Source organism: Cupriavidus phytohabitans (genome assembly GCF_017815025.1).
Classification (GTDB): Bacteria; Pseudomonadota; Gammaproteobacteria; order Burkholderiales; family Burkholderiaceae; genus Cupriavidus.
On the sequence record NZ_JAGIQB010000003.1, the window covers coordinates 1 to 226,868 of the forward strand.

General features: G+C 66.6%; 209 protein-coding genes, 5 tRNA genes, 1 other RNA gene and 3 pseudogenes (1 of these 218 running past the window's edge). 110 read left to right on the forward strand and 108 right to left on the reverse strand.

What is annotated here, in order from left to right:
* Positions 1-165: 165 nt before the first annotated feature.
* Together J8I34_RS02420 and J8I34_RS02425 are read right to left on the reverse strand one after the other, a co-directional pair.
* Complete coding sequence (locus J8I34_RS02420; RefSeq protein WP_209775560.1) at positions 166-2,487, reverse strand: NADP-dependent malic enzyme; 2,322 nt, start codon at positions 2,485-2,487, stop codon at positions 166-168.
* 293 nt (positions 2,488-2,780) lie between these two features.
* Positions 2,781-3,407, reverse strand: a complete 627-nt coding sequence (locus tag J8I34_RS02425) for a DUF4136 domain-containing protein (protein ID WP_029045606.1) — start codon at positions 3,405-3,407, stop codon at positions 2,781-2,783.
* 284 nt (positions 3,408-3,691) lie between these two features.
* Between J8I34_RS02425 and pepN the strand changes: the two genes are divergently transcribed.
* The 17 genes from pepN (at position 3,692) to J8I34_RS02510 (ending at position 16,453) form a co-directional block, all read left to right on the forward strand.
* Positions 3,692-6,406, forward strand: coding sequence for an aminopeptidase N (pepN, locus tag J8I34_RS02430; RefSeq protein ID WP_209805254.1), 2,715 nt, complete (start codon positions 3,692-3,694; stop codon positions 6,404-6,406).
* 95 nt (positions 6,407-6,501) lie between these two features.
* Entirely contained in the window at positions 6,502-7,518 is a 1,017-nt protein-coding gene (locus J8I34_RS02435) for a class 1 fructose-bisphosphatase (protein WP_209775562.1), read from the forward strand.
* Positions 7,519-7,697: 179 nt separating this feature from the next.
* Positions 7,698-7,773: transfer RNA gene (locus tag J8I34_RS02440), tRNA-Thr, on the forward strand.
* Between the two features lie 72 nt (positions 7,774-7,845).
* The gene (locus J8I34_RS02445) at positions 7,846-8,847 is read left to right on the forward strand and encodes a tyrosine-type recombinase/integrase (RefSeq protein ID WP_209805255.1); all 1,002 of its coding nucleotides are present in this window, start codon (positions 7,846-7,848) and stop codon (positions 8,845-8,847) included.
* Positions 8,844-9,326 (forward strand): hypothetical protein, encoded by a 483-nt coding sequence (locus tag J8I34_RS02450; RefSeq protein ID WP_209805256.1) that lies wholly within the window; start codon positions 8,844-8,846, stop codon positions 9,324-9,326. The genes J8I34_RS02445 and J8I34_RS02450 overlap by 4 nt, the downstream gene beginning before the upstream one ends.
* 134 nt (positions 9,327-9,460) lie before the next feature.
* Positions 9,461-9,772 (forward strand): hypothetical protein, encoded by a 312-nt coding sequence (locus J8I34_RS02455; protein WP_209805257.1) that lies wholly within the window; start codon positions 9,461-9,463, stop codon positions 9,770-9,772.
* 89 nt (positions 9,773-9,861) lie between these two features.
* Positions 9,862-10,185 (forward strand): hypothetical protein, encoded by a 324-nt coding sequence (locus J8I34_RS02460; protein WP_209805258.1) that lies wholly within the window; start codon positions 9,862-9,864, stop codon positions 10,183-10,185.
* Entirely contained in the window at positions 10,182-11,117 is a 936-nt protein-coding gene (locus J8I34_RS02465; RefSeq protein WP_209805259.1) for a hypothetical protein, read from the forward strand. Before J8I34_RS02460 ends, J8I34_RS02465 begins: the two co-directional genes overlap by 4 nt.
* A gap of 310 nt (positions 11,118-11,427) precedes the next feature.
* Positions 11,428-12,207: a ParB N-terminal domain-containing protein gene (locus J8I34_RS02470; RefSeq protein WP_209805260.1), complete on the forward strand. Its 780-nt coding sequence runs from the start codon at positions 11,428-11,430 to the stop codon at positions 12,205-12,207.
* Positions 12,208-12,282: 75 nt separating this feature from the next.
* Complete coding sequence (locus tag J8I34_RS02475; protein WP_209805261.1) at positions 12,283-12,579, forward strand: hypothetical protein; 297 nt, start codon at positions 12,283-12,285, stop codon at positions 12,577-12,579.
* Positions 12,576-13,262 carry a hypothetical protein gene (locus J8I34_RS02480; protein ID WP_209805262.1) on the forward strand — a complete coding sequence of 229 codons (687 nt, stop codon included), beginning with the start codon at positions 12,576-12,578 and terminating at the stop codon, positions 13,260-13,262. Before J8I34_RS02475 ends, J8I34_RS02480 begins: the two co-directional genes overlap by 4 nt.
* Before the next feature lie 160 nt (positions 13,263-13,422).
* The gene (locus J8I34_RS02485) at positions 13,423-13,866 is read left to right on the forward strand and encodes a hypothetical protein (protein WP_209805263.1); all 444 of its coding nucleotides are present in this window, start codon (positions 13,423-13,425) and stop codon (positions 13,864-13,866) included.
* A 16-nt stretch (positions 13,867-13,882) separates the two neighbouring features.
* Positions 13,883-14,353 (forward strand): hypothetical protein, encoded by a 471-nt coding sequence (locus tag J8I34_RS02490; RefSeq protein WP_209805264.1) that lies wholly within the window; start codon positions 13,883-13,885, stop codon positions 14,351-14,353.
* 3 nt (positions 14,354-14,356) lie between these two features.
* A complete protein-coding gene (locus tag J8I34_RS02495; RefSeq protein ID WP_209805265.1) occupies positions 14,357-14,914 on the forward strand; it encodes a hypothetical protein in 558 nt (185 codons plus the stop codon).
* A gap of 16 nt (positions 14,915-14,930) precedes the next feature.
* Positions 14,931-15,110: a hypothetical protein gene (locus tag J8I34_RS02500; protein WP_209805266.1), complete on the forward strand. Its 180-nt coding sequence runs from the start codon at positions 14,931-14,933 to the stop codon at positions 15,108-15,110.
* Between the two features lie 28 nt (positions 15,111-15,138).
* Positions 15,139-16,176 carry a phage major capsid protein gene (locus J8I34_RS02505; RefSeq protein ID WP_209805267.1) on the forward strand — a complete coding sequence of 346 codons (1,038 nt, stop codon included), beginning with the start codon at positions 15,139-15,141 and terminating at the stop codon, positions 16,174-16,176.
* A gap of 4 nt (positions 16,177-16,180) precedes the next feature.
* Positions 16,181-16,453 (forward strand): hypothetical protein, encoded by a 273-nt coding sequence (locus tag J8I34_RS02510; protein ID WP_209805268.1) that lies wholly within the window; start codon positions 16,181-16,183, stop codon positions 16,451-16,453.
* A 311-nt stretch (positions 16,454-16,764) separates the two neighbouring features.
* Here the strand turns inward: J8I34_RS02510 and J8I34_RS02515 are convergent, their stop codons facing one another.
* From J8I34_RS02515 to J8I34_RS02540, 6 genes are all read right to left on the reverse strand, one after another.
* Positions 16,765-18,045 (reverse strand): ATP-dependent nuclease, encoded by a 1,281-nt coding sequence (locus J8I34_RS02515; protein ID WP_209805269.1) that lies wholly within the window; start codon positions 18,043-18,045, stop codon positions 16,765-16,767.
* A 152-nt stretch (positions 18,046-18,197) separates the two neighbouring features.
* Complete coding sequence (locus J8I34_RS02520) at positions 18,198-19,526, reverse strand: IS4 family transposase (RefSeq protein ID WP_209805270.1); 1,329 nt, start codon at positions 19,524-19,526, stop codon at positions 18,198-18,200.
* A 52-nt stretch (positions 19,527-19,578) separates the two neighbouring features.
* A complete protein-coding gene (locus J8I34_RS35440; RefSeq protein WP_209805271.1) occupies positions 19,579-19,917 on the reverse strand; it encodes an AAA family ATPase in 339 nt (112 codons plus the stop codon).
* Positions 19,918-20,191: 274 nt separating this feature from the next.
* Complete coding sequence (locus tag J8I34_RS02530) at positions 20,192-20,332, reverse strand: hypothetical protein (protein WP_198030792.1); 141 nt, start codon at positions 20,330-20,332, stop codon at positions 20,192-20,194.
* A gap of 107 nt (positions 20,333-20,439) precedes the next feature.
* The gene (gene ppk2, locus J8I34_RS02535) at positions 20,440-21,357 is read right to left on the reverse strand and encodes a polyphosphate kinase 2 (RefSeq protein ID WP_209773124.1); all 918 of its coding nucleotides are present in this window, start codon (positions 21,355-21,357) and stop codon (positions 20,440-20,442) included.
* Between the two features lie 79 nt (positions 21,358-21,436).
* Complete coding sequence (locus tag J8I34_RS02540) at positions 21,437-22,825, reverse strand: FAD-binding oxidoreductase (protein WP_209805272.1); 1,389 nt, start codon at positions 22,823-22,825, stop codon at positions 21,437-21,439.
* 248 nt (positions 22,826-23,073) lie between these two features.
* Between J8I34_RS02540 and J8I34_RS02545 the strand changes: the two genes are divergently transcribed.
* A complete protein-coding gene (locus J8I34_RS02545) occupies positions 23,074-24,186 on the forward strand; it encodes a CapA family protein (RefSeq protein WP_209805273.1) in 1,113 nt (370 codons plus the stop codon).
* Between the two features lie 72 nt (positions 24,187-24,258).
* Here J8I34_RS02545 and J8I34_RS02550 read toward each other — a convergent pair whose 3' ends face one another.
* Both J8I34_RS02550 and J8I34_RS02555 read right to left on the reverse strand, forming a co-directional pair.
* A complete protein-coding gene (locus J8I34_RS02550; protein ID WP_209773131.1) occupies positions 24,259-24,414 on the reverse strand; it encodes a hypothetical protein in 156 nt (51 codons plus the stop codon).
* Between the two features lie 289 nt (positions 24,415-24,703).
* On the reverse strand, positions 24,704-26,314 hold the full coding sequence (locus tag J8I34_RS02555; RefSeq protein WP_209773135.1) for a flagellar assembly protein A: 1,611 nt from the start codon (positions 26,312-26,314) through the stop codon (positions 24,704-24,706).
* 246 nt (positions 26,315-26,560) lie between these two features.
* On the opposite strand from J8I34_RS02555, the gene J8I34_RS02560 reads away from it, so the two are divergent.
* Complete coding sequence (locus J8I34_RS02560) at positions 26,561-27,427, forward strand: class I SAM-dependent methyltransferase (protein ID WP_209773138.1); 867 nt, start codon at positions 26,561-26,563, stop codon at positions 27,425-27,427.
* Between the two features lies 1 nt (position 27,428).
* Here the strand turns inward: J8I34_RS02560 and J8I34_RS02565 are convergent, their stop codons facing one another.
* Positions 27,429-28,040 (reverse strand): DUF1415 domain-containing protein, encoded by a 612-nt coding sequence (locus J8I34_RS02565; RefSeq protein ID WP_029045612.1) that lies wholly within the window; start codon positions 28,038-28,040, stop codon positions 27,429-27,431.
* A 106-nt stretch (positions 28,041-28,146) separates the two neighbouring features.
* On the opposite strand from J8I34_RS02565, the gene J8I34_RS02570 reads away from it, so the two are divergent.
* Complete coding sequence (locus J8I34_RS02570) at positions 28,147-29,436, forward strand: TIGR03862 family flavoprotein (protein WP_209805274.1); 1,290 nt, start codon at positions 28,147-28,149, stop codon at positions 29,434-29,436.
* Here the strand turns inward: J8I34_RS02570 and J8I34_RS02575 are convergent.
* Together J8I34_RS02575 and J8I34_RS02580 are read right to left on the reverse strand one after the other, a co-directional pair.
* Positions 29,433-31,058 carry an NAD(P)/FAD-dependent oxidoreductase gene (locus tag J8I34_RS02575; protein ID WP_029045614.1) on the reverse strand — a complete coding sequence of 542 codons (1,626 nt, stop codon included), beginning with the start codon at positions 31,056-31,058 and terminating at the stop codon, positions 29,433-29,435. The genes J8I34_RS02570 and J8I34_RS02575 overlap by 4 nt on opposite strands.
* Positions 31,059-31,125: 67 nt before the next feature.
* Entirely contained in the window at positions 31,126-31,515 is a 390-nt protein-coding gene (locus tag J8I34_RS02580) for a hypothetical protein (protein ID WP_029045615.1), read from the reverse strand.
* 175 nt (positions 31,516-31,690) lie between these two features.
* Between J8I34_RS02580 and J8I34_RS02585 the strand changes: the two genes are divergently transcribed.
* Together J8I34_RS02585 and J8I34_RS02590 are read left to right on the forward strand one after the other, a co-directional pair.
* Complete coding sequence (locus J8I34_RS02585; RefSeq protein WP_029045616.1) at positions 31,691-33,127, forward strand: aminotransferase-like domain-containing protein; 1,437 nt, start codon at positions 31,691-31,693, stop codon at positions 33,125-33,127.
* Between the two features lie 283 nt (positions 33,128-33,410).
* The gene (locus tag J8I34_RS02590; protein WP_245175744.1) at positions 33,411-34,841 is read left to right on the forward strand and encodes a sensor domain-containing diguanylate cyclase; all 1,431 of its coding nucleotides are present in this window, start codon (positions 33,411-33,413) and stop codon (positions 34,839-34,841) included.
* Positions 34,842-34,901: 60 nt separating this feature from the next.
* Here J8I34_RS02590 and lpxO read toward each other — a convergent pair whose 3' ends face one another.
* From lpxO to J8I34_RS02605, 3 genes are all read right to left on the reverse strand, one after another.
* Positions 34,902-35,804: a lipid A hydroxylase LpxO gene (gene lpxO / locus J8I34_RS02595; RefSeq protein WP_029045618.1), complete on the reverse strand. Its 903-nt coding sequence runs from the start codon at positions 35,802-35,804 to the stop codon at positions 34,902-34,904.
* 138 nt (positions 35,805-35,942) lie between these two features.
* Positions 35,943-36,266, reverse strand: coding sequence for a hypothetical protein (locus J8I34_RS02600; RefSeq protein ID WP_029045619.1), 324 nt, complete (start codon positions 36,264-36,266; stop codon positions 35,943-35,945).
* A gap of 239 nt (positions 36,267-36,505) precedes the next feature.
* Positions 36,506-36,949 carry a carboxymuconolactone decarboxylase family protein gene (locus J8I34_RS02605; RefSeq protein WP_029045620.1) on the reverse strand — a complete coding sequence of 148 codons (444 nt, stop codon included), beginning with the start codon at positions 36,947-36,949 and terminating at the stop codon, positions 36,506-36,508.
* Between the two features lie 135 nt (positions 36,950-37,084).
* Here J8I34_RS02605 and pdxR point away from each other — a divergent pair, with 135 nt between their 5' ends.
* Positions 37,085-38,533, forward strand: coding sequence for a MocR-like pyridoxine biosynthesis transcription factor PdxR (gene pdxR, locus J8I34_RS02610; RefSeq protein ID WP_029045621.1), 1,449 nt, complete (start codon positions 37,085-37,087; stop codon positions 38,531-38,533).
* Between the two features lie 156 nt (positions 38,534-38,689).
* Entirely contained in the window at positions 38,690-38,998 is a 309-nt protein-coding gene (locus J8I34_RS02615; protein WP_029045622.1) for a hypothetical protein, read from the forward strand.
* Between the two features lie 64 nt (positions 38,999-39,062).
* On the opposite strand, the gene J8I34_RS02620 is transcribed toward J8I34_RS02615, so the two are convergent.
* The gene (locus J8I34_RS02620) at positions 39,063-39,746 is read right to left on the reverse strand and encodes a Fe2+-dependent dioxygenase (protein WP_029045623.1); all 684 of its coding nucleotides are present in this window, start codon (positions 39,744-39,746) and stop codon (positions 39,063-39,065) included.
* Positions 39,747-39,926: 180 nt separating this feature from the next.
* Between J8I34_RS02620 and J8I34_RS02625 the strand changes: the two genes are divergently transcribed.
* A complete protein-coding gene (locus J8I34_RS02625; RefSeq protein WP_209773152.1) occupies positions 39,927-40,208 on the forward strand; it encodes a hypothetical protein in 282 nt (93 codons plus the stop codon).
* A gap of 133 nt (positions 40,209-40,341) precedes the next feature.
* On the opposite strand, the gene J8I34_RS02630 is transcribed toward J8I34_RS02625, so the two are convergent.
* From J8I34_RS02630 to J8I34_RS02640, 3 genes are all read right to left on the reverse strand, one after another.
* Positions 40,342-40,417 (reverse strand) — tRNA-Met (locus tag J8I34_RS02630).
* Between the two features lie 66 nt (positions 40,418-40,483).
* On the reverse strand, positions 40,484-40,744 hold the full coding sequence (locus J8I34_RS02635) for a hypothetical protein (RefSeq protein ID WP_029045625.1): 261 nt from the start codon (positions 40,742-40,744) through the stop codon (positions 40,484-40,486).
* Positions 40,745-40,940: 196 nt separating this feature from the next.
* A tRNA-Arg gene (locus J8I34_RS02640) sits at positions 40,941-41,017 on the reverse strand.
* 134 nt (positions 41,018-41,151) lie between these two features.
* On the opposite strand from J8I34_RS02640, the gene greB reads away from it, so the two are divergent.
* Positions 41,152-41,715, forward strand: a complete 564-nt coding sequence (greB, locus tag J8I34_RS02645; protein ID WP_209773169.1) for a transcription elongation factor GreB — start codon at positions 41,152-41,154, stop codon at positions 41,713-41,715.
* Positions 41,716-41,755: 40 nt separating this feature from the next.
* Here greB and J8I34_RS02650 read toward each other — a convergent pair whose 3' ends face one another.
* From J8I34_RS02650 to J8I34_RS02665, 4 genes are all read right to left on the reverse strand, one after another.
* Entirely contained in the window at positions 41,756-44,170 is a 2,415-nt protein-coding gene (locus J8I34_RS02650) for a RelA/SpoT family protein (RefSeq protein WP_029045627.1), read from the reverse strand.
* A gap of 208 nt (positions 44,171-44,378) precedes the next feature.
* A complete protein-coding gene (gene rpoZ, locus J8I34_RS02655) occupies positions 44,379-44,582 on the reverse strand; it encodes a DNA-directed RNA polymerase subunit omega (RefSeq protein ID WP_006578656.1) in 204 nt (67 codons plus the stop codon).
* Positions 44,583-44,674: 92 nt separating this feature from the next.
* On the reverse strand, positions 44,675-45,337 hold the full coding sequence (gene gmk, locus J8I34_RS02660) for a guanylate kinase (protein WP_209805276.1): 663 nt from the start codon (positions 45,335-45,337) through the stop codon (positions 44,675-44,677).
* Positions 45,338-45,400: 63 nt separating this feature from the next.
* A complete protein-coding gene (locus J8I34_RS02665) occupies positions 45,401-46,336 on the reverse strand; it encodes a YicC/YloC family endoribonuclease (protein WP_029045629.1) in 936 nt (311 codons plus the stop codon).
* Positions 46,337-46,541: 205 nt separating this feature from the next.
* Between J8I34_RS02665 and J8I34_RS02670 the strand changes: the two genes are divergently transcribed.
* From J8I34_RS02670 to hemW, 5 genes are all read left to right on the forward strand, one after another.
* Positions 46,542-47,579 carry a serine/threonine protein kinase gene (locus tag J8I34_RS02670; RefSeq protein ID WP_029045630.1) on the forward strand — a complete coding sequence of 346 codons (1,038 nt, stop codon included), beginning with the start codon at positions 46,542-46,544 and terminating at the stop codon, positions 47,577-47,579.
* A gap of 55 nt (positions 47,580-47,634) precedes the next feature.
* A complete protein-coding gene (locus J8I34_RS02675; protein ID WP_029045631.1) occupies positions 47,635-48,549 on the forward strand; it encodes a PP2C family protein-serine/threonine phosphatase in 915 nt (304 codons plus the stop codon).
* Between the two features lie 105 nt (positions 48,550-48,654).
* A complete protein-coding gene (gene rph / locus J8I34_RS02680; protein ID WP_029045632.1) occupies positions 48,655-49,374 on the forward strand; it encodes a ribonuclease PH in 720 nt (239 codons plus the stop codon).
* A gap of 12 nt (positions 49,375-49,386) precedes the next feature.
* Positions 49,387-50,004 carry an RdgB/HAM1 family non-canonical purine NTP pyrophosphatase gene (gene rdgB / locus J8I34_RS02685; RefSeq protein WP_029045633.1) on the forward strand — a complete coding sequence of 206 codons (618 nt, stop codon included), beginning with the start codon at positions 49,387-49,389 and terminating at the stop codon, positions 50,002-50,004.
* Entirely contained in the window at positions 50,001-51,245 is a 1,245-nt protein-coding gene (gene hemW, locus J8I34_RS02690) for a radical SAM family heme chaperone HemW (protein WP_209805277.1), read from the forward strand. Before rdgB ends, hemW begins: the two co-directional genes overlap by 4 nt.
* Positions 51,246-51,324: 79 nt before the next feature.
* Here the strand turns inward: hemW and J8I34_RS02695 are convergent, their stop codons facing one another.
* Entirely contained in the window at positions 51,325-51,831 is a 507-nt protein-coding gene (locus tag J8I34_RS02695) for an outer membrane lipoprotein (RefSeq protein WP_029045635.1), read from the reverse strand.
* A 285-nt stretch (positions 51,832-52,116) separates the two neighbouring features.
* Here J8I34_RS02695 and J8I34_RS02700 point away from each other — a divergent pair.
* Positions 52,117-52,206, forward strand: a tRNA-Ser gene (locus J8I34_RS02700).
* A 43-nt stretch (positions 52,207-52,249) separates the two neighbouring features.
* On the opposite strand, the pseudogene J8I34_RS02705 reads toward J8I34_RS02700, so the two are convergent.
* The 5 genes and pseudogenes from J8I34_RS02705 to J8I34_RS02725 all read right to left on the reverse strand — a co-directional run bounded on the left by J8I34_RS02705 (position 52,250) and on the right by J8I34_RS02725 (position 56,224).
* Positions 52,250-52,625 (reverse strand): annotated as a pseudogene (locus tag J8I34_RS02705) (hypothetical protein).
* Positions 52,626-52,680: 55 nt separating this feature from the next.
* A complete protein-coding gene (locus J8I34_RS02710) occupies positions 52,681-53,856 on the reverse strand; it encodes an osmoprotectant ABC transporter ATP-binding protein OsmV (protein ID WP_209773191.1) in 1,176 nt (391 codons plus the stop codon).
* A complete protein-coding gene (locus J8I34_RS02715) occupies positions 53,853-54,503 on the reverse strand; it encodes an ABC transporter permease (protein WP_029045638.1) in 651 nt (216 codons plus the stop codon). Before J8I34_RS02715 ends, J8I34_RS02710 begins: the two co-directional genes overlap by 4 nt.
* 10 nt (positions 54,504-54,513) lie before the next feature.
* Entirely contained in the window at positions 54,514-55,464 is a 951-nt protein-coding gene (locus J8I34_RS02720) for a glycine betaine ABC transporter substrate-binding protein (RefSeq protein ID WP_209773194.1), read from the reverse strand.
* A gap of 43 nt (positions 55,465-55,507) precedes the next feature.
* Complete coding sequence (locus tag J8I34_RS02725) at positions 55,508-56,224, reverse strand: ABC transporter permease (RefSeq protein ID WP_029045640.1); 717 nt, start codon at positions 56,222-56,224, stop codon at positions 55,508-55,510.
* Positions 56,225-56,902: 678 nt separating this feature from the next.
* Between J8I34_RS02725 and J8I34_RS02730 the strand changes: the two genes are divergently transcribed.
* The 6 genes from J8I34_RS02730 to J8I34_RS02755 all read left to right on the forward strand — a co-directional run bounded on the left by J8I34_RS02730 (position 56,903) and on the right by J8I34_RS02755 (position 63,661).
* Positions 56,903-57,841, forward strand: coding sequence for a pirin family protein (locus tag J8I34_RS02730; RefSeq protein ID WP_029045641.1), 939 nt, complete (start codon positions 56,903-56,905; stop codon positions 57,839-57,841).
* Between the two features lie 468 nt (positions 57,842-58,309).
* A complete protein-coding gene (locus J8I34_RS02735) occupies positions 58,310-59,878 on the forward strand; it encodes an ABC transporter ATP-binding protein (RefSeq protein ID WP_029045642.1) in 1,569 nt (522 codons plus the stop codon).
* The gene (locus J8I34_RS02740; RefSeq protein WP_029045643.1) at positions 59,871-60,980 is read left to right on the forward strand and encodes an ABC transporter permease; all 1,110 of its coding nucleotides are present in this window, start codon (positions 59,871-59,873) and stop codon (positions 60,978-60,980) included. Before J8I34_RS02735 ends, J8I34_RS02740 begins: the two co-directional genes overlap by 8 nt.
* A 19-nt stretch (positions 60,981-60,999) precedes the next feature.
* The gene (locus tag J8I34_RS02745; RefSeq protein ID WP_209805278.1) at positions 61,000-61,920 is read left to right on the forward strand and encodes an ABC transporter permease; all 921 of its coding nucleotides are present in this window, start codon (positions 61,000-61,002) and stop codon (positions 61,918-61,920) included.
* A gap of 69 nt (positions 61,921-61,989) precedes the next feature.
* The gene (locus J8I34_RS02750) at positions 61,990-63,135 is read left to right on the forward strand and encodes a BMP family ABC transporter substrate-binding protein (RefSeq protein ID WP_209805279.1); all 1,146 of its coding nucleotides are present in this window, start codon (positions 61,990-61,992) and stop codon (positions 63,133-63,135) included.
* Positions 63,136-63,367: 232 nt separating this feature from the next.
* A complete protein-coding gene (locus J8I34_RS02755) occupies positions 63,368-63,661 on the forward strand; it encodes a YkvA family protein (protein ID WP_029045646.1) in 294 nt (97 codons plus the stop codon).
* A 65-nt stretch (positions 63,662-63,726) separates the two neighbouring features.
* Here J8I34_RS02755 and J8I34_RS02760 read toward each other — a convergent pair whose 3' ends face one another.
* Genes J8I34_RS02760 through J8I34_RS02775 form a run of 4 tightly spaced genes read right to left on the reverse strand, consistent with a single transcriptional unit; the run spans position 63,727 to position 66,939 of the window.
* Positions 63,727-64,704 (reverse strand): quinone oxidoreductase family protein, encoded by a 978-nt coding sequence (locus tag J8I34_RS02760; RefSeq protein WP_029045647.1) that lies wholly within the window; start codon positions 64,702-64,704, stop codon positions 63,727-63,729.
* Between the two features lie 42 nt (positions 64,705-64,746).
* Positions 64,747-65,157 (reverse strand): methylglyoxal synthase, encoded by a 411-nt coding sequence (locus J8I34_RS02765; RefSeq protein ID WP_029045648.1) that lies wholly within the window; start codon positions 65,155-65,157, stop codon positions 64,747-64,749.
* Between the two features lie 45 nt (positions 65,158-65,202).
* The gene (locus J8I34_RS02770) at positions 65,203-65,991 is read right to left on the reverse strand and encodes an SDR family oxidoreductase (RefSeq protein WP_029045649.1); all 789 of its coding nucleotides are present in this window, start codon (positions 65,989-65,991) and stop codon (positions 65,203-65,205) included.
* 60 nt (positions 65,992-66,051) lie between these two features.
* Entirely contained in the window at positions 66,052-66,939 is an 888-nt protein-coding gene (locus tag J8I34_RS02775) for a DMT family transporter (RefSeq protein WP_209805344.1), read from the reverse strand.
* Between the two features lie 246 nt (positions 66,940-67,185).
* Between J8I34_RS02775 and J8I34_RS02780 the strand changes: the two genes are divergently transcribed.
* Positions 67,186-68,190: a Bug family tripartite tricarboxylate transporter substrate binding protein gene (locus tag J8I34_RS02780; RefSeq protein WP_209805280.1), complete on the forward strand. Its 1,005-nt coding sequence runs from the start codon at positions 67,186-67,188 to the stop codon at positions 68,188-68,190.
* 61 nt (positions 68,191-68,251) lie between these two features.
* The gene (locus J8I34_RS02785; RefSeq protein WP_029045652.1) at positions 68,252-68,740 is read left to right on the forward strand and encodes a MarR family winged helix-turn-helix transcriptional regulator; all 489 of its coding nucleotides are present in this window, start codon (positions 68,252-68,254) and stop codon (positions 68,738-68,740) included.
* Positions 68,741-68,851: 111 nt separating this feature from the next.
* Here J8I34_RS02785 and J8I34_RS02790 read toward each other — a convergent pair.
* A pseudogene (locus J8I34_RS02790) lies at positions 68,852-71,097 on the reverse strand (xanthine dehydrogenase family protein molybdopterin-binding subunit); the annotation flags it as partial.
* 70 nt (positions 71,098-71,167) lie between these two features.
* On the opposite strand from J8I34_RS02790, the gene J8I34_RS02795 reads away from it, so the two are divergent.
* Positions 71,168-71,923 (forward strand): TetR/AcrR family transcriptional regulator, encoded by a 756-nt coding sequence (locus J8I34_RS02795; protein WP_029045654.1) that lies wholly within the window; start codon positions 71,168-71,170, stop codon positions 71,921-71,923.
* A gap of 23 nt (positions 71,924-71,946) precedes the next feature.
* Here J8I34_RS02795 and J8I34_RS02800 read toward each other — a convergent pair whose 3' ends face one another.
* The 4 genes from J8I34_RS02800 to J8I34_RS02815 are packed head-to-tail and all read right to left on the reverse strand — an operon-like array spanning position 71,947 to position 75,289.
* Positions 71,947-72,588, reverse strand: coding sequence for an N-carbamoylsarcosine amidohydrolase (locus J8I34_RS02800; protein WP_209805281.1), 642 nt, complete (start codon positions 72,586-72,588; stop codon positions 71,947-71,949).
* Positions 72,581-73,669 (reverse strand): 2,5-dihydroxypyridine 5,6-dioxygenase NicX family protein, encoded by a 1,089-nt coding sequence (locus tag J8I34_RS02805; protein ID WP_209805282.1) that lies wholly within the window; start codon positions 73,667-73,669, stop codon positions 72,581-72,583. Before J8I34_RS02805 ends, J8I34_RS02800 begins: the two co-directional genes overlap by 8 nt.
* Positions 73,670-73,682: 13 nt before the next feature.
* Entirely contained in the window at positions 73,683-74,525 is an 843-nt protein-coding gene (locus J8I34_RS02810) for an alpha/beta fold hydrolase (protein ID WP_209805283.1), read from the reverse strand.
* 11 nt (positions 74,526-74,536) lie between these two features.
* Positions 74,537-75,289, reverse strand: a complete 753-nt coding sequence (locus tag J8I34_RS02815) for a maleate cis-trans isomerase family protein (RefSeq protein ID WP_029045658.1) — start codon at positions 75,287-75,289, stop codon at positions 74,537-74,539.
* A gap of 351 nt (positions 75,290-75,640) precedes the next feature.
* Here J8I34_RS02815 and J8I34_RS02820 point away from each other — a divergent pair, with 351 nt between their 5' ends.
* The 6 genes from J8I34_RS02820 to J8I34_RS02845 all read left to right on the forward strand — a co-directional run bounded on the left by J8I34_RS02820 (position 75,641) and on the right by J8I34_RS02845 (position 83,455).
* Positions 75,641-76,801, forward strand: coding sequence for an FAD-dependent monooxygenase (locus tag J8I34_RS02820; protein WP_029045659.1), 1,161 nt, complete (start codon positions 75,641-75,643; stop codon positions 76,799-76,801).
* A 97-nt stretch (positions 76,802-76,898) separates the two neighbouring features.
* Complete coding sequence (locus tag J8I34_RS02825; protein ID WP_029045660.1) at positions 76,899-77,396, forward strand: (2Fe-2S)-binding protein; 498 nt, start codon at positions 76,899-76,901, stop codon at positions 77,394-77,396.
* Between the two features lie 68 nt (positions 77,397-77,464).
* Complete coding sequence (locus tag J8I34_RS02830) at positions 77,465-80,338, forward strand: c-type cytochrome (protein WP_209805345.1); 2,874 nt, start codon at positions 77,465-77,467, stop codon at positions 80,336-80,338.
* Positions 80,339-80,940: 602 nt separating this feature from the next.
* Complete coding sequence (locus J8I34_RS02835) at positions 80,941-82,341, forward strand: MFS transporter (RefSeq protein WP_245175737.1); 1,401 nt, start codon at positions 80,941-80,943, stop codon at positions 82,339-82,341.
* 163 nt (positions 82,342-82,504) lie between these two features.
* Complete coding sequence (gene upp, locus J8I34_RS02840) at positions 82,505-83,155, forward strand: uracil phosphoribosyltransferase (RefSeq protein ID WP_029045663.1); 651 nt, start codon at positions 82,505-82,507, stop codon at positions 83,153-83,155.
* 135 nt (positions 83,156-83,290) lie between these two features.
* A complete protein-coding gene (locus tag J8I34_RS02845; RefSeq protein WP_084402367.1) occupies positions 83,291-83,455 on the forward strand; it encodes a DUF3149 domain-containing protein in 165 nt (54 codons plus the stop codon).
* Positions 83,456-83,503: 48 nt separating this feature from the next.
* On the opposite strand, the gene J8I34_RS02850 is transcribed toward J8I34_RS02845, so the two are convergent.
* Positions 83,504-85,018 (reverse strand): helicase HerA-like C-terminal domain-containing protein, encoded by a 1,515-nt coding sequence (locus J8I34_RS02850; RefSeq protein WP_029045664.1) that lies wholly within the window; start codon positions 85,016-85,018, stop codon positions 83,504-83,506.
* 176 nt (positions 85,019-85,194) lie between these two features.
* On the opposite strand from J8I34_RS02850, the gene J8I34_RS02855 reads away from it, so the two are divergent.
* From J8I34_RS02855 to J8I34_RS02895, 9 genes are all read left to right on the forward strand, one after another.
* A complete protein-coding gene (locus J8I34_RS02855; protein WP_209805284.1) occupies positions 85,195-85,920 on the forward strand; it encodes a YebC/PmpR family DNA-binding transcriptional regulator in 726 nt (241 codons plus the stop codon).
* A gap of 86 nt (positions 85,921-86,006) precedes the next feature.
* A complete protein-coding gene (gene purD / locus J8I34_RS02860; protein ID WP_209805285.1) occupies positions 86,007-87,275 on the forward strand; it encodes a phosphoribosylamine--glycine ligase in 1,269 nt (422 codons plus the stop codon).
* Positions 87,276-87,427: 152 nt separating this feature from the next.
* Entirely contained in the window at positions 87,428-88,339 is a 912-nt protein-coding gene (gene hemF / locus J8I34_RS02865) for an oxygen-dependent coproporphyrinogen oxidase (protein ID WP_035876942.1), read from the forward strand.
* A 10-nt stretch (positions 88,340-88,349) separates the two neighbouring features.
* Positions 88,350-89,075 (forward strand): nicotinate-nucleotide adenylyltransferase, encoded by a 726-nt coding sequence (locus J8I34_RS02870; protein WP_209805286.1) that lies wholly within the window; start codon positions 88,350-88,352, stop codon positions 89,073-89,075.
* Positions 89,076-89,135: 60 nt separating this feature from the next.
* The gene (gene rsfS / locus J8I34_RS02875) at positions 89,136-89,858 is read left to right on the forward strand and encodes a ribosome silencing factor (protein ID WP_209805287.1); all 723 of its coding nucleotides are present in this window, start codon (positions 89,136-89,138) and stop codon (positions 89,856-89,858) included.
* 68 nt (positions 89,859-89,926) lie between these two features.
* The gene (gene rlmH / locus J8I34_RS02880) at positions 89,927-90,406 is read left to right on the forward strand and encodes a 23S rRNA (pseudouridine(1915)-N(3))-methyltransferase RlmH (RefSeq protein ID WP_029045670.1); all 480 of its coding nucleotides are present in this window, start codon (positions 89,927-89,929) and stop codon (positions 90,404-90,406) included.
* A 90-nt stretch (positions 90,407-90,496) separates the two neighbouring features.
* Positions 90,497-91,099 carry a Maf family protein gene (locus tag J8I34_RS02885; protein WP_029045671.1) on the forward strand — a complete coding sequence of 201 codons (603 nt, stop codon included), beginning with the start codon at positions 90,497-90,499 and terminating at the stop codon, positions 91,097-91,099.
* Between the two features lie 89 nt (positions 91,100-91,188).
* Positions 91,189-92,655: a ribonuclease G gene (gene rng / locus J8I34_RS02890; RefSeq protein ID WP_029045672.1), complete on the forward strand. Its 1,467-nt coding sequence runs from the start codon at positions 91,189-91,191 to the stop codon at positions 92,653-92,655.
* Between the two features lie 99 nt (positions 92,656-92,754).
* Positions 92,755-93,270: a hypothetical protein gene (locus J8I34_RS02895; RefSeq protein ID WP_209773221.1), complete on the forward strand. Its 516-nt coding sequence runs from the start codon at positions 92,755-92,757 to the stop codon at positions 93,268-93,270.
* Between the two features lie 31 nt (positions 93,271-93,301).
* Here the strand turns inward: J8I34_RS02895 and J8I34_RS02900 are convergent, their stop codons facing one another.
* Positions 93,302-93,892 (reverse strand): peroxidase-related enzyme, encoded by a 591-nt coding sequence (locus J8I34_RS02900; RefSeq protein ID WP_029045674.1) that lies wholly within the window; start codon positions 93,890-93,892, stop codon positions 93,302-93,304.
* Positions 93,893-94,099: 207 nt separating this feature from the next.
* Between J8I34_RS02900 and waaC the strand changes: the two genes are divergently transcribed.
* Complete coding sequence (gene waaC, locus J8I34_RS02905; protein WP_209773225.1) at positions 94,100-95,086, forward strand: lipopolysaccharide heptosyltransferase I; 987 nt, start codon at positions 94,100-94,102, stop codon at positions 95,084-95,086.
* Positions 95,087-95,187: 101 nt separating this feature from the next.
* On the opposite strand, the gene msbA is transcribed toward waaC, so the two are convergent.
* The 3 genes from msbA to J8I34_RS02920 form a co-directional block, all read right to left on the reverse strand.
* Positions 95,188-96,912 carry a lipid A export permease/ATP-binding protein MsbA gene (gene msbA / locus J8I34_RS02910; RefSeq protein WP_209773395.1) on the reverse strand — a complete coding sequence of 575 codons (1,725 nt, stop codon included), beginning with the start codon at positions 96,910-96,912 and terminating at the stop codon, positions 95,188-95,190.
* 108 nt (positions 96,913-97,020) lie between these two features.
* Positions 97,021-97,794 carry a glycosyltransferase family 25 protein gene (locus tag J8I34_RS02915; RefSeq protein ID WP_209805288.1) on the reverse strand — a complete coding sequence of 258 codons (774 nt, stop codon included), beginning with the start codon at positions 97,792-97,794 and terminating at the stop codon, positions 97,021-97,023.
* Positions 97,791-99,338: an O-antigen ligase family protein gene (locus tag J8I34_RS02920; RefSeq protein WP_371748034.1), complete on the reverse strand. Its 1,548-nt coding sequence runs from the start codon at positions 99,336-99,338 to the stop codon at positions 97,791-97,793. The genes J8I34_RS02915 and J8I34_RS02920 overlap by 4 nt, the downstream gene beginning before the upstream one ends.
* Between J8I34_RS02920 and J8I34_RS02925 the strand changes: the two genes are divergently transcribed.
* Entirely contained in the window at positions 99,297-100,067 is a 771-nt protein-coding gene (locus tag J8I34_RS02925) for a glycosyltransferase family 2 protein (protein ID WP_209805289.1), read from the forward strand. The two genes, J8I34_RS02920 and J8I34_RS02925, sit on opposite strands and share 42 nt — an antisense overlap.
* A gap of 27 nt (positions 100,068-100,094) precedes the next feature.
* The gene (locus J8I34_RS02930) at positions 100,095-101,165 is read left to right on the forward strand and encodes a glycosyltransferase family 4 protein (RefSeq protein WP_209805290.1); all 1,071 of its coding nucleotides are present in this window, start codon (positions 100,095-100,097) and stop codon (positions 101,163-101,165) included.
* 19 nt (positions 101,166-101,184) lie between these two features.
* Here J8I34_RS02930 and dnaE read toward each other — a convergent pair whose 3' ends face one another.
* Positions 101,185-104,700, reverse strand: a complete 3,516-nt coding sequence (gene dnaE / locus J8I34_RS02935) for a DNA polymerase III subunit alpha (RefSeq protein ID WP_209805291.1) — start codon at positions 104,698-104,700, stop codon at positions 101,185-101,187.
* 215 nt (positions 104,701-104,915) lie between these two features.
* On the opposite strand from dnaE, the gene J8I34_RS02940 reads away from it, so the two are divergent.
* Positions 104,916-105,761 carry a sulfurtransferase gene (locus tag J8I34_RS02940; RefSeq protein ID WP_209805292.1) on the forward strand — a complete coding sequence of 282 codons (846 nt, stop codon included), beginning with the start codon at positions 104,916-104,918 and terminating at the stop codon, positions 105,759-105,761.
* Positions 105,762-105,781: 20 nt separating this feature from the next.
* Here J8I34_RS02940 and J8I34_RS02945 read toward each other — a convergent pair whose 3' ends face one another.
* The 5 genes from J8I34_RS02945 to rpsP all read right to left on the reverse strand — a co-directional run bounded on the left by J8I34_RS02945 (position 105,782) and on the right by rpsP (position 108,875).
* Complete coding sequence (locus J8I34_RS02945; protein ID WP_029045682.1) at positions 105,782-106,462, reverse strand: CoA pyrophosphatase; 681 nt, start codon at positions 106,460-106,462, stop codon at positions 105,782-105,784.
* Between the two features lie 144 nt (positions 106,463-106,606).
* The gene (gene rplS / locus J8I34_RS02950) at positions 106,607-106,999 is read right to left on the reverse strand and encodes a 50S ribosomal protein L19 (RefSeq protein ID WP_029045683.1); all 393 of its coding nucleotides are present in this window, start codon (positions 106,997-106,999) and stop codon (positions 106,607-106,609) included.
* A 92-nt stretch (positions 107,000-107,091) separates the two neighbouring features.
* Positions 107,092-107,856, reverse strand: a complete 765-nt coding sequence (gene trmD, locus J8I34_RS02955) for a tRNA (guanosine(37)-N1)-methyltransferase TrmD (protein ID WP_209805293.1) — start codon at positions 107,854-107,856, stop codon at positions 107,092-107,094.
* Between the two features lie 43 nt (positions 107,857-107,899).
* On the reverse strand, positions 107,900-108,484 hold the full coding sequence (gene rimM / locus J8I34_RS02960) for a ribosome maturation factor RimM (protein ID WP_232232324.1): 585 nt from the start codon (positions 108,482-108,484) through the stop codon (positions 107,900-107,902).
* A 139-nt stretch (positions 108,485-108,623) separates the two neighbouring features.
* Positions 108,624-108,875: a 30S ribosomal protein S16 gene (gene rpsP, locus J8I34_RS02965; RefSeq protein WP_029045686.1), complete on the reverse strand. Its 252-nt coding sequence runs from the start codon at positions 108,873-108,875 to the stop codon at positions 108,624-108,626.
* A gap of 153 nt (positions 108,876-109,028) precedes the next feature.
* Here rpsP and J8I34_RS02970 point away from each other — a divergent pair, with 153 nt between their 5' ends.
* From J8I34_RS02970 to J8I34_RS02985, 4 genes are all read left to right on the forward strand, one after another.
* The gene (locus tag J8I34_RS02970) at positions 109,029-110,135 is read left to right on the forward strand and encodes a PQQ-dependent sugar dehydrogenase (protein ID WP_209805294.1); all 1,107 of its coding nucleotides are present in this window, start codon (positions 109,029-109,031) and stop codon (positions 110,133-110,135) included.
* Positions 110,136-110,317: 182 nt separating this feature from the next.
* Positions 110,318-110,737, forward strand: coding sequence for a hypothetical protein (locus J8I34_RS02975; RefSeq protein WP_209773244.1), 420 nt, complete (start codon positions 110,318-110,320; stop codon positions 110,735-110,737).
* 273 nt (positions 110,738-111,010) lie between these two features.
* Positions 111,011-111,169, forward strand: coding sequence for a hypothetical protein (locus J8I34_RS02980; RefSeq protein ID WP_198030793.1), 159 nt, complete (start codon positions 111,011-111,013; stop codon positions 111,167-111,169).
* A gap of 127 nt (positions 111,170-111,296) precedes the next feature.
* Positions 111,297-111,788 carry a TM2 domain-containing protein gene (locus J8I34_RS02985; protein ID WP_029045689.1) on the forward strand — a complete coding sequence of 164 codons (492 nt, stop codon included), beginning with the start codon at positions 111,297-111,299 and terminating at the stop codon, positions 111,786-111,788.
* A gap of 350 nt (positions 111,789-112,138) precedes the next feature.
* Here J8I34_RS02985 and J8I34_RS02990 read toward each other — a convergent pair whose 3' ends face one another.
* Both J8I34_RS02990 and J8I34_RS02995 read right to left on the reverse strand, forming a co-directional pair.
* On the reverse strand, positions 112,139-113,314 hold the full coding sequence (locus J8I34_RS02990) for a PA0069 family radical SAM protein (RefSeq protein ID WP_209805347.1): 1,176 nt from the start codon (positions 113,312-113,314) through the stop codon (positions 112,139-112,141).
* Between the two features lie 32 nt (positions 113,315-113,346).
* Positions 113,347-113,850, reverse strand: coding sequence for an Lrp/AsnC ligand binding domain-containing protein (locus J8I34_RS02995; protein WP_029045691.1), 504 nt, complete (start codon positions 113,848-113,850; stop codon positions 113,347-113,349).
* 108 nt (positions 113,851-113,958) lie between these two features.
* Between J8I34_RS02995 and J8I34_RS03000 the strand changes: the two genes are divergently transcribed.
* Positions 113,959-115,263: a D-amino acid dehydrogenase gene (locus J8I34_RS03000; RefSeq protein WP_209805295.1), complete on the forward strand. Its 1,305-nt coding sequence runs from the start codon at positions 113,959-113,961 to the stop codon at positions 115,261-115,263.
* A 176-nt stretch (positions 115,264-115,439) separates the two neighbouring features.
* Here the strand turns inward: J8I34_RS03000 and J8I34_RS03005 are convergent, their stop codons facing one another.
* The 7 genes from J8I34_RS03005 to J8I34_RS03035 form a co-directional block, all read right to left on the reverse strand.
* On the reverse strand, positions 115,440-116,375 hold the full coding sequence (locus J8I34_RS03005) for an electron transfer flavoprotein subunit alpha/FixB family protein (protein ID WP_209773253.1): 936 nt from the start codon (positions 116,373-116,375) through the stop codon (positions 115,440-115,442).
* An 18-nt stretch (positions 116,376-116,393) separates the two neighbouring features.
* On the reverse strand, positions 116,394-117,143 hold the full coding sequence (locus J8I34_RS03010) for an electron transfer flavoprotein subunit beta/FixA family protein (RefSeq protein WP_029045694.1): 750 nt from the start codon (positions 117,141-117,143) through the stop codon (positions 116,394-116,396).
* Between the two features lie 228 nt (positions 117,144-117,371).
* On the reverse strand, positions 117,372-118,169 hold the full coding sequence (locus J8I34_RS03015) for a MetQ/NlpA family ABC transporter substrate-binding protein (protein ID WP_029045695.1): 798 nt from the start codon (positions 118,167-118,169) through the stop codon (positions 117,372-117,374).
* 33 nt (positions 118,170-118,202) lie between these two features.
* A complete protein-coding gene (locus J8I34_RS03020) occupies positions 118,203-118,856 on the reverse strand; it encodes a methionine ABC transporter permease (RefSeq protein ID WP_029045696.1) in 654 nt (217 codons plus the stop codon).
* Positions 118,846-119,880: a methionine ABC transporter ATP-binding protein gene (locus tag J8I34_RS03025; protein WP_029045697.1), complete on the reverse strand. Its 1,035-nt coding sequence runs from the start codon at positions 119,878-119,880 to the stop codon at positions 118,846-118,848. Before J8I34_RS03025 ends, J8I34_RS03020 begins: the two co-directional genes overlap by 11 nt.
* Before the next feature lie 164 nt (positions 119,881-120,044).
* Positions 120,045-120,848, reverse strand: a complete 804-nt coding sequence (locus J8I34_RS03030) for an enoyl-CoA hydratase (RefSeq protein ID WP_209773256.1) — start codon at positions 120,846-120,848, stop codon at positions 120,045-120,047.
* Between the two features lie 12 nt (positions 120,849-120,860).
* A complete protein-coding gene (locus J8I34_RS03035) occupies positions 120,861-121,784 on the reverse strand; it encodes a histone deacetylase family protein (protein ID WP_209773257.1) in 924 nt (307 codons plus the stop codon).
* 178 nt (positions 121,785-121,962) lie between these two features.
* Between J8I34_RS03035 and mltB the strand changes: the two genes are divergently transcribed.
* Positions 121,963-123,069 (forward strand): lytic murein transglycosylase B, encoded by a 1,107-nt coding sequence (mltB, locus tag J8I34_RS03040; RefSeq protein WP_029045700.1) that lies wholly within the window; start codon positions 121,963-121,965, stop codon positions 123,067-123,069.
* A 72-nt stretch (positions 123,070-123,141) separates the two neighbouring features.
* On the opposite strand, the gene cysM is transcribed toward mltB, so the two are convergent.
* The 11 genes from cysM to cmk form a co-directional block, all read right to left on the reverse strand.
* Positions 123,142-124,044: a cysteine synthase CysM gene (cysM, locus tag J8I34_RS03045; RefSeq protein ID WP_029045701.1), complete on the reverse strand. Its 903-nt coding sequence runs from the start codon at positions 124,042-124,044 to the stop codon at positions 123,142-123,144.
* 138 nt (positions 124,045-124,182) lie between these two features.
* Entirely contained in the window at positions 124,183-125,484 is a 1,302-nt protein-coding gene (locus tag J8I34_RS03050) for a solute carrier family 23 protein (protein WP_209805296.1), read from the reverse strand.
* A gap of 252 nt (positions 125,485-125,736) precedes the next feature.
* A complete protein-coding gene (locus tag J8I34_RS03055; protein WP_209805297.1) occupies positions 125,737-126,126 on the reverse strand; it encodes a ComEA family DNA-binding protein in 390 nt (129 codons plus the stop codon).
* Positions 126,127-126,296: 170 nt separating this feature from the next.
* Entirely contained in the window at positions 126,297-127,292 is a 996-nt protein-coding gene (gene rfaD / locus J8I34_RS03060) for an ADP-glyceromanno-heptose 6-epimerase (RefSeq protein WP_029045704.1), read from the reverse strand.
* A 27-nt stretch (positions 127,293-127,319) separates the two neighbouring features.
* Positions 127,320-128,264, reverse strand: coding sequence for a D-glycero-beta-D-manno-heptose-7-phosphate kinase (gene rfaE1, locus J8I34_RS03065; RefSeq protein ID WP_051320359.1), 945 nt, complete (start codon positions 128,262-128,264; stop codon positions 127,320-127,322).
* A gap of 56 nt (positions 128,265-128,320) precedes the next feature.
* Entirely contained in the window at positions 128,321-129,748 is a 1,428-nt protein-coding gene (locus J8I34_RS03070) for a UDP-glucose dehydrogenase family protein (RefSeq protein ID WP_245175738.1), read from the reverse strand.
* Positions 129,749-129,785: 37 nt separating this feature from the next.
* On the reverse strand, positions 129,786-130,997 hold the full coding sequence (lapB, locus tag J8I34_RS03075) for a lipopolysaccharide assembly protein LapB (protein ID WP_029045706.1): 1,212 nt from the start codon (positions 130,995-130,997) through the stop codon (positions 129,786-129,788).
* Between the two features lie 3 nt (positions 130,998-131,000).
* The gene (locus J8I34_RS03080; RefSeq protein ID WP_029045707.1) at positions 131,001-131,348 is read right to left on the reverse strand and encodes a LapA family protein; all 348 of its coding nucleotides are present in this window, start codon (positions 131,346-131,348) and stop codon (positions 131,001-131,003) included.
* Positions 131,349-131,623: 275 nt separating this feature from the next.
* Positions 131,624-132,034: an integration host factor subunit beta gene (locus J8I34_RS03085; protein WP_029045708.1), complete on the reverse strand. Its 411-nt coding sequence runs from the start codon at positions 132,032-132,034 to the stop codon at positions 131,624-131,626.
* 30 nt (positions 132,035-132,064) lie between these two features.
* Positions 132,065-133,759: a 30S ribosomal protein S1 gene (gene rpsA / locus J8I34_RS03090; protein ID WP_209773265.1), complete on the reverse strand. Its 1,695-nt coding sequence runs from the start codon at positions 133,757-133,759 to the stop codon at positions 132,065-132,067.
* A gap of 170 nt (positions 133,760-133,929) precedes the next feature.
* A complete protein-coding gene (gene cmk, locus J8I34_RS03095) occupies positions 133,930-134,598 on the reverse strand; it encodes a (d)CMP kinase (protein WP_209773268.1) in 669 nt (222 codons plus the stop codon).
* 121 nt (positions 134,599-134,719) lie between these two features.
* On the opposite strand from cmk, the gene J8I34_RS03100 reads away from it, so the two are divergent.
* Positions 134,720-134,956, forward strand: coding sequence for a DUF2061 domain-containing protein (locus J8I34_RS03100; protein WP_029045711.1), 237 nt, complete (start codon positions 134,720-134,722; stop codon positions 134,954-134,956).
* On the opposite strand, the gene aroA is transcribed toward J8I34_RS03100, so the two are convergent.
* The 7 genes from aroA to gyrA all read right to left on the reverse strand — a co-directional run bounded on the left by aroA (position 134,946) and on the right by gyrA (position 144,708).
* On the reverse strand, positions 134,946-136,250 hold the full coding sequence (gene aroA, locus J8I34_RS34630; RefSeq protein WP_245175739.1) for a 3-phosphoshikimate 1-carboxyvinyltransferase: 1,305 nt from the start codon (positions 136,248-136,250) through the stop codon (positions 134,946-134,948). The two genes, J8I34_RS03100 and aroA, sit on opposite strands and share 11 nt — an antisense overlap.
* 105 nt (positions 136,251-136,355) lie before the next feature.
* Positions 136,356-137,255 (reverse strand): prephenate dehydrogenase, encoded by a 900-nt coding sequence (locus tag J8I34_RS34635; protein ID WP_029045713.1) that lies wholly within the window; start codon positions 137,253-137,255, stop codon positions 136,356-136,358.
* Between the two features lie 374 nt (positions 137,256-137,629).
* Complete coding sequence (gene hisC, locus J8I34_RS03110) at positions 137,630-138,757, reverse strand: histidinol-phosphate transaminase (protein WP_029045714.1); 1,128 nt, start codon at positions 138,755-138,757, stop codon at positions 137,630-137,632.
* A gap of 42 nt (positions 138,758-138,799) precedes the next feature.
* A complete protein-coding gene (gene pheA / locus J8I34_RS03115) occupies positions 138,800-139,948 on the reverse strand; it encodes a prephenate dehydratase (protein WP_029045715.1) in 1,149 nt (382 codons plus the stop codon).
* Between the two features lie 103 nt (positions 139,949-140,051).
* Positions 140,052-141,209 (reverse strand): 3-phosphoserine/phosphohydroxythreonine transaminase, encoded by a 1,158-nt coding sequence (gene serC / locus J8I34_RS03120; RefSeq protein WP_035876948.1) that lies wholly within the window; start codon positions 141,207-141,209, stop codon positions 140,052-140,054.
* A 170-nt stretch (positions 141,210-141,379) separates the two neighbouring features.
* A complete protein-coding gene (locus J8I34_RS03125; RefSeq protein WP_029045717.1) occupies positions 141,380-141,943 on the reverse strand; it encodes a DUF2059 domain-containing protein in 564 nt (187 codons plus the stop codon).
* A gap of 113 nt (positions 141,944-142,056) precedes the next feature.
* Positions 142,057-144,708: a DNA gyrase subunit A gene (gyrA, locus tag J8I34_RS03130; protein ID WP_029045718.1), complete on the reverse strand. Its 2,652-nt coding sequence runs from the start codon at positions 144,706-144,708 to the stop codon at positions 142,057-142,059.
* Between the two features lie 433 nt (positions 144,709-145,141).
* On the opposite strand from gyrA, the gene ompA reads away from it, so the two are divergent.
* From ompA to J8I34_RS03160, 6 genes are all read left to right on the forward strand, one after another.
* Positions 145,142-145,795, forward strand: a complete 654-nt coding sequence (gene ompA, locus J8I34_RS03135) for an outer membrane protein OmpA (RefSeq protein ID WP_029045719.1) — start codon at positions 145,142-145,144, stop codon at positions 145,793-145,795.
* Between the two features lie 110 nt (positions 145,796-145,905).
* On the forward strand, positions 145,906-146,652 hold the full coding sequence (gene ubiG, locus J8I34_RS03140; RefSeq protein WP_209805298.1) for a bifunctional 2-polyprenyl-6-hydroxyphenol methylase/3-demethylubiquinol 3-O-methyltransferase UbiG: 747 nt from the start codon (positions 145,906-145,908) through the stop codon (positions 146,650-146,652).
* Entirely contained in the window at positions 146,649-147,323 is a 675-nt protein-coding gene (gene gph, locus J8I34_RS03145; RefSeq protein ID WP_029045721.1) for a phosphoglycolate phosphatase, read from the forward strand. The genes ubiG and gph overlap by 4 nt, the downstream gene beginning before the upstream one ends.
* An 88-nt stretch (positions 147,324-147,411) precedes the next feature.
* Positions 147,412-147,770: a transfer-messenger RNA gene (gene ssrA / locus J8I34_RS03150) on the forward strand.
* 98 nt (positions 147,771-147,868) lie between these two features.
* Complete coding sequence (locus tag J8I34_RS03155) at positions 147,869-148,270, forward strand: hypothetical protein (protein WP_029045722.1); 402 nt, start codon at positions 147,869-147,871, stop codon at positions 148,268-148,270.
* A gap of 215 nt (positions 148,271-148,485) precedes the next feature.
* Positions 148,486-149,517, forward strand: a complete 1,032-nt coding sequence (locus J8I34_RS03160) for a fimbrial protein (RefSeq protein WP_209805299.1) — start codon at positions 148,486-148,488, stop codon at positions 149,515-149,517.
* 56 nt (positions 149,518-149,573) lie between these two features.
* On the opposite strand, the gene J8I34_RS03165 is transcribed toward J8I34_RS03160, so the two are convergent.
* Together J8I34_RS03165 and J8I34_RS03170 are read right to left on the reverse strand one after the other, a co-directional pair.
* On the reverse strand, positions 149,574-150,080 hold the full coding sequence (locus J8I34_RS03165; protein ID WP_051320361.1) for a cyanophycin metabolism-associated DUF1854 family protein: 507 nt from the start codon (positions 150,078-150,080) through the stop codon (positions 149,574-149,576).
* On the reverse strand, positions 150,070-152,367 hold the full coding sequence (locus tag J8I34_RS03170) for a cyanophycin metabolism-associated ABC transporter (protein WP_209805300.1): 2,298 nt from the start codon (positions 152,365-152,367) through the stop codon (positions 150,070-150,072). The genes J8I34_RS03165 and J8I34_RS03170 overlap by 11 nt, the downstream gene beginning before the upstream one ends.
* A gap of 253 nt (positions 152,368-152,620) precedes the next feature.
* Here J8I34_RS03170 and cphA (J8I34_RS03175) point away from each other — a divergent pair, with 253 nt between their 5' ends.
* A complete protein-coding gene (gene cphA, locus J8I34_RS03175; protein WP_209805301.1) occupies positions 152,621-155,257 on the forward strand; it encodes a cyanophycin synthetase in 2,637 nt (878 codons plus the stop codon).
* A 43-nt stretch (positions 155,258-155,300) separates the two neighbouring features.
* Positions 155,301-157,871, forward strand: coding sequence for a cyanophycin synthetase (gene cphA, locus J8I34_RS03180; RefSeq protein ID WP_209805302.1), 2,571 nt, complete (start codon positions 155,301-155,303; stop codon positions 157,869-157,871).
* Positions 157,872-157,999: 128 nt separating this feature from the next.
* Here cphA (J8I34_RS03180) and J8I34_RS03185 read toward each other — a convergent pair whose 3' ends face one another.
* The 4 genes from J8I34_RS03185 to J8I34_RS03200 form a co-directional block, all read right to left on the reverse strand.
* Positions 158,000-158,659 (reverse strand): amino acid ABC transporter permease, encoded by a 660-nt coding sequence (locus J8I34_RS03185; RefSeq protein ID WP_029045728.1) that lies wholly within the window; start codon positions 158,657-158,659, stop codon positions 158,000-158,002.
* A 123-nt stretch (positions 158,660-158,782) separates the two neighbouring features.
* The gene (locus J8I34_RS03190; RefSeq protein ID WP_029045729.1) at positions 158,783-159,604 is read right to left on the reverse strand and encodes a transporter substrate-binding domain-containing protein; all 822 of its coding nucleotides are present in this window, start codon (positions 159,602-159,604) and stop codon (positions 158,783-158,785) included.
* Positions 159,605-159,823: 219 nt separating this feature from the next.
* Positions 159,824-160,744 (reverse strand): glutamate/aspartate ABC transporter substrate-binding protein, encoded by a 921-nt coding sequence (locus J8I34_RS03195; RefSeq protein WP_029045730.1) that lies wholly within the window; start codon positions 160,742-160,744, stop codon positions 159,824-159,826.
* A gap of 99 nt (positions 160,745-160,843) precedes the next feature.
* Complete coding sequence (locus tag J8I34_RS03200; RefSeq protein ID WP_209805303.1) at positions 160,844-162,127, reverse strand: D-amino acid dehydrogenase; 1,284 nt, start codon at positions 162,125-162,127, stop codon at positions 160,844-160,846.
* A 137-nt stretch (positions 162,128-162,264) separates the two neighbouring features.
* On the opposite strand from J8I34_RS03200, the gene J8I34_RS03205 reads away from it, so the two are divergent.
* Both J8I34_RS03205 and paeA read left to right on the forward strand, forming a co-directional pair.
* Complete coding sequence (locus tag J8I34_RS03205) at positions 162,265-163,251, forward strand: LysR family transcriptional regulator (RefSeq protein ID WP_209805304.1); 987 nt, start codon at positions 162,265-162,267, stop codon at positions 163,249-163,251.
* Between the two features lie 90 nt (positions 163,252-163,341).
* A complete protein-coding gene (paeA, locus tag J8I34_RS03210; RefSeq protein ID WP_209773287.1) occupies positions 163,342-164,655 on the forward strand; it encodes a polyamine export protein PaeA in 1,314 nt (437 codons plus the stop codon).
* Here paeA and J8I34_RS03215 read toward each other — a convergent pair.
* The 6 genes from J8I34_RS03215 to J8I34_RS03240 form a co-directional block, all read right to left on the reverse strand.
* Positions 164,543-165,685 (reverse strand): phosphatase PAP2 family protein, encoded by a 1,143-nt coding sequence (locus J8I34_RS03215; protein ID WP_209805305.1) that lies wholly within the window; start codon positions 165,683-165,685, stop codon positions 164,543-164,545. The genes paeA and J8I34_RS03215 overlap by 113 nt on opposite strands.
* Positions 165,678-166,565, reverse strand: coding sequence for a DUF1653 domain-containing protein (locus J8I34_RS03220; RefSeq protein WP_209805306.1), 888 nt, complete (start codon positions 166,563-166,565; stop codon positions 165,678-165,680). Before J8I34_RS03220 ends, J8I34_RS03215 begins: the two co-directional genes overlap by 8 nt.
* A gap of 169 nt (positions 166,566-166,734) precedes the next feature.
* Positions 166,735-166,824 (reverse strand) — tRNA-Ser (locus J8I34_RS03225).
* An 80-nt stretch (positions 166,825-166,904) separates the two neighbouring features.
* Positions 166,905-168,209 (reverse strand): serine--tRNA ligase, encoded by a 1,305-nt coding sequence (gene serS, locus J8I34_RS03230; protein WP_209773291.1) that lies wholly within the window; start codon positions 168,207-168,209, stop codon positions 166,905-166,907.
* A gap of 81 nt (positions 168,210-168,290) precedes the next feature.
* Positions 168,291-169,655 (reverse strand): replication-associated recombination protein A, encoded by a 1,365-nt coding sequence (locus J8I34_RS03235; RefSeq protein ID WP_209805307.1) that lies wholly within the window; start codon positions 169,653-169,655, stop codon positions 168,291-168,293.
* 81 nt (positions 169,656-169,736) lie between these two features.
* The gene (locus J8I34_RS03240; protein WP_209805308.1) at positions 169,737-170,867 is read right to left on the reverse strand and encodes an ABC transporter ATP-binding protein; all 1,131 of its coding nucleotides are present in this window, start codon (positions 170,865-170,867) and stop codon (positions 169,737-169,739) included.
* Between the two features lie 123 nt (positions 170,868-170,990).
* On the opposite strand from J8I34_RS03240, the gene J8I34_RS03245 reads away from it, so the two are divergent.
* Together J8I34_RS03245 and J8I34_RS03250 are read left to right on the forward strand one after the other, a co-directional pair.
* Positions 170,991-172,634 (forward strand): ABC transporter permease, encoded by a 1,644-nt coding sequence (locus J8I34_RS03245; protein WP_209805309.1) that lies wholly within the window; start codon positions 170,991-170,993, stop codon positions 172,632-172,634.
* 133 nt (positions 172,635-172,767) lie between these two features.
* Positions 172,768-173,442 (forward strand): hypothetical protein, encoded by a 675-nt coding sequence (locus tag J8I34_RS03250; RefSeq protein WP_209805310.1) that lies wholly within the window; start codon positions 172,768-172,770, stop codon positions 173,440-173,442.
* 63 nt (positions 173,443-173,505) lie between these two features.
* Here the strand turns inward: J8I34_RS03250 and J8I34_RS03255 are convergent, their stop codons facing one another.
* The 5 genes from J8I34_RS03255 to J8I34_RS03275 all read right to left on the reverse strand — a co-directional run bounded on the left by J8I34_RS03255 (position 173,506) and on the right by J8I34_RS03275 (position 178,761).
* Entirely contained in the window at positions 173,506-174,543 is a 1,038-nt protein-coding gene (locus J8I34_RS03255) for a Fe(3+) ABC transporter substrate-binding protein (RefSeq protein WP_029045739.1), read from the reverse strand.
* A gap of 199 nt (positions 174,544-174,742) precedes the next feature.
* Complete coding sequence (locus J8I34_RS03260; RefSeq protein WP_029045740.1) at positions 174,743-175,075, reverse strand: hypothetical protein; 333 nt, start codon at positions 175,073-175,075, stop codon at positions 174,743-174,745.
* Positions 175,076-175,162: 87 nt separating this feature from the next.
* Positions 175,163-175,600, reverse strand: coding sequence for a hypothetical protein (locus tag J8I34_RS03265; protein WP_084402369.1), 438 nt, complete (start codon positions 175,598-175,600; stop codon positions 175,163-175,165).
* A gap of 8 nt (positions 175,601-175,608) precedes the next feature.
* On the reverse strand, positions 175,609-176,244 hold the full coding sequence (gene lolA / locus J8I34_RS03270; protein WP_209805311.1) for an outer membrane lipoprotein chaperone LolA: 636 nt from the start codon (positions 176,242-176,244) through the stop codon (positions 175,609-175,611).
* Positions 176,245-176,433: 189 nt separating this feature from the next.
* The gene (locus J8I34_RS03275; RefSeq protein ID WP_209805312.1) at positions 176,434-178,761 is read right to left on the reverse strand and encodes a DNA translocase FtsK; all 2,328 of its coding nucleotides are present in this window, start codon (positions 178,759-178,761) and stop codon (positions 176,434-176,436) included.
* A gap of 231 nt (positions 178,762-178,992) precedes the next feature.
* Here J8I34_RS03275 and trxB point away from each other — a divergent pair, with 231 nt between their 5' ends.
* The 3 genes from trxB to J8I34_RS03290 all read left to right on the forward strand — a co-directional run bounded on the left by trxB (position 178,993) and on the right by J8I34_RS03290 (position 181,409).
* Entirely contained in the window at positions 178,993-179,958 is a 966-nt protein-coding gene (trxB, locus tag J8I34_RS03280) for a thioredoxin-disulfide reductase (protein WP_209805313.1), read from the forward strand.
* A gap of 108 nt (positions 179,959-180,066) precedes the next feature.
* On the forward strand, positions 180,067-180,741 hold the full coding sequence (locus tag J8I34_RS03285; RefSeq protein ID WP_029045745.1) for a Smr/MutS family protein: 675 nt from the start codon (positions 180,067-180,069) through the stop codon (positions 180,739-180,741).
* Positions 180,742-180,767: 26 nt separating this feature from the next.
* Entirely contained in the window at positions 180,768-181,409 is a 642-nt protein-coding gene (locus J8I34_RS03290; protein WP_029045746.1) for a trimeric intracellular cation channel family protein, read from the forward strand.
* Between the two features lie 80 nt (positions 181,410-181,489).
* Here J8I34_RS03290 and glnK read toward each other — a convergent pair whose 3' ends face one another.
* Complete coding sequence (gene glnK / locus J8I34_RS03295) at positions 181,490-181,828, reverse strand: P-II family nitrogen regulator (RefSeq protein ID WP_006162803.1); 339 nt, start codon at positions 181,826-181,828, stop codon at positions 181,490-181,492.
* A 250-nt stretch (positions 181,829-182,078) separates the two neighbouring features.
* Positions 182,079-182,939 (reverse strand): annotated as a pseudogene (locus J8I34_RS03300) (GlxA family transcriptional regulator); the annotation flags it as partial.
* Here J8I34_RS03300 and J8I34_RS34645 point away from each other — a divergent pair.
* Both J8I34_RS34645 and J8I34_RS03305 read left to right on the forward strand, forming a co-directional pair.
* Positions 182,893-183,048 (forward strand): hypothetical protein, encoded by a 156-nt coding sequence (locus tag J8I34_RS34645; protein WP_198030797.1) that lies wholly within the window; start codon positions 182,893-182,895, stop codon positions 183,046-183,048. The pseudogene J8I34_RS03300 and the gene J8I34_RS34645 sit on opposite strands and share 47 nt — an antisense overlap.
* A gap of 3 nt (positions 183,049-183,051) precedes the next feature.
* Entirely contained in the window at positions 183,052-183,378 is a 327-nt protein-coding gene (locus J8I34_RS03305; RefSeq protein WP_029045747.1) for a DMT family transporter, read from the forward strand.
* A gap of 69 nt (positions 183,379-183,447) precedes the next feature.
* Here the strand turns inward: J8I34_RS03305 and J8I34_RS03310 are convergent, their stop codons facing one another.
* A complete protein-coding gene (locus J8I34_RS03310; RefSeq protein ID WP_209805315.1) occupies positions 183,448-185,496 on the reverse strand; it encodes an NAD(+) synthase in 2,049 nt (682 codons plus the stop codon).
* A gap of 201 nt (positions 185,497-185,697) precedes the next feature.
* Between J8I34_RS03310 and J8I34_RS03315 the strand changes: the two genes are divergently transcribed.
* Positions 185,698-186,963, forward strand: coding sequence for a GNAT family N-acetyltransferase (locus J8I34_RS03315; RefSeq protein ID WP_209805316.1), 1,266 nt, complete (start codon positions 185,698-185,700; stop codon positions 186,961-186,963).
* Positions 186,964-186,976: 13 nt separating this feature from the next.
* On the opposite strand, the gene J8I34_RS03320 is transcribed toward J8I34_RS03315, so the two are convergent.
* Positions 186,977-187,561: a cytochrome b gene (locus J8I34_RS03320; RefSeq protein WP_051320366.1), complete on the reverse strand. Its 585-nt coding sequence runs from the start codon at positions 187,559-187,561 to the stop codon at positions 186,977-186,979.
* Between the two features lie 128 nt (positions 187,562-187,689).
* Positions 187,690-188,217: an inorganic diphosphatase gene (gene ppa, locus J8I34_RS03325; protein ID WP_063237035.1), complete on the reverse strand. Its 528-nt coding sequence runs from the start codon at positions 188,215-188,217 to the stop codon at positions 187,690-187,692.
* Positions 188,218-188,420: 203 nt separating this feature from the next.
* On the opposite strand from ppa, the gene J8I34_RS03330 reads away from it, so the two are divergent.
* From J8I34_RS03330 to J8I34_RS35445, 5 genes are all read left to right on the forward strand, one after another.
* Entirely contained in the window at positions 188,421-189,857 is a 1,437-nt protein-coding gene (locus J8I34_RS03330) for an aldehyde dehydrogenase family protein (protein WP_209805317.1), read from the forward strand.
* Positions 189,850-190,092 carry a hypothetical protein gene (locus J8I34_RS03335; protein ID WP_029045753.1) on the forward strand — a complete coding sequence of 81 codons (243 nt, stop codon included), beginning with the start codon at positions 189,850-189,852 and terminating at the stop codon, positions 190,090-190,092. Before J8I34_RS03330 ends, J8I34_RS03335 begins: the two co-directional genes overlap by 8 nt.
* 151 nt (positions 190,093-190,243) lie before the next feature.
* The gene (locus tag J8I34_RS03340) at positions 190,244-191,002 is read left to right on the forward strand and encodes an SDR family oxidoreductase (RefSeq protein ID WP_209805318.1); all 759 of its coding nucleotides are present in this window, start codon (positions 190,244-190,246) and stop codon (positions 191,000-191,002) included.
* 79 nt (positions 191,003-191,081) lie between these two features.
* On the forward strand, positions 191,082-192,389 hold the full coding sequence (locus J8I34_RS03345; protein WP_029045755.1) for an MFS transporter: 1,308 nt from the start codon (positions 191,082-191,084) through the stop codon (positions 192,387-192,389).
* 680 nt (positions 192,390-193,069) lie between these two features.
* Entirely contained in the window at positions 193,070-193,465 is a 396-nt protein-coding gene (locus tag J8I34_RS35445) for a hypothetical protein (RefSeq protein WP_369796398.1), read from the forward strand.
* A gap of 165 nt (positions 193,466-193,630) precedes the next feature.
* Here the strand turns inward: J8I34_RS35445 and J8I34_RS03355 are convergent, their stop codons facing one another.
* The 7 genes from J8I34_RS03355 to J8I34_RS03385 all read right to left on the reverse strand — a co-directional run bounded on the left by J8I34_RS03355 (position 193,631) and on the right by J8I34_RS03385 (position 204,438).
* Positions 193,631-199,606, reverse strand: coding sequence for a hybrid sensor histidine kinase/response regulator (locus tag J8I34_RS03355; RefSeq protein ID WP_209805320.1), 5,976 nt, complete (start codon positions 199,604-199,606; stop codon positions 193,631-193,633).
* A gap of 160 nt (positions 199,607-199,766) precedes the next feature.
* A complete protein-coding gene (locus tag J8I34_RS03360; RefSeq protein WP_209805321.1) occupies positions 199,767-202,052 on the reverse strand; it encodes a methyl-accepting chemotaxis protein in 2,286 nt (761 codons plus the stop codon).
* A gap of 112 nt (positions 202,053-202,164) precedes the next feature.
* On the reverse strand, positions 202,165-202,725 hold the full coding sequence (locus tag J8I34_RS03365; protein WP_029045759.1) for a chemotaxis protein CheW: 561 nt from the start codon (positions 202,723-202,725) through the stop codon (positions 202,165-202,167).
* A 52-nt stretch (positions 202,726-202,777) separates the two neighbouring features.
* A complete protein-coding gene (locus J8I34_RS03370) occupies positions 202,778-203,149 on the reverse strand; it encodes a response regulator (protein WP_029045760.1) in 372 nt (123 codons plus the stop codon).
* 19 nt (positions 203,150-203,168) lie between these two features.
* Entirely contained in the window at positions 203,169-203,666 is a 498-nt protein-coding gene (locus J8I34_RS03375; RefSeq protein WP_305826375.1) for a response regulator, read from the reverse strand.
* 372 nt (positions 203,667-204,038) lie between these two features.
* Complete coding sequence (locus J8I34_RS03380; protein ID WP_010813017.1) at positions 204,039-204,209, reverse strand: rubredoxin; 171 nt, start codon at positions 204,207-204,209, stop codon at positions 204,039-204,041.
* A 22-nt stretch (positions 204,210-204,231) separates the two neighbouring features.
* Positions 204,232-204,438, reverse strand: coding sequence for a hypothetical protein (locus J8I34_RS03385; protein ID WP_209805322.1), 207 nt, complete (start codon positions 204,436-204,438; stop codon positions 204,232-204,234).
* Here J8I34_RS03385 and hemL point away from each other — a divergent pair.
* From hemL to J8I34_RS03410, 5 genes are all read left to right on the forward strand, one after another.
* Entirely contained in the window at positions 204,437-205,729 is a 1,293-nt protein-coding gene (gene hemL / locus J8I34_RS03390) for a glutamate-1-semialdehyde 2,1-aminomutase (protein WP_209805323.1), read from the forward strand. The two genes, J8I34_RS03385 and hemL, sit on opposite strands and share 2 nt — an antisense overlap.
* Before the next feature lie 121 nt (positions 205,730-205,850).
* Positions 205,851-206,477 carry a LemA family protein gene (locus J8I34_RS03395; protein ID WP_209805324.1) on the forward strand — a complete coding sequence of 209 codons (627 nt, stop codon included), beginning with the start codon at positions 205,851-205,853 and terminating at the stop codon, positions 206,475-206,477.
* Between the two features lie 10 nt (positions 206,478-206,487).
* Entirely contained in the window at positions 206,488-207,360 is an 873-nt protein-coding gene (locus J8I34_RS03400) for a TPM domain-containing protein (RefSeq protein WP_209805325.1), read from the forward strand.
* A 17-nt stretch (positions 207,361-207,377) separates the two neighbouring features.
* Entirely contained in the window at positions 207,378-207,881 is a 504-nt protein-coding gene (locus J8I34_RS03405) for a TPM domain-containing protein (protein WP_209805326.1), read from the forward strand.
* A gap of 137 nt (positions 207,882-208,018) precedes the next feature.
* Positions 208,019-208,684 (forward strand): methyltransferase family protein, encoded by a 666-nt coding sequence (locus J8I34_RS03410; RefSeq protein WP_209805327.1) that lies wholly within the window; start codon positions 208,019-208,021, stop codon positions 208,682-208,684.
* Positions 208,685-208,708: 24 nt separating this feature from the next.
* Here the strand turns inward: J8I34_RS03410 and J8I34_RS03415 are convergent, their stop codons facing one another.
* Complete coding sequence (locus J8I34_RS03415; RefSeq protein ID WP_371748035.1) at positions 208,709-209,989, reverse strand: MFS transporter; 1,281 nt, start codon at positions 209,987-209,989, stop codon at positions 208,709-208,711.
* Positions 209,990-210,067: 78 nt separating this feature from the next.
* Here J8I34_RS03415 and J8I34_RS03420 point away from each other — a divergent pair, with 78 nt between their 5' ends.
* Positions 210,068-211,036, forward strand: coding sequence for a LysR substrate-binding domain-containing protein (locus J8I34_RS03420; protein WP_209805329.1), 969 nt, complete (start codon positions 210,068-210,070; stop codon positions 211,034-211,036).
* A gap of 1,274 nt (positions 211,037-212,310) precedes the next feature.
* Entirely contained in the window at positions 212,311-213,687 is a 1,377-nt protein-coding gene (locus tag J8I34_RS03425; RefSeq protein WP_029045768.1) for a sigma-54 dependent transcriptional regulator, read from the forward strand.
* A gap of 209 nt (positions 213,688-213,896) precedes the next feature.
* Here J8I34_RS03425 and J8I34_RS03430 read toward each other — a convergent pair whose 3' ends face one another.
* Positions 213,897-214,907 (reverse strand): glycosyltransferase family 2 protein, encoded by a 1,011-nt coding sequence (locus J8I34_RS03430; protein ID WP_029045769.1) that lies wholly within the window; start codon positions 214,905-214,907, stop codon positions 213,897-213,899.
* 1,164 nt (positions 214,908-216,071) lie between these two features.
* On the opposite strand from J8I34_RS03430, the gene J8I34_RS03435 reads away from it, so the two are divergent.
* From J8I34_RS03435 to J8I34_RS03495, 13 genes are all read left to right on the forward strand, one after another.
* Positions 216,072-216,257, forward strand: a complete 186-nt coding sequence (locus J8I34_RS03435) for a Flp family type IVb pilin (protein ID WP_029045770.1) — start codon at positions 216,072-216,074, stop codon at positions 216,255-216,257.
* A gap of 88 nt (positions 216,258-216,345) precedes the next feature.
* Positions 216,346-216,522 carry a Flp family type IVb pilin gene (locus J8I34_RS03440; protein ID WP_051320367.1) on the forward strand — a complete coding sequence of 59 codons (177 nt, stop codon included), beginning with the start codon at positions 216,346-216,348 and terminating at the stop codon, positions 216,520-216,522.
* Positions 216,523-216,578: 56 nt separating this feature from the next.
* On the forward strand, positions 216,579-217,112 hold the full coding sequence (locus tag J8I34_RS03445; protein ID WP_209805330.1) for an A24 family peptidase: 534 nt from the start codon (positions 216,579-216,581) through the stop codon (positions 217,110-217,112).
* A gap of 76 nt (positions 217,113-217,188) precedes the next feature.
* A complete protein-coding gene (locus J8I34_RS03450; protein WP_209805331.1) occupies positions 217,189-218,607 on the forward strand; it encodes an ATP-binding protein in 1,419 nt (472 codons plus the stop codon).
* Positions 218,608-218,657: 50 nt separating this feature from the next.
* Positions 218,658-219,500 (forward strand): Flp pilus assembly protein CpaB, encoded by an 843-nt coding sequence (gene cpaB / locus J8I34_RS03455; protein WP_029045774.1) that lies wholly within the window; start codon positions 218,658-218,660, stop codon positions 219,498-219,500.
* Positions 219,501-219,566: 66 nt separating this feature from the next.
* Positions 219,567-221,456 carry a type II and III secretion system protein family protein gene (locus tag J8I34_RS03460; RefSeq protein ID WP_209805332.1) on the forward strand — a complete coding sequence of 630 codons (1,890 nt, stop codon included), beginning with the start codon at positions 219,567-219,569 and terminating at the stop codon, positions 221,454-221,456.
* Between the two features lie 26 nt (positions 221,457-221,482).
* A complete protein-coding gene (locus tag J8I34_RS03465; RefSeq protein ID WP_029045776.1) occupies positions 221,483-221,821 on the forward strand; it encodes a hypothetical protein in 339 nt (112 codons plus the stop codon).
* Positions 221,822-221,846: 25 nt separating this feature from the next.
* Complete coding sequence (locus tag J8I34_RS03470) at positions 221,847-223,109, forward strand: pilus assembly protein TadG-related protein (protein ID WP_209805333.1); 1,263 nt, start codon at positions 221,847-221,849, stop codon at positions 223,107-223,109.
* Positions 223,110-223,118: 9 nt separating this feature from the next.
* Positions 223,119-223,646, forward strand: a complete 528-nt coding sequence (locus tag J8I34_RS03475) for a TadE/TadG family type IV pilus assembly protein (RefSeq protein ID WP_029045778.1) — start codon at positions 223,119-223,121, stop codon at positions 223,644-223,646.
* Positions 223,643-224,101, forward strand: coding sequence for a TadE/TadG family type IV pilus assembly protein (locus tag J8I34_RS03480; protein WP_029045779.1), 459 nt, complete (start codon positions 223,643-223,645; stop codon positions 224,099-224,101). Before J8I34_RS03475 ends, J8I34_RS03480 begins: the two co-directional genes overlap by 4 nt.
* A gap of 22 nt (positions 224,102-224,123) precedes the next feature.
* Positions 224,124-225,320, forward strand: coding sequence for a CpaE/TadZ family protein (locus tag J8I34_RS03485; protein ID WP_209773345.1), 1,197 nt, complete (start codon positions 224,124-224,126; stop codon positions 225,318-225,320).
* 34 nt (positions 225,321-225,354) lie between these two features.
* Complete coding sequence (locus tag J8I34_RS03490; RefSeq protein WP_209805334.1) at positions 225,355-226,719, forward strand: TadA family conjugal transfer-associated ATPase; 1,365 nt, start codon at positions 225,355-225,357, stop codon at positions 226,717-226,719.
* A gap of 42 nt (positions 226,720-226,761) precedes the next feature.
* Positions 226,762-226,868 carry the 5' portion of a type II secretion system F family protein gene (locus tag J8I34_RS03495; protein ID WP_209805335.1) on the forward strand. It continues 871 nt past the right edge of the window, so only the first 107 of its 978 coding nucleotides appear in the window; the start codon lies at positions 226,762-226,764; the stop codon falls past the right edge of the window.

Consider the following 226,868-nt stretch of genomic DNA (forward strand, 5'->3'; position numbering starts at 1 on the left):
CCCAATGTAAAACGACCCGGCCGCTCATGCGACCGGGTCGTCAAGTCCCGCCCTTCACGCTATGCCGTTCGCTTCCTCAACCGGGACCATAACTGAACGGCATTAGGTCATCGACCCGGCTTTTTGCATCCTGGCGCTACGCCAGGCAACTACCCTCTCCGCACATCAGCGAATGGCATTGCACTCCGCCACCGCCACCGCCGTCATGTTGACGATGCGGCGCGCGGTCGCCTGCGGGTTCAGGATGTGCACCGGCTTAGCCGCACCCAGCAGGATCGGGCCAACGGTCACACCCTGCCCGCCCGTGATCTTGAGCAGGTTGAAGGCGATATTGGCAGCGTCCAGCGTCGGCATCACCAGCAGGTTGGCGCTGCCGGCCAGTTGGGTCGACGGCAGGAAGTGGCGGCGCACGTCTTCGTCCAGTGCGGCGTCGCCCTGCATCTCGCCCTCCACTTCCAGGTGCGGTGCCGCCTTGGCCAGGATCGCGGCAGCCTCGCGCATCTTGCGCGCCGACGGACGGGTCGAGGAGCCGAACATCGAGTGCGACATCAGCGCGGCCTTGGGATGCAGCCCGAAGCGCCTGATCTCCTCGGCGGCCAGCTGCGCGATCGCGGCCAGTTCTTCCGCGGTGGGATCATCATTGACGAAGGTGTCGGTGATGAACAGCGTGTGCTTTTCCAGCATCAGCGCGTTCATCGCCGCGAACACCTTGGCGCCCGGCGCCAGGCCGATCACGTCGCGCACATGCTCCAGGTGCGCCTCGAAGCGGCCCACGGTGCCGCACAGCAGCGCGTCCGCGTCGCCCATATGCATCAGCATGGTGCCGATCAGCGTGTTGGAGCGGCGCAGCGCCACCTTGGCCATGTCCGGCGTGACGCCGTCGCGGCCGCGCAGCGCGTGGTAGGCCTCGTGGTAGGCGCGGTAGCGCGGGTCTTCTTCCGGGTTGACCAGGTCGAAGTCCACGCCGGCCTTCAGACGCAGGCCGGCCTTCTCGATGCGCATCTGGATCACGTGCGGACGGCCGATCAGGGTCGGGCGTGCCAGGCCTTCGTCGACCACGCTCTGCACCGCGCGCAGCACGCGCTCTTCCTCGCCCTCGGCGTAGGCGACGCGCTTGGGCGCTGCCTTGGCGGCCGAGAACACCGGCTTCATGATCAGGCCGGTGTGGTAGACATAGGTCGAGAGCTGCTGGCGATACGCCTCCAGGTCCTGGATCGGGCGCGTGGCCACGCCGGACTCTTCAGCGGCCTTGGCCACCGCCGGCGCGATCTTCTCGATCAGGCGCTGGTCGAACGGAGTCGGGATGATGTAGTCGGGGCCGAACTTCAGCTCGCGGCCACCGTAGGCGGCGGCCACGGCATCGTTCAGCTCGGCTTCGGCCAGCTCGGCGATCGCCTTCACGCAGGCCAGCTTCATCGCTTCCGTGATCTTGGTCGCGCCGCAATCGAGCGCGCCGCGGAAGATGTACGGGAAGCACAGCACATTGTTGACCTGGTTCGGGTAGTCCGAACGGCCGGTCGCGATGATGCAGTCCGGGCGCGCGGCCTTGGCCACTTCCGGGCGGATTTCCGGCTCGGGGTTGGCCAGCGCCAGGATGATGGGCTTGTCGGCCATGGTCTTGACCATGTCGCCGGTGAGCACGCCGGCGGTCGAGCAGCCCAGGAAGACATCCGCGCCCTTGACGATGTCGGCCAGCGTGCGCGCCGAGGTGTCCTGCGCGTAGCGGGCCTTGTTGGCTTCCATGTTGGCGTCGCGGCCAACGTAGATCACGCCCTTGGAGTCCACCACCGAGACGTTCTCGCGCTTCACGCCCAGGCTCACCATCGTGTCCAGGCAGGCGATCGCCGCGGCGCCGGCGCCCGACACCGCCAGCTTGACCTCGGCGATATCCTTTCCTACCACCTTCAGGCCGTTCAGCAGCGCCGCCGCCGAGATGATGGCGGTGCCGTGCTGGTCATCGTGGAAGACGGGAATGTTCATGCGCTCGCGCAGCTTCTGCTCGATGTAGAAGCACTCCGGCGCCTTGATGTCTTCCAGGTTCACGCCGCCCAGCGTGGGCTCGAGCGCGGCGACGATCTCGACGATCTTGTCCGGGTCGCGCGCGTCGAGCTCGATGTCGAACACGTCGATGCCGGCGAACTTCTTGAACAGGCAGCCCTTGCCCTCCATCACCGGCTTCCCGGCCAGCGGGCCAATGTCGCCCAGGCCCAGCACGGCGGTGCCGTTGGTCACCACCGCCACCAGGTTGGCGCGCGAGGTGTATTCGGCGGCGGTGGCGGGATCCTTGGCGATCTCCTCGCAGGCGTACGCTACGCCCGGCGAGTACGCCAGCGACAGGTCGCGCTGGTTGGACAGCGCCTTGGTCGCGGTGACCTGGATCTTTCCCTTAGTGGGACTGCGGTGGTATTCCAGTGCAGCGAGGCGCAGTTGCGCTTCAGGACTGTTCGGGGCATGTTGCGGTGCATCACCGCTGTTCTGGCTGCTCATTGGCTCGTCCGGAAAGTGGCCCGTGCCGGAAGCGCCCTTCTCCCGCCATGATTCGTATCAGCCGCAATCGGGACAAAGGACCGGCAGCGAAGAAAACCTGGCAGCGAAACTGGCGATTCCGACCACAAGGCCGGAAAAATCGAGCAGTTATTCTAGCCCCGGCATCGTGCAAAGTGCCACCAAAGCCAGTCCCAAAGCCGTATTTTGGGCGGAATGTTCCAGTTAAACAGCTTTTACCAATGGGTATGCAATGAACGCCAGAGGCATGCTCCTGCACGCATTTGCACGCAGCCTTATTTCTGCGGCTTCTCGACTTCAAGCTCGACCCGCCGCGGCTGTCCACTGTTCCCCGGGAAGCCCGCGAAGGCGCTGCGGATCAGGTATGGCATCGTCGCTGGCAGGCTGCCGTTCTCGGTCTGGTTCTGCGCCGTGACCTGGTAGACGCGCTTGCCGCTGGCAGCATCCCTGAAATAGACACGCAGGCTCGAGAACAGCACCGTCACGTCGCGCACCACCGTCTGCGGCGGCCAGTAGCCTGGACCCCACGGACCCCACGGCCCCCATGGGCGGTAATAGCCCGGACCCCAGTACGGTCCCCAATATGGCCCCCATGGGCCGTACCAGGGATCGGGATAGACCGTCTCGGCCACGCGCACGATGCCGGGCGCGGCGTCGAAATCCATGCTGATGCGGTAGTGCGCCTGCTTCTCGGGGACCTGCTCATAGCCAACGCCAGACAGCGCCGCGGCCAGCCATTGCTCGTAGGTCTGACGGTCCAGCTGCGCCGCCTGTTCCGGGGTGCGTTCGAAGCTGTAGGTGTGCGGCGCATCGTTCTGCCAGCCGGGCTGGCTGAAGGCGGTGACATCGGTCACCACGGTGCTGGCGCATCCAGTCAGCACCAGCGCCGCAAGCAGCGACAGCGCGCCCCAAAGCCCCGGGAATCCCGTGGACCGACCGCTTCGTTCTTTTTCATTGCCGACACCGCCTGCGCGCTGCCACATAGTGCCACCTCGCTTTCCACACGCTCGAAATCGTCCCGCGTGTCGCTGAGACCACGCGGCACCGGCGGAATTCCCGCCGGCCCGGGTGCGGCGGCGGACGATACCCCGCCACCCCCTTGGCTACAATGAGGACTTCGGCGCCATGCTTCGCCCGCGCGCGCATGGCACCCTCCCCCACGGTCTTCCGAAGACAGGATCTCTCCATGCTGCGCACCGACACGCCCGTTACCGTCTATCGCAAGGACTATACCGCGCCCCCGTTCGCCATCGACCATGCCGAGCTGGTGCTCGATCTCGATCCCCAGCGCACTATCGTCACCAGCACGCTGCGTTTCGCGCGCCAGCCCGGCGCCGCCGCCGACGCGCCGCTGGTGCTGTGCGGCGACGAACTCGAACTGGTCGGCGTCAGCCTGGACGGCAAGCCGGTGGCCAACGCCACCCAGGACGCCGGCACGCTGACCCTCCCCGGGCTGCCCGCGCAGGGCTCGCTCGAGATCATCACCGCGTGCCAGCCCGCGGCCAATACCACGCTGTCGGGCCTGTACGTGTCCAACGGCAACTTCTTCACCCAGTGCGAGGCCGAGGGCTTCCGCCGCATCACCTACTTCCTCGACCGCCCTGACGTGATGGCGACCTTCCGCGTCACGCTGCGTGCCAATCGCAACGCCTACCCGGTGCTGCTGTCCAACGGCAACCTGGTCAGCAAGCAGGACCTGTCCGACGGCCGCCATGAAGCTGTATGGGAAGACCCGTTCCGCAAGCCGTCGTACCTGTTCGCGCTGGTGGCCGGCAAGCTGGAATGCATCGAGGAAAAGATCCAGTCCGCCTCCGGCAAGGACAAGCTGCTGCAGGTCTGGGTCGAGGCGCGCGACCTGGAAAAGACCCGCCACGCGATGGATTCGCTGGTCCATTCGATCCGCTGGGATGAACAGCGCTTCGGCCTGGAACTCGATCTCGACCGCTTCATGATCGTCGCCGTCGGCGACTTCAACATGGGCGCGATGGAGAACAAGGGCCTGAACATCTTCAACACCAAGTACGTGCTGGCCAATGCCGAAACCGCCACCGACACGGACTTTGCCAATATCGAGGCTGTGGTCGGCCACGAGTACTTCCACAACTGGACCGGCAACCGCGTGACCTGCCGCGACTGGTTCCAGCTGTCGCTGAAGGAAGGCCTGACGGTGTTCCGCGACCAGGAATTCTCCGCCGACATGATGGGCTCGGAATCCGGCCGCGCGGTCAAGCGCATCGAAGACGTACGCGTGCTGCGGCAGGTGCAGTTCCCCGAGGACGCCGGTCCGATGGCGCACCCGGTGCGCCCCGACAGCTATGAAGAGATCAACAACTTCTACACCGTCACGGTGTACGAGAAAGGCGCCGAGGTCGTGCGCATGTACCAGACCCTGCTGGGCCGCGATGGCTTCCGCAAGGGCATGGACCTGTACTTCGAGCGCCATGACGGCCAGGCCGTCACCTGCGACGACTTCCGCGCGGCAATGGCCGATGCCAATGGCCGCGACCTGACGCAGTTCGGACTCTGGTACAGCCAGGCCGGCACGCCGGTGGTGACCGCCCGCACCGTCTGGAACGGCGACGACGGCAGCCTGACGCTGACGCTGACGCAGCGTTGCCCCAAGGTCGGCATCGAGACCCGCGCCGGCACGCCCGAGAAACAACCCTTCCACATCCCGTTCGCGCTCGGCCTGCTCAGCGCCGACGGCAAGGACCTGCCGCTGCAGATCGAGGGCGAAAGCGCGCCCGGCGCGACCACGCGCGTGCTCGACTTCACGCAGGCTGAGCAGGCCTTCCGCTTTATCAACCTGCCGCGCGGCGCGGAGGCACCGCTGCCGTCGCTGCTGCGCAATTTCTCCGCGCCGGTGATCGTCGATGCCGAGTACACCGACGCGCAGCTGACCTTCCTGCTGGCGCACGACAGCGACGCCTTCAACCGCTGGGAAGCCGGCCAGCGCCTGGCGACGCGCGCGCTGCTGCAGCTGGTCGCCGACGTGCAGGCCGGCCGCGAACTCAAGCTCGACCCGGCGCTGGTCCAGGCCATGCGCGCCGTGCTGACCGACGACACGCTCAACCCCGCCTTCCGCGAGCAGGCGCTGGTGCTGCCCGCCGAAGCCTACCTGGCCGAGCGCATGGGCGTGGCCGATCCCGCCGCCATCCACCGCGCCCGCCAGTTCATGCGCGAAGGCCTGGCCCGCGCGCTCAAGGCCGACTGGCTGGCCGCCTACGAGGCCAACGCCACGCCCGGCCTCTACTCCCCGGATGCCGCCTCCGCCGCCAGGCGCGCGCTGCGCAACCTCGCGCTCGGCTACCTGGCCGACAGTGGCGACGCCGACATGCACGCCCTGGCCGACAAGCAGTACCAGGCCGCCGACAACATGACCGACCGCTTCGCCGCGCTGTCGGCGCTGGTGAACAGCTTCGCGCCCGGGCGCGAGCATGCACTCGCCGATTTCTACGAGCGCTTCGAGGACGACGCTCTGGTGATCGACAAATGGTTCTCGCTGCAGGGTATGCAGCGCGGCAGCGTGGGGCCACAACCGGGGGGGCCGCACGCCGGCAAGCGCACCATCGACACCGTGCTCAGGCTGATGGAGCACCCGGCGTTCAACCTGCGCAACCCCAACCGCGCACGCTCGCTGATCTTCAGCTTCTGCTCCGGTAACCCGGCGCAGTTCCATGCCGAAGACGGCTCGGGCTACCGTTTCTGGGCGGACCAGGTGCTGGCGCTCGACGCCATCAACCCGCAAGTGGCCGCGCGCCTGGCGCGGGTGATGGACCGCTGGCAGAAATACGAGCTGACGCTGCGCGGCCGCATGCGCGCCGAGCTGGAGCGCGTCGCCGCCAGCACCACGCTGTCGCGCGACGTCAGGGAGATCGTCGGCAAGGCGCTGGCCGCCTGAACCCATGAGCACATCAGGGAGGCCCCGCAACGCCACTTTGCCCGGCCAGGGCCGGCCGGGCATGTAGAATTGCGGCCATCCAAGGAGAACCAACCATGACTCGCATCAGCCTCACCCGCTACCTGGTCGAGGAGCAGCGCAAGCACAACACGATCCAGCCCGAACTGCGGCTGCTGATTGAAGTGGTCGCGCGCGCCTGCAAGGCCATTTCCAACGCCGTCAACAAGGGCGCCCTCGCCGGCGTGCTGGGCTCGGCCGGCACCGGCAACGTCCAGGGCGAGACCCAGCAGAAGCTGGACGTGATCGCCAACGAAGTGCTGCTCGACGCCAACGAATGGGGCGGCCACCTCGCCGCGATGGCGTCGGAGGAAATGGAATCGTTCTACGAGATTCCCAACCGCTACCCGAAGGGCGAATACCTGCTGATGTTTGACCCGCTCGACGGCTCGTCCAACATCGACGTCAACGTGTCGATCGGCACCATCTTCTCGGTGCTGCACATGCCCAAGCCCGGGCAGACCGTGACCGAGGCCGACTTCCTGCAGCCCGGCACCCACCAGGTCGCCGCGGGCTACGCCGTCTACGGCCCGCAGACCACGCTGGTGCTGACCGTCGGCAACGGCGTGCACGTGTTCACGCTGGACCGCGAGGCCGGCAGCTTCGTGCTGACCCAGTCCAACCTGATGATTCCGGAAGACACCAAGGAATTCGCCATCAACATGTCGAACATGCGCCACTGGGCCCCGCCGGTGCGCAAGTACATCGACGAATGCCTGGCCGGCAACGAAGGCCCGCGCGGCAAGAACTTCAACATGCGCTGGGTCGCTTCGATGGTCGCCGACGTGCACCGCATCCTGACCCGCGGCGGCGTCTTCATGTATCCGTGGGACAAGCGCGAGCCGGAAAAGGCGGGCAAGCTGCGCCTGATGTATGAAGCCAACCCGATGGCGATGCTGGTCGAGCAGGCCGGCGGCGCCGCCACCAACGGCCACATCCGCATCATGGACGTGCAGCCGGAGAAGCTGCACCAGCGCGTGTCGGTGATCCTGGGCTCGAAGAACGAAGTGGAACGCGTCACCCGCTACCACCACGAAACCGAAGGCAAGGCCTGAGCCTCGCCTTCCGGCAACAGGACGGGGCGCCAGCTGGCGCCCCTTTTTTCATCTCCCCGCAAGCGCAGCAGGCGCCGCCTGGACCGTGCCGCCGGATGGCACCGGCGACACAAAAGGGCTTCCCAAGCCGGAAAAACACTGCTAGTATTGCGGGCTGTTCCAGTTCACCGGAACTTGTTGCCGAAGTAGCTCAGTCGGTAGAGCAGCTCATTCGTAATGAGAAGGTCGGGGGTTCGATTCCTCTCTTCGGCACCAAAGCCAATACTGGCGCGGGCTTGCAGGTTTCACGCGATGACAACGAATGAGTTGGTCTACGCGGAGCAAGCAATGGCAACCCAAGCCCTTAGAAGTAATTCCCAAGCCTCACGGCTTGCCTTTGAAGCGGTCCCGGTTCGCGCCCTGTCCAGCGCAAATCGCCGCCCTCTCACTGTCGCCGAACTGTGCGACGCCTACATGGCTGCCTATGCCGGCGCCGACCGCTCGCGCGGTCCGGTTCTGCAGCGCTGGTGCGCCTATCTCGACGGCCTTCTCGCCGCCGACATTGATCCCGACCATATCGCCGACGCCCTCGATCACTGGGCGAGCGTTCCTGTGCGTCGCTACATGGGCCGCGACGAGGCCGGACACAACCTGTATCGCGACATGGGGCTGCCGGCGCCGGCATCCATCAACCGAAACAAAGCGGTCCTCTCTGCCGTATTCACCTGGGCGCAGCAAAAGCGCCTGATGCCGAAGGGCTGGTCGAATCCCTGTCGCGCCGTGCCGGCCCGCGCTGCCGACAACGCCCGCACGCGATACCTGACTCCTTCCGAACGCAAGCGCCTGCTCGCGACCGCAAAGGTGTCGACGTGGAACCGGCTCTATCTGCTGGTGCTGATGGGACTAACAACGGGCGCGCGGCGCGGCGAATTGCTCGGCCTGTGCTATCGCGATCTTGACCTCGACGCCGCGACGGCTCACTTGCATCGCACCAAGAATGGCGACGAGCGCGTCCTCCCGCTGCCACCCGCCGTCGTCGCCGAGATTCGGCGCCTCGGCAAGGCGCCTCACCCGGACGCCCTGCTCTTTCACCGCGTCGGGCATTGGGATCGGCCGTTCCACATTGACAAGGCATGGAACGCGGCGCTCACCGCTGCGCGCATCGCGGACTTCCGCTTTCACGACCTGCGCCACTCATGCGCGTCGTACCTCGCTCAGAACGGGGGGAGCCTGCTGGAAATCGCTGACGTTCTGGGGCATCGCACGCTCGACGTGACAAAGCGGTACGCGCATCTCTGCACCGACAGCAAGACTCGCCTCATTAATCGCGTGATGGGAGACCTGCAATGAAGGACACTCCCCCGATTCTTGGTAGTTTCCACCCTGGCGCCGATGGCAAGTATTCACCGGCTCTCCGAGACCGGAGCCAAGTCGACAAGCTAATCGACGACCGTAGAGACGAATTGACTAACTGCCTGTTGGCCGTTCTTGAGGACGCGGCGCAAGGTGCAGCCCTTCAGCACAAAGTCCGGGAAATCATCGATTCTCACTTTGAGGACATTCGAGCCGATCTGCGGGCGGGAATTGAACGTCGGTCGCGCCGCCCGACACGCAAGACCGGCGACCTCACGCCAACCGAGAGGAGACACATGAAGGCTACATTCGTCGCCTACTGTCTCGACAGGTTAGCGGCAGGACAGGCCGTAAACCGGGCAGCGGCATATCGGCACGTGGCAAAGTCAATGGAGATCGCACAATCAACTGTGAAGAAATGCCTACTGGACGTCGCGACGCCGGATGAAAAGTTGCTGAGGGACGTGCGCGGCTGAGCGAGCCATAAGCAAATTTCTAAGGACCTCTCATATGTGAGGTCCTTTTTCATTGTCCATAGTGCATGCACAAGCGCGGACCGGACACCCGCGCCAGCATTGGCCCCTGCAATCCTCTCGAAGGGAGCACGCACATGGAAGAACAAGACCTGATGCCGGTATTCGGCCCTGGCGGCTGGTGCGCGAAGCACGGCCGCCCCATCATCGCGAGCGACAACGCCCTGCGCTACTTCCTCTCCCCCGAGATCAAGGACGAGCTTGTCGCGTCCGGCATCATTTTCTTCCTGGGCGCGAAGATGATGACCGATGATCCGCGGGCGCTCAAAGCCGCGGTCGTCGAAATCCTCAAGGAACGTTCGAAAGCGCGGATCAGCCGCCATCGTGTCGGCGCCTCCTCACGCCCGCTTGCGAGCGTGACGCGCGGCACCGAAGCGGATTCCGCCTAATCCCCATGCACTGACGACACCCGCCCCGCCAGGATCGCCCCTGGCGGATCGGACGCTCGCCGCCTTTTCACATGCGAGGGGGTTGTGTCATGGTCCCGGATTGGCTCGCTTCAACTCATCGGGCGCGACTATGCGGCAATGATCCGCCCGGCCTCTACCTGATTCTCTCGCTCGGCCCGTCGCTTGCGCGGCGCCTGCCTGTGGCCTACGTGCCGCGGACCTACTGCCCGCAACCGAAGGACGACCTGTCCGCCCTCTATGGGCTCTCGCTCGAACTCGTGTTCGACGAATGGGAGCCCCTCCGTCGCCTGCGCAACCTCGTCGCGCTGATCCTGTGCGCCCGGCCTGAGCGATTGATCGCCTTCCCCATTGATCGGCCGGCGTTTCTCCTGCTCAAGCGAGGAGGGGCATGATGCCGAGGCGCAAACACCCGCGCGGGGAAAAGAATCACGCATATTCACGGCTGCCGCATTCGATCCAAGAGTCGCCGGCTTTTCGATCCCTGAGCTACGGCGCCCGCTCGCTGTTGCTCGATCTCATTTGGCAGCACCGCGGAGGCAACAATGGGGGGCTCATCGCCTCATCGAAGTATCTCGGCCGGCTCGGCTGGAAATCGAAAGATACGCTGGCCCGCGCGCTGAACGAACTCCTCGGCTGCCGGCTGCTGGTCCAGACCCGAGAAGGGGGGCGCAACCGTGTCGCCTGCTATGCCCTCGCATGGGAGCCGACTGCTGTCAGGATTCCGCTGTCGCCGGCCTTCGGAATCCGGCAAAAATCAGAATGTGATGCGTTTGCGGAAAATGACTACCCCGATTTTCGGGGCAACATTGCCCCGGTTTCCGGGGTAGTCAGCAATCCCGAAATCGTGACTGCCCCGAAAATCGGGGTAGTCACGCGATTTTCGGCCTCACGACTACCCCGAAAACCGGGCACGTATACAAGTTACCAAGGGGTGTCCCCGGAAAGCACCACAGAGGAGGCGCCTGCAACGAGCGCCGACCGCCCCCTCGGCCTGATTGCGCCGGCCGCGGTCTACCTCGCCGAGCACGGTCCCGCCCTTGCGGTCTCGGTCCGGCCCAGCCTGTCCGCCGAGGCGACGCCCCTGTGCGACAGTGCCGACCCGGCCGAGATTGCTGACGCCGCCCGGCGCGCCTGGGCAACCACCCGCACGAGCGCCGAGATCCGCCTCGTCGGCACGCGCGCCGCACTGGAACGCTTCGGCCCCTATTGGCAAAGCGCCAAGACGGCACCGGAGGGCGCCCCGGATCAAGCGCCGTCGTCTACGTGTGGGGGCACGTCGGACCCGGAAATAACCGCGGCGGATGTGCGCGGGATGATCGGGTAGACCAACATGGCCGCCGCTCCAACGCCGGAATACGTCGCCCTGCTGCTGACCCAGGGCCGCGCTTGGCTGGCCCGGACCGCCGCGTGCGAGCACTGGCCCGAGGAGCGCCGCGTCGCTGCCGTGGCCGCACTCCAAGCCTGCCGCCCTGAAGCCCTGCCGGGTCATGTGGAACGCCTGCGGCTGGCTATGCGGGAGGCGATGCTCGCCGCTGGTGCCTTGCCTCGTCACGAACGCCCGCACCGATCTCCCCCGGCTGCCGCCCCGCGCGGCATTGCCCGACACCTGACTCGCCCCGCCGAAAGGACCGACCATGACGACGCCGCATAACGCTCCTGACCCTGTCGCTGCAAGCCAGTCGGCTGCCAATAAACCGGCGCCGTATCAGGTCATGCCGCCGCTCGACGATGAGCAATACGCCGAGTTGCGCGAGTCCATTCGCCGCAAGGGCGTCCTCGTGCCGATCGACGTCGACGAGTTCGGCAACGTGCTCGACGGGCACCACCGCCAGCGCATTGCCCGCGAGCTTGGGATTGCCTGCCCGTCCGTGGTCAATAACGGCATCGGCAACGACGTCGCTAAACGGGCATGGGCGCTCACGGTCAATCTGGTCCGGCGCAACTTGGCGGACGCCGCCGAGCGCCGCGCAATGGTGGCCGAACTACTCGCGGAATATCCGTACTGGTCTGATCGCCGCATTGCCAAGGTGACGGGCAGCTCTCATCCGACCGTGGCGACGGTGCGCGATGAAATTTCAACTGGAAAATTTTCCAGTTCGCCCAATGACTACCGCCGCGCGAAGGACGGAACGCCGCCGCCTGCCAACGCCAGGCGCACCGGACTGGACGGCCGCGCTCGTAGCGTGCCCGCGCGCAAAAAGCCCAAACTCGCTGGACCCGTAAATCCGCCACGTAGCGGAGAGCTTTTCGCCGAGCCGATGACCGCCTCGGACGTGGCCGGCGCAGTGCGGACGCTCGCAGCGTCACGCCTGCCCGTAACAGCTATTGCCGCGGCCCTTGGCACCGCCGCCCTGCGTGACGTCGTCCAAGCGTCCGCACTGCTGGGCGCCTTGTCCGAATTGCTGGAACGCTAGGCCATGACGCCCGCCCCGCGCTGCTGTGAAACCTGCGGACTGTGGGGAGGCCGTGTGCCAGGAGAACCGGATTCCGTGCATCGCCTGGTGCCGATGCTGCCGGCCTGCAATGCCGTGTCGGACTGGAAGCATCGCCCCGCGATGGATACCGCATTGCGGGCGACAAATGCCGCGAACCACTGCTCGCTGCACGAGGCGAGGCCCGAGCCGCGGCGCTGCTGCTGCAATTGCTCGCACCACCGGCCCGAGGACCGCATGAGGCCGTGCATCGCGGCCCGCGCATTCCACACGCCGGAAGCCTGCACCGACGCGCCGGATGCCTCGAACGCCTGCCCGCTGTTCGACCTCATCTACCGGGAGAGATGCGCATGACTGCGAATGCTTGGCCCGTCGCCGGCTCCGAGTCGGCACCCCCGATCCCCCAGGAGGCCCGCAGCATCATCGCCCGCTTTGATTCAATGATCTGCGCCATTCGGAAATGTCGCGACGTCGACGAGGCGCTCAGAATGCAAAGCCAGGCCGCCTCGCTGGCCGTCTATGCACGGCAGAGCCGGGACGACGAAGGGGAGCGCATGATGCGGGAAATTCGCCTACGGGCGATGCGCCGGACTGGCGAACTGCTGGCCGCCATGCGGGAAAGCGGCGAGCGCCGCGGTCCTGGCGGACACCCGCTTGCAGCGAAGGCCGAGACCTCGGCGCCGACGCTAGGCGACCTGGGAATCGACGCGAGAGACGCCTCGGACTGGCAACGCCTCGCCAGGTTTCCCGAGAACAAGTTCGAGAGACGGCTGGCCGAATTGCGCGCGGCCGGCAAGCGCCCGTCGGTCCGGCACGTTCTCCCTGCCAAAGCGCCGGCCTCAAGCCCGTCGGCCGAAAGTTTGCGCGAGCAAGCGCGCAAGTTTCGCGTGGCAATCGCGTCTCTCGCCTCCCTCGATGCCGATCCAACTCGCATGCAAAGGCAATGCCCCGAGTGCGATCACACAAGGATTGCGCGCGACCTGCAACGTGCGATTGACTTTCTGGCCGCCGTGCGAGGCGCATGGGTTGTTAGCTGATTTGCGTGCGCGCGGAGCTTGCTAAAAATGTCAATGGTCATAAACTGCGATGCAGCGGAGCAATGGGATCGGGATCGCGTTAGAGCCGCCTCCGATCTCCTGCCAATCCGCATGCGGAGCGACGGTTAATCCGGGACCGCCTCGACCCTTGGAGGCCACTATGCCGCGCCGCGATGCTCGTTCTGTACTTCCCGCCGATCTCGATCCTGCGAGCGAGGTCGGCGAGGTTTCTCCCTCGCCCTCGATCCCGCTTTTCTACGGTTACGACGCCTGGTATCGGCATTACCTGCCGGCGCTCGGGCATGAGCGCGCTGCGCGCCGCCTACTGGCGCCGCTGCTGCCGCGCCTGATCGCTTCCGGCCTGGCACAGGATCACGGCACGCGAGGGGGATATCGCACCGAGCGCCCCCTCGAACTCGCCCACGAAGTACGGCGCCTACTGGCCGCGTCCGACTGCAACCGTACCAAGCGCGTTGTTCGCGCTGTCTTGAGCGACGAGGCGACCTTCGTCTGCCGTCGCTGCCACCGCGTGCGTCCGATCGAGAGCCGGCGCGAGGATGGGCGCTGCGCCGACTGCGCCGCGCTGCCTGCCCTGTCGGCCTGAGAGGGGGCCTGCAATCATGGCCGCCACACAAGCCGTCCCTCTGGCCCCGCGCGCCCGCTTCGTTGATTGCCTGGCACTCGCCGCGAGCGCGGTCGTCGCCTGGCGCTGCGGCGCGAGCGTGCGCTCGATCGCGCTCGCCGAGTTGCATGTCGACGTCGTACTGCCCGGCGATATGAGCCCGCCAGAGCGTGCCGCCTGCCTGCTGGCCCGTAGCATGAGCGACCGCTACCTATCCCGACGCCCGGCGAACGAGACGGCCGAGGTATGGCTCGACGACCTTGAGAATCTCGCGCGCCTGGGGACTAGCGTACGGCGCGCTGGGCTGGTCTGCCGCGTGATTCTGGCCGAGCATCGGCACGCCGTCGACCGGCTCGCCGAGCGGATCGGGCGCGACGGCCTGCTATTCGTCGACGAGCTTGCCGACTTCGCCTCGCTCTACGGGCTCGCCGGGCGCGGCCCGCATCCTCTTTTCGCCCTGCGCGCCTGAGCCATGAGCGCGCCCGAGCCTCTCACCCTTGCTGGTGCCGAAATTCCGCGCGTCGAGCCCCAGGCCGCGCCCTGGCGCCTTGACCTGTCGGACGCCCGCTATACCTGGCCGACCTCGTTCGCCTTCGCCTGGGCCGCGCGCTGCGTCGCCTGCTGGCGCTTGGGCGCCTTGCCGCTTTATGCCTGCACCGATCCGCCCGAGTTCGGCGTGACCGCCCGGCAATGGGAGCGCATGGGGCTCGTCGACGTCGCCGTCGTCATGGCCGCGACCTTGCACGGCGACCGGGCCCTCCTGCGCTTGCCCGAGGCGATCGTCCGCGCGCGCCACGCCCAGGACGTCGACCTCCTCGACGCCGTCGGCGACTGCGAGCCCGAGACCGCGGCGACGGCCGATCTCGTCGGCCTGGGGCTGATCGAGGAGCATCGCGACGACATTCTCGCGCTCGGCCGCTTGCTCGAAGCGCGCGGCGCCTTGTTTGCCGAAGCCCTGGCCGTTTTTGCCGTCGAGCGAGGGCTCATGCATCGGCCGCGGCCGCTGCTGCTGGCCCTGGCGTCCCCCTGAAAGGAGGCTCTAAGAAATGAAAGTTATCGACCTGATCGAGCGCCTCGGCGATGCCCTGGGTAACCGGATCGGAAAGAACGAGCGCGAGATTCGCGAGATCGTCGAGCGCCTGGACCGGATTGAGGCGCAGCAAATCGAGGCGCATCGCGAGCAAGCCAAACGCGCCCGCGCTCCCTTTTCCGTCGCCGTTAAATAAGTCGCCCGTCCCTTGAGGAGGTCATGCCATGCCATCCCGCAAGAAGCATAGCGTTATCACGATGCTTGTTCTCTCCGAGGCGATCCGGCGCCGCTCTCACGAGGACCGCGCCGCGATCGTGCGCCGGGTCTTTGCCGCCGACATGAATCGCGACCCGGTCGCGCAACTCCTCGAACGATCCGCCCAGGCGCCGGCCGACACGGTCACGCCGTCATGGGCTGCCGAACTGGTCGCCGAGGGCGTCGCCGAGTTCTTTGCGACGCTGCCCGCCTCGATCTATGGCGCGCTCGCGGCGCTCGCCCAGGGCGTCAACATGCGCGGATTGGCGACCCTGCGCGTCCCTGGCCGTGACCGCACCAAGCGCCTCAATGTCGCATGGGTAGGCGAGGGCGCGCCGATCCCGGTCTCTGGCGCGGCGCTGACTGGGCCAGTCATGACCAAAGGGAAACTTGCCTGTATCACGACGACGACCGACGAGTTACTCGAAGCGACCGACAGCGCGGCCGACGCGATCGAATTGCTCCTGAAAGAGGACGCCGCGCTCGCCCTCGATATGGCGCTCCTGTCGACTGACGACGCCGTCGAGGGCGTGAGCCCGCCCGGCTTGCTGCATGGCGTGACGGCTATTCCTGGCACCGAGGACCCGGTCGCCGACGTGCGCGCGCTTCTCGCCGGCCTGGGCAACCCGACGGCGCCCGTTTTCATCGTCAACAGCCTGCAACTGCCAGGCCTGGCCGCCGCGCATTTGCTGACCGGCCCGGACCTGCTCGCCAATATGCCGCTGATCGTCTCGCCGTCGGTCACGCCTGGGCGCGTCGTCGCCGCCGACGCGAGCGATATCGTCCTCTCGACCGGCGAGGATGTGCGCATCGATCTCGACAACGTGACAACGATCCACGAGGAGGACACGAGCCCCGATCCGATCGTCGACGGCGCGGGCGTCGTCGCCGCGCCTACGCGCTCGCTTTGGCAAACGTCCTGCACGGCGATCAAGATCGTCTATCCAGCTGCATTCGCCAAGCGGCGCGCCGACGCGGTCGCCTACCTCGACGCCGCCGCCTGGTGACGCCATGACAATGCCGATGGATGCGAGCCCGAAGCGCTTGCCTGTAGACCTCGGCGCTTTCGAGACGGGCTCGGTCGTGAGCCAGGCTGCACTGCTCGCCTCGATCGAGGCCGCGCGCTGCAACTACCTGCGTGCGCTCGCCGAAATGAAACGGTGCGAGGAGGCCGTCGACCGCGCCGAGGCGCTGGCCGAGGAGCTACGCGTGCACGCCCTCGCCCTGGAGAGTCTCGCCCGCGAGGCAGGAGCGATGCCACCGCCCGACACGCCCTTATGCTGACTGCTGGCCTATGGGCGCCGGCCGCGCGGCTGCACGCTACGGTCTTGCGCCCGCGCGCCATGCAACGGGGAGCAAGTGACGGGGGGCATACATGAGAGACCGACTTGCCTTGCCGACCGCGGCTCGTCGTCCACAGATCACAAAAATCGGAAATTTACCCTATTGATTTTGTGCACCCATAGGGTGCGATCTATGGCGTCGGAGGTAATGACTTCCCGACCTTGGAAGGTGACGTGAGAGTCCCTTCCTTCGATTACCTAACTTTTGTGACCGAAAAATCGATCCATTCGCGAAACGCGCGTAGCACATGACTAGACGCCGTTATTCGGTGCAACCTGGGGAGCTAGAAATCCTGTTAGGCCGTCCGTATTCAGCGCAGCCGAAGTGGAAATGATGCGATCCCTGATGCCATGTGCCTGCAGCGCAGCCCTAATGGCTTTCATTAAAATCTTTCCATGCACGACTGCTGCCGCAGGCCCGTTCATTGCGGCTTGGCAAGCTACGGCCAATTGGCCCGAATTTGGCTTTTGACCCGCTTTTATCTGATTCTCTACGCACGTATTAATGTACTTTTCGACCAACGCATCGCGTCGATTTTCAAACGCTTCGCTTACTATCTGCTCGGCCATCTGCTGGTCGATTCCGCAGGCCTCCGCTACATGACCGGGGCGCGCAAAATAGGATTCGAGGTCATTTCCCTCCGGAATAAAAACATCGACACCAAGGGGTACAAATTTATCCTTGTATACAGCAAGCGCCTCCGCCGTCAGAAAATCTCGATCACGATGAACAATATACCGAGCCTGGGGATGACTCCGCTTGAGGTGCGAAATTAGTGCTATCGCCGTACCAATGTTCGTACAACCGGAATAGGAAACAATATCGCATTCCTCAAGATCAAAGCCGTTTGATTCAAGAAGAATTTCCAGAATTTGATGATTTTCGTCTTCAGTCAGGAAAATATAACGAGGATTCCCCAGTCGCTCACCCACATTTAGCGCACCAATTTCAAGTAGCGCCCTTACTTCATAGTCCTCAATATCGGGCTGAACCGCCCCATCCTTGAGCCACACCAACCGTGCGTTTTCCCACAACGCTTGCACCAAGTGCCGACTGTGCGTGGACACAACGATGCTTAGCCCTGAATTTGATGCCTCAATTAACTCCTCCGCCAACTGTTTTTGATTATTAGGGTGCAGATGGCTGTCAGGCTCGTCCAGCAAGAGAATTTTTGGCTCAAATAGATTGATATAAGAAAATATTTGAATTGCCTGTAATACACCAGTACCACACGAATCAATGGGGTACGTTATGCCGTCACGCTGAACAACACAACGGATAGTTTCATCACTATCCGGATTGAATGAAACGTCGAGCGCGTAGTCCGGGAAAATTCGCCCAATTTGGGTACAAAATCGCTGCCATTTTTGCTGATCAGACTTCAGCTGCAAGAGAATGTTTCTAAAGACGCTATTTGAATCACCTCGTGCAGCAGCTTTTCTTACAACGAGATTTGTTTCGTACTCCTCTTCCGAGGGAATTCCCGCCAATCCAGTCACCAGAGCACTATATGGCGTAGTGATCGATTGCAACCTCGCCCCAAGTGTCTGCCCTACCAACTCAAATCGAACATTTTTGTTTCTGCCCTTTCGAACAGATATTTTCGTTTCGTCTCCGCCGTCGACGTAAGTAATACTGATCGCCTCATTTTCGGGCTCCCTAAGTCCATCTCCTTATACAGAACTCATGACTCTTCCCGCAGTGCCTGAATGGTGAGCGCGGCGTCCATGGTTCGCTGCATGCCGATCCAGATCGTCTTGGCGCCGGGCTCACCATCGCTCTTGCGCCCAAGGAATCCCCCCAGGGAAGCAACCAACCGAATCATCTGATTGAGTGTGACCGGTGTCTTCGGACGAGCCTTCTTGGCGAGCACGTATGCCCCACGAATCTCGTCGCCGTCGAAGAACAGTGACGCATCCAGATCCGGGCAGGTTCTGCCCAACCGCATCAAGCGAGCAATACGCCATGCCACCACCATGTACAACGCCAAGGCGCGCTCCACACGATCCATTTGCGATAGCTGCAGCGCTTCGACCTTGCAACCGGTCTTCAGGACATGGAAAAACATCTCCACCTCCCATCTGGCCCGATACCATTCAATCAGCTCGATGACAGCATCGGCATCCTGTGCTTGCCGGTTCGTCAACAAGCGCCAAACCACTGGCTTGATGCCGGCGGGCGCTCCGATCTCCCTGGCCTCGACATGGGTGAGCGCCGCTCCAGTCGTACCCGGCAGCTTCACACGTTGTGCACGTAGCTCCTGTTTGACCTCGCGCGCTTTCTGGCCTGCACGCCCCGGCAAGATAAAGGTGATTTCCCCAAGTACCGGGCTGGCTCCGACGCTATCCCACAACTTGCCTCCCTCGGCAAGGTTGCGGTTGTGTTGGCAGCGGATCAGCCAGTCGGCCGGTTGGCCAAGTTCCTGGGCGCGCGCCATCAACTCCGCGATATCACCCTCGCGGTCCGTCACATACACCAGCCGTGTCTGGGGCAATAGGGCGGCTTGCTCCGCAACCCGTTCATACCCTTCGATCCAGCGCACGCTTTCCTTGATCCCGCTGCGGTGCCCATCGGCGTCCTTCAGTTCCCGAGCCCACATCCAGGCATCGATCACCCCCAGCGGCTCCCGGTCTGGCGTCACCGCGTAGGTCGGATGCAGAAACATTCCCCGCTGGGCTTCGTAGGTTAACGGCCCCAGCCCCTCCATGTCCTGGCCATTAAAGTTCAACTCGGTTGTATCAGCGATGCACAGCACCACCGGAAACTGCGCGGCCCTCGCTGCAGTGCGCTCCCAATGGGGCTGCATCACGTCCCGCCAATCGATCTGCTCATTGCCGAGAAACCGATATGCTCCAATGGTTTGTGACCAGTCATCGCATGCGCCAGGAATGCTCGCCGTAGGCAGAGCCGAAAACCGCTTGAGCAATTCCTTGGCGCGCCGATCCCGCCGCGGATCACCAAGATCCAGACTCTCAAATTCCTCGTCCACCCATGCCCCCGACTCGTTGCCCATTGCTGCGCGAAAATCCGAGAGTAAACGCGAGTCTGGCGAAGTTAACAACCCCTTACCTCGAAATTTCCGCGGCCTCAGGCTCCATGCCCGGCTGCCGAGACGGTCCTACTTCTGTATAAGGGGATGCCCTAAGTCTGCCATTTGGCCCCAATGACAGAACGTCTTTAATCGGGGAATACACAAGATCGCTCTGCCCGATTGACGTCGCTAGACGATCATCCGCCCAGTTCCCTCCCTGCATCGCAGACGTCTGCGCTACAGACGCGCCAAACTGAATCGCTTGAAGGACTGAACTCTTGCCGGCATTGTTCCCCCCGACTAGGAGGGTGAGTCCGTGGATGTTGAGATCGACAGATTGAAGATTCTTGAACCGTTCAATGACCACCTGCACGACTGCCCCTTCCTTGTTAGTTTGGGCAATGATAGTCGAAGATCACTCAGGCGCACTGGGGGCCGCCTACTGACTGGCTGCCAACCGCTTACTCACTCGCTCGTGTAGAATCACGAACGTCTATCGAGTGTGCCTGCATTCGTAATGAGAAGGTCGGGGGTTCGATTCCTCTCTTCGGCACCAAAAGAATTCAGGGCATCGCCCACGCAAACCCGGACAGCGTCACGCTCTCCGGGTTTTTTGTTGCCCCGCAGCCAAGGAAATGGCGAAGAGATCAGGGCCCCAACCGCCGTGCCCACCAATACCTGAACGGATGGTCGAAGTCGGGATACAGCACCGGCTGGCTGAAGCAGCCGGCGTGCTTCATCAGGAGGTAGGCGACAAGCATGGTCGCCCAAAAAGCAAACAGGTCCATGATGCACGGCCACCCTTGTTTGCCAGGTGGCCGTTTTCATTATAGGGAGCGCTGTCGCTGCGGGGCCCATACCGCACCCCGCACTTACCCTAACCCGGCAAGGTGGATCAGTACACTTCCGGCACGAACATCTCTTGCGGTACCGGATGCCGCACGTAGTCTTCATGCCGCTCGCGCGCCGGCAGCACGATCGGGGGGGCGTCCACGTCCTGGTAGGGCACCAGGCTGAGCAGGTGGTGGATGCAGTTCAGCCGTGCGCGCTTCTTGTCGTCGGCCTGCACCACCCACCACGGCGCCTCGGCGATGTGGGTGCGCTCGAGCATGGTCTCCTTGGCTTTGGTGTAATCCTCCCAGCGCCGCTGCGATTCCAGGTCCATCGGGCTGAGCTTCCATTGCTTGAGCGGGTCGTGGATGCGGCTGAGAAAGCGCAGGCGCTGTTCATCGTGCGTGATCGAGAACCAGTATTTGACGACCTGGATGCCGGAGCGGACCAGCATCTTCTCGAACTCGGGCACTGAGCGGAAGAATTCTTCGTACTGGTCGTCGCTGCAGAAGCCCATCACGCGCTCGACGCCGGCTCGGTTGTACCAGCTGCGGTCGAACAGCACGATCTCGCCTGCCGCCGGGAGGTGCGCCGCGTAGCGCTGGAAGTACCACTGGGTGCGTTCGCGATCGTTGGGCGCGGGCAGCGCGGCCACGCGGCATACGCGCGGGTTCAGCCGCTGCGTGATGCGCTTGATCACGCCGCCCTTGCCGGCGGCGTCGCGCCCTTCGAACAGGATCACCAGCTTGTGGCCGGTGGTCGCGACCCAGCTCTGCAGCCTCACCAGTTCGCCCTGCAGGCGGAACAGCTCGCGGAAATAGTGGCGGCGGCTGTCCTGCTCGGCCGCGTCGGGCAATTGCACGGGGTCGCCGAAGGCCTCGCTGGCATTGCGGTCGTCCAGTTCCAGTTCGATCTCTTCGTCGTAGTAGTCGGCCACTTCGTTGTGGATGCGCCGCACCAGCTCTGCCTCGCCCGGTCTCATCTGCTCCTCCTGTCGGATCCATCGCGGTCGCGCCGATGCTGGCACGCCAGTGTTGCAGGCGCGTGAACGCCTTCGCGCGCTATGCCGCCGGATTGATGTTGTGGTTGTGGCGGAACAGGTTGCCCGGATCGTATTGGCGCTTGACCTCGAGCAGCCGTGCAAAGTTGGGACCATAGGCGGCGCCGACGCGGTCGGTTTCTTCTTGCGTCAGGAAGTTGACGTAGACGCTGCCCAGCGCGAACGGCTCCGCGGCGCGGAATACCTCGCAGGCCCAGCCGATGCAGGCGTCGTCCTCGGCCGGCGTGTCCCAGCGCGCGTGCAGGTTCATGATGAACTGCGCGTCGCGGTTGGCATAGGCGGTGGCGTCCGCCGCCACGCGATTGGTCTGGCCGCCCATCGCGCCGATGAACACCTCGCATTGCGGCGACGGCAGCTTGCCGATCTGCTCGACCAGCATCGCGATCAGGCCGTCGTCGAGCCCGGCGAAGTTGTGCGATTTCCAGTAGTTGCGCGCGCCCGGCGTCAGCAAGGGATCGAAGGCCTGCTGCCATGCCACGAGCGGCATCGGTCCGACATGCTCGCCATAAGGCGTGCCCAGCTTGCGCAGCGGCTCGACCAGCGCGGGGCCATGTTCCGGCGGGCCGATGTAGCAGATCGCCAGCGCCACGATCGGCTTGCCGTGCGCCTCCGGCGGCAGGAACGGCAGAGGCGGGGCCTGGCGCAACACCGCCCAGACCGTCAATTCATCCGGCATGGACTTGAACTGCTCGCGGAAGGCCGGTAGCACGGCGGGAGCCTGCTCGAGCGGGTAGACGATCAGGCCGCCATAGACCTCGGGACCGACCGGATGCAGCCGGAACTCGAACATCGTGACCACGCCGAAGTTGCCGCCGCCGCCGCGCAGCGCCCAGAACAGGTCGGGATGCTCGTCGGCGCTGGCGCGCACCAGCTTGCCTTCGGCAGTGACCACATGCGCCGAGACCAGGTTGTCGACGGTGGTGCCGAACTTGCGGCTGAGCCAGCCAAAGCCGCCGCCCAGGGTGAGCCCCGCGACGCCGGTGGTCGAGTTGATGCCCAGCGGCGTGGCCAGCCCGAAGGCCTGGGCCTCATGGTCAAAGTCGCGCAGCGTGGCGCCAGGTTCGACCCAGGCACGCTGTGCCCGCGGATCGATGCGCACCGAGCGCATCGCCGACAGGTCGAGCACCATGCCTTCGTCGCAGATCGCCAGCCCGCCGATGTTGTGGCCGCCGCCGCGTATGGCCAGCAGCACGCCGTTGTCGCGCACAAAGTTGACCGCGGCGATCACGTCGGCGACGCCGGCGGCCTGCACGATCAGTTGTGGCCGGCGGTCGATCATCGCATTCCAGATGCGGCGGGCTTCATCGTAGGCGGCGTCGGCGGGCTGCAGCAGCCGGCCGCGCAGTTGCGCCTTCAGTGATTCGACATGTTCTTGCGATAACTGGCCCATGATCTGTCTCCCGATGCGGTTTGAAACCATCGGACGACGCGCGGCTGCCGGGTGGAGGAAGATGGCCACGAGAACCGATGATTTCACCATTTAAGGCAGCCCCCCGTCGAATGTAAACGCGGCATGGATGCGACATAAGCGCGGCGCGCGGCGAGCCCCGCCCAAGTGCCGCAACGCGATCATGGCGCCGTGCCGGCCTATCATGGAACTATTGCCGGCACGTCCCAACCCCACCGGCCGGCTACGCAATGGACACAACCAGCCCCCCTCCCCTGTTCCTGTGCGGCGATGTGATGACCGGGCGCGGCATCGACCAGATCCTGGCGCACCCCAGCCAGCCGCTGCTGCATGAGTCGTATGTGCATTCGGCGCTCGACTATGTGCGCCTGGCCGAGCGCAAGGCGGGCCCGATCGCGCGTCCGGTGGCGCCGGCGTATCCATGGGGCGATGCCCTCGCCGAGCTCGATCGTCGCGGCGCAAGTCCGCGCATCGCCAACCTGGAAACGGCGATCACTACCAGCGATGACGCATGGCCGGGCAAGGCCGTGCATTACCGCATGCATCCGGGCAACGTCGATTGCCTGCAGGCCGCGGCCATCGACTGCGTGGCACTGGCCAACAACCATGTGCTCGACTGGGGACGCGCGGGCCTGGCCGATACTCTGGGGGCGCTCGATGCTGCGCATATCGCACATGCCGGGGCCGGCCCCGACGAGGACAGCGCGATGCGGCCGGCGTCGCTGCCGCGGCCGGGCGGCGGCCGTGTCCTTGTGTTTGCCTTCGCCATGCATGATTGCGGCACACCCGCGGCATGGCGTGCCACCGCCGGCCACTCCGGCGTGAACCTGCTGGATGACTGGTCCGCCGCCTCGTGCGACCGCATCGCCGCGCGGATCGGCAAGGACAGGCGTGCCGACGACCTGGTGGTGGCGTCGATCCACTGGGGTGCCAACTGGGGCTACCAGATCGATCCGGCGCAACGCGCCTTCGCGCACGGGCTGGTGGAACGGGCCGGCGTGGATATCGTGCATGGACATTCCTCGCACCATCCACTCGGCATCGAGCTGCATGCGGGCAAGCCCATCCTCTATGGCTGCGGCGACTTCATCAACGACTACGAAGGCATCGGCGGCTACGACGATTACCGGCCGGATCTGGCGCTGATGGTCTTCATCAGTTTCGATGCGGCAGGCGACGCGGACCTGCGGCTGGTGCCGCTGCGGCGCAGCCATTTCCGGCTGGAATATGCGGGCGAAGTCGATATCGCGTGGCTGCTGGCGATGTTCGCCTACGAAGGACGCGCGCTCGGCACGCGGGTCGAGCGCAGCGGGCTGCACGAACTGCACATGTCGGCGGCGTGAAGCCCGCGCCATGAAAAAGCCCGCCTGCACGGCGGGCTCTTGCAGCACGTACCGCTAAGCTGCGGTGCCGCGCTAGTGGCGGTGGATCATATGGTCGAACCATGTGCGCACCGACTGCTCCTGCTGCTGCAGCAGCGTCGGGTTCTTCTCGCGCATGATCCAGACGACAATGGCGGCGCAGGCGACCAGGGCGACCAGCGCCAATGCCGTGATCAGGGCGGCAGTCATAGCAACCTCCTGTGAGAGACTGGTTGCACCTTTAGTGTAGGTCGGATCGCGCGCGCTGCGCGTGCGTGCAAAAAGCAGGAAGGCCAGCCGCATTGGCTGGCCTTCCGGTATCTCAAGTGCCACGTGAATCGGTTCCGTGTAACGCTTCCACAGTTTGCTGGTCCGCTTCTGCATTCACTGCCCGAGACTAGCTCTCTCGCCCATCCTGCGGCACCCCAGGACATACCTGCAGGATAGTACAAATTCGGGCGCAGGAAAGCCTCTCGCTCGGGCCACGCCCAGGTTCCGCTCACGTCACCGCAATACGGTCCTCGATCAGGCGGATCTGGCCGCCAGGCTTGTCTTCCATCACCTTGAGCACGCGGCTGCCCACCTGCAGCGTGACGCCGCCATGGATGCGGCGGGCGGCGTCGATCACGGCATCGGCCGATGGCTGCATTTGCTGGCCCAGCTCTGTCAAGCGGCCTTCCAGCTCGAACAGGTCACGCGAGAGCTTGAACAGCGTGGCGCGCGCCTTCTCGCGCAGGTCGCCGACGGCCTTTTCAGGATTCCTGGCAAAGAACGCAACCAGTTGGTTGAGCTTGCTCTGCTCTTCCAGCAGCCTGCGGCGGTCGGCCTCGAGCGCGGCACGTTGCGCATCCGCATAAGGGTTCAAGCCCACCTGCACGCTGGTGGCACTGCCTGCAGGACTGCCGAGCACCGCGGCGCGCACTGCCAGCATGGCGCGAGTGCGCCCGCCGCTGATGCTGCCCTGCACGCCTGGGCCGCCGACCACGATACGCTCGCCCGCGGCGACGTCGCTCTGGCGGATGCCGCTGTCGACGTTCACCTCGGTGCCGGCCTCGACCACGGCGTTCTCGATGAAGCGCGCCTTGACCGCGCCCTTGCAGCGCACGCGGGCGCGGCTGATGCCACCGTCGGCATGTCCGGTCTTGGCCTTGCCGATGATGCCACCCTTGACCACGACATTGCCGCCGGCGTCGATGTCGGCCGCTTCGATGGTGCCCTCGACCAGCACGTCGCCGCTGACGCGCACCGACATGCCGGTACGGATATCGCCCGCCACGCGCAGCGTGCCGTCAAAGGCAACGTTGCCGGAATGCAGGTCGACCGCCTCCACCTGCACCACCGGGCTGACGGCGATGCCATGCACGCCGGCCACCGGCGCGCCGGCGATCACGGCCACCAGCAGGTCGGGGTCGTCCGGATCGGCGGCGGCGCCGGTGAGGCCCTCTGCGAAGGGTGGATCGTCCACGGGATCGGCGGCAATGGGCTTGCCGAACACGTCCACGCCGTCATGGCCGGGCACCGCGGGGATGCGGCGCATCAGCGGCGTGCCAGGGCTGACCAGCAGCAGGTTGCCGAGATCGCGCAGGTCGACGCGCGAATCTTCTTCATCGGCCTGCACCGGCTTGCGCGGCTGCAGCAGGTTAAGGAAGCACGCCGGCTCGCCCTGGCGCGGCGCAACGCCGGCGGCGATGGTGCGCAGCTCGCAGCGGCCTTCGGCCAGCGCGGCGCCGAGCGCCAGCGCCTGGATCGGCAGCACCACGCCGCGCTCGGCGACGGCGCGCCGGATATCGTCCTCCGCCACCGGCCGACCGCCTTCTGCGGGCATCAGCGTGAGCCGCACGGCCAGGCCGTCGTCCGTGATATCGAGCTCGAACGCGCCATCGACCAGTACACCGATGGCGGCGTCGATCTCATGCTCTGCACGCTGGCACTGCTGCAGGAACTGCGCGACAGCGCGTGCATCCAGCCTGGCGCCGGCCCAGCCGTGGCTGTCCAGGCACTGCTTCAGGCTGTCATGACCCGGCGCCAGCCTGCCTGGCTCCGGTGTGTAGCGTGCATGCACCTGATCGCCTGGCTCGGTCAGTTCCAGGCGCAAACCTGACTCGTGCATCTTGAGTCCCCTGACATTGGTTGCGGAGCTGCATGGCGACCGGCCACGGCGGCCTGCCCGCGCTGGCGGACAGTGCGTGCCCGGACGGCTGGCGCTCCACTTGTTATCGATCCATGACCATCGGCAGCGCGGGTGCAAAACTTGAGCGCACAACGATCCCCGCCGAGGTGGGGGGGCTGGGCCGAAACTTCGGTAAACTGTCGGCATTTCCGGGGCGCGCCGCGTCCCGCAGCCTGTGCAGTCCCCATGTCAAATACCCACGAAATCCGCCCCGGCCAGTCCATCGAGCTGCTCAAGGAACTCCATATCCTGACGCGCGACGGCAAGATGAACCAGGACAGCCGGCGCAAGCTCAAGCAGGTCTACCACCTGTTCCAGTTCATCGAGCCGCTGCTGCAGCAGGTCAAGGATGAGCGCGGCCACGTCACACTGGTCGACCATGGGGCCGGCAAGTCGTACCTCGGCTTCATCCTGTACGACCTGTTCTTCAAGGCATTGAAGGACGATTCCCATATCTACGGCATCGAGACGCGCGAGGAACTGGTGAAGACCTCGCAGGCGCTGGCGGCGCGGCTGGGCTTTCCCGGGATGTCGTTCCTGAACCTGTCGGTGGCGGACTCGATCACCTCGCCGCAACTGCCTCCGACCGTCGACGTGGTCACCGCGCTGCATGCGTGCAACACCGCCACCGACGACGCCATCCGCTTCGCACTGGCCAAGCGCGCGCAGCACATCGTGCTGGTGCCCTGCTGCCAGGCCGAAGTTGCCAGCGTCCTGCGCAAGCACAAGGGCAAGCTGCTGGCGGGCAATCCGCTGACCGAAATCTGGCGCCATCCGCTGCATACGCGCGAATTCGGCAGCCAGGTGACCAACGTGCTGCGCTGTCTGCAGCTGGAGGCGCATGGCTACCAGGTCAGCGTGACCGAGCTGGTGGGATGGGAGCACTCGATGAAGAACGAGCTGATCATCGCCCAGTACAAGGACCTGCCGCGCCGGCGCCCGGCGGAGCGGCTGCAGAACGTGCTGGAAACGCTGGGGCTGGAAGAGATGAACGAGCGCTTCTTCGCCGCTCCGCTATCGGCCACGCCGGTCACGCCGGCCGAGCCGGCGTAAGTCAGTCTTTCGCGGGCGGGTTCTTGCCGGCGGCTTTGTCTTCGGCTGAGTCTTCGTCCTCGCCCGCCATCCAGCGGCGCCAGCCCGCATGGCCCAGGCGGCGCATGGTTGCCTGGTTGCGCTCGTAGATATCCGCCGCATCCGGGAAGGCCGCCGCAGCGCGCGCGATGCTGTCCTCGCGCAGCAAGTGCAGGATCGGATACGGCGCGCGGTTGGTGTAGTTCTCGATATCGTCCGGCCCGGTATCGGCGAACTGGTATTGCGGATGGAAGCTCGCGATCTGCAGCGTGCCGTCCAGTCCCAGGCTGCCGAGCAGGCGGTCGGCGAAGTACAGCAGGTCGTTGTAGTCGAGGAAGTCGGCCACCGCGTCGGGCAGGATCAGCAGCGTGGTGTCGATCTCTGCCGGATCTGTCTCGTCGAGCAGGCGGAGCTCGCGCTCGAGTTCATCCAGCACATCCGGCGCTTCCGTCGCCGTGCTGACCACGTAGCGCACCTGCTCCTTCACATACACGCTCTTGGCAAAAGGGCACAGGTTGAGGCCGATCACCGCGCGTTCCAGCCAGTGGCGGGTGGCGGCGATGACTGCGTCTGCGGAAGTGGCGGCGGAAGACATGATGGCGATACCGGGGAAACCGTCATTCTAGCGCTGCCGCAGGCTCTATAATCCGCGGCGGAAACACTCCCTGCCCTACCCGACCACCCGACCACCCGACCGCCATATGTCCCTCGCCAACGCGTCCCCTTCGCTCGCCAGCCGCCCCGACGTCGCCATCATCGGCGGCGGGCCGGCCGGGCTGATGGCGGCCGAGGTACTGGTGGCGCAGGGCGCGACCGTGGCCGTCTATGACGCGATGCCGTCGGTGGGGCGCAAGTTCCTGATGGCCGGCAAGGGCGGCATGAACCTCACGCATGCGGAACCGGAACCGGCCTTCCTCGGCCGCTATGGCACCCGTGCAGCACAGATCGCGCCGATGCTCGCGGACTTCGGCCCGCAGGCGCTGCGCGAGTGGGTGCACGGGCTTGGCATCGACACCTTCGTTGGCAGCTCGGGCCGCGTTTTCCCCACCGACATGAAGGCCGCGCCGATGCTGCGCGCATGGCTGCACCGGCTGCGCGAGGCCGGCGTGCAGTTCCATATGCGCCATCGCTGGCTGGGCTGGGATGAGTGCGCGCCGCATACGCTGCGCTTTGCCACCCCGCATGGCGACGTGTCGGTGTCCACGCGTGCCGTGGTGCTCGCGCTCGGCGGCGCAAGCTGGGCGCGGCTGGGATCGGATGGCGCGTGGGTGCCGCGGCTGGCTGACCGTGGCGTCGATATCGCGCCGCTGCGCCCCGCCAATTGCGGCTTCGATGCGGCATGGAGCGAATCATTTGCCGACCGTTTCGCCGGCACGCCGGTCAAGCCGGTGGCGATCGCATTGACCGGTCGCGACGGCAACGCGCACTACCGCCAGGGCGAGTTCGTCATCAGCGCCACCGGCATCGAAGGCAGCCTGGTCTACGCGATGTCGGCGCCGATCCGCGACCGGATCGAAGCCGACGGCAGCGCGGTGATCCACCTCGACCTGCTGCCCTCGCACACCGCGGAACAGGTCGGCAATGAAGTGAACCATCCGCGCGGCTCGCGCTCGCTGTCCAGCCACCTGCAGAGCCGGCTCGGCATTACCGGCGTCAAGGCCGGCCTGTTGCGCGAATGCCTGACAAAGGACGCGATGCAGGATCCCGGCACGCTGGCCGTGTCGCTCAAGGCGCTGCCGCTGCGCCTGCTGCGTCCGCGTCCGATCGACGAGGTCATCAGCAGCGCGGGCGGCGTGCGCTTCGAGGCGATGGATGAACGATTGATGCTGCGTGCGCTGCCGGGCGTGTTCTGCGCGGGCGAAATGCTGGACTGGGAAGCGCCCACCGGCGGCTACCTGCTGACGGCGTGCTTCGCCAGCGGGCGCACTGCGGCGCAGGGCGCCGCGGCATATCTGCGGCAACCTCCGCGCCAACCTCCGCGGCAATCCTAAGCCTGCTTGCCCCCGACGATGCTGAGCGCCACCGCTTCGGCCACCTCGATGCCATCGATCGCGGCCGAGTAGATGCCGCCGGCATAGCCGGCGCCCTCGCCCGCCGGGTACAGGCCCTTGACGTTGATGCTCTGGTAATCGTCGTTGTTGCGGCGGATGCGCAGCGGCGACGACGTGCGCGTCTCCACGCCAGTCAGCACCGCGTCGTGCAGCGCGAAGCCCGGCAGCTTCTTGTCGATCTCGGGAATGCCTTCGCGGATCGCTTCGATCACGTAGTCGGGCAGCGACGTGCTCAGATCCGTCGGCGTCACGCCCGGCTTGTACGAAGGCTCGACCGAGCCCAGCGACGTCGAGGCACGGCCGGCGATAAAGTCGCCCACCAGCTGGCCCGGCGCGTTGTAGTTGCGGCCGCCCAGCTCGAACGCGCGTTCTTCCCACTTGCGCTGGAACTCGATGCCGGCCAGCGGGCCGCCCGGATAATCTTCCGGGGTAATGCCGACCACGATGCCGGCGTTGGCATTGCGCTCGGCGCGCTTGTACTGGCTCATGCCGTTGGTCACCACGCGCCCCGGCTCCGAGGCCGCCGCCACCACCGTGCCGCCCGGGCACATGCAGAAGCTGTACACCGAACGCCCGTTGCTGCAGTGGTGCACCACCTTGTAGTCGGCCGCGCCCAGCAGCTTGTTGCCGGCGAACTTGCCGAAGCGGCTGCGGTTGATCAGGCCCTGCGGATGCTCGATGCGGAAGCCCAGCGAGAACGGCTTGGCCTCCATGAACACGCCGCGATCGTGCAGCATCTGGAAGGTATCGCGCGCGCTGTGGCCGACCGCCATGATGACGTGGTCGGCTTCCAGGTATTCGCCATTCGACAGCTTCAGGCCGCGCACCTGGCCGCCGTCGATGTCGATATCGTCGACGCGCGTTTCGAAGCGGATCTCGCCGCCCAGCTCGATGATCTCCGCGCGCATCTTCTCGACCATGCTGACCAGGCGAAAGGTGCCGATATGGGGGCGCGCCTTGTACAGGATGTCTTCCGGCGCACCGGCGCGCACGAACTCGTTCAGCACCTTGCGCCCGTAGTGCTTCGGGTCCTTGATCTGGCTGTACAGCTTGCCGTCCGAGAACGTGCCCGCGCCGCCTTCGCCGAACTGCACGTTCGACTCCGGGTTGAGCACGCTCTTGCGCCACAGGCCGAACGTGTCCTTGGTGCGCTCGCGCACTTCCTTGCCGCGCTCCAGCACGATCGGGCGGAAGCCCGACTGCGCCAGGATCAGGCCGGCCAGCAGCCCGCACGGGCCCATGCCGATCACCACCGGGCGCAGCGCGGGGCCGCCCTGCGGCGCGCGCGCGACGAAGTGGTACTCCATATCGGGCGTCACGCTCCAGTTGGGCTTGCCGGCCATGCGCTTGCGCGCCGCGGCTTCGTCGCTGACTTCGATATCGATGATGTAGGTCAGCTTGATATCGGAGCGCTTGCGCGCATCGTGGGCGCGGCGGAATACCGTATAGCCGATCAGGCCGTCTCCCTTGACGCCGATCTGCGCGGCGCTGGCGCGCACGGCGGCGTCCAGGTCGCTTTCGGTATGGTCGAGCGGGAGTTTGACTTCACTTAGACGTAGCATGGGGAACCCGGGAACTGCGGCCGGGGGGTTGGGCACACCAATGTGCCAGGCCGGCCGGAGCGCAATTTTATAGTTTTTCGGGCGCCGGGTCGGCAATCCGTTGCGGCTGGTGCCACGGTGGCGACGACAGGCGGCGCCTGCGCCACGCCAGCAGTGCCGCCAGGCGGTCAATCACGCCGAGCGGCAAGGTGATGGTGAAGGCGGCGTCGCCGCACGCCACGACCTGCAGCCAGCCGCGCGCCGGTATCGTCAGCGTCTCGCCCGCACGCAGGCGCCAGCGCGGGATATGCCAGCTTTCGGCCAGCCATTGCGGCGGTCCGCTGACCTCGATCCGGCCGGCGCCGGCATGCAGCACCGTGCCCGCCGCCACGCGCAGATGCAGGCATTGCCCGGCGGGCAGGCGCGTGGCGGAGGCCGGCAAGACGGTTCCTGAAGTGTCGATCGATACGCTTGGCATGGCTTGGCTCCGGTAACAGATTCAGGCCTCCAGCCTATCGGCCGCCCCCCGCCCGCGGCAGGCACATCACCGCGAAACCTCCACCGGAACAGCAAGGCAAAACCGGGGCTGTTACGATACAGGCGCCCCGCCTCTGTATCTGTACCCCGATGGCCAACCGCGCCACCATGCCCCCATGGAAGCCACTCCGCTCTACCGCCAGGTTGCCGGCCACTACCGCCGCGCCATCGAATCCGGCACGCTGACCGCCGGCGACCGCATGCCATCCGTGCGCGCGCTGATGGGACTGCACGGCGTCAGCCTGTCCACGGCCCTGCAGGCTTGCCGCCAGCTGGAGAGCGACGGCCTGCTCGAAGCCCGCCCGCGCGCCGGCTATTTTGTCGCGGCACCTGTGCGCGCGCCGCTGGCACCGCTGACCGAACCCGACGCCGCGCTGCCCGATCCCGCGCAGTACGTCGGCATCCACCAGCGCATTTCGGGGCTGCTGGCGCGCAGCCAGCACCAGCATGTCCATACCAACCTGGGCGGCGCCTACTGTGCGCCCTCGCTGTATCCCGCCGAGGCACTGCGCAGCGCCGCGGCGCGCGCCCTGCGCCGGCATCCGATGCTGTTCGGCGAGGCGGTCGAGCCGGAAGGCCATGCGCCGCTGCGCGGCGCCATCGCGCGCCAGGCGCTGCACGCGCGGATGCAGCTGGCGCCGGAGGAGATCGTCATCACGCACGGCTGCACCGAGGCGCTCAACCTGGCGTTGCGCGCGGTGGCCGGCCCGGGCGACGTGATCGCGGTGGAATCGCCCACCTACTACGGGCTGCTGCAGATCCTCGAAAGCCTCGGCATGCGCGCGCTGGAAATCCCGTGCAGCCCGCAGACGGGGATGTCGCTCGAGGCGCTCGAGCTGGCGGCGCAGCACTACGACAATATCCGCGCGGTGGCGGTAGTGCCCAACCTGCAGAATCCGCTCGGCTGCATCATGCCGGACGCGCACAAGGCGCGGCTGGTGCAGTGGTGCGAGGCGCGCGGCATCGCGCTGATCGAGGACGACTGCTTTTCCGCCACCGCCGACGGCGATACCCAGCCGGCGGCGGCCAAGGCCTGGGATGGCAGCGGGAACGTAATCCACTGCGCCTCGCTGCACAAGGTGCTGGCGCCGGGCATGCGGCTCGGCTGGATCGCTGCCGGCAAATGGCAGCCGCGCGTGGAAATGCTCAAGTTCGGGCTGTCGCGGCCCAACGAAATGCTGTCGCAGATGGCGGCGGCGGATTTCCTCGCCAGCGGCGCGCATGAACGGCACCTGCGCCGGTTGCGCACGCGGCTGCAACTGCAGCGTGAATGGTTCGCGCAGGCGGTGGCGGCCAGCTTCCCGGCCGGGACGCGGCTGGGCTCGCCGCGCGGCGGCATGCACCTGTGGGTGGAGATGCCCGTGCAGGTCTCGTCCGAGGCGGTCTTCGACCAGGCGCTGCAGGCGGGCATCCGCGTCATGCCGGGAGTGATGTTCTCCAACGCCGGGCGCTTCGACCATTGCCTGCGCATCAACTGCGGCACGCCGCGTTCGGCGCAGATCGAGCGCGCGCTGGCCACGCTGGCCGGCGTGGTGCACCGCCTTGCCGGCTAGCCTCGTGCGGGGGCAGCGCGCATTATTGCAACACACGTACAGGCGCACTGCCGGGTTGACCTGCTTTTTGCGCCCCGTTTGCCCCATTTGCCGCCGCCTCGCCTATCCTAGTGCGCTGGCGCGCGGCCGTGGCCCGGCTGTCCCCGCTGCCGGTGCCCCGCTGCCAAGCGCCGCCATCAGACAGGAACAAGAACAAAGGAGAGTGGCCTTGAGCAGTCCATCCGCGGCATCGCGCAACCGCCCGGCCGGCACGAGGCCGGACAACAGCGCCGACGATTACCAGATGCTGTTCCAGCTCGCCCCCGTGTCGCTGTGGCTGGAAGACTTCAGCGATGTGCGGGTGCATTTCGAACAGCTGCGCCGCGACGGGGTCACCGACCTGCGCGCCTACCTGCGCGCCAATCCGCACCAGGTAGCGCAATGCTCGTCGCTGATCCGCGTGATCGACGTCAACCAGCACACGCTCGACCTGTTCCGCGCGGCCGACCTCCACGACCTCATCGCCAACCTCGAAACGGTCTTCCGCGACGACATGTTCGACCAGCACGTGGAAGAACTCGGCCAGCTCTGGGACGGCGGCAGCCGCTTTTCCAGCCAGACCGTCAACTACACGCTGGACGGCGAACGCCTCGACATCCGGCTCGAAGCCACGGTGATGCCCGGCCATGAAGGCACATGGGAGCGCGTGCTGCTGTCGATCGAAGACATCACCGCGCGCGTGCGCACCGAACGCGAGTTGCGCCGCAGCGAGCAATATGCCGTTGGCCTGTTCGAACACTCGCCGGTGTCGCTGTGGGTGGAGGACTTCAGCGCGGTCAAGGTGCTGCTCGATGAAGTGCGCGCGGCCGGCATCACCGACTTCCGCACCTTCCTCAACGTGCATCCGGACTTCGTCTCGCGCTGCATGCAGGAGATCCGCGTGCTCGACGTCAACCGGCAGACGCTGCTGATGTTTGGCGCCGAGTCCAAGCAGATCCTGTTGTCGCGCCTCGGCGACGTGTTCCGCGACGACATGCGCATCCACTTTGCCGAGCAGCTGGTCGACCTCTGGCACGAAAAGCTGTGGCAGCAGCGCGAGGTCATCAACTACGCGCTCGACGGCCGCCAGGTCGACGTCTTCATGCAGTGGTCGGTCTTCCCCGGCTGCGAAGCCGACTGGGACCAGGTGCTGGTATCGCTGACCGACATCACCGCGCGCAAGAAGGCCGAGGCCTATGTCGAGTTCCTGGGCAAGCACGACGTGCTGACCAAGCTCTACAACCGCGCCTACTACGAAGACGAACTGGCGCGGCTGGGCCGCAAGGGCCCGTGGCCGGTCAGCGTGGTGGCGGTGGACCTGAACGGGCTGAAAGTGGTCAACGACCAGTTCGGCCACGGCGACGGCGACGGACTGCTGCGCCGCACCGGCGAGGTGCTGAAGAAGGCGGTGGGCGACCAGGCCTGCGTGGCGCGCATCGGCGGCGATGAATTCATGGTGCTGCTGCCCGGCCGCGACGAGCGCGGCGCCGCCACGGTGGTCGAGCAGATCGAACAGGTGGTGGAACTGAACAACACCTTCTATCCCGGCGTGCGCCTGAGCTTCTCTATCGGCCACGCCACCTGCGTGCAGGGCGAGCGCCTCACCGACGCGGTCAAGGTGGCCGACAGCCGCATGTACGAAGCCAAGCGCGCGCACTACGAGGCGCTGGGCAACGAGCGGCGCCGCGGCAACTGAAGCAGTCCAACGCAAGAGAGCCGGCATGTGCCGGCTCTCTTGCTGATGACTTCCCGCGAATTACAGGAAGATGACCAGGGCCACGCCCCCCACGATCAGGCCGAATTTGGCCACGTAGTACAGCTGGCGGTTCCATGCCTTGAAGCGGCGGCGATATTGCCCGCCCAGCCAGACAAAGCGGAACAGCTTGTTGATCATGCCGGTCTGGTCGTGCTCGTCGTTGGGCGAGCTGGCCGCGGTCATGACCTTGCGGCCCATCCAGTGGTTGAACCTGGCGGCCCAGCCATAGCGCATCGGCCGCTCGATATCGCAGAACAGGATCAGGCGGTTGGCGTCGCTGCGGTTCTCGGCCCAGTGCAGGTAGGTTTCGTCGAACACCACGCCCTTGCCGTCGCGCCAGCTGTGGCGCTCGCCGTCGACCTCGATAAAGCAGCGGTCATCGTTGGGTGTGGACAAACCCAGGTGGTAGCGCAGCGAGCCGGCGAACGGGTCGCGGTGCGGATTGAGCTTGCCGCCCGGCGGCAGCTCGGCGAACATTGCGGCCTTCACGCTCGGCAGCTCGCGCAGCAGGGCCACGGTCTTGGGGCACAGCACTTCCGCGGACGGGTGCTGAGCCTCGTACCACTTCAGGTAGAAGCGCTTCCAGCCATACTTGAAGAACGAGTTGAAGCCGGCGTCGTCGTTCTTGTCCGCGGCCTTGATCTTGCGCATCGCGGCCAGCGCCAGGCCTTCATCGCGGATCTCCGGCCACGCGGTGCGCAGTTTCTCCAGGTCCGGGAAATTTTCGACCGGAATGTATGGCGTGCGCGGCACGCCCGAGAACGCATACATGAAGCAGTTGATCGGCGCGACCAGCGCCGAATGGTCCAGCAGCTGGCGCCAGATCTTCAGCCTTACCTTGCCGCGGAAGTGCACATACAGGATGGCACCGAGGTAGCCCGCGACGATTATCCACTTGATCACCCGAAGTCCTCCTGGTTGGCCGCCCTGGCGCGCAGATGACTGGCGCAGCAGGCAGGCTGGGCGAAAACCGGCATTTTACCGAAATGGCCGGCACGCCGCAGCTAGTGGCGGCTGAGGCACATCACAGCGAGAGGCAATCTAGGACTCGCGATCCTGCCCGCCGCGCGACTGGCGCGCGATGCGATCGATCAGCGCCTGGGCATCCTCGGGCATGCCCTGCAGTGTCAGCAAGCGGGCGTTGAGCACGAGGTTTTCCAGCACCAGCTTGGCGGTCGAGGCCCACATCGTGGCCAGCAGCGCTTCCATCGGCATGCCGGAGGCTTCCATCTGCTCGGAGCGCTCGGCGATCAGCCGGCACGCCAGCTGGCGCAGCGCGCGGTCGTCGAACGGCAGGTCGGCGTAGTCGATCGGGTCTTCCTTCTCGACCTCGGCCATCAGTTGCAGCAGGGTGTCTTCTGTCATGGGCAGACTCCTGGCAAGGCATGAACGCGATGGGCACCGCCAGTCACGCGGCGACGAACTGCTCAGCATCGCGCTTGACCTGACCGGCATTGCCATAGCCTACCATCGCATCGGCCATCGGGCCACGATGCCTCCCTGCCGCGCGCCGGCGGCTGTGCCTTCCGTTCGGCGCCGTGGCGCGAATGCAGCGCGCCGTGGCCGGTCAATGACCGGCCGCGGCGGCGAGCGTGGCGCTATGTTCAGAGCGCCGGCGGCTGGCGACGGAAGCCGACGCCGAAGCGGTTCCACGCATTGATCATCGAGATCAGCAAGGTCAGGTCGGCAATTTCCTTCTCCGTGAACTGCTCGCGCACCGCGTTGTAGTCAGCGTCGGGCGCCTGGCTTTGCGCCAGCAGCGTCAGCGCCTCGGTCCAGGCCAGCGCGGCACGCTCGCGCGCGGTGAACCAGCTCACTTCGCGCCAGGCCGGCAGCAGGCTCAGCCGGCGATCGCTCTCGCCGTGCTTGCGCGCGTCGGTCACATGCATGTCGAGGCAGAAGGCGCAGCCGTTGATCTGCGAGGCGCGGATCTTCACCAGTTCCTTCAGGCTGTTTTCGAGTCCGCAGCGGGCAAGGTAGATCTCCACGCCGACCATGGCCTTGTAGGCATCCGGGGCCACGTCTTGCCAGTTCATGCGTTCTTCCATGTCGATTCTCCAGGGTTCCGGTAGTTGAGTGATTGGCGGGCGCTGGCCCGTTGGACTCAAAGATAGTCCTGGCGATTGGCTCCGTACACCGCCAATTTCCGTCAAAATTGGTAGACCAATTTCCAGGCAAAGACCATGGAGCTCCATCTCGCGCTGGACCACGCCGGCGACCTTACCGCGCAGATCGTCCACCAGATCCGCGACGCCATCCAGGCCGGGCGCCTGGAAGCCGGCGCGCGCATGCCGCCCACGCGGCTCCTCGGCACGCAGCTGGGCGTCGCGCGCAAGACCGTGACCACCGCCTACGAGCGGCTGGTGGCGGAGGGCTGGCTGCACGCGCGCGTCGGCGACGGCACCTATGTCGCCGAGGGGCTGGCGCGCAAGCCGGTGCGCATCGCCGCCGCGCCGGTGCTGCCGCCGGCGGTGCAGCGCTGGATGGCTGTCCAGACGCCCTTCCTCGGGCCGGTCGGCGGTGCGCGCTATGCCTTCCAGCCGGGCCAGGCCGACACCTCACGGTTTCCGCACGAAGCCTGGTCGCGCTGCGTGCGCGCGGCATTGGCGGCGGAGCGGCAGCGCCCACCCGGGCCTGCGGATCCATGTGGCGAGATGCCCCTGCGTCAGGCCATTGCCAGCCATATCGCCTTCACCCGGGGTGTACAGAGTTCTCCGACGGATATCCTGGTCACCGGCGGCGCGCAGCAGGGCATCGACCTGGCAGCCCGGTTGCTGCTGGGGCCGGGCGCCGTGGTGGCGATGGAGGATCCCGGCTACCCGATGGCGCGCGCGCTGTTCCAGGGGCTGGGCGCGCGCGTGGTGCCGGTGCCGGTCGACGGCGAAGGACTGGTGGTGGAGGCACTGCCCGGCGAGGCGACAATGGTCTTCGTCACGCCATCGCACCAGTCGCCGCTGGGCGTGCCGATGAGCCTGGCGCGGCGCCAGGCGCTGCTCGACTGGGCCGCGCGCCGCCACGCGGTCATCCTGGAGGACGACTACGACAGCGAGTTCCGCTATGGCGGGCAGGCGCTGGACGCACTGCAGACGCTGGACCGCCATGGGCGGGTGGTGTACCTGGGAACGTTTTCCAAGACGCTGCTGGCCAACCTGCGCTGCGGTTACCTGGTGGTGCCGCCATGGCTGATGCCGGTGGCACGCAAGGTCAAGCACCTGATGGACTGGTACACCCCGACGCTGACCCAGCAGGCGCTGGCGCGCTTCCTGTCGGAGGGCCACCTGCTGCGCCATATCCGGCGCTCGCACGCGCGCCATGCGCAGCGGCGCGCGCGGCTGCTGGCGCGGCTGCACGGCGACCTGTCACCTTGGCTCGAAGCCCTGCCGGCAATCGCCGGCTTTCACCTGGCAGCGCGGTTGCGCGTGCCGGTGGCTAGCGACGCGCTGATGGCCGTGGCGCGGCTCGCGGACCTGGAACTGGCCACCCTTGACCCCTTCTACGCCACGCCGCCGCCGACCTGCGCCGGCCTGCTGCTCGGCTTTGGCGCCATCGACCTGCTCGACATCGATCCGGCGCTAGACCGGTTGGCAATGGTACTCTCTGCCTTGGCCCCGGAGCCGGCGCGCGTCGTGTGACGCTGCCGCCCATTCCGGCAAAAGTGCTGGCCTCAGGGTACGCACCGAATGCGTGGGAGCGCACGCACAGTCATACTGTCGTCCGCCAGCTTCCGTTGAACAAATCGGACGGAGAGCAGTCTCATTCGCACTTCCAACCACACCAGAGTCGCGTTCATGACCAAGCGTTTGTTGTCCGCCATGCGTCAGTACGCATGGTTTTCAGGGGTAAAGCACCATGTCGTGCAGGGCGTCGAAGCCCTGGCGGAGTTGCTCAAGTCCCCTTCCGCCGCGGCGCGCGCCGTCGCGGCCGTGATCGCCGAAACCGAGCACGGCGTGCAGGTCTGGGTTTCGTATCTCGGCAAGCCGCTGGACCCGCACACCAACTACGTGCTGTGGCCGAACCGCTCCCTGCGGCCGGCACGGCGCCGCATCCAGCCCTCCCCGATCGAGCAATTGCAGATGCGACGGCGGCGCGACGAATAGCCGCGCCCTTCGCTGCATCGACATAGCGCCCCGCCGGTGCCCCGGCGCCGGGCGCCGGTGGCGCTCAGGCGTCCGCCCAGCGGCGCAGCAGGTTGTGGTAGACACCAGTCAGGCCGATCACGGCTTCATGCGACTGGCCGAGTTCCTGCGCCGTCTGGCGGATGCGCCTGTCCATCTCGAACAGCAGCGAACGCTGGCCATCGTCGCGCACCATGCTCTGGATCCAGAAGAACGACGACACCCGTGCGCCGCGCGTGACCGGCGTCACGTGGTGGATGCTCGTGGCCGGGTACAGCACCATATGCCCGGCCGGCAGCTTCACGCGTTGCTGGCCGTAGGTATCCTCGACCACCAGTTCTCCGCCGTCGTACTGGTCCGGCTCGGTCAGGAACAGCGTAGCCGACAGGTCGCTGCGGATGCGGAAGCTGGTGCCGCGCAGGTAGCGGATCGCGTTGTCGACATGGTTGGCAAAGGTGTGGCCACCCTCGTAGCGGTTGAACAGCGGCGGATAGACCTTCAGCGGCAGTGCCGCCGAGAAGAACAACGCGTTGTTGCCCAGCGCATCCTGGATCAGGTCGCCAACCTGGCGCGCCGCGGGCGAGCCTTCGGGCAATTGCAGGTTGCGCTTGGCCAGCGCCGACTGGTAGCCCGAGGTTTCATTGCCATCGGTCCACGGCGCGGCGTCGATGACCTGCCGGACCTGCGCCACCTGGGCCTTGGAAAGTACGTCTGGAATCTGCAGCAACATGGTGGCGACAACCTCTGGGCAAGAATGGGGAAAGCGTGCACGCCCCACGGACGCGTCGTGAACGCGTATTGTATGTGAACCCTGCCGCTGCCAGAACAAGAATCATTATTGTTTGAGCTTGCGCAGGCGCCGCCTCCACTACAATGGGTTTTGGGTTCCCGTCATCGCCAAGGAGAAGACATGTCCGAACCGCTACACGACGAAGCGCTGGTCAATCTCTACCTGGAACGAATTTCAGCCCTGTCGGTGAGCGCCTTCGATGGTGCCGATGTCGGCGCCGAGCTCGATGCCGTGATGCGCGAAGCGGTAGCCAAATGCCAGGCGGCAGGCGGACCGCAGGCACAAGGTACGCTGGCGGTGCTGGCCAAGCGGTTGCGCGAGCGCGCGGAAGCGGCCGAGCGCGAAGACCAGGCGCCGGTGCGCGATACCTTTTTGCAGGCGGCACAGCGATTGCCCGCCTGAGCGGTTGCATGCGCAACGCCAACGGATGAGTCGCGAATTTGTCGCGGATTCAGTTCGAAACAGGGTATGAGCCAGGCCGGACGGCCTTGAGAACAACGCCTTGAAGGATGGCGGCGAATGCCGCGAAAGGCGTTGGTTGCGGGGGCAGGACTTGAACCTGCGACCTTCGGGTTATGAGCCCGACGAGCTGCCAACTGCTCCACCCCGCGTCTGAAGAAAACAATTATGCGGTATTTGCGCGCATCTGGCAAGTCTTTTCTTGGCGTGCGTGGATATCAGTCGGGCGGCGGCCCGAGCAGGCGGTCCACCAACGCATAGCCGGCACCGAATGCCGCCACCTCCGCGGCGTGGCGCGTGGCGAACTGCTGCGAGCCACTCGCCAGTACTTCGGTATCGCCCGCATCCGCGGGATCGACGCCTTCCTGAGCCACGCGGACTTCATAGCCCCATCGGCCGATGCTGCCCCGCCCTTGCGGCAACACCAGGACGTAGACGTCCATGTCGCGGTACTGCTCGACGCGCCAGTCGTTTTCCATGCGCATTGCTCCGGGTTCGGCTTGCTCTGCCCTTGAGTCGAGCCTAGAAGGCGGCAAGGACGCGCGCAAGCCGTGGTGCAGCAAAAAGCGCTGCCGGCGCGGGGACTACAAGCGATGGGGAAGACAGAGAGAGAGAGAGAAGGCAGCAAAACAAAAAGGGCCTCCGTTTCCGGAAGCCCTTTTCTTACTGCATAGGTGGCGCGGCTGGCAGGATTCGAACCCACGACCCCTTGGTTCGTAGCCAAGTACTCTATCCAACTGAGCTACAGCCGCACTCGAGAAAAGAGATTATATCTGAGATTTCAGATTTGTGAACCCCCCTCTGCACTTTTTTCTCATCTTTTTGCGGGCACGGGCCTGCACGCAGCGTTTTTCTATAATGGGAACCCGAAGATGTGATCCGGACCATGAACAAGGCATTTGTCAAAGAGTCCTCAGGCGACGAGGACGACGACCTCCCCGAAGGCGCAACGCCGCTGCCTCCCGGCACCAAGAACTACATCACCGCCGATGGCTACAACCGCCTGCGCAATGAGCTGATGCAGCTGATCGACGTCGACCGGCCCGATGTGGTGCAGATCGTCTCGTGGGCGGCGTCCAATGGCGACCGCTCCGAGAACGGCGACTATCTCTACGGCAAGAAGCGCCTGCGCGAGATCGACCGCCGCATCCGCTTCCTGACGCGCCGCCTCGACAAGGCCGAGGTGGTCGACCCCTCATTGCAGGGCGACAACGACCAGATCTTCTTCGGCGCCACCGTCACCTATGCCAACCGCGCCGGCGAAGAGACCACCATCACCATCGTGGGCATGGACGAGGTAGACCTGGACAGCAACCGCGTCAGCTGGATCTCGCCGATCGCCAAGGCGCTGATCAAGGCGCGCGAAGGCGACACCGTGCCGCTGCGTACACCGGTCGGAGTCGAGCAGATCGATATCCTGGAAGTCAGATACCCGTCGAAGAAGCAATAGGTGGGCGGGCCTTCCTTCAGGGCCGTCCTGAAACGCCCGCCTAGCCGTCGTTGCGGTCGCGGAAGATGCGGATGACGTCCGGGTTGCGGCGCAGCCCGCGCATCACGTTGGCCAGGTGCAGGCGGTTCTGCACCTGGATGACGAACTGCATGTAGGTGGCTTCCTGATGGCTGCCGTCCTGCTGCTCCATCGCCACGTGCGCGACGTTGGCATCGGCGGCGGTCAGGTCCGCGGCGACGCGCGCGACGATGCCCTTGACGTTGCGCACCATCACCTTGATCGAGACATCGAAGGCACGCGTGGTCTTCTTGGCCCACATCACGTCGATCCAGTGCTCCGGATCCTTGCTGTGCAGGCGCTTGGCGATCTTGCAGTCCTGTACGTGGATCTGCAGCCCTTCGCCCTTGCCCAGGTAGCCGACGATCGAATCGCCGGGGATCGGGCGGCAGCATGCCGAGAAGATCATCGACATGCCTTCGTCGCCGGTGATCGGCACCGCGGGCGCCTCTTCGCCGGCAAAGGTCTGCACCGCCGCCAGCAGCGCGCTGTCGACGTCGCCGGACAACTCCTGCAGCAGGATCTCCATGCGCTTGGCCACCACCGCCGGCACGCGCCGGCCCAGCGCCAGGTCGGCGAAGATGTCTTCGCGCTGCTTGTTGCCGGTCCACTGGATCATGCGGTCCCACACCGACTGCGGCACCGCCTTCAGCTCGATGCCGAGCTGGCGCGCGCATTGTTCCAGCAGCCGCTCGCCGAGCTGGATCGCTTCGTCCAGCTTGGTGGTCTTCAGGTAATGGCGGATCGCCGCGCGCGCCTTGCCGGTGCGCACGAACGACAGCCACGCCGGATTCGGCTTGGAGTACGGCGCCGTCACCACCTCGACGATATCGCCGCTCTTGAGTTCGGTGCGCAGCGGCAGCAGTTCGTTGTTGATCTTGACCGCGACGCACTGGTTGCCCAGGTCGCTGTGCACCGCATAGGCAAAGTCCAGCGCGGTGGCGCCGCGCGGCAGCGCGCGGATATGGCCCTTGGGCGTGAACACGTAGACCGCATCCGGGAACAGGTCGATCTTGACGTGCTCGAGGAATTCCTGCGAATCGCCAGTCTGGCTCTGGATATCGAGCAGCGACTGCAGCCACTGGTGCGCCTGCTGCTGGATATCGTTGGCGTGGTCGGCCTGGTGCTTGTACATCCAGTGCGCGGCCACGCCGGCTTCGGCGATCTGGTGCATGTCGCGCGTGCGGATCTGGAACTCGACCGGCGTGCCGAACGGACCCACCAGCGTGGTGTGCAGCGACTGGTAGCCGTTGATCTTGGGGATGGCGATGTAGTCCTTGAACTTGCCGGGCATCGGCTTGTACAGGCCATGCAGCGCGCCCATCGCCATGTAGCAGTGCATCTGCGTTTCCACCACCACGCGGAAACCGTACACATCCAGCACCTGCGAGAACGACAACTGCTTGTCGTGCATCTTGCGATAGATGCTGTACAGCGTCTTCTCGCGGCCGGACAGTTCGGCCACGATGCCGGCATCGGCCAGCCCCTTCTGCGCGGCCTCGAGGATGCGCTTGACCACTTCGCGCCGGTTGCCGCGCGCGGCCTTGACGGCCTTCTCCAGCGTGGCGTAGCGGAATGGCGAGCCGACCTTGAACGACAGCTCCTGCAGTTCGCGGTAGATGGTGTTGAGACCGAGACGGTGCGCGATCGGCGCATAGATCTCCATGGTCTCCAGCGCGATGCGGCGGCGCTTCTCCGGCGGCACGAAGTCGAGCGTGCGCATGTTGTGCGTACGGTCGGCCAGCTTCACCAGGATCACGCGCACGTCGCGCGCCATCGCCAGCAGCATCTTGCGGAAGCTTTCCGCCTGCGCCTGCTCGCGGCTCTGGAATTCGAGCTTGTCCAGCTTGGTCAGGCCATCGACCAGTTCGGCGACCTTGGGGCCGAATTTCTCGGCCAGCTCGCTCTTGGTGATGCCCTGGTCTTCCATCACGTCGTGCAGCAGCGCCGCCATGATGGACTGCACATCGAGCTTCCAGTCCGCGCACAGCTCGGCCACCGCCACCGGATGGGTGATGTAGGGCTCGCCGCTCTGGCGGTACTGGCCCAGGTGGGCCTCGTCGGAAAACTGGAAGGCCTCGCGTACGCGCGCCAGGTCGGGCGCCTTCAGGTACGCGAGCTTTTCCATCAGCCGGGTGATGGAAATGACCTGCTGGCGCGGCGGCACCGCCGGCTGCGAGGTCGGGCCGAAGAAGTGCCGGTATGACTGCGCCAGCACTGCATCGATAAAGAGGCTGTCCGCCACCGGAGGCGCCGCTTCCTGCACTGCCGCCAGCTCGTCCTGCAGCGCGGGCGCCCTCGCCTTGCCTGGCGCCAGCGCGGGCGCGACGGCACGCTCCCCGACGACATCGTCGCCGAGCGGATCGGGAAGATTGGGAGCGCCGGTGCGCGCGTTCACGGAAGACTGGCCCGGGATGGTGCGCTTACGCGCCGTGGGCGGCGCAGAATCGCCGTGCGCGCCCGCCGCGGGCGTTGGCGGAGAGGAAGGCTGGGAGGGCAGATGCGGCGAAGGCATGGCGGCGGCCCCTGGAATCCGGCGGGAGAGCCTGGAAATATGCTGGCACGTTGCGAGGATGAGCCATGGGCCGGCCGCTCGATCGGGTCGATCAGGTCGGGACCTTCTTCAGCATCTCGATGCCGACCTGGCCCGACGCGATCTCGCGCAATGCCACCACGGTCGGCTTGTCCTTGGCCTCGACCTTGGGCGTGTGGCCCTGCACCAGCTGGCGCGCACGGTACGTGGCCGCCAGGGCGAGCTCGAAGCGATTCGGGATGTGTTTCAGACAATCTTCGACGGTAATACGCGCCATATCAAATCCACCTTGGGACAAAACCTGTTGGGTTGCTATTTTACAGCACGCGGCGGAAAACGCCGGAGGCGCCTCCGCCCACGTGCGTCGGCTCAGTGGATGCCGAGCTCGATGAACAGCTCCGTGTGACGTGCCTTTTGCGACGAAAAGCGCAAACGGGTAGCCCGAACCACGTTGCGCAGCTCTTCCAGCGCATCGTCGAAGATCTCGTTGATGATGACATAGTCCGACTCCGACGCATGCGACATCTCGCTGCCCGCTGCCAGCAGGCGGCGCACGATCACATTGGGCTCGTCCTGGCCGCGCTTCTTCAGACGCTCTTCCAGCGCGGTCAGCGACGGCGGCAGGATAAAGATCTCGACCGCGTTGGAGAAGCGCTGGTGCACCTGCTGCGCGCCCTGCCAGTCGATCTCGAGCAGCACGTCGTTGCCTTGCGCCATCTGCTGCTCGATCCACACGCGCGAGGTCGCGTAGTAGTTGCCGTGGACCTCGGCCCACTCCAGGAACTCGCCGCGGTCACGCGAGGCGCGGAAGTCGTCGACGCTGACGAAGTGGTATTCTCGGCCGTTCTGCTCGCCCGGGCGCGGCGCGCGCGCGGTATGCGAGATCGACAGGCGGATGGCCGGGTCCTGCGCCAGCAGCGCGTTGACCAGCGTCGACTTGCCGGCTCCCGACGGCGCCACCACCATGAACAGGTTGCCCGGGTAGACGGTGTCGATGGGAGGATGCGGCGCGGTTTGAGACGTTTGGCTCATGATGATGATTCGGTGACTTCGGGGTGATTCTGGTTCTTTGCTGCGTTTGCTGCTGTTGCCGCGTTATTCGAGGTTCTGGACCTGCTCGCGCATCTGCTCGATCAGCAGCTTGAGCTCCATCGAGGCATCGGCCAGCTCCTTGGCGGCGGCCTTGGAACCGAGCGTGTTGGCCTCGCGGTTCAGCTCCTGCATCATGAAGTCGAGGCGCTTGCCGACCTGCCCACCCTTCTTCAGGATATGGCGGGTCTCGTTCAGGTGTGCCTGCAGCCGCGACAGCTCTTCGGCGATATCGATGCGGATGCCGTAGACGGTGGCCTCCTGGCGGATGCGCTCGGCAATCTCGTCGCGGCTCATCGACGGCATGCCGGCGGGTGCGGCCAGGTTGAACGCTTCCTGCAGGCGCTCGGTCAGCTTCTGCTGGTGGTGCGCGATCAGCTGCGGGATCGCCGGCGTCAGGCGCTCGACGATCGCCAGCATGGCGTCGACGCGCTCCATCAGCGTCGCCTTGAGCGCCTCGCCCTCGCGGCGGCGCGCTTCCAGCAGCTGGTCCAGCGCCTCGCGCGCGGCGCCGGTCACGGCTTCGCGCAACGCTTCCTGCGACAGCTCGGGCTCGACCAGCACGCCCGGCCAGCGCAGGATCTCGCCCATGCGCAGCGTGCCGGCGCTGGGGAAGGTGCCGGCCACGGTGGTTTCCAGCGCGCGGATCTGCGACAGCAGGCCGTCATTGAGCGCCAGCGTGGCGCCGCCCGAATCGGTGCGCTGCAGGTTGATGCGGCATTCCAGCTTGCCGCGCGACAGCTCGGCCATCAGCATCTCGCGCAGCGCCGGCTCAAAGGCGCGGCACTCTTCCGGGGCCCGGAACAACAGGTCGAGGAAACGCGAATTGACAGTGCGGAATTCCACCGAAACGGAGGCGGTGCGCCCGCTCGGCTCGCCCTGTGCGTTGGTCAGTGGCGCCTGGCGCGTGGCCAGGCCATAGCCTGTCATGCTGTGGATCATTGGATGTTCTCGTGAGTGGAGGCGGCCCTGGGGCGATGGCGGCCCGCAGGCACCCTCCTCGAGCCTCCCGCAACCGCATCCCGGGAGCGCTCTCAAAACGTTGAAAGGAGGGCAACAATGCCCGTATTTGTGTTCTTTACAAGTGACCGATTAGCCCGGACAATCCGTTGGCAAATCCGCGGAGGCAAATCCGGTCCCTATTCCCATGACAGAGTCCAAGGGCACGACACAACTGAAGAGTGCACCGCTGCCCGTCGGCACGCTGTTGTCCAACTATCGTATTGTAAAGAAGTTGGCCAGCGGGGGGTTCAGTTTCGTCTACCTGGCCACCGATGAAACCGGCGCGCCGGTCGCGATCAAGGAGTACCTGCCGTCGTCGCTGGCGCGGCGCAACCCGGGCGAGCTGATCCCCGTGGTGCCCGAGGAAAACGCCGCGGCATTCCGGCTCGGCCTGAAGTATTTCTTCGAAGAGGGCCGCTCGCTGGCCCGCATTTCCCATCCCAGCGTGGTGCGCGTGGTGAACTTCTTCCGCGAGAACGCCACGGTCTACATGGTGATGAACTACGAGCTGGGCAAGACGCTGCAGGAGCACGTGCTGGCGGCCCGGCAGCAGGGCCGCGCCAAGGTGCTGCGCGAGCATTTCATGCGCAAGGTCTTCCACGACCTGATGAGCGGCCTGCGCGAAGTGCATATCCACAAGCTGCTGCACCTGGACATCAAGCCCGGCAACATCTACCTGCGCGAGGACGAGTCGCCCATCCTGCTGGATTTCGGCGCCGCGCGGCAGACGCTGACCATGGAAGCGGCACGCTTCCAGCCAATGTACACGCCCGGCTTCGCCGCGCCCGAGCTGTACGGCAAGCATTCCGACCTGGGCCCCTGGACCGATATCTACAGCCTGGGCGCCACGCTTTATGCCTGCATGGCCGGGATGCCGCCGCAGGAAGCCAACCAGCGCGAGAAGGACGACCGCATGGGCGAGGCGCTGGTGCGGCTGCGCAGCAGCTACACCAACGGCCTGGTCGACCTGGTCGAATGGTGCCTGCGGCTGGCGCCGTCGGAGCGGCCGCAGAGCGTGTTCCGGCTGCAGAAGGAGCTGCGCGAGCAGACCAACGCGCTGAGCGAGCAGGCGCTGCTGGCGGCCGCGCCGCCGGCCCCTGCCGAGCGCCCTGCCCCCGCTTCGCGCTTCCTCACGCTGCTGCGCCGCCGCGACGAGCCGGCCCCCGGCGCAAGCGTAGAATAAATCACAAATCGCGTCCGCCGTGGCGCGCTGACCTTACTGAATTTCCAAAGCCAACATGCGATTCTCTGTCTACCAGGAAAGCAGGAAAGGCGGCCGCCGCGTCAACCAGGACCGCATGGGCTATTGCTTCACGCGCGACGCGCTGCTGATGGTGCTGGCCGACGGGCTCGGCGGCCACGCGCACGGCGAAGTCGCGGCGCAGCAGGCGCTGCAGACGCTCGCGCGGCAGTTCCAGACCCAGGCGCGCCCGGCGATACGAAACCCCGCGGAGTTCCTGCAGGACACGATCATGCTGGCGCACCGCGAAATCCACCGCTACGCGGAAGCCAACCGGATGGCCGACGTGCCGCGCACCACGGTGGTCTGCTGCCTGGTCCAGCACGGCCAGGTCTACTGGGCCCATGCCGGCGACTCCCGCTATTACCTGCTGCGCAAGGGCCGCCTGCTGACGCGCACGCGCGACCATTCCAAGATCGAGAACCTGCTGCAGCAGGAACGCGTGCTGCCGATGCACGTGGCCAACCACCCTGAGCGCAACAAGCTCTACAACTGCCTGGGTTCGCCCAACCTGCCGCTGATCGACCTGGGCGGCCCGGTGCGGCTGGAGCCCGGCGATGTCGCCTTGCTCTGCTCCGACGGCCTGTGGGGGCCACTGGACGAGCAGGCGCTGGTCGACAAGCTGTCGCGGCTGTCGGTGGTGCAGGCGGTGCCGGCGCTGATCGAGCTGGCGCTGCAGAACGCCGGCGAAGGTGCCGACAACACCACCGGCATCGCCATGATGTGGGAGCTCGACAACAACGCCACCGGGCCGGATTCGGTGATGACCGATACGCTGCCGCTGAACGCGTTCACCACGTCGATCCTGGACCGCACCGGCACGGACAGCGACCTGCTGTCCGAGGAAGAGATCGAGCGCTCGATCGCCGAGATCCGCGCGGCCATCGACAAGACCAGCAACCTGATGCGCTGACCTGCCCCCCACGGCCTTTGTCGCTCGTCGCGCGCCGGTATGCAGCGCGCGCGGGCCGGCGGCGGTAGAATCGCGGTCTCTCCCCGATTCCGACCCGAACATCCCATGCGACCCAGCGGCCGCGCAGCCGATGCGCTGCGTTCCATCAGCCTTATCCGCCACTACACCCGCCACGCCGAGGGCTCCGTCCTCTGTGCCTTTGGCGACACCAAGGTGCTCTGCACCGCCAGCGTGCTGGCCAAGGTGCCGCCGCACAAGAAAGGCAGCGGCGAGGGCTGGGTTACGGCCGAATACGGCATGCTGCCCCGCGCCACCCACACCCGCTCGGACCGCGAGGCCGCGCGCGGCAAGCAGACCGGGCGCACGCAGGAAATCCAGCGCCTGATCGGCCGGGCCATGCGCTCGGTGTTCGACCTCGCGGCGCTGGGCGAGTACACCATCCACCTCGACTGCGACGTGCTGCAGGCCGACGGCGGCACCCGCACCGCGGCCATCACCGGCGCCTTTGTCGCCGCGCACGACGCGGTCGCCACCATGCTGCGCGATGGCCTGATCGCCGCCAGCCCGATCCGCGACCACGTGGCCGCGGTCTCGGTCGGCATGGTCGACGGCGTGCCGGTGCTCGACCTGGACTACGCCGAGGACAGCAGCTGCGACACCGACATGAACGTGGTCATGACCGGCAGCGGCGGCTTTGTCGAGGTACAGGGCACTGCCGAAGGCGCGCCTTTCAGCCGCGCCGACCTCGACGCCATGACGCGCCTGGCGGAAGCCGGCATTGCCCGCCTGGTGCAGCACCAGCGCGAAGCGCTCGGCCTGGCCTGACAGGATCCGACCATGCAACGACTGGTACTGGCCTCCAACAACCCCGGCAAGCTGCGCGAATTCGGCACGCTGCTGGCCCCCCTCGGCTTCGATGTGGTGCCGCAGGGCGACCTGGGCATTCCCGAGGCCGAAGAACCCTTCGTCACCTTTGTCGAGAACGCGCTGACCAAGGCGCGCCACGCCAGCCGGCTGTCCGGCCTGCCCGCGCTGGCCGATGATTCCGGCATCAGCGCGCGCGCGCTCGGCGGCGCACCGGGCGTCTATTCGGCGCGCTACGCGCAGATGGCCGGCAAGCCCAGGTCGGATGCGGCCAACAACGCGCACCTGGTGTCGCAACTGGCCGGCAAGCTGGACCGCCACGCGCACTATTACTGCGTGCTGGTGTTGGTGCGCCATGCCGAGGATCCCTGCCCGCTGATTGCCGAGGGCGTGTGGCATGGCGAGGTCGTCGACGCGCCCCGCGGCGCGGGCGGCTTTGGCTACGATCCGCATTTCCTGCTGCCGGGGCTGGGCAAGACTGCCGCCGAGCTGTCGGCAGAAGAGAAGAACGCGGTCAGCCACCGCGCGCAGGCGCTGCGTGCACTGGTGGCCAGGCTGCAGGCCGATGCCGCGCAGCGCAGCAGCCGATGATCCCGATCGTACCGGCCGGCAGCGCGCCGTCCGCCGCTTCTCCCGCCGACAGCAAGCAGCTATGGCTCAAGCCCGGGCAGATCAGCCTGCCCGGCTCGCCGCCGCTGTCGCTGTACGTGCATATCCCGTGGTGCGTGCGCAAGTGCCCGTATTGCGATTTCAATTCGCACGCGGCGCCGGGCGCCGACAACCATGAGATCCCGGAAGAGCTCTACCTGGACGCGCTGCGCGCGGACCTGGAGCAGTCGCTGCCGCTGGTGTGGGGCCGTCCCGTGCATACCGTCTTTATCGGCGGCGGCACGCCCAGCCTGCTGTCGGCCGCCGGTATGGACCGGCTGCTGTCCGATCTCCGCGCCTTGCTGCCGCTCGATGCCGACGCCGAGATCACGATGGAGGCCAATCCCGGCACCTTCGAGGCCGACAAGTTCGCCAGTTACCGCGCCAGCGGCATCAACCGGCTGTCGATCGGCATCCAGAGCTTCAACGACCGGCACCTGGAGGCACTTGGGCGCATCCATGGCGGCGCCGAGGCGCACAAGGCGATCGATATCGCGCAGGCGAGCTTCGACAACATCAATCTCGACGTCATGTACGCCCTGCCCGGGCAGACGCTGGACGAATGCCGGCAGGATCTGGAGGCCGCGCTGTCGTACGGCACCACGCACCTGTCGCTGTACCACCTGACGCTGGAGCCAAACACGCTGTTCGCCAAATTCCCGCCCGCGCTGCCGGACGACGACAGCGCGTACGAGATGCAGGACCTGATCGAGGCACGCACCGCCGAGGCGGGCTATCGCCACTACGAGACGTCGGCCTATGCCAGGCCGCATCGCGAGGCGCGCCACAATCTCAACTACTGGCGCTTCGGCGATTACCTCGGCATCGGCGCGGGCGCGCACGGCAAGCTGTCGTTCCCGCACCGCATCGTGCGCCAGATGCGGCACAAGCATCCGGCCACCTACATGGCGCAAGCGCTCGCGGGCAACGCCGTGCAGGAAGCGCGCGACGTTAGCGCCGATGAGCTGCCGTTCGAGTTCATGCTCAATGCGCTGCGCCTCACCGAGGGCGTGCCGGCATCGAGCTTCCAGGACTACACCGGGCTGCCGCTGCATACCATCAGCAAGCAACTCGCCGAAGCCGAGAAGAAGGGACTGCTGGAAGCGGACTTGACGACCATCCGGCCGACGGAACTGGGGCGGCGCTTTCTCAATGACTTGCAGGAGATGTTCCTGAAGGATTGAGTTGTGGACGCAGAGGCGTCACAAAAGACAAAGGCCACGCAATCGCGTGGCCTTTGCCGTTCCGAACGGGAGGTCAGCGTCAGTACGGCGTCGCCATATCGTTGGCTACGCGTGCACGCATGCCGACCTGCAGGTTGCCCAGGCTCGACTGCGTCACGGTCGCCACGCGGCCATCATCCAGGCGCACGTTGACGCGATACGCGTTCTGCGTATTGCTGCCCGCACGCTTCTCGATCTGGTTGCCCGCCACCGCGCCGACCACGGCACCGCCGATGGTGGCCGCGGTCTGCCCGCGCCCGCCGCCGATCTGGTGGCCCAGCAGGCCGCCGGCGGCACCGCCGATGACCGTGCCGAGCAGGCCCGAGCTGTTTTGCGTGGCAGTGATCGGCTCGATCGATTCAACGCGGCCGTAGTACACCGAGCCGGCAGGCGCCTGCGTGGTGTTGGGGGTCTGGTAGCCCGGAGGCGGCGCCGTGTTGTATCCGGTATTGCTGTAGCCGCCGTTATACGGCGCAGCACAACCAGCCAGCACCGCCACCGCGGTAGCTGCCGGCAGGAACAGCCATTTCTTGCTTTGCATTCGCATATTGAGTTCTCCTCTGTTGCCAGTCGAAGCCGGGATTGCGGCACACACACCGCGCCCGAGCACTCCAATATGAGCGACGACCACATGTGAAGGTTCCGCAATGTCAGACACACGCCGACAGCCGCAGGCGGCAGTGTGGCAGGAAGCTTACGCATGCACGTTCACCGCAGCGCAACGCCACCCGCTGCCACGCAGGCCTTGTATAATGCGCGGCCTGACCGTCAGATCGATGGCAACAAGGCGCCGAAGGATCCGCCCTTTCGCGCTACAATGCCCGCACTTTCCGGAAGCGTGGCCGAGTGGTTTAAGGCAGCAGTCTTGAAAACTGCCGATGGGGTGACCCATCCGTGAGTTCGAATCTCACCGCTTCCGCCAGACAGCAAGACGGCCCGCACCAGGCAACCGGTGCGGGCCGTCTTTATTTGGGCGAGCCTTCCGGACACTGCGTCAGCAACCGGTAGGCTTCCGCCTCAGAAATCTTCAGCCGGTACTTCTGGGCCAGCACGCGCGCAAAGGCATGCGCCGAGTCCGGGTGGCAGTACCGCAACTGCTCCCGGTACGCCTCCACTTCATAGCGCAACCGCCAGCGCCGGCTGGCGAGATACAGCACGCCCATCAGCCCCCAGCTGCGCCAGAACTGGCGCACATGGACTTTTTCGTGTTCGATCAGCGCCTCATCGGCACCGGGCCGCAGCAGGATCAGCGGACCGGGCGTAAAGCCGTCAAACCCGCGCGGGATCAGCCAGCGTGTTTTCGACAACCAGACAGAGCGGGGAGCGGCAGTAGCGGAGCATGCGTCAAGCATAGCCCGGATGCTCGCGCTCTGCCTTGCCCTACCTTGCGCTGCGCTCAGGCCGCCGCGCGCAGCGGCGCCGGCGCGGCAGCCGTTGGCATCGCCAGCGCCGCCTGGCCGCGCGAACGGCCCGAGCTGAGGTAGCCCGCGATCGATTCCTGCGTCACTTCGCCCAGGTAGTCACCATCCGCACCCATCACCGGCAGCCAGCTGGTGTTGTGCTGGTACATGCGCGACAGCACGATGCGCAGGTGCTCGTCGGACGCCGCGGTCACCGCGAACGGGCGCACCACCTCGCTGCACACGCCCTTGCCGGAGCGGGCGTCGCGGCGCGTCACATAGCCCACCGCGCGCTGCGCGTCGTCCACTACCGGCAGGTGGCGCACGTCGGCATCGTCCATCACGCCCAGCGCCTCGGCCAGCGGCATGTCGGGGCGGCAGCTCGGCGGCATGGTGGCGGCATCGCCGGCGCGCACCAGCAGCAGGCGCTTGAGCGTGTTGTCGTGGCCGACGAAGGCCTGCACGAACTCATCGGCCGGATGGGCCAGCAGCGCGTCGGGGTGGTCGAACTGCACCAGCTTGCCGCTGCGGAACACCGCCACCTTGTCGGCCAGCTTGATGGCTTCGTCGATATCGTGCGAGACCATGATCACGGTCTTGCCGAGCTGGCGCTGCATCTGCAGGAACTCGTTCTGGATGCTCTCGCGATTGATCGGATCGACCGCGCCGAAGGGCTCGTCCATCAGCAGCACCGGCGCATCGGCCGCCAGCGCGCGGATCACGCCGATGCGCTGCTGCTGCCCACCCGACAGTTCGCGCGGATAGCGGCCGAGCATCAGGTTGGGATCGAGCTGCACCATCGCCATCAGTTCGCGCGCGCGCTCGCGGCATTGCTTCTTGTCCCAGCCGAGCAGGCGCGGCACGACCATGATGTTCTCTTCGATGGTCATGTTGGGAAACAGGCCGATCTGCTGGATCACGTAGCCGATCTTGCGGCGCAGGGCCACGCCGTCGATGCCGCGCGTGTCCTCGCCCTCGATGCGCACCGTGCCCGACGTCGGCTCGATCAGGCGGTTGATCATCTTCAGCGTGGTGGTCTTGCCGCAGCCCGACGGGCCCAGGAAGACGCAGATCTCGCCGTTCGGCACCGTCAGCGACACGGCGTCGACGGCGCGCACTTCAGTGCCGTCCTTCTGCTGGAAGGACTTGGTGAGTTGGTCGAGTTCGATCATAGACGGATCCCCTTCGGCGTCAGCACCCGCTGCAACCACTGCAGGAAGGCGTCCGCCACGATGGCGAGCAGGCTGACCAGGACCGCGCCCACGGCCAGCTTGCTCATGTTGCTCTGGCTGATCGCCTGCAGGATCAGCACCCCAAGGCCACCCGCGCCGATGATGGCGGCAATGGTGGCAACCCCGATATTCATCACCACGGCGGTACGCACGCCGCCGAGGATCACCGGCACGGCCAGCGGCAGGTCGACCAGCCGCATGCGTTGCCAGGTGGTCATGCCGATGCCGCGGCCCGCTTCCTGGATGCCGGGGTCGACATTGGCCAGCGCGGTGTAGGTGTTGCGCATGATCGGCAGCAGCGAGTACAGGAACACCGCCGTCACCGCCGGCACGTAGCCGAGCGCGTGGCCGAAGCGCGCGAAGATCGGGATCATCAGCCCGAACAGCGCGATCGACGGCAGCGTCAGCACGATGGTGGCCAGCGCCAGCAGCGGCGTGGCCAGCGCGCGGAAGCGCGTGATCACGATGCCCAGCGGCACCCCGATCAGGATCGCCAGGCCCACCGCCGAACCGACCAGCGCGAGATGCTCGCCGGTCATTTTCAGCAGCGTGGGCCAGCTGTGTTGCAGGTAAGCAAATAGGTCCATTCGCAAGTCCTCAGATCAGTCCGTGGCTGCGCAGGAAGTCCTCCGCGACCTTGTCCACCGGCTGCTGGCCGATGTCCACCTTGTAGTTCATGTCGGTCATGCTCTGGTTGTCGAGCCTGGCCGCCAGCGCGTTGAGCAGGCCCGCCAGTTCCGGATGCTTGTCGAGCACCGGCTTGCGCACCACCGGCACCGCGTTGTATGGCGGGAAGAAATGCAGGTCGTCTTCCAGCAGCACGAGGTCGAAGCCTTTGACGCGGCCATCCGTGGCGTAGACCAGGCCCAGCTCGACCTGGTTGTTCTTCAGCGCGGTGTAGACCAGGCCCGGGTCGAGCTGGATCACGTCGCGGCGCGAGAACGGCAGCTTGTACAGCTGCTTGAGCGGCTCCAGGCCGTCCGGGCGCGCGGCGAATTCCATGTCGACCGCGAACGGGTGGCTGGCATCGGGGCCGGCCTTGCGCATCTGCTCGGCAAACGCCGACAGCGTGGTCACGCCTTTGCCAGCGCGCTCCTTCGGCATCGCCAGCGCGTAGGTGTTATTGATGCCCGAGGCATCCAGCCACACCAGCCCGCGCGCGCCGTCCATCTGCCTGACACGCTCATAGCTTTCCTTCGCGCCCAGCTTTTCCTGGACCTTGTTGAACACGATCAGCGCGGTGCCGGTGTAGTCCCAGACCACGTCGAGCTGGTTGCTCTCCACGGCCTGGCGCATCAGCGTGCTGCCCAGCCCGGCGGTCAGCTCGGTGCTGAAGCCCTTGGCACGCAGGTATTTCGACGTCATCGACGACAGCAGCAGCTGCTCGGTGAAGTTCTTGCCGCCCACGCGGATCGGCGTTGCGGCGGTATTGGCGCCATCGGCGGCATGCGCCCCGGGCGCCGTGGCCAACGCCAGTCCTGCCGCGAATGCGGTGACGGCTGCCACCAGCATCGCGGCGCGCCGCGCGCGGCGGCGGATGAATTGCATCGGGTCTTTCATGTCGGCCCCCTTGGTAAGCGCTGTCAGCGCGTCAGCGCGCCAGCCCGCGGCGGCGCAGGTACATCTGGCCGGCAGCGGCGAACAGCGCGTCCAGCGCCAGTGCCAGCAGCGCGGTGGCGGCCGCGCCCAGCAGCAGCAGCGACTGGTTGTTCAGGTAAATGCCCGGGAAGATCAGCTCGCCCAGGCTGTTGGCGCCGATCAGGAATGACAGCGGCACCGTGCCGACATTGATCACCAGCGCGATGCGGATGCCGGCCAGCATCACCGGCAGCGCGTTCGGCAGTTCCACGCGCACCAGCCGCTGCACCGGCGTCATGCCGATGCCGCGCGCCGCTTCGCGCAGCGTGGGCGAGACGTTGCGCAGCCCCTCGTAGGTGTTGCGCACGATCGGCAGCAGCGAAGCCAGCCACAGCGCCAGGATCGCCGGGCGCTCGCCGATGCCGAGCACCGCCAGCGCGAGTGCCAGCACCGCCAGCGACGGCACCGTGTTGCCGACGTTGAAGACCTGCATCAGCCGGTCGGCCCAGCGGCGCATGCACGGGCGGCTTAGCGCGATGCCGGCAGGGATGCCGGTGGCCAGCGCCAGCGCCATCGAAATCGCGACCAGGCGCAAATGGTCGGCAACGTCGTAAATCAGGCGTTCCTGATATTTCTGAATCACATCGACGCCAATCCATGCGACCAATGCGGCGATCGCGGCAAGCGTCAGTCCTGCCCAGGCGAAAGACCGGGCCGATTGCTTTGGCATACTCTCCCCTTCTCCGGGGCCGAAAAGAGAGCAAGGCGCCACTTCCCGATCGCGGAAAACAATATGGGCTGGTGGTTGCGGAGATGGAGGCGCCACCGGCCCGGTTCAGATTGCATTGCCGCCATGACCGGCACGATTGCCGGCGGACGGTCTGTGGACCCTTCCGCCTTGGCGGGGAGCCCGATTGACGGGACGCCGGCACATGTGGCCGGGCATTCCCTGATGCGGCGCAACCGGCGACGCGCAAGCGTGACGACCAGTTGGCCAGTGGCAGCGCAGGTATTGAGGTTTTTCGACGCGCCGCCGATCCATTGGCCGTTGACTGGCAAGGGCTGGCGCGGATTCGGCCACCTTGCAATTCACATCAACGGATGACAAAGAGAGCGCTATTATAGCGATCTTCTTCCATCTTGTCATCTTCCCACCTTCCTACCCCCAATTTGCGGCAATTTTATGCTGCCACGGGGCGTTCGCGTTACCGGTCGCCGAGGCCAGCATCGGCTCTCGCGCTGTTCCAATTTCGATAGCGATGTTCTGAAGCCTCGACTCACGGATGGAACAATCTGTTGCCTTCCCGCCCTCTACTCTTTCCCAGCCAAACCACTAAATTCACTGGGTAGCTGAAACGACGGGACAGCGCGGCATGATCGCAGCGCCTCCCGCCCACAGGAGAAAGACATGGACACCCGTATCGCCTTCACCACCGTTCCCGCCACCGCCGCGGAAAGCGTGCAACGCTCGCGCTCCGTGGACCGCGTCGTGCGGGGAATCGCCACCTCCGACGGCGCCGGCGTCAAGCTGACCCGCGTGCTGACGCAGAACCTGCAGCGCCGGCTGGACCCGTTCCTGATGCTCGATGCCTTCGGTACCGACAGCAAGGACGACTACGTCGGCGGCTTCCCCGATCACCCGCACCGCGGCTTCGAGACCATCACCTACATGCTGGCCGGCCGCATGCGCCATCGCGACAGCGCGGGCAACGAAGGCCTGCTGCAGAACGGCGGCGCCCAGTGGATGGTGGCCGGCGCCGGCGTGGTGCACTCGGAAATGCCCGAGCAGGAAGACGGCCGCATGGAAGGCTTCCAGCTGTGGCTGAACCTGCCGGCCGCGGACAAGATGACCGCGCCGTGGTACCGCGACATGCCGTCGGCCGAGATTCCGACGGTGGCACTGGGGGACGACGGGAGCGGCGGCACGGTCCGCGTACTGGCCGGCGCCAGCCACGGTGTGGCCGGTGCGGTGACGCGCCCGGTGACCGAGCCGCTCTACCTCGACGTGCACCTGCCGGCCGGACAGGCGTTCACGCAGGCGCTGCCGGCCGGGCATAACGCCTTTGTCTATGTGTACCAGGGCGAGGTGTCGATTGGCGATGGCGACGACAGCGCGGTGGTCGAGGCCCAGCGCATGGGCGTGCTGGACAATGCCGGCACGGCCGACGGCGTGGTGGTGCGGGCCGATGCGGACGCGCGCTTCCTGCTGATCGCCGGCAAGCCGCTGAACGAGCCGATCGCGCAGTACGGCCCGTTCGTGATGAACACGCAGGAGCAGATCTACCAGACGCTGGCGGATTTCCGGGATGGGCGATTCGCGACGATCGCGGCGGGTTCTGGGGCGTAACGCTGGCCGGAGCCCGGGGCGTCCGTGCTTCGGCTGGTTTGCTCCCCTCTCCCGCTAGCGGGAGAGGGGCCGGGGGTGAGGGCCGGCGCTTGCAAGAGTGAGGGCATCGGCTTCGTGGTGACGCCCGCCCTCACCCCCACCCTTCTGCCATAAATGGGAGAGGGGAGAAAACCCTCGCAGTTCCGGCGTCGTCGGCAACCAAGCCGCAGCCTCCACCAGGAGGCGGCGGCTTTTTTTCGTGCCGCAGCCGGCATGCGACTTGCAACCTGCCTGCAACCGTTGCGGGGACTGGACACTCGCCCGTTTCGGGCCTTCCCGCCTCCGCGCACTTATATAATTTGTCACCAATATCGAGCATCACCAGTTCATGATGAATGCTGCAATGCGTCGCGGCGATCCTGCGCCACGCACTGCCGCGCTTTGACTCATCCCGACGTTGCTGCCCTCACAACAACCCGAGCCGCCTCAGTGACATCACAGACCCCTCCCAGGCTGGCGCTTGCCCATATCAGCAAGCGCTATCCGGGCGTCGTCGCCAACGACGACGTCAGCCTTACCGTCGCTCCCGGCGAGATCCACGCCGTACTGGGCGAGAACGGCGCCGGCAAGTCCACCCTGATGAAGATCATCTTCGGCGCCGTCCGGCCCGATGCCGGCGAAATGCACTTCAACGGGGCGCCGGTCACGATCAACAGCCCGCACGATGCCCGCAACCTGGGCATCGCCATGGTGTTCCAGCATTTCTCGCTGTTCGACACGCTGACCGTGACCGAAAACATCGCGCTCGGCCTGCCGGCCAGCCAGCAGGGCAACCAAGGCAACATCAGGCAGCTGGCCGAGCGCATCCGCGCCACCGCCGAGCGCTATGGCCTGCCGCTGGAACCGAACCGCCACGTGCACACGCTGTCGGTCGGCGAGCGCCAGCGCGTGGAGATCGTGCGCGCGCTGCTGGCCAACCCGCAGCTGCTGATCCTGGACGAGCCCACTTCGGTGCTGACGCCGCAGGCAGTGGAAACGCTCTTCGTCACGCTGCGCCAGCTGGCCGACGAAGGCACCAGCATCCTCTACATCAGCCACAAGCTCGATGAGATCCGCGCGCTGTGCCATCACGCCACCGTGATGCGCATGGGCAAGGTCACCGGCGTGTGCGATCCGCGCCAGGAAACCGCGGCGTCGCTGTCGCGGCTGATGATCGGCGGCGAACCGCCGCGCGAGGCCCGCGTCGCCGCCGAACGCGGCCCGGTGCGGCTGAGCGTGCAGGAACTGTCGCTGCCGCGCTCGCATGCCTTTGCCACCGAACTCGAGCGGATATCGCTCGACGTGCATGCGGGCGAGATCGTCGGCATCGCCGGCGTTTCCGGCAATGGCCAGCAGGAATTGCTCGCCGCGCTGTCAGGAGAAGACACGCGCGCGTCGAATGTCTCGGTACAGCTTGGCGGCAAGCCGGTCGGCAAGCTCGATGCGCGCCAGCGCCGACGCGCGGGGCTGGCATTCGTGCCGGAAGAACGCCTTGGCCGCGGCGCGGTGCCGGGCATGAGCCTGGCCACCAATATCCTGCTGTCGCACCAGACGCCGCCCTATGTACGGCAAGGCATGATCTCGCCGCGTGCGGCGACCGGGCTCGCGGTGGCGGTGATCAACCGCTTCCGCGTCAAGACCAGCGGGCCGGATGCGCTGGCGCGCAGCCTGTCCGGCGGCAACCTGCAGAAATTCATTGTCGGCCGCGAGATCGAAAGCGGCCCGAAGGTACTGATCGTGGCGCAACCGACGTGGGGCGTGGACGTGGGCGCCGCGGCGCAGATCCATAATGAGATCCTGGCGCTGAAGGCCACCGGGTGCGCCATCCTGGTGGTGTCGGAAGAACTCGACGAGCTGTTTGCGATCTGCGACCGGCTGCACGTGATCGCCAAGGGGCACCTGTCGCCGTCGGTGCCGACCGAAACCGCCACGCGCGAGCAGGTCGGCCTGTGGATGAGCGGCTTGTGGGAAGGCGGTCCCGCCAAGGCAGGCAATGCGGAGGTGGCAAGCCATGGCTGATGTGCGACGCTTCTTCCCCCGTTCCCCGCTCACGCTGGCACCGCGCGGTCTGCCGTCGCGCACCATGGCCTACGCCTCGCCGGTGGTCGCGCTGGCGCTGACGCTGTTGTTCGGCGCGCTGCTGTTCCTGGTGCTCGGCAAGGACCCGGTGGCCGCGCTCAAGGTGTTCCTGGCCGATCCGCTGCGCGACAAGCGCGCCATCGGGGAAGTTTTGCTGAAGACGGTGCCGCTGGTGCTGTGCGCGCTGGGGCTTTCGGTGTGCTACCGGGCCAATGTGTGGAACATCGGTGCCGACGGACAGCTGATCGCCGGCGGCATCTGCGCGGGCGCTGCGGTGCTGTATTTCGACGTGCCGGGGCAAACGATGAACGGCACCGTGGTGCTGGTGCTGGCCTCGCTCGCCGGCATCGTCGGCGGCATGGCGTGGGCTTCGCTCACGGCGCTGCTAAAGGACAGGTTCAACGCCAACGAGATCCTGGTCTCGCTGATGCTCACCTATATCGCGCAGCAGCTTCTGCTGTGGGTGGTCAACGGGCCGCTGAAGGATCCCGACGGCATGAACTTCCCGCAGTCCAAGGTGTTCTCGTCCGAGTTCCTGCTGCCCAACCTGATGTCGGGCTCGCGCCTGCACGCCGGCTTTGCGGTGATGCTGGTGCTGGTGGCAGTGATGACGGTGTTCGTGTTCCGCAGCTTTGCCGGGTATCGCCTGCAAGTGGGCGGCACGGCGCCGTCAGCGGCGCGCTACGCGGGCTTTTCAGCACGCAGCGCGTTGTGGAGCGCGCTGCTGATCTCCGGCGCCACGGCAGGACTGGCGGGCGCATTTGAAGTGGTCGGCCCGATCGGCCAGCTGTTGCCGTCGATCTCGCCGGGCTACGGCTTCACCGCGATCATCGTCGCGTTTATCGGCCGGCTGCACCCGGTCGGCACCGTCTTCGGCGGCATCATGATGTCGCTGTTCTATATCGGCGGCGAGATGGCGCAGTCGCGCCTGGGCCTGCCTTCGGCCATCGGCTGGGTGTTCCAGGGCATGCTGCTGTTCTTCCTGCTGGCCTGCGACACATTGATCGAAAACCGCCTGCGCTGGCGCGCCGCCACGGCCTGAGCGGAGCAAGACAAAGAACATGGAACAACTCGCTCCCCTCATCGCCACCGCCATCAACGCGGGCACGCCGCTGCTGCTCGCGGCACTCGGTCTGCTGATCAACGAGCGCTCGGGCGTACTCAACCTGGGCGCCGAAGGCATGATGCTGGTCGCCGCGGTGGCCGGCTTCATGGTCGGCTACCAGACCCAGTCGCCGCTGCTCGGCTTTGCCACCGGCGCGCTGGCCGGCATGCTGATGGCCACGCTGTTCTCATGGCTGGCGCTGGTGCTCGCCACCAACCAGGTCGCCACCGGCCTGGCGTTGTCTATCTTCGGCACCGGGCTGTCGGCCTTCATGGGCCAGCGCTTCGTCGGTTTCGCCATGCCGGCGCAGGCCAAGGCCGTGCCCGGGCTGGCGGACCTGCCCTTCGTCGGCCCGGCGTTCTTCCAGCATCACTGGATGGTGTATTTCAGCCTGCTGCTGTGCCTTGCCATCATGTGGTTCCTGTTCCGCACGCGCGCGGGCCTGACGCTGCGCGCGATCGGCGAGTCGCCGGAATCCGCGCACGCGCTGGGCTATCCGGTGCGCACCATCCGCTTCGGTGCGCTGCTGTTCGGCGGCGCCTGCTGCGGGCTGGCGGGCGCCTACCTGTCGCTGGTCTACACCCCGATGTGGGTCGAGAACCTGGTCGCCGGCCGCGGCTGGATCGCACTGGCGCTGACCACCTTCGCTACCTGGCGCCCCGGCCGCGTGCTGATCGGCGCGTGGCTGTTCGGCGGCGTGACGATCCTGCAGTTCTACCTGCAGGGCATTGGCGTATCGGTGCCGTCGCAGTTCCTGTCGATGCTGCCGTATGCGGCCACCATCGTGGTGCTGGCGCTGATCTCGCGCAACCCGGCGTGGATACGCCTGAACATGCCGGCATCGCTGGGCAAGCCGTTCCGGCCCGGCAATGCCTGATCGGTATTGTCTGACCGCTTTATCTGACGGAAATCCCCGAGCTACCAACAATTCACACAAGGAGAAATCATGATCGTCACGCGCAGGAAGACCCTGGCGGCCCTGGCCGCCACCGCAGTGCTGGCCCTGGCCGGCTGCGGCAAGAAGGAAGCCGACAAGCCTGCCGAGACCGCCGGCGCCGCTTCCGCGCCCGCTGCCGGGCAGGCGGCCGAGCCGCTCAAGGTCGCCTTCGTCTATATCGGCCCGGTCGGCGATGCCGGCTGGACCTACGCGCATGACAACGGCCGCAAGGCCGTGGAAGAAAAGTTCGGCAGCAAGGTCAAGACCACCTTCGTCGAGAACGTGCCCGAATCCGCCGCCGATGCGGAGCGCGTGTTCCGCGACCTGGCCAGCCAGGGCAACAAGCTGATCTTCGGCACCACCTTCGGCTACATGGAATCGATGCTCAAGGTCGCCAGGGAATTCCCGGACGTGAAGTTCGAGCACGCCACCGGCTTCAAGACCGCCGACAACATGGCCCAGTACGACGTGCGCACCTATGAAGGCGCGTACCTGGCGGGCGTTGTCGCCGGCAAGATGAGCAAGACCGGCGAGATGGGCGTGGTCGCGTCGGTGCCCATCCCCGAGGTGATCCGCAATATCGACTCGTTCACGCTGGGCGCGCGCAGCGTCAACCCGAATGCCACGGTCAAGGTGGTGTGGGTCAACAAGTGGTTCGACCCGGGCAAGGAACGCGAAGCCGCCACCACGCTGATCGGCCAGGGCGTCGACATGCTGATGCAGAACACCGACTCCGCCGCCGTGGTGCAGACCGCGCAGGAGAAGGGAGTGCATGCCTTCGGCTGGGACAGCGACATGACCAAGTTCGGTGAGAAGGCCCACCTGGCCGCGTCGGTGATCTCGTGGGGCGTTTACTACAACAAGGTGGTCGAAGACGTGCTGAACAACCAGTGGAAGAACGGCACCACGTGGTGGGGCCTGAAGGAAGGCATGATCGACCTGAAGTCGTTCAACGCGGTCGTGCCCGAGGACGTGAAGAAGCTGGTCGAGGAGCGCAAGAAGGGCATTGCCGATGGCAGCGCGCCGATCTGGAAGGGTCCGATCAAGGACAACACCGGCACGGAGCAGCTGGCAAAGGATCAGGTCGCGGATGACAAGTTCCTGCACGGCGTGAAGTTCTACGTCGAGGGCGTGGAAGGGAAGATCCCGGGCTGATCGGTCGCTCGACGGCGCTGGGGCGGGCCACAGCGAGACGCACCGCCTCAGCCTTTGACCCCCGCCCCGGTCTATACACCCGGAGAGGGGAGAAAACCGCGGGCACCTGAAGCCGCGATACCACTGCCTCTCCCATCACATCGGCCCTGCGGAACTTGAACCCGCCCACACCGGCCCAACCTCTCTGCGTATGCGCCGATCCCAGGCGCGCGCCATGTGAAGGAGGCCTCTCATGTTGAAGCGATTTTCGGCCCTGTGGACGCTGGTACGCCGTGATGGACGGCTGTTCTGGTATGCGCTGCGCCACCCTGATGCGCCGGCATGGCTGAAACCCGCGGCGATCGGGCTGTTGCTGTACGCGGTTTCGCCGATCGACCTCGTGCCTGACGTGGTCGCGGGCCTCGGCATCATTGACGATGTGGTGCTGATCCCGCTGGCCGTTCATCTGATCCTCAAGCGCCTGCCGCCGCATATCCTGCGCCAGGCGCAGGCGCGCGCCACCGCCACGACTGTCCGGCCCCACTGAGGCGCCAAAAAAATCCCCGGGGCAGCGATTGCCCCGGGGATTTTTTATTCCTGCGCCGCACCGGATCAGCGCGGCAGCAGGATGGTCGAGCCGGTGGTCTTGCGCGCTTCCAGGTCGCGGTGCGCCTGCGCCACTTCGGACAGCGCATAGCGCTGGCGGATATCGACCTTGACCTTGCCGGTCGTGACCGCATCGAACAGGTCGGCCACCATTGGCTCGAGCAGCTCGCGGTGCACCACATAGGTCATCAGCGTCGGGCGCGTCAGCCGCAGCGAACCCTTGTTGCCCAGCACCGAGAGATCGAACGGCGGTACCGGGCCCGAGGCGTTGCCGAAACTCACCATGGTGCCACGCGGCGCCAGGCAGTCGAGCGAGCCCTGGAAGGTGTCCTTGCCGATCGAGTCATAGACCGCCGGCACGCCCTTGCCATTGGTGATCTCCTTGACGCGGTCCACGAACGACTCGCGCGTATAGACGATGGTATGGGCGCAGCCGTTGGCGCGGGCCAGCTCGGCCTTCTCGTCGGTGCCGACGGTACCGATCACGGTCACGCCAAGCGCCTTGAGCCACTGGCTGACGATCAGGCCCACGCCGCCGGCGGCCGCGTGCAGCAGCACAGTGTCGCCCGGCTGCACCTTGTAGCTGTCGCGGATCAGGTATTGCGCGGTAAGGCCCTGCAGCATCATCGCCGCGGCGGTGTCGAACGGGATCGCGTCCGGCAGCCGCACCACGATATCGGCCGGCATGACGCGCACCTGCGCATAAGCGCCGGTCGGACGGCCGGCATACGCGACGCGGTCGCCCACGCTCACGTGGCCGACGCCCTCGCCCACCGCCTCGACCACGCCCGCGCCTTCCATGCCGAGGCCGCCGGGCAGCGGCTGCTTGTACAGGCCGGTGCGGAAATAGACGTCGATGTAGTTCAGGCCCACCGCCTCGTGGCGCACGCGCACCTGGCCGGGCCCGGGCTCGCCCACTTCCACATCGACCCACTGCATGACTTCAGGACCGCCGGTCTGCTCGATCCGGATGGCTTTGCTCATCTGCGTCGCTCCTTGTTGTGGTGCTGCATCGATCGGGGAAATTTAGCTTGCCTGCGCGCCATCGGCCACGTTGGCCTCGTCGGCCAGGCCTGCGATCATCAGCTCGGCGGTGGCCACGTTGGTCGCGCACGGCACGTTGTGCACGTCGCACGCGCGCACCAGCGCGTTGATGTCCGGTTCATGTGGCTGCGGCGTCATCGGGTCGCGCAGGAACACGACGGCGCGCACGCGCCCTTCGGCCAGCTGCGAGCCGATCTGCAGGTCGCCGCCCCACGGGCCCGACAGCATGCGCGTCACTTCCAGTCCGACCTCGTCGATCAGGCGGCCGCCGGTCGTGCCGGTGGCCAGCAGCTCGCATTGCGAGAGGAACGCGCGGTGGCGCGTGGCGAAGGCGACGATGTCGTCCTTCTTGTGGTCGTGGGCGATCAGCGCGATGCGAGGGCGTGTCATCAGTAATTCCTGGTTGTGGGTGGTCAGACTGCAGCAGGCTGGTGGAGATCAGAACGTGCCGGGGTAGGCGCCGCCGTCGATCAGCAGGTTCTGCCCGGTGATATAGGCAGCATTGCGGCTGCACAGGAAGGCGCAGGCGGCGCCGAACTCGGCCGGCTCGCCGAAGCGGCGCGTCGGGTTCTGCGCGGCACGGCGCTGCGCCACTTCCTCGACGCTCAGGCCGGCCTTCTTGGCACCGCCTTCCATGGTCTTGCGCAGGCGGTCGGTATTGAACGGCCCGGGCAGCAGGTTGTTGATGGTGACGCCATGCTGCGCCACTTCGCGCGCCACGCCCGCGACAAAGCCGGTCAGGCCGGAGCGCGCGCCGTTGGACAGGCCCAGCACGTCGATCGGCGCCTTGACCGCGCCGCTGGTGATATTGATGATGCGGCCCCACTTGCGCGCGATCATGCCGTCGACGGTGGCCTTGATCAGCTCGATCGGGGTCAGCATGTTGGCGTCGAGCGCGGCCAGCCAGTCGCTGCGCTCCCAGTCGCGGAAGTTGCCCGGCGGCGGGCCGCCGGCATTGTTGACCAGGATGTCGAGGTCGCCCAGCCTGGCGGCGGCGTCCAGCGCCGCCTTGCGGCCTTCGGGCGTGGTGATGTCGGTCGCCACCGCGATCACGCGGCGGCCATGGCGGGCGCGCAGGTCGGCAGCAGCCTTCTCCAGCGCCTCGGCGCCGCGCGCCACGATCACCACGTCAACGCCTTCGGCCGCGAGCGCGTCGGCACAGGCAAGTCCAAGGCCCTTGCTGGCGCCGCACACCAGCGCATGCTTGCCGCGCAATCCCAGGTCCATGTGATTCTCCTTTGTCGGTTGTATTGGTACGGCCTTCGGTTGTCCGGTCCGGCCAATGCATCAGGTTTTCTTTGCCGATAGCAGGTACATGCCGGCCAGCACCAGGGCGCTGCCGGCCAGCTGCACCCCGCTCATCGGCTCGCCCAGCAGCCAGTAGCCGAGCAGCAGCGTCGATACCGGGCCGATCATGCCGGCCTGCGACGCCAGCGGCGCACCGATGCGCGCCACCGCCACCATGGTCATCGACACAGGCAGCACCGTACAGAAAACCGCGTTGATGAGTGACAGCCACATCACCGGCGCGGGCTGCGCCAGCTCGGCCACGGGCCGGCCCAGCGCCACATACTGGATCGCGCAGCAGGCGGTGGACACGCACATCGCATAAGCCACCAGCCGCAGCGAGCCGATGCGCCGCACCAGCTCGCCGCTCAGGATCAGGTAGACAGCGTACGTCATGGCACTGCCCAGGACCAGCGCGCCGCCCAGCCATACCTGGCTGCCGCTGACGTCGAGGTCATGGGCGAAGACCAGCACGATGCCTGCATAGGCCAGCAGCAGCGACAGCCACTGGCGCGAGCTGATCGGCCGCCGGAATACCAGCGCGGTGGCCAGCAGCACGAACGACGGCGTCAGGAACAGGATCAGCCGCTCCAGCCCGGCGGTGATGTATTGCAGGCCGATGAAATCGAGGAAGCTCGACAGGTAATAGCCGATGAAGCCGAGGAACACCACGCGCCCCCGGTCCGCCCACGACAGCGGCGCCAGGCGGCGCGACTGCCACCAGCCGATCGCCATGAACAGCGGCACGGCGAACAGCATGCGCAGCGTCAGCACCATCACGGCATCGACGTTGTAGCGGTACATCAGCTTGGCGACGATCGCCTTGGCGGAGAACAGCACCGCGCCGACGGCGGCGATGGCAAGCCCCGCGCGCTGCGGCGACGGCAGCGCGGCAGGCGCGGCGAGGGACTTCTGGGAGGCGGACACGGGAATACGTGGAAAGCGGGCCGCGGGACCGGTGCATACCGGCCCCGCGTCGGCCCCGCGAAGCGACCCGACGATTGTATTCGAAAAGACGCAACCGCATCGGCGGCCGCCCCGGCCCGCCGCGCGTCCTGCCGATCCCCTACAATGGCCGCGCGTCGCCTGCGTCACGGCCGGCGCCACAATAACAACCCCAGGAGACTTCTCGCCATGCCAACCCATCCCGCACACGCCGGCCGCCGCGCGCTGCTGCTCGCTGCGCTGACCGGGGCCGCGGCGCTCGCCGCCAGCTTCGGTGCCGCCGCCGCACCCGGCGACGGCTATCCGTCCCGTCCGATCCGCTTTGTCGTGCCCTACGCCGCCGGCGGCACCACCGACCTGGTGGCGCGCACGGTCGGCCAGCGCGTGGGCGAGAAGCTTGGGCAGCCGGTGGTCATCGAGAACCGCCCCGGCGCCGGCGGCAATGTCGGCATGGACGCCGTGGCCAAGGCCGCGCCGGACGGCTACACCATCGGCTTCGGCGCGATCTCCACCAATGCGCTCAACCCGCATATCTACAAGCAGGTGCCGTTCGACCCGCGCAAGGACTTCACCGCGATCAGCCTGCTCGGCACGTCGACCATCGTGCTGGAGGTCAGCCCGGCGCTGCCGGTGAAGACCGTCAAGGAACTGGTGGCCTACGCCAGGGCCAATCCGGGGCTGACCTATGCGACCGCCGGCACCGGCACCTCGATGCACCTGGCCGGCGCGATGTTCGCGCAGATGACGCAGACCAGCCTGACGCACGCGCCGTACAAGGGCAGCAGCCCGGCCATCAACGACATGCTGGGCGGCCATATCAGCGTGATGTTCGACAACCTGCCGGCATCGCTGCCGCATATCCAGGCGGGCAAGCTGCGCGCACTGGCGGTGGCCGGCAAGCAGCGCGCGCCGTCGCTGCCCGACGTGCCGACGCTGGCCGAAGCGGGGCTGCAAGGCTATGCGGTCGAGCCATGGTTCGGGGTCTATGGGCCGGCCAACCTGCCGCCACCGGTGGTGCAGGCGCTGAACAGCGCCTTCGTCGAGGCGCTGGCACGTGCCGATGTGCGCGAGAAGCTGGTGCAGGCGGGCTTCAATCCCAAGGGGTCCAGCGCGGCTGAACTGCAGGCGCTGACGCAGTCGGAATACGAGCGCTTCGGCAAGGTGGCGAAGACGGCAGCGATCACTGTGGAGTAGTTAGCGGACCGGCAGGCAGCGGATATACTCTGGGCACGCTCATCCAACGCATCACGTCGACGTGCCCAACCCCTCCGCATCCTCCGCACCGTCAGCAGACCAGACCGCCCCCGACTACGATTTCACCGAACAGGTCGGCCACCTGCTGCGGCGCGCCTACCAGCGCCACGTGGCGATCTTCCAGCAGACCATCCCGGATTCGCAGCTCACCGCGGCGCAGTTCGTGGTGCTGTGCGCGGTCAGGGACCGGCAGCCGTGCTCGCTGAACGAAGTGGTGCGCGCCACGGCGATCGACCAGGCGACGGTGCGCGGCATCATCGAGCGGCTGAAGGCGCGCAAGCTGGTTGCGGTGTCGCATGACCCGAACGACCGGCGCAAGGTGGTGGTGACGGTGACGCCCGGGGGGCTGGCGCTGATCGATGAGACGGTGCCGTTTGCGAAGCAGATCTCGGAGCAGACGTTTGGCGGTTTGAATCCCGCGGAGCGGGTGGCGGTGACGTACCTGCTGCGGAAGATGAGTGAGATCGATGAGGGGAATGGGGGCGCGTGAGCGCCCTTTTTCCTTCGGATTCCCGATCGCTTGCTCCCCTCTCCCGCGTGCGGGAGAGGGAGCCAGACAGCGGTATGCTGAGGCCCTCAGCCCCTCAGCCCCGCAGCGCCGCAGCGCCGCCAGCACCGTCTCCGGCACGAACGGCGGCCGCCGCAGCCTCACCCCGATGGCATCGAACAACGCATTGGCAATCGCGGGCGCTCCCGGCAGCGATGCCGACTCCCCTGCCCCCATCGGCGGCTCTTCCTGCCGCGGCATCAGCACCACCTCGATCGGCGGGATTTCCGGGAACGTCAGCAACGGATAGCTGCCCCACTCGCGGCTGGCAACACCGTCGGCGTCGAAGCGCACCTGCTCCTTCAACACCCGGCTCAACGCCTGCACCACGTTGCCGTGGATCTGGTGGCGCACGCCATCGGGGTTGACCATCATGCCGGTGTCCTGCGCGACCACCAGTTTCTCCACGGTGATACGGCCCGTTGCCACTTCCACCGCCACATCGACCACCCATGCAGCCCATGCCGCGCCGAATCCGGGGAAGCGGCTGTGGATATAGCGCGCATAGGCAACGCCGCGCCCGCGCAGCATGCCGTCGTCGCCAGCGTTGCCGCGCGAACCCTGCGCGCCGCGTCGGCCACCGCGCGCAGCAGCTCGGCGGCGCGCGTGTCGGGCAGATGGCGCAGCCGGAAATCGATCGGATCGGCGCCGGCTTCGGCGGCCAGTTCATCGATCACGCATTCATGCGCGAACGAATTCGGCAGCGCCGACACGCCCCGCAACCATGACGCCCGCACGATGGCCGGCGTGTCGTCGCAGCCGATGCGGCGCGCGCGGTAGGCATACGGCGGCACCGCGGTGCGGTCGCCCATCTCCAGCGTGCGCGGCGCGTTGGGAACGATGCCGGCGAGCACCAGCGCCAGTGTCGGCGCATCGTTGGACGGATAGCGGCTGGTGAAGTCATAGCCGAGCAGTTCGCCGTCGGTGCCCAGCGTTGCGCTGACATCCATCAGCTGGGCCGCGCCCTTGGGTTCCCACAGGTGTTCCTGCTCGCGCGACAGCTGCACGCGCACCGGATGGCCGACGGCACGCGACAGCAGCGCGGCATCGGCGCAGACATCGTCCGCGCAATTGCGGCCGTAGCAGCCGGCGGCTTCCATGCGCACGATCTCGATGCTGTCCTCGCCCAGCCCGCACAGGCGCGCCAGGTCGATGCGCAATACGTGCGGGTTCTGCGTGCCCGACCATACCGTCAGCCCATCCACATGACAGTCAGCGACCGCGCACGACGGACCGATCGAACCATGCATCTGGTATGGCCAGACGTAATGGCGTTCCAGCGTCTTGCCGGCGCCGGCCGAAGGCATCTCGCCGTCGTTGAGCAGTTCGCGGCGCGTCGCCGGGTTGGCGCGCAGCGCGGGTTCAGGGTCGGCGAGCGACGGCATCGGCGGCACGGGTTTCCAATGCACCCGCAGCTTGCGCGCGGCAAGCACCGCGTGCTCTTCGCGCTCGGCCACCACGCCGACAAAGTCGCCCTGTACCACCACATCGACCAGTCCCGGCACATCGCGCACCGATTCGCGGTCGACCGCGAGCAGGCTGTTGCCGACAAAGTCGCCGCTGTCGCGGCCGGCGTAAGGCGGCCGCACCACGCGCCCATGCAGCATGCCGGGCACGCGCACGTCATGGACGAAAGTCAGCACGCCGCGCGCCTTGTCGGGGATATCGACGCGGCCCGCGGAGCGGCCGACGATGCGGTAGGACTCCACCGGTTTGATTGGCACGTCTTCGGCCAACGGCAGCGCCACATGCTCGCCTTGCACCAGCGTGCCATAGCCGATGGCGGCGTCGGCTCCCCGGACGCGGAACTCGCCGTCCTGCGCCTCGAGCTGATCCGGCGCCACGCCAAGCTGCTGTGCCGCACGCGCCAGTAGCCACGCGCGCGCCTGCGCCGCGGCACGGCGCAGCGGGATGGCGGAGATCTGGATCGATGCGCTGGCGATCGTCGGACCCTGGTTGGGGCTCGCTTCGGTATGGCCCAGCACCATGCGCACCTGCGACAGCGGCACGTCGAGCTCTTCCGCCACGATCTGCGCCAGCGCCGTGCGAATGCCCGTGCCAAGGTCGACGTGGCCATTGAAGGCGAGCACCTCGCCACTGTCGCGCACGGCGATGAAAATATCCGGCAGCGCCGGTACGTAATCCGACGCCGCGCCGGGCTGGCCGGGCGCGGGACGCGCCGCCGCCTGCGGCGCGCGCGTGACCAGCAGCACGCCGGCCGCCTGCAGCAGCGCCAGCCGCAGCGCGCGGGGCGTGGCGGGATCGGCCTGTGCCACGGGTTGCAGGGTCGTTGCCGTCATCGTCTTCCAATCTCCTTCAACGGGGCACCGTTATACTGCCAGCCAACAGAGTCAGAGCCACCCAACCATCATGACGAACTCCACCGCGGCGAAACCGTCCGCCAAGCGAGCTGCCCCAGGCACCCGGGCCAGGCAGGCGCAGGACAGCCGCGAGCGCATCCTTAAAGCCGCGATCAAGGTCTTTGCCCAGCGCGGCTACGACGGTGGCCGCATCGAGCGCATTTCCTCGCTGGCCAAGACCTATGACCGGATGATCTACTACTACTTCGGCAGCAAGGAGAAGCTGTTCGTCGAAGTGCTGGAGACCATCTACCTGCAGCTCAACGAAGCCGAGCAGCAGCTCGAGCACGAACTTGACGCCGCCGACCCCGTGCGCGCGCTGTCGCAGCTGATCGACTTCATCTGGCAGTATTACCTCGACCACCCCGAGTTCGTCGCGATCCTGTCCAGCGAGAACATGAGCCAGGGCAAGCACGCCAAGAAATCGGTCCGGCTCAAGGAAATCTCCAGCTACGCGCTGTCGGTACTCGACGGGATCCTCACGCGCGGCAAGTCCGCCGGGCTGTTCCGTCCCGAGATCGGCGCGCGCGATGTCTACATGGTGATCGCTTCGCTCGGCTACTTCTACAACTCCAACCATCATACGCTCGGCGCCTTCCTGGGCGAGGCCATGATGAGCCCGCCTGCGCTGGCGCACTGGCGCGATGTGATCCAGCAGACAGTGCTGCGCACGGTGACGGTGCCCGGGGCCGTGCCGGAAGCCAGCGTGCCGCCGGCTGCGCCGGCGCGCAAGGCCGCACGGAACAGGCGGGCGGCTGCAGCCTGAGACGCAGCGCCGGGCCGCCAACCTCAAGCGGCGGCGCGGACGCCTTCACCCGCAACCTGCGCCAGCGCTGCGTCGCGCGTGAGCACGGTCGCGTACTTCTGCGCCATGTCGAACAGGTTGGCATCATGCGGGCCGATGGCGCGGTCGCCCACGCAATCGGACACCACCAGCGGGCGGAAGCCCAGCGACATCGCGTCGACCACGCTGGCGCGCACGCAGCCGCTGGTGACGCAGCCGGCCACCAGCAGCGTCTGCACGCCGCGCTGCGTCAGCCACGCCGCCAGCGAGGTGCCGAAGAACGCCGACGGCACCGTCTTGCGCACCACCAGCTCGCCCGGCGCGGGCGCCAGCTCGGGCACGATCTGGCTGTTATGGCCATCTTCCTTCAGCGTCAGCATGCCAGGCACCTTCAGCGTGAAGATGTTGTGGTCGCTGTCGTCGTCGGCAAACACGATGCGGCTGTGCGCCACCGGCCAGCCCTGCTCGCGCGCGGCGCGCAGCAGCGGCTGCGTGTTGCGGATGGCCTCGGGGATATTGCCGCCGCCGAATACGGCCGGGTCGGCAAAGCCGTTGACGAAATCGATGATCAGCAGGCCGTACGGCGCCTTGAGTTCCATCGACGCGCCGAAGCCCTGACGCTGGTAGGTCTGCACTGCGTCATTCATGGCGCGAGTCCTTGTCTGCCTTGTAGAGCGATGCGGCGGGAGCATGGTGCCCGTCCATCACCTTGCCGCGCACCACCACCGGCTCGCCATCGAGGCTGACCGTGCAGTGGCGCACCGGGATATCGATATGGCAGGCGGTGGTGCGGCTGCCGCCCGCTTCGTTGTTGGGGCCGAACGAGCACAGGAAATTGCCCTCGTAGGCGCGTGCGTCCATGCCGATAGTGGCCTCGCGGTCGTACATCGCCAGCGCCGACCAGCTTGCGCGCGGCTGCAGGCCCCAGCCGATATGCGACATCGCATACGCTTCGGGGTCGTTGAACGACGCCATGTAGTCGGCCAATAGCTCGGCATCGACACCGCCTTCGATGCGGCGCACGTAGCCCGCTTTGACCGTGATGCGGATCGGCGCCTGCAGATAGGATTTCATCGGCAGCAGGATGTCGCCGCGGTCGAGCACGATGGTGCCGTTGGTGCCGCCCTCGTCCGGCCAGGTCAGCACGAAGCCGCTCGGCCAGTGGTCCCAGCGGCCGGGCTCGTCGACAAAGCCGTACTCGCTGATCGCGGGGAATTCACCCAGGCGGCAACGCAGGTCCACGCCGGCATCGGACACGATATGCATCTCGCGCGCCTTGCCCAGCCGCTCGGTAGCGGCCTTGACGCGGGTGCGGTCGGCCTCGGTCGGTACCAGCCGTGCCAGCACCTCGGGCGGCTCCACCGCCAGCAGGATTCTGGTGCCGCCGGACAGGATCTCGTGCTGCTCGGGCGAGAACAGCAGCGTCATCAGGTCCAGCACCAGGTCGCTGGCCTTGAGCGCGGCAATCGCTGCCGGATTGCCGGTCAGCGGCGTCGTGCCGAGATAGGCCAGCGCGTCGCGGCTGAGCGCCTTCTCGCCGTTGACCGGCGGCAGGTCGAGCCGGTTGACGATGGCGCCCATCGACTGCGCCGCCACCAGCGCCGTGCGCAGCGTCTGCGGATGCGTGGCCGCGCCGGTCAGCACGGTGACGGTCTGCCCCGGCTGCAGCTTCGACAGCGTCAGCACCTGCTTCCACGCCGCCGTCAGGTCGTAATCGCTTACGGGCATGTTCCCTCCTTGATCAGGTCAGCGCAGCGCCGAGGAAGTCGCCGAAGGCGCGGTAGAAGCCGGTCTCGTCGTCCCACGGGATCATGTGGCCGGCATTGGCGACATGCGCGACCAGCAGCGCGGGCAGCAGCTTGCGCATCTCCTGCACGTCTTCCTCGCGGATCACGTCGCCGCGGCCCGCGGTCATCAGCAGGGCCGGCACGTCGATCCGCGGCAGGTCGGCGTGGATATCGTCTTCATGGAAGCCGTTGAAGCTGGCCAGGATCGCGCGCTCGTCGCAGGTATGCAGCCATTGCGCGCGCAGGCGCAGCTGCTCTTCGGTCCAGGTCGGGCAGAAACGGCGCATGCCTTCCGCGTCGATGCCCTGCTGCGCCAGCCGGATCGAATCGATGTACCACGGCAGTTGTGCCGGATAGGCACGGCGGCCCGGGCCCGATACCGGCGGATCGACCAGCACCAGCCGCGTCAGGCCAGCGGGCTTGCTGCGCGCGGCGCGGATGCCGATACGCGCGCCCATGGAATGGCCGACGATGGCATAGCGCTGCAGCCCGAGCGCTTCGGCAAGCGCAATCACGTCTGCCGCCTGCGCACCGAGGCCGTAGTCCAGTTCCGCGCCGGCCTGCGACAGGCCGCGGCCGCGCACGTCGAGCACATAGGTATCGAACTGCCGCCCGAACTGCTCGCCGACGAAGCCCCAGGTGACCGCCGGGCTGGTGATGCCGGGCACGATGATGACGGCATCGCGCTGCGCGCGCGCGCCGTCCTGGCCGCCATAGCGCAGGTAGTGCTGGCGGATGCCGTTGGCATGGACGTTGGCGCCGTAGAGGAAGGTACCGGGGAAGGTGCTGGTCGTCATGTCCGGCTCCTTCAGTAGGCGCCGGACAGCAGCGCGCCCGCGCCCGGCACCACCGGCTCCAGGCCCAGCCGCTTGAGCATGGCATAAGTCGTGGCGATGGCGGCGGTGACCACCGGCTTGCCGGTCATCGCCTCCACCTTGGCCACCGCCGGCAGCGACGGCATCTGCACGCATGCCGACAGCACGATGACATCGGCATCGGCGAAATCCATCTGCGCGACGATCTCCGGCAGCCGCGACGGGTCGTGGCGGCCGACCTCGAGGTTGTCGGGGATCTCCAGCGCGCGGTAGTCGACCACCTCGTAGCCTTCATTGCGGATGTAGTCGACCACCAGCTCGGTCAGCGGCTTCATGTACGGCGCCACCACGGCGATGCGCTTCGCGCCCATCACCTTGAGCGCATCGACCAGCGCGCCGGCACTGGTGATCACGGGCGCGTCGCCGCCGTTCTCGGCGGTGTGCGCCTGCAGGCGCTGCTCGGACACGCGGTGGTAGCCGTGGCCCATCGCCATGATCGCGACCAGGCAGGCATAGCCGAGCACATCGACGCGGGCATCGCTCAGCTCCACCGCGCAGCGGTCGGATTCGGCATCCATCGCCGCCAGTTCCTCCTTGACCACCTTCTTCATCCGCATGCGGCTGCCGTGGAAGGTGAAGCGCTCCGGACGCACCAGCTGGCGCGCGGCCAGCATGGCCGGGATCTCGGTTTCCATCGTGGTGTTGGAGCTCGGCACGATCTGGCCGATTCGGAAAACTTTCTGCACTGTCGACTCCGTCATCTGTTTGTCTGTCTACCCGCCTGCCCTGCCCGGATGGCCTTGCATGCTGCGATCGATTGTAGTGTACGCACTTTATCTAGGCAAATAGAATCTGTGCCGTGCGAGATTCACTCGTTCAGTGCATACTTAATTAATCAATCCCTGTTTTAGCGCACTAATTCGCCACATTCAAGCAATGTTCATGACGAATCATGATGTCGTAAGGGTTTTCCATAGGATCGGTACTTTCTTTCTTGCTGTTGATATTTTGAGTGTGTACACTCGTTTTCAACGGTCAACCAAGATCGGTCGACCAAGCCCCCATCGACCCCATGTGTCATTGCCAGGAGAAATAACGTGCAAGGCAAACCGCGAATCGCAGTTGTCGGCGCCGGACTCGGAGGAACGGCCGCGGCCGCCCTGCTGCAGCGAGCCGGCTTCCAAGTCAGGCTGTATGAACAGGCACCGGCGTTCTCGCGCCTGGGCGCGGGCATCCACGTGGGGCCCAACGTCATGAAGATCATGCGGCGCATCGGCATCGAGGACGCGCTCAACGACATGGGCTGCCACCCCGACTACTGGTACAGCCGCGACGGCCTGACCGGCGAAGTGATCGCGCAGATCCCGCTGGGCGACTACGCGGAGCGGCACTATGGCGCCAGCTACCTGACCGTGCACCGCGGCGACTTCCACAAGCTGCTGACCGACGCCGTGGCCCCGGGCACGCTGTTCTTCAACAAGAAGCTGGAAAGCGTCACTGACCAGGGCGACGTGGTCGAACTGCGCTTCACCGACGGCACGGTGGACCAGGCGGATATCGTGATCGGCGCCGACGGCGTCAACTCCCGCATCCGCGAAACCCTGCTGGGTGCCGAGCCCCCCAAGTACACCGGCTACGTGGCGCACCGCGCGGTGTTCCCGATCTCGCGCGTCAAGGGCTTCACGCACGAGCGCTGCACCAAGTGGTGGACCGACGACCGCCACATGATGGTGTACTTCGACACCAGCAAGCTGGACGAGATCTACTACGTCACCGGCGTGCCCGAGCCCGAGTGGGACATGAGCAAGAGCTGGGTGCCGAGCAGCATCGAGGAAATGCGCGCCGCGTTCGACGGCTGGCACGAGGGCGTGCAGTCGCTGATCGAAGGCACGGTCGAAGTGACCAAGTGGCCGCTGCTGGAGCGCGACCCGCTGCCGCTGTGGAGCCGCGGCCGCCTGGTGCTGCTGGGCGATGCCTGCCACCCGATGAAGCCGCACATGGCACAGGGCGCCGCGATGGCGATCGAGGATGCCGCCATGCTGACGCGCTGCTTCACCGAGACCGGCCTGGATGACTACGCCGCCGCGTTTGCGCTGTATGAAGCCAACCGCGCCGAACGCGCCGGCAAGGTCCAGCTGGTCTCGCACAACAATACGTGGCTGCGCAGCAACGAGAACCCGGACTGGTGTTTCGGCTACGATGTGTTCAACGTGCCGCTGGTGTCGGCCGGGCCTGCGCCGCTGTCCGCGGCGGCGTAACGCCAGACCTTAGGCCTGACCTGAACCCGCACGCTGCAACCCCTCGCACGAAGGGGCGCGGCGTGCCCGCCGCGTGATCTGCAACCTGCCGCCCCCGATGAACACGCCTCGCCCCCTGACGCTACAAGTCAACCACGCCGAGCACACGCTCAGCGTGGCGCCTGACACGCCGCTGCTCTATATCCTGCGCAACGACCTGGCGTGCAATGGCCCCAAGTACGGTTGCGGGCTGGGCCAGTGCGGCGCGTGCACGGTGCTGGTCGACGGCCTGCCCGCGCGCTCGTGCGTGCTGCCGGTCAGGGCGGCGGTGGGCCACGCGGTCACCACGCTGGAAGGCCTGGGCACGGCGGAGCATCCCGACCCGGTGCAGCAGGCCTTTATCGACGAGCAGGCCGCGCAATGCGGCTATTGCCTGAACGGCATGATCATGACCGCCAAGGCGCTGCTCGCGCAAAATCCCGATCCCGATGAAGCGCAGATCCGCGAGGCGCTGCGTTTCAACCTGTGCCGCTGCGGCACGCACGTGGAAATCGTGCGCGCGGTGCAGCGCGCCGCGGTGCTGATGCGGCAGGCCGGCGAGGGAGCGGCATCGTGAAGCAGGAACTCGTACGGCAGGCGGTGGAAACCGGCGCCTTGACGGAACTCGCACCACCGCCGGCTTCCATGTGTCTCGTTGCCCATGTGCTGACGCCGCCAGGGCTGCGCTGGATCGACGGCAAGGCGCTGGCACCGCGCCTGCTCGGCGCGGACCGCAATGCCGCCCTGGCGTTGCCCGGGGTTCGCGCGGTCGTGGTGCGCAACCGGTTTGCCGGCGTGGTCGCGGAAAGCGATGCGCTGGCGGCCAATGCCATCAGCGCCCTGGAGGCAAGCTGGTCGGCGCCGCCTCGCGCGGACGACGCTCCCGTGCCGCGCCACGCCGTTGCGCAGCGCGGCGACGCCACCCGCGCGCTTGCCAGCGCCGCCACGCGCCACGCGCAGCACTACCAGTGGCCCCTGGCCGGCACCCGGACCGAAGCGTTCTGCACCGCGATCGCGGACTGGCGCGACGGCATGCTGCACGTGTGGCTGCCAACTCCGCGCCCGGGCGCGCTGCGCGAAGAACTGGCCGCGCTGCTGGGCATTGCGCCGCAACAGGTCGCGCTGTCCGGCTGGCAGGCGCCCGCCGATGCCGGCGATCCGGCGCTGCTCGCTCACCACGCAGCCGCCGACGCCGCACTGCTGGCCCATGCCGCCGGCAAACCCGTGATGCGCCGGCTGTGCGCCGACGATATCGGCCTGTCCGGTGCGCAGCTCGCCGTGCGCGTCGACACTGCGCAAAGCGGCAATGCCATCGACGCCTACGCCGCAACGCTGGCCGGCACGGCGGCACCGTCCGTGCCGCTGGCACTGTGGCTGACGCATACGGCCTCGCCCGTCACGGATACCGGCGACAGCGGCAGCGCGGTCATGCCGCCGTATCGCATTCCCGATGTCGATGTCGGCACCGCCGGCGCCGTGGCCGCCTTTGATGCCGCACCGCTTGCCGCGGCGCGCGCCCATGTCTTTGCGCGCGAATCCCATCTCGATGAAATTGCCGCCGCATCCGGGACCGATCCGGTCTCGCTGCGGCTCTCGCACCTCGACGACGCGCGCGGCTCGGCCCTCGTGAGGCAGGTCAGCGAGCGCGCCGGCTGGATCCCATCCGCCCCGCATGCCGCCACATCGGCCGGCAACGTGCGGCGCGGTCGCGGCTTTGCCTATGCGCACACCGTCGACCACGATGCCGGCCAGACCTGGTCGGCATGGGTCGCCGAAGTTGAAGTCGACGGCACCACCGGCGAACTGGCGGTCACGCGCGTGACGGTGGGGCATGACAGCGAATCGCTGGCGCCCGCGCAAGCCGCACCTGCTGCGCGCTCCCTGGAACAGGCCGTCGCCGACGCCACGCTGCGATTGACCGCTGCCGGCCCGGCCTTCGACACCTGGCCCGCCACGGACGCGCCTGCCGGCCAATCGCTTCCCGCCGTGGCTACCAGCGCGGCGCTGCCGGAAGTCCGCCTGGCCGGCGCGCTCACCGGGCGCGACCAGCTGGCCGCGGGCCCGGGCGATACGCTGCCCGCCGCGGCCGCCGTAGCCAATGCCATCTTCGATGCCACCGGCGTGCGCCTGCGCACACCGCCCTTCAGCGCCGAACGCATCCGCCTGGCGCTGGCCGAGCGCGAAGACAAGCCAGAGGACACGCGCTTCGGCAAGCGCAGCAAGCGCGGCTGGATCGCCGCCGCTGCCGCGACCGCGGCCGGCCTGTGCGCGACGCTGATGCCGTGGCGCGCGCCGATTGCGCCAGTCGCACCGCCCGGGCCCGGCTTCTATTCCGCGGCGACGCTGGAGCGCGGCCGCCTGGTGGCCGCGGCGGGTGACTGCGCGGTTTGCCATACCGCCCCCGGCGGCGTGAAGAACGCGGGCGGCCTGCCACTGGAAACGCCGTTCGGCACGGTCTACAGCACCAACATCACGCCCGACGTGCAGACCGGCATCGGCAACTGGTCGTTCGCCGCCTTCGAGCGCGCGATGCGCGAGGGTATCCACCGCGACGGGCGGCGCCTCTATCCGGCCTTCCCCTACACCGCGTTCGCCAAGGTCAGCGATGCCGACATGCAGGCGCTGTATGCGTACCTGATGTCGGCCGAGCCCGTGAAGTCAGAGGTACCGCAGACCCGACTCGCATTCCCGTTCAACGTGCGCCCCCTGCTGGCCGGCTGGAACCTGCTGTTCCATCGCAACGAACCCTTCAAGCCCGATCCCGCCCGCTCCGCGCAGTGGAACCGAGGCGCGTATCTCGCCGAAGGGCTGGGCCATTGCAGCGCCTGCCATTCGCCGCGCAACGCCCTCGGCGCCGAGCAGGGAGGTCGCAAGTACCTGACCGGCGGCAGTGCCGAAAACTGGGAAGCGCCGCCGCTGACCGCGCTGTCGCACGCGCCGGTGCCGTGGACCGAGGCGGCGCTGTTCACCTATCTGCGCGGCGGTTATGCGCCGCATCATGGCGCAGCCGCCGGGCCCATGGCGCCTGTGGTGGAAGAACTCGCGCAGCTGCCCGAAGCGGATGTGCGCGCGATCGCGCATTACGTCGCGTCGTTCGGCTCGCCCTCAGCTTCCGCCGCGCCTTCCGTGCTGGCCGCGCAGGCGGCGCAGATCGAGCAACGCAGCGCGCAGGCCGCGCGCACGCTCGGCGGACCCGGTGAACGGCTGTACCAGAGCGCCTGCGCGGTGTGCCACCAGTCGGAGCAAGGCATCGCACAGTTCGGCGTGAAGCCGTCGCTCGCGCTCAACACCAACCTGCACAGCAAGCTGGCTGACAACGTCATCCAGGTGCTGCTGCAAGGCATGCCCGCGCCGCCCAACAGCGAGCTGGGCGCGATGCCGGCCTATGCCGACACCTTCGACGACCGGCAGATCGCGCAGCTGGTGCAGTACCTGCGCGCGCGCTTTGCCCCGGACCAACCCGCCTGGCAGGACCTGGAGAACACCGTCGCGCGGCTGCGCGCGGCGCCTGCGCACTGAAGACCAGCGGAGGCCTGCGCGGCCGCTTGCCGCGCCTTCCGCATCCATGCTGACAGTATCCGTGCCGTGCCTGGCAAGGCGCTTTGCCACCGGGCAGGGAGACCTGCGCCGACATATCGGCGCACTGCGCGCCAGGCGCGGGAAAACCCCGAGGAGAGAAACCGCAGTTCGGCCTTGCCCGCCAGTTTCATGTAGCTTACGCTGAACGATCATGTAGTGCGCACTACATGAGTGCCGGCATCGGTACCAAAAGCCGCGCCGCGGTGCCTCCCGGCAGAAGGACGGCACAAGGACGGCGCAAGAACCGCGCAGACGAGCGGCAGACAAGACAAGAAGACCACAAGATTGGCCCTTTACATCACCGGAAGCGCTGGCCCGGGGCTTGCATAGTCCACCGCCGTGCCGACTGGGAATTCGGGCCCGGACAACCAAGGGTAGACAACAAGGAGTGACTATGTCGTATCAGTATCAGGAAGGTGTTGCGAGAGGACTACCTGGTCAGTTCTGGCCTCGCTAGATTGGGGTAGCCACCATGCTTCGCCGCAACGCGGCGCGTGGGCTTCCGAATTCAAGATCCAGCCTATAAAGACAAGGTAGACAACATGTCGTCATCAATTTCCTCAATGGCAGCAACGACAATCCCGCAGGCAACGGTCGGCGCGCCCCCGCAGCCAAGCGCCCGGGCATCGTCGTCCCAAACCATCACGATCGAGCAAGGCATTCGCGCAGCCGGCGTCGGCCGGTTCCAGTATCGGCTGTTCGCCATCTTTGGCCTGGTCTGGCTGGCCGACGCGATGCAGGTGCTGTCGATCGGCTTCACCGCGCCTTCCATTGCCACGACATTCGGCATCCCTGTGCCGACTGCCTTGCAGACCGGGACGATGTTCTTCGTCGGCATGCTGATCGGCGCCTTTGCGTTCGGCCGGCTGGCGGACAGGATCGGCCGCCGGCCGGTGCTGATGATGGCGGTGATCCTGGACGCCATCTGCGGCGTCGCCTCGGCCTTCGCCCCGGATTTCCAGTGGCTCCTGCTGCTGCGTTTCCTGACCGGCATCGGGGTGGGCGGCACGCTGCCCGTCGACTACACCATGATGGCCGAATTTCTCCCCTCCGACCGACGCGGGCGCTGGCTGGTGCTGCTTGAGTCGTTCTGGGCCGTCGGCACCATCCTGCTCGCCATCCTTGCGCTGGTCGCGCTGTCGCGTGGCGATGATGCCTGGCGCCTGATCTTCCTCGTCACTGGCCTCCCCGCGCTGGTCGGCGTGGTGGTCCGGTTCTTTGTTCCGGAATCGCCGCTCTACCTGAATAAATCGGGGCGTTCGGAAGAGGCGCGCGCGGTGCTTCAGCGCGTTGCCAAAGCCAACCGGGTATCGGTGGAAATCGGGGCGCTGGAGCCGCAGAAGATGGAGCGCAAATCGGTGTTCGCGCTGTTCGCGGCCGGATGCCGGCGCCGCAGCATCTGCCTGCTCGCCGCGTGGATGCTGATCTCGATCGCCTACTACGGTGTCTTTGTCTATCTGCCGGTGAAGCTGGCCGGACAGGGCCTTGGCTTCATGCGTGGCCAGGTCTTCCTGATCCTGCTCGCGCTGGTCCAGCTGCCCGGCTTCGCGCTCGCCGCGCACGGCGTCGAGCGCTGGGGGCGCAAGCCGACCCTGATCGGCTTCCTGCTGCTCAGCGCCGCAGGTTGCATGCTGTACAGCCTGGGCACATCCACCGCGCTGATCGTCGGCTCCACCCTGCTGATGAGCTTCGCGCTGCTGGGCACCTGGGGCGCGCTCTACGCCTTCACGCCGGAGGTGTATCCGACGGACCTGCGGGCCAGCGGGATGGGTACCGCCGGTGCAATGGCACGATTCGGTGGCCTGTTCGCCCCTTCGATCATTGCGCCAATCATGGCTACTCAGTTCACGCTGGCGCTCGGGCTGCTTTCGTCGTTCCTGGCCGTGGCGGCATTCGCCATCTTCATGGTGGATATCGAATCCAAGGACCGCGCGCTGGACTGACGCGCGCCGGTTAAGGCCAAGCTTGGCGGGGACCGGGCCGCAGCCGCGCTGCGGCCCGCTTCCATTACAATCCGGCTACAACGGCGCGGCGGCTGGATCCACCCGACCCGGCCGCCCGCTCCAGCCGCTTGCCCCTATCCCCGCCGAGCCCTCGCCGCCAGCCATGAAACAAGATCCGCGCTTTCCCAACCTGTTCATCCTCGACCACCCGCTGATCCAGCACAAGCTCTCGCACATGCGCGACAAGGAAACGTCCACGCGCACCTTCCGCGAGCTGCTGCGCGAGATCACGCTGCTGATGGGCTACGAGATCACGCGCAACCTGCCGCTGACCACGCGCCGCATCGACACGCCGCTGGTGGAACTGGATGCCCCGGTGATCGCCGGCAAGAAGCTGACCATCGTCCCGGTGCTGCGCGCCGGCGTGGGCATGAGCGATGGCCTGGTGGAGCTGATCCCGTCCGCGCGCATCGGCCATATCGGCGTGTACCGCGACGAGCAGCACCGCCCGGTCGAATACCTGGTGCGGCTGCCTGACCTGGAAGACCGCAGCTTTATCCTGTGCGATCCGATGGTGGCCACCGGCTACTCGGCCGTGCATGCGGTCGAAGTGCTCAAGCGCCGCGGCGTCAAGGACGAGGCCATCACCTTCGTCGCGCTGGTGGCGGCACCGGAAGGCGTGGAGGTGTTCCAGAAGGCGCATCCGAACGTCAAGCTGTACGTGGCCTCGCTGGACAGCCACCTGGATGCGGATGCGTACATCGTACCGGGCCTGGGCGACGCGGGCGACCGGCTGTTCGGCACCAAGAACTGACAGGCGCCGGCCTCGCGCGGGCTTGACCAGCCTCAATAGCCCGCGCCACGTGGCTCCCTACACTGGCGGCAGTCGCTGGCGGTTCTTCCGCCGGCACATGCGACCAACCCAATGCCGCCAACCAGGGAGCCCGCCATGGAAGCCTTCAAGATTCTCTTCAGCACCAGCACCGGCCTGATGAGCCTGGGCGTGATCGTCTTCATCATCGGCATGGGCTGGTTCTTCTCGCGGATGTTTGCGCGCAAGATGCGCGAGGACGCGGAGGCCGCGAAAGCCCGGCAAGGCGCCCAGCGCCACTGAAAACAAAGGGCCGCACTGCGCGGCCCTTGTTCGTTCCCTTCGGGTCTTCTACTTCTTCTTCCCGAGCAGGCTGCCCAGCACGCCACGAATCAACTCGCGGCCTACTTGCGACCCCACCGTGCGCGCCGCCGACTTGGCCATCGACTCCAGGATCGAATCGCCGCGCCCGCTCTTGCCGGTGCCCTTGGTCAGCGTGCCGAAGATATCCCCGGCAGTGCCGAGCCAGCCGCTGTCCTGTTCGGCTTCCGGTTTGGCTTCTGGCTGCTTGCCCTTGCCATTGGCAACCGTCGGCACGCTGCCGCGCAGCTTTTCGTAAGCCGATTCGCGATCCACGGCCGTTTCGTAGGTTCCCGCGACCAGCGAGTTTGCGATCAGCTGCCTGCGCTCCTCGTCGGTCGCCGGGCCGATGCGGCTGCCCGGCGGCAGCACCCAGGCGCGTTCGGTCACGCACGGCGTGCCCTTGGCGTCCAGGAACGACACCAGCGCCTCGCCCACGCCCAGTTCGCCGATCGCGGTTTCCAGGTCCAGCTTGGGGTTGGCGCGCATGGTGGTGGCCGCCACTTTGACCGCCTTCTGGTCGCGCGGCGTGAATGCGCGCAGGGCATGCTGCACGCGATTACCCAGCTGGCCCAGCACCGTGTCCGGAATGTCGACCGGGTTCTGCGTCACGAAATACACACCCACGCCCTTGGAGCGGATCAGCCGCACCACCTGCTCGATCTTGTCGAGCAGCGCCTTGGGCGCGTCATTGAATAGCAGGTGCGCCTCGTCGAAGAAGAACACCAGCTTGGGCTTGTCGAGATCGCCGGCCTCGGGCAGCTTCTCGAACAGCTCGGACAGCATCCACAGCAGGAAGGTCGCGTACAGCCGCGGCGAGTTCATCAGCTTGTCCGCGGCCAGGATATTGACCACGCCCTGGCCCTTCTCGGTCTGGATGAAGTCTTCCAGGTTCAGCATCGGCTCGCCGAAGAAGACATCGCCGCCCTGCGACTCCAGCGCCAGCAGCCCCCGCTGGATCGCGCCGACCGAGGCGGCGGAGATATTGCCGTACTCGGTCGTGAACTGCGACGCGTTGTCGCCCACGTACTGCAGCATCGCGCGCAGGTCCTTGGCGTCGAGCAGCAGCAGGCCGTTGGCGTCGGCGATGCGGAACACGAGGTTGAGCACGCCCTGCTGGGTGTCGTTGAGCTCCAGCATGCGCGACAGCAGCAGCGGGCCCATGTGCGAGACCGTGGCGCGCACCGGGTGGCCCTTCTGGCCGAACACGTCCCACAGCGTGGTCGGGCACCCGCCCCATGCCGGCTCCGGCAGGCCAAGGTCGGCCAGGCGCTGCCTGAGCTTGTCCGACAGCTGGCCGGATTGGGAAATGCCGGTCAGGTCACCTTTGACGTCGGCCATGAACACCGGCACGCCCAGACGCGAAAAACCCTGCGCCAGCGTCTGCAGCGTGACGGTCTTGCCGGTGCCGGTGGCGCCCGTGATCAGGCCGTGCCGGTTGCCCATCTGCGGCAGCAGCACCAGCTCGTGTTCGGCGTTCTTGGCGATAAGGATGGGGTCGGCCATGGTCTTCCTGGTAGCAAGTGCCGCGGGACTCGCCACGGCAGCGGCGCGGGCAGGCCCGCGTGATAAAATCCTCGGCTGATTATAGCCAGCCGCCAGGCATATACGTCACCTGGCGCCCGCGCCTGGCATCCCGCATTCCATCACCGCATAACACCTTTTCCGCCTCGGAGAGCATCATGGCCGGTCACTCGAAATGGGCCAACATCAAACACAAGAAAGCCGCCGCTGACGCCAAGCGCGGCAAGATCTGGACCCGCCTGATCAAGGAAATCACCGTTGCCGCCAAGCTCGGCGGCGGCGATGCCGACACCAACCCGCGCCTGCGCCTGTCGATCGACAAGGCCATGGACGCGAACATGCCCAAGGACAACATCCAGCGCGCGATCCAGCGCGGCGTGGGCGGCCTGGAAGGCGCCAACTACGAAGAGATCCGCTACGAAGGCTACGGCCTGGCCGGCGCGGCCATCATCGTCGACTGCCTGACCGACAACCGCACCCGTACCGTGGCCGAAGTGCGCCACGCGTTCTCCAAGCATGGCGGCAACATGGGCACCGAAGGCTCGGTGGCATTCATGTTCACCCACTGCGGCCAGTTCCTGTTCGCCCCCGGCACGCCGGAAGACAAGCTGATGGACGCCGCGCTGGAAGCCGGCGCCGACGACGTCGTCACCAATGACGACGGCTCGATCGAAGTGACCTGCCCGCCCAACGATTTCCCGGCGGTCAAGGCCGCGCTGGAAGCCGCCGGCTTCAAGGCCGAAATGGCCGACGTGGTAATGAAGCCACAGAACGAAGTCAGCTTCGCCGGCGACGACGCGGCCAAGATGCAGAAGCTGCTCGACGCCCTGGAAAACCTCGACGACGTGCAGGAAGTCTTCACCAACGCGGTGATCGAAGACTAAGCTGAAGCAACAAGCCCCATGGCGGCGGCCCGGACACAGACCAGGCCGCCGCCTTTTAGTATCTGTTTCTTTTCTGGCAGTGGATCATGAAAGTATTGGTTGTCGGCTCGGGTGGACGTGAACACGCGCTGGCCTGGAAATTGGCCCAATCCCCCAGGGTACAGGTGGTGTACGTGGCGCCGGGCAACGGCGGGACCGCGCTCGACAAGCGCCTGCAGAACGTTCCGCTGACCGATCCTGAGGTCATCGCCGCCTTTGCCGAGCGCGAAGGCGTGGCCTTTACCGTAGTCGGGCCGGAGGCACCGCTGGCGGCCGGCATTGTCGATATCTTCCGCGCCAAAGGCCTGCGCATCTTCGGGCCGAGCAAGGCGGCCGCACAGCTGGAATCGTCCAAGGACTTCGCCAAGGCGTTCATGCAGCGCCACGGCATCCCGACCGCCGCCTACCAGACCTTCTCCGATGCCGCCCAGGCGCATGCCTATATCGACGCGCAGGGCGCGCCGATCGTGATCAAGGCCGACGGCCTGGCCGCGGGCAAGGGCGTGGTCGTGGCGATGTCGCTGGAAGAGGCCCACACCGCGGTGGACATGATGCTGGCCGACAACAAGCTGGGCGATGCCGGCGCGCGCGTGGTGATCGAGGAATTCCTGGAGGGCGAGGAAGCCAGCTTCATTGTGCTGGTCGACGGCAAGAACGTGCTGGCGCTGGCCACCAGCCAGGATCACAAGCGCCTGCTGGACGCCGACGCCGGTCCCAACACGGGCGGCATGGGCGCCTATTCCCCCGCCCCGGTGGTCACGCCCGCGCTGCACGCGCGCGCGCTGCGCGAGATCATCCTGCCGACCGTGCGCGGCATGGAGAAGGACGGCATCCCGTACACCGGCTTCCTGTACGCCGGCCTGATGATCGACAAGGACGGCAACCTCAAGACGCTGGAATTCAACTGCCGCATGGGCGACCCGGAAACCCAGCCGATCCTGACGCGCCTGAAGACCGACCTGGTCGACGTGATGGAGCACGCGGTCGACGGCAAGCTCGACGCGATCGAACTGGACTGGGACCGCCGCACCGCGCTGGGCGTGGTGATGGCAGCCCACAACTATCCGGACAACCCGCGCAAGGGCGATGCCATCACCGGCATCCCGGCCGAGACCGACGACAGCGTGACCTTCCACGCCGGCACCACGCTCAAGGACGGCACCCTGCTGACCTCGGGCGGGCGCGTGCTGTGCGTGGTCGGGCTGGCCGACACCGTCAAGGCCGCGCAGCGCGCCGCCTATGCCGCGGTCGAGCAGATCCGGTTCGACGGCATGCAGTACCGGACCGATATCGGTTACCGCGCCATCAAGCGCTGATTGGCCGCCGGCGGGGCCTCAGCGGCCCTGGGCGTCCAACAGGCCGCCCCAGCCGGTACAATCGTGACAATGCTGTGACGTACCCGGCAGCCGACTGGCTGCCGGACCGCCATCCGGCCGGTCCATTCGTCGGTTTATCCGATTCAGCCACCATGATCGATTCCCAGGCAGTCCGTGCCTACCTGCTCGGCCTGCAAGACCGCATCACCGATGCCATCGGCGCCGTCGACGGCCAGCCATTCCTGACCGACGCCTGGGAGAAGCCGCCCACCGAACGCCTGCGCGGCAGCGGCCGTACCCGCATCCTGGAAGGCGGCGCGGTGATGGAGCGCGCCGGCGTGGGCTTTTCCCACGTCAGCGGCGAAACCCTGCCGCCATCGGCCAGCGCCAACCGGCCCGAACTGGCCGGGCGCAGCTTCGAGGCGATGGGCGTATCGCTGGTGTTCCACCCGCGCAATCCCTACGTGCCCACGGTCCACATGAACGTGCGCTGCTTCGTGGCGGTAAAACCCGACGCCGAGCCGGTCTGGTGGTTCGGCGGCGGCATGGACCTGACGCCGTACTACGGCAATGCTGACGACTGCAGCCATTTCCACCGCACCTGCAAGCAGGCGCTGGCGCCTTATGGCGACGAGCTCTACCCGCGCTTCAAGCAGTGGTGCGACGAGTATTTCTTCCTGAAGCACCGCAACGAGGCGCGCGGCGTGGGCGGGATCTTCTTCGACGACTTCTCGGCGCTGGGCTTCGAGCGCAGCTTCGCGATGATGCAATCGGTCGGCGACGCCTTCCTGGACGCCTACCTGCCCATCCTGCAGGCGCGCAAGGACACGCCCTATGGTGAGCGCGAGCGCGGCTTCCAGGCCTACCGGCGCGGGCGCTACGTCGAATTCAACCTGGTGTTCGACCGCGGCACGCTGTTCGGCCTGCAGTCGGGCGGACGCGCCGAATCCATCCTGATGTCGATGCCGCCGCTGGTGACGTGGCGCTATGACTGGCAACCGGAAGCGGGCAGCGCCGAAGCGGCGCTGTACACCGACTTCCTGCCGGCACGCGACTGGGCCTGACGGCAGACCTATGGCCAATCCTGTGCAAGACCGCACGCCCGCCGCCGACGCGGGCGACCTCCCCGCCCGACCTTACCGCCTGGGTATCCTCGGCGGCACCTTCGACCCGCCCCATATCGGCCACCTGGCGCTGGCGCGGCTGTGCATCGACCACCTGGGCCTGGACGAGCTGGTGTGGATCCCCACCGGCCAGTCGTGGCAGAAGGGCACCGACGTGACGCCTGCCGCGGACCGGCTGGCCATGACCGAGCTGGCCGCCGCCGCCCTGGGCGACACCGGCGCCAGAGTCCGCGTCAGCCGCATGGAAGTCGAGCGCGCCGGCCCCAGCTACACCATCGATACCGTGCGCCAGCTGCGCGACGAATACGGCCCCCAGGCCTCGCTGTGCTGGCTGATGGGCGCCGATCAGTTGCTGCGCCTGCACACCTGGCACGGCTGGCAGGAGTTGTTCGCGCACGTCCACCTGTGCACCGCCACCCGCCCGCGCTTCGAGCTGGCCGCGCTGGAAGGGCCGGTGCTGGAAGCGCTGTCGCAGCGCCAGGCCGACACGACCCTGATACAATGCACGCCCTCCGGCCGGATGTGGATCGACCAGACGCTCGCCGTTGACCTGTCCTCCACCCACCTGCGCCAGCGCCTGGCGGCCGGCCAACCCGCAGATGACCAACTGCCGCCCGGCGTGGCACACTACATCGCCAGCCACGGGCTGTACCGCGACGCCCCGGCCAGGGCCTGACCCGGTTGCCCGCAACCGGCGCCCACCACCCAACCGATCTCAGCTGAACAAGAAGACACCATGGATATTCGTAAACTGCAACGCGCCATCGTCGACGGCCTCGAGGATGTCAAAGCGCAGGACATCAAGGTGTACGACACCAGCCACCTGACCGAACTGTTCGACCGGGTGGTGATTGCCAGCGGGACGTCCAACCGCCAGACCAAGGCGCTGGCGGCGTCGGTGCGGGATACGGTGAAGGAAGCCGGCGGCCATATCGTGGCGGTCGAGGGCCTGGAGACCGGCGAATGGGTGCTGGTCGACTGCGGCGACGCCGTGGTCCACATCCTGCAGCCGCAGCTGCGCCTGTACTACAACCTGGAAGAGATCTGGGGCGACAAGCCGGTGCGCATGAAGCTGGCCACCGGTGCCCGCAGCCTGGCCAAGGCCAGCGAGCCGATGGACGAGGACGAGGACGAGGTCCCGGCCGCGCGCGGGACGCGCCGCGCCAGCAGCCTGCGTCCGGCACTGGCCCGCCTGCCCGAAGGCATGAAGGAGCCGTCGCCGCCGATGGGCCACGAGGATACCGACCCGGACGCCATCGCCACCGTGCGCAAGCCGGCGCGCAAGACTGCCACCAAGACTGCGACCAAGACCGCAGCCACCAGGACCGCCGGTACACGCGCCGCCGCTCCGCGCAAGACCGCCGCCGGTACCACGGCACGCAAGACCGCAAGCAAGACGTCCACCAGGACCGCGGCAGCCAAGCCGGCCGCGCGCAAGCGCACCACCCGCTCGGCCTGATGCCCCGCGCGGCCGCCTGACGGCCGCGTCGCCTGCCCTGCCCCCCGCACCGCCGCAAATCCGCCCCCATGCAACTGGTGATCGTGGCCGTCGGCCACAAGATGCCCGCCTGGATCGAAACCGGCTTCAACGAGTATGCCAAGCGCATGCCGCCCGAGCTGCGCATCGAGCTGCGCGAGGTCAAGCCGGAAGCCCGCTCGTCCAGCAACAACGCCGCCACCGTGATGCAGCGCGAGGCCGCGCGCATCGACGCCGTGCTGGGCTCGCTGTCGAAGCAGTGCCGCATCGTCGCGCTGGATGAACGCGGCCGCGACTTCACCACCGTGCAACTGGCTGCGCAGCTGACCGGCTGGCAGCGCGAGGGCGGCGATGTCGCCTTCCTGATCGGCGGTGCCGACGGGCTCGACCCGGCACTGAAGGCACGCGCCGGTACGCTGATCCGCCTGTCCAGCCTGACGCTGCCGCACGGCATGGTGCGCGTGCTGCTGGCCGAGCAGTTGTACCGGGCCTGGTCGGTCACGCAGAACCACCCCTACCACCGCGCCTGAGACGGAACCGCGCCGCCCGCGGGCGTTACAATTCACGCCACTGCCGGCCCGTCGCCGGCAGGCCCACACCGCCCGCCCCCGCTTGCCGCGATGCACGACTACCTCTACCTCGCCTCCCAAAGCCCGCGCCGCCGCGAACTGCTGGCCCAGCTGGGCGTACGCTACGAGCTGCTGCTTGCCGATGACGACGAGGACGCCGAAGCGCTGGAAGCCGTCCTGCCCGGCGAAACTCCCGACGACTACGTGCAGCGCGTCTGCGCGCTGAAGGCCGAAGCCGCGCTGCGCCGCCGCGAGCGCCGTGCCCTGCCCGACGCGCCGGTGCTGACTTCCGACACCACCGTCTGCCTGGCCGGCCGCATTCTCGGCAAACCCGATGATGCCGCCGACGCGCAGGCCATGCTCGCCGCGCTGGCCGGCAGCACGCACCGCGTGCTCACGGCGGTCACGGTGGTTTCCACCCTGGGCATGCACCACGCGCTGTCGGTCTCCGAAGTGACCTTCCGCCCGATGCAACCGGACGAGATCAGCCGCTATGTCGCCAGCGGCGAGCCGCTCGGCAAGGCCGGCGCGTACGGGATCCAGGGCCGCGCGGCCGAATTCGTCGAGCGGATCGCGGGCAGCTATTCAGGTATCATGGGCTTGCCCTTGTTTGAGACGGCGGCGTTACTTCGCCAGGCCCGCCTGCAGTTCTGAACCCCGGCCACGCCGCCGCCCAGGACAAGACCCGGCCGCGCCGGGCAACCCCAATTCCGCCGGGCCACCGGCGACCGCGTTTCACCGCTATGACTGAAGACATCCTCGTCAACATCACGCCCCAGGAGACGCGCGTTGCCATCGTGCAGCAGGCTGCCGTCCAGGAACTGCACGTCGAACGCACGCTCACGCGCGGGCTGGTCGGCAATATCTACCTGGGCAAGGTAGTGCGCGTGCTGCCCGGCATGCAGTCCGCCTTCATCGACATCGGCCTGGAGCGCGCCGCGTTCCTGCACGTGGCCGATATCTGGCACCCGCGCGACAACGACCGCAACGGCGGCACCCCGCAGCTGGCGATCGAGAAGACCCTGTTCGAGGGCCAGGCGCTGATGGTGCAGGTGATCAAGGACCCGATCGGCACCAAGGGCGCGCGCTTGTCCACGCAGGTGAGCATCGCCGGGCGCACGCTGGTGTACCTGCCGCAGGATCCGCATATCGGCATTTCGCAGCGCATCGAAGGCGAAGTGGACCGTGAAGCGCTGCGCAGCCGCGTGCAGGGCCTGGTGCCAGCCGATGAGCGCGGCGGCTTTATCGTACGCACCATCGCGGAGGAAGCGACCGACGAGGAGCTTGGCAACGACATCGCCTACCTGCGCAAGATCTGGGGCACGATCCGCCAGAACGCCACCACGCTGCCGGCGCCGGCGCTGCTCTACCAGGACCTGAACCTGGCCCAGCGCGTGCTGCGCGACTTCATCAACGACGCCACCGGCGTAATCCAGATCGATTCGCGCGAGAACTACCAGATGCTGGTGGAGTTCGCCAAGGAGTACACGCCGGCAGTGCTGTCACGGCTGTCGCACTACACCGGCGAGCGCCCGATCTTCGACCTGTTCAATATCGACGCCGAAATCGAGAAGGCGCTGTCGCGCCGGGTCGACCTGAAGTCGGGCGGCTACCTGATGATCGACCAGACCGAGGCGATGACGACGATCGACGTCAACACCGGCGGTTATGTCGGCGCGCGCAACTTCGACGACACCATCTTCAAGACCAACCTGGAGGCGGCCCACACCATCGCGCGGCAACTGCGGCTGCGCAACCTCGGCGGCATCATCATCATCGATTTCATCGATATGGAGAATGTCGAGCACCGCGAAGCGGTGCTCTCCGAACTCAAGCGCGCGCTGTCGCGCGACCGCACCCGCATCACGGTCAACAACTTCTCGCAGCTCGGGCTGGTGGAGATGACACGCAAGCGCACGCGCGAGTCGCTGGCGCACGTATTGTGCGAGCAATGTCCGGTATGCCAGGGAAAGGGACAGGTGAAGACGCCGCGCACCGCCTGCTACGACATCCTGCGCGAGATCATGCGCGAATCGCGCCAGTTCAATCCGCGCGAGTTCCGCATCCTGGCCTCGCAGGAAGTCATCGACCTGTTCCTGGAAGAGGAAAGCCAGCACCTGGCGATGCTGGGCGACTTCATCGGCAAGCCGATCTCCTTGCAGGTGGAATCGACCTTCCACCAGGAACAGTACGACATCATCCTGATGTAGGCCGGGCCTGACCCCATGGTGCGGGATGGTCCTACTCCTATTTCGACTTCGATCCGCTATAACTAAACGAAGGTTGAGGGTTGCGAGAAGGAGTCCGGCATGAACGCCACGAAACATGGGGCCTGTCTGCTGGCCGTCCTGCTGGGCACCGCCGCCTGCGTGCCGTTGCCGGTCGCGCAGCGCCGGCCGCCCCCGCCGCCCCCCGCCGCGCCCGTTGCCGAAGCGCCGCCCCCGAAGGCACGCGCGGCGCCGATCGCCCACAAGACCATCACCATTGCCGGCGCATGCAAGCGCACCGAGGAAGACGGCTTCCGCGAGGACGCGCTGATGGACGTCACCGCCAACAAGGTGGAGGCGTTGAAATGGAAACTGTGGGTGTCGCGGCGCGGCAGCTGCGAGTTCAACCTGGTGCAGTTCCGCCAGGTTCGCACGACGCCGCACATCGAACTGCAGGCCATCGACGGCAGCCAGTGCAAGCTGCTGGTGTGGCAGGATCCGCGCCGCGTGACACTGGCGCATAACCGCTGCGAGAAATACTGTACGCCGGGCATCTACGAACAGGCCTGGCCGGTACTGTTCGACCCCAAGAGCGGAAACTGCGCCGAGGTGCGCTGAGCTTCCCCGGCCCAGTTGCCTGTATTGCGGCCTACTTCCCCTTGGGCACGCGGCCCATCAGGTAGAACTCGTCGTTCGGGCGCATGCTGATGGTGTTGGCCATCCGGTTCGACAGCCCGAAGAACGCGGTGATCGCGGCGATGTCCCACGCGTCTTCGTCAGAAAACCCGTGTTCGCGCAGCGCGGCAAAATCCGCGTCGCCGACTTCATGCGACGCCTCGCACACCTTCATCGCAAAATCGAGCATGGCCCGCTGGCGTGGCGGGATATCGGCCTTCAGGTAGTTCACCGCGACCTGGTCCGCCACCAGCGGCTTCTTCTCGTAGATCCGCAGGATCGCGCCATGCGCCACCACGCAATACAGGCACTGGTTGGCGCCGGAAGTCGCCACCACGATCATCTCGCGGTCGCCCTTGGTCAGCCCGCCTTCCTTCAGCATCAGGGCGTCGTGATAGGCAAAGAAGGCGCGGAATTCGTCGGGGCGGTGTGCCAGCGCCAGGAAGACATTGGGGACAAAGCCGGCTTTGTCCTGGACTTCCAGGATGCGGGCGCGGATGTCGTCGGGGAGGTCCTTGAGGGCGGGAACGGGGTAGCGGCTGATGGGGAAAGCGGTGTCGGGCATGGTGGTCTCCTGATGGCGATGCGTTCTCGTCGACTTCGTCGATCCTAATTCTTGTATCTAGCGCTCCAAAGTTTACCGGATTGCAGGGTCAAGGCCGGGCACATGTTGCTCATGCATCTCAAAACCAGAGGTCGACTGGATAAGGCATACTACGTCCCTTCCTGAACAACGCGAGCGCCCTTTGGCCGCATGCGCCATACCTTCCCGATGAAACGTATTCTCATCGTCAAGCTGACCTCGCTGGGCGACATGGTGTTCACGCTGCCGCTGGTCGCCGACCTGCAGCGCGCATTCCCTGGGGTCAAGATCGACTGGATCGCCGATTCCTACTGCGCCGACGTGCCCCGCTGGAACCCCAATATCGAACGTGTCATCGCTGCGCCGCTGCGCAACTTCAAGAAGGCACGCAGCTGGGCCGGGCTGCGGGAGATCTTCCGCGCACTGCGCGAATTGCGCCGCGAGAAGTACGATGCGGTGCTGGACGTCCATGGCGTGTACAAGAGCGCGATCGTGACGCGGCTGGCGCGCACGCGACACCGGTGGGGCTATCCGGTGGCGGAGTTGGGCGAAAGTGGTGCGCGCTTCGGCTATAACCATGTGTTCCAGCCCGTGATCGAAGAGGATTGCGCCAGGCAGCGCATGCGCCGCGCGGTCAGCCGCGCTTTCGGCTATGAGCTCACAAAGGAAATGCACTACGGACTGGAGATGTCCGGGGATACGCCCGCCTTCGCGGCGAAGGGCCAATACGCGATGCTGTTCCACGCCACCTCGAGCGAAGAGAAGAAATGGCCGATCGCTGACTGGATTGCCGTGGGCAGCGCAATCTCCGCACGCGGCCTGCGCGTGCTGGTGCCGTGGGGCAACGATGCCGAACGCAAGGAAGCCGAGACTATCGCGGCGAGCGTGCCCGGCGCGGAAGTGATGCCGCGCCTCAGCATCACCGGGCTGGCCCAGGTGGTGGGCAGGTCGTCCCTGGTGGTTGGCATGGACACGGGCTTCGTGCATATCGCGGATGCGATGCGCCGCCCGACCGTGCTGCTTTTCACGACGACCTCGCGCGAGTTGTATGGCGTCAACACGCCGGGCCGCGCGGTCTCGATGGGCGGGCATGGCGTGGTGCCGACGCGCGAGCAGGTGCTCGCGGCCATCGACGAAGTGATGGCGCAGCAGCCGCCGGTGGCGTCGCCCAGCTGAGCGGCTGCAAGCAGCGAAACCAAAAAAGGGGCCGGCACGATACCCGACGTGCCGGCCCCTTTTTCGTCATGGCCGCGGCAGGATCGCCGCGCCGCCGTTCCTTACTGGGTCGCGAACTGGATCCGGTGCAAACCGGCGTAGAGGCCGTTGGCCGCCAGCAGTTCGGCGTGGGTACCCTGCTCCGCGACGCGCCCATGGTCGAGCACGGCGATACGGTCGGCATTCTCGATGGTCGACAGCCGGTGCGCGATCACCAGCGTGGTCCGGCCCTTCATCAATTCTTCCAGCGCCGCCTGCACCTGGCGTTCCGATTCCGAATCCAGCGCGGAGGTGGCCTCGTCCAGGATCAGGATCGGAGCATTCTTGTAAAGCGCCCGGGCGATTGCCAGGCGCTGGCGCTGGCCACCGGACAGCTTCATGCCGTTGTCGCCGATATTGGTGTTGAGCCCGTCAGGCAACCCCTTGACGGTCTCGGTCAGGTACGCCGCCGCCAGCGCACGCTCCACGCGCGCCATGTCGATCTCGGTTTCGCCATGCGCGCCATACGCCACGTTAGCGGCGACCGTATCGTTGAACAGCACCACGTCCTGGCTGACAAAGGCGATCTGGTTGCGCAGGTCCTTCAATGCCAGATCGCCGAGCGGCGCGCCATCCAGCAGGATGCGCCCCTCGGTCGGGTCGAAGAAACGCGGCACCAGGTTAACAAGCGTGGTCTTGCCGCTTCCCGACGGCCCCACCAGCGCCACCACCTCGCCCGGGCTCACGCGCAAGTCGATCTGCTGCAGCGCGGGCCGCTGTGCCTCGCCATAGCGGAAGCCGACGCCCTCGAAGGCCAGTTCGCCGCGCGCGCGGCCGATAGCCTTGCCACCATCCTGCGGCTCGATCGGCTCGTCGATCAGCCGGAAGATCATCTCGGCGGCGGTAATACCGCGCGTCAGCGGCTGGTTGATGTCAGTCAGGTGCTTCAGCGGCGAGATCAGCAGCAGCATTGCCATCACGAAGCCGGTAAAGCCGCCCACGGTGGTCTGGTTGCCCTGGGCCTGCACCATTGCAATGGTAATGATCACCGACAGTGCCAGCGCAGCCAGGAACGCAGTGACCGGCTGGTTCAAGCCGCCGGCCACCGCCATGCGCATCGAGTAATTCTTCAGCCGCTCGGCAACGGTGCGGAAGCGCGACAGCTCGTACTGCTCGCCGCCATGCAGCTTGACCACCTTGTAGCCGCCAACAGCCTCTTCCACCACATAGGCAGCGTTGTTGGTGTAGGTCTGGTGGTCGCGGTTGAGCTTGCGCAGCCGGCGGTTGATCTTCGACATCAGATAGCCGATCACCGGCAGGATCACCGCCACGATCAGCGTCAGGCGCCAGTTGGTATAGAAGAGGTAAATCAGCAGCGCCACGACCGTCAGGGAATCGCGCACCAGCGTGATAAACACACTGGTCAGGATCTGCAGCACCTGGTTGACCTCGAAGATTACCGCATTGATCAGCGATGCCGCCGTGTTGCGGTGGAAGAACCCCGCCGGCGCATGCAGCAGGCGCTCGAACATCTGCATGCGCATCTTCAGCAGCACGCGGTTCGAGATCAGGTTCAGCAGATAGCCGGAAGCGAACTGCGCCACACCCCGGATCAGCGCCACGCCGGTCAGGATGGCAGGCACATGCCACAGCGTGCCGGCGTAGTCGCCACCGAAACCCTTGTCGAGCAAATCGTTGACGACCTTGGGGATCACCCCTTCACTGGCCGCGACCACCGCCATGGCGATGATGGCGCCGACAAAGACGCGCAGCTCGGGACGCAGGTAAGACCAGAGCCGGCTGGCCATGCTGGAGGGCACGGTGGCGCCGGGCGAAATGGGCGGTTTGGATGTGGTCACTGAATGTCTTTCTGTATGAGTGCAGCGTCGGGGCTTGTCCGGCGTCTGGCCAGGCCTCTATCCCGGCCGCTTCTGCCGCGCTACGCGCAGGAAAGGCCGGACGAAGACCTGGAACAGGAATCGCTGGTAGACGTAGCGGCGCAGATAATAGCCGATGCTGCGCCGCGCCTTGTCGCTGGCATCGAGATCGGCACGATGGCCTTCCAGCGCGGAGTCCTGCGCCAGTTCGGTCAGCCCGATGCAATACGGGACCACGGCACGCACCGTCACCATGCCCTGCTTCTCGAAGGCAGACCAGTAGTCGGCAGCACACCAGACCGGCTGCAGCCCCGCCAGCAGGCGCTCGGCCGCGGCCCGCGTCAGCACATAGCCATGCGCCCGCCACCATTCGCCGTAGCGCCGCACCAGCTTGCGCCCGTGGCCAAGCGGCCGCGTGCCCCAGCGGGTGTACTTGTCAACGTGGGACAGCAGTACCACTTCCGCACGGTCCGGGTCGAGGCGGGCCTCGAGGTCGGCGAGTACCGCCGGCAGGTCATCGCCAAGCAAGGCGTCGTCCTCCAGCACCAGCGCAAATGCCGCGCCGTCCTCCAGCATCTGGCGGCATACGCCGAGGTGGCTCAGCGCGCACCCGACCTCGCCGCGGCTCATGGGCCGGTACCGCACCGCTGCCGCGGCCGCATCGTAGCGGCGCGCCACGTCGTGTTCAGGAAGCGCGCGCCCGTCCACGGCAGCAAAAACCTGGAACGGCACTCCAAGGCGTTCAAGCTGCGCGGAGATGCGTTGCCGGCGCGAGCCCGCGCTCGCCAGGTTGATGACGTAGGCGCCGATCATGCCGCCACCGCCCGTGCGCCCGGCCGTGCCGGCAGCTCCGGTGCCTCGCGCTGCGCGACCACGATGGCGAAGCAGGTCGCGATCATCAGCGTGTAGAAGGCATTGGTCATTGCGATGAAGAACATCGCTTCGGTCAGCCCGAACAGCAGGAAGCCGATGCTGATGGCGAGCCCCATGGTGGCAGCGGTGCGTGTGACCATGTCGCGGCTGCGCAGATGGCGCAGGAAAAAGCCTGCCGGCACGAGGTATAGCGCAAGTACCGCAAGCACCCCGGGAATCCCCTGCGTTGCCGCGATGTACAGCACATCGTTGTGCGAGTGCGCGAACTGGGTGGTTGCAGGCGTGATGATTCCGCTTGCTGCCATGGCCTTGAGGTTGGCCTCGAATGCGTCCGGTCCCACGCCAGTCATCGGGTGCGTTTCCAGCATGCGCAGCGAGGCCTTCCACAGCTGCAGGCGCCAGCCCTCCGACGTATCCAGCCCGCGGTGCGTCACTACGGCCGCATCGATGCCCGGTGACGAGACCGCGGCATTGAGATTGGCGACCGCCTCATTCACACGCTTGCGGACGACATCGCTGCAGTATCCGGCTACCGCCATGCCTCCCACCAGGACCGCCAGCAAAGCGGCGCGGGCGCGGATGGTCCATTTGCGCATGATGGTGATCGCGATCAGCAGCAGCACGGGGATGGCGAGCCAGCCGCCACGTGTCGCACTGGCATACGACGTATAGACCCCGGCCGCGCCGGCCAGCAATTTGGGAGCCATCGAAAGCCATTGGCCGCGCCGGTCCCATCCAATCGAAATCATGGCCAGCATCCCCATCAGCAGAGACAGATTGGAAAAGGGAATGATGTTGTTGATGCCGACATGGTCCGGCCGGCCGCCGGCGGTTGCCGTGTATATCCAGATCGCCGAAACGATGGCACCCACCACCAGTCCCCATTGCACGGCCTGCAGCGCACGCCGGTCGAGCAGTGCGAGACCCCAGGCCAGCAGCCCGAACAAGGCGAAGCGCAGGTAGAGATAGGGCAGGTCCATGCCATCGCCGCTGACTACCTGGCGCAGCAGGAAGGCCGCCGGCAAGGCCGCCATCGCCGCCGCCACCGCCCAATGCTCGCGCAGCATCGTCCCCCAGGCGCACAGGCTGGCGCGGGGCTGCACGGCCAGCGCCAACACGCACCACAGCAGCAGGAAGCTGAAACCGGCATTGGCCGCCGAAGGATAGGTCAGCAGCAGGATGGGAAAGGAGATCAGTGCGGCACATGCCACCAGGGAGAAGACTTTTTCCATCCCTGTAAATCGGGACAAATGTGCTCTTATCATCAAGTTCGCGATTGGAGAAAACGGCGCCGGGGCAAGGCTGGCTGGCCTGCGGCAACCCTCAGGCGGCGCCGGGACCACTGCGCCGGTGCGGTAGAATACGCGATCTTCCATCAGCGCCGGCTGTTGGCGACGCCGGCGGCTCGTCGGTCTGCCCGACAGGGGTGCCGCCCATACTCCATGAAAGTCTCGGCCGTCATCATTACCAGGAATGAAGCTCACAATATCGGGGCTTGCCTCGACAGCGTATCCTGGTGCGAAGAGGCGATTATAGTGGATTGGGCAAGCTCGGATGACACGGTGGCCATTGCGCGTGCTGCCGGCGCCACTGTGATCCAGACCGACGACTGGCCGGGATTCGGCTCGCAAAAGAACCGCGCGGTCAATTCCGCCAAGGGCGACTGGATTCTCAGCCTGGATGCCGACGAGCGCGTCACGCCTGCGCTGCGCGATGAAATCCTGCGGCATATCGCCCGGCCCGATGCCCAGGCCCTGGCACTGCCGCGCCTGTCCGCGTTCTGCGGCACCTTCGTGCGCCATGCCGGCTGGTATCCGGACTATGTCACGCGCGTGTTCCGCAACGGCCGCGGCCGCTTCACCGAAGACCTGGTCCATGAACACCTGAAGGTGGACGATCCTGTGACCCGCTTGCGCGAGCCGCTGATCCACTACAGCTACCGTTCGTTGTCGGACGTGCTGCGCAAGATCGACAGCTACTCCAGCGCCGGTGCGCAGCAGGCCTACGCGCGCGGCAAGCGCAGCTCGGTGGCTTCGGCCGCGGGCCACGGTCTGTGGGCGTTCATCCGCACCTACGTGTTCAAGCGCGGCTTCCTCGATGGCAGCGCGGGCTTCGGCGTCGCGCTGATGAACGCGCAGGCGAGCTACTACAAGTACGCGAAGCTCGCGCTGCTGCACGCCGCGGACAGCGCCCGGGTACGCGGTGAAGCCTGACGCCCCACCCTCTCACTGCATCCACCGATGAAAATTGGCATTTCCTGCAACCGCTTCGGCGCCGGCGGCGGCCTGGAGCGCTATGCGCTCGACATCAGCCAGGCCATGGCCAGCCACGCGGGCACCGAGGTGTCGGTCTACGCGCGCCGCTTCGATGCCGGGGTGGCGGAAGCGTCCGGCATCGAGCCGCACCGGATCGTGGTCTCGTGGCTGCCGGGCAAGTTGCGCGACCGCTATTTCTCCTGGCGCCTGCAGGCACGCCTGCCCGCCGATGCGGTGCTGATCGGCTGCAATCGCGTGCGGGGATCCGACATCGCCATCTGCGGCGGCACCCATCGCGGCTACCTGGCCGCGCGCGGCACGCCGCCGCGCCGCTCCGATCGCTGGCAGATCGATCTCGAAAGCGCGCAGTACGCCGGCGCGCATTGCGTGGTGGCGCACTCGGCGCTGATGCGGCGCGAAGTGGTCGAGCTGTACGGGATACCGGAAGACCGGGTGCACTTGCTCTACCCGCCGGTCGACACGAAGCGCTTTTCGCCGGTCGACGACGCCACGCGCGCGTCACTGCGCAGCGAGTTCGGTTTTGGCGACGATGAGGTCGTGTTCCTGTTTCCGTCGTCGGGGCATGCCCGCAAGGGATTCGACCTGCTGGCCGATTACTTCTCGAAATCCAGCCTGCCGATTACGCTGGCAGTGGCGGGCCGCCCGGTCGGGCGCACCATCCCGCGCGTGCGCGAGCTAGGCTACAGCAGCCGTATTGACGCGCTCTACCGCGCCGCGGACTTCACCATCCTGGCATCGGGCTATGAACCGTTCGGACTGGTTGGCGTGGAATCCGTGCTGTGCGGCACACCGCTGGTGTTTGCCGACAATATCGCCTGCCTGGAAGTGATCCGGCCGCAGGCCGTCCATGCGTTCGCTCGCGAGCGCGCCGATACGCTCGACCAGGCCATCCGCGCCGCCGTGCAGGCCGCGCAGTCCGGCCAGGCGAGGCTGGCGCAGCCGATGTCCATGCTGGACTACGATCCGCGCATCGGCAGCCACGTCGATAGCCTGCTGGCACTGGCGGGGCAGGCGATGGCCGCGCGGCGCGCCTGAGCACGCCGCCGGTGCGGCGTTATTCGTAGAGCGTATTCACGCTCTCTGGTGACAGCGCCTGCCGCAGCGCGCCCAGCGCTTCGTCGGACGGTACCACCTGCCACTCCTGCCCCAGCACGGCTTCGCACAACGCGGTCCGGGCCTGGTAGCCGATCCGCACTGGCAATCCCTGCGCGCCGGTGGCGCGCGCCAGGTGCGGCATCAGCAGTTCGCGCAGCATCCCGGTCGAAGAATTGCCGTTCATCGCCAGACGCACGGCCGTCGCAAACCGGATCCGTGCCGCGGTCAGGTCCATCACCGATTCCGCGGTAAAGCGCACGCCACCAGTGAAGGTATCGTGCCGCGCATTGCCGGTAGCGATCAGCAGCTCGTCCTCGCGGAACATCTGACGGTTGGCGTCGAAGACCTCGTTGAACACCGTCATCTCGACCAGCCCGGTGCCGTCGTCCAGCGTGACGATCAGCATCTTGCCGCGCTGGGTCATCTGGGTGCGGACGCCCGAGATCACGCCGGCGATGGTCTTGCCGCGCACGTCGCGGCCGAAGCCGCCGCCGTTGCCCTGCACTTCCTTTTCCAGCGAGGCCAGCGTGCCCTTGTTGAAGCGGCGCACCTCATCGCGGTAGGCGTCGAACAGGTGGCCGGAGAAGTAGTAGCCGAGCGCCTGCTTTTCTTCCTGCAGCGTGCGCTTGGGACTCCAGCGCGGTTCGTCGAGCAGTTCTGGGCGGTGCGCTTCGCCGGCATCGCCCATCAGGTCGAACAGCGAGACCTGGTTGGCGGACTCGGCCTTCTGCTCGGCGGCTTCCATTGCGATCGGCACCGAAGCCAGCAGCTGGGCGCGGTTGTCGTTCAGGCTGTCGAAGGCGCCGGCGCGGATCAGCGCCTCCATGGTGCGGCGGTTGACCTGGCGGCGGTCGACGCGCTCGCAGAAGTCGAACAGGTCCTTGAACGCCCCACCCTCTTCGCGCGCGCACAGGATGTCTTCGATCGCGCCCTGCCCGCTGCCCTTGATGCCGCCCAGGCCATAGCGGATGGTCTTGGGGTCGGTCGGCGCGAAGCGGTATTCGCTCGCGTTGACGTCCGGCGGCAGCACCGCGATCTTGTTGAGCCTGCAGTCCTCGTAGAGGATCTTGACCTTGTCAGTGTCGTCCATGGCCAGCGACATGTTGGCTGCCATGAATTCGGCCGGATGGTGGGCCTTGAGCCAGGCGGTGTAGTACGCCAGCAGCGCATAGGCGGCCGCGTGCGACTTGTTGAAGCCGTAGCCCGCGAACTTCTCCATCAGGTCGAAGATGTCGTCGGCCTGCTGCGAGGAGAGGCCGTTCTTGTCGGCGCCTTCGCGGAACATGACGCGGTGCTGCGCCATTTCCTCGGGCTTTTTCTTGCCCATCGCGCGGCGCAGCAGGTCGGCGCCGCCGAGCGAGTAGCCGCCGATGATCTGCGCCATCTGCATCACCTGCTCCTGGTAGACCATGATGCCGTAGGTCTCTTTCAGGACGGGTTCGACGCGCGGATCGGGATACTCCACCTTCTCGCGGCCGTGCTTGCGCGCGCAGAAGCTGGGGATCAGGTCCATCGGGCCCGGGCGGTAGAGCGCCACCAGCGCGATGATGTCCTCGAAGCGGTCAGGCTTGGCGTCCTTCAGCATGCCCTGCATGCCGCGGCTTTCCAGCTGGAACACGGCGACCGTATTGGCGGTCTTGAGGATGTCGAAGGCGGGGCCGTCATCGAGCGGGATGTGGCTGCAGTTCCAGTCGGCCTTGCTCGGGTCAAGGCGGCGGATATAGCGCTCGGCCCAGTCCAGGATGGTCAGCGTGGTCAGGCCCAGGAAGTCGAACTTGACCAGGCCGGCGGCCTCGACGTCGTCCTTGTCGTACTGGCTGACGACACCGCTCATGCCGTCGTTTTGCGCGCCTTGCGTGTACAGCGGGCAGAAATCGGTCAGCCTGCCGGGCGCGATCAGCACACCGCCGGCGTGCATGCCGACGTTACGCGTCATGCCTTCGACGCGCTGCGCCAGCTCCAGCAGCTGGCGCACTTCTTCCTCGTTGTTCTCGCGCTCGGTCAGCAGCGGCTCTTCTTTCTTCGCTTCCTCGATGGTGACCAGCTTGCCGGGCTTGAACGGGATCAGCTTGGCGATGCCGTCGACAAAGCCATAGCCAAGGTCAAGCACGCGGCCGACGTCGCGCACCGCGGCCTTCGCCGCCATGGTGCCGAAGGTGGCGATCTGCGACACCGCGTCCTTGCCGTACTTCTCCTTCACGTACGTGATCACGCGATCGCGGCCGTGCTGGCAGAAGTCGATATCGAAGTCGGGCATCGACACCCGCTCCGGGTTCAGGAAACGCTCGAACAGCAGTGCGTACTTGAGCGGATCGAGGTCGGTAATGCCCAGCGCATACGCGACCAGCGAACCGGCGCCCGAACCGCGACCCGGCCCGACCGGCACGCCGTTGTTCTTCGCCCAGTTGATAAAGTCCGCCACGATCAGGAAGTAGCCGGGGAAGCCCATCTTGATGATGGTGCCGGTCTCGAACTCCAGCCGCGCGTAGTATTCCGGGCGCTTCGCCTCGCGCACCGCCTCGTCCGGGAACAGAACCGCCAGGCGCTTCTCCAGGCCGTCCTTGGCCATGACGACGAGATAGTCGTCCAGCGACATGCCGTCCGGGGTCGGGAACAGCGGCAGGCGCGGCTTGCCCAGCTCCAGCGTCAGGTTGCAGCGTCGCGCGATCTCGACCGCGTTCTCCAGCGCCGACGGGATGTCCGCGAACAGCGCGCACATCTCGTCCTGGGTCTTGAAGTACTGGTCGGTGGTGAAGCGCCGCGTGCGGCGCGGGTTGGCCAGCAGCTCGCCCTCGGCGATGCACACGCGCGCCTCGTGCGCGGTGTAGTCGTCCGGCGTCATGAACTGCACCGGATGCGTGGCGACCACCGGCAACTGCAGCTCGGCCGCCAGTTGCACGGCCTGCTGCACGTAGGCATCCGTGCCGGCATGGCCGGCGCGCTGCAGTTCGACATAGAAGCGCTGCGGGAACACCGATGCCCAGTGCTGCGCGGCACGGCGCGCGCCCTCGGCATTGCCGTTGGCCAGCGCCATGCCGATATCGCCGCCCATCGCGCCGGACAGCGCAATCAGGCCGGTGGCCAGCGGCATGTCGTCTTCGCCCGGCTCCAGGAACCACAACGGATCGATCTCGGCGCGGCCGCGGTACTGGTTGCCCAGCCACGCGCGCGACAGCAGCATGCACAGGTTCAGGTAGCCGCGCCGGTCCTGCACCAGCAGCAGCAGGCGCGCGGGCTTGTCGCGGTCTTCGGCATTGGTCAGCCAGACATCGGCCCCGACCACCGGCTTCACGCCCTTGCCGCGCGCTTCCTTGTAATAGCGGATCAGCCCGAAGGCGTTGGCAAGATCCGTCAGGGCGAGCGCACCCATGCCATCGGCGGCGGCGGCCTTGACGGCGTCGTCGAGGCGGACGATGCCGTCCACGACGGAGTATTCGGAATGCAGGCGGAGGTGGACGAAGCGGGGTGCGGACATGGGCGACATTGTACCGGCTCGGCTCGCCTGCCGGCCTCCAATATCGCGTGCAGGCGATGCGTGCCGGCCGCTGCGCAAAGCTGATCGGGGTGCTTGGGAATGCGCGGCAGAAGCGCCCGGGCGCGTTATAATTTCGCCTTTCCTATCAGGCAGTTATCGCAAGCCGCCAAGCCCTTCCCGCCCTTCCGGGCGCGGACGTGCAGGCGCCGTCCCCCATGCAGATCGTCAATATCTCCGCTTACAAATTCGTCTCGCTGGACGACATCGAGACCCTGCGCCCGGCCATGCGCGAGCGCTGTGAGGCGGCCGGCCTGAAAGGCACGATTCTGCTCGCGCCCGAGGGCATCAACATGTTCCTCGCCGGCCCGCGCGAAGCCATCGACGGCTTCATGGCGTGGCTGCATGCCGATGCGCGCTTCGCCGATATCGCGCCCAAGGAAAGCCTGTCGGAGAACCAGCCCTTCAAGCGCATGCTGGTGCGCGCCAAGAAGGAAATCATCACCATGAAGATGCCGCTGATCCGCCCCGAAAATGGCCGCGCACCGTCGGTGCGACCGGTGGACCTGAAGCGGTGGCTGGACCAGGGGCATGACGATGAAGGCCGCCCGGTGGTGATGCTCGATACGCGCAATGACTTCGAAGTGGCGGTCGGCACGTTCGAAGACGCCGTCGAGTACGACATCGCCAAGTTCAGCGAATTTCCCGAGGCTGTCGCCGCGCACAAGGCGGAGCTGGAAGGCAAGACCGTGGTGTCGTTCTGCACCGGCGGCATCCGCTGCGAGAAGGCGGCGATCCACATGCAGGAAGTCGGTGTCGAGCGCGTCTACCAGCTCGAGGGTGGCATCCTCAAGTACTTCGAGGAAGTGGGCGGCAGCCACTATCGCGGTGATTGCTTCGTCTTCGACTACCGCACCGCGCTGAACCCGAACCTGGAGCCCGCCGGGCCCAAGCAGTGCTTTGCCTGCCGTGCCGTGGTCACGCCGGAAGAACAACAGAGCCCGCACTACGTGATTGGCAAGAGCTGCCCGCACTGCATCGAGACAAAGCAGGCGGCAGCCTGAGAGAGGTCCAAGGCGGCCGCTCAGGCCGCCAGCAGGTGGTAGAGATTGCGCAGCATGCCCGCGGTGGCGCCCCAGATAAAGCGGTGGCCGCCGTCATCGCGCGGATAAGGCATGGCGTAGAACAGGCGCTCACCATCGACCCAGCGGAACAGGCGCCGCTCATGGTGTGACGGGTTCATCAGGAAGGCAAGCGGCACCTCGAAGACATCGGCCACTTCCGAGGCATCCGGACGCAGCGTGAAACCATCGCGCACCAGGCCGACCACCGGGCTGACGTGAAATCCCGTGCCGGTGATGTAGTCAGGCAGCGCGCCCAGCACTTCCACGTAGTCGCGCGCCAGGCCCACCTCCTCTTCCGTTTCGCGTAGCGCCGTATCGATGCGGTTCGTGTCCCACTGCTCTTGCCTGCCGCCGGGGAAGCTGATCTGCCCCGCATGCGCACTCAGGTTGGCGTTGCGCTCGGTCAGCAGCACGGTCAGGCCGTCGCGACGCTCCACCAGCGGCACCAGCACGGCGGCATCGCGCAGTCCGCGGCTGCGGTCGTAGACGCGCGATTCGTCGGTCAGCTCCGGCGCCCAGGCGGGCGGCAACTCGAAGCGGTGCCGGATGAAGTCGACCTGCAAGCGCGGCTCGGTCAATGGCGCATTGCGCAAGTCGGTGTCGACGACGGGAAGGGATTCGGGATCGAAGGCGGGACGCATAACAAGTGCAAGTATGACAGAAGCTCGCAATTCGGCGCCGCAGCAAAATCGGGCCGTTGCCCGTACGCCAATGCAAAAAGGGCACCCATGGGGTGCCCTTCCTGAGGAAACGCTGGCCGGGTCGCCCCGACCGGCGGGTCCGGCTTACTCCGCAGCCTTGGCAGCGGCGGAAGCCTTCGACACCAGCTTTTCCTTGATACGTGCGGACTTGCCCGAACGCTGGCGCAGGTAGTACAGCTTCGCGCGACGCACGTCGCCGCGACGCTTCACTTCGATGGCAGCGATCAGCGGCGAGTACAGCTGGAACGTACGCTCCACGCCTTCACCCGACGAGATCTTGCGCACGATAAAGGACGAGTTCAGGCCGCGGTTACGCTTGGCGATCACCACGCCTTCGTAGGCCTGCACGCGCTTGCGGGTACCTTCCACCACGTTCACGCTGACGATCACAGTGTCGCCGGGTGCGAATGCGGGGATGGTCTTGTTCGCGGTCAGACGCGCGATCTCTTCCTTCTCGATCTGCTCGATGAGGTTCATCGTTTTTTCTCCGTAACCATCGTGCCGGCGTTGTATGCCCCAGGATGTCCCGGGCCCCGGCAGAGGATGGGGTTTTACCTGGCGGGAGTTGCCTACCGCCCTTCCTTCGCCGCCCATTCCGACAAGAATTTCTCGTCGGCGCGGGACAGCAAACCTTGTTCGCGAGCCGCCTCGATCAAATCGGGACGCTTTCTCGCGGTATTGGCCAGCGCCTGCTGGCGCCGCCATTTCTCGATCTCGGCGTGATGGCCCCCGAGCAGGATCTCGGGCACCCGCACGCCTTCGTATTCTTCCGGCCGCGTGTAGTGCGGACAATCCAGCAGGCCGTTGACGAAGCTGTCCTGCACCGCGGACTGCGCGTCGCCCAGCACGCCGGGCAGGTGGCGCACCACCGCGTCGATCAGCGCCATCGCCGGCAGTTCGCCGCCTGACAGCACGAAGTCGCCGAGGCTGATTTCCTCGTCCACGCGGCGGTCGATCAGCCGCTGGTCGATGGCCTCATAGCGGCCGCACAGCAGGACCACGCCAGGCCGTTCTGCCAACTCCATCACCTTGGCGTGCGACAGCGCCTTGCCTTGCGGCGACATCAGCACCACGTGCGGCCGCGGCACGCCGGCCTGCGCCTGCGCTGCCACCGCGGCATCGATCGCATCGTCCAGCGGCTTGGCCAGCATCACCATGCCAGGGCCACCGCCATAGGGGCGATCGTCGATGGTGCGGTAGTTGTCCACCGTGAAATCGCGTGGATTCCAGCTGCGCAACGCATACCGCTGTTGCTTGGCTGCCCGGCTGGTAATGCCCCAGTCGGTCAGCGCACGAAACATCTCGGGAAACAGCGTGATCACATCGAACTGCATCCGCTCTCCCCCTCCTGGGCACAAGCCGGGCTCGGTGCCAGGGTCAGTAATCGAGCCCCCAGTCCACCACGATGCGCTTGCCGGCCGTATCGACCGTGCGCAGGAACGCATCGACAAACGGGATCAGCCGTTCACCGGCCTTGCCGTCAGGCAGCGCGTACGCGACCTGCAGGATCTGGTGGGCACCGTTGTCGATCAGGCCGGACACTTCGCCCAGCAACTCGCCTTGCTCGTTGCTGACGCTGCAGCCGATCAGGTCGACCCAGTAAAACTCATCGTCTTCCGGCGCCGGAAAATCCGCACGCCGGATCCACACGCGACGGCCCCGGAGCGCTTCCGCAAGATTGCGGTCGGCCACGCCGGCAGCATTCGCCACCACCGTGCCGCTGTGCTCGCGCGACTGCGCGATCTTCACGCAGACCGGCTGGGCATGCTGCGCACCGGCCGCCACCAGCCCCGCCTGCGGCGGCGCCAGCAACCACCAGCGACGCGCATGCAGCAGGGCGGACGCGTCATTGGCATGCGGCTGGACCTTGATCCAGCCACGGATACCGTAGGCCGCGCCGACATAGCCGACTTCCACCAGGTCTTCCGGCAGGGCGTCGGCATACAGCAGCGCCGCGGGCATCTTGAGGGCCTTGGGGGCCTCACCCTGCTGGCCCTGCGGCCGGTTCAGCGGCCGCTGCTTGCGTTCAGTCACGTGCGCAACGAAGAACGTGCCCTTGCGGGCACGCTATAGTTCGCTCAGTCCGATGGACCAGCGGCAATCAGGCAGCAGCCTTGGCGCCTTGCTTGACCAGGCGGGCAACGGTCGGCGACAGCTGGGCGCCAACGCCTTGCCAGTAGGCCAGGCGGTCTTGCGCCAGGCGCAGGCCTTCTTCGCCTTCCGATGCCAGCGGGTTGTAGAAGCCAACGCGCTCGATGAAACGGCCATCGCGACGGTTGCGCGAGTCGGTAGCGACGATGTTGAAGAACGGGCGCTTCTTGCTGCCGCCGCGAGCCAGACGGATAACGACCATGGGATGATTCCTCAGAAAACGGGTGTCCGGGTGTTCAAACGAACACGAAACACAAGAGTATAGCCCAGTTTCCGAGGCCAAACAAACACTTAGGTGATTGACGTGCCGGGGCCGTGCGGGCATCGTGGCAAAAAACGCGACAGGAGGCCCGACATGCGCCCGCACCTGCACTTCTTGCTTCGTACCATACGGCAATCCGCCCTGCTTGGCATGGTCCTGCTGGCGGGCAGCGCGGCGGCGGCCCTGCCGCTCGAGCAGATCAAGCTGCCCGCTGGTTTCCGCATTGACGTGTTGACGCAGGACGTGCCGGGTGCACGCGCCATGACGCTGTCACCGGCGGGCACACTGTACGTCGGCACGCTCCGGGAGGGCAAAGTCTATGCGGTGACCGACGCGCTCGGCGCCAAACCGCGCGTGCGGACCGTCGCCAGCGGCCTGCGCATGCCGGCGGGGGTGGCCTTGCGCGATGGCAGCCTGTATGCCTCGTCGGTGTCCAGGATCGTGCGCCTCGACAACATCGAAGCCCGCCTGGACAACCCGCCAGAACCGGTGGTGGTAAGCGACCGCTTTCCCACCGACACGCACCATGGCTGGAAATTCATCGCCTTCGGGCCGGACGGATACCTGTATGTCCCGGTCGGCGCGCCCTGCAACATCTGCGCGAAGGACGAGAACCGCTACGCCAACATCATGAAGATGAAGGCCGACGGCAGCGACCTGCAGGTGGTAGCCCGGGGCGTGCGCAATACCGTCGGCTTCGACTGGCACCCGGCCACGCGCGAGCTGTGGTTCACCGACAACGGCCGCGACCGCATGGGCGACGACGAGCTGAACCGCGCCACCGCCGCCAACCAGCATTTCGGATATCCGTACTGCCATGCCGGCAACGTCGCCGACCCCGAGTACGGCAGCCAGCGCAAGTGTTCGGAGTTCGTCGGCCCGGTGGCACGGCTGGGCGCGCATGTGGCCGCGCTCGGCATGCGCTTCTACACCGGCAACCAGTTCCCGCCGGCTTACCGCAACAACGTGTTCATCGCCGAACACGGCAGCTGGGACCGCAGCGAGCCGTCCGGCTACCGCGTAGTGCGCGTGGTGCTGGACGAGTCCGGCAAGGCAGTCCGGCAGGAAGTGTTTGCCCAGGGATGGCTGCGCGGCAGGCCCTGGGGACGCCCGGCCGACGTGCTGGTCGCCCCTGACGGCTCGCTGCTGGTCAGTGACGACCTGGCCGGCGCGATTTATCGGATCCGCTACGCGCCGTAGGCTGGAGATGACCCGAGCAAGGCCCGCAAAGCCGCGGAAACACGAGGAATGGCAAGGGCTGTGCGTCCGAAACAATCCGTTACACCGGTAACGCGCTTGGCATAGCGCGACCCGATGGCCCATGCGTACCATGAACCCATCTTCCAACAGCAACTTAGCGCGACAGGAACCTGGGAATCCGCATGCTCACCCGCTCTCTCCTGCGCGACCTGGTGGCTGGCATCCTGGTGGCCTCGGGCCTGGTCGGCGCGGTAGCCGCCAGTCATGCCCAGGTCGCATTCTGGCAACAAAGCCGTGCTGATGCCCGGCCGGTGCGGCTGCAGGCCGGCGACGGCTGGCAGGTCGCCAGCGTGCGCGCCGAAAGCCGCGATCACGTACAGGCCCAAATCGACCGCATGGAAGCCCGTGCCCGCGCCGACGACCGCCTGAACGGCCGCCGCGCCGCCGCCATGCAAGGCGCTCGCGACGACAACCGCGCGCGTGCCCAGGATCAGCGCGGCAACGCTCCCGACGCCCGCAACGACTCGCGCCCCGGCAACGTGGGCCCCGGCAACGTGGGCCCCGGCTGGCAGGCACGCGGCCGCGACAACGGCGCACGCTGATTCGCCTTGTGGCCGGCGTTCGTGCAACGCCGGCACCCTGTGGAACTCGCTGCGGAACTCGCCTCGCGCTCCGACTGTCTGTATCTGAGTGTGTGCCCCGCTTTCCGGGTGCCGCACACAGGCTGCCGCCCGGCGCTGCCCGGGGCTCACAGCGTGCCGTCCAGTGCAGACGGCAATCGAACTGACCTGCCTCTGCCCGACACCTCCTGTCGGACCCGATCACGACAGCTCGGGCGCAGCCTCCAGAATGACAATAATTCTGTGAGGTTTGTCATGTCACCCCTGCTTAGCGACCTGGCCGAACACGTTGGCCAGTTATCGCTGTCTATCCTGTTCATGGGTATCCTTACCCTGGTCCTTTACGGCGAAACGCATATCAGCGAACGCGCCGCCACCTTTATCAAGAGCCTGCTCGCGGGCGGCTGGCATTAGCGTCGCTCCACGCGTCGGCTGATGCACCTCTCACCTCCCTGGCCGTGACCGTCGGCGTACAATGACTGCCGGCTGGCACGCGCGTGCCGCCGTTTTACCTGAACTGCCACGCACGCCCCCCAACGCCATGCCTGCCGCCACGCCAGCCAGTCCCGCAACCACTCGCACCGCCGCCCCGCTTCGCGGCAAGTCCAAGCTGCTGACCGTCGCGCTGGCGTTCCTGCTCGGCAGCCTTGGGGCGCACCGCTTTTACCTGGGCGGTCTACGCGACGTGTACGGCTGGGCTCACCTGCTGGGGTTGCTGGCCGGCGCCATCGGTATTGCCTCGATGGCGGCTGACGCCGGGACACCCGCGCTCAACTGGACGTTCGCCGTTGCCGGCGGGGTTTCGGTCATCAGCGCCTTCCTGTCCGCGATCGTCTATGGCCTGCGCCCGGACGACAAGTGGGATGCGCGCTTCAACCCCCATGGCCGGCCCACGCGCTCCGGCTGGCCGGTCGTGATCCTGGTGATCCTGTCGCTGCTGATCGGTACCGGCCTGCTGATGGCGGGGCTGGCAATCAGTTTCCAGACCTTCTTCGAATCGCAGGTCGAGGCGGCGCGCGAGCTGTCGCAATAGCCGCGGCGGCGGCGTCATGCCACGCTATTGGGGTTGGCACAAGCATCGACGCAAGCGCTAACCGCAGCCGGCATTTGCGCGAGGTCAATGCGGGCGCAATCCGCAATTCCCCTTTCTCGCAAATCGCCCATACTGGAAAGACCGTCCGATCCTGGCGGCGACATGCGCGGTGGAGCGTGGCTCTGGCGGCGCAAAGGAGCACCAATCGACATGCCAACGTATGACGAAGGACGCCTGGCTGCCATTGCCGTCAGGCTGGCGCTGTCCTCTGGACTGCCGCCATCGAGCGCGAAGGCCGCGCTGGACCTGGCCAGCCGCATGATCGGCGACCAGCAGGCCACAGAAGCCGCTCAGAACAAGGAGCCTTGCGGATCGTCCTTGCCGCGTGGGCCCGCGGGTGGCCGGAACCGCGAAGTATCCAGTTCGAACCGGTTATAGCGGAAGCCGAGCCGGTCGGCGGCCTTGTAGAAGCGCTGGCGCAACAAGTCCGCCCACACGCCCGTGCCCCGCATGCGCGTGGCAAAGCTGGCATCGTAGGCTTTGCCTTCGCGCATGTCGCGAACGCGGTTCATGACCCGTTCGGCGCGGTCGGGGAAATGCGCCAGCAGCCACTCCTCAAACAGTGGCCGCACCTCCCATGGCAGCCGCAGCACGATGTAGTTCGCATAAACGGCGCCCGCCTCGCGCGCCGCTTCCAGCACACGCTCAAGGTCAGGCTCGGTAACGAACGGGATCACCGGGGCAATGCTCACGCCCACCGGGATGCCGGCGTCGGTCAGCGTACGGATCGTACGCAGGCGCCGTGACGGCGTGGCAGCACGCGGCTCGAGCGTGCGCGCGATGTCCGAATCCAGCGTGGTAATGGTCACGGCAGCCACCGCGAGCCGTTTGGCGGCCATCGGCGCCAGCAGGTCGATATCCCGCTCGATCAGTGAAGACTTGGTGATTAGCGCGACCGGATGGTCGTGCTCGCTCAGCACCTCGAGGATGCCGCGGGTGATGCGCTGCTCGCGCTCGATCGGCTGGTAGGCGTCGGTGTTGACGCCCAGTGCAATGGTCTCGCAGCGGTATGAAGGGCGAGCCAGGGCCTCGCGCAGCTTCTCGGCCGCGTTGGCCTTGGCGAACAGCCGGGTTTCGAAGTCGAGCCCCGGCGACAGGTCAAGATAGGCGTGCGTGGGCCGCGCAAAACAGTAGATGCAGCCGTGCTCGCAGCCGCGATACGGGTTCAGCGAGACGTCGAACGGGATATCCGGCGACGCGTTGCGCGTCAGGATCGAACGCGCACGTTCAATGCGCACCTGCGTGCGCAGCGGCGGCAATGGCGTTTCCGGCGCCGGCGCGGCGGATGGCTCGTCCAGGGCCGGAGCACCCCAACCGTCGTCGAAGGCCTCGCGCTGGTCTCGCTCGAAACGCCCCTGCAGGTTGCTGACCGCCCCGCGTCCCTTGCGTGCGACGGGCGGCCGCGGGCCCGCCTGCGTATCGGCGCCGGTGGCCGTGTCTTTGGGAGAATTGGTGGGGCGCTTCATGGTTGCCGGCATGGTTCGCCTGGCCTCGGTGGTCAGGTCGGCTGGCTCCTGTCCTCGACCGGGATTGCCAGGGTCTCCTTGATTTCTTCCATTACGACATAGCTTTTCGACTGCGCGGCGCCGGGGAGCTGCAACAGGATGTCGCCCAGCAGCCGCCGGTATTCCCCGATCTCGCGGATGCGCGCCTTGATCAGGTAGTCGAAATCGCCCGACACGAGGTGACATTCCAGCACTTCCGGGATGCGCAGCACCTCGCGCCGGAACTGCTCGAACATATTGCCCGACTTATTGCCGAGCGAAATCTCCACGAACACCAGCAGCGCACTGCCCAGCAAGGTCGGGTTCAAGCGCGCGTAGTAACCCATGATGACACCATCGCGCTCCAGGCGCTTGACCCGCTCGATGCAGGGCGTGATGGTCAGGCCGACCGCTTCCGCCAGATCTTTCATCGAGATCCTGCCGTCGGCCTGCAGCAACGTCAGGATCCTGCGGTCGAGCCGGTCAAGGCTGCGTACGGGCTGGCGACTCGTTCTCATGAGTTTTTCCTGTTTTACTGAGAAATTCGGTAACTATGACTGGATTGTATTCAATAGTATAGAGACAAATCCTTCATCAACTTGACATCGTAGTTGGGAGCCCCCGAAATGCGCGTTCTCGTACTTGGCAGTGGCGTAATTGGCGTCACCAGTGCGTGGTACCTGGCCAAGGCCGGTCACGAAGTGACCGTTGTCGATCGCGAGGCGGGACCCGCGCTTGGCACCAGCTTTGCCAATGCGGGGCAGATCTCCCCGGGCTATGCGTCGCCGTGGGCGGCGCCCGGCGTCCCGCTGAAGGCGATCAAGTGGATGTTCCAGGAGCACGCTCCGCTGTCCATCCGTCCGGACGGCACGCTGTTCCAGCTGCAGTGGATGTGGCAGATGCTGCTGAACTGCAGCGCCGAGCGCTATGCCGTGAACAAGGAGCGCATGGTGCGGCTGGCCGAGTACAGCCGCGACTGCATCCGCGCGTTGCGTGCGGAAACCGGGATCGCATATGAAGGCCGCCAGCAAGGCACGCTACAGGTGTTCCGCACCGACGAGCAGCTGCAAAGCGCGGCCAAGGACATCGCCGTACTGGAAGAAGCCGGCGTGCCCTACCAGTTGCTTTCGCGCGAAGAACTCGCCGCGAGCGAACCGGCGCTGGCCGCCGTCAGCCACAAGCTGAGCGGCGGCCTGCGCCTTCCCAATGATGAAACCGGCGACTGCCAGTTGTTCACGACACGGCTTTCGCAGATGGCCGAGATGCTTGGCGTCAGGTTCCTCTACAACCGCTCGATCGACAGCCTGATGACGCAGGGCGATGCCGTCACCGGCGCCGTGGTCAACGGCGAGCCGATCCCCGCCGACCTGGTGGTGGTGGCGCTGGGCAGCTGGTCGACGCAGCTGGTGAAGCCGTTCCTGTCGGGCATGTCCAACCTGCCGGTGTACCCGCTCAAGGGATTCTCGATCACGGTGCCGCTCAGCGACGCCTCGCGCAGCCCAGTGTCGACGGTGCTCGATGAAACCTACAAGGTCGCCATCACCCGCTTCGACGATCGCATCCGCGTCGGCGGCATGGCGCAGATCGTTGGTTATGACAGCGGCCTCGATCCGGCCAAGCGACGCACGCTCGAACACGTGGTCACCGACCTGTTCCCCGGCGCCGGCGATGTCAGCCAGGCCACCTTCTGGACCGGCCTGCGCCCGATGACGCCGGACGGCACGCCGATCGTCGGCCCGACGCAGGTACGCGGCCTGTGGCTGAACACCGGGCACGGCACGCTGGGCTGGACCATGGCCTGCGGCTCCGGCAAGCTGCTGTCGGACCTGGTTTCCGGGACTTCGCCGGCGATCCGTGCCGATGACCTGTCGGTGGGCCGCTATTTCAAGCCCACGCGCCATCACGTGGCGCCGCGGCCAGCGCATGCCTGACAACGCCGGCACGTAGGCAACGCAAGGGCGGCCCCGCAGGCCGCCCTTTTTGTTTGGCCGAGATCACGGACCTCCACAGCGGTGGCCAGACGCAAAAAAGCCGTTCGCGGGAAATCCCGGGAACGGCTCCTTTTGCGAACATTGCCGGGCGTCACAGCCCCGGCAAGCTGGCGGCATCAGCCCAGCGCGGCCACCAGCTCCGGCACCACGGTGTTCAGGTCACCCACCAGGCCATAGTCGGCCACGGAGAAGATCGGGGCTTCGGCATCCTTGTTGATCGCGACGATCACCTTGGAGTCCTTCATGCCGGCCAGGTGCTGGATCGCGCCGGAGATACCGACGGCGATGTACAGCTGAGGCGCGACGATCTTGCCGGTCTGGCCGACCTGGTAGTCGTTCGGCACGAAGCCGGCGTCCACTGCGGCGCGCGAGGCACCCAGCGCGGCGCCCAGCTTGTCGGCCAGCGGCGTCAGCACCTTGGTGTAGTTCTCGCCCGAACCCACGCCACGGCCACCCGAGACGATGATCTTGGCGGCGGTCAGTTCCGGACGGTCGCTCTTGGCCACTTCGCGCGAAACGAACTGCGAAACGCCCGCGTCGGCCACGGCCGGCAGGGTTTCCACGGCGGCCGAGCCACCTTCGGCAGCGGCAGCGTCAAACGCGGTGCCACGCACGGTGATCACCTTGATCTTGTCGTCCGACTTGACCGTGGCGATGGCGTTGCCGGCGTAGATCGGGCGCTCGAAAGTATCCGGTGCGTCGACCTTGGAGATTTCCGAGATCTGGGCGACGTCCAGCTTGGCAGCCACGCGCGGCAGGATGTTCTTGCCGTACGGGGTGGCCGGGGCCAGGATGTGCGAGTAATCGTTGGCGATGGCCAGTGCCTGCTCGGCCACGTTTTCGGCCAGGCCGTCGCCAAAGTAGGCGGCGTCGGCCAGCAGGACCTTGGTCACGCCGGCGATCTTGGCGGCAGCGTCGGCCGCGGCCTTGGCGTTGGAACCGGCCACCAGCACGTGCACGTCGCCGCCGCATTGGGCTGCGGCGGTCACGGTGTTCAGCGTGGCGCCCTTGATCGATTGATTGTCGTGTTCAGCAATGACGAGTGCAGTCATGTTCTATCTCCCCCGCGCTCAGATAACCTTGGCTTCGTTCTTCAGCTTCTGCACCAGCGTCGCGACGTCCGGCACCATCACACCGGCGCTGCGCTTGGCAGGCTCGACCACCTTCAGGGTCGACAGGCGCGGCTTCACGTCGACGCCGAGGTCTTCCGGCTTGACGGTATCCAGCGGCTTCTTCTTGGCCTTCATGATGTTCGGCAGCGTGACGTAGCGCGGCTCGTTCAGGCGCAGGTCGGTCGTCACCACGGCCGGCAGCTTCAGCGACAGCGTTTCCAGGCCGCCGTCGACTTCACGGGTCACCGATGCCTTGCCATCGGCCACCACCACCTTCGAGGCGAACGTGGCTTGCGGCAGGCCGGCCAGCGCGGCCACCATCTGGCCGGTCTGGTTCGAGTCATCGTCGATGGCCTGCTTGCCCAGGATCACCAGCTGCGGCTGCTCCTTGTCGATCAGCGCCTTCAGCAGCTTGGCCACGGCCAGCGGTTGCAGGTCTTCGTTCGACTCCACCAGGATGCCGCGGTCGGCACCAATGGCCATCGCGGTGCGCAGGGTTTCCTGGCACTGCGTGACACCGCACGAGACGGCCACGACTTCGGTGACGACGCCGGCTTCCTTCAGGCGCACGGCCTCTTCCACGGCGATTTCGTCGAACGGGTTCATGCTCATCTTGACGTTGGCCAGATCGACGCCCGTGCCATCCGCCTTGACGCGGACCTTGACGTTGTAATCCACCACCCGCTTGACTGCGACGAGTACTTTCATGCGCTCACTCCACTGATAGCTGATAGTCAGAAATTTTGTTCGCTCGTCATTATAACCACCGGGTTGGCGGCTCTCCTGTTTTTCGAACGATCGTACTATTTTATCGGCAAAATGATGCCGGGCATAGCCCGGCAATCACCAGCCGTCCGGAGATTGTGCCGCAAACCCAGGCCTGCGGGGATCGTCTGATTGGATGAACCCCGCAAAGTGACCAAGGCTTTACAACGCTTACCAGGCCGTGATGACCGATTCCTTGAACGTCGAAGTGACGTATTGCTTGATTTCCGGCGAGTGGTACGCCTTCACCAGCTTGGCCACCCACGGCTTGCTCTTGTCGGCCTCGCGGATCGCGATCAGGTTGGCGTACGGGCCTTTCGGGCCTTCCATGGCGATCGCATCCTTGGTCGGCGACAGGCCGGCCGATTCCGCGTAGTTGCCGTTGATCGCGGCCGCATCCAGGTCATCCAGCGAGCGCGGCAGCTGCGCGGCGTCCAGCTCGACGATGCGGATCTTCTTCGGGTTCTCGGCGATGTCCAGCGGGGTCGCCTTCAGGCCGGCGTTGGGCTTGAGCTTGATCACGCCCTTGCTCTGCAGCAGCAGCAGGCCGCGGCCGCCGTTGGTCGGATCGTTGGGCACGCCCACGCGCGCGCCCTGCTTGAGCTGGTCGAGCGACTTGATCTTCTTGGAGTAGACGCCCATCGGGAAGGTCACGGTGTAGGCGATGTGCGCGAACTTGTAGCCGCGGTCCTTGATCTGGGCTTCCAGGTAAGGCAGGTGCTGGTAGCTGTTGGCATCCAGGTCGCCGGCGGCCAGCGCGGCGTTGGGCTGGATGTAGTCGCTGAACTCGACCACCTGGATATTCAGGCCGTCCTTGGCGGCGACCTTCTTCACCTGTTCCATGATCTGGGCGTGCGGTCCGCCGGTCACGCCGATCTTGATCGGCTTTTCCTGGGCGATCGCGCCGGTGGCCAGCGAGGCGCCGAGCGCGGCGCCGAGAATCCATTGCAGCAGGTTGCGACGTTGCATGATGTACGTACCTATCTCTAAAAGTCGTTTGGTTCAGCGGTGGCTGATGCGCCGGACGAGCCAGTCGCCGAAGCTCTGCACCGCCTGCACGAAGATGATCAGGATCACCACCACCGCCACCATCACCTCGGTGATGTAGCGTTGGTAACCATAGCGGATGCCCAGGTCGCCCAGGCCGCCGCCGCCGATCGCGCCGGCCATGGCAGAGTAGCCGACCAGGCTGACGAAGGTGATGGTCAGGCCGGCGACGATGCCGGGCATGGCCTCGGGCAACAGCACCTTCCACACGATCTGGCCGGTCGTCGCGCCCATCGACTGGGCGGCCTCGACCAGGCCCTTGTCGACCTCGCGCAGCGCGCTTTCGACCAGGCGGGCAATAAAGGGAATCGCCGCGATGGTCAGCGGCACGATCGCCGCGGTGGTGCCGATCGACGAACCCACGATAAAGCGCGTGAACGGGATCACCACCACCAGCAGGATGATGAAGGGGATCGAACGCACCGCATTGACCACCACGCCGATGGTGCGGTTGAACAGCGGGTGCGACAGCACGCCGCCGCGATTGGTCAGGTGCAGCAGCACGCCCAGCGGTACGCCCAGCAGCGAGCCGACCACGCCCGAGATCGCCACCATCAGCAGCGTCTCGTTGAACGAGGTCAGGAACAGGTCAGACATCTCAGACCACATGCTCGAACTCCTCCACCACGACGCCTTGCGCCTGCAGGTATTCCATCGCTGCCTTCACGTCGGCCAGCTCCCCGGTGGCCATGATCGCCAGCGAGCCGAAGGCCTGGCCCTGGATCTCGTCGATATGGCCGTGCAGGATGTTGAAGTCCAGCCCGTAGCGGCGGATCGCCTGCGCCAGCACCGGCTGGTCGACGCCCTCGCCCGTGAACGCGAGCCGGTAGACATGATCGCGGCCGTTGCCAAGCCGGCTTTCGACGCGCTTGAGCACGCTTGCGGGCAGCTCCTGCGCAATGACATCGCCGATCATGGCGCGGGTGACGTCGTGCTGCGGACGCAGGAACACGTCGATCACGCGGCCCTGCTCGACCACCTGGCCGGCCTCGAGCACGGCGACGCGGTCGCACACCTGCTTGATGACCTCCATCTGGTGCGTGATCATCACGACGGTCAGGCCCAGGTCGCGGTTGATTTGCTTGAGCAGTTCCAGGATGGAGCGGGTGGTTTCCGGGTCCAGCGCCGAAGTGGCTTCATCCGACAGCAGCACCTTGGGCTTGCTCGCCAGCGCGCGCGCAATGCCCACGCGCTGCTTCTGCCCGCCGCTGATCTGCGCCGGGTAGCGGTCCTTCAGCGCGGACAGGCCGACCAGGTCCAGCAGCGGCAGCACCGTAGTGGCAATCTCCGCCTTGGGCTTGCCGGCCAGCTCCAGCGGAAGCGCCACGTTGTCATAGACGGTGCGCGACGACAGCAGGTTGAAATGCTGGAAGATCATGCCGATCTCGCGCCGCGCCAGGCGCAGTGCGCCGTTATCCAGCGCGGTCAGGTCCTGGCCGCCGACGATGACGCGGCCACTGGTGGGCCGGTTCAGCAGGTTGATGGCGCGAACCAGCGTGCTCTTGCCGGCGCCGCTGCGGCCGATGATGCCGAAGACTTCGCCCGCTGCAATCGACAGGCTGACGTCCCGCAATGCATGCACGTCGCCAGACGCGCCCGGGAAGCGCTGCGACAGTCCTTGCAGTTCGATCATGTAAAGGTGACCAAAAGAAAACGGCAACAGGCGAGGTTGTCTCGAGCGCTGTTGCCGCACTTATTTTTGTAAAGCGGGTATTTTATGCGATTCGCTTCATACCATAAACGAATTTTTACCGATGTCTTTATGCGCACCCAGCATAAAGAACGCGGAAATGTCTACTATTCGCCACGCCAAGACGGCGCACGCTTGTCGAGGAAGGCCTGCACGCCTTCCAGCGCGGAGTCATCCATCATGTTGCAGGCCATCGTCTGGCCGGCCAGCTGATAGGCGGCTTCGATGCCCATTTCAAGCTGGCGGTAGAACAGCCCCTTGCCGGCAGCGACGGCCGCGGCCGGCTTGGCGCAGATGCTGGCGGCCAGCCGCGCCACCTCGTCGTCCAGTGCGGCGGCCGGCACCACGCGGTTGACCAGCCCGCGCTCGCGCGCGGTGGCGGCATCGATCATGTCGCCGGTCAGCAGCATTTCCATTGCCTGCTTGCGGTGCAGGTTGCGCGACAGCGCCACGCCCGGTGTCGCGCAGAACAGGCCGAGGTTGACGCCGGACACCGCAAAGCGCGCATCATCGGCGGCTACCGCGAGGTCGCACATCGCCACCAGCTGGCAGCCGGCCGCGGTGGCGATGCCTTGTACCCGCGCGATCACGGGCTGCGGCATCTTCTGGATCGCCATCATCACGCGCGTGCAGCGGTCGAACAGGCGCCGGTAATAGTCGTGCGACGGGGTGGCGCGCATCTCGCGCAGGTCATGGCCGGCGCAGAAGGCCTTGCCGGCACCGGCCAGCACCACCACGCGCACGGCGTCGTCGGCGGCTAGGCGCCCGAAGGTCTCGGCCAGCGCGTCCAGCAGGCCCTCGGACAAGGCGTTGAAGGCCTGCGGTCGGTTCATGGTCACGCGCGCCACGCCCGCGGCATCGCGCGTTTCGGTCAGCAGCGGCGCGTCCAGGCGTGCATCGTTTTCTGCCATGGCGGATGCCTCCTATCGTTCCAGCAGGACTTTCAGGTGCGCCAGCACGCTGCGCCCGAGCGCGCTCAGGTTGTAGCCGCCTTCCAGGCAGCTGACGATGCGTCCCTGCGCGTGCGTGCGCGCCACGTCGACAAGCTGGCCGGTGATCCACGCATAGTCCTGTTCCACCAGGCCCATCTGCCCCAGGTCGTCCTCGCGGTGCGCGTCGAAGCCGGCCGAGATGAACAGCATCTGCGGGCGGAACTCATGCAGGCGCGGCAGCCAGATGGTCTCGACCACCTCGCGCACGGCCATGCCGTTGGTGTAGGCCGGCAGCGGGATGTTTGCCATATTGGCCGCCAGGTGCTCGGTGCCGCTGTACGGGTAGAACGGGTGCTGGAAGAAACTGCACATCAGCACATGCTCGTCGCCGCGGAAGGCCGCCTCGGTGCCGTTGCCGTGGTGGACATCGAAATCGATGATGGCGACGCGTTCCAGCCCATGCGCCTGCAGCGCGTGGCGTGCGGCAATGGCCACGTTGTTGAAAAAGCAGAAGCCCATGGCGCGGTCCGGCTCGGCATGGTGGCCGGGCGGGCGCACGCAGCAGAAGGCGTTCTCGAACTCGCCCGCGATCACCGCATCGGTCGCCGCCACCGCGGCGCCGGCGGCCAGCGTGGCCGCGCTCAGGGTGTGGGCGTTCATCGACGTATCCGGGTCGATCGGATAGTAGCCGCTGGCCGGGCTGGCGCTTTCCAGCGAATCGACATAGTCGGCCCGGTGCACGCGCTCGATCTGCTCGCGTGTGGCCGGCGTGGGCTCGCGGCGTTCCAGCAGCCCGTCCAGGCCGTGCGAAATCAGGTGATCCTCGATCGCCTGCAGGCGTTCCGGACACTCGGGATGGAAATGCCCCATCTCGTGCCGCTGGAACTCGGGGTGCGTGTAATAGCCGGTCGGCATCTCTTGTCGTCGCTCGGTTGTCTCCATTCGCTACGTTAGCACAGGGCGGACCCAGCCACCCAATGCGCGTCCTCTCGGCAGGCGCGCGGTTGAGCCGATTCCCGCGGGCTCGTGCCGGGTTCGCGCCGGGTCGCTGCAGTGGCATCCGCTATACTCGGAGCGACTTGCAAAGGACACCATGACCGACACCCAGCGCTCACTGCGACGCCCCCTGCTGGGCGCCGCGCTTTCCGCTGCCGCACTCGGACTCTGCGGCCTCTCCCCCAGCCTTCTCGCCGCAGGCAAGCGCCGCGTCAGCGTGCGTGAAGAAGAAATCGAACCCGGCCGCTACCGCGACAACCCGCAAACCCGCGCCTTTATCGATGAAATGGTGGCGCGCCATGGCTTCGACCGCGGCGCGCTGCAGGACTGGTTCGGCCAGGCGGTCTATTCCTCGACCGTGGTGCGCCTGATCATGCCGCCCGCCACCGTCGGGCGCAAAAGCTGGCGCGCCTACCGCTCGCGCTTTATCGAGCCGATCCGCATCAATGCCGGCGTGCGCTTCTGGCAGGACAACCGCGACACGCTGCGCCGCGCCGAGGCCGAATTCGGCGTGCCGGCCTCGGTGATCGTTGGCATCATTGGGGTGGAAACCATCTATGGCCGCGACATGGGCACGTTCCGCGTGCTCGATTCGCTGTCGACGCTGGCCTTCGACTACCCCGACACGCCGAACCGCGCCGCGCGCTCCACGCTGTTCCGCAACCAGTTGGCCGACTACCTGCTGTGGTGCCGCGATACGCGCACCGATGTGTACTCGGTGCTGGGCTCATACGCCGGCGCGATCGGCATCCCGCAGTTCATGCCGACCAGCCTGCGCGAATATGCGATCGACTACGATAACAACGGCCGTATCGACCTGCGCAACAGCCCGACCGATGCGATCGGCAGTGTGGCGCGCTTTCTGCAGCTGCACGGCTGGGAACCGGGCCGGCCGGTGGCATGGCGCATTGCCGGCGACAGCGGCAGCCTCGGCGTCGCCACCGCTGCGGCGGATGGCGAGCCGTGGCCGACACGCACGCTCAACCAGCTCACCCGCGCGGGCCTGCGCGTGGACGAGCCCATCGACACGGCACGCGAAGGCGAGACCGGCGTGCTGGTGGTCGACCTGCCCACGCCGGACCAGCCTACCGAGTACCTGCTGGGCCTGCGCAACTTCTATGTGCTGACGCGCTATAACCGCAGTTTCTTCTACGCGCTGGCGGTGTACCAGCTGGGCGAAGCGGTCAAGGCGGCGATGGGCTGAGCCAAACCTGACACCCGGACGCAAAAAAGCCTCGCTTGCGCGAGGCTTTTCTGTCTGGCATCGCCTCCCGGATCAAGCCGGGAACACTCCGGTCGACAGGTAGCGGTCGCCGCGATCGCACACCACGAAGACGATGGTGGCGTTCTCCACTTCCTCGGCAATCCGCAGCGCAACGCACAATGCGCCGGCCGCCGAGATGCCGCAGAAGATGCCTTCTTCAGCCGCCATGCGCCGCGCCATGTGCTCGGCATCGGCCTGGCTCACGGGCTCGGTGCGGTCGATATGCGCGGGGTCATAGATCTTGGGCAGGTAGGCTTCCGGCCACTTGCGGATGCCCGGGATGCGAGAGCCTTCGGCCGGCTGGGCGCCGATGACCTGGATCGCCGGGTTCTGCTCTTTCAAATAGCGCGACACGCCGGTGATGGTGCCGGTGGTGCCCATTGCCGAAACAAAATGGGTGACACGGCCTTCGGTATCGCGCCAGATCTCGGGGCCAGTGCCTTCATAGTGCGCTTGCGGGTTGTCCGGGTTGGCGAACTGGTCGAGGATGACGCCCTTGCCTTCGCGCTCCATCGCGTCCGCCAGGTCGCGGGCGTATTCCATGCCGCCCTTAACCGGGGTCAGGACGATTTCGGCACCGTAGGCCGCCATGCTCTGCCGGCGCTCCAGGCTCAGATCCTCCGGCATGATCAGCACCATCTTGTAGCCGCGGATGGCGGCCGCCATGGCCAGCGCGATGCCGGTATTGCCCGACGTCGCCTCGATCAGCGTGTCCCCCGGCTTGATGCGGCCACGCGCCTCGGCACGGGCAATCATCGATACCGCCGGGCGGTCCTTGACCGAACCGGCGGGGTTGTTGCCTTCCAGCTTGCCGAGAATCACATTGCCGCGCGCGTCGTTGGCGGCACCGGGAATGCGCTGCAATCTGACCAGCGGCGTATTGCCGATGGTGTCTTCAATAGTCTTGTAAGCCATGGGGGAGGGGGTGGCGAGGGTAGGTCAGGTTCGCCGGCCATTGTAATCCAGTCCCCTTTCCCTCGCCGGCAGGCGGGATTTGCACCAATGCGCCCGACCCGCATCCCCACTTCCCGATTCCCTGATTCCCCGCGCGACTCAGTCGGCCTCGTGGTTGCCTTCGCCCAGCAGGTGGTACAGCAGGATGCAGCCAAAGGTGGCGGTGCCGATGCCACCCAGCGTCATGCCGCCCAGCTTCAGCGTCAGGTCGCCCGCGGCCACCGTCAGCGTGGCGCCGACCGTGATCAGGTTGCGCGAACTGGAGAAATCCACCTTATTCTGCACCCAGATCCGGCCCGCGGTCGCGGCAATCAGGCCGAACACCACGATGGTCAGGCCGCCGATCACCGGTCCCGGGATGGTCAGGATCAGCGCGCCGAACTTGGGCGAAAAGCCCAGCACGATGGCCACCGCCGCCGCCACCACGAAGATCAGCGTGGAGTAGATCTTGGTGACCGCCATCACACCCATGTTTTCGGCATAGGTGGTCACGCCGGTGCCGCCGCCACTGGCCGACAGCATGGTCGCGATGCCGTCGCCGATAAACGCGCGGCCGATATACGGATCGAGGTTACGGCCCGTCATCACGCCAATGGCCTTGATGTGGCCGAGGTTCTCTGCCACCAGCACGATCGCCACCGGGGCGATCAGCAGCATGGCGCTGACCTCGAACGCCGGTGCGGTGAACGCAGGCAGCCCGAACCAGCTGGCCGCGGCAACGCTGGAGAAGTCGATCGGCTTGCCCAGTCCCATCACGTTGGTGCCCACGTAGTAGGCAACGTACCCCACCAGCCCGCCGATCAGCACCGGCAGGCGGCCGAGCATGCCTGGCGCGCGCACTGCGACCAGGCCCACGGCCAGCACCGTCAGCAGGCCCACCCAGGTGTCAAGCGAAGAGCCGCTGACCGCCTTGACCGCGACCGGCGCCAGGTTCAGCCCGATGGCCGCGACGATCGCGCCGGTGACCACCGGCGGCATCAGCTTTTCCACCCAGGCGTAGCCCACGGCCTGCACCACCAGGCCGATCAGCGTGTAGAGCGCGCCCGCTGCAATGATGCCGCCCAGTGCCACCGGGATATTGAGGTTGGGGCCGCTGCCGGCATAGCCTGTGGCAGCGATCACCACGGCGATGAAGGCAAAGCTCGAACCAAGGTAGCTGGGCACCCGGCCGCGCACGCACAGAAAAAAGATCAGCGTGCCGATACCGGAAAACAGGATGGCGATATTGGGATTGAAGCCCATCAGGATCGGCGCGATGGCGGTCGAGCCGAACATCGCCACCACGTGCTGGATGCCGGCCAGCAGCGTCTGCCCGGCCGGCAGCCGTTCGTCGGGCCCGATTACCCCTTCGGTCTTGAGCCGCCATTTCGGCAGGAAACCCGCGTCCTCGCCATTCGCCATGTGTTGTGCTCCCTGTGTCCGGGCGGGCCGCTGCGTCAGCGGCCGCCGCGATTGTGGTTGGTGATCGCCGCCAACCGGCTGCATATTGCCGGTCGGCGCGCGCGCGCGGCAGATCCTGCCGGCGCGGCGTCCGCATGATACTCCGCAGCCAGATGGCTGCGAAGCTGCACAGGTGTAGCACGAGACGTACCAGCAAGGACGAGCCCGGGCGCATCCGGACCAGGCACAGGGCGACAGGCTCCGCCTGCTGCTTCAGCGAGCTGCCTTGGCGGCTGCGGCTGGCGGTGCGGCTGCCGCCTTGCCGGGCTTGGCCGCGGTGGCCGCGGGGGCCGCAGTGGCCGGCGCAGCGGCGGCGGCGGCGCCGAACACCAGCCCCCCTTCCTGCAACCTGGCCACGGACTTCGGGCCCACCCCGCTGACGCGCTCGGCAAGATCGGCGGCATCCTTGTACGGGCCGCGCTTGTTGCGCTCATCGACGATATTGCGTGCGGTGGCGGGGCCAACGCCCTTGACCGAAGTCAGCGCGGCCTCGTCGGCCGTATTGACGTCGATGGCGGCATGCGCCGCGCCGCCCGCGCACAGGCACATCGCAGCCAGCAGGAAAAAACGACGGACGAGTTGCCAGACCCAATGCTTGAACATGAAAGCTCCTTTGCTGTGGATGGTGTGAAGTACCACCCCGCCACTGCGGCGAGGCCAGCTCAGGATAGGTTCAGCGCGCCACGGCAGCGCGTACGGCAACACAAATTGACACCGTCCGCACGAAAACGTGTCGGCCGGTCATTGGAATCGCGGTATTACGGGTGCCAGCGTCAGCCGTTGCGCTCGATCAGCCAGCGGCAGTAGCGCGCCACGCCTTCCTCGACCGTCAGGAACCGCTCGTTGTAGCCGGCGCCGCGCAGCTTCGACACATCGGACTGCGTAAAGCACTGGTATTTGCCGCGCAGCGCGTCCGGGAACTTGACGTACTCGACCAGGCCTTCCTGCGCCAGCTCTTCCAGCGACAGCCGCGGCTTGCCTTCCGCCTCGCGCAGCGTGTTGACCACGGTAACGGCGATGTCGTTGAACGGCTGTGCCCGGCCGGTGCCCAGGTTGAAGATGCCGGACTTCTCCGGATGGTCCAGAAAGTACAGGTTGACCTTGACCACGTCCTCGACCGAGATGAAGTCGCGGCTCTGCATGCCGGGACCATAGCCGCCGTACTCGCCGAACAGCTTCACGGTGCCGTCGGCGCGGAACTGGTTGAAATTGTGGAAGGCCACCGAAGCCATGCGGCCCTTGTGGTTCTCGCGCGGACCATACACATTGAAATAGCGGAAGCCCACGACCTGCGACAGCGCCGACGGCAACCTGCGCCGCACGATCTGGTCGAACAGGAACTTGGAGTAGCCGTACACGTTCAGCGGACGCTCGAACTCGCGGTCCTCGCGGAACACCTGCGAGGCGCCGTAGGTCGCGGCCGATGAGGCATAGAGGAATTGCGCGCCCTGCTCCAGGCAGCCTTCCATCAGCGACAGCGTGTAGCGGTAATTGTTCTCCATCATGTAGCGCCCGTCGCTCTCCATGGTGTCGGAGCAGGCGCCTTCGTGGAACACCGCGCGGACCTTGCCGAACTGCCCCTTGGCAAAGCGCTCGAGGAAGTCCTCCTTGTCCAGGTAGTCGGAGATCTCGCAGTCGACGAGGTTGTGGAACTTGTCGGCGCGGGTCAGGTTGTCGACGGCGATGACATTGGTCTCGCCCCGGTCGTTCAGGCCCTTGACAAGGTTGCTGCCGATAAAGCCGGCGGCGCCGGTCACGATGATGGTCATGGTCGCTTCAGTAATGGGCGCCGCGCGTCACGGGGCGGCGCCGAACAATTCGGGGTAGGTGACGACGGCGGTGCCGAGCTTGCCGACCACGATGCCGCCGGCGCGGTTGGCATGCTGGACGGCTTCCTTGAGCGGCACGCCGGCGCCGAGCATGGTGGCCAGCGTGGCGATCACGGTATCGCCGGCACCCGATACATCATAGACCTCGCGCGCCTGGGCCGACACGTGCAGCACTTCGGCTTCCGTGTAGAGCGTCATGCCCTCTTCCGAGCGCGTCAGCAGCAGCGCTTCGAGCTGCAGCTCGCGGCGCAGGTTCTGGGCGCGGATGGTGAGGTCGGCCTCGGTCTTCCAGGCGCCGACCACGGCACGCATCTCGGAGCGGTTGGGAGTGATCAGCGTGGCGCCGCGGTAACGCGAGTAGTCGTCGCCCTTGGGGTCGATCAGCACCTTGCGGCCGGCCGCGCGGCCGGCGTCAATCATGCGGGAGACGTGCGTCAGGCCGCCCTTGCCGTAGTCGGACAGCACCAGCACCTGGTAGTCGTTGATCAGGCCCTGGAACCGGTCCTGTACCGCGGCCAGCACTTCGTGCGCCGGGGCGTTCTCGAAGTCCACGCGCAGCAACTGCTGCTGGTGGGCGACCACGCGCAGCTTGATGGTGGTGTTCAGCTTGGGATCGCGGTGCAGGTAGGGCTCGACGCGGCTCTCGGCCAGCAGCGCCTCCAGCGTGCGCGCCGGCTCGTCGTCGCCGACCACGCCCAGCATGCCCACGCGCGCGCCCAGCGCGGCGGCGTTGCGCGCCACGTTGGCGGCGCCGCCCAGGCGCTCGTCGCTGCGCTTGACCTGCACCACCGGCACCGGGGCTTCCGGCGAAATGCGTTCGACGTCGCCGAACCAGTAGCGGTCCAGCATCATGTCGCCGACCACCAGGATATGAGACTGCCGGATCTGTTCCTGCGGGATGGTCTTGTTCATGAAGATCCTTGGCGATTGCGAGGCAGCCAGCGCCGCCTCGTCAGCATGTCAGTTGATCAGTCGTTGACCCGTGCACGCTCTATTTGTTCGCGAAGTCGTGCGCCGCCTGTTGATCCGGGCCGGGCCGGGCGGCCGATGGCGTGGTACTCGACGCCGCTCTCGGCCATGGCCTGGGGCTCATACAGGTTGCGCCCGTCGAAGATCACCGGCGTCTTCAGCCGCCGCTTGATCTGGCCGAAGTCCGGACTGCGGAATACCTTCCATTCGGTCACGATGACCAGCGCATCGGCGCCGTCCAGCGCATCCATCTGGTTGTCGTGGAAGCTGACGCGCGCCATGGCCTCAGGCAGGTCGGACAGGTCAGACTCCAGCGCGCGGCGTGCTTCCGCCATCGATACCGGGTCGTGCACGCGCAGTGACGCGCCGCGCGACACCAGTTCCCGCGCCAGGATCCGCGACGGCGCCTCGCGCATATCGTCGGTATTGGGCTTGAATGCCAGCCCCCAGATAGCAAAGGAGCGGCCGGCAAGGTCATCGCCGAAGCGGCGCACGATCTTCTCGCCCAGCACGCGCTTCTGCGCGCCATTGACGGCCTCCACCGCCTCGAGCACGCGCATCGGCTTGCCATGGTCGGCCGCGGTGCGCATCAGCGCCTGCACGTCCTTGGGAAAGCACGAACCGCCGTATCCCGCGCCGGCATACAGGAAACTGTAGCCGATACGCGGATCGGAGCCGATACCCATGCGCACGAGTTCGATATCGGCGCCGACCTCGTCGGCCAGGTTGGCCAGTTCGTTCATGAACGAGATACGCGTGGCCAGCATCGAATTGGCCGCGTACTTGGTGAACTCGGCAGAGCGCACGTCCATGTAGAACGTACGCTCATGGTGCCGGTTGAACGGCGCGTACAGCGTGCGCATGGTGGCCTGCGCATGGCGGCCGGCAGCGTCCGGGTTGCAGCCCAGCACGATGCGGTCGGGGCGCATGAAGTCCTCGACGGCGGCGCCCTCCTTCAGGAACTCGGGGTTCGAAACCACCGAGAACTGCAGGTCTTCCAGCCCGCGCGCGGCCAGTTCCTCGCGGATCGCGGCAGTGACGCGGTCGCCCGTGCCCACCGGCACGGTGGATTTGTCGACCACGACCTTGAAGCCGGTCATGTGCCGGCCGATGTTGTGCGCCGCGGCCAGCACGTACTTCAGGTCGGCCGAGCCGTCTTCGTCCGGCGGCGTCCCGACCGCGATGAACTGCACGTCAGCATGCTCCACGCTGGCGGCGACGTCGGTCGAAAAGACCAGGCGTCCGGCGGCGCGGTTGCGCTGGATCAGTTCCTGCAGGCCCGGCTCGTAGATCGGCACGCCGCCCGCGTTGAGCAGCGCGATCTTCTTTTCGTCCAGGTCGAGGCAGAACACATCGTTGCCCAGCTCCGCCAGGCAAGCGCCGGTGACGAGGCCGACATAGCCGCTGCCGATAATGGTAACTTTCATGGCTTCAGATCAGATTCTGTAGTGCTGCGCGCCGGGCTCAGCCCAGCGTCTCGGAACGCCGCGGCGCGTAGGTTTCCCAGCGATTGCAGCCCGGGCATTGCCAGTAAAACAGGCGGGCGCGGAAACCGCATTCACGGCAGGTGTAGCGCGCCAGGTTGCGCGTGCGCGCCTGCAGCAGGTCGCGGATCGCGCCGGTTTCCTGATCGCGGTCGCCGGCGCCGTCCTCGGCGGGGACATCGGCACCGGCCGGCACTTCGGCCGAGGTCACGGCGGCCTGCGCCTCGAAGTACTTTGTCAGCGCCAGCAGCGTGGGCTGGCGCCGCAATTGCTCGCGCATCAGGCGCGCCGCGGCTTCGGGGCCGTTCGTTTCAAGCTCGGACTTGTATGCAGTGTCGAGCAGTTCCGGTGCGAGCTTGCCCTTGAGCAGGCCGTGCAGCCACTCCAGCGCCGTGCCTTCCTGCTGCAGGCTGGCATAGGCCTTGACCACGCGATCGGCGACCAGCGGCAGGTAGGAGGCGTCCTGTCGTTCGATGCCCAGCCAGTGGCCGAGCGCCGCGCGTGCATCGCCGGAGGCCGCCGCCACGTCACCCAGCAGGATAGGGGCACGCACATTGGCCGGATTTTCCGCGATGGCCTGGTTCAGCCATTTCACCGCATCCTCGGGACGCTTGCGCTGCAGCGCGTCCTGCGCCAGTTCGCAGCAGAACTGGGCGATCTGCAGGCTGTAGCTCTTCTGCTCCAGCGTCTGCAGCTCGCGCGCGGCGTCGATGGCCTTTTGCCACTCCTTCTCGACCTCATACAGCTCGAGCAGCACGCGCTTGGCCGAGGCTGCATACGGGCCGGACATCAGCCGGCGCAGCGACTCCTCGGCGCGGTCCAGCAGGCCGGCGCGCAGGAAGTCCTGGCCAAGCTCGTAGAGCGCATGTTCGCGCTCCGGCTCGGGCAGGTCGGGACGGGTCGCCAGGTTCTGGTGCACGCGGATGGCGCGCTCGGTTTCGCCGCGGCGGCGGAACAGCGCGCCGAGGGCAAAGTGGAGTTCGGTGGTTTCGGGATCAAGGCGGGCCACCTCGATAAAGGCGTCGATGGCCTTGTCGGGTTGCTCGTTGAGCAGGAAATTGAGGCCCTTGAAATAAGAACGCGGCAGCGCGCCCTGCTCGCTGATGAGTTGCCGCACGTCGAAGCGCGCCGCCATCCAGCCAAGGCCAAAGACAAGTGGCAGCGCCAGCAACCACCAGGTTTCAAACATCATGGATCAGACTTTCGGGCCGACTACGTTGTAAGGGACCGGCTTGGCGTCGCGCGGCGTGGCCGTGCTTGCAGCCGCCGGCTGCGGCGATGCGGATGCGGCGGCCGCCTGCGCTTGCGTCAGCGCGCGGCGCAGCCTGGCGACCTCCATCCGCTGGCGCATCAGGCCAGGTGCCGCCGAGGCCAGCGCCGCGACCGCGCCAAGCACGAAGGCGGCGAACAGGATAAGAATTAGCGGGGCGTGCCAGACGGCGTTGAAAAACAGCTGCAGCGAAGCGTCAGCGGTATTGCGCAGCGCCAGCACGAACAGCAGCACGAATACGACGATACGGACGATCCAGGCGAACAGTTTCATGCAGGTAGGCAGCTTGGCAGCGTGACGTTTAGGCGGCGCCGGCGCATGTGCGCGGGCCGGCAATGACCCCGGCATTGTAACGGAATCACTTCGTCGATTCGGTAACGCGGCGGTTACGGGAGGCTAACGCGCGCAGCGCTGCGGGCGCTGACACGTATTGTGCGGCGATGCCTCGCCGGCCCCCAGCAACGCGGGCCAGCAAGCGCAGAACAAAAAAAGCGCCCCGAAGGGCGCTTTTTTTTGACTTACCAGTCAACTGGGCAGGCAGGCGATGCTCAGGAGCGGACCAGGTTCAGTCCACCCTCGTGCAGCGCCGCCGGAGCGGCGCCAGGGCCTGCCTTGCCCGGCACGGCCTGGGCCGTGCCGACGGAATGGCCGTTGCCATTGACGCCCGCAGGCGCCGGCTGGCTGCGGTCAACCCGTTCGCGCAACTCCTTGCCCGCCTTGAAGTGCGGTACCCGTTTCTCAGGTACCAGCACCCGTTCGCCGGACTTGGGATTGCGCCCCACGCGAGGCGGACGCTTGTTCAGACCAAAACTGCCGAATCCGCGGATCTCGATGCGATGGCCATCGGCCAGCGCATCGGACATCGCGTCGAGTATCGTTTTGACCGAGATGTCCGCATCCCGCAGCAGCAGCTGGGGGAAGCGGGCAGCCAGTTTTTCGACGAGCTCCGACTTGGTCATGGGCATTCGCGCAAGCGCGGGGGCCTGCGATTACTGGTTGTCCTGGCCGAGCTTGGCCTTCAGCAGGGCGCCGAGGTTGGTCGTGCCAGCCGTGCCGGTGTCAGCCTGGAACTTCTGCATCGCTTCCTGCTGCTCTGCGCTGTCCTTGGCCTTGATCGACAGGTTGATGTTGCGCGACTTGCGGTCGACGTTCACCACCAGGGCGGTGATCTGCTCGCCTTCCTTCAGCACGTTGCGGGCGTCTTCCACGCGGTCAGCGGAGATTTCCGATGCACGCAGGTAGCCTTCCACGTCGTCAGCCAGCTGGACCACGGCGCCCTTGGCGTCAACGGCCTTGATGGTGCCGGTAACGAGCGAGCCCTTGTCGTTGGCCGAGATGAAGTTGTTGAACGGATCGCCCGACAGCTGCTTGATACCCAGCGAAATGCGTTCCTTGTCGACGTCGATGCCCAGAACCACGGCTTCGACTTCGTCGCCCTTCTTGTACTTGCGCACGGCCTCTTCGCCGGACTCTTGCCAGGACAGGTCGGACAGGTGCACCAGGCCGTCGATGCCACCAGGCAGGCCGATGAACACGCCGAAGTCGGTGATCGACTTGATCTGGCCGCTCAGCTTGTCGCCCTTCTTGTGGTTACGCGAGAAATCGTCCCACGGGTTGGCCTTGCACTGCTTCATGCCCAGGCTGATACGACGCTTGTCTTCGTCGATATCCAGGACCATGACTTCCACTTCGTCGCCCAGCTGGACAACCTTGGACGGGGCAACGTTCTTGTTGGTCCAGTCCATTTCCGACACGTGCACCAGGCCTTCGATGCCGGCTTCGATCTCGACGAACGCGCCGTAGTCGGTCAGGTTGGTCACCTTGCCGAACAGGCGGGTGCCTTGCGGGTAGCGGCGCGAGATGCCGACCCACGGATCTTCGCCCAGCTGCTTCACGCCCAGCGAGACGCGGTTCTTTTCCTGGTCGAACTTGAGGATCTTGGCGGTGATTTCCTGGCCAACCGACAGCACTTCGCTCGGGTGGCGGACACGGCGCCAGGCCAGGTCGGTGATGTGCAGCAGGCCGTCGATACCGCCCAGGTCAACGAACGCACCGTAGTCGGTGATGTTCTTGACGATACCGTTGACGATGGCGCCTTCCTTCAGGGTTTCCATCAGCTTCTGGCGCTCTTCGCCCAGCGTGGCTTCGACCACGGCACGGCGCGACAGCACAACGTTGTTGCGCTTGCGGTCCAGCTTGATGACCTTGAATTCCAGGGTCTTGCCTTCGTACGGGGTGGTGTCCTTGATCGGACGCACGTCAACCAGCGAGCCCGGCAGGAACGCGCGGATGCCGTTGACCATGACGGTCAGGCCGCCCTTGACCTTGCCGGTCACGGTACCCGAGATGATCTCGCCGTCTTCCAGCGCCTTCTCGAGGTTCAGCCACGATGCCAGGCGCTTGGCCTTGTCGCGGGACAGGATAGTGTCGCCATAGCCGTTCTCGAGTGCGTCGATGGCTACGGAGACGTAGTCGCCGGCCTGCACTTCGAGTTCGCCCTGGTCGTTCAGGAACTCCTCCACCGGCACAAATGCCTCGGACTTGAGGCCGGCGTTGACGACCACGAAGTTGTGGTCGATGCGCACGACTTCAGCGGAGATCACTTCGCCAGCCTTCATATTGGAGCGGGCGATCGATTCCTCGAACAGTGCGGCAAAGGATTCGTTAGTTTGCAGGTCGGACATAAACGTAAGGTGAAATCCGCAGTACGCTGGCCGGCGCGACTATCGCGCTCAGTCTGCCAGTGCAGCGGGGTCAGGTTTGACAAAAGCCAGCTTCGGGCCGGTCAGGCATGTCCGGGCTGGCGCCATCGGGTGCGGGCGAGGTCCGTTCGCTTGTCATGCGTCCGATGCATTCATGCACCGGACCGCACAGCGGCAAACCACTCCAGCACCTGCGCCACTGCCTGATCCACCGTCATGTCGGAGGTATCGAGCAGCTTTGCATCCTCGGCGGGACGCAGCGGTGCGGCCGCGCGGTTGCGATCCCGCGCGTCGCGCGCCTCAAGGTCACGCAAAAGGTCTTCGATATTAGCAGAAATTCCCTTATCAATCAATTGTTTATAGCGCCTGCGAGCACGCGCCTCGACACTTGCCGTCAGGAACACTTTCAGTTGGGCGTCCGGGAAGATCACGGTGCCCATGTCGCGGCCATCGGCGACCAGGCCGGGCAGCTTGCGGAAATCGCGCTGCAACTGCGTCAGCGCGTCGCGCACCGGCTGGTGCACGGCAATGGCCGAGGCGCGGTTGCCGATGGCCTCGGCCCGGATCGCCAGGCTGACTTCCTCGCCCTGCAGCCAGACCCGGTCAGGGCCGAACTTCACTTCGAGGCGGGAAGCGACCTTTGCAAGGGTGTCCACGTCGGCCAGGTCAACACCGGCGCGATCGCTTGCCAACGCCACCAGCCGGTACAGGGCCCCGCTGTCGAGCAGATGGAAGCCCACCGCATCGGCGACCTTGTGTGCAACCGTACCCTTGCCGGAAGCGGTCGGCCCGTCAATGGCGATGACGTTGACAATAGTCATTGGTTATGAAACTCAAAGAAACGATTTATTGTTAAGGCAACTGAGAATTATCATTTGATTCATGGCGCTTTGCCGCATTGCGGTGCGCACCCTCCAGTTTTCGATCGCGAGGCAATCTACCATGGCAAAAACCCTGACGTTCGGCATCATGCACCTCGGCATCGCTTTCAGCGTGACGTATGCGCTGACCGGCAGCATTGCCATCAGCGGCGCCGTCACGTTCATCGAACCGGCCGTCAATACCGTGGCCCACTACTTCTTCGATCGCTACTGGGAACGGCGCGAGCGCCGCCACGCGGCCGCCGTCCCTGCAGCAACCAGCACCCCGGCAACGCCCGGTGATCTGGTCAGCGCGTAACGCCGGCAAAGACGCTGAAGTAGTCCGGGAACGTCTTTGCCACGCAGCCTGGGTCATTGATCCGCACTGGCAGCGGTCCAAATGCGGCCAGCGAGAAACACATCGCCATGCGATGGTCATCATAGGTGCCAATGCCGTCGGCCGGGGTCTGCCAGGCGGGCGGCGGCGTCACACGCAGATAGTCCGCCCCTTCTTCCACGACTGCGCCCAGCTTGCGCAGTTCCGTTGCCATCGCGGCGATCCGGTCGGTTTCCTTGACGCGCCAGCTGGCGATATTGGTCAGTGTCGTGGTGCCTTCGGCAAACAGCGCCGCCACCGCCAGCGTCATTGCCGCATCCGGGATATGGTTGCAGTCCAGCTCGATGCCGTGCAGGCGGCCGTCTTCGCGTTCCGTACCGCGCACTTCGATCCAGTTCTCGCCGGCCATGATGTTGGCGCCCATGCGGTTGAGCGCATCGGCAAAGCGCACGTCGCCCTGGATGCTGGACATGCCCACGCCCTCGACCCGCACCGGCCCGCCGCCGATTGCGCCGGCCGCCAGGAAATACGATGCCGAGGAGGCATCGCCCTCCACATAAATCTCGCCGGGCGACATGTAGGCCGCGCCCGCGGGCAGCACGAAGCGCTCCCAGCCCTGCCGCTCGACCTGGATGCCGAAGCGCGCGAGCAGGTTCAGCGTGATCTCGATATAGGGCTTGGAGATCAGCTCGCCCACCACCTCGATCTCGATCCGGCCGCTGTTGCTTTGCGCCATCGGCAGGCTCATCAGCAACGCGGTCAGGAACTGGCTCGATACATCGCCGCGCACGCGGATCGGCGCGTCGATGCGGATGCCGGCCGGCTGGATATGCAGCGGCGGGAAGCCTTCGTTGCCGAGGTAGTCGATCACCGCGCCGACCTGGCGGAGGCCGTCGACCAGGTCGCCGATCGGGCGCTCGTGCATGCGCGGCACGCCCGACAGCTTGTAGCTGCCTCCCTGCAGCGCCAGCGCTGCCGTCAGCGGGCGGATCGCCGTGCCGGCATTGCCCATGAACAGCTCGGCCGATTTGTTCGGGAAATTCCCGCCGGCGCCGGTGACGATGTAGTCGGCGCCGTCCTGCCGCCATACCACGCCCAGCGTGCGCAGCGCCTGCAGCATCACGCGGGTGTCGTCGGAATCGAGCAGGTCGCGCACGCGGGTTTCGCCGCTGGCCAGCGCGGCCAGCAGCAGCACGCGGTTGGAGATGCTCTTCGAGCCCGGCAGCCGCACGGTGCCGGTGGCGCGGGTCAGGGGGCCTAGCGTCAGGTGTTCCATGGTCTCGGAGGGCGCCGGGGCGCCGCGGTAAGGCAAATTCAGCGATTCAGTCGCGGCGCGGCAGCGTGCCGCGCCCGCGCTGTCTTGTGGTTCGATACTACGGTTCTACGGTTCGATATGGTTGTTGCCCGCGGCGCGTTCTGCGCCCCAGGCCAGCCGGGTCTTGCTGGCGCGCGTGAAGATGCGTTCGAGCGCGTCGCCGTCGCCCTTCTCGATCTGTGTCTTCAGGTGCGCGAGCACCGACTGGTAGGTATTGAGTTCGCGCAACAACGCATCACGGTTGGCCACGCAGATGTCGCGCCACATTTCCGGCGACGACGCCGCGATGCGCGTGAAATCGCGAAAGCCGCCACCGGCGAAATCCAGTTTCAACTCGGCGTCTTCGGCATTGGCCACCTGCGCCACCAGCGCGTACGACAGCACGTGCGGCAAGTGGCTGACCGACGCGAACACCGCGTCGTGCTGCACCGCCGACATCACGTGGCATTGCGCGCCGGCGCTTTCCCACATCGCGCGGACGGCAGCGACATCATCGCGAGAATTCTCCTGCAATGGGCACAGCACGGTCTTCTTGCCGACGTAGAGGTCGGGGAGCGCCGCTTCCACGCCGTTGAGTTCGCGCCCGGCGATCGGGTGTGCCGGCACGAACTGCGCGGCCTTGTCGCCCAGCGCGGTCTTGGCCGCCATGATCACGTCGGACTTGGTGCTGCCCGCGTCGGTGACGATGGTGCCGGGCTGCAGGTGCGGCTCGAGCGCATGCAGCAGCGCGAAATTCTGCGCCACTGGCGTGCACAGCACGATCACGCTGGCGCCACGAGCAGCATCGGCCAGCGTCGCCGCTTCGTCGATCACGCCAAGGTCCAGCGCCTTCTGCAACGACGCGGGCGACCGGCCCACGCCGACCACCGTGCCCGCCACGCCGGCGCGCTTGAGCGCCAGCGCGAGCGAGCCGCCGATCAGGCCGACGCCGACAATGACAACACGGGAAAAATGCAAAGCACTCACGATTTCAGGCCCGACGGGCAGTGGCTCGGCCGGGCCGAGCGATAGCAAAAAGGCACGGCGCCGGGCACACCGGCCCGGCGCGAAACGCCGCGATTGTAGCGGGGCTCAAGAACCCGTTTCATAATGAAAAAGAGGCGCGAAGGCTGCTGCCGGGCCGCAGGGCTAGGCGTGGCCGACGCGGCGTGGTTATTCCACGCAAGGAGGCCACAACAACGCCATGCGGCCCGGCAGCAGCCTTCCCTTCGGGTTCAGGCCAGGCGCGGCGCATGCGTTGTTGCGGGCCTTGACCTTGGAATAACCAAGGCCGGCGGCCCACGCCTAGCCTGCGCCGCGCCTGGCCTGAACGCGTCCCCTTTTTCATTATGAAACGGGTTCTAAGCCAGCGCCCGCTCCAGTGCCGCAATGAAGGCAGCGTTTTCCTCGGGCAGGCCGATGGTCACGCGCAGCCAGCGCGGCAGGTTGTAGTTACCCACCGGGCGCACGATCACGCCCTGCTTCAGCAAGGCCAGGTTGACGCGCGCACCGGCACCGTCGTCATCGCCGACGCGGACCAGCACGAAGTTGCCCGACGATGGCACGTATTCCAGCCCGAGACGATCGCAGGCCTCGACCAGCTGCGCCTTGCCCGCGCGGTTCAGCTCCGCGCTGCGGCGCAGGAACTCGGCATCTCCCAGCGCGGCAATCGCCGCTGCCTGCGCCACGCTGTTGACATTGAACGGCTGGCGGATGCGGTTGAGCAGATCGGTCAATGCCGGCTGCGCCACCGCATAGCCGATGCGCAGTCCCGCCAGGCCATACGCCTTGGAGAAGGTGCGCGAGACCATCAGGTTGGGATAGCGGCGCACCCACTCGATCGAATCGTATTGCTGATCGGCATCCAGGTATTCGTTGTAGGCCTCGTCCAGCACGACCACCACGTTTGGAGGCACCACCCGCAGGAAGGCTTCGATCTGCGCAGCCGGCAGGAAGGTGCCGGTGGGGTTGTTGGGGTTGGCGATAAAGACCAGCCGCGTATCCGGCGCGATCGCCGCACCCATGGCATCGAGATCGTGGCCATAGGCGCGCGCAGGGACTTCAATGGCCCGTGCGCCGATCTCCTGTGTCGCCAGCGCATAGACCGCGAACGAGTACTCGGCATAGACGATCGACTGGCCGGGCTCGACCAGCGCATGCGCCGCCAGCTCCAGAATATCATTGCTGCCGTTGCCGAGCGTGAGCCAGTCGTCCGGCACGCCGAAACGCGCCGACAACGCGGCCTTCAGCGCAAAGCAGTTCGAATCGGGGTAGCGTCCCAGCTCAGCCACAGCGGCAGCGACGGCGCGCTGCGCGGAGGCCGGCATGCCCAGCGGGTTCTCGTTGGAGGCAAGCTTGATAATGCCGGCCTCGTCCAGCCCGAACTCGCGCGCGACTTCCGAAATCGGCTTGCCGGCCACATACGGCGAGATCGCCCGCACATAGTCCGGCCCGAACACCGTGCCGCCCTGCTTACCCTGCTCCGCCATCTCGTCTCCTTGCTACGGTTGCGCTGACCTTACTTGTTCACCTTACTTGCTCGACGGATACGAGCCCAGCACCTTCAGATAGGCCGCGTTGCGGCGCAGTTCGTCGATGGCACGCGCCACCGCCGGCTCATTTTGGTGCCCTTCGACGTCGACGTAGAAGTAGTACTCCCAGGCACCGCTGCGCGCCGGACGCGATTCGAAGCGGCACATCGACACGCCGTTCTCGGCCAGCGGCGCGAGCAGCTGGTACACCGCGCCGGCCTTGTTCGGCACCGACAGGATCAATGAGGTCTGGTCGCTGCCCGATGGCTCGGTCTCGTAGCGGCCGATCACGGCAAAACGCGTGCGGTTGTGCGGATCGTCCTGGATATGCGTGCGCACCAGGTGCAGGTGGTAGCGGTTGGCGGCGGATTCGCCGGCGATCGCCGCGACGGTCGGATCCTCGCTGGCCATGCGCGCCGCTTCGGCATTGCTCGATACCGCCTGGCGCTCCAGGTGCGGATAGTTGGCGGTCAGCCAGTGCTGGCACTGCGCCAGCGCCTGCGCGTGCGCGCGCACCACGGTCACGCCCTTCATGTCGGGCGTGGATGCCATCAGGTTGTGGTGAACCTTCAGCGCGATCTCGCCGCTGATCTTCAGCGACGTCTGCAGGAACAGATCGAGCGTGCGCGACACGGCGCCCTCGGTCGAATTTTCCACCGGCACCACGCCGTACTCGACAGTACCCGCCTCCACCGCGCGGAACACTTCGTCGATGCTGGGGCAAGGCACGCCGCTCACTTCATGGCCGAAGTGCGCAAACAGCGCCTGCTCGGAGAAGGTGCCGGCCGGGCCCAGGAAAGCGACCTCCAGCGGCTTCTCCAGCCCGCGGCAGGCGGACATCACCTCGCGCCAGATCGCTGCCACGCTCTCGCCCAGCAGCGGACCCGGGTTGGCGCCCTGCACCTTGCGGATGACCTGAAGTTCGCGCTCGGGGCGGAACACCGGCGCGCCATACTTTTTCTTGACCTCGCCGACCTCGAGCGCGAGCCTGGCGCGCTGGTTCAGCATGGCCAGCAGTTCGCGGTCCACCGTGTCGATCTGCTCGCGCAGCGGCGCCAGCTCGACCGACAGGTTGCGTTCGGCCTCGCTCTGGTGATTGCCGTTGGGCTGCGTCTCCTCGTGCGCAGGGGTGCTGTCTTGACTTGTCATTGTATGAATCCGGTGGGCCGCCGGGGCGCGGCGGCCGGGGAAAAACCTGTCCGCGACAGCCGCCGCGCGCAATGGCGCGCAGGCTGTGTCGCAGCTACGCACCTCAGGCCGAGGTGCGTTCGAACTCGCGCATGAAATCGATCAGCGCCGTCACGCCTTCCAGCGGCATCGCGTTGTAGATGCTGGCGCGCATGCCGCCCACGGTCTTGTGTCCCTTGAGCTGTACCAGGCCATTGGCGCGTGCCTGCGCCAGGAAAGCATCGTTGCGCGATTCGTCGCCGAGGAAGAACGGCACGTTCATGCGCGAACGGCAGCTCGGATCGATCTCGTTGCGGTAGAAGTCGCTCTGGTCCAGAAAATCGTACAGCGCGGTAGCCTTGGCGATGTTGCGCTGCTCGATTGCCGGAACGCCGCCCTGGCGCTTGAGCCATTTGAAGACCAGCCCGGCGATGTAGATGGCGTAAGTTGGCGGCGTGTTGTACATCGAGTTGTGCTCCGCCACCTGGCGCCAGTTGAATGCCGACGGGCACAGCGGATGCGCATGGCCAAGCAGGTCCTCGCGCACGATCACGATGGTGACCCCGGCCGGGCCGATGTTCTTCTGCGCGCCGCCGTAGACCACCTGCACGCGCGACCAGTCGATCGGGCGCGACAGGATATGGCTGGAGGCATCGGCCACCACCACGCGCTTGCCCTTGACCTGGCCGATATCGGGAATGTCCTGGAACTCCACGCCAACGATGGTCTCGTTGGTGCACAGGTGCACGTATGCGGCGTCATCCGACAGCTTCCAGTCGGCAACAGCGGGAATCCGGTGGAATTTTTCCGCCTCGTTGGACGCGGCGATATTGACCGCGCCGAAGCGGCGCGCTTCCTGCTCGGTCTTGATCGACCAGGTGCCGGTGACGACGAAATCGGCCTTGGGCTGCTCTGCATTGCGCAGCCGCATCAGGTTCAGCGGCACGATGCCGTTTTCGCCGATGGCCCCGCCCTGCAGGAACAGCACGCGGAAATTGTCGGGGATATGCAGCAGCTCGCGCAGGTCGGCGATGGCCTCGTTGTGGATGCCCTCGAACTCACGGCTGCGATGGCTCATTTCCATCACGGAAACCCCCGTCCCGCGCCATGACAGCATTTCCTCGGCAGCCTGCTGCAGCACTTCGGCCGGCAACATGGCCGGGCCCGGGGAGAAGTTGTAGACGCGTTCGGCCAATGCACGCTGCATCATGCCGGCAAGTGCGGGATTCTGGGGATCGTTCATGAGACGGGAAAAGGAAAAATGGCTGCCGGAGTTACCCAAGCAGCCATTATCCCTCAAACCTGCGCCCGGTTGGGCGCCCGGGGCCGGACCCCGGCGCCGCACCGGCCCGCGCGAGGCGGCCAAAACGGCGCACTGCGGCGCATTGCCTCAGTCCGGCCCGGCGGCGAAGATCACTTCGACGCGGCGGTGATTTCCTTCTCGGCGGCGTCGCGCATCGACTTGCCGACCTGCGGGCCGTACTTCTGCATCATCGAGCCCCAGATCTCCTGGGTCGCCTTGCCCTGGTTGGCCATGAACTTCTGGCCGGTCGGCGACTTCAGGAACGTGGTCAGGTCCTTCAGTTCCTGCGTGGAGTAGTACTTGCCGAAGGCGTCATAGTGGGCCTGGATGGCATCCTTGCGGAAACCGTCGGTATTGAATGCCGTGCCGGCGCCATCGACCATGCGCTGGACCGCGCCGTTCTTCTTCAGCTTTTCGACCGCGGCCTGCTTCTGCTTGTCGCTCAGGGTCTTGTTCTCGACCAGAACCTGCTCCAGCACCAGCGGGGCTTCCTGCTTGGCACCTTGCTGCCAGTTTTCTGCCTGGCCCTTGACGGCCTGGTCAGCCTGCATGACGGAAAGCAGTTCCTTGATGGCTGCCGTCTTTTCCGCGTCCTGTGCATGGGCATGCTGCGCCACCATGAAGGTCGGAACGAAAGCGGCCAGAACAGCGATACGTCGATAGGTTTTGAGCATTGTGACTCCCTGGTAAATACGTCCGTTTTAGTCCGGACAGCCGCAAGTCGAGTTCCGGCTGACGTCCTGTTGTTGCAACAATTTACGTTTTAACGCGCGATGGGGCCATTTGGTTACGAATTGGCGTCGGCATCGGCATTACCGCCCGCCTCTTCCGTCTCTTCCGGGCTGGCGCCATTGTCGGCGTCGCTCTCGACAATGCGCTGCAGGCCGGACAGCTTGGTGCCCTCGTCGACGTTGATCAGCGTGACGCCCTGTGTGGCGCGGCCCATCTCGCGGATTTCACCAACACGGGTGCGGATCAGCACGCCCCCGGTGGTGATCAGCATGATTTCGTCTTCCGGCGAAACCAGCGCCGCCGCCACCACGCGGCCGTTACGCTCGCTGGTCTGGATCGCGATCATGCCCTTGGTGCCGCGGCCGTGTCGAGTGTACTCGGCGATCGGTGTGCGCTTGCCGTAGCCGTTCTCGGTCGCGGTCAGCACGCTGCCGCGGCCGCCCGTCTCGGCTTCCTCGGCGGTTTCCGCCGGCGCCACCAGCATGGCGATCACAGCCTGGCCGTCTTCGAGATTCATGCCGCGCACGCCACGGGCCTGCCGCCCCATGGGGCGAACGTCGTTCTCGTCGAAACGCACCGCCTTGCCGGCATCGGAGAACAGCATCACGTCGTGCTGGCCGTCGGTCACGGCAGCACCGATCAGGTAGTCGCCGTCATCCAGGTCGACCGCGATGATGCCGGCCTTGCGCGGGTTGGAGAACTCGGTCAGCGCGGTCTTCTTGACCGTGCCGCGGGCAGTGGTCATGAAGATAAAGTGCTCGGCGTCGAACTGGCGCACCGGCAGGATCACATTGATCTTTTCGCCGTCCGACAGCGGGAACATATTGACGATCGGACGGCCGCGCGAGTTGCGCGAGCCCTGCGGCACCTCATAGACCTTCAGCCAGTACAGCCGGCCGCGGTTCGAGAAGCACAGGATGTAGTCGTGGGTGTTGGCCACGAACAGGGTATCGATCCAGTCGTCTTCCTTGGTTGCCGCCGCCTGCTTGCCGCGACCACCGCGTTTTTGCGCGCGGTACTCGGAGATCGGCTGGCTCTTCATATAGCCGCTGTGGGACAGGGTGACCACCATGTCCTGCGGCGTGATCAGGTCCTCGGTGTCGAGCTCGGTCGCGTTCAGTTCGATCTGCGAACGGCGGTCATCGCCGAATTCGGCGCGAATGGCAGTCAGTTCGTCGGTGATGATCGCGGTAATGCGTTCCGGACGCGCCAGGATATCGAGCAGGTCGGCGATTTCCGCCATGATGTCGCGGTATTCCTGGACGATCTTGTCCTGTTCCAGCCCGGTGAGGCGTTGCAGGCGCATTTGCAGGATTTCCTGCGCCTGGCTGTCGGACAGCTTGTACAGGCCGTCAGCCTGCATGCCGAATACCGCCGGCAGGCCGTCCGGCCGGTACGATGCACGGCCGCCCGGGGTTTCGCCTTCGGCCCGTGCCAGCATCTCGCGGACCAGGCTGGAATCCCAGGCCTTGGACATCAGTTCCTGCTTGGCGATCGGCGGCGTCGGCGCGGCCTTGATGATGGCGATGAACTCGTCGATGTTCGCCAGCGCCACGGCCAGGCCTTCGAGCACATGGCCGCGCTCGCGCGCCTTGCGCAGTTCGAATACGGTGCGGCGGGTCACGACCTCGCGGCGGTGCGCGAGGAAGTATTCCAGCATCTGCTTCAGGTTCAGCAGGCGCGGCTGGCGGTCGACCAGCGCCACCATGTTCATGCCGAAGGTGTCCTGCAGCTGGGTGTTCTTATATAGGTTGTTGAGGACGACCTCGGGAACCTCGTTGCGCTTGAGTTCGATCACCACGCGCATGCCGGACTTGTCGGATTCGTCGCGGATATCCGAGATGCCCTCGATCTTCTTCTCAGTGACCAGCTCGGCGATGCGCTCCAGCAGAGTGCGCTTGTTCACCTGGTAGGGCAGCTCGTCGACGATGATTGCCTGGCGCTGGCCCCGGTCGATGTCCTCGAAGTGCGTCTTGGCGCGCATGACCACGCGGCCGCGGCCGGTGCGATAGCCCTCGCGCACGCCCTGGATGCCATAGATAATGCCGGCGGTGGGAAAATCCGGCGCCGGAATCAATTCAATCAGTTCATCCACCGTCGCCTGCGGATTGCGCAGCAGATGCAGGCAGCCGTCGACGATTTCATTCAGGTTATGCGGCGGGATATTGGTGGCCATACCCACTGCAATACCCGAGGAACCGTTGATTAGCAGATTGGGAATACGGGCCGGGAGAATAGAAGGCTCTTTTTCAGAGCCGTCATAGTTGCTGTCGAAATCGACGGTTTCCTTGTCGATATCGTGCAGCATCTCGTGGGCGATTTTCGACAGGCGGATTTCGGTATAACGCATGGCCGCGGCGTTATCGCCATCGACCGATCCGAAATTGCCCTGCCCGTCCACCAGCATGTAACGCAGGGAAAAGTCCTGCGCCATGCGGACAATGGTGTCGTATACAGCAGTGTCGCCGTGGGGGTGATACTTACCGATCACATCCCCGACGATACGGGCCGACTTCTTGTACGGACGGTTCCAGTCGTTGTTGAGCTCGTGCATCGCATACAGCACGCGCCGGTGCACCGGTTTCAGGCCGTCCCGCACATCGGGAAGCGCGCGCCCCACGATCACGCTCATGGCGTAGTCGAGATAGGAGCGGCGCATTTCCTCTTCGAGGGAGACCGGAAGGGTTTCTTTTGCGAATGGATCCATTGCGGCGTGGTTTATGCGGCAGGTTTAAGCGAATGACAGGCCCTTTTTCACGTGGCGCGGGCAGGCGCCTGACGGCTGGGCAACGTGCCATTCTAACATGCCGGCACCCCCGGCTTACGGCGCCCGGACAGCCCTCCCGGAGCCGGCCGGCGGCTCTGCCCGAATTCCGGAAACCCTGATGCCACAAGGCTTTGCGGGCGACACAAGACCCATGTTGCACAAACACCACAGGCCCAAAACCCGTGGGGCGAATCGAATATATTTACTTCTTAGGAAACGACCCTTGTGGCACAATTCCCCAGCGAAGAGCCAGACATTGTTCGAAGTGGAGCATAAACCACATCGAGAATGTTATACTCCGAAGAATGTATGACTTGTTTTCGTCCATTTGCTCGCAGTAACCCTGCGGTGATCTCATCCTGAGAGGAGAAATATGAAAAAATTTGCCAAGCTCGCGCTCGTTGCAGCTACCGCAGTAATGGCTGCATCCGCTCAAGCCCAGTCCGTCCCCTACGAAAAGAAGGCAGTGAACGATAACTGGGGCAACGGTACGAGCGAGTACGTGTGGAAGAATGGCACGAACGAGCTCTGCTGGCGCGACAGCTCCTGGACTCCGGCCACCGCCAACGCCCTGTGCGACGGCGCCCTGGCTCCCGCAGCACCGGCCCCGGCACCGGCTCCGGTGGCTCCGCCGGTCGTCTCGAGCGAGAAGGTCACTTTCGCTGCTGACACCCTGTTCGACTTCGACAAGGCCGTGCTGAAGCCCGAAGGCAAGGCCAAGCTGGACGACCTGGTCTCGAAGCTGCAAGGCATCACCCTGGAAGTCATCATCGCCGTTGGCCACACCGACTCGTTCGGTTCGGACAAGTACAACGATCGCCTGTCGATCCGCCGTGCTGAATCGGTCAAGGCTTACCTGGTGAGCAAGGGCGTTGAAGCCAACCGCGTCTACACCGAAGGCAAGGGCAAGCGCCAGCTGAAGGTCGATCCGAAGTCGTGCAAGGGCAACCGCAAGGCCCAGATCGCCTGCCAGCAGCCGAACCGCCGCGTGGAAGTCGAAGTGGTCGGCACCCGCAGCGCACGTTAATCGGATCCTTTCCGATCAAGAAAGCCCAGCGCAAGCTGGGCTTTTTTTTTGATACAGTTGCCCACACACCTCCTCCGCCGGCGTGGGCAGTTGCCGCCGGCCCGCATACGATGACGTTGCCTTCCCAGACCCTGTCCGCCCATCCCGATCCGCTGCGCCGGAACGCCGACCCCAAGGAAATCGACAAGTTCAGCGAGCTGGCCCACCACTGGTGGGATCCCGAGAGCGAGTTCAAGCCATTGCACGAACTCAATCCGCTGCGCCTGGGCTGGATCGACGGGCTCGCCGGCCTGGCCGGCAAGCGCGTGGTCGACGTGGGTTGCGGCGGCGGCATCCTGTCCGAGAGCATGGCACGCCTTGGCGCGACCGTGCGCGGCATCGATCTCTCCAGCAAGGCGCTGAAGGTCGCGGACCTGCACAGCCTGGAGTCCGGCGTTGCCGTGACCTATGAGGAGATCGCGGCAGAAGCGCTGGCGGCGCGCGAGCCCGCCAGTGTGGATGTCGTAACCTGCATGGAGATGCTGGAACACGTACCGGACCCGGCCTCCATCGTGCAAGCCTGCGCGACGCTGGTGAAGCCGGGTGGCCACGTCTTCTTCTCGACCATCAACCGCAACCTGAAGGCATACCTGCTGGCCATCGTGGGTGCGGAGTATGTATTGAACATGCTGCCGCGCGGCACGCACGACTATGACAAGTTCATCACGCCATCCGAGCTGGCGCGCTTTGCGCGCAATGCCGGGCTGGATCTGATGGAGATGCGCGGCATGACCTACAACCCGCTGTCGCAGGTCTATGCGCTGGGCCGCGATACGGATGTGAATTACATGATGGCGTTCCGCCGGGTGGCCGCATGAGCGGGGGCATCGCGGGCGTCTTCTTTGACCTGGACGGAACGCTGGCGGACACGGCCCCCGACCTGGCCGCCGCGGCCAACCGGCTCGTGATCGAGCGCGGCCGCCCGCCTGTGGCGTATGAGAAGCTGCGCCCGGTCGCCTCGCATGGCGCGCGCGGCCTGCTCGGCGCGGCTTTCGGGCTGGCGCCGGAAGACGTGGAGTTTCCGGCGCTGCGGGATATCTTTCTCGACTACTACGAAGCCGACATCGCCGTCCACACGCGCCTGTTCGACGGCATGCCGCAGGTCCTGTCGGCACTGGAAGCGGCCGGCATCCCCTGGGGCATCGTCACCAACAAGATCGCGCGCTTCACGGTGCCGCTGGTTGCCGCCATCGGGCTCGCGCCGCGCGCCAGTGCCGTGGTCAGCGGCGACACCACGGCCCATGCCAAGCCCCACCCTGCCCCGCTGCTGCACGCCGCGGCGAGCGCAGGCGTCGATCCGTGCCGCTGCGTGTACGTCGGCGACGACCTGCGCGACATCCAGGCAGGCAAGGCCGCCGGCATGATCACGGTCACGGCAGCCTATGGCTACTGCGGCGATGGCGAGCCGCCGGAGGCCTGGGGCGCCGACCACCTGGTGCGCCATCCGTCCGAACTGATTCCCCTGCTGGTGCCCGCAGCCGTCAGCTAGCGATGTGGCGGCCGACGCACGGGTGGCCGGTATGGAACTACCCGAGACACTTTGCATCCAACCGGGTACAATCCAGCTTCTTCTCACTGGGGCCGACCTGGTTTCGACGTGGGTTACAAAGCAGTGGAGGGCATACCGAGGACCCGTCACCTCGTTAATCAATGGGAATGCAATAACTGCTAACGACGAACGTTACGCACTGGCAGCCTAAGGGCCGCCGTCCTCGCACTGGCTCGCTGACGGGCTAGGGTCGCAAGACCACGCGAGGTCATTTACGTCAGATAAGCTCCGGAAGTGTCACGGGTCCGGGGACGAAAACCTGGTGACTCGCCGTCGTAGAGCGTGTTCGTCCGCGATGCGCCGGTTAAATCAAATGACAGAACTAAGTATGTAGAACTCTCTGTGGAGGGCTTGCGGACGCGGGTTCGATTCCCGCCGGCTCCACCAGTACACCGCACCGTCCTCGCTGCGACAGCAGCGCAGGATCCTGAACGGGCCATCTGGCCCGTTTTTTGTGTGAAGTTCTCCCCGCCTCGCGTTTCGCCATGTCAGATCACCCCCGCTTCCTCGTCAACCGCTCCATGGTCGCCCTGGTGCCGGAACAGCCGTTCCTGGACTGGATCCAGGCCGTCGATCCGCAGCCCGTCCCCAACCTCACGCTCGAGCAGGTGCGCGAGGACCAGAGCGTGTTCCTACTGCCCGACGAGCTTGCCGACTCGCATGACAACGCCGTGCGCTGGGTGGAGAAGCGCTGGCAGGCGTTCTTCGAATTCATGCTGGGCGAGTGGTTCGACGATTCGGCCTGGCCGGAAACGCTGTCGCTGCCTATGTTCCGGGCGTGGTTCAGCGTGCGCTTCCACTCGATGGTGTTCGACATGGTGCCGGAGCTGCCGGTGATGCACGAGGACTGGGACGAAGACGAAGACGGCTCGGACGTACTGCACTAGGCGTACTTCAGCGACGCTCGGATCAGCGGCGCCGGTTTCGGCATGAGCGCCGCAACTGCCGAAATTTTCCCGGTGCATCGGGAATTTTCCGACCTTAGGCGCTGAGCAGTGCGACTACAGTTGGCTCGTCCTCCAACCGGCAAGGCGGCGCCAACTCCAGCCAACGCGAACTGGCAGGCAAGGCCGCCGCCAGCCTCCCGCAATCGCTGAGACCTATGCACAACGCTCTACCCACCGGTACCCGCCTGCTCGGTGCGCTCAAACGCTGGCTTCTGGTGCTCGCGTGCCTGACAGCCCCGCATCTCGCCCATGCCGACTGTACCGCCACGCCCGCCATGCCCTATCTGCAGACCATGAACAATATGGCGGTGGCTGTGAACCTGCCCGTCGGCAGCGCAATTCCGGGTACCGTCCGCTACTACACCTTCACTGGCCAATGCACGGTGACCCCGCCATACGTGGTTGCCGGCGCGCCGATCATTTCCTGCTACTACGGTTCGGGCAGCGAAGTCATGCCGGGCGTCTATTCCACCGGCGTCGCTGGCGTCGGCATCCGGCTGCGCAACGCCTCGGGACAGCCGATGACCAATGCCTGGGGGGTCAATTGCGATACACGCGCCGCCAACCTCGGCACGGTCAATGCGGACATGACCTATTCCGTATCGGTTTCGGTGGAATTCGTGAAGACCGGCGTCATTTCCACCGGCGATCTCGATCCCACGCAGACACGCTTCGGCTTTGGCGTCTACAAGGGCTCGACGGCAGGAGCGCTCGGCGGCGGCTACGTCAACTACATCGGCTTCTCAGGCAGTGCCTCGCCGCGAGAGATTGCCTGCAATGTCAACTACCCCACCGTGGTGACATTGCCCAACGTCAGCGCCAGTACGCTGGCCACCCAGGGTGCTGCCGGCAATACGCCCTTCTCGATCCAGCTGACCTGCAGCGGAAATGCCATCGTCGGCCTGACATTGGACGGCGCGGGCGGAACCCCGGTGCAATCAGCGCCCAACGGCATACTTGGAATCGCCAATGCGGGGACAAGCGGCAGGGCCAGCGGTGCGGGGGTGCAGATCGTCAACGCCAGTGGCAGCGCGCCCGTGCCGCTTCAAGTACGCAATGCCATGGGCAACATTGCCGCCAACGTGCCTTCCACCTACCGCTTTGGCGCGCGCTATGTCGCCCTGGGCGGCACACCGTCGCCTGGTACGGTGTCGAGTGCCATGATATTTACGCTGGATTACCAGTAGAAACGCGGCGCCGTCAGGCGCCGCTGCTGCGGCTTGCGCCGCCTTCGTGCCGGCTATCAGAGGAACCGGTCCAGCAGCTTGCGGCTGCGCTTGTCCAGCGCCATCAGGTCGCGGATCAGGTAATGGATGCCGTGGCTGTCCGAGACCATCAGCGTATTGCCGGACAGGCGGCGGATCGCCTCTTCCCCACGCAGCACCAGCGACGTGCGGCCGCGATCGGTCTGCACGGTCCACACGCTCGGCGTGGCAAATGTCGAGACCTCGACGATGTGCTCGATCTCCGGCATGAACTCGCGCGACGCGAGTTCTTCTTCGATCATGCTGCGCTCCGCCGCAGGCAGGCTCTCGAGCCGTGGAATCCATACCACCTCATGCCCGTCTGCGCTCATCATGCCAATGCCGCCCTGCGGTGCGGAGATCGGAAAGGCCCGCACCGGCACCACCCCTTCGTGGACAGTGCCGTCGCCATGGATCAACGTCAGGCGGCCGAACGGATTGCGCGACAGCGTGAAAGTCGCGCTGGCTGCTGCATAGATGTCCGCCAATTTCGTGTCAGTGGACATTTGCCACCTCCGGCATTTGGGTCACGGCTTCTTCCCGGTCCTCGTCTTCGGTATCGACATTGCGCGCCTGCGCCTGGTACAGCTTGAAGTAAGCGCCCTCGCGCAACAGCAACTCATCGTGGCTGCCGACTTCGACAATCTTGCCGCGGTCCATCACCACCAGGCGGTCGGCCTTGCGCAGTGTCGACAGGCGGTGCGCGATGGCGATGGTGGTACGGCCCTGCACCAGGTTGTCTAGCGCCTTCTGGATTTCCTTCTCGGTCTGCGTGTCCACCGACGACGTGGCCTCGTCCATGATCAGGATGCGCGGGTTGATCAGCAGCGCACGCGCGATCGAGATGCGCTGGCGCTCGCCGCCCGACAGGGCCTGGCCGCGTTCTCCTACCAGCGAGTCATAGCCGTGCGGCAGGCGCAGGATGAACTCGTGCGCGTGCGCGGCGCGCGCGGCGGCGATGATCTCCTCGCGCGTCGCATCGGGCTTGCCATAGGCGATGTTGTCGGCAATGGTGCCGAAGAACAGGAACGGCTCCTGCAGGACCAGGCCGATATGACGGCGATACTCGGACACCGGCAGCGAGCGGATATCGACGCCGTCGACACGGATCGCCCCTTCCGACACATCGTAGAAGCGGCAGATCAGGTTGACCAGCGTGCTCTTGCCCGAGCCGCTGTGCCCGACGAGCCCGATCATCTCGCCCGGGGCGATCGACAGGTCCAGCCCGCGGATCACCGCCCGGTTGCCATAGCGGAAGCCGAGGTCGCGCATGTCGATGGCGCCTTCGACCTTGTCGAGCTTCGCCGGACGCACCGGCTCGGGCACGCTCGAGACATGGTCGAGGATGTCGAAGATCCGCTTGGCACCCGCCGCGGCCTTCTGCGTGACGGAAACGATGCGGCTCATCGAATCGAGGCGCGTATAGAAGCGGCTGATATAGGTCAGGAAGGCTACCAGCACGCCTACCGTGATGGCGCTGTGCGAGACCTGCCAGATGCCGAACACCCACACGATCAGCAACCCGATCTCGGTCAGCAGCGTCACGGTCGGCGTGAACAGCGACCATACCGCGTTGACGCGGTCGTTGATGGCGAGGTTATGCTTGTTGGCCTCGCGGAAGCGTGTCACTTCGCGCTTTTCCTGCGCAAAGGCCTTGACCACCCGGATGCCGGGGATGGTGTCGGCCAGCACATTGGTGATCTCCGACCAGATGCGGTCTATCTTCTCGAAGCCGTGCCGCAAGCGGTCGCGCACCAGATGGATCATCCAGGCGATGAACGGCAGCGGCACCAGCGTCACCAGCGCCAGCCAGGGGTTGATCGAAACGAGGATTACCGCCGTCATCACGATCATCAGCACGTCGGTGGCAAAGTCCAGCAGGTGCAGCGACAGAAACACGCAGATGCGGTCACTTTCCGAGCCGATGCGCGCCATCAGGTCACCGGTGCGCTTGCCGCCGAAATATTCGAGCGACAACTTAAGCAGATGTTCGTAGGTTGTTATGCGCAAATCGGCACCGATGCGCTCGGATACGCGCGCCAGCAGATAGGTGCGCGCCCATCCCAGGCTCCATGCCACCAGCGCGGCGCCGAGCAGGCCGCTAAGGTACATGCGCACCAGGTCGTAGTCGATCGGCACCCCGTTTTGATACGGAATCAGCACCTTGTCCATCAGCGGCATGGTCAGGTACGGCGGTACCAGCGTGGCGCCGGTGGACAGCAGCGTCAGCATGAAACCGGCCAGCAGTTGCCAGCGGTAAGGCTGCGCAAAGCGCCACAGGCGCAGCAGCGCCCAGGTCGACGGCGGTGTTTCCAGCTCGCGGTTGCACTGCGGGCACTCCTCATCATCCGGCGGCAGCGGCGCCTTGCAGGTCGGGCACACCACTCCGCCTGACTCGCCTGCCCCGACCGCGGAAGCTGCGTCGCGCCGCGTTTCGAACTGGTCGGCCAGCCGCAGCGCGGCAGGATTGTAACCAAGCGTATATCGCCAACTGGCCAGCCTCCCGCCCGGCCCAGCCAGTTCGAGGGCCCCGACCCCCGCATGATCAGTATGGGAAAGGCGCAGTTCGGGCGAGATGTTCCATTCCCGCACATTTTTTTCACCGGGCGCGCGGGCGACGATGCGCTGGTCCGTCACAACCAGCCACCCTTGGGTAAAATGCAGCCTCGCGTCGAGGTCCAGCACCAGTCCGGCCAGGACGTTCTCACCGGGACGGAGCCACGTTCCGGATCCGGCACGCCAGGGCTCGTCGGAGGTGGGTGTGTTGAGGGCAGGCAGGGAGGACTGGGTCATGGATGGCGCAGCGTGCAGCGTCCAGGGGGAAAGGACATAACTTGAAACAAATTTAGGCCGGGCGCGGACTGGCTGCCCGTGAATTCGCCCGCAGTATACATAACAGCGTAAATAACAGCGAACCGCGGGTCGTCCTGATGCACTGCACAAACACTTTTAATCGAAGAAAGTCAACCTGTACTAAGCTGTAACGTTATTGAAAGGTTAGGCTTCCATTTCTCGGGCGTTCCGCCCACTGCCTCAAGCAAATTCAATGAAAAAGAAGGACATTGAGATTTTCGATGTCATGTCGCTGCGCGGCCCGAATATGTGGACATATCGGCCCGTGCTGGAGGCGTGGGTCGATATCGGGGAACTGGAGGACTTTCCCTCCAACACGATTCCGGGGTTCTACGAGCGCCTGGCGGCATGGCTGCCCTCGCTGGTCGAGCATCGCTGCAGTATCGGCGAGCGCGGCGGCTTCCTGCAGCGGCTGAAGGAAGGCACCTGGCCCGGCCATATCCTGGAACATGTGACGCTTGAGCTGCAGAACCTGGCGGGCATGCCCGGCGGCTTCGGCAAGGCGCGCGAGACCCCGGTGCGCGGCGTCTACAAGGTGATCGTCCGTGCCTGGCACGAGGAAGTCACCCGCGCCGCCCTGTTCAGCGCGCGCGATCTGGTCATGGCCGCGATCGAGGACCGTCCCTTCGACGTCGCCGCCGCCGTGGACCACCTGCGCCGCCTGGTCGACGAGCACTGCCTCGGCCCCAGCACCGCGTGCATCGTCGATGCCGCCGACGACCGGGACATCCCCGCCATCCGCCTGTCGGACGGCAACCTGGTCCAGCTGGGCTATGGCGCACGCCAGCGCCGCATCTGGACGGCCGAGACCGACCGGACCAGCGCCATCGGCGAAAGCATCTCGCGCGACAAGGACCTGACCAAGAGCTTGCTCGAGTCGTGCGGCGTGCCGGTGCCGGAAGGCCGCATGGTCGACTCGCCGCAAGACGCCTGGGACGCCGCCGAAGACATCGGCGTGCCGGTGGTGGTGAAGCCCTATGACGGCAACCACGGCCGCGGCGTCTTTACCAACCTGGTCACCCGCGAGGAGGTCGAGACCGCCTACGCGGTGGCGCTGGACGAAGGCAGCGGCGTCATCGTCGAGCGCTTCATTCCCGGTAACGAACACCGCCTGCTGGTGGTGGGCGGCCGCATGGTTGCCGCCGCGATGGGCGAGACTGCCTGCGTGGTCGGCGACGGCAAGTCCACCATCGACGAGCTGATCGAGCTGCAGATCAATTCCGATCCGCGCCGGGGCAGCACCGAAGACCATCCGCTGAACCGCGTGCGCCTGGATTCCGCCGCGCGCCTGGAGCTGAAGCGCCAGGGCATGGACGGCAGCTCGGTGCCGGCGGAAGGCCGCACCGTGCTGATCCAGCGCAACGGCAACGTTGCCTTCGACGTGACCGACCGCGTCCACCCGAGCGTGGCCGCGCATGCGTCGCTGGCCGCGCGCGTGGTTGGGCTGGACATCGCCGGCGTGGATCTCGTGGCCGAGGACATCTCGCGCCCGCTGGCTGAGCAGCGCGGCGCCATCGTCGAGGTCAACGCCGGTCCGGGCCTGCTGATGCACATCAAGCCGGCCGAAGGCACGCCGCGTCCGGTGGGCCGCGCCATCGTCAACCACCTGTTCCCCGAGTCCGAGCAGGACGACTGCGGCCGCATCCCGGTCGTCGGCGTGACCGGCACCAACGGCAAGACCGTGGTGGCGCGCCTGGTCGCGCGCCTGCTGCAGCTGTCTGGCAAGCATACCGGCCTGGCCTGCAGCGACGGCCTGTTCCTGGACCGCCGCCTGGTGCAGGGCGGCGACCGCGCCAACTGGGACGCCGGCCACCGCATCCTGATGAACCGCGCGGTCGAGGCCGCCGTGTTCGAGAACGACAGCGGCAGCATCCTGTCCGAAGGCCTGGTCTATGACCGCTGCCAGGTCGGCGTGGTCACCAACTTCGACCAGCCCGACCACCTCGGCGACTACTACGTCGAGGACGAGGACCGCATGTACAACGTGCTGCGCACGCAGGTCGACGTTGTGCTCAAGGACGGCGCCGCCGTGCTGAACGCGCGCGACGAGCGCCTGGTCGAGATGGCCGAGTTGTGCGACGGCGACGTGATCTTCTTCGGCCTGACGCCGGAGCTGCCCGCGATCATGTCGCACCGCGCCGCAGGCAAGCGCGCAGTGTATGTGCGCGAAGGCAAGATCGTGCTGGCCACCGGCAGCAAGGAAACGCCGCTCGTCGACGTGGCCGCGGTGCCGCTGACCTACGCCGGCCGCGTAGCATTCCAGGTCGAGAACGTGCTGGCGGCCGTGGCCGCGGGCTGGGCGCTGGGCATCTCCAACGACCTCATCCGCGCCGGCGTGGTGACCTTCGACGTCGGCCAGGTCGACGTGCCGGGCCGCTTCACGCTGTTCGAGCGCAACGGCGCCACCGTGGTCGTCGACGACGCCCACAACGCGCCCGCGCTGGAAGCGCTGGCGGTCGCGCTGGACCGTTTCCCGTCCGAACGCCGCATGGTGGTCTACGGCGCCGGCGTGCAACGCCTCGAGGAAGACCTGGTGCGTCAGGGCAAGGTGCTGGGCCAGCATTTCGACCGCGTCTTCCTGTGCGAAGACCGCAGCGTCAAGCGCGACCTTGCCGATGCCGAGGCGCGCGCGCTGCTCAAGCAAGGGCTGTACGAAGGCCGCCGCGTGACCAAGATCATCGACGAAGGCGCACGTGCCCAAGCCATCGAGACCGCACTCGGCCAGCTGGTGCCGGGCGACCTGCTGGTGCTGCAGTGCGACGAGGCCGCCACCGCGGCCACCGTCGACCTGGTGCACCACTGGATGGGCCAGCCTGCGCGCCGCGCCTGAAGCGGCGCCTGAACACAGCGCATTGAAGACACGGAACCATTCCATGGAAGTCTCCCGTATCCGGGCCCTGCGGGGCCCGAACCTGTGGTGCCGCCACACCGCCGTTGAAGCGATCGTGGCCTGCCAGGACACCGCCGACATGCTGTCGGACATGCCCGGCTTTGAAGACCGGCTGCGCGCGCGCTTTCCCGAGATCGGGCCGCTGCGCCCGGACGAGGAATCGGGCGAACTCTCGCTCGCGCACGTCCTCGAAGTCGCCGCGCTGCGCCTGCAGGCGGCCGCCGGCTGCCCGGTCACATTCAGCCGCACCGCTCAGACGATCGAGCCCGGCACCTACCAGGTGATCGTGCAGTACAGCGAGGAAGAAGTCGGCCGGCTGGCATTCGAGCTGGCCGAGGTCCTGTGCCTGGCCGCGCGCGACGACACCGCCTTCGACCTGGCCGACGCGCTGCACCGCCTGCGCGAGCTGGACGAGGACGTGCGCCTGGGCCCCAGCACCGGCTCGATCGTCTACGCGGGCGTGGCCCGCGGCATCCCCTACCGGCGCCTGACGCAGGGCTCGATGGTGCAGTTCGGCTGGGGCAGCAAGCAGCGCCGCATCCAGGCTGCCGAAACCGACCGCACCAGCGCAGTGGCTGAATCGATTGCGCAGGACAAGGAACTGACCAAGAGCCTGCTGCACGCCGCCGGCGTGCCGGTGCCGCTGGGCCGCTCGGTGCGCAGCGCCGAGGAAGCCTGGGCCGCCGCGCAGGAGATCGACGCCCCGGTGGTGGTCAAGCCGCGCGACGGCAACCAGGGCAAGGGCGTGGCGGTGCGCATCCGCACCCGCGAGGAGGTGATGACGGCCTACGAGGTTGCCGCGGACATCAGCTCCGACGTGATCGTCGAGCGCTACATCCCGGGCCATGACTTCCGCCTGCTGGTGGTGGGCAAGCAACTGGTGGCGGCCGCGCGCCGCGACCCGCCCCAGGTCACCGGCGACGGCGTGCACACCGTGCGCGAGCTGGTCGAGGAAGTGAACCGCGACCCGCGCCGCGGCGAGGGCCATGCCACCTCCCTGACCAAGATCCGTTTCGACGATATCGCGCTGGCGGTGCTGGCCAAGCAGCACCTGACCGCCGATTCCGTGCCGGCCAAGGGCACGCGCGTGGTACTGCGCAACAACGCCAACCTGTCCACCGGCGGCAGCGCCACCGACGTGACCGACGACGTCCACCCGGACATCGCCGCGCGCGCCGTGGCCGCGGCGCAGATGGTGGGCCTGGACATCGCCGGCGTCGACGCGGTGTGCGAGACCATGCTCAAGCCGTTCGAGGAACAGGCCGGCGGCATCGTCGAGGTCAACGCCGCGCCGGGCCTGCGCATGCACCTGCAGCCATCGTACGGCAAGGGCCGCGCGGTGGGCGAGGCGATCATCTCGACCATGTTCTCCGATGGCGACGATGGCCGCATCCCGGTGGTGGCCGTGTCCGGCACCAACGGCAAGACTACGACCGTGCGCCTGATCACCCATATCATGGCCACCAGCGGCCTGCGCATGGGCATGACCGGCACCGACGGCGTCTATATCCAGGGCGAGCGCATCGACACCGGCGACTGCAGCGGCCCGCGCAGCGCCCGCAACGTGCTGCTGCACCCCGATGTCGACGCGGCCGTTTTTGAAACCGCGCGAGGCGGCCTGCTGCGGGAAGGCCTGGCCTTCGACCGTTGCGACGTGGCCGTGGTGACCAACGTCGGCGAAGGCGACCACCTGGGCCTGTCGTACATCAATTCGGTGGAAGACCTGGCGGTGCTCAAGAGCGTGATCGTGCAGAACGTCGCGCCGCACGGCACGGCCGTCCTCAATGCCGCCGACCCGATGGTGGTGCGCATGGCCGATGCCTGTCCCGGCGGTGTGACCTTTTTCGCGCACGACCCCAACCAGCCGGCGATGGCCACGCACCGCGCTCAGGGCAAGCGCGTGGTGTTTGTCGACGGTGCCGAGATCGTGGCCGCCGAAGGCGACACCGAGGTGCGCCTGGCGCTGGCGGAGATTCCGCTGACGCGCAACGGCACCATCGGCTTCCAGGTCGAGAACGCGATGTCGTCGATCGCCGCCACGTGGGCGCTGGGCATCGACTGGGCCATCATCCGCCGCGGCCTGGCTACCTTCGTCAATGACGCCGCGACGGCTCCCGGCCGCTTCAACGTGTTCGACTACAAGGGCGCCATGCTGATCGCCGACTATGGCCACAACCCGGACGCGATCCAGGCATTGTGCAACGCGGTCGAGACCATGCCGGCCGGCCGCCGCCTGGTCGTGATCAGCGGTGCCGGCGACCGCCGCGACGAGGACATCCGCCGGCAGACGCAGATCCTTGGCGGCGTGTTTGACGAAGTGGTGCTGTACCAGGACCAGTGCCAGCGCGGGCGTGCCGACGGCGAGGTGCTGGCGCTGCTGCGCGAAGGCCTGCAGGGGGCGCAGCGCACGAGCCAGGTCGAGGAAATCCGCGGCGAATTCCTGGCCATCGACACTGCGTTGTCGCACCTGAAGCCGGGCGACCTGTGCCTGGTCCTGGTGGACCAGGTGGAAGAGGCGCTGGGGCATATTGCGGGGCGGATCGCGCAGGGTTAATTCAATTCCGCCGGTGGTTTGCTCCCCTCTCCCATAAAAGGGGAGCAAACACGCGCAATCTGAGCTTCCTCAGCAACAAAAAGGCCAGTTCTGCGGAACTGGCCTTTTTGCGTGTAGGAAGGCTGATCTCAATGCCTCGCCGGCAACGACAACCGCCGCTCCAGCATATGCTGCAGCCCTGACAACCCCGTGCTCAACACCCAGTAGATCGCCGCCACCGCCAGGTACAGCGGCAAGGGCTGGTACGTCGCCGCGATGACCTCCTGCGCGGTGCGCAGCAGTTCGGTCACCGTGATCACCGACACCAGCGACGTATCCTTGATCAGGCTGATCAGGCTGTTCGACAAACTCGGCACCGCCAGCCGCAGCGCCTGCGGGCCCACCACGTAGCGCAGCGCCTGCGCCGGCGTCAGTCCCAGGCTGTACGCCGCCAGCCATTGTCCGCGCGCCACGCCCAGGATGGCGCCGCGCATGCTTTCCGACAGGTACGCCCCCACGTTCAGGCTCAGCGTCAGCACGCCGGCCGGCGTGGGCTCCAGCGCGATGCCGACACCCGGCAGTCCGTAGTACACGACAAAGATCTGCACCAGCAGCGGCGTGCCGCGCATGATGCTGACATAGGTGCGCGCCACCGCCTTGAGCGGGCGGCTGTGGCTGATGCCCATCAGCGCCACCACGGTGCCGATCACCAGCCCGAACAGCATCGACCACAATGCGAACTTGATGGTCAGCAGCGTACCCTGCAGCAGCACGGGCAGGGAATCGATGACAAGCTGGAGAGCGGACATGGGCGTGGCGGCGGACTAAAGGTAAGAAAACAAAGCGGCGCGGCAGCCATGCAGGCCGCCGCGCCGCGACATGATACCGCCCGGCTCGCTGGCCGGCTTACTTGACCGGCTTACTTGACCGGCTTACTTGACCGCCTTGCCGGCGGGCTTGGTCACGTCGGTACCGAACCACTTCACCGACAGCTTGCCAAGCGTGCCGTCCTTGCCCAGGTCTTCCAGCGCGTGGTTGATGGCCTGCGCGAACTTGGGGTTGTCCTTGCGGAACGGGATGGCCACCTGCGTGGTGGCACCCGCCACGATCGCGCCAGGCCGCAGCGGCAGGTTGGCGGTCTTGACCAGGTAGGCGACCATCAGCCGGTCGTTCAGCGCGGCGTCGACGCGTTGTGCCGCCAGGTCGCGCAGGTACTCGGGCGCGCCGGGATAAGTCTTGACGTCGATGCCCGCCACCGACTTCGCCAGTTCGTTGTAATTGCTCCCCAGGCTGACGCCGAGCTTGTGGCCCTTCAGGTCTTCCAGCGATTTGAACTGGCGCTTGTCGTCCTTGCGCTGGATCAGTTGCGCATCGGAGTAGACGTAGGGCGTAGAAAAGTCCAGCACCTGCTGGCGCTGCGGCGTGACGTTGACCTGGTTGACGATCACGTCGAACTTGCCCGCCTGCAGGCCGGCAATGATGCCGCTCCATTCCGTGGTGACGAACTCGGGCTTGACCCCGAGCTTGCCCGCCACCGCACGCGCCACGTCGACATCAAACCCTTCCAGCTCGTTCTTGGCGCCGCGGAAGCCGAAAGGCGGGTACGTGCCCTCCAGTCCGATCTTGAGCACGCCAGCCTGCTTGACGGTATCGAGCAGGTCGGCGGCATGGGCCGCGGTGGCCGCCAGGCCGGCCCCGGCCATCAGCGAGGCCGCCAGCAGCGACTTGAACCAGCCAGTACGAATCGATCGCATATGTTCTCCAGTGAATGCGCATAGACGGCAATGAGGCAGCAAGTGGGCAGACAACACCGGCTGGCCTCTCGTGGCAGGCTGCCGGCCGGTTGTGCTGCTATGAGCCTATATCGGGCTCTACACTACCGCAAACGCTATCGAAGGCGAAATAACGATTCATCATGGCTATATAACCGCCGGGGCGATCCATGCGCCACGGCGGCCATGCCCCCTCCCCCGTTACTGGTAGGCCTTGTCGTTGGGTGCCGCGAACAGAGCCTTCATGTCTGCCGACAGCGGGTAGTTCATGTTGATGTTGCGCGGCGGGATCGGCGACATGAACCACTTGTTGTAGAGCTTCTCCGCGCGGCCGCTGGTCTGCAGGTCGGCGATCACCCCGTCAGCCAGCTTCTTGAACGAAGGATCGTCCTTGCGGAACATGCAGGCATAGTTCTCGGTCTGCAGCGGAGCGCCGACCACCACCCAATCACCCGCACTCTTGGCCTTGGTGCGCTCGCCATACAGCAGCGGCTCGTCCATGACGAAGGCAGCGGCGCGGCCGCTTTCCAGGATCAGGAAGGACTGGCCATGGTCCTTGGTGCTGATCAGGTTCATGTTCATCGCTTTCTCGCCGTTCATCTTGACCAGCAGGCGCTCGCCGGTGGTGCCAGCGGTGGTGACCACGTTGCGGTCCTTCAGGTCAGTGAACTCCTTCACGCCCGAGTCCTTCTTGGTCAGCATCTTGATGCCGTAGACGAACAGGCTGTTGGAGAATGCCACCTGCTTCTGGCGCTCCAGGTTATTGGTGGTGCTGCCGCATTCGATGTCGATGGTGCCGTTCTGCACCAGCGGGATGCGGTTCTGCGAGGTGATCGGCGTCAGCCGCACCTGCAGGTTCGGCATCTTTAGCTCGCTCTTCACCTTGTCGACGATCTGCAGCAGGATCTCGTGCGAGTAGCCCATCACCTCCTTGCCGTCGGTGTACGAGAACGGGATCGACGATTCGCGGTAGCCCAGCGAGATCACGCCGCTGTCCTTGATCTTCTTCAGCGTGTCGCCGTCGGCAGCCTGGGCCGCGCCGGCAGCGAGCAGCAGCGCGGCGGCCGCGAGAATATGGCGGGTGACAGGACGGGTGGCTGGGCGGGTGTGCAGTGGTTTCATGTCGCGCTCCTTGTAGTGGGGCTTGGTCATTGAGGCTCGTTTTCTCGAGGTAATGCGAACTCACGGGTACTGCAGGAACCATTGCTGCATGCCGCTGCGCTAAGCGCGCGCGGCATCGAAATCCGCGGCGTCGAGGGCCGGGCGACGCCCCGCCAGCCGGTCGGCCAGCAAACCGGCGCTGCCCATCGCCAGCGTGAAGCCCAGCGCGCCGTGGCCGAGGTTCAGCCACAAGCCCGACACGCGCGATGGCCCGATCAGCGGCAGCCCGTCCGGCGTGGCTGGGCGCAGCCCCGCCCACGGCTGCAATTGCGCCAGCGGCAGGTCAGGCACGATGCCGTCGAACAGTGCGCGTGTCTGCGCCACCAGAGTGCCGACCCGCTCCGGGTCGATGCGGGTGCCGCCGCGCACCAGGTCGGCCATGCCCGCCACCCGCAGTGTATTGCCGATCCGCGCGTAAACGATCTTGTTGGCGAAATCCGTTACGCTGATATGTGGCGCGCGTGCGCCGCCGGCCAGCGGCACCGTGATGCTGTAGCCCTTGAGCGGCCACAGCATCGGCCGCACGCCCAGCGGGCGCAGCAGCGGCACGCTGCCGATGCCGCCCGCGACCACGACCACGTCGGCCGGCACCTCGCCGGTGTCGGTGCGCACGCCGGTCACGCGCCCGCCCTGCTGCACCAGCCCCTGCACCACGGTGCCGAAGCGCAGCGACACGCCAGTGCCGCCGCCGTGTTTCACCAACCGTGCCAGCGACACGCAGAAGCGGTGGCAATCGCCCACCTCCTCGCTCGGCGTGTAGATGGCGCCGGCGATCTCGTTGCGGATGCCGGCCAGCGCAGGCTCCAGCGCGACGCAGGCATCACGGTCCATCGCCTGCTGCTCGCAGCCCAGGCTGGCCTGGTAGTCCAGCAGCCGGCAGGCCGAGGCGAACGCCGCTTCATCGCGATGCACCACCAGCTTGCCGCGCCGCGCAAAGTCGAAGCCGAAACCGCTGTCCTCATGCTCGTGCTGCGCCACGAACGCCTGGAGCTGGTCGCGCGAGTAGAAACCCAGGCGCAGCAGCTTGCGCGTGGTGGCCTCGCTGGTGCTGGCATTGCAGGCGCCCATGAAGGCGGCCAGCCAGCGCCATTGCGCGGGATCGGCTACAGGGCGGAAGCGCATCGGCGAATCGCGCCGCAGCAGCCAGCCCGGCACCTTGCCCATCACGCCCGGTCCGGCCAGCGGCGCCACGTAGCTGTAGCTGAGCTGCCCGCCATTGGCAAAGCTGGTTTCCTCGCCCGGACCCTGGTGCCGTTCCAGCACCGTCACCTCGTGCCCGTCCTGGGCCAGGCGCCACGCCGTTGTCATGCCGACCACGCCGGCGCCCACGATCACTACCCGCATTGACTTCCTTGCCGCATCAAAAGACCGATGCCAGAGCGTAAAACAGCGGGGCCGGCTTGCCCAATGCGAATACGTGCCAGAATATGTCTTCAGGCTATGGATGGCCTGTGCCTATCGTTCCAGACGCCCCAAATCCCATGCGCCTGCGCCAGATCGAAGTCTTCCGCGCCGTGATGCTGACCGGCACCGTCAGCCAAGCCGCGCGCCTGCTGCATGTGTCCCAGCCCGTGGTCACGCGCGTGCTGCAGCATGCCGAGGCCTCGCTCGGCTTTCGCCTGTTCGAACGCGTGCGCGGGCGGCTGCAGCCGACGCCTGAGGCCAACGCCTTGTATGGCGATGTCGAAAGGCTATACGGCGAGATCGAGCGGGTGCGACGCGTCTCGGAAAGCCTGCGCCACAAGGGCGCCGGGCGCCTGCGCGTGGCGGCCACGCCGAGCCTGGCCAACCCGCTGCTGGTGCCGGCGGTGCGGCGCTTCTGCGCGCGCCACCCCGACACCCAGGTGCAGGTGCTGACCCACCATACCGATGAGATCGTCGGCGCGCTGCTGGCCAACCAGATCGACCTGGGTTTCGCCTTCTCGCCGCCGCGCCACGAGGCCATTTCAAGCGAACCGGTGGCCAGCGGCCGCATGTTGCTGGCGGTGCCGCGCGGCCAGCCGCTGCCCGCCGCAGGGCGCCGCCGCCAGGTGCCGATGCAGCGGCTGATGGACCGCCCCTTCATCGGCTATGACGACAACAGCTCACTCGGCCTGCTGGTGCGCCAGACCTTGGCGCGGCACGCGCTCGAGCCGCGCTCGACGCTGGAGGTGCAGACCTACTCGCTGGCGCTGGCGCTGGTCGATGCCGGACTCGGCCTGACGCTGCTGGACCAGTACACCGCGCTCAGCGCCAACCCCGCCCATGTGGCGCTGCATGACGTGGCGCCGGAACTGCCGTTCGAGATCCAGATGCTGCGCGCCAGCCACCGCGCCGGCTCCAGCCTGGCCGACGACCTGCGCGTGCAGTTCGCGCAGGCCGCACAGGAACTGGCGGCCACGCTGCCGCAGCGGCTGGAAACGCCGGTGGTCAGCCTGGACGGCGCGCTGCCGGGCGGCGCCAGGGTGCGCACGGCGATACTGGAATGACGGCCGCGCCGGCGCCGATTTGACAGCGTTACAGGCGGTGCACCATTATCAGGACGCCTGCACTCGCTGGCCGCAAGCGCCAGACCGCCTATGTTCGTCCTGACCCTGACCGCCCTTGTCCTGGTCAGCGCCTTCTTCTCCATCTCCGAGATCGCGCTGACCGCCGCACGCCGCACCAAGCTCCAGGTCTTGTCCGATCGCGGCGATGGCCGCGCCACGCGCGTACTGCTGCTCAAGGAAGAGCCAGGGAATTTCTTCACCATCGTGCAGATCGGCGTCAACAGCGTGGCCATCCTCGCCGGTATCCTCGGCGAGAAGCACGTGTCCGACCTGCTGCTGGAAACGCTGTCGCCGTATATGCAGGTGGTCCACGCGCAGCGCGTGGCCAATATCGGCTCGTTCCTGATCGTGACGCTGCTGTTCATCCAGTTTGCCGACCTGATCCCCAAGCGCATCGCAATGACATTCCCGGAAGCGTGCGCGCTGGCCGTGATCGACCCCATGCTGACGCTGCTGCGCGTGCTCAAGCCGCTGGTGTGGGTCTTCAACGCCGCCGCCGATGCCGCGCTGCGGCTGCTGCGACTGCCGACCAAGCCGGTCGACCAGATCACCACCGAGGACATCGCCGCCATGGTCGATGCCGGGGCCGAGGCGGGCGTGCTGCACAAGCATGAGCTGCACCTGATCGAGAATGTGTTCGAGCTCGGCTTCAAGGGCATCACCGCGATCATGACGCCACGCGACGACGTGGTCTGGCTGAGCCTGGACGAGCCAGCCGACAGCGTTCGGCGCAAGCTGGTCAACCAGCCGCATGCGCAATACCCGGTGTGCGGGCACGACCTGGACGACGTGCAGGGCTATATCGATTCCAAGGACATCCTGCAGCTGCTGCTGGCCGACGAGACCGCCGCGGTGATCGGCAATATCGGCCGCCACCACGACAAGAACGTGCTGGTGATCCCCGACACGCTGACGCTGTCCGAGGGGCTGACGCGCTTCCGCGAGATGCACCAGAACTTTGCCGTGGTCATGAACGAGTACGGGCTGGTGGTGGGCATCGTCACGCTCGACGATATCGTCGGCGCGCTGATGGGCGACATCCTCTACTCCAGCGAAGACGAGCAGATCGTGCGCCGCGACGACAGCTCGTGGCTGGTCGACGGCCTGACGCCGCTGGTGGATCTGAAGAAAGCGCTGGAACTCGATGCCCTGCCCGGGGAGGACTATGTCGACACCGCCGGCGGGCTGGTGATCTACGCGCTCAAGCGCATCCCGAAGAAATCCGAGTCAATTACCGTGGCGGGCTATCGCTTTGAAGTGCTGGACATCGACCATCACAAGATCGACCAGCTGCTGGTATCGCGCCTGCCCGCGCCAGAAGAGCCTGCTGCGCGGCAGCCGTAGCCGATCCTGCCTGCCGATAACGCTCCAGCGTATCCGGCATGCGGAACCACGCCACGTAGCTGAACGCCACCACCACCGCGGCCGCGGCCACCGCGCCGAGCCGCCACGGCGCCACCACATCCCGTGGCGCCGGCACGTGCAGCGTGCGGTAGGCGGTGCCGAGCAACGCGATCCACGCCAGCCCCAGCGCATAGCCCGCTGCCACGTCGGACAGCCAGTGCATGCCCAGGTACAGCCGCGACACTCCGATCGCCACCACCGCCACCACGGTCAGCGCCAGCACCGGGATGCGCACGCGCCATGGCTGGCGCAGGCACAGCAGGAACGCCAGGAAGCCGTACGTCACCATGCTGCTGGTGGCGTGGCCGCTGGGAAAGGAATACGACTCCAGCCCGCTATAGATGCTGGCCGGCCGCACCCGCGCCATGCCGAGCTTGAGCGCCATCACGCAGGCGCGCGCGCCGAGCAGCGCCGCGGCCCAGTACAGCGCCGTAACCCACGCGCGCCGCCACCACAGCCACGCGAACACCGCCACGCCGACCGCCACCGAGATGCGCGCACCGCCCAGCTCGGTCACCGCGACCATGGCGATATCGAGCCAGCCGCGACGCCATGCGCGCAGCTGCGCGAACACCAGCTGGTCGAGATGGACCACTTCCTCGCCCTGCGCGATTTCGGCGGCGAGCCAGAACAGCGCTGCTCCGCAAGCCAGCAGCGCGGCGCCGGCCACGAGCACCAGCAGCAGTTCGGCGATATCGCGTTCCAGCACGCGCAGTGTCAGCGTGCTCAACCGGCGCGGCCGGTGCTGTGCGGCCACGCGCGTCGACAAGGCACCGGCGCCCCAGACGCGCATGCCGTCGAGCCAGCGCACCAGCGGGCGCAACAGCGCCACCAGCAGCGGCACCAGCAGCGGCACCAGGCACAGCAGCAACACAGTGGCAAGCGTGAACAACCCGAGCAATCCCAGCGCCGTGCCGGGCGTCAGCCATGCATCGGCGATCGCGCCCACGCGCGCCGGCAGTTCAGGCACGCGACACGCCGGTGCCGCCGATGCGCGCGATATTGGCGCGCGCCGGCGCCTCGCAGTCGGCAAAGGCCGGCGTCAGGAACAGGCGCGGCCGCTGCGCCAGTTCGCCGAGGAAGGCGGCACGGTGGCGCCCGAACTCCGCCAGCAGTGCATCGCCGTGCAAACCGGTGCGCGCGGCCAGCATGGCGCGGTTCTCGGCGAAGACATCGGCGCTGTGGGCATCGAATACGCCGGGCGGCGCGGCCAGCCGGAACAGGTCGAGATCGAGCACGGTGTCCGCGCCGTCGATGGTGGGCGTATGCGTGCGGGTGTCGCGCACGATCTGCGCGGCACGGCCGAGGTCGGTGCGGTCCACCTCCGGCGCAATGGTCTCCACCAGGGCAGCCGAAGCCGACTCGTTGTGCTCGCAACCCGGCACATAGACCGCGTCGTGGCACAGCACCGCCAGCGCCTGCGCCGGATCCAGCGCGACGCCGCGCGCGTGGGCGACCTCGAACATCTCGAGGACATGGCGGCGCCCGTGGTAGTGCCGGTATGCCGAGTCATACAGCGCCAGCACATCCAGCACCGTCTTGCGTGGCAGGAAGTCGAGGCAGGCCAGCGCCGCGGGCCAGTCCGGGGCAAAGCGCGGCACCTCGCCCTGCGGCGTCGTCACGGGTTCGGTGAATACGTCGGCGCGGCGCACCCAGAGCAAGGCGGGATCGCGCATCGCGCGATAGACGACAGCCGGCGCAAGGTCGGCCTCAAGGCGACCGATACCCACGACGGCATAGGCACCGCCCTTATGGTGGCGGTACGGCATGCCGGCAATGAGGTCAGGGTCGTCGGGCAGTTCGGCGGGGTCGCCGTGGAATTCGGCAGGCGTGGCGGGTGGCAGTGTCATCGGTGGCCTCGTTCATGGCAGTCCGCTGGATCGCCATGATAGTGCACCGCCAGGCGCTGGCTGCGATGAAACCGACCGCAAAAAAACAAAACCGACGCTCACTTGCGTGGGCGTCGGCCTGAGTTTTACTACAGCCTGTCCGGCGGTCGAGACCGGGCAGCTTCTTGTCTGGCGGAGAGGGTGGGATTCGAACCCACGGTACCGTCGCCGGTACGCCTGATTTCGAGTCAGGTACATTCGACCACTCTGCCACCTCTCCGGTAACTGCTTTGCCGTGTGGCGAAACCGAGATTATAGCCACACCGTGCCGGCCAGTGCAAGAGGCCGGCAACAGATTTTTTACAGCTCCGGTTCCAGGCGAGTGACGCCGCCCATGTAGGGCTGCAACGCGGACGGCACCGTGACCGAGCCGTCGGCGTTCTGGTAGTTCTCGAGGATTGCCACCAGCGTGCGGCCCACGGCCAGGCCCGAGCCGTTCAGCGTGTGCACCAGTTCCGGCTTGCCCTGCCCCGCGCGCATGCGCGCCTGCATGCGGCGCGCCTGGAAGTCGCCCATGTTCGAGCACGAGCTGATCTCGCGGTAGGTGTTCTGCGCCGGGATCCACACTTCGAGGTCATAGGTCTTGGTGCTGCCGAAGCCCATGTCGCCCGTGCACAGCACGATGGTGCGGAACGGCAGTTCCAGCTTCTTCAGGATCGCCTCGGCGTGGCTCGTCAGCTCTTCCAGCGCGTCGAACGATTGCGCGGCCGGAACGACCTGCACCATCTCGACCTTGTCGAACTGGTGCTGGCGGATCATGCCGCGCGTGTCCTTGCCGTACGAACCCGCTTCCGAGCGGAAGCACGGCGTATGCGCGACGAAGCGCAGCGGCAGCTTCTCGCCGGCGACGATGGCGTCGCGCACGATATTGGTCAGCGGCACCTCGGCGGTCGGGATCAGGTAGAAGTTCTCGATGCGCTCCCCTTCCTCGCTACCCACCTTGCGCGGCACCTTGAACAGGTCTTCCTCGAACTTGGGCAGCTGGCCGGTCCCGCGCATCGATGCCGCGTTGACGATATACGGCACGTACATCTCGGTATAGCCGTGCTCCTGCGTATGGGTATCGAGCATCAGCTGCACCAGCGCGCGGTTCATGCGCGCCACGCCGCCGCGCAGCATCGAGAAGCGCGAGCCGGTCACCTTGACCGCGGTGTCGAAGTCCAGGCCCAGCTTCTCGCCCACGTCGACGTGATCGCGCACTTCAAAGTCGAACCGGCGCGGCTCGCCCACGCGGCGCACCTCGACGTTCTGGGTCTCGTCGTTACCCACCGGCACGCTTTCGTGCGGCAGGTTGGGGATCGACAGCATCAGATCAGACAGATGCGCCTGGATCTCGTCGAGCCGCGCGGCCGACGCCTTGAGCGTGTCGCCGATGCCGCCCACTTCCGCCATCACCGCCGAGGCGTCCTCGCCCTTGCCCTTGAGCATGCCGATCTGCTTGGACAGGCTGTTGCGGCGCGCCTGCAGTTCCTCGGTCTGGGTCTGCAGTTGCTTGCGTTCGGCCTCGAGTGCCTGGAACGCCGCCACGTCGAGTTGGAAGCCGCGCGTGGCAAGGCGTTGCGCCACGGCGTCGATGTCTTTGCGGAACAGCTGGATGTCGAGCATGTTGCTTGTTTGAAGTGCAGGGCCAGCGACATGCCGGCGGACCCGCCATTTTACTGCACACACGTTGGCAAACAGGCAAACCTATTCGCTGGTCTTGCCGCCCTTGCCGTGGTCCTTCGCCTTCGCCGCACGCTGCTCGCGATGCCAGGCATCGTCCAGTTCGCGCAAGTGGCGCAGCTTCTCGGCGATCTTGCCTTCCAGCCCGCGCGGCACCGGCTGGTACCAGCCCTGCGCCTTCAGGTCGTCCGGAAAGTAATGCTCCCCGGCGGCGTAGGCTTCGGGCTCGTCGTGCGCGTAGCGGTAAGCATGGCCGTAGCCAAGCTCCTTCATCAGCCTGGTCGGCGCATTGCGCAAGTGCACCGGCACCGCGCGCGACTTGTCCTTGCCGACGAAGGCGCGCGCCGCGTTGTACGCGTTGTAGCCGGCATTGGACTTGGGCGCGACGGCCAGGTAGATCAGCGCCTGGCCCAGCGCCAGCTCCCCTTCGGGCGAACCCAGCCGCTCGTAGGTCTCCGCCGCATCCAGCGTGATGCGCGCGGCGCGCGGATCGGCCAGCCCGATGTCTTCCCACGCCATGCGCACGATGCGCCGCGCCAGGTAGCGCGGATCGGCGCCGCCATCGATCATGCGGCAGAACCAGTACAGCGCGGCATCGGGGTCCGAGCCCCGCACCGATTTGTGCAGCGCGCTGATCTGGTCGTAGAAGGCATCGCCGCCCTTGTCGAAGCGGCGCAGGTTTTCCGACAGCGCGCTGCCCAGCAGCGCGGTATCGATCTGCGCGGCGCCGGCGGTACGCGCGGCGCGCGCCACGATCTCTATGTTGTTCAGCAGCTTGCGCCCGTCGCCGTCGGCCGATGCCACGATCAGCGCAAGAGCCTCGTCCTGCCAGCTGATGCCCCCCAGTTCTTCGGAGGCGCGCAGGGCCAGCTGGGTCAGCTCGGCATCGTCCAGGCTCTTGAGCACATAGACCGCCGCGCGCGACAGCAATGCACCGTTGACCTCGAAGGATGGATTCTCGGTGGTCGCGCCGATGAAGGTGAACAGCCCGCTCTCGACGTGCGGCAGGAAGGCATCCTGCTGGCTCTTGTTGAAGCGGTGCACCTCGTCAACGAACACCAGCGTGCGCCGCCCGTGCGCGCGGAACTGCTCGGCGCGCTCCACCGCCTCGCGGATGTCCTTGACGCCCGACAGCACCGCCGACAGCGCGATGAACTCGGCGTCGAAGGCATCGGCCATCAGCCGCGCCAGGGTGGTCTTGCCCACGCCGGGCGGGCCCCACAGGATCATCGAATGCGGCTCGCCAGACTCGAACGCCACGCGCAGCGGCTTGCCCGGGCCCAGCAGGTGCTGCTGCCCGATCACCTCGTCGATGGTGCGCGGCCGCAGGCGCTCGGCCAGCGGTTGGCGGGAACGGTCAGGGGTATCGGAGAACAGCGAGTCCGCCACGTCATCAAACCTTGCGATTGCAGAACGCCACAGTGTAGACCATCGGCGCCCCGCGCTCAGGTGCCGGGCCTGCGCGTCGGACTAGGCGGCAAAGGCGACCACGTCCTCGATCTCGACGCGGATGCCGATGCGCTCGCCCACCGCGTGGTTGTGGTGCGAGGGCACCAGCGCCAGCACCCGGCCGCCGCTGGCCAGCCGCAGCGTGTACAGGATCTCGGCGCCCCGGAAGGCCTTGTGCACCACTTCCGCCTGCATCGGGCTGGCGTCGTCGTGGACGATGTCGTCAGGGCGCACCAGCACGTCAACGGCGGAATCCGCGGGCAACTGCAGGGGCACGGCCGGTTGCAGCATGCCCAGCTCCACTTCGATCCGCGCATCGCCGCGCAGGTGCCCCGGCATCAGCACGCCCTGGCCGATAAAGCCGGCGACGAAGCGCGACTTGGGGCGGTGGTACAGCTCATGCGCACTGCCCCACTGCTCGATCACGCCGTCATGCATCACGCCGATCTCGTCGGCCATGGCAAAGGCCTCGTACTGGTCGTGCGTGACCAGGATGGCGGTGGTGCCTTGTGCCTTCAGGATCGCGCGCACTTCCAGGCTCAGGCGCTCGCGCAAATCGACATCGAGGTTGGAGAACGGCTCGTCCAGCAGCAACAGCTCGGGCCGCGGCGCCAGTGCGCGCGCCAGCGCCACGCGCTGCTGCTGGCCGCCGGACAGCTCGTGCGGATACTTGCGCTCCGAGCCGGCAAGTCCCACCAGCTCCAGCACCTCTTCCACCCGCGCCGCTCGCTCGGCGCGGCCGGCACGGGTTAGCCCGAAACCGACGTTGGCGGCCACATCCAGGTGCGGGAACAGCGCATAGTCCTGGAACACCATGCCGATGCGGCGCTGCTCCGGCGGCACCAGCGCGTCCGACGACGACACGGTCTGTCCGTCCAGCACGACGCGGCCGTCCTGCAACGGCTCGAAGCCGGCGATGGCACGCAGCACCGTGGTCTTGCCGCAGCCGCTGGGACCCAGCAGGCACGCGATATTGCCGCGCGCCAGCGCAAACGACAGGCCCTTGACCACCGCGTGCCGGCCAAAGGCATGCCGGATCCGGTCGACCTCGATGACGGCGGCGCCGGCGGCAGCCTCGCGGGTGCCGCTGCGCGTCATCGGCCGCGTGCGCGCCGGGGATGCGGGTAATCGGGAATAGGAATCGGTTCGCATGTGCGCATTATAGGGATGTGGGGCCGCGCCGCGGGCCATCTCGTGCGCGGCATTGCTAGAATGCGGCAGCCCGCGCCGCGCCGGCACCACATTGCCCGGGCGCGCTTCCATCGAATCCACCGCATGCTCCTGCCCAGCCGCCGCCGCTTCCACCCCCTGACCCTGGCCACGCTCGTGATGGCGCTGCTGATCGCCGTGCCGGTGCTGGTGGTCGCCTCGGCCGTGCTGCTGCCCGCTGGCGAGACCTGGCGCCACCTGATCGACACGGTGCTGGCAGAGTACGTCTTCAACACCATCTGGCTGCTGCTGGGCGTGGCCGCGGGCGTGCTGCTGCTCGGCGTGACCACGGCATGGCTGGTCTCGACTTACCGCTTCCCCGGCCATGCCGTGATGGAATGGGCGCTGGTGCTGCCGATGGCGATGCCGGCCTACGTGATCGCCTACGCCTACACCGATGCGCTGCAGTTCGCCGGGCCGGTGCAAGGCTGGCTGCGCGAGCTGACCGGCTGGAAGGCACGCGACTACTGGTTCCCGGACATCCGCTCGATGGGCGGCGCCATCGCACTGTTCTCGCTGGTGCTGTATCCCTACGTCTACCTGACGGCGCGCGCCGCCTTCCTGCAGCAGACACAGAACACGATCGAAGCCGCGCGCCTGCTCGGCCACGGTACCTGGAGCCGGCTCTGGCGCGTGGTGTTGCCGCTGGCACGGCCCGGCATCGTCGCCGGCACCGCGCTGGCGATGATGGAGACGCTGGCCGACTTCGGCACCGTGGCGTACTTTGCCATCCCCACGTTTTCCACCGGCATCTACCGGGCGTGGTTCTCGCTCGGCGACAAGAATGCGGCGGCGCAACTGTCGGCATGCATGCTGCTGTTCGTCGCGGGGATCCTGCTGATGGAACGCGCCAGCCGCGGCCGTGCGCAGGTCTACGGCAACCAGCGCCGCGCCGCGGCATGGACGCTCGGCGGCACGCGCGGCTGGCTCGCGCTGGCGGCCTGCGCCGTGCCGGTGCTGCTGGGCTTCCTGGTGCCCGCGCTGATGCTGTGCCGCATGGCCTTTACCGACGGCGACGCCCAGTTCGGCCCGCGCTTTGTCGGACTGGTGCGCAACAGCTTCCTGCTGGCCAGCGCGACGGCACTGGCGGCGGTGATGGTGGCGCTGGCGATCGGCTACGCCGGCCGCGCCGCGAACGGCCGGCGCGGCTGGCTGGTGCGAGGACTGACGCGGCTTTGCGGCATGGGCTATGCGCTGCCCGGCTCGGTCATCGCCGTGGGCGTGCTGGTGCCGGTGGCGCGCTTCGACAATGCCTTGTCGGCGTGGCTGCAGCAGCAGTTCGGGCTGTCGGTCGGATTGCTGCTGACTGGCGGCATCGCGGCGCTGGTCTATGCGCTGCTGGTGCGTTTCCTGGGCGTGGCGCTGCAGACGGTCAACGCCGGGCTGGGCAAGATCACGCCCAGCATGGACGCCGCCGCGCGCAGCCTCGGCCACGGCCCCGGCGCCACGCTGCGGCGCGTGCATTTCCCGATGCTGCGCGGCAGCCTGCTGACGGCAGCGCTGATCGTCTTCGTCGATGTGATGAAGGAACTCCCGGCCACCTTCGTGATGCGGCCATTCAACTTCGATACGCTGGCCGTGCAGGCCTACAACCTCGCCGCCGACGAACGCCTGACCGAAGCCGCGACGGCGTCGCTGGTGATCGTCGCCGTCGGCCTGCTGCCGGTAATCTTGCTGTCGCGCACGATCCGGCGCGAGGCGCAACGCTGAGCCGCCCGCCAACCCGCTAAAGTCCCGCCCCGCCGCGCCGATAGCGTCTCATGGCCCGGCGCTCGCCCGGGGACAAGAACAGCGGCACGCCGGGCCTTTCGGCGCCTGCCGCCGGAACGCATGAGGGGGGCGTATGCTGCGATACCACATCCTGTTGTTCAAGCTGAACCGGCTGGTCAACCGCAACACGCTGAGCGGCGTGGAAGAAATCTCGCTGGCCGGCCAACTGGCCGAGATGATCGAATCCGCCGCTACCGCGGCCCGCATCATCGACGACCTTGCCGACCACGCCAACCCGCAGGTGCGCCGCATCGCGCTCAACGCGATCCGCCGCGCTCGCCAGTTCACCTCACCCGGCCTGCAGCCCGCGCTGGTACGCCGCATGGCGGATGCCGAAGCGGCAGTGCGCCATGATGCGGTGTGGATCGTGCAGGAAACGCGCATGGACGGCGCCGAACTGCGCGCGGCACTGCGCCGGCTGGCGGGCAAGGTGCGGCTGCCATGGGACGCCGAGCGTGCCCGCGCCAATCCCGGCGACACGGCGCTGGCCGCGCAGGTGCGCGCCCGCATGGCGCTGGACAGGCTGCTGGAAAAGAGTGCGGCGGAGCGCAACCAGGCCCTGGCCGCCATGGCGCTGGGAACGATCGGGGACCAGCCCTATGCGGAAGGCACGGTCGGCCACAAGGGCCTGCTGCGCCGCGCGCTAATCCGGCGCCAGGCCGGGCGGCGGCTCGACAGCAGCGTCAAGCTGACGTTCCGCAAGGTCGAGCCGGCCGAGGTGAAGGGGAACAAGCGGTTCCTGCTTTGATGTGGAACCTGATGCGGAACCGGCCGGCCATCCTCGTGCGGGGACGGCCGGCACATCTGCGGCTTACTTGAAGCCCGCGCGGTCCAGCAGCTTCTGCGCCTGCGGCTGGTACTTGCCCAGCTCGGCCACGTTGATGCTATCGGCCTTGAACTCCCCCAGCGCATCGAGCGCCGGATTGCTGACCTTCACGCCCTGCACCACCGGCCATTCGTTGTTGCCGTCGGCAAAGTAGCGCTGCGCCTCGTCGCTGGCGAGGTACTCCAGGAACTTGACCGCCGCCTCCTTGTTCGGCGCGTGCTTCAGCATGCCGCCGCCAGAGATGTTCATGTGCACGCCCTGGCTTTTCTGGTTGGGCCACACCACGCCCAGCTTGTCGGCCACGGCCTTGTCTTCCGGCTTGGTCGACTTCAGCAGGCGCGCGATGTAGTAGGTGTTGGAGATCGCCACGTCGCACTCACCCGCGGCCACGGCCTTGAGCTGGTCGGTATCGCCGCCCTTGGGCGCGCGCGCCAGGTTGGCGGCCACGCCGCGCGCCCACTGCTCGGTGCGCGCCTCGCCGTCGTGCGCGATCAGGCTGGACACCAGCGACAGGTTGTAGACGTGCCCGCTGGAACGCGTGCACACCTTGCCCTTCCACTTGGGGTCGGCCAGGTCCTCGTAGGTGGCGATGTCGCCGGCCTTGAGCGCGGTCTTGTTGTACGCGATCACGCGGCCGCGCGCCGAGAAGCCGAACCACTCCCCGTTCGGGTCGCGGTACTTGGCGGGGATGCGCGAATCCAGCACCTTGGACTTGACCGGCGCGAACACGCCGGCCTGCTGGGCCCGCCACAGCCGGCCGATATCGACGGTGATGAAGACGTCGGCCGGGCTGTTGGCGCCTTCATTGCGGATGCGCTCCAGCAGCGGGTCTTCCTGGCCTTCGATGCGGTTGATCTTGATGCCGGTCTGCTTGGTGAAGTTGGCGTACAGCGCCTCGTCCGTCTGGTAGTGCCGGGCGGTATAAAGGTTCAGCACCTTTTCCTGCGCCGCCGCCGCGAGCGGCAGCGTCAGCAGGGCCAGCGCCGCGACACGCGGCAGCAAGGTTCGGATAGTGGTCTTCACGCGGATGGCTCCCCAGCTTGGTTGGGCAGTCGCCAGCATCCGGGACACCCGGGACTGCCCGGTTATTGGATTCCGGACAGCCAAAAACAATATTGATTCTTGTTCAGCCGGTCAAATTACATTTTTGTCATGTTGGCGGCCAGTTGAGAGATCAATATTTGCAACTCGATACACCAGGTGGACGCGCTTTCACATCACTTCAGCCGCGCCTCACCCACGTAACCTTGCCAGCCTTGATGCCGAGGGTCCGGCGCTGAGGGTTGTAGTCCATGGTGCCCGGGAACTGCTGCCCGTCGCGTTCGCCCAGCCGCCACGCGCAGCCTTGCAGCAGACCGATGGCCTCGGCCTCGCTCTTGCCTACCAGGGTGTCGTCGGCAACCTTGTCGGCGGCACAGCCGGCCGGCGTGCCGCGTGCACCTTGCGGGCCGGGCATCGGTGCCGGCTCGCCGGGTTGCGCCGCGCAACCTGCCAGCAAGGCCGCGCCGGCGGCCAGCCACAGCAGTCCGCGGGAAGTCGTTCGGATGGCGGTCATGTCATGTTCCTTTGCATGGATGAGGATGCTTGGACACATGACCGCGAGGGGCGTTCCGGTCGCCATGAAGCGCTGAAGCCGGCGAGCTCAGCCTTTTGCGCGGTCGGCCAGCGTTTTCATCGCATCGGCCGGCAACGGGCCGTGACACGTCCGTTCACCGCCTGACTCGCTGACGACGAGCCAGACCTGCTCGGGCTTGCCCGTGGGATGCAGCAGCCAGGCGGGGCCGCGCGCGTTGCTGCTCGGCGGCAGGTCTTCCAGCACGCCGGTGTTGGCGGACTGCAGCATGACCGCGCATTCCGATACCGGCACGCGCGTGGATTTCAGGAATGCCGCGTTGCCGAGCACTTCAGGCAACGCCGTGTCCGGCGCGCGCAGGAAGGATTCGACATCGAACTTGCTGGCACCGCCGCCTGTACTGGTGCAAGCCGCCAGCGCCAGCGCGCCGGCACCGGCCAGGATCGCTGCACCGTAGCGTCCGCGGGCAGCGACGATGCGAGCGGCCATGGCTGAGTTCGCAATCATGGCGGGCCTCATTGCTTCATCACATCGGCGCCCTTGGGCACCGTGAAGCGGAACGCATCGGCCGCCAGCGGCGGGTTCTTCTGCATGTTCGTGAAGGTCAGCAAGGTGGTGTTGCCGAAGGCGTCGCGCAACTCCATGGCTTCAAGGTTGCCGCCCTTGAAGCCGATGCCGATGCGCTCGAACTGCGTGTCCTTGGCCTTGGGCGTCAGTTCCAGCCATTCCACGCCATCGCGGGTCGGGGCGTTCTTGATGGCGAAGTTCTTTTCCAGGTCGTTGCTGCCGAACAGGATCGCCGCGGGACTGGAACCCAGCGCGGCGTCGAGCTTGCGCTCGGTGACCTGGTTCAGGTCCTTGTCATAGATGTACAGGGTCTGGCCATCAGCCTGCAGCAACTGCTCGTAGGGCTTGGTATAGCGCCAGGTGAACTTGCCCGGGCGCGAGAACACGAAGGTGCCACTGGAGTTGCCGGTCACCTTGACACTGGCGCCCTGGCCCTTGACCTGGCGCTGTGTGAATTCGCCGCGCGCGCTCTTCACACCGGTGACAAAGCTCTGCAGCTGGTCGGTGGCTGCGGCATGGGCCGGCGCCTGGATGGCAAACATCGCCAGCGCGGCGCAGGCCGACACAAGGATGCGGTTGCGCATGATTCTGGATCCTGGTTGTTATCGAATGCGTTGCCGTAGTGCGGCACCTGCTCAGGCAGCCGGCCGCACCGTCAACGTGCCTGGTTAGAGCCGGCAGTTGGTACAGGATTCCGTGCTGCCCGTGCTACACGGGTAACCGGATATTACCGCTGGGCCAATCCGCGGCCAGCCGGGATACCCGCCTGCGCTTTAATCATCATCCCGCGCAGCCGCGCCACCGCCCTGTACCAGGATGTCGCGATTGCCATTACCCGACATCGCCGACACCAGCCCGGCCTTCTCCATATCTTCCAGCAGACGCGCGGCGCGGTTGTAGCCGATGCGCAGGTGGCGCTGCACCAGCGAGATCGACGCGCGTCGGTTCTTCAGCACCACTTCCACGGCCTGGTCATACAGCGGATCCGCCTCGCCGCCGCCACCGCCGATACCGGCGCCGCCGCCAAAGCCATCGCCGCCACCGTCTTCCGTGAGGCCGCCCTCGAGGATGCCTTCGATGTAGTTCGCCTCGCCGCCTTCCCTCAGCTTTTCCACCACGCGGTGGACTTCATCGTCCGAGACAAAGGCACCATGCACGCGCACCGGCAGGCCCGTGCCCGGCGCCAGGTAGAGCATGTCGCCCATGCCCAGCAGCGCTTCGGCGCCCTGCTGGTCGAGAATGGTGCGCGAGTCGATCTTGCTGCTGACCTGGAAGGCGATGCGGGTCGGCACGTTGGCCTTGATCAGGCCGGTGATCACGTCCACCGACGGGCGCTGCGTGGCCAGCACCAGGTGCAGGCCGGCGGCGCGCGCCTTCTGCGCGATGCGGGCGATCAGCTCTTCCACCTTCTTGCCGACCACCATCATCAGGTCGGCCAGCTCGTCGATGACGATGACGATGGTGGGCAGCTTGTCCAGCGGCTCCGGCGCGTCCGGGGTCAGGCTGAACGGGTTCGGGATCTTCTCTTCCCTGGCCGCGGCCTCGTCGATCTTCTTGTTGTAGCCGGCCAGGTTGCGCACGCCAAGCTTGCTCATCAGCTTGTAGCGCCGCTCCATCTCGCCGACCGCCCAGTTCAGCGCGTTGCCGGCCTGGCGCATGTCGGTCACCACCGGGCACAGCAGGTGCGGGATGCCCTCATAGACGCTCATTTCGAGCATCTTGGGATCGATCAGGATCAGGCGGACGTTGTCCGGCTTGGCCTTGTACAGCAGCGACAGGATCATCGCGTTGATGCCCACCGACTTGCCCGAGCCCGTGGTGCCCGCGACCATGCAATGCGGCATCTTGGCCAGGTCCGCCACCATCGGCTTGCCGGCGATGTCCTTGCCCAGCGCCATGGTCAGGCTGGAAGCGCTCTCGTTGTAGATTTGCGAGCCCAGGATCTCCGACAGCCGCACGGTCTGGCGCTTCGGATTGGGCAGTTCCAGCCCCATGTAATTCTTGCCGGGGATAGTCTCGACCACGCGGATCGATACCAGCGACAGCGAGCGCGCCAGGTCGCGCGCCAGGTTGACCACCTGGCTGCCCTTGACGCCGGTGGCCGGCTCGATCTCGTAGCGCGTGATGACCGGCCCCGGGTAGGCCGCCACCACCTTGACCTCGACGCCGAAGTCCTTGAGCTTCTTCTCGATCAGGCGCGAGGTGAATTCCAGCGTCTCGGCGCTGACCGTCTCCTGGTGCGGCGGGATCGGATCGAGCAGCGACAGCGGCGGCAGGTCCGAATCCTGGATGTCGGCGAACAGCGGCTGCTGCTTCTCGCGTTCCACGCGTTCATGCTTGGGCACGGCCTGGGGCCGCACGATCTGCACCGGCGGCGCCTCCTCGATGCGCACGCGCTGTACCTCGACGGTTTCCTTGCGCTCGACCTTGGCGGCCTCGCCGATGATGCGGTCCTGCTTGCTCTCGCGGCGCGCCTTGAAGCCCAGGAACATGGTTTCGACGAAACCGCCGATATGCTCGGCTACCGACAGCCACGAGAAGTGGAAGAACAGCGACAGCCCGATCGCGAACAGCAACAGCAGCAGCAGCGTCGCCCCGGTGAAGCCCAGCGCCACCTGCATCCAGCCGCCCAGCGTGTCGCCCAGCACCCCGCCCGGCGCACGCGGCAGCGCGGCACGCAGCGGGTACATGCGGATTGCCTCCAGCCCCATGCTGGACAGCAGCGTCAGCACGAAGCCGATCCAGCTCACCGTCACGCCCTGGCGATGGTCCTCGCGCTCGGGCAGCTCGGCCGTCAGCGTACGCCAGCCGCGCCAGCAGCGCCGCACCAGCAGCACCGCCCACCAGTAGGCCGAGAAGCCGAAGATAAAGAACAGCACGTCGGCTACCCAGGCGCCGACACGGCCGCCCAGGTTATGGATGTCGGCGACCTGGTTGGCATGCGACCAGCCGGGGTCGGTCTTGCTGTAGCTGGCCAGCACGCACAGGAAGCCCAGCGTGACGGCCAGCAGCAGGAACCAGCGCACCTCGCCCAGCAGTTTGCCGATGCGGGAAGGCAAGGCTGACGGATCGGTGCGGGTGGTCGTGGTAGCTCGGGCCATGCCTGGATAGGACTCTTTAAGGTGATTCCGGATGCGTTTGGCGCCGCCGTCGGACTATGTCAGCGCTGACTGACGAGGTGACTGACGGGCATCGTGGCGGCCATTTTAACGTGGGCGACGACTATCGCACCCATTGGAATTTGCAACAGTGGGCAAATGCCGCTCCTCTTATAATGTCGCTTTCGAGCAATGCCGGTGGGCATCATGCCGCACCGGCCATAGGAACGCATCATGGCAAAACACGCAAAAGTGCTGATTCTCGGTTCCGGTCCCGCCGGCTATACCGCCGCGGTCTACGCGGCCCGCGCCAACCTGCAGCCGGTGCTGATCACCGGCCTGGCCCAGGGCGGACAGCTGATGACCACCACGGACGTCGAGAACTGGCCGGGCGATGCCAAGGGCGTCCAGGGTCCCGAACTGATGCAGCGCCTGCTGGCGCATGCAGAAGAGTTCAAGACCGAAATCATCTTCGATCACATCCACACCGCCAGGCTGGTGGACGAGAACGGCAAGCCGGCCCGCCCCTTCACGCTGATCGGCGACGCCGGCGAGTACACCTGCGACGCCCTCGTCATCGCCACCGGCGCTTCGGCCCAATACCTGGGCCTGCCGTCGGAAGAGTCCTTCATGGGCCGCGGCGTGTCGGCCTGCGCCACCTGCGACGGCTTCTTCTACAAGAACCAGGAAGTCGCCGTGGTCGGCGGCGGCAACACCGCCGTGGAAGAAGCGCTGTACCTGTCGCACATCGCCAGCAAGGTCACCGTGATCCACCGCCGCGACAGCTTCCGCGCCGAGCCGATCCTGGTCGACCGCCTGCTCCAGCGCGAAAAGGAAGGCCGCATTGAAATCCGCTACGACAACGTGCTGGATGAAGTGCTGGGCGACGATTCCGGCGTCACCGGCATCCGCATCCGCAACGCCAAGACCAGCCAGACCGAAGAGCTGAAGCTGGCGGGCGTGTTCATCGCCATTGGCCACAAGCCCAATACCGACCTGTTCGCCGGCCAGCTGGAGATGAAGAACGGCTACCTGGTGACCAAGTCGGGCCTGCAGGGCGACGCCACCGCCACCAGCGTGCCGGGCGTGTTCGCCGCCGGCGATGTGCAGGACCACGTCTACCGCCAGGCGATCACCAGCGCCGGCACCGGCTGCATGGCCGCGCTGGATGCGCAGCGTTTTGTCGAAGCCCTGAAGTAAGCGCAAGCCCTCCTGGACCGGCCTGCCGTGGCCGGTTCATCTCCACTCGCCCTCCCCGGCTGCCCTGCCCCAGTCGATATAATTCCGGCGAGCCCCCGGAGATTATTCATGACGCAAGGCGCCCGCAAACCCGACCGACCGACCCAGCGCTTCGGCCTGAACGACCTGTCCCGCCTGCGCGACAACCTCAAGGCCGATGCCGAGCGGCGCGAAGCCGAGCGCCTGGCCGCCGAGCAGGCGGCGCAGCGTGCCCGCGAAGAGGCCGACGTGTTCCGTGCCAGCGTGGGCCAGGTCAGCCAGCTGCGCGACCGCAACCGCGCCCACCACCCCGCCAGCAAGCCCGCGCCCGTCCCGGTGCAATCGCAGCGCAACGACCAGGCGGTATTGCAAGCCTCGCTGTCCGATGACTTCGATGTCGAAAGCCTGCTGGAGACCGACGAGACCCTGTCGTTCCGCCGCCCCGGCATCGGCATGGACGTAATCCGCAAGCTGCGGCGCGGCGAATGGGTGCCCCAGGACAAGGTTGACCTGCACGGCCTGCGCAGCGACGAGGCGCGCGAGGCGCTGGCCGAATTCCTGCGCCGCTCGGTGCGCAACGGCGTGCGCTGCGTGCGCGTGATCCACGGCAAGGGCCTGGGCTCGCCCGACAAGCTGCCGGTGCTCAAGGGCAAGGTGCGCAGCTGGCTGGTGCAGAAGGAGGAAGTGCTCGCCTTCGTGCAGGCGCGCGAGGCCGAAGGTGGCGCCGGCGCGCTGATGGTGCTGCTGCGCCAGCCGAAGCCCTGACGCACCGGGCCTGAACCGCGCCGCGGATGCATCTCCCGCTCGAATTGCTGATGGGGCGGCTGCCCCTGATCCTCCATATCATGGAGGTCATCGGCGTGCTCGCCTTCGCGGTGTCGGGCGTGGTCGATGCGCGCAAGCAGCGGCTCGACGTGGTCGGCACCTTCGTGGTCGCCTTCGCCACGGCCTTCGGCGGCGGCACGCTGCGCGACGTGCTGCTGGACCGGCGCCCGTTCTACTGGGTCGACCATGAAGGCTACGTGCTGCTGATCTTCGCGATGTCGTTCGGCGCGTCGTTCGTGCTGCGCGTGGTCAGCCGCGTGGCCTCGGACCGGGCCATGATCGTCGCCGACGCGATCGGGCTCGGGCTGTTCTCGGTCACCGGCGCCTCGCTGGCGCTGGTGGCGCAGATGACGCCGACCGTGGCGGTGATGATGGGCATCATCTCGTCGGTGTTCGGCGGCGTGGTGCGCGACGTGCTGTGCAATGAAGTGCCGATGATCCTGCGCGACCGCTCGCCCTACGCGACCTGCTCCTTTGTCGGCTGCTGGATCTACATCGGCCTGACCTGGCTGGAGGTGCAGCAGGAGGCGGCGCTGATGACCGGCGCGCTGGCGATCATCGCGATGCGGCTGGTGTCGGTGCGCTACGGCTGGAAGCTGCCGAGCTGAGCCTGCATCTCCGCAGGACAAATCCAGAAACAAAAAACGCCGCCCGGTTGGGCGGCGTTCCTGCATTGACAGCCGGCGGCTCAGACCGCGGCTTCGTCCTGCTCGCCGGTACGAATGCGGATCACGCGCTCGATCTCGGTCACGAAGATCTTGCCGTCGCCGATCTTGCCGGTATGCGCGGCCTTGACGATGGCGTCCAGCACGGTGTCCAGCTGGTTCTCAGCCACCACCACCTCGATCTTGATCTTGGGGAGGAAGTCGACGACGTATTCGGCGCCACGGTAGAGCTCGGTATGCCCTTTCTGCCGGCCAAATCCCTTCACCTCGGTCACCGTCAGCCCGGTCACGCCGACATCAGCAAGGGCTTCACGCACCTCGTCGAGCTTGAACGGTTTGATGATGGCGGTAATCTGCTTCATGACTGGCCCCTGGTTATCGTTTGTTCACGCGCCTGGCGGCGCACCGCCGCGGGCGCGGCGCTCTCCGGCTGGCATTTTAACAGCCATTGGCGCCATGCATTCCCCGCAATCCCGCGCCCGGCGCGGCCGGAACGTTCGACAACCCGCATCGCAGGGCGGCGCGATGCCGTTCGAGCCTGTGGACAACCCTGTGGACAGCCCCCGGGAAATCCTGTGCAGAGCCTGTGCAAACCCTGTGCACATCACCCGGTCACGCCATATTGAGGAAGCGGCGCCGATAGTCCGAAGGCGCCACTCCGACACGCCGCAGAAAGGCGCGCCGCAGGTTGTTGGGATCGCCAAAGCCGGCCAGCGCGGCCACGCGCTTGAGCGGATGGCGCGAACCTTCCAGCAGCCGGCGCGCGGCGTCGATGCGCGCGGCCTCGACGAAATCGGCCGGCGTCACCTGGCATTCCTGGCGGAAGACGCGGGCAAAGTTGCGCGTGCTCATGCCGGCACGTGCGGCCAGCGCGTCGACCGACAGGTCGCCGGCAAGGTTCTCGACAATCCACCCCTGCACTTCCCGGATGGCATTGCGCTCCGCCGTCTGCGCCGCAAGGTGGGCGCTGAACTGCGACTGTCCGCCTGGCCGCTTGAGGAACATCACCAGTTCGCGCGCCACCCGTAGCGCCACCACGCGGCCGAAATCCTCCTCGACAAGCGCCAGCGCCAGGTCCAGCCCCGCGGTCACGCCGGCGGAGGTGTACACGTTGCCATCCTTGACGTAAATGCGGTCCGGCTCCACCTGGACGCCCGGAAACATGCGCGCCAGGCGGTCGGTTGTGTTCCAGTGCGTGGTGGCGCTGCGTCCGTCCAGCAAGCCCGCATGTGCAAGCATCATCGCGCCGGAGCAGACCGACCCGATCCTCCGCACCGTGCGTGCCTGCAGGGACAGCCATGCGCCGATGGTTTCATCCTGCGCCTGCTTCCATAGCGCGGGGCCGCCCGCGACCAGCAGCGTGTCGATATCGTCACTGGCGCTCTCCAGCGTTGCGTCCGGTTCGATGCGCATGCCGTTGGAGGCCGTGAGCATCCCCGGCCCCGGCGCGATGATCTCGAACTGGTACGCATTCCGCGAGGCCCACGCAGCACAGCAGCAGCAGTGCGGGACGGTGGCGATCGCGGTGCTGTCCGTGCGCACGCTGCACAGCCTGTTCACGCATCGCCTGCTGGCCGGCTGAACGATGCCGTGGATCCTGTTGGTCGTGGCCGGCGTGCTGGAGATCGCCTTCGCCTTCGGCATGAAATGGTCGGCCGGCTTCAGCCGGTTCTGGCCCAGCGTCTATGCGGTGGCGACCGGGCTGTCCAGCATCGTCCTGCTGACGCTGTCGCTGCGCGCGCTGCCGGTGGGAACGGCTTATGCGGTATGGACCGGCATCGGCGCGGCCGGCACCGCGATGCTCGGCATGCTGTGGCTGGGCGAGCCGGCATCGCTGGCGCGCGCGGGCTGCATCGCGCTGATCCTGTGTGGCGTGGTGGGTCTCAAGCTGGTCTCGGGCCCGGCCGCCTGACGGCGCTCCCGCAGGAAAATGGCCCGCACAGTGCGGGCCATTTTTTCACTGCTCAGCGACACCGGCGCATCAGTCCGGTACCTTCTCCAGGTCCGCCAGCCACACCGCCGACTCCGAATCGCTCGGCGCGCGCCAGTCGCCACGCGGCGACAGCGAACCGCCCGAGCCCACCTTGGGCGCATTCGGGATGCACGAACGCTTGAACTGGCTGGTCCGGAAGAAGCGGTCCAGGAAGATCGCGAGATTGCGCTTGATCTCCGGCAGCCCGTACTGGTTGCGTGCCACCTCCGGCCCGTACGGCCACACGCCGCGCTCGCGGTCGCCCCAGGCGTGCTGGGCCAGGAAGGCGATCTTGGACGGCGTGAAGCCGAAGCGCAGCGTGTGGTAGAGATTGAAATCCTGCAGCTCGTACGGCCCGATGGTGCTTTCGGTTTTCTGCTCCGGCCCATGGTTGCTGTCGCCGGGCACCAGCTCGGGGCTGATGTCGGTGTCCAGCACCGCCAGCAGCACGTCCGCCCCGCCCTCGCCGATCTGCCCGGTCTCGGCGACCCAGCGCACCAGGTGCGAGATCAGCGTCTTGGGCACGCTGGCGTTGACGTTGTAGTGCGACATGTGGTCGCCCACGCCATAGGTGCACCAGCCCAGCGCCAGCTCGCTCAGGTCGCCGGTGCCGATCACGATGGCGCCGTGGAAATTCGCGAGCCGGAACAGGTGATTGGTGCGCTCGCCAGCCTGCACGTTTTCGAAGGTCACGTCATAGACCTTCTCGCCGGCGGCGTACGGGTGCCCCAGGTCCTTCAGCATCGCCAGGCAGCTGGGTCGGATGTCGATCTCGGTGGCACTGCAGCCCACCACCTGCATCAGCTTGCGCGCCTGGTCCAGCGTGCGGTCGCTGGTGGCGAAGCCGGGCATGGTGTAGGCGAGGATATTGGCGCGCGGCAGCCCCAGCCGGTCCATCGCCTTGGCGCAGACCAGCAGCGCATGCGTGGAGTCGAGCCCGCCCGAAACGCCGATCACCACCTTGCTGATCTTGCTGGCAGAGAGCCGCTGCACCAGCGCCTGCACCTGGATGTTGTAGACCTCCATGCAGCGCTCGTCGCGCTGGCGCGGGTCGGCCGGCACGTACGGGAAGCGCGCCACGTTGCGTGCCAGCGGCAGCGACTTCTCGCGCGGCAGGTCGAGCGCGAAGGTGACCACGCGGAACGCTTCGACCTCGGCCTTGTGCCGGCGCACCGAATGGCCGAAGGTGACCTGGTGCATGCGCTCGCGCGACAGGCGTTCGACATCGACATCGGCGAACAGCAGGTGCGAGTCGTCGGAGAAACGCTCGGATTCGGCTAGCATTTCGCCGTTCTCGTAGATCAGCGCCTGCCCGTCCCAGGCCAGGTCGGTCGACGATTCGCCCTTGCCGGCCGAGGTGTACAGGTACGCCGCCAGGCAGCGCGCCGACTGCTGCGACACCAGCTGGTGCCGGTAGCCTGATTTGCCGATGACGATGTTCGATGCCGACAGGTTCACCAGCACGGTCGCGCCGGCCATCGCGGCGAACGACGACGGCGGCACCGGCACCCACACGTCCTCGCAGATCTCGGTATGGAAGCGGAAGAACGGCAGCCCTTCGATATCGAACAGCAGCCCCGCGCCGAACGGCACGTCCTGGCCCAGCAACCGCACGCTGTCGACCGTGGCGCAGTCTGCCGCGCTGAACTGGCGCCCTTCATAGAATTCCCAGTAGTTTGGCAGGAACGATTTGGGCACCACGCCCTGCACACGGCCCGCGGCCACCACCACGGCGCAATTGAACAGCTGGTGCTGCACGCGCAGCGGCATGCCCACCACCATCGCCAGCGGCAGCTTGCGCGAAGCTTCGACGATGGTGCCGAGCGCGGCTTCGCACGCATCGAGCAGCGTGCGCTGGTGGAACAGGTCGTCGCAGGTATAGGCCGACAGGCCCAGCTCCGGGAAAGCGGCAAGCACCGCGCCGCGCTGCGCGGCCTGCATGGCCAGCGCCAGCGTCTCGCGCGCGTTGAAGGCGGGGTCAGCCACGCGGCAGACCGGCACGCCGACGGCCACGCGGGCAAAGCCGTGGGAATAGAGGTTGAAAAACGGAGTCTTCATATCGGGCCCTGGGGTATGGCAGGCATGGGGCGGATCATCCGCGCCTGAACCTGGGGGTGACGCATATACGCCATTCTACGTCGCTACCCGGGGCCGCGCCGCCGCTGCCGTGCCGCAGCGCCACCACGCCATTTCCGGTAGACTCGAGCCGCCCTGCGCCCGCGCGGGGCGTTCCCGTTCCCATCTCTTCAGCGACAGCCCATGCAGTCGGATTCCGGCGAGACGGCGGCCACAGGCAGCCGCGCAGACGACCAGAAAGCCAGCCAAGCGGACACTCCGGACTACCAGACGCGCATCGTCTCCGACCTGGCCGAGATCGAACCGGCCGCGTGGGACGCGCTGCTGGCGCGCCAGCCCGAACCGACGCCCTTCCTGCGCCACGCCTTCCTGCATGCCTTGCATGCCAGCGGCAGCGCATGCGCCGAGACCGGCTGGCATCCGCGCTTCCTGACGTTGTGGGCGGGCGACCGGCTGGCCGCGGCGATGCCGCTCTATGCCAAGGCGCATTCGTACGGCGAGTACGTGTTCGACTGGGCCTGGGCCGATGCCTATGCGCGGCACAACATCGAGTACTACCCCAAGTGGCTGTCGGCGATTCCGTTCACGCCGGTGCGCGGCGCGCGGCTGATCGCCGAAGATCCGCAAGCGCGCCGGCTGCTGCTGAAGGTAGCGCTGGCGCTGGCGGCGGAAAGCGGCATGTCGTCGCTGCATGTCCTCTTTCCTGACGAGGCCGAAGCCGGGCTGATGCAGCAGGCAGGCATGCTGATGCGGCACGGTGTGCAGTTCCACTGGACCAATGGGGGCGAAGGTGGCGGCGAAGGTGGCAGCGAAGGTGGCACCACACGGTACGCCGATTTCGAGGACTTCCTGGCCACGCTGTCGCAGAAGAAGCGCAAGAATATCCGCGCCGAGCGGCGCCAGGTGGCGCAGGCCGGCATCACCTTCCGCCACCTGCGCGGCAGCGGGATCGACGACGAGGCCTGGCGCTTCTTCAACCGCTGCTACCGCCAGACCTATCGCGAGCACCATTCCACGCCCTACCTGAATCTGGATTTCTTCCGGCGCATCGGCGCGGCGATGCCGCAGCACCTGCTGCTGGTGGTGGCCGAGCGCGCAGGCCAGCCGATCGCCTCGTCGCTGCTGGTCTACGACGATGCGCCGCAGGTCAGCACGCTGTACGGCCGCTATTGGGGCGCGCTGGAATACCACCCCTGCCTGCACTTCGAGACCGCGTATTACCAGCCGCTGGAGTTCTGCATCGCCCACGGCATCCGCACCTTCGAAGGCGGCGCGCAGGGTGAGCACAAGATGGCGCGGGGCTTCCTGCCGGTGGCCACGCGCTCGGCGCACTGGCTGGCGCATCCCGACTTTGCCGATGCCGTGGAGCGCTTCCTCGCGCGCGAGCGCCACGGCATCGACGCCTACCTCGACGAACTGGGCGAACGCAATCCCTTCGCGCGTTCCTGAGCCGCCGAGGCGCTCAGCGCCACATGCGCCGCAGCGTGTTGTCGCCCAGCATGTAGTGGTGGAACAGCGAAGCCATCGCATGCAGCCCGATGACCAGGTAGAACGCGGTTCCCAGCGTTTCGTGGATGGCCTTGACCGTGACCTTCAGCGCGGGATCCGCCGCCACCAGCGCGGGCACTTCGATCCCCAGCGACGGCAGCGCCAGCAGGTGCCCGCCGGCATTCATCGCCAGCAGCCCCAGCAGCGGCTGCGCCAGGATAAACAGGTACAGCACCCAGTGCATGGCTGCGCCCGCCAGATGCATCCAGCGCGGGCCGGGCTCCGGCGCAGGTGCGCCGCGCACCAGCCGCCACAGCAGCCGCGGCACTGCCAGCCCTACGACCAGCGCCCCGGCCCATTCATGGACGTCCATGGCCATCACGCGCGCCGGCGTGCCCTTGTCGAAATTGCCCTTCAGCTCGATGGCCGCATACGCCAGCGCCACCAGCACGAACACCGCCCAATGAAAGCACACCGCAAGCCCGTCATAGCGGCGCGATGGCGACAACACTTCCGGCAGGCTCTGCATCGGTTTGATGCTCTGTGTAGCCCGGTTCATGGCGGTTCTCCTTCTCTTTCGACACGGACCCAGCGTAGCGCAAGCCGCGCGGACAGGTTCTAACCGCCATCAAGCGGCGGGCAACAAAAAACCCCGCCGCGGCGGGGTTTCTTCAGCGTCGGTTCAGCTTACTTCTTGTAGTTGGCCACGCCGTCGGTGATTTCCTTGTGGGCTTCCTCGATGCCGGCCCAGCCTTCGACCTTGACCCACTTGCCGGCTTCCAGTGCCTTGTAGTGCTCAAAGAAATGCTTGATCTGGTCCAGCTGGTTCTGCGGCACGTCCGACAGGCCCTTCATGTAGGCGGTAGCGGGCGACAGCTTGTCCACCGGCACGGCGACCAGCTTGGCGTCCACGCCCGACTCGTCGGTCATCTTCAGCATGCCGAGTGCACGGCAGCGCACCACGGCGCCAGCCAGGATCGGGAACGGGGACAGCACCAGCACGTCCACCGGGTCGCCGTCGCCCGACAGCGTCTGCGGGATGTAGCCGTAGTTGGCCGGATAGCGCATGCCGGTGCCGATGAAGCGGTCCACGAACAGCAGGCCGGTTTCCTTGTCGGCTTCGTACTTCACCGGATCGCTCTGGGCCGAGATCTCGATGATGACGTTGAAATCGTTGGGGATGTCCTTGCCCGGGGTGACGAGGTTGAAGCTCATGCGGTTCTCCAGATGCCTGCGCTGTGTTGTCGGATGGCGGGCATTATAACGGCTCGCGCCTGACCGGTTGCTGACAAGCCATCGCCCTTTCTGACCTCCCGGCCCGCTGCAACGCGTTGCAGCCACGCGCGCGTGGGCGATAATGGCGCATTCTTCAGCCGACACTGAATAGCCGCAGCCTTCGTGCTGCCCCGGAGCCACCCATGCATGCCCAGCACTTTGTCGCCAACCGCCTGATCGCGCCGGACAACGGCCTGCGCATCAAGGTGTTCGACCCGTCCAACGGCGAGCCCTTTGCCGAGATCGCCCGCGGCAACGCCACCGACATCAATGTCGCGGTCCACGCCGCGCGCCAGGCCGCCGACGGCGCCTGGGGCCAGATGGCCCCGGCCGAGCGTGTGCGCCTGCTCAACCGCGTTGCCGTGGCGCTGATCGCCCATGAAGAAGAGCTGGCCGCGCTGGAAGCGCGCGATACCGGCAAGCCGCTGCGCCAGGCCCGCGCCGATGCCCGCGCCGTGGCGCGCTACTTCGAGTTCTACGCCGGCGCGGTCGACAAGCTGCACGGCCAGACCATCCCCTACAACCCCGGCTACACCGTGCTGACGGTGCGCGAGCCGCACGGCGTGACCGGCCACATCATCCCGTGGAACTACCCGCTGCAGATCTTCGGGCGCAGCGTGGGCGCGGCGCTGGCCGCTGGCAATGCCTGCGTGGTCAAGCCGGCCGAGGACGCCTGCCTGTCGCTGCTGCGCGTGGCCGAGATCGCCGCCGAGGCCGGCCTGCCCGAAGGCGCGCTCAATATCATCACCGGCTACGGCCACGAGGCCGGCGCCGCGCTGGCGCGCCATCCCGGCATCAACCACATCTCGTTCACCGGCTCGCCGCAGACGGGCAAGCTGGTGTCGCAGCTGGCCGCCGAGAACCACGTGCCGGTCACGCTGGAACTGGGCGGCAAGTCACCGCAGATCGTGTTTGCCGATGCCGACATCGACGCGCTGGTGCCGGTGGTGGTCAACGGCATCGTGCAGAACGCCGGCCAGACCTGCTCGGCCGGCAGCCGCCTGCTGGTGGAGCGCACGGTCTACAACGCGCTGCTCGACCGGCTGGCATCGGTATTCGAGTCGCTGCGCGTGGGCCCGTCCGAACTCGACCTGGAATGCGGCCCGCTGATCAGCCGCAAGCAGCAGCAGCGCGTGTGGGACTTCGTCTCCGACGCGCAGCACGCCGGCGTAGCGGTCATGGCGCAGGGCCAGATCGTGGCCGAGGCGCCCGAGGCCGGCTACTACCAGGTGCCGATGCTGTTCCGCGATGTCCCGCCCGCGCACCGGCTGGCGCAGGAAGAAGTGTTCGGCCCGCTGCTGGCGGCCATGCCCTTCGACACCGAGGCCGAGGCCGTCGCGCTGGCCAACGGCACGCCCTATGGCCTGGTCGCCGGCGTCTGGACCCGTGATGGCGGACGCCAGCTGCGCCTGGCGCACAAACTGCGCGCGGGCCAGGTCTTTATCAACAACTACGGAGCCGGCGGCGGCGTGGAGCTGCCCTTCGGCGGCAGCGGCCAGTCCGGCTACGGCCGCGAGAAGGGCTTCGAGGCCCTGTACGGGTTCACCACACTGAAAACCATCGCCATCCAACATGGGTAACATCAATTTCCTTTCCATCGCGTTTGCCATTTTCTTTTTCTGGATGGCGTGGCATGTGCGGAACAAGCGCGCCACCAATCCCTCCGGCATGCCGCGGCTGCAGGTGTTCAAGCGCAAGTGGGGCGATGTGGTGGGAGACCGCGTGCACTGGTGCCTGTATGTGGCGCTGCCGTTCTTGCTGGCGGTGATGATGGTCGCGAATGCGTTGCGCGGGCAGGGGCCGTTCTCGCATTGAGCGAACGAGGCGCGATCATCGATGGCGCCTGAGCGGGCCGACGCCCGTTGCAGACGCTCCCCTCTCCCGCCGGCGGGAGAGGGGAGCACACAGGCGGACATTGAGAACCTGTAGCGATCACCCAAACCACAACAACACCAGGAGACAACCAATGAGACTGGCCAACAAGGTAGCGATCGTCACCGGCGGCGGTTCCGGCTTCGGCGAGGGCATCGCCCACACCTTCGCGCGCGAGGGCGCCAGCGTGCTGGTGGCCGACCTGCGCGAAGACGCCGCCGAGCGCGTTGCCGCGGCGATCCGCGAGGCCGGCGGACAGGCGCGCGCGGTGCGCGCCGACGTCTCGCGCGGCGACGATACCGAGGCCATGCGCGAGGCCGCGCTGGCCGCCTTCGGCGACGTGCATATCGTCGTCAACAACGCCGGCACCACGCATCGCAACAAGCCTATCCTCGACATCACCGAGGAAGAGTTCGACCGCGTCTACGCGGTCAACGTCAAGAGCATCTACTGGTCGGCGCGTGCCTTCATCCCGCACTTCCGCCAGCGCGGCGGCGGCGCGTTCGTCAACATTGCCTCCACCGCCGGCATCCGCCCGCGTCCCGGACTGGTCTGGTACAACGGCAGCAAGGGCGCTGTGATCACCGCCAGCAAGGCCATGGCGGCCGAACTGGGCAAGGACAATATCCGCGTCAACTGCGTCAACCCGGTGATCGGCGCCACCGCGCTGCTCGAAGAGTTCATGGGCATGCCCGACACGCCCGAGAACCGCGCGAAGTTCCTCGCCACCATCCCGATGGGGCGCATGTCGACGCCGCAGGACGTGGCCAATGCCTGCCTTTACCTGGCTTCCGACGAAGCCGCCTTCATCACCGGCACCTGCATCGAAGTCGACGGCGGGCGCTGCGTCTGAGCCCTGCTTCACCGGCATTTCCTTGTCGTAACACCGCTGTACCGCGTCGTCGAGAACGCAAACATCCTCAGGAGACAGCATGACAACGACCGCAGTAACCCCCGGCGTCAGCGACGCCGCCTTTGAAGACGCCACCTACCGCAAGGTGAGCTGGCGCCTGGTGCCCTTCCTGCTGATGTGCTACGTGGTCGCCTACCTGGACCGCGTCAACGTGGGCTTTGCCAAGCTGCAGATGCTCAACGACCTGCAGTTCAGCGAGACCGTCTACGGGCTTGGCGCCGGCATCTTCTTCATCGGCTACTTCCTGTTCGAAGTGCCGAGCAACGTGATCCTGCACAAGGTGGGCGCGCGCATCTGGATCGCGCGCATCATGATCACCTGGGGCGCGATCTCGGCGGCGATGATGTTCGTCACCACGCCGACCATGTTCTACGTGCTGCGCTTCCTGCTGGGCATTGCCGAAGCCGGCTTCTTTCCGGGCATCATCCTGTACCTGACCTACTGGTACCCGGCCAACCGGCGCGGGCGCACCACCACCTTCTTCATGACCGCGATCGCGCTGTCGGGCGTGATCGGCGGGCCGCTGTCGGGGTGGATCATGCAGTCGTTCGACGGCCATAGCGGCTGGGCGGGCTGGCAGTGGATGTTCCTGCTGGAAGGGGTGCCCTCGATCCTGGTGGGGCTGTGGGTGCTCGCCTACCTGGATGACCGCATCGCGCACGCCAGGTGGCTCACGGCCGGGGAAAAGGCGCTGCTCGAGCGCAATATCGCCGCCGAAGACGCGCACAAGGAAGACCCGCCGATCCGCACCGTGATGTTCAGCCCGCGCGTCTGGCTGATGAGCGCGATCTACTTCTGCTTCGTCATGGGCCTGTACGGCGTCAGCTTCTGGCTGCCGACCATCATCAAGCAGACCGGCGTGAAGAGCGCGCTCGACATCGGCCTGCTGACCGCGATCCCGTATGGCTGCGCGGTGATCGGCATGGTGCTGGTGGCGCACAGTGCCGACCGCAGCGGCGAACGGCGCTGGCATATCGCGATCCCGGCGCTGCTCGGCTCGTTCGGCCTGCTGCTGTCGGTGCAATGGGCCACCAATACCACGCTGGCCATGTGCGCGCTGACGCTGGCCACCATCGGCATCCTGACCACGTTGCCGCTGTTCTGGAGCCTGCCCACGTCGTTCCTGGCCGGCACCGGCGCGGCAGCCGGCATTGCCCTGATCAACTCGCTGGGCAACCTCGCCGGCTTTCTCAGCCCGTATGCGGTAGGCTGGCTCAAGGACCTGACCAGGAGCACGGACTCCGGCATGTACCTGCTGGCCGCGTGCCTGGTGGTCGGCGCGGCGTTGACGCTGTCGGTCCCGGCCCGGCTGGTGAGCCGCAGGTAGGCAAGTGCTTCGCGGGTGGCCCGCAACGGCGCTTTCCGGCAAGGAAAGCGCCGTTTTTCATGGGATCTGCGCAAGTGCCTGGCGCGGCGCTCGCGCGGCGACGACGCGCCATCCGCTGACGCCGTTGTAGGACCGAACCCGGCATTGCGGCCCCGGCTTGCGCCCTAGCATGGATAGGAAGACACCCGGATTGATCCACACGGGGTCCTCCGGGCATGTGAATCCTGAAGATTGCCAAGGAGGCCACGATGCCGCACCTGCCCCCGTTTGCCCCCACCCAGTCACTGAAGCGCGTCGAAGCGCGGCTCGCACGCCGCACTCGCGTCAAGCGCCTTGTCATCGCGCTCAGCGCCGGCGTGGTCGCGCTGCTGGCCCTTGTGCCAGCTGCCAGCCATGCCCAGGCACCCGTGGTCGAAGCCACACCGGCGCCCGCGCCCGCCATGCCCGCGCCGGCTCCGGCAGCGACTGCTCCGGCAGCGACTGCTCCGGCAGCGACGTCGCCAGCAGCGACCGCCCCGGCTCCGGCCGGCGCCATCGCCCCAACCCCGAGCGTGACCGCGCCCGCGACGCAGCCGCCCACCACCATGCCGCCGCCGGTTGCCCAGCCTGCACCGGCACCGGGTACTGCAGCGCCGCCAACGGCATCGCCTGCCCCGGCACCGGGCGGTGCCTCACCTGCCGTGCCCGCTCCGCCGGCCACCGCGGCCCAGCCACGCCCGCCGCTGACCACGCCGCAGCCTCCGCCGCCGCGTGATGCAATGGTGCAGCGTACCGCGGGGGCGGTAACCTACATCTGCGGCGGCGTTGCCGAGGACGAACAGGTCGCGCTGCAGCAGCTGGCACGCAACTTCAACATGAGCCTGCTCTTTACGCAGGGCGCGCGCGGCGAGTACCTGTCGGATGTCGACGTCAAGCTGATGCGCGGCAACAAGGAAGTGGCGAGCTTTGTCGCCGACGGGCCGCGCTGCCTGCTGAAGGCGCCGAGCGGCACGTACAACGTGCGGGCGACTTACCAGGGCCGGACCAGGACGGCCACGGTGAGCACCGGCGGCCGCAACAACCAGATGCGCTGGTAGGTCGAGGATGGCAGCGCCGCTACGCGGCGTTGCCGGAGGAGAGGAAGGGGCGCGGCTGTCGCGATGCCGCGCTTTTTCTTTTGGCCGAATGCCTCACGTCAACTGACGGTGGTCTCCCTCTCCCGCAAGCGAGAGAGCGGAGCGAACCGATAGCGTTTGAAACGCTCAGGCCCCCGGACCCTCGCCCAGCATCTGCGCCACCGATGCCGCCGTTCCCGCCGCGCGCTCGCCCAGCAGGCGCTGCAGCGTGGCCAGCAGCTGGTCCTCGTTATACGGCTTGCCGAGGTAGACGTTGACGCCGATTTCCTCCGCGTAGCGGCGATGCTTGTCCGCCGTGCGCGAGGTGATCATCACCAGCGGCATATGCGCCGTGCGCGAGTCGGAACGCACGTTGCGGGTCAGGTCGAAGCCGTCCATGTTCGGCATCTCGATATCCACCAGCATCGCATCCGGCATCACGTCCTGCAGCTGCTTGAGCGCATCCACGCCGTCACGCGCCAGCACCACCTGGTAGCCGGCGCGGCCGAGCAGGCGCTGGGTCGCCTTGCGCACGGTCAGCGAATCATCGACCACCATCACCGTGGGCTGCAGCGCCAGGCCGCGCACTGGCGCGGCGCTGCCGTCACCGGCCAGTTCGGCGACCGCGCCCAGCGGCCCGGCCACCGGCTGCGCCAACTGCGGCGCGGACTCCGGTGCGGACGGCGCAGGAACCATCTGCTGCGGCGCGGGCTGGCCGCGCTCGCGCAGCAGCCGCTGGGCCAGCACCACGGGGTTGTAGATCAGCACGATCTCGCCGTCGCCGAGCGTGGTTGCGCCGGCAATGCCTTCCAGCCGCGCCAGCTGCGGCCCGATGTGCTTGACCACCACTTCGCGGTTGCCGACCACCTCGTCCACGTGCACGGCGACACGTTCGGCGCCGCTGCGCACCAGCACCACCGGCGAGTACTTGCGGCCAGCCGCTACGGCGTTGCTCTCTTCCAGCAGCGCGCCGAAGTAGAAGAATGGCACTTCGGCGCCGGCCACCGCGAAGCGTCCCTGGTTGTAGGCCTCCACCAGCGCCGGCGCGCGCAGCTGCTGCACCTGGTCGATCATGCCGCTGGGCACCGCATAGCGCCGCGCGCCCAGCGAGAACACCAGCACCTGCGTGATGGCCGTGGTCAGCGGCAGGTGCACGGTAAAGGTGGTGCCCTGCCCGGCCTTCGAAGCCAGCGTGATGCGGCCGCCCAATGCCACGGTCTCGGCGCGCACCACGTCCATGCCGACGCCGCGCCCGGCCAGCTCGGAGACTGCATCGGCCGTGGAGAAGCCGGGGGTGAAGATCATCACGGTCAGGCGCGCCTCGCCGGCGTCGTCGTCCGGCGCAAGCAGGCGGCGCTCGACCGCGCGCGCGCGGATGCGCGCCAGGTCCAGCCCGTTGCCGTCGTCGACGAAGTGCAGCACCACTTCATTGCCTTCCTGCTGCACCTCCAGCGTCAGCGCGCCCGTGGCGGGCTTGCCGGCGGCGCGGCGTTGCGGCGCAGGCTCGATCCCATGCACCACCGCATTGCGGATCAGGTGTTCGATCGGGCCAGCCATGCGGTCCAGCACGGAGCGGTCGATCTCGACCGTGCCGCCCTTGATCAGCAGCCGCACTTCCTTGCCGGTCTCGGCGGCGGCTTGGCGCGCCACGCGGTACAGGCGTTCGGCCAGCGCGTCGAACTGCACCATGCGCGCCTGCATCAGGCTGCGCTGCAGCCCGCGCGTCAGCCGCGCCTGCGCAGCCAGGTCACCGGCGGCGCGGTCGAAGCCGCGCTGCAGGTTCTGCTCGACGGTGGCCACGTCGTTGACCGATTCGGCCATCATCCGCGTCAGTTCCTGGAAGCGGGTGAAGCGGTCAAACTCGAGCGGGTCGAACTCCTGCTTGTGCTGCGCATCGGCAATGCGGGACGCCATCTGCGATTCGGCCTGGATCTCGATCTCGCGCAACTGGCCGCGCAGGCGCGCGACGTTGTCGTTGAGTTCGCCCAGGTAGGTGCGCATCGCATCGAGTTCGCTATCGAGCCGCGCGCGCGTCGCGCCGACTTCGCCGGCCTCGTTGATCAGCGTGTCGAGCGCGCGCGCCTGCACGCGCACCAGCGCACGCTGCGGCTCGGCCGCCGGGATGGACGCGGTGGGAGGCATCGGCACCATCACGTCCGCGGGCCCGGGCATGACCGGCAGCATGGAGACCGCACCGACAACATCTGCGGCAGGATTTGGGGCCGCTTCAGGGTGCGCTTCGGCGGCGGGCTCCGCCTCATCCTGCGGCGCCCCGCCCAGACCGTTGATCACATCCGGGTCGTCGGCGGGCAGCAGGCGGCCGGCCTGGAGCGCTTCGGCGTGCGCGAGAATGCGGTCGTACCAGGCGTAGAGGCGCTCGAACAGCTGCGGCCCGGCTCCCGGCCCGGCCTGCACGCGCAGGCTGGCATCGAGCAGCGTTTCCATCTCGTGCGCGGCCTGGCCCAGCGCCATTGCGCCGGCCATGCGCGCACTGCCCTTGAGCGTATGCAGCGCGCGCAGCACCAGTCCGCCGTGGCGCGCGTCCGCCGGCGCCGCTTCCCAGGTGCGCACCAGCTTGCCGAGTTCGGGCAGCGTGCCCTGGGCTTCCTCGAGGAAGATCTGGACCAGCGCGGGGTCGGGCGCGGGGTCGGACGCGGCGTCACCGGCCTCCGCCGCGACCGGCGGCCGGTGCGAGGTCGGCAGCGCAATCACGACGGCATCATGCTGCGCAGGGAGCGCGGGCGGCGTGGGCTCGGCCAGCGCTGGCGCTGACGGTGCTTCGTCATCCTCGGGCAGCGGCTGGCCATACAGCTGCGCCATCGAGCTGTCCGGCGCGTCGGGCACCACCACGGCCACGCGTGGGCGCAGCAAGGCGCGCTCGCCGAATTCCACCAGGCTGCGGTGCAGGCCTGCGTCGGCCTGCGGCCAGACGCCGGCGGCAAACTGGTGCAGCATGCCGCGCAGCCGCTCCACCGCCTGCTCCAGCAGGCGGAAGTCGCCCGGATGCATTGCCACCGGGTGCGAGCCCAGCTGCAGCAGCAGTCCTTCCAGCGCTTCGGCGATCTCGCGCACCGGCTCCAGCCCCACGGTCGAGGCACTGCCCTGCAGCGTGTGCGCCACGCGCAGCGCCAGCTCGCTCGGGCACGGATGCCCCTCGTGGCGCCATTCGGAGATATCGGTGGCGAACTGGCGCAGCAGGTCGTCGGCCTCCTGCAGGTAGACGTTGTAGAGCGCCAGGCCGATTCGGACCGGGCCGATGACCTTGTAGTTGTCCTCCTCGCTGGACAGGCCGCCGGCCAGGCGGAACGGGATGACGTTGTCGTCCTCGCCGGGTGTGTCCTGCGGTGCCACCGCTCCCGGCTGCCTGTCGTCCGCGGATGGCACTGGCGGAGCGGCCTCCGGGATGGACGGCTTGCCCGCGGCCTCCTCGTCATTCGCCTGGAGGCCGTCGCGCACCGCCTCGGCAGTTGCCACCAGGGCAGCGATATCGTGCGCCGCACCCGCGTCGCGGTGCAACTGAGCCACCCACACAGACAGCTCGGCGTGCGCGCGGCGCAGCAGCGACAGCAGCGCCGGCACCGGCGCGCGGGACTCGGCGATCCACAGGTTCATCACCTGCTCCACCGCCCACGCGGCTTCGCCGTAGCGATGCAGGCCGACCATGCGGCTCGAGCCCTTGAGCGTATGGAAGGCACGCCGCATGCGGCTGAGCGTGTCGGCATCACGCAAGGGATCGACGCCCCCGTCGAGGTCGCCGGCAATGCCGTCCAGCACCTCGTCGGCTTCATTGAGGAAGATGTCGAGCAGCTCGGCGTCGACCGCGGCGCTGTCATCGGCTGCGGGCCGGGTCGGCGCGGCGGCGGCTGCAGCTGCAGCAGGCAGCGGAGCCGGTTCAGGCTCGCCCGCGGCATCGGCCAGCGCCAGCATCAGGCGACCGGCGGCATCATCGCTGCCGGCCAGCCAGGCATTGCATTGCGTGGTGGCATCGGCGGCGCGGCGCCGCAGCGGCGCGTTGTCGTCGATCGCCGCCTGGTCCGCCAGCGCCTGCAGCGCGGCACGCAGGCGCTGCACCTGCGGCGCGTCGAGCATGGGGCCGGCCTGGAACGCTTCGGCCGCGGCGTCGCGGGCAGCGGCAAGCGGAGTCTGCACAGCGCGTGCATCCTCGACGGCTGCGGCTTCGGCGGGCATGTCATGCCGGCGGGCGCGGCCGAATTCCAGCGCATCGGCAAAGGCATGGACGGTGCCCAGCTCTGCCGCCACGGCGGCGAGCAGTTCGGTGCGCATGGCGGCATCGGAAGCATGGGAGGCATCGCCAACCGCGGCCAGCCGTTCATTGACGGCCTGCACCGCAGCCATGGCCCTGCCCGCGTCCCCGGCCAGCAGGGCCGGCAGCGCCGGCGACGCTTGCAGCCGCTCCAGCGTATTGCCCAGCGCCGCGAACGCCTGGCGCGCATCGCGCAGGTGGCCGGCGCCATCGGCACGCGCGGCGTTGCGGTCATAGCTGTCCAGCCACGATTCGCCGCTGTCGATCTGCGCCCGCAGCTGCGACACGGCCTCGCCGCGCAGTGCCTGCGCGCGCGCATCGTCAACCATGCTGGCCAGCCACGCCGGCGCGCCCACGCCCGGATCCGAGGCCGACTGGTGCAGGCAATCGGCCAGCGCCTCGCACTGCGCGGCAAAGCGCGCCGCGGCGGGATGGGCGGATTGTCCGTGCACGCGCCACGGCAAGGCCAGCGCACGCGCCAGGAACAGCGCGATGCCGGTGGCGCCCAGCGCTCCGGCCCGGCTGAGCTCCCAGCCGGGCCCCGCGGCCGCCATCGTCGACATCGCCGCCTGCGCCAGGCAGCGCTGCAGCGGTGGCTGTGCCAGCGGCTGCGCGGCTTCGGCAAGCGCGGCCAGCGCGGTTTCCCAGCCGGCCTGGTCGCCGGCCGCGGCCTGCTCCAGCCCCGCGGCGGCCTGCTGCAGGTTGCGCGTATCGATCGGGTCGAGCCAGCCGTAATAGCGCAGCCGGAAGTCGGCATCGGCCACCGCGTGCGCGGCGTCGAGACGGAAGGCCGCCAGCGTACGGACGATGTCGCTGCGCACGGCAGCGGCGCCATCCGCCTGGGCCGCGTCGCCGGCCACCGTTTTCGCCAGCCCCGTGCACACCAGCAGGAACACGGCATCGTTCAGCAGCGCCTGCGGCACGCGCACATGCCCTTGCTGGTACTGGCGCAGCAGCAGGTTGGCACGCCCGGCAAAACGTTTGGCCAGCAGGTCGGACGGCAGCAGTCCATGCCCGAGCGCGCGGAACACCAGCCCCAGCACATGCCAGACGTCACGGTCCGGGTGGTCGGCGGCGCGGCGCGGCTCCTGCTCGTTGGCGCGCACTTCGTCCAGCGCCGCATGCAGCGGCAGCCAGGCCTCGCGCAGCAGGGCCGCGTCCTGGCACGCGGCGGGCAGGCGCATGGCCTTCAGCAGGGTGGCCTCGAATTGCTGGCGCGCGCGCGTGACGGCGGCGGGGCTGCGCGCCGGCAGCAGCATGCCGGGCAGCATCTGCAGCTCGTCGAGCCACAGGTCAGCCGGATGCACGCGCTCCTCGCGCAGTTGCGCCAGCACGCCGGCATAGGGCTGGAACAGCCGCAGCGGGGCTTCGTCATCGCCGGCCATCAGGTCGTCGACATACTCGGCCAGCGCCTGCACGCCGGCGCGGAACACCGCCAGCGCCTGCGCGTCGGCGGCGAGCTGGCCGGCATCGATGGCCTCGAGCAGGCGGCGCAGCGCCTGGCAGTACGGGTCGGTGCCGCGCAGCCCGACGATATGCACCGCGCCGGCGGCCTGGTGCAGGTGCTGGCCGGCGAGCCGCAGCGAGGTGGTATCGCGCGCGCCCAGCGCCTCGGGCGCCTGGCGGATTTCATCGACGTAGTGGCCCAGCTCCGCGGCCGCGTCTTCGAGCGCGGCGCGCAGGCTCGGCGCGAGCCACGCCAGCCCGGACAGGTCGCGCGCCGCGCCGCCGGCGTCGGCCGGCACGGCGGTGGTGGCAGATGCGGGCAGCGGCGCCGCTTCCGGCTCGGGCATGGCGGGCGCCGGCAGCGATGCGTTGGCATCGGCCGCTTCGCACGGAATGGGAAAATTCATGGACATGACGGCTTCCAGTGCGGCGCCGCCAGGGCGGCCGCGGGCGGCCCGCCGCGGCGGCAGGCAGGCGCTGGGTTGGCTTGATGGCAGGCGCGAAGGTAGCGGTGGCGGCGGTTGTGCCAGTTACCGCGCTGCGCGGAAGCGGTCGCAGGCGTCATCCGGCCACTCAGGCGATCTTGAAGCGCGACACCGAGTTGCGCAGCTCCTCAGTCAGCAGCGTCAGCTGGCGCACGGATTGCGCGGTCTGGCGCGTGCCGCTGGTGGTCTGCTCGGTTACCTGCAGGATGCGTTCGATATGGCGCGCCACGGTGGTGGCAAGGTCGGCCTCGTGCGAGGTGGACTGCGAGATCTGCTCGATCAGCTCCGCCAGCTGGCGCGACACGCGGCCGATCTCGACCAGCGCCGCGCCGGCATTGTCGGACAGGCGCGCGCCCTCGACCACGCCCTGCGTGCTGCGCTCCATGGCGTGCACGGCGTCCTGGGTATCGGTCTGGATGGTGCGGATCAGCGCGCCGATCTGCTTGGTGGCCTCGCCGGAGCGTTCGGCCAGGCGCTGCACTTCTTCGGCCACCACCGAGAAGCCGCGCCCGGCTTCGCCGGCCGATGCGGCCTGGATGGCGGCGTTCAGTGCCAGCACGTTGGTCTGCTCGGTAATGTCCGAAATCAGTTCGACGATTTCACCGATCTCCTGCGACGACTCGCCCAGGCGCTTGATCCGCTTGGAGGTCTCCTGGATCTGCTCGCGGATGTCGTTCATGCCGGTGATGGCGTTCTGCACCGCCTGCTGGCCCTGCTCGGCGGCCGACAGCGAGGCGCGCGCGACGTTGGCCGACTCGGCCGCGCCGCGCGATACCTGCGTGATGCGGTCGGCCATCTCCACCACCGATTCGCCGGTCTGGCGGATCTGGCGCGACTGCTCTTCGGTGGTCGACACCAGCTGGGTCGAGGTGGCCTGCACCTGCCCCGAAGCCTGCGTCACCTCGCCGGCGGTCTGCTGCACCCGGCCGACCAGCTCGCGCAGTTCTTCCACGGTGTAGTTGACCGAGTCGGCAATGGCGCCGGTGATGTCCTCGGTCACCGTGGCCTGGCGCGTCAGGTCGCCGTCGGCGATGTCCTGCAGCTCGTTCATCAGCTGCAGAATGGCCTTCTGGGTGTTGTCGTTGTTGCGCTTTTCATCGAGGCGGCGCGCTTCGGCCTCGCGTTCGCGCGCCTCGGCTTCCAGCGCGCGCATGCGCGAATCGCGCAGGTACAGCGCGGCCAACCCCACCAGGCACAGCAGCGTCAGCAGCGACGACACCACGGTAGCGCCCAGCGTCACAGGGCGCAGGCGCGCCGACTCGGCGTAGGCGCGCTGCAACGCCGACAGCTCGCCGCGCAGCGCCTCGTTGTCGTTGAAGATCTGCTGCTGCGCGCGCTTGGCGGCAATCAGGCCGGGCAGGTTCTGCAGGATGGTCTGGGTGGTCTTCTGCACCGCGTCGAAACGATCCGACAGCTGCTTCAGGTAGCCGCGCGTCTCTTCGTCGGTGGCCGCGGAGAGGCGCAGCGCTTCGCTGCCGTTCATCAGCCCGTCCAGCGTCTCGCGGAAGGTGTTGGTGTCCTTGCCGAGCAGGAACGCGGTCTCGGGGTTGACGCCTTCTCCGGCCAGGAACTCGTTCAGGTTCTTGCCCAGGCGCTGCGTCAGCATCACCAGTTGCGCGGAGGCCGCCACCTCGCGGGCATTGGCGCCGGACTGCAGCTTGATCGCGGCCACCTGCTCGGCGGCTTCCAGCAGTTCGGGGTTCGAGGCGTTGAAGACCTGCAGGGTCCGGCCGATGGTGGTCAGCACAGGCTGCTGGGCCAGCACGTCGGCCGCGCTCTTCTCGGAGCGCTTCCACGACGTCATGGCGGTCTCCAGCAGCGGCGCGGCCTCGCCCGTGGTGGCGCGCACGCGTTTCTCGTCGCTGCCGTCCTGCAGCGCCTTCAGGTCCGTCGCCAGCGTCTCCTTGGACTCGCGCAGCTGCGTGAAGGCCTGCGCATTGCCCAGCAGCGCCACCGGCACCGCCTTGCCCAGGCGCTGCGAGTGCATCAGCATGTCGCCCGCAATCTCGATCTGCGCCGCCGCATTGTTGGCGATGCGGTTGTCGAGGTACACCGAGCCCAGCAGCGCCACCAGCGACACCACCACGCCCACGGTCAGCACCCGCTGCTGCGACGAGAACGGCACGCGGCCCAGCCATGCCGACACGTGCTCAATCGGCGTGGCGCCAAGCCCGGCGGTTGCTGCGGACGTGGCGGACGTGGCGGACGTGGCGGACGTGGCGGACGTGGCGGACGTGGCGGATTCTGCCGGCTGGGCGTGGGAGCCACCGGCATAGGCCATTTCCGGCGCGCCGCCAAGTCCGGTCCCGGCGGCCACAGCGGCGGCGTCGGCTGCCGGCGTACGCCGGCCCAGGCTGAATTTCTTGAAACCCATGGCACCCTCTTCCGTGTTATTCGTCGTTGTGCCCGGCGGCTCGTGCCGGGTGCGCCGGCCCGGAGCCAGCGCGTGTCCTTTGCCCGCCCGCGGCGTGGTGCGCGCGCCGGCCTCAGGCCGCGCCGCGGCCCACCTGCAGGAACGCCGGCGCGTCCAGCAGCGCGCGCACGTTGAGCACCTGCCAGTCGCGCCCGTCGCGGTCCGCGAAGCGCTGGCCCTCCCAGGCCGGCGCCTCATCGTGTCCTGGCGCCGCCTCCCCGTGCGGCAGGCCCAGATCCGCCGCATGGCGCAATCCCGCCACGCGCGTGGCCAGGATCGCGCAGGCGCGCTCCACCTGGCGCGACAGCACCACCAGCTTGCTGCCGGGCTGCACCGGGGTGGGCGCACCGCCGCAGAACTGGCTGAAATCGATCACGCCGAGCAGGCTGCCGCGCGCATTGACCAGGCCGCTGTACCACGGCTGCGTCAGCGGCACGCGGCTGGGCTGGCGCATATCGAGCACCTCGCCGGTCTCGGCCAGCGGCAGCAGCCAGTGGCGCGCGCCGATCTGCAGCGCCAGGTAGCTGTCTGCGGCGGGCAGGCTGCGCGCCTCGCGCAGGCGCCGGGCCAGCATGGCCTGGTAGTCCTGCAGGCGGGTGTGGCGGGCGCGTAGGTCTTGGCGTGGCGCGTTCATGTGGCAGTCCCCGGTACTGGTGGTGGCATCCCGTACGGCCGGCGCTGGCGGCTCAGTGCGCCAGCGCGGCGATCTTGCCCAGCAGCTCCTCGCCGTCGACCGGCTTGACAATGTAATCCGACGCGCCCTGGCGCATGCCCCAGATGCGGTCGGTGTCCAGGCCCTTGCTGGTGCACATGATCACGGGGATGTCCTTGAAGCGGTCGTCGCGCTTGATCGCGCGGGTGGCCTGGTAGCCGTTCTGGCCGGGCATCACCACGTCCATGAGGATCAGGTCGAAGCTTTCGGACTCCAGGCGCGCGAAGGCCTGGTCGCTGTTGCCGGCGACCGAGACCTTGAAGCCGCGCTTGCCGAGCAGGTCGGACATGAACAGCGCTTCGGTCGGGGAATCGTCGACGATCAGGATCTTGTTGATGGCAGTCATGGGGTTTCCTTCGGTTCGTTCAGGCCGGCAAAGCCCGTTCCGCCACGTCAGCGGGGACCGGCAGGCAGGCCTGCACGGCCTGCAGCAGCGCTTCGCGGGTGAATGGCTTGGCCAGATGGTCATGCGCCCCCACCAGGCGGCCGCGCGAGCGGTCGAACACGCCGTCGCGCGAGGACAGCATGATCACGGGGATGGCGTGGAAGCGCGGGCTTTTCTTGATCAGGGAGCAGGTCTGGTAGCCGTCCAGCCGGGGCATCAGGATGTCGCAGAAGACCAGGTCCGGATGCAGCTCGCCGACCTTGGCCAGCGCCTCGAAGCCGTCCTCGGCCAGCAATACCTGGTAGCCCGCCTGCGCCAGGAAGATCTCCGCGGTGCGGCGGATGGTGCTGGAATCGTCGATGACCAGCACCTTGCGGCGCGCGCGCGCCCGGGTGTCCGGCATTGCTACGCCAGGCGCCGCAACGCTGGCGCCGGCGGCATTGACCCGCTGGATTTCTTCTGTTTGAGCGACCCGCATGTTGTTCCCGCGACCGGCCACGCCATGCGGCGCGCCGGCAAGCACTAGAGAACACCCGTGCGGAGCAGCGCGACCCATGCGCGCCCCGACGGACCCCCGAAAAATGATTCTGCTTCCCTTCAAGGCCGGGCCGGACCCGGCAGCGGCGGTGCGTGGAACCCGCACCTGCCTGCCGTCTTCCCCACCAATGGCGGATGGACGGCCACATAATTTGCAACAGAGTGTGACAAGACGCCGGTGGGCCGTCAATCCGGGATGGCGGGCCCTTGCCGGCGTTCTGTCGTATCGGCGCGACGCGCGCTGCCAGTCTGGCGGCTTTCTATGAAGCCTCGATGGCGCGCAAGCTGGCGTCGTGCCCGATGGCGGCCAGCGTCAGATGGCCACCATCTCAAAATCTTCCTTGCGCGCGCCGCACTCCGGGCAGGTCCAGTTGATGGGCACGTCTTCCCACCGGGTCCCCGGTGCGATGCCGTCTTCCGGCGCGCCTGCGGCTTCGTCGTAGATCCAGCCGCAGATCAGGCACATCCAAGTCTTGTATTCCATAACAGGCTCTGGCCACTCTCCATTAAAATCCAGCGCAGATGGTACCGAAACCGTGCCGCCCGCGCCAGCCGGCGACCGCCAGAATCGTGCCAGTTCCGCCGTGTTCGCGCATGTTAGCGCCGGATTGGCAGTCAATTGCCGTGTAGTTGCGCGGTATTGCCTGCATGTCGACGACACTCCGGCCGAGCCGCCCACGTTCCCAGCAGTCCTTGATCCCGATCAACGCCATGTCCCGTAACCAGCAGCTCTTCGACCGCGCCCAGCAGACCATTCCTGGCGGCGTGAACTCCCCCGTGCGTGCCTTCCGCTCGGTGGGTGGCACGCCGCGCTTCATCACGCGCGCCGAAGGAGCCTATATGTGGGATGCCGATGGCCAGCGCTATATCGACTACATCGGCTCCTGGGGCCCGATGATCGTCGGCCACGCCCACCCCGAGGTGGTGCGCGCGGTACAGGAGACCGCGGCCCACAGCTTCTCGTTCGGCGCGCCGACCGAGGCCGAGATCACCATGGCCGAAGAAATCTGCAAGCTGGTGCCGTCGATCGAGCAGGTGCGGCTGGTGTCTTCGGGCACCGAGGCCACCATGAGCGCGCTGCGGCTGGCGCGCGGCTTTACCGGCCGCGACCTGATCATCAAGTTCGAGGGCTGCTACCACGGCCATGCCGACAGCCTGCTGGTCAAGGCCGGCTCGGGCCTGCTGACCTTTGCCGACACCACGCAGAACGCGCCCTCCTCGGCCGGCGTGCCGGCCGACGTGACGCGTCACACCATGGTGCTGGAGTACAACAACGTCGAGCAGCTGGAGCAGGCCTTCGCCAGGCACGCCGGCGAGATCGCCGCGGTGATCGTCGAGCCGGTGGCCGGCAACATGAACCTGGTGCGCGCCAGCGACGCCTTCCTGAAGGCCATGCGCGAGCTGTGCAGCCGCGATGGCGCGGTGCTGATCTTCGATGAAGTGATGACCGGCTTCCGCGTGGCGCTGGGCGGTGCCCAGGCCCACTACGGCATCCGCCCGGACATGACCTGCCTGGGCAAGGTCATCGGCGGCGGCATGCCGGCGGCGGCCTTCGGCGGGCGGCGCGACATCATGGCCAAGCTGGCGCCGCTGGGCGGCGTCTACCAGGCCGGCACGCTGTCGGGCAATCCGCTGGCCGTGGCCGCCGGCCTGACCACGCTGAAGCTGATCCAGGCGCCCGGCTTCTATGACAAGCTGGCCGCGCAGACCCGCAAGCTGGCCGAGGGCCTGGCCGACGCCGCGCGCGCGGCCGGCGTGCCGTTTGCCGCGGACGCCATCGGCGGCATGTTCGGCCTGTATTTCCGTGAAGGCGTGCCCGGCAGCTTTGCCGAGGTGACCAAGAGCGACACCGCGCGCTTCAACCGCTTCTTCCATGCCATGCTGGACAACGGCGTCTACCTGGCGCCGTCGGCGTTCGAGGCTGGCTTTGTCTCGGCGCAGCACGACGACGCCATCCTTGAGGCCACCTTCGACGCCGCGCGCAAGGCGTTCGCGGCAGCCTGAGGCTTCGCCGGCGGGCGACGCGTGGGGGCGTCGCCCGCCGTCGTCGCCTGGCTGATGCGCGGTGCGCTACACTTGGGAATCGTTTATCCATGGCCACGATGCCTACCTGCGGAGTCTCAAGATGCGTGCCTCTTCCTCCCCGACCTCGCCGATGCGCTCGCCCCTGCCCGTGCTGCGCTGGCTGCTGCTGGCGGCCATGACCAGCCTGCTGAGCGCCTGCGGCTACAACGACTTCCAGGCCAAGGACGAGGCGGTCAAGGCGGCCTGGGGCGAGGTCATCAACCAGTACCAGCGCCGCGCCGACCTGATCCCCAACCTGGTCAACACCGTCAAGGGCTACGCCACGCATGAGCGCGAGACGCTCGAAGCGGTGACCAAGGCACGCGCCGCCGCCACCAGCATCCAGGTCTCGCCCGAGACCCTGAACGACCCGGAAGCATTCAAGCGCTTCCAGCAGGCGCAGGGCGAACTGTCCAGTGCGCTGTCGCGGCTGCTGGCGGTGTCCGAGAACTACCCGCAACTGAAGGCCGACGCCTCCTTCCGCGACCTGCAGTCGCAGCTGGAAGGCACCGAGAACCGCATCACCGTGGCGCGCCAGCGCTATATCGCCGCGGTGCAGGACTTCAACATCCTGGCGCGCAGCTTCCCCACCAACCTGACCGCGATGATCTTCAAGTACCCGGTCAAGCCGTCGTTCACGGTGGACAACGAGAAGGCCATCTCGACGCCCCCGGCGGTCAAGTTCTGAGGCAGCGGCCATGGGCCTGACCGTCGGCCGTTCACCGCAGCCGTCTTCCTGGCGCACCGGCCTGGCAGCGCTGCTGCTGTGGCTGGCGGCATGGCTGTGCGCGCCGGCGCTGGCGGCCGACGGCTTCGTCCCGGTGCCGCCGCTGACCCAGCGCGTCACCGACCTGACCGGCACGCTGAGCGCCCAGCAGCGCACCGCGCTGGAAAACGTGCTCGCTGAATACGAGCTGCAGCGCGGCAGCCAGATCTTCGTGCTGATGGTGCCGACCACCGAGCCCGAGCCCATCGACGCCTACAGCATCCGCGTGGCCGACGCCTGGCGCGCCGGGCGCAAGGGCATCGACGACGGCGTGATCGTGCTGATCGCCAAGAACAATCCGCCGGGCTTGCGCAAGATGCGGCTCGAGGTTGGGCGCGGCGTGCAGGGGTCGCTGACCGATGCCATGTCCAAGCGCATCCTGCAGGACGTGATGGCCCCGCACTTCCGCCAGAACGATTTCTACGGCGGGCTGGCGGCCGGCATCTCCGCCATCCAGGCCACCATTGACAAGGAAGGCCTGGCCGGACCGCAGCCGCGCAAGGCGCAACAATCCTCCGGGCTGGCCGACTGGCTGCCGGTGCTGTTCCCGCTGGCGATCATCCTGTTTTTCTTTGTCGGCGCCATGCTGCGGTCGCGCGGGCCGCAGATCGTCACCACCCGGCGCGGCCGCGACGTGATCGCCAGCGGCCTGGGCGGATTGGGCGGCTACGGCATGGGGCAGGACTGGGGACGGCGCGGCGGTGGCTTCGGTGGCGGTTTCGGCGGCGGCGGTGGAGGCGGTGGCGGCTTCAGCGGCGGAGGCGGCGGCGGCTTCGATGGCGGCGGCGCGTCCGGCAACTGGTGACAGAAGGAGTGACGACCATGCCCCATCTCCGACGTGCCCTGCACCATTTCGCCACCACCGCCGGCACCGCGCGCAAGCACTTCCCGGCCGAGGCCCAGCAGCAGCTCCACGCGGCCGTGCATGCCGGCGAGTCGCGCCATCGCGGCGAAATCCGCGTGGTCATCGAAGCCAGCCTGCCGCTGGGCCACGCCTGGGCCGGCGTGACCCCGCGCGAGCGCGCCCGCTTCCTGTTCGGCGCGCTGGAAGTCTGGAACACCGCCGACCATACCGGCGTGCTGCTCTATATCAACCTGGCCGACCACGCCGTCGAGCTGCTGGCCGACCGCGGCATCGACGCCAGCGTGGGGCCAGCGGTCTGGCGCGAACTGTGCGACGAACTGGCACATGGGCTGAAGCAGGACCTGTCGGTGGCGCCGGTGCTGGTCACGGTGGCGCGCATCCACGAGCTGCTGACGAACCATTTTCCGTCGGACGGCGGGCACAACCCCAATGAGCTGGATGACCGGCCCATCTTGATCTAAGGATTCGTCGCGTGCAGCTGTTCACGGGCGAAACATCCTTTTGCCCGATATGGCGCCCCGGGGCTATGACGCTACGCTTGGTGCACAAGCAGGCATCGCGGCGGAACGAAGAGTCCGCTGGATAGACGGGGGAAACCATGTCAGAAATCCTGGCGGCGAACGATCGGGCCGACGCAACACCCAAGCTCAACTTTCGGGAAGTCCTCCTGGAGGTGATCCTCAGATGCTCCACCGCCCTCATGCTGTGCCTGTTCGCCTACGCGGCAGTCAGGCAGTGGCTCGCCGATCCATCTCGCATCACTTTGCTGCTGCTGGTGATTGCAAGCTGCCTGACGGTCGGCCTTTCCCTCTTCGTCCGGGTGCCGAAAAAGCGGGATTGGAATCCGATCACAGTTCTGTGTTCGTTGGGCGCTTCTTACTATTTCCTTGGCATCCAGCTGGCACCCGGGCAACACCTGGTGCCGGAAATCGTCGGCGCGTGCCTGCAGCTTGTCGGGATTACATGGCAGATCTATGCCAAGCTGACGCTGCGCTTCTCGTTCGGGATATTGCCTGCCAACCGCGGCATCGTGTCGCACGGGGCTTACCGGTTCGTGCGGCATCCGATCTACCTTGGCTATCTCATCGCTGACGTCGGCTTCCTGCTCACGAACTTCGGCCTGCAAAACCTGCTGGTCTACACCGGCCTGTATGCACTTCAGGCCGTGCGGATCAATCGGGAAGAGGCGTTGCTGTCCGACGACCCCGAATACCGCGAGTATCGCGAGAAAGTCCGGTTTCGTGCTGTGCCTGGCATCTACTGAGCATTGTGCCCGCTCGCGAAGGCCTCAGCGGGCACCAACACCCGCGGGTGCGCGCCGCGCGCCCATCAGATACCACACCGCCGCCAGCACCTGCAGCACCACCAGCCCGCCCCACGCCGTCATGTGCGCCGCCTTGGGGTAATGGCCACCGCTGGACGGCCACAGGTCCAGCACGAACCCCACCCCGACCTGGCACGCAAAGGTCGCCAGAAACACCGTCAGCGTCAGCGCCGTGGTGGCCCGCCCGATCAGCGCGTCGGGGAAGCTGCGCGCCAGCACCGCGTAGGTCAGGATGCCGCTGGAGCCGAACACGCCATAGGCCGCCCACAGCAGCACCGGCGGCAGCGGCACCTGCGCCATCAACAGCGCCTGCACCACGATAAACCCGGTCATGCCGATGCCCGCAAAGGCATATAGGCTGACGCCGAGGCGTTCGAGGTGCCGCGCCGCCCAGCCCGAGCCCACGCAGCCCGCCATCATCGCGAAGCCGATCACCGAAACCAGCCGCGCACTGGTGGCCGGATCGAAGCCCGGCACATCGCGCAGGAAGGCACCGACCCACAGCGTCTGCACGGCCAGGAATACTCCCTGGTTCAGCAGCGTCAGCGGTACCACGCGCCAGAAGCGCTCGCTGGCCAGGATCTGGCGCGTGCCGCGCAGTTGCTCGCGCAGGCTTTTCTTGCCGGCGCGCGGCTTGTCGGGCACGCCGAACCACAACAGCGCCGCCATCGCCAGCGATACTCCGGCCAGCCCGGCGCTGACCATGCGCCAGTCCGTCAGCGACAGCAGCCACGACAGCGGGGTGCCAACCAGCACCGCGCCGAACCCGCCGATCGCCATCACCACGCCGTTGAGCAACGGCATGCGCGACAGCGGGAACCACATCGACAGCGCCTGGATGGCGGCGCCCAGGCACACCGACACGCCCACGCCGATCAGCAGCCGGCCGGCGGCCAGCCCCGCCATGCCCGGCGCCAGTGCGAACACCAGCGAGCCGGCAACCGCCGCCAGCAGCATCGCCGCCTCGGTGCGGCGCGGGCCGTAGCGGTCCAGCAGGATGCCGGCGGGCAGCTGGGCACAGGCAAAGCCCAGGAAATAGAAGCTGGTGAGCAAGCCCAGGTCACCGGCATTGAGCCCCAGTTCGCGCGTCAGGTGCGGCGCGAAGCCCAGGTTGACACCGCGGAACACATAGGACACCAGGAAGCCCAGCGAAAACACGGCCAGCACGCGCCAGCGAGCGCCGGCTTGCCGCGTCGGCGCGGAGGCGGAAGACAGAGCAGGAGAAGTGGAAGAGGTTGTCGTCATGGCCCGCATTGTCGTCCCCATTCCAGTGCAAGGCCAACGAAACATACCCGCGGCAATTGTGAGTAGAATTTGACGGCCATGGCCAGATCCCCCGGCAAACCCGCCGATCACCCCGTCCACCTGCCCCCGCTGCAAGCGTTGCGTGCGCTGGAGGCGGCCACGCGCCACCGCAGCTTCTCGCGCGCGGCCGAGGAGCTGGCGCTTACGCACAGCGCCATCAGCCACCATATCCGCGGGCTGGAAGCCAGCCTGGGCAGCAAGCTGTTCCAGCGCACCGGCAGCCAGATGACGCCGACCAGCGCGGGCGCGCGGCTGGCCGAACAGGTGCGCGCCGCGCTCGACAGCATCGAAAGCGCGCTGCGCGAGGCCGGCAACAGCGCCGCGCCGCCGGTGGTGCGGCTGCAGGTCAGCGTGATGGAGGACCTGGCCAATGCCTGGCTGATCCGGCGGCTGCCCAGCCTGCACACCCAGGTGCCGTCACTGGACCTGCACTTGCGGCTGCACGCCGAGATCACCCCGCCCGACCCGTACAGTGTCGACGTGGGCATCTGGCATCAGCGCGTGGACCTGCCCGGCTTCGAGTGCCACAACCTGATCGAGGACCACGTCATCGCCGTAGCCAGCCCGACGCTGCTGGCGCGCTACCCCGGCTTCACGCTGGCCGACGTGCCACGCCTGCCGATGCTGCGCTTTGCGCTGCGCCCGTGGCGCGACTGGCTGGAAGCGGCCGGCCTGCCGGGCGACGAGCCCGAGCGCGGGCCAATCTTCCAGGATGCGGGACTGATGCTGCAATCAGCCGTGGCCGGCCTGGGCCTGGCCACCGCACGCTTGCAGCTGGCGCACGATTACCTGTCCAGCGGCCAGCTCGTGCAGATCGGCTCGACCCGCATTCCATCCAGCCTGCACTACTGGGTCACCTGGCGCGAAGGCAACCCGCGCGAAAAGGCGATCCATGCCTTCCACGCCTGGCTGCAGGAGCAGGTGCGCGGCGAGGCCACGCAATCGCATCCCACCGTCGGCGGGCTACCCCAGCAGTTTCATTCATGAAATTGTTTCGTACGCCGATGTTGGCAATACGAATCATTTTCGATAACTCCAGGCATTTCAACGACTGACTGGCGATCGCAACGCCGGCGTGGTGTCTCTGAACGAGCCCTTCGATTGCATCGGAAACCGCCCCGAGTTTCATCGATGCAACCATTTTGCCACCCATGCCAGCACGCATGGATCTCCTGCGCCACCCATCCAAAAAGATGAGGCCGGGCCGGCAGCGTCATGCGCGGAACCGTGCAAATGCGTGTCAACGGCCGTAGCCATAGCCTTCCAGCACAGCTACGCGCGGCTGTAAAGCGCTAAAAGGCTGAGGCAGTCGAGGCCTGGCAGACCTGCGCCGCTTGAAAAAGCTCCGGGCCGGTGTAAAGAAAATGCAACTCCGGTGAACGGGTTGCTGCGTGCAGCATCGGAGCCATGGCGCCCGAACGTCCGGTTTACCGCCTCCCCTCTTTCGGATGGCCCCAGATGCGTTCAGGTAGCCTTTTCGGCACTCAGACTCATAAAACTGTGATGTATGCCTGGCACGGAAAAGCGCACTCATGTTGCATTGCAACATGAACAAGGCCTGCGATGTATCAGGATCGGAACGTTTTCTCACAGCACGGCGGCGACAGAAACTCTCGTTTTTTTCGATTCTCTTTTTGAATCAACGATTTATGACGCACTGGCACGTTCGTCGCACTTATGTCCCCGCGAACAGAAGCCCGACACAGGGGAAGTCTGAAACGGAAGCGGCAAACATACTGGCGTGCGTTCGCCGAAGGTCAGTTTCAGAACGACCCTCGCATCCCAGGGCGGGACGTCGGGCTGGTGCTGTAAGCGTTGGGCCACGCGGCAGGAACTGGCCCGCATCGGCGGGTCGTTACAGAGGCCGCCGACAAGATTAGAGGAGGTCTTGCGGGACACGGGCCGCGCGCTTGCGCGCGGCCCGTGGAACCCGGAAGAACCCATGCCAGCCCGGACCACCGGGCGGCGAAACGGGATCGCGGACGCACGGCTTGCCGGCGCGTCTGGAAGAATGGGGTGCTGACCGGCCTGCCATGCAGGCGCGGAGAAACGCCGCTGCCGTGACCGATGCCATCGACATCGGCGCGGCAGCGGCCAACTACGCGGCGCAACGGCGGGACGGCAAGAACAAAATTCGGGGAACACGCCGGTGCGAGGCATCCATGATGCATCGACGGCGCAGGCCTCAGGGCCACCGAATCCGGTACGTGGCAACCGCCACGTCCGGCTTCGTCAGATAAGAAGAAATCCGGGGAAATCGTATGAGCGCGTATGCCAACCGCCCGCTGCTGTATCTTTCGCAGCATCACGACGCCATGCTGTGCAGGGTCCTGTCGCAACGGGGCTGGAAGATCAGCTTCGCGTCGAGCCTGCAGGAACTGCTCGCGCTCGCCCACAGCGGCCAGCCAGCCGCCGCGTTGCTCGACGTGCACAGCGGCTTCAGCGATGCCGAGCTGGAATCGTTCGAACCCTGGCTGGCCCAGCCGCAATTCGGCTGGATCGGCATCGTCGCCAGCCGCGACGCGCTGAGCGAAGCGGCACGGCGCCTGCTCGGGCTCTACTTCATCGACTACTACACCTCCCCGTTCGAGTCCGCCGACCTGGCCCACTCGCTCGGCCATGCCCAGGGCATGGCGCAGATACGGCCCGCCGTGCGGGGGGCGGCGGCCAGCTCGCGCCCGGACGGCATGATCGGCACCTGTGCCGCCATGCAGACGCTGTTCCGCGGCATCGAGAAGGTCTCGCGCTGGGACACCCCGGTGCTGATCTCCGGCGAATCCGGCACCGGCAAGGAACTGGCCGCGCAGGCCATCCACCGCGCCAGCGAACGCGCGCAAAAGCCCTTCGTCGCCGTCAACTGCGCCGCCATCCCGCCCACGCTGCTGATGTCCGAACTGTTCGGCTACGAGCGCGGCGCCTTCACCGGCGCCACCAAGCGCAAGCCCGGCCGCATCGAGATGGCGCAGGGCGGCACGCTGTTCCTCGATGAAATCGGCGACATGCCGCTGGAAAGCCAGACCAGCCTGCTGCGCTTCCTGGAGACCGGCCGCATCGAGCGCCTCGGCGGCACCGAATCGATCGAAGTCGACGTACGCATCATCTCTGCAACCCACGTCGACCTCGACGCCGCCATCGCCGCCGAACGCTTCCGCGGCGACCTCTATCACCGCCTGTGCGTGCTGCGCGTACGCCAGCCACCGCTGCGCGAACGCGGCAGCGACATCATGCTGATCGCCGAGCACGTGCTCGAAAGCGTGCGCAAGCAGTCGCCGGCCCGGATCCGCGGCTTCTCGCCGACCGCGCTGCGCGCGATCCAGCAGCACAACTGGCCTGGCAACGTGCGCGAGCTGATCAACCGCATCCGCCATGCGGCGGCGATGTGCGAGGACGGCGTGATCCAGCCGGCGGACCTCGAGCTGGCAACGCCTGCCGAAGAACGGCCCAAGACGCTGGCGGCGATCCGTGAGGAGGCCGAGCAGCATGCGATTGTGGAGGCGCTGCAGCGTAATCACGAGCGGCTGATCGATGTGGCCGCTGAACTGGGGATTTCGCGGGTGACGTTGTTCAGGCTGATGCGGGATTACAAGCTGCAGGTGAAGAAGGGGAATATGGGGATAGTGTGTGTGCAGGGAACCTGAGGCGGGAGACTGTCCGCGCCAATCGCATCATCAGCTTCCGCGCACACGCCCGACTCATCCCTCTCGACATTGCTGGCGGGGTCGATTGCGATCCCGCCAGCATTGTGCCATTCATGCGTTGCCAGCCTGGGGCCCGGCATGCTTGCCTGCCGAAAATAACCGCCCTCGAAGCGGGGCGGCGGCACCCTGTGCAGGCCTCGGTCAGGCTGTCAGCTGCGCTTGCCGGCCACCAGTGAAATGATCTTGCCGTCCCCACCTGCGCGGCGCTGCGGACGGCGCGTTTGGTAGCGGCGCTTGACCAGGTAAATCGGCCTGCCTTTTGATTCCTCGTAGATGCGCCCGATGTATTGGCCAACCAGGCCAATGCCAATCAGCTGCACGCCGCTGAAAAACAGCAGCAGCGCGATCACCGGCGCAACGCCGGGCACGTCCCCATCGCCCATTGCACTATATGCGGCGATGTACAGGCCGTAGCAGATCGAGACCAGCGCGATGCACGAGCCAAGGTACGTCCAGCCACGCAGCGGCACCGAACCAAAGCTGGCGATGTCGGCCAGCGTCGCCCTCCGTCGCCCGCTTCGCTGCTCGTTCGATAAGCCTGCACGGCACTGTTCACGCTGATACGGCACGATCACGGTATGGAAGCCCACCCAGGAGAACAGGCCCTTCATGAAGCGGTGCCTTTCGGGGAGCTGCTTGATGGCATTCACTACCGCACGATCCATCAGACGGAATTCACCCACATTGCTGGGAATATTCAGGTCTGACAGTGCGTTGTGCAAGCGGTCGCAAACGGCTCCGGCAAACCGCTTCAGGTACGAGCCATTGCCGGGACCCGTGCATTGGGCAAGCACAACCTCCGCGCCTTGTCGCCAGCACTGGACCAGCGTCGGGATCAGTTCTGGCGGATCACGCAGGTCCGCATCGAACGGAATCACGGCGTCCCCGAGTGCCTCGTCCATGCCGGCAGTCAGGGCCGCCTGCTTGCCAAAGCAGCGCGTCAGCTCGATCACGCGAATCCGGCCATCACGGCGCGCTGCTTCGACCAGCCTGGACAGCGTGTCGTCCGTGCTACCGTCGTTGATGCAGACAATCTCGAAATGCGTGGCGTGCAGGGATTCCAGGATCGGCAGCACGCGCGCAAGGAAGCCATCTGTGGCAGCGCCGTTGTTGTGGAACGGCACCACCAATGACAGGAGCTGGGTTTCATAGTTGGACATGACCTGGATCCTCCGATGCTGGCAACACCTGCATCAGGGGGCGTGCGCGTGTGCAACCACACCGGCTGTCGATGCGACATCTTCCCCCTGTTTTTTTGGTCTTGTGCATGCGGCACCCCGCTGTGCATAGCGGGTTGCGCAGCCATTCTTCCTGGCCCAGTTTTGTCGCGCACCGAACGGAAAGCAAGGGGCGCGAGCGTCGGCAACGCGTGAATCGCCATCCCGGGCGGCGCCGGAGCGAGCAACGTTTCCTTCGTGAATCATGCGGCCGACCTGGTCGGTAAGCCGCGTAAATACAAGGGTTGCAAGGGATCAGGCTGGCATTGCAACACATGCCAGGCACGCCACGGAAGGCGTCGACGTTTCTATCCGGAAACGTTGGCCTGCCGGTCTGGCTGCCTCATCCATCAGGCGGCGCCGTCCGCGCCGCAGTCGGCGAACACCGCAATGCCCCAGCCAAGCGCTGTATGTATCGCTCTCATCCAATCCTGCCAAATCATGCTTTTGGTTGAAGCGGCTGTTTTGATTTGACAAGCGGTGCCCGCCAGCGCGCCCTGCGTCCTCATCCGTTAGTTGGTTCATCCGAAATGGCCTTTGCGGCTTGCGTTTCCCGCCGGCAACGAAGCGCGGTGAAAACACGGCATACGGTGCCGACGGCCCGCCGCCTTATCACCCCTGCTTCCCGGAAAGCCTTATGGCACAAGGGTTTCGCGTTGGCTGGCCCGCCGCTTGCCTATGTCCTGGCACCGGCACCGCCACAAAGGCGAATGCCGAGATGCCGGAGCAACTGGCCGGCATCAGAACCAAAAAACGATACGGGGAATCTTGCCATGCCTGCCGCACGCCATTTCGCGCTGACGCACTGGAACGCTGGTCACGCCGCATCCGCCCGCATGGGCGGCAGCGTGCCGTTCCGTTGCATGACCCGCGCAGGCCATGCGCATCACGTAGCGCGTTGCATGCACGCTTCGGCCGAACGCCGGCTGGAGGCGCGCAGCCCGCAGGGCGTGTGCGGCGGTCCCGGGCGCTGGCCCTTCCATGCATGTGCTATCTGCGCGCCGCCGTGTTGTCGTAATTGCCGGCGCTGAGATCTCAGGCCGGCCCCACCCTTGAACCGATTTTCCGCAGCCTGCAGTGAACGTTCACAAAACAGAGGAGTGAATCATGCAAAACCTGACCACCATGTTCAAGCAATTTATCCGCGACGAAGAAGGCGTGACGGCCATCGAATACGGCCTGATCGCGGCCCTGATTGCGGTCGTCATCATCGCCGCAGTCAAGCTCGTCGGCTCGGAGTTGGACAAGACCTTCGACAAGATCGGCTCGGAACTCCAGACCGCCAACGGCTGATAAGCACGCAACGGGTGTACGCATAACCGTCTTTACGGGCATGCGTACGCCTTGCGGTACGAACCTCATCAGTGACACAGGAGACGCCATGTCCTCGAAGTTCAACATGATCGTAAAGGACCTGTTGCAAGACGACCAAGGCGTCTCCTCTATCGAATACGCACTGCTCGGCATGCTGATTGCGGTGGCCATCATCGGATCGGTGTTCAAGGTCAGCGGCGCAGTGAAAGAAATGTACGAGCTGATCGCCACTAGCATGCCATGAGGCATTCGCCTAGCAATTCTCTGACAACTCGCCCCCAACCTTCAAGCCGATACGCCATGCAAGCCGCCACCGCACTCGCCTCCCTCGTAGGCCCTGCCACGATCGGCATCGTGCTGACCGCCGCGGCCATCGACCTGGACCGGCGCCGCATTCCCAACTGGCTGACGTTCGGCGCCTGGATCGCCGCGCTGCCAGTGCAGATGACCATTCATGGCCTCACCACCGGCTCGCTCGCATGGCTGTATGGCTGGCTGGTGGGCCTGGCCCTGTTTCTGCCCTTCTACCTGCTGCGCGGCATGGCCGCCGGCGACGTCAAGCTGCTGGCAGCCGTGGGCGCCTGGCTTGGCGCGGCCATGGTCGTTAACGTTGCACTTGCGACCTGCGTGATAGGTGGCGTGTGGGCGCTGGTGCAGCTTCTCATCACCAGACAAACGCTGGTGACCTTCTCAAGGGTGAGCTACATGCTCAGCGTGGCGATCCAACGCCGTGCGAGGCCGGTTCAGCCTGAAGCTGAAGCATCCGCTGGCTCGATACCCTACGGCGTCGCCATCGCCGCTGGCACGCTTGCAATGCTCTTTGCCGGCACATGAAAACCAATACGACAGCGCAGCAGCACGACGCGCCTTGAAGCGCCAGGACACCAGATCAGCAAACGGGGGGAAGGCAATGAATGAGTACCACGACACGGATCTCGCCACGCGGCACATCGAACCCGTCGCGACAGCCAGGAATACCCAGCCCGACCACGGCACGGTGCCTCCGTCCCCCTGGCACGTCCTGCCTCGCACCATCGCCGACACCGGCCTGGAAGTGGCATTGCTGCTGAGCCTGCTGATGAAGGCCGCTTACCAGCACCGCACCGTCACGCTGGCTGTGCTGACTGACACGCTGAAACTGCCGGGCACCGTGGTCAACGAGGTCGCCGCCGTTGCGGTACGCGAGCGACTGCTGGAGATCGCCCACCGTGGCGCCAGCGACCTGGACGTTCGCTTCCGGCTGACGGACGCCGGCTATGCCCGCGCGGCCGAAGCCTCGGCGCGCTGCAGCTACGTCGGCGCCGCGCCGGTCACGCTGGATGCTTACGTCCAGGCGGTGAAGCGCCACTCCGTCGGCCAGGCATCGGTGACCAAGGCCGACGTCACCGCGGCCTTCCATGACCTGGTGATCCCGGCCCACCTGCTGGATGCCATCGGCATGTCGCTGAATACCTGCCGGGCCCTGATGATCTACGGGCCCGCCGGCAGCGGCAAGACCTACCTGGCGCAGCGCCTGGGAATGCTGCTGCCGGGCGCGGTGCCGGTGCCGCATGCCATTACCGTGGCCGGTGAAATCATCCAGGTATTCGACCCGCTGGTCCATGTTCCCTGCGATGACAGCGAAGGCTCGCTGGCACGCCGTTCGCTGGACCGCCGCTGGATCCTCTGCCACCGCCCGGTGGTGCTGTCCGGCGGAGAGCTGACGCTGTCCATGCTGGACCTGCGCCACGACCCCGTCGCCGGCTTCTACCAGGCGCCGCCGCACATGAAGGCGAACAACGGCATCTACATCATCGACGACCTGGGCCGCCAGCTGGTTGGCGTCACCGACCTGCTGAACCGCTGGATCGTGCCGCTGGACCGCAACGTCGACATGTTCACGCTGCAGACAGGCGTGCGCTTCTCTGTGCCGTTCGACGTCTGGCCGGTGTTCTCGAGCAACCTTGAACCGGCGGCCCTCGGCGACGATGCCTTCCTGCGCCGGCTCGGCAGCAAGCTCTACGTGGGTGCGCTGTCGGTGGACGACTATCGCGAGGTGTACCAGCGCACGGCCGCCGAATACGGACTGGCCAGCAGTGAAGCCGTGTTCGACTTCCTTGTCGACAGCCTGCACTACGCCAGCGATACGCCCCTGTTCGCCTGCATCCCGCGAGACCTGCTGCGCCTGGTGGCCTCCGGCGTGCACTACCACGGCGCCGCGCCCCAAGTTACCGAGGAAGGTCTGGTGGCGGCCTGGCAGGGCTACTACGGGCTACGCACTTCGCCCGAAGGAATGCCAAAGGCAGGTAGCGCCCGCCGCTGGTCAGACAACCATCGCGCCGCGAGCTGAACGGTAGCAGCCAACGCGGACACCATTCGGAATTTCTGGGGAGAGTCATCATGAAAAACATGCGCGCAATCCTGATGCTGCTGATTGCCCTGGTCGCCGGCGTGGCGGCAGTGGTGTCGGCGTCGCGATGGCTGGTGCAGCAGTCATCGAGCTCAGTCAGGCAAGTGGTGGTCGCCGCCAACGACCTGAACCTGGGGCAACCGCTCAACGGCAGCCAGCTGCAGCTGGTCAGTTGGCCGGCAGGCAGCGTTCCGCCCGGTTCATTCCAGGACCTGAAAGCACTGGAGGGCCGCGTGATCCGCACCAGCCTCCAGCGCGGCGAGCCGGTCCTCGATGCCAAGCTGGCGCCGATCGGCACCAAGGGCGGACTGTCCGCGGTCATCAATGACGGCAAGCGCGCAATCACGGTTCGCGTCAACGACGTGGTGGGTGTTGCCGGCTTCGCGCTGCCGGGCAACTACGTCGACGTGATCGTCAACACGAATGAAGAAGCGCGCAACGCCCAGAACAGCAACATCTCCAAGATCGTGCTGGAGAAGATCCTGGTGCTGGCGGTAGCGCAACAGGTCAGCCGTGACGACACCCAGCCCAAGGTGGTGAATGCCGTCACGCTGGAAGTGACGCCCGAGCAGGCCGAGAAGCTCGACGTGGCCCGCAGTGTCGGCACGCTGTCGCTGGTGCTGCGCAACCAGATGGACGTCGCGGACATCAACACTGGCGGCGCCACCAAGGGCACGCTGCTGGGCAAGACACCCGAAGCGCCGGCCGTCAAGGTCGTGACCCAGACGGCCACACGCACCGTGGTGAAAACCCGCACGGTCGCAGCGCAGCCCGCGCGTGGCAACTGCATCGGCGTGCTGGCAGGCATGCAGGGCGGCGTCGAATGCTTCTGACCGCGTCTCGCACGACGTTCAACGAATTCTGATCTGCATCACCGCTTCTCCGGGGGGAGATTCAAAATGAACCAGAAAAGATCCGACGCCGCAGGCGGCACCCGTACCCTGGTGCTTGCCGCCATCCTCTTCACCCCGCTGGCCGCCGCGGCGCAGGCCGCCATGGAGGCGGGCATCGTGACCAAGGCCACTGCGCCGGCCGCCGCCAAGGCACCCGCGGCACCGATGCAGATGACCATCAGCATGACGCCAGGCGCCCCGACCACGGTGGCCCAGAGCTCGGCGCAGGCACCCGCGCCGGCCGCCGACGCGCGCGGCCCCAACTGCGTCGGCGCGATCCGCAGCGAATCCAGCGTGATGGTGCCGGTCGGCAAGTCGCAGCTGATCTCGCTGCAGGAGCCGGTGCGCAACCGCACGCTGGGCAATCCCAATGTCGTGCAGGCGACCATGGTGTCGCCCCAGACGCTCTACGTGCTGGGCCGCAGCGTGGGCACGACAAACATGATCGTGCAAGGGCGCAGCGGCGCCTGCACCATCATCAACGTCGTGGTCAATGCCGATGCCGGCGGCCTGCAGACGTCTCTCGCCCAGCTCCTGCCTGGGGAGCCTGGCATCCGGGTGATGACCGCTGCCGATAACCTCGTGCTGACCGGCAGCGTCACCAATGCCCAGTCGGCCCAGCAGGCGATGGACATTGCCCAGGCGTATGCCAACGCGGCACAAGGCACCGACGGCAAGAACGGGGACAAGAAAGGCGGCGTGCTCAACATGCTGTCCGTCGACAGCCCGCAGCAGGTGATGCTGGAAGTGAAGGTGGCCGAGGTATCCAAGACGCTGCTCAACCAGCTGGGATCCGCGGTCAACCTGCAGGGCGGCTTCGGCTCCTGGACGGGTGGCGTGGTGACGTCGTTGCTGACCGGCGCTTCGGGGGCAATCTTCGGCAGCAAGGCCAACAACCTGCCGTTCGAGTTCGCCATCGACGCGCAGAAAAACGACAGCCTGGTCAAGATCCTGGCCGAGCCCAACCTGGTCACCATCAGCGGCCAGGAGGCCAGCTTCCTCGCCGGCGGCAAGATCTACATCCCGGTGGCACAGGCCAATGTGCTGAACGGGGCCGGCACCGTCACGCTGCAGGAAGAAGAGTTCGGCGTGGGCCTGAAGTTCACGCCCACCGTACTGGCAAACGGCCGCATCCACCTGAAGGTGTCGCCGGAAGTGTCCGAGCTGTCGCCCACGGGTGCCACGATCCGCGGCGGCACGCTGGCAGGCCAGACGATCCTGCCGGTCATCACCACCCGCCGCGCCTCCACCACCGTGCAGATGCGCGATGGCGAAAGCTTCGCTATCGGCGGGCTGCTGACCGACAGCGCGCGCGGCTCGCTCAAGGCGCTGCCTGGCGCTGGCGAGGTGCCGGTTCTGGGCACGCTGTTCCGCAGCACGCAGTACCAGCAGGACCTGACCGAACTGGTGTTCGTCATCACGCCGCGCCTGGTCAAGCCGATGCCGACCAACAACTACCCGCTGCCGACCGACAGCTTCTCCACGCCAAATCCGCTGTCGCTGTACTTCATGGGCAATATGGAAGGCAGTGGCAAGCCCGCGCCGCAGCCCGCGCCGGCCCCCTCGCAGCCTGCCGCGCCGGCCGCCGCACCTGTCACGCCGCCGACGGCGCCACGCAGCGAGGGCACGCCCACGTCGGTCTCAATGGTGCCGACGGGCCGCCCGCTGGACCCCCCGGCAACTGCCGGATCGTCAGGAGCGCAAGCAGCCGCGACCGCGATGCCTCGGAGCTCCGGCGCGCCGGAACCGGCCCAACCAGCTGCTCGCAATATCGCCGCCGCACCACCTGCCGAGGACACCGCCGCGCGCATCGCCCGCATCGAAGCCACCGCCGCGCGCCTGGCACAGGCACGAGCCACCGGCACCGCCACGCGCACCGCCGCGGGCGGCAACTGAACCGCCGCGCCCACAGGAGAACGATCATGAGCAAGAAGCCCAACCTTTCGCGCGGCGCCACCACGCTGGTGCTCGGCAGCCTGGCCTGCCTCACGCTGTCGGCCTGCATGACCTCGACGCCGGTGTGGGACGGCCAGCGCGGCGTCGCACTCGCCACGGTCACGCAAATGCAGATCATTAATCCCGATGCGCCTGCGGGGCTGCCCACTGTCACGGGTGCGGACGGCAAGACCGCGGTGGCTGCGATGAGGAACTTCGACCGTTCGCTGGCCAACGGCACGCAAGGCAGCTCGCCCTCCATGACGATCGACTTCGGCGCCAGCGGCTACGGCGGCGTCGGCATGTCAGGTGGCGGGTCGCGCTGATCCGAGCAAACCACGGAGAGCCGATATGTCACGCCCTACCACCTACCGGGGCCGACGGACGACCTGGCGCAAGCGGCAGCGTGGCGCAATCGCCATCATCGTCGGTCTGTCGCTGGCCGTTCTGATTGGCTTCGTCGGGCTGGCGCTCGACCTGGGCAAGCTCTATGTGACCAAGAGCGAGCTGCAGAACAGCGTCGATGCCTGCGCGCTGGCCGCCGCGCGCGACGTCACGGGGGCCACGCCCCTGCTCGTGTCGGAGGCGGCGGGCCTCGCCACCGGCACGAGCAATGCTGCCATGTTCCAGAACGAGGCAGTGAAAATGGTCAAGGATCTCAATGTCTCGTACAGCGACACCCCTGACGGTACCTACTACACCAAGGACAGCGTGCCATACGCGCTGGACAAGGTGAAGTACGTCAAGTGCACCGCCGAGCGCACGGATATTGCCCACTGGTTCATCCAGATCCTTAACCTGCTGCCCGGCATCGACATCCAGCCCAGTACCGTGAACGCAATGGCCGTGGCCACCACAACCAGCGCGCAGACAGCCTGTGCCATCCCGGTCTATATCTGCACGCCGCCCACCTCGAATCCCCCAAAGACTGCGTACAACAAGGGCGATTGGATCAAATCCAAGGTCGATCCGAAGGATCCGTATGGCCCCGGCAGTTTTGGCTGGGCTGACCTGTCGCCTCCGGGAGGTGGTGCTTCCGAGCTGGCGGGCCTGCTTGCCGGAAGCGGACAGTGCGACCTGCCGGCAGTGGGTTCCAAAGTTGGTGAACCAGGCGATATCGCGTCGCTGATCGCGGCGTGGAATACCCGCTTCGGCATCTATACCGGCTCTTACAAGGGACCGACTGACGGGACGCCGGACTTTACCGGCTATGCCTACAGCGTCACCACATGGAATCCGCCGAACGGCGGCAACGCCTACGCCGACTTCATCCAGAAGCGAGGAGCCAACGCGCCATACCAGACGGACGCGAATAGCGGCTTGACCACCAAGGGCACGGAATCGACACAGGCGGTGCACAAAGCCGGCGCTGACCGCAGGCTGGTTCATGTACCGATGGTGGATTGCACCGAATTCGCCTCGACCAAGCTGGCCAAGGTGGTCTCCTGGAACTGCATGCTGATGGTGCAGCCAATGCAGGAGCCCAGCGCAAAGGATGTGGTTAACCTCGAATATCTGGGCAATTCGAACGACCCCACCAGCCCTTGCGCGACACAGGGTGTGCCTGGCTCTGATACGGGTTCTGGTCCCCGCGTGCCGGTGCTGGTGCAATAGGAGCGAATCATGGAGCGATGCAGACAGCGCAGGCGCAGTCAGCACAATCGGCGCAATCGGCGCGGAGTGGTCGCTGTGGAATTCGCAATGGTCCTGGTGCCGTTGCTTCTGCTGGTGAGCGGGGTTGCGGAGTACGGCCGCGCCATCTACCAGTACAACGCCCTGACCAAGGCCACGCGCGACGCCGCACGCTTCCTGTCGCAGTATGCGCCCAGCGAGCCTAACTATCCGGTGGCGCAGGCAAAGTGCATGGCCGTCTATGGCAAGACGGTCTGCGAAGGCGACGTATTGGTGAAAGGCCTCAGCACCTCGATGGTGGTCGTCTGCGACCGTGTCGACGCAAGCGGCTGTGGCGGCAAGCAGTTCGCCAACGTCCCCATCTACGAGGACGGCGACAGTTCGGGCGTGCAGGCGGGCACCATCAACCTGGTCGAGGTAAAGATATCGGGTTATGCATATTCGCCAATCCAGACCTACATCAAGGTCGGCAACCTCGCGTTCTCCGATATCGCGACAGTGATGAGGCAAGTGCTATGACTTCGCTTCGAGCCACCCGCTTGTGTCGGCAAGAGGCCGGCGCCACCGCGATCGAGTTCGCCATCGTTGCCAGCATTTTCTTCATGCTGCTGATCGGCATTGCCGAATTCTCGCGCGTGCTGTTCTACTGGAATACCGCTGGCGAGGCGACCCGGCTGGGCGCACGCATCGCCGCAGTGTGCGACGCCAAGGACGCGACCATCAAGGAGAGGATGACCAAGCTGATGCCGAAGCTACAGGCCACCAATATCCAGATCGGCTACGAGCCAAGCGGCTGCGACGCCGACGCCGACGCTGCCCGCAGCACGTGCCGCTCGGTCACCGTCAGCGTGGCCAACGTCTCGGTCAAGACCTTTATTCCGGTCGTGCCAATCACGCTGGCCATGCCTTCGTTCACGACTACGCTGCCGCGGGAAAGCCTGAACTCCTCAACCGGCGGCAAGATCTGCAATTAGCACGCATAACCAGGAGCACACCATGCTCAGAATTCTGATCGTTTCCGAGGATGCTGAAAGATTGGGCGAGCTTTCGCGTATGGCGGATGCCTGTGGATCCTTCCAGATCATGCGGCTGCAGGATGCTCCCGCCGCGCTGTGCACGCATGGCAGCCACCTGCGCAGCGCGGATGCGATCATCCTCGACCAGGACTTCCGCGCTGGCACGCAGATGCTCGGCATCGAAGCCTTGCGCCAGCAGCATCCCGACCTGCCCTGCATCCTGGTGACGTCGGCGCAGCAGCCGGATGTCCTGATCCGGGCACTGCGTGCCGGAGTGCGCGACATCCTGCCGTGGCCGCTCGACAAGGGCCAACTGAGCGAGGCGCTCGGGCGGCTGGAGTCAAACCACGTGCCCAGGGAGCGCAACGAAGCACGCGTGATCTCGCTGGTTTCATGCAAGGGCGGTGCCGGCACCAGCTTTATCGCCGGCAACCTGGCCTACACCCTGAGCGCCTGCGAGCGCAAGCGGGTGCTGCTGATCGACCTGAACACCCAGTTCAGCGACACCGCCTTCCTGATCACCGACAAGACGCCGCCAGCAACCTTGCCGGACGTGTGCTCGCAGCTGGAACGCATGGACGATACCTTCCTCGATGCCTGCATGACCCGCGTCGATGAGGGATTCGACATCCTGGCCGGTGCTGTCGACCCGATCAAGGCCAACGAGGTCCGCAAGGACAGGATCGACCATATCCTTTCGGTGGTCAGCCCGCGCTACGATTTCATCCTGATCGACATCGGGCAGTCGGTCACCCCACTGTCGCTTGCGGCCTTCGACCGCAGCCACAGCATCTGCGTGACCGTGCAGCCCAGCATCCCCTATGTCCGCACCGGCAAGCGGCTGCTGGATATCCTGCGCGCGCTGCACTACACCGAGGACAAGATCCGCATCCTGCTGAACCGCCAGGGCCGCCGCGACGAGTTGCCGCGTGCCAAGCTGGAGGAAGTCTTCGGCATGAAGATCTTCCACGCGTTGCCCGATGATCCTGTCGTGGTGGATGAGTCGATCGGCCACGGCGTGCCCGTTCTCAAGGAACAGAAGCGCAGCGCCATCGCCAAGTCGCTGCTGTCTCTCGGCGCCACGCTTGCCGCGGGTACTGGTACCGAGCGGCGGGCGCAGCCGCCCAGGCCGTCCCTGGCCAGGCTCTTCCTGCGCCCGAAGTCGACCGCCGCCTGAACCGCCCGAACCGCATCACGAACCGGAGTCCATCATGTCGATCCGCGAACAGCTTTCCCTGCCGGAACACCCGCCGCTGCAAATGAACGGCCAGGCCGCGCCCGCCCGCAGCCATGGCACCACGCAGGCCTACCGGAATTTCAAGAAGACCGTCCACGACGCGGTGCTGGACCGGGTCGAACTCGAGCGTCTCGCGCGCTATCCGCTGGAGCAGGTGAAGACGGAGATCGGGGTGCTGATCGACGCCATCATCGATGAAGAGCGCATCCTGATCAATGATACGGAACGCCGCCAGATGACGTCGGACATCTATGACGAGATGTTCGGCTTCGGCCCGCTCGAGCCGCTGCTGCAGGATCCGACCGTGTCCGACATTCTGGTCAACACAGCGAAGCAGACCTATGTCGAGCGGCGCGGCAAGCTGGAACTCACCGATATCGGCTTCTACGACGATGCCCATCTGATGAAGGTCATCGAGAAGATCGTGTCGCGCGTAGGGCGCCGCATCGACGAGACCAGTCCGATGGTCGACGCGCGCCTGCCCGATGGTTCGCGCGTCAATGCCATCATCCCGCCCTCGGCGATCGACGGGCCACTGCTGTCGATCCGCCGCTTCGCGGTCAATCCGCTGCAGGTTTCAGACCTGGTGAACCTGAGGAGCCTGACGCCGCCGATGGCCCAGATGCTGCAGGCGCTGGCGCATGCCAAGGTCAACGTGCTGGTCTCGGGCGGCACCGGCAGCGGCAAGACCACGCTGCTGAACATCCTGTCCGGCTTCATCCCCGAGGACGAGCGCGTGGTCACGATCGAGGACGCGGCCGAACTGCAGTTGCGTCAGCCTCATGTGCTGCGCCTCGAAACCCGCCCGCCGAACATCGAAGGCAAGGGCGAGATCACGCAGCGCTCGCTGGTGCGCAACGCACTGCGCATGCGCCCGGACCGCATCATCCTGGGCGAGGTGCGCGGCGGCGAGGCGCTGGACATGCTCAACGCGATGAACACCGGGCATGAGGGGTCGCTGACGACCATCCACGCCAATACCCCGCGCGACGCGCTGACGCGCCTGGAGAACATGGTCAGCATGGCAGGCCTGACCATGCCGGCCAAGGCAATTCGCCAGCAGATCTCTTCAGCCATCACCGTGATCGTCCAGGCCGCACGCATGACCGACGGGCGACGCAAGATCATCAGCATCTCGGAGATCACCGGCATGGAAGGCGAAATCATCAACATGCAGGAGATATTTACCTTCCAGCGCTCCGGCGTGGACAAGGACGGCACCGTGCGCGGCCATTTCCGCGCCACCGGGGTGTACCCCAAGTTTGCCGAGCGGCTGCGCGTGTTCGGCGTGGGCCTGCCCGATGAAACCTACGATCCGGCGCATCGCTATGAAGTGTGATCCGCGCCACCGACGCGGCACATTCTCTCGGGGGAGACGCATATGAGCACGATCTTCTATGCCTTCGGCATCATGCTGTTCGCGGCGGTGGTGCTCTGCATCGAAGGCCTCTATCTCTGGTGGAACAACTACCACGGCCCCGCCGCCAA

Excerpts from the sequence above, each read along its gene's own strand:
- J8I34_RS02420 (WP_209775560.1), bottom strand. The coding sequence starts at position 2,487 with ATGAGCAGCCAGAACAGCGGTGATGCACCGCAACATGCCCCGAACAGT.
- pepN (WP_209805254.1), top strand. The coding sequence starts at position 3,692 with ATGCTGCGCACCGACACGCCCGTTACCGTCTATCGCAAGGACTATACC.
- J8I34_RS02435 (WP_209775562.1), top strand. The coding sequence starts at position 6,502 with ATGACTCGCATCAGCCTCACCCGCTACCTGGTCGAGGAGCAGCGCAAG.
- J8I34_RS02445 (WP_209805255.1), top strand. The coding sequence starts at position 7,846 with ATGGCAACCCAAGCCCTTAGAAGTAATTCCCAAGCCTCACGGCTTGCC.
- J8I34_RS02450 (WP_209805256.1), top strand. The coding sequence starts at position 8,844 with ATGAAGGACACTCCCCCGATTCTTGGTAGTTTCCACCCTGGCGCCGAT.
- J8I34_RS02455 (WP_209805257.1), top strand. The coding sequence starts at position 9,461 with ATGGAAGAACAAGACCTGATGCCGGTATTCGGCCCTGGCGGCTGGTGC.
- J8I34_RS02460 (WP_209805258.1), top strand. The coding sequence starts at position 9,862 with ATGGTCCCGGATTGGCTCGCTTCAACTCATCGGGCGCGACTATGCGGC.
- J8I34_RS02465 (WP_209805259.1), top strand. The coding sequence starts at position 10,182 with ATGATGCCGAGGCGCAAACACCCGCGCGGGGAAAAGAATCACGCATAT.
- J8I34_RS02470 (WP_209805260.1), top strand. The coding sequence starts at position 11,428 with ATGACGACGCCGCATAACGCTCCTGACCCTGTCGCTGCAAGCCAGTCG.
- J8I34_RS02480 (WP_209805262.1), top strand. The coding sequence starts at position 12,576 with ATGACTGCGAATGCTTGGCCCGTCGCCGGCTCCGAGTCGGCACCCCCG.
- J8I34_RS02485 (WP_209805263.1), top strand. The coding sequence starts at position 13,423 with ATGCCGCGCCGCGATGCTCGTTCTGTACTTCCCGCCGATCTCGATCCT.
- J8I34_RS02490 (WP_209805264.1), top strand. The coding sequence starts at position 13,883 with ATGGCCGCCACACAAGCCGTCCCTCTGGCCCCGCGCGCCCGCTTCGTT.
- J8I34_RS02495 (WP_209805265.1), top strand. The coding sequence starts at position 14,357 with ATGAGCGCGCCCGAGCCTCTCACCCTTGCTGGTGCCGAAATTCCGCGC.
- J8I34_RS02500 (WP_209805266.1), top strand. The coding sequence starts at position 14,931 with ATGAAAGTTATCGACCTGATCGAGCGCCTCGGCGATGCCCTGGGTAAC.
- J8I34_RS02505 (WP_209805267.1), top strand. The coding sequence starts at position 15,139 with ATGCCATCCCGCAAGAAGCATAGCGTTATCACGATGCTTGTTCTCTCC.
- J8I34_RS02510 (WP_209805268.1), top strand. The coding sequence starts at position 16,181 with ATGACAATGCCGATGGATGCGAGCCCGAAGCGCTTGCCTGTAGACCTC.
- J8I34_RS02520 (WP_209805270.1), bottom strand. The coding sequence starts at position 19,526 with ATGGGCAACGAGTCGGGGGCATGGGTGGACGAGGAATTTGAGAGTCTG.
- J8I34_RS02530 (WP_198030792.1), bottom strand. The coding sequence starts at position 20,332 with ATGGACCTGTTTGCTTTTTGGGCGACCATGCTTGTCGCCTACCTCCTG.
- ppk2 (WP_209773124.1), bottom strand. The coding sequence starts at position 21,357 with ATGAGACCGGGCGAGGCAGAGCTGGTGCGGCGCATCCACAACGAAGTG.
- J8I34_RS02540 (WP_209805272.1), bottom strand. The coding sequence starts at position 22,825 with ATGGGCCAGTTATCGCAAGAACATGTCGAATCACTGAAGGCGCAACTG.
- J8I34_RS02545 (WP_209805273.1), top strand. The coding sequence starts at position 23,074 with ATGGACACAACCAGCCCCCCTCCCCTGTTCCTGTGCGGCGATGTGATG.
- J8I34_RS02550 (WP_209773131.1), bottom strand. The coding sequence starts at position 24,414 with ATGACTGCCGCCCTGATCACGGCATTGGCGCTGGTCGCCCTGGTCGCC.
- J8I34_RS02555 (WP_209773135.1), bottom strand. The coding sequence starts at position 26,314 with ATGCACGAGTCAGGTTTGCGCCTGGAACTGACCGAGCCAGGCGATCAG.
- J8I34_RS02560 (WP_209773138.1), top strand. The coding sequence starts at position 26,561 with ATGTCAAATACCCACGAAATCCGCCCCGGCCAGTCCATCGAGCTGCTC.
- J8I34_RS02565 (WP_029045612.1), bottom strand. The coding sequence starts at position 28,040 with ATGTCTTCCGCCGCCACTTCCGCAGACGCAGTCATCGCCGCCACCCGC.
- J8I34_RS02570 (WP_209805274.1), top strand. The coding sequence starts at position 28,147 with ATGTCCCTCGCCAACGCGTCCCCTTCGCTCGCCAGCCGCCCCGACGTC.
- J8I34_RS02575 (WP_029045614.1), bottom strand. The coding sequence starts at position 31,058 with ATGCTACGTCTAAGTGAAGTCAAACTCCCGCTCGACCATACCGAAAGC.
- J8I34_RS02580 (WP_029045615.1), bottom strand. The coding sequence starts at position 31,515 with ATGCCAAGCGTATCGATCGACACTTCAGGAACCGTCTTGCCGGCCTCC.
- J8I34_RS02585 (WP_029045616.1), top strand. The coding sequence starts at position 31,691 with ATGGAAGCCACTCCGCTCTACCGCCAGGTTGCCGGCCACTACCGCCGC.
- J8I34_RS02590 (WP_245175744.1), top strand. The coding sequence starts at position 33,411 with ATGCTGTTCCAGCTCGCCCCCGTGTCGCTGTGGCTGGAAGACTTCAGC.
- J8I34_RS02600 (WP_029045619.1), bottom strand. The coding sequence starts at position 36,266 with ATGACAGAAGACACCCTGCTGCAACTGATGGCCGAGGTCGAGAAGGAA.
- J8I34_RS02605 (WP_029045620.1), bottom strand. The coding sequence starts at position 36,949 with ATGGAAGAACGCATGAACTGGCAAGACGTGGCCCCGGATGCCTACAAG.
- pdxR (WP_029045621.1), top strand. The coding sequence starts at position 37,085 with ATGGAGCTCCATCTCGCGCTGGACCACGCCGGCGACCTTACCGCGCAG.
- J8I34_RS02615 (WP_029045622.1), top strand. The coding sequence starts at position 38,690 with ATGACCAAGCGTTTGTTGTCCGCCATGCGTCAGTACGCATGGTTTTCA.
- J8I34_RS02620 (WP_029045623.1), bottom strand. The coding sequence starts at position 39,746 with ATGTTGCTGCAGATTCCAGACGTACTTTCCAAGGCCCAGGTGGCGCAG.
- J8I34_RS02625 (WP_209773152.1), top strand. The coding sequence starts at position 39,927 with ATGTCCGAACCGCTACACGACGAAGCGCTGGTCAATCTCTACCTGGAA.
- J8I34_RS02635 (WP_029045625.1), bottom strand. The coding sequence starts at position 40,744 with ATGGAAAACGACTGGCGCGTCGAGCAGTACCGCGACATGGACGTCTAC.
- greB (WP_209773169.1), top strand. The coding sequence starts at position 41,152 with ATGAACAAGGCATTTGTCAAAGAGTCCTCAGGCGACGAGGACGACGAC.
- rpoZ (WP_006578656.1), bottom strand. The coding sequence starts at position 44,582 with ATGGCGCGTATTACCGTCGAAGATTGTCTGAAACACATCCCGAATCGC.
- gmk (WP_209805276.1), bottom strand. The coding sequence starts at position 45,337 with ATGAGCCAAACGTCTCAAACCGCGCCGCATCCTCCCATCGACACCGTC.
- J8I34_RS02665 (WP_029045629.1), bottom strand. The coding sequence starts at position 46,336 with ATGATCCACAGCATGACAGGCTATGGCCTGGCCACGCGCCAGGCGCCA.
- J8I34_RS02670 (WP_029045630.1), top strand. The coding sequence starts at position 46,542 with ATGACAGAGTCCAAGGGCACGACACAACTGAAGAGTGCACCGCTGCCC.
- J8I34_RS02675 (WP_029045631.1), top strand. The coding sequence starts at position 47,635 with ATGCGATTCTCTGTCTACCAGGAAAGCAGGAAAGGCGGCCGCCGCGTC.
- rph (WP_029045632.1), top strand. The coding sequence starts at position 48,655 with ATGCGACCCAGCGGCCGCGCAGCCGATGCGCTGCGTTCCATCAGCCTT.
- rdgB (WP_029045633.1), top strand. The coding sequence starts at position 49,387 with ATGCAACGACTGGTACTGGCCTCCAACAACCCCGGCAAGCTGCGCGAA.
- hemW (WP_209805277.1), top strand. The coding sequence starts at position 50,001 with ATGATCCCGATCGTACCGGCCGGCAGCGCGCCGTCCGCCGCTTCTCCC.
- J8I34_RS02695 (WP_029045635.1), bottom strand. The coding sequence starts at position 51,831 with ATGCGAATGCAAAGCAAGAAATGGCTGTTCCTGCCGGCAGCTACCGCG.
- J8I34_RS02710 (WP_209773191.1), bottom strand. The coding sequence starts at position 53,856 with ATGATCGAACTCGACCAACTCACCAAGTCCTTCCAGCAGAAGGACGGC.
- J8I34_RS02715 (WP_029045638.1), bottom strand. The coding sequence starts at position 54,503 with ATGGACCTATTTGCTTACCTGCAACACAGCTGGCCCACGCTGCTGAAA.
- J8I34_RS02720 (WP_209773194.1), bottom strand. The coding sequence starts at position 55,464 with ATGCAATTCATCCGCCGCCGCGCGCGGCGCGCCGCGATGCTGGTGGCA.
- J8I34_RS02725 (WP_029045640.1), bottom strand. The coding sequence starts at position 56,224 with ATGCCAAAGCAATCGGCCCGGTCTTTCGCCTGGGCAGGACTGACGCTT.
- J8I34_RS02730 (WP_029045641.1), top strand. The coding sequence starts at position 56,903 with ATGGACACCCGTATCGCCTTCACCACCGTTCCCGCCACCGCCGCGGAA.
- J8I34_RS02740 (WP_029045643.1), top strand. The coding sequence starts at position 59,871 with ATGGCTGATGTGCGACGCTTCTTCCCCCGTTCCCCGCTCACGCTGGCA.
- J8I34_RS02745 (WP_209805278.1), top strand. The coding sequence starts at position 61,000 with ATGGAACAACTCGCTCCCCTCATCGCCACCGCCATCAACGCGGGCACG.
- J8I34_RS02750 (WP_209805279.1), top strand. The coding sequence starts at position 61,990 with ATGATCGTCACGCGCAGGAAGACCCTGGCGGCCCTGGCCGCCACCGCA.
- J8I34_RS02755 (WP_029045646.1), top strand. The coding sequence starts at position 63,368 with ATGTTGAAGCGATTTTCGGCCCTGTGGACGCTGGTACGCCGTGATGGA.
- J8I34_RS02760 (WP_029045647.1), bottom strand. The coding sequence starts at position 64,704 with ATGAGCAAAGCCATCCGGATCGAGCAGACCGGCGGTCCTGAAGTCATG.
- J8I34_RS02770 (WP_029045649.1), bottom strand. The coding sequence starts at position 65,991 with ATGGACCTGGGATTGCGCGGCAAGCATGCGCTGGTGTGCGGCGCCAGC.
- J8I34_RS02780 (WP_209805280.1), top strand. The coding sequence starts at position 67,186 with ATGCCAACCCATCCCGCACACGCCGGCCGCCGCGCGCTGCTGCTCGCT.
- J8I34_RS02795 (WP_029045654.1), top strand. The coding sequence starts at position 71,168 with ATGACGAACTCCACCGCGGCGAAACCGTCCGCCAAGCGAGCTGCCCCA.
- J8I34_RS02800 (WP_209805281.1), bottom strand. The coding sequence starts at position 72,588 with ATGAATGACGCAGTGCAGACCTACCAGCGTCAGGGCTTCGGCGCGTCG.
- J8I34_RS02805 (WP_209805282.1), bottom strand. The coding sequence starts at position 73,669 with ATGCCCGTAAGCGATTACGACCTGACGGCGGCGTGGAAGCAGGTGCTG.
- J8I34_RS02810 (WP_209805283.1), bottom strand. The coding sequence starts at position 74,525 with ATGACGACCAGCACCTTCCCCGGTACCTTCCTCTACGGCGCCAACGTC.
- J8I34_RS02825 (WP_029045660.1), top strand. The coding sequence starts at position 76,899 with ATGAACACGCCTCGCCCCCTGACGCTACAAGTCAACCACGCCGAGCAC.
- J8I34_RS02830 (WP_209805345.1), top strand. The coding sequence starts at position 77,465 with ATGTGTCTCGTTGCCCATGTGCTGACGCCGCCAGGGCTGCGCTGGATC.
- J8I34_RS02835 (WP_245175737.1), top strand. The coding sequence starts at position 80,941 with ATGTCGTCATCAATTTCCTCAATGGCAGCAACGACAATCCCGCAGGCA.
- upp (WP_029045663.1), top strand. The coding sequence starts at position 82,505 with ATGAAACAAGATCCGCGCTTTCCCAACCTGTTCATCCTCGACCACCCG.
- J8I34_RS02845 (WP_084402367.1), top strand. The coding sequence starts at position 83,291 with ATGGAAGCCTTCAAGATTCTCTTCAGCACCAGCACCGGCCTGATGAGC.
- J8I34_RS02850 (WP_029045664.1), bottom strand. The coding sequence starts at position 85,018 with ATGGCCGACCCCATCCTTATCGCCAAGAACGCCGAACACGAGCTGGTG.
- J8I34_RS02855 (WP_209805284.1), top strand. The coding sequence starts at position 85,195 with ATGGCCGGTCACTCGAAATGGGCCAACATCAAACACAAGAAAGCCGCC.
- purD (WP_209805285.1), top strand. The coding sequence starts at position 86,007 with ATGAAAGTATTGGTTGTCGGCTCGGGTGGACGTGAACACGCGCTGGCC.
- hemF (WP_035876942.1), top strand. The coding sequence starts at position 87,428 with ATGATCGATTCCCAGGCAGTCCGTGCCTACCTGCTCGGCCTGCAAGAC.
- J8I34_RS02870 (WP_209805286.1), top strand. The coding sequence starts at position 88,350 with ATGGCCAATCCTGTGCAAGACCGCACGCCCGCCGCCGACGCGGGCGAC.
- rsfS (WP_209805287.1), top strand. The coding sequence starts at position 89,136 with ATGGATATTCGTAAACTGCAACGCGCCATCGTCGACGGCCTCGAGGAT.
- rlmH (WP_029045670.1), top strand. The coding sequence starts at position 89,927 with ATGCAACTGGTGATCGTGGCCGTCGGCCACAAGATGCCCGCCTGGATC.
- J8I34_RS02885 (WP_029045671.1), top strand. The coding sequence starts at position 90,497 with ATGCACGACTACCTCTACCTCGCCTCCCAAAGCCCGCGCCGCCGCGAA.
- rng (WP_029045672.1), top strand. The coding sequence starts at position 91,189 with ATGACTGAAGACATCCTCGTCAACATCACGCCCCAGGAGACGCGCGTT.
- J8I34_RS02895 (WP_209773221.1), top strand. The coding sequence starts at position 92,755 with ATGAACGCCACGAAACATGGGGCCTGTCTGCTGGCCGTCCTGCTGGGC.
- J8I34_RS02900 (WP_029045674.1), bottom strand. The coding sequence starts at position 93,892 with ATGCCCGACACCGCTTTCCCCATCAGCCGCTACCCCGTTCCCGCCCTC.
- waaC (WP_209773225.1), top strand. The coding sequence starts at position 94,100 with ATGAAACGTATTCTCATCGTCAAGCTGACCTCGCTGGGCGACATGGTG.
- msbA (WP_209773395.1), bottom strand. The coding sequence starts at position 96,912 with ATGGCCAGCCGGCTCTGGTCTTACCTGCGTCCCGAGCTGCGCGTCTTT.
- J8I34_RS02915 (WP_209805288.1), bottom strand. The coding sequence starts at position 97,794 with ATGATCGGCGCCTACGTCATCAACCTGGCGAGCGCGGGCTCGCGCCGG.
- J8I34_RS02925 (WP_209805289.1), top strand. The coding sequence starts at position 99,297 with ATGAAAGTCTCGGCCGTCATCATTACCAGGAATGAAGCTCACAATATC.
- J8I34_RS02930 (WP_209805290.1), top strand. The coding sequence starts at position 100,095 with ATGAAAATTGGCATTTCCTGCAACCGCTTCGGCGCCGGCGGCGGCCTG.
- dnaE (WP_209805291.1), bottom strand. The coding sequence starts at position 104,700 with ATGTCCGCACCCCGCTTCGTCCACCTCCGCCTGCATTCCGAATACTCC.
- J8I34_RS02940 (WP_209805292.1), top strand. The coding sequence starts at position 104,916 with ATGCAGATCGTCAATATCTCCGCTTACAAATTCGTCTCGCTGGACGAC.
- J8I34_RS02945 (WP_029045682.1), bottom strand. The coding sequence starts at position 106,462 with ATGCGTCCCGCCTTCGATCCCGAATCCCTTCCCGTCGTCGACACCGAC.
- rplS (WP_029045683.1), bottom strand. The coding sequence starts at position 106,999 with ATGAACCTCATCGAGCAGATCGAGAAGGAAGAGATCGCGCGTCTGACC.
- trmD (WP_209805293.1), bottom strand. The coding sequence starts at position 107,856 with ATGCAGTTCGATGTGATCACGCTGTTTCCCGAGATGTTTCGTGCGCTG.
- rimM (WP_232232324.1), bottom strand. The coding sequence starts at position 108,484 with ATGCCCGCGGCGCTGCTGTATGCCGACGCCCTGCCGGAAGACCTGGTG.
- rpsP (WP_029045686.1), bottom strand. The coding sequence starts at position 108,875 with ATGGTCGTTATCCGTCTGGCTCGCGGCGGCAGCAAGAAGCGCCCGTTC.
- J8I34_RS02970 (WP_209805294.1), top strand. The coding sequence starts at position 109,029 with ATGCGCCCGCACCTGCACTTCTTGCTTCGTACCATACGGCAATCCGCC.
- J8I34_RS02975 (WP_209773244.1), top strand. The coding sequence starts at position 110,318 with ATGCTCACCCGCTCTCTCCTGCGCGACCTGGTGGCTGGCATCCTGGTG.
- J8I34_RS02980 (WP_198030793.1), top strand. The coding sequence starts at position 111,011 with ATGTCACCCCTGCTTAGCGACCTGGCCGAACACGTTGGCCAGTTATCG.
- J8I34_RS02985 (WP_029045689.1), top strand. The coding sequence starts at position 111,297 with ATGCCTGCCGCCACGCCAGCCAGTCCCGCAACCACTCGCACCGCCGCC.
- J8I34_RS02990 (WP_209805347.1), bottom strand. The coding sequence starts at position 113,314 with ATGAAGCGCCCCACCAATTCTCCCAAAGACACGGCCACCGGCGCCGAT.
- J8I34_RS02995 (WP_029045691.1), bottom strand. The coding sequence starts at position 113,850 with ATGAGAACGAGTCGCCAGCCCGTACGCAGCCTTGACCGGCTCGACCGC.
- J8I34_RS03000 (WP_209805295.1), top strand. The coding sequence starts at position 113,959 with ATGCGCGTTCTCGTACTTGGCAGTGGCGTAATTGGCGTCACCAGTGCG.
- J8I34_RS03005 (WP_209773253.1), bottom strand. The coding sequence starts at position 116,375 with ATGACTGCACTCGTCATTGCTGAACACGACAATCAATCGATCAAGGGC.
- J8I34_RS03010 (WP_029045694.1), bottom strand. The coding sequence starts at position 117,143 with ATGAAAGTACTCGTCGCAGTCAAGCGGGTGGTGGATTACAACGTCAAG.
- J8I34_RS03015 (WP_029045695.1), bottom strand. The coding sequence starts at position 118,169 with ATGCAACGTCGCAACCTGCTGCAATGGATTCTCGGCGCCGCGCTCGGC.
- J8I34_RS03020 (WP_029045696.1), bottom strand. The coding sequence starts at position 118,856 with ATGTGGTCTGAGATGTCTGACCTGTTCCTGACCTCGTTCAACGAGACG.
- J8I34_RS03025 (WP_029045697.1), bottom strand. The coding sequence starts at position 119,880 with ATGATCGAACTGCAAGGACTGTCGCAGCGCTTCCCGGGCGCGTCTGGC.
- J8I34_RS03030 (WP_209773256.1), bottom strand. The coding sequence starts at position 120,848 with ATGGCAGAAAACGATGCACGCCTGGACGCGCCGCTGCTGACCGAAACG.
- J8I34_RS03035 (WP_209773257.1), bottom strand. The coding sequence starts at position 121,784 with ATGCCGACCGGCTATTACACGCACCCCGAGTTCCAGCGGCACGAGATG.
- mltB (WP_029045700.1), top strand. The coding sequence starts at position 121,963 with ATGACCGACACCCAGCGCTCACTGCGACGCCCCCTGCTGGGCGCCGCG.
- cysM (WP_029045701.1), bottom strand. The coding sequence starts at position 124,044 with ATGGCTTACAAGACTATTGAAGACACCATCGGCAATACGCCGCTGGTC.
- J8I34_RS03050 (WP_209805296.1), bottom strand. The coding sequence starts at position 125,484 with ATGGCGAATGGCGAGGACGCGGGTTTCCTGCCGAAATGGCGGCTCAAG.
- J8I34_RS03055 (WP_209805297.1), bottom strand. The coding sequence starts at position 126,126 with ATGTTCAAGCATTGGGTCTGGCAACTCGTCCGTCGTTTTTTCCTGCTG.
- rfaD (WP_029045704.1), bottom strand. The coding sequence starts at position 127,292 with ATGACCATCATCGTGACCGGCGCCGCCGGCTTTATCGGCAGCAACCTT.
- rfaE1 (WP_051320359.1), bottom strand. The coding sequence starts at position 128,264 with ATGAACAAGACCATCCCGCAGGAACAGATCCGGCAGTCTCATATCCTG.
- J8I34_RS03070 (WP_245175738.1), bottom strand. The coding sequence starts at position 129,748 with ATGAAAGTTACCATTATCGGCAGCGGCTATGTCGGCCTCGTCACCGGC.
- lapB (WP_029045706.1), bottom strand. The coding sequence starts at position 130,997 with ATGATGTTTGAAACCTGGTGGTTGCTGGCGCTGCCACTTGTCTTTGGC.
- J8I34_RS03080 (WP_029045707.1), bottom strand. The coding sequence starts at position 131,348 with ATGAAACTGTTCGCCTGGATCGTCCGTATCGTCGTATTCGTGCTGCTG.
- J8I34_RS03085 (WP_029045708.1), bottom strand. The coding sequence starts at position 132,034 with ATGACCAAGTCGGAGCTCGTCGAAAAACTGGCTGCCCGCTTCCCCCAG.
- rpsA (WP_209773265.1), bottom strand. The coding sequence starts at position 133,759 with ATGTCCGACCTGCAAACTAACGAATCCTTTGCCGCACTGTTCGAGGAA.
- cmk (WP_209773268.1), bottom strand. The coding sequence starts at position 134,598 with ATGACTATTGTCAACGTCATCGCCATTGACGGGCCGACCGCTTCCGGC.
- J8I34_RS03100 (WP_029045711.1), top strand. The coding sequence starts at position 134,720 with ATGGCAAAAACCCTGACGTTCGGCATCATGCACCTCGGCATCGCTTTC.
- aroA (WP_245175739.1), bottom strand. The coding sequence starts at position 136,250 with ATGGAACACCTGACGCTAGGCCCCCTGACCCGCGCCACCGGCACCGTG.
- hisC (WP_029045714.1), bottom strand. The coding sequence starts at position 138,757 with ATGGCGGAGCAGGGTAAGCAGGGCGGCACGGTGTTCGGGCCGGACTAT.
- pheA (WP_029045715.1), bottom strand. The coding sequence starts at position 139,948 with ATGACAAGTCAAGACAGCACCCCTGCGCACGAGGAGACGCAGCCCAAC.
- serC (WP_035876948.1), bottom strand. The coding sequence starts at position 141,209 with ATGAACGATCCCCAGAATCCCGCACTTGCCGGCATGATGCAGCGTGCA.
- J8I34_RS03125 (WP_029045717.1), bottom strand. The coding sequence starts at position 141,943 with ATGCTCAAAACCTATCGACGTATCGCTGTTCTGGCCGCTTTCGTTCCG.
- gyrA (WP_029045718.1), bottom strand. The coding sequence starts at position 144,708 with ATGGATCCATTCGCAAAAGAAACCCTTCCGGTCTCCCTCGAAGAGGAA.
- ompA (WP_029045719.1), top strand. The coding sequence starts at position 145,142 with ATGAAAAAATTTGCCAAGCTCGCGCTCGTTGCAGCTACCGCAGTAATG.
- ubiG (WP_209805298.1), top strand. The coding sequence starts at position 145,906 with ATGACGTTGCCTTCCCAGACCCTGTCCGCCCATCCCGATCCGCTGCGC.
- gph (WP_029045721.1), top strand. The coding sequence starts at position 146,649 with ATGAGCGGGGGCATCGCGGGCGTCTTCTTTGACCTGGACGGAACGCTG.
- J8I34_RS03155 (WP_029045722.1), top strand. The coding sequence starts at position 147,869 with ATGTCAGATCACCCCCGCTTCCTCGTCAACCGCTCCATGGTCGCCCTG.
- J8I34_RS03160 (WP_209805299.1), top strand. The coding sequence starts at position 148,486 with ATGCACAACGCTCTACCCACCGGTACCCGCCTGCTCGGTGCGCTCAAA.
- J8I34_RS03165 (WP_051320361.1), bottom strand. The coding sequence starts at position 150,080 with ATGTCCACTGACACGAAATTGGCGGACATCTATGCAGCAGCCAGCGCG.
- J8I34_RS03170 (WP_209805300.1), bottom strand. The coding sequence starts at position 152,367 with ATGACCCAGTCCTCCCTGCCTGCCCTCAACACACCCACCTCCGACGAG.
- cphA (WP_209805301.1), top strand. The coding sequence starts at position 152,621 with ATGAAAAAGAAGGACATTGAGATTTTCGATGTCATGTCGCTGCGCGGC.
- cphA (WP_209805302.1), top strand. The coding sequence starts at position 155,301 with ATGGAAGTCTCCCGTATCCGGGCCCTGCGGGGCCCGAACCTGTGGTGC.
- J8I34_RS03185 (WP_029045728.1), bottom strand. The coding sequence starts at position 158,659 with ATGTCCGCTCTCCAGCTTGTCATCGATTCCCTGCCCGTGCTGCTGCAG.
- J8I34_RS03190 (WP_029045729.1), bottom strand. The coding sequence starts at position 159,604 with ATGCGATCGATTCGTACTGGCTGGTTCAAGTCGCTGCTGGCGGCCTCG.
- J8I34_RS03195 (WP_029045730.1), bottom strand. The coding sequence starts at position 160,744 with ATGAAACCACTGCACACCCGCCCAGCCACCCGTCCTGTCACCCGCCAT.
- J8I34_RS03200 (WP_209805303.1), bottom strand. The coding sequence starts at position 162,127 with ATGCGGGTAGTGATCGTGGGCGCCGGCGTGGTCGGCATGACAACGGCG.
- J8I34_RS03205 (WP_209805304.1), top strand. The coding sequence starts at position 162,265 with ATGCGCCTGCGCCAGATCGAAGTCTTCCGCGCCGTGATGCTGACCGGC.
- paeA (WP_209773287.1), top strand. The coding sequence starts at position 163,342 with ATGTTCGTCCTGACCCTGACCGCCCTTGTCCTGGTCAGCGCCTTCTTC.
- J8I34_RS03220 (WP_209805306.1), bottom strand. The coding sequence starts at position 166,565 with ATGACACTGCCACCCGCCACGCCTGCCGAATTCCACGGCGACCCCGCC.
- serS (WP_209773291.1), bottom strand. The coding sequence starts at position 168,209 with ATGCTCGACATCCAGCTGTTCCGCAAAGACATCGACGCCGTGGCGCAA.
- J8I34_RS03240 (WP_209805308.1), bottom strand. The coding sequence starts at position 170,867 with ATGCGAACCGATTCCTATTCCCGATTACCCGCATCCCCGGCGCGCACG.
- J8I34_RS03245 (WP_209805309.1), top strand. The coding sequence starts at position 170,991 with ATGCTCCTGCCCAGCCGCCGCCGCTTCCACCCCCTGACCCTGGCCACG.
- J8I34_RS03250 (WP_209805310.1), top strand. The coding sequence starts at position 172,768 with ATGCTGCGATACCACATCCTGTTGTTCAAGCTGAACCGGCTGGTCAAC.
- J8I34_RS03260 (WP_029045740.1), bottom strand. The coding sequence starts at position 175,075 with ATGACCGCCATCCGAACGACTTCCCGCGGACTGCTGTGGCTGGCCGCC.
- J8I34_RS03265 (WP_084402369.1), bottom strand. The coding sequence starts at position 175,600 with ATGATTGCGAACTCAGCCATGGCCGCTCGCATCGTCGCTGCCCGCGGA.
- lolA (WP_209805311.1), bottom strand. The coding sequence starts at position 176,244 with ATGCGCAACCGCATCCTTGTGTCGGCCTGCGCCGCGCTGGCGATGTTT.
- J8I34_RS03275 (WP_209805312.1), bottom strand. The coding sequence starts at position 178,761 with ATGGCCCGAGCTACCACGACCACCCGCACCGATCCGTCAGCCTTGCCT.
- trxB (WP_209805313.1), top strand. The coding sequence starts at position 178,993 with ATGGCAAAACACGCAAAAGTGCTGATTCTCGGTTCCGGTCCCGCCGGC.
- J8I34_RS03285 (WP_029045745.1), top strand. The coding sequence starts at position 180,067 with ATGACGCAAGGCGCCCGCAAACCCGACCGACCGACCCAGCGCTTCGGC.
- J8I34_RS03290 (WP_029045746.1), top strand. The coding sequence starts at position 180,768 with ATGCATCTCCCGCTCGAATTGCTGATGGGGCGGCTGCCCCTGATCCTC.
- glnK (WP_006162803.1), bottom strand. The coding sequence starts at position 181,828 with ATGAAGCAGATTACCGCCATCATCAAACCGTTCAAGCTCGACGAGGTG.
- J8I34_RS03305 (WP_029045747.1), top strand. The coding sequence starts at position 183,052 with ATGCCGTGGATCCTGTTGGTCGTGGCCGGCGTGCTGGAGATCGCCTTC.
- J8I34_RS03310 (WP_209805315.1), bottom strand. The coding sequence starts at position 185,496 with ATGAAGACTCCGTTTTTCAACCTCTATTCCCACGGCTTTGCCCGCGTG.
- J8I34_RS03315 (WP_209805316.1), top strand. The coding sequence starts at position 185,698 with ATGCAGTCGGATTCCGGCGAGACGGCGGCCACAGGCAGCCGCGCAGAC.
- J8I34_RS03320 (WP_051320366.1), bottom strand. The coding sequence starts at position 187,561 with ATGAACCGGGCTACACAGAGCATCAAACCGATGCAGAGCCTGCCGGAA.
- ppa (WP_063237035.1), bottom strand. The coding sequence starts at position 188,217 with ATGAGCTTCAACCTCGTCACCCCGGGCAAGGACATCCCCAACGATTTC.
- J8I34_RS03330 (WP_209805317.1), top strand. The coding sequence starts at position 188,421 with ATGCATGCCCAGCACTTTGTCGCCAACCGCCTGATCGCGCCGGACAAC.
- J8I34_RS03335 (WP_029045753.1), top strand. The coding sequence starts at position 189,850 with ATGGGTAACATCAATTTCCTTTCCATCGCGTTTGCCATTTTCTTTTTC.
- J8I34_RS03340 (WP_209805318.1), top strand. The coding sequence starts at position 190,244 with ATGAGACTGGCCAACAAGGTAGCGATCGTCACCGGCGGCGGTTCCGGC.
- J8I34_RS03345 (WP_029045755.1), top strand. The coding sequence starts at position 191,082 with ATGACAACGACCGCAGTAACCCCCGGCGTCAGCGACGCCGCCTTTGAA.
- J8I34_RS03355 (WP_209805320.1), bottom strand. The coding sequence starts at position 199,606 with ATGTCCATGAATTTTCCCATTCCGTGCGAAGCGGCCGATGCCAACGCA.
- J8I34_RS03360 (WP_209805321.1), bottom strand. The coding sequence starts at position 202,052 with ATGGGTTTCAAGAAATTCAGCCTGGGCCGGCGTACGCCGGCAGCCGAC.
- J8I34_RS03365 (WP_029045759.1), bottom strand. The coding sequence starts at position 202,725 with ATGAACGCGCCACGCCAAGACCTACGCGCCCGCCACACCCGCCTGCAG.
- J8I34_RS03370 (WP_029045760.1), bottom strand. The coding sequence starts at position 203,149 with ATGACTGCCATCAACAAGATCCTGATCGTCGACGATTCCCCGACCGAA.
- J8I34_RS03375 (WP_305826375.1), bottom strand. The coding sequence starts at position 203,666 with ATGCGGGTCGCTCAAACAGAAGAAATCCAGCGGGTCAATGCCGCCGGC.
- J8I34_RS03380 (WP_010813017.1), bottom strand. The coding sequence starts at position 204,209 with ATGGAATACAAGACTTGGATGTGCCTGATCTGCGGCTGGATCTACGAC.
- hemL (WP_209805323.1), top strand. The coding sequence starts at position 204,437 with ATGTCCCGTAACCAGCAGCTCTTCGACCGCGCCCAGCAGACCATTCCT.
- J8I34_RS03385 (WP_209805322.1), bottom strand. The coding sequence starts at position 204,438 with ATGGCGTTGATCGGGATCAAGGACTGCTGGGAACGTGGGCGGCTCGGC.
- J8I34_RS03395 (WP_209805324.1), top strand. The coding sequence starts at position 205,851 with ATGCGTGCCTCTTCCTCCCCGACCTCGCCGATGCGCTCGCCCCTGCCC.
- J8I34_RS03400 (WP_209805325.1), top strand. The coding sequence starts at position 206,488 with ATGGGCCTGACCGTCGGCCGTTCACCGCAGCCGTCTTCCTGGCGCACC.
- J8I34_RS03405 (WP_209805326.1), top strand. The coding sequence starts at position 207,378 with ATGCCCCATCTCCGACGTGCCCTGCACCATTTCGCCACCACCGCCGGC.
- J8I34_RS03410 (WP_209805327.1), top strand. The coding sequence starts at position 208,019 with ATGTCAGAAATCCTGGCGGCGAACGATCGGGCCGACGCAACACCCAAG.
- J8I34_RS03415 (WP_371748035.1), bottom strand. The coding sequence starts at position 209,989 with ATGACGACAACCTCTTCCACTTCTCCTGCTCTGTCTTCCGCCTCCGCG.
- J8I34_RS03420 (WP_209805329.1), top strand. The coding sequence starts at position 210,068 with ATGGCCAGATCCCCCGGCAAACCCGCCGATCACCCCGTCCACCTGCCC.
- J8I34_RS03425 (WP_029045768.1), top strand. The coding sequence starts at position 212,311 with ATGAGCGCGTATGCCAACCGCCCGCTGCTGTATCTTTCGCAGCATCAC.
- J8I34_RS03430 (WP_029045769.1), bottom strand. The coding sequence starts at position 214,907 with ATGTCCAACTATGAAACCCAGCTCCTGTCATTGGTGGTGCCGTTCCAC.
- J8I34_RS03435 (WP_029045770.1), top strand. The coding sequence starts at position 216,072 with ATGCAAAACCTGACCACCATGTTCAAGCAATTTATCCGCGACGAAGAA.
- J8I34_RS03440 (WP_051320367.1), top strand. The coding sequence starts at position 216,346 with ATGTCCTCGAAGTTCAACATGATCGTAAAGGACCTGTTGCAAGACGAC.
- J8I34_RS03445 (WP_209805330.1), top strand. The coding sequence starts at position 216,579 with ATGCAAGCCGCCACCGCACTCGCCTCCCTCGTAGGCCCTGCCACGATC.
- J8I34_RS03450 (WP_209805331.1), top strand. The coding sequence starts at position 217,189 with ATGAATGAGTACCACGACACGGATCTCGCCACGCGGCACATCGAACCC.
- cpaB (WP_029045774.1), top strand. The coding sequence starts at position 218,658 with ATGAAAAACATGCGCGCAATCCTGATGCTGCTGATTGCCCTGGTCGCC.
- J8I34_RS03460 (WP_209805332.1), top strand. The coding sequence starts at position 219,567 with ATGAACCAGAAAAGATCCGACGCCGCAGGCGGCACCCGTACCCTGGTG.
- J8I34_RS03465 (WP_029045776.1), top strand. The coding sequence starts at position 221,483 with ATGAGCAAGAAGCCCAACCTTTCGCGCGGCGCCACCACGCTGGTGCTC.
- J8I34_RS03470 (WP_209805333.1), top strand. The coding sequence starts at position 221,847 with ATGTCACGCCCTACCACCTACCGGGGCCGACGGACGACCTGGCGCAAG.
- J8I34_RS03475 (WP_029045778.1), top strand. The coding sequence starts at position 223,119 with ATGGAGCGATGCAGACAGCGCAGGCGCAGTCAGCACAATCGGCGCAAT.
- J8I34_RS03480 (WP_029045779.1), top strand. The coding sequence starts at position 223,643 with ATGACTTCGCTTCGAGCCACCCGCTTGTGTCGGCAAGAGGCCGGCGCC.
- J8I34_RS03485 (WP_209773345.1), top strand. The coding sequence starts at position 224,124 with ATGCTCAGAATTCTGATCGTTTCCGAGGATGCTGAAAGATTGGGCGAG.
- J8I34_RS03490 (WP_209805334.1), top strand. The coding sequence starts at position 225,355 with ATGTCGATCCGCGAACAGCTTTCCCTGCCGGAACACCCGCCGCTGCAA.